The organism is Tumebacillus algifaecis, from assembly GCF_002243515.1.
GTDB classification, from domain to species: Bacteria; Bacillota; Bacilli; order Tumebacillales; family Tumebacillaceae; genus Tumebacillus_A; species Tumebacillus_A algifaecis.
The window spans coordinates 1,355,001-1,585,686 of record NZ_CP022657.1; the positions used below are offsets into that span (position 1 = coordinate 1,355,001).

The window sequence follows — 230,686 nt, forward strand, 5'->3', positions numbered from 1 at the left end:
CGCCGGTGCGATTGTCGGTCAACGCCCGCTGGGTCGCAGTACGCCCCGCCATCGGGGGCACGTCGCGGTTCATGGTTCCTGCACGGTTCCCTTGCAGAGCGGTGCCTTGGTTGATCGCCACATAGGCGACATGGCCGCTGAGCAGAACTTTCGCATTTCGTACGCCCGGGATCGCTTCGACGCGAGCTTCGAGCGCGCGGTCGGTGCGCATGTTGCGAGTCGCAGTGTTGTCACGCGCCCCGACGCGATTGCGATCCAATGCATCATTGGTCAGCACATTGGGACGACGAGTCGTGCCGATGTTGTCAATCGCCCCGCGACGGTCGTTATCATAGCGCGTGTTTCGAACACCGATACCGTTGGTATTATCCATAATACGGCCTGAGCGATCCGTATTATAGGCACTGCTCCGCGTCTTGTCGATGTTGTTGTTCGGAGCAGCATTGGGGGTACAACCGGCGAGTAGGGATGACGACAGCAAAAGTGCGCCTGCGAGTGCAGTAAACTTTTTCAAGATGTCAGCCTCCTCAGCAAGTCAATTTGGCGGTGTTCAGCCCGCGAACCTATTGTCACCGATCTGGCAACTCTCTACACGTCGCAAAGATTGGTTCAAGCATCATCCTTCTTCCAATTCCACAAGAACGATTTTAAAATAGGGTATTGACGAAAAAATGAACTAGATGCTATACTCCAATTCATAGTCAATCACTTTCCCAAGAATTCTGATCTGAAAACTAAATACTTTTCGTGCTTTCATCAAGAGAGGTGGAGGGTCTGGCCCTGTGAAGCCCGGCAACCGTCAGTTCGTGTGGCAATGAACTGAAATGGTGCCAATTCCTGCGAAACTATTGTTTCGGCAGATGAAAGATGCAAGAGTTGTTTGCCTTGTGTCCTTCGTTTGTGGAAGGGCATTTTTTATTGCCTTCAGCACAGGAACGAAACGATCATCAAGAAAAAGGAGGGATGGGGCGCCTTATGATCAAGCTTCAAAACCTACGAAAAGACTACCTTGTAAAAAAGAAAGCGATCACCGCGATCAAGAGGGTTGATCTGACGATAGAAAAAGGTGAAATCTTCGGAATCATCGGTCACAGCGGTGCTGGAAAATCAACTTTGATTCGATGTATCAACTTGCTGGAACGCCCGACCGAAGGGTCTGTTGAGATCGACGGGGTTGACTTAACCCAACTCGGTGCACGCGATTTGCAAAAAGCGCGCCAAAGCATTGGCATGATCTTTCAGCACTTCAATCTCTTATCTTCTGCCACAGTTTATGAAAATATCGCCTTTCCGCTTCGCCTGACCAAGAAACCGAAAGCGGAGATCGATCGCAAAGTCAACGAACTGCTCGATTTGGTCGGACTCACCAAACATGCTACTAACTATCCGGCACAACTATCCGGCGGCCAAAAACAACGTGTCGGTATCGCCCGCGCACTTGCCAACGACCCCAAAGTGTTGCTCTGTGATGAAGCGACATCTGCGCTCGACCCGTTGACCACACAGTCGATCCTGCGTCTTCTTGCCGATATTAACAAAAAAACCGGCATTACGATCGTTCTGATCACACACGAAATGGGTGTCATTCAGGAAGTTTGTGACCGTGTGGCGGTCATCGATGGCGGTGAGATTGTCGAAGAGGGAGCGGTTGTAGAAGTGTTTCTTCGCCCGCAGCAACAGATCACCAAAGAGTTCGTGGCGCAAGTCGGCCACTTTGAGGTCCCGGAGGAACTGCTCAATCAGCATTTCGCCCTGCCGATCTCTTCGCAGCAACAGCATCGCATGGTGCAAGTTTCCTTTCTGGGCGATGTAGCGTTCCAGCCGATCATGTTCGAAGTCTTACAGCAAGCCTCCGTGCAGTTCAATATCCTGCATGGAACGATCTCACGGATGAAAGACACGCCTTACGGACGATTGGTGCTCGAACTAACGGGTGACCGATCAGACCTTGATCGCGCCGTTACCACGCTGCTCAGTCGCGGGCTTGATGTGGAGGTGATCGAATAGTGGAAACGCTGCTGTTAGAATGGTTCCCGAACGTGTTCTGGCCGGAGATCTGGAAGTCAGTCAATGAGACGCTCTACATGGTTGTAATCGCCACCTTGTTTACCGCAGTGATCGGTTTGCCGCTCGGTGTTCTGGTTTATCTGACCGGGCCAGGCCAATTGATGCAAAACCGTATCCTCAATCAGGTGCTGTCGATCATCATCAACGTGTTTCGCTCGATTCCATTCATAATTTTGCTCATCCTGATCATTCCGTTTACCAAATTTATCGTCGGCACATCGCTTGGCGTTTCGGCAGCGATTCCACCGCTGGTGGTCGGTGCTGCCCCATTTTTTGCCCGCTTGGTTGAAACATCGCTGCGTGAAGTTGATCGCGGCGTAATCGAGATGGCGCAGTCGATGGGAGCTTCAACCTGGCAGATCGTCACCCGTGTCCTGCTTCCAGAAGCGCGACCCGGGATACTGGCGGGTCTGACGATCACGCTCGTCGTGCTGATCGGTTACTCGGCGATGTCAGGGGCGATTGGCGGGGGTGGACTTGGTGATTTGGCGCTCCGTTATGGATACCAGCGCTACCAAATGGATGTGACGATCGTCGCTACCTGTATCATGATTGCATTGGTTCAAGTGTTTCAAATGCTGGGCGACCGACTTGTCGCACATTTCAGCAGAAAATAATTTTGAGAAAAACAGACACACACTCGAAAGGATGATTTCATCATGAAAAAACTTCTTCTTGGCGCAATGACTTTGCTTCTTAGTGCATCTCTCGTCGGCTGCGGCACAGACGATTCCAAAAAGAATGCTGCAACGGGTGACGCAGGCCAAGTGGTCACCTTGAAAGTGGGAGCGTCTCCCGTCCCGCATGAAGAGATTCTCAAACATGTGGCACCGCAGTTGGAAAAAGAAGGCGTAAAACTGGAGATTATTACTTTCAACGACTATGTCCAACCAAACCTGCAACTGGCAGACAAGCAATTGGATGCGAATTTCTTCCAACACATCCCGTACCTTGAAAAGTTCTCGACGGAACGTAAACTTGACCTGACCCATATTGCAGCTGTGCACATCGAGCCGATCGGCGCTTACTCGAAAAAATATAAAAAGGTTTCCGATCTCCCGAACGGCGCATCGATCGCCATCCCGAACGATGTGACTCAAGTTGGCCGCACCTTGGCTTTGCTTGAGAAAAATGGTTTGATCAAACTGAAAGCAGGCGTCGGCATCTCTGGCACCATCAAAGACATCATCGAAAACGAAAAGAAATTTGAAATCAAAGAGTTGGAAGCTGCGATGCTACCGCGCGTACTGCCGGAAGTTGATCTCGCTGTCATCAACACCAACTATGCGCTCGAAGCCGATCTGGTCCCGACCAAAGACGCGCTGTTTATTGAGGACAAAGAATCGCCATATGCAAACATCATTGCGGTTCGCACAGCTGACAAGGACAACCCAGCGTTGCAAAAGCTGGCGAAAGCGTTGAACTCCGAAGATGTGAAAAAATTTATCAACGACAACTACAAAGGTGCAATCGTTCCGGCTTTCTAAAACGAACACAAATAGCCTTTGGTTGGACGAAGACTCGGTCTTGAGACCGAGTCTTTTTGATTTCTGTCCATGATACGATGGAGCTAACAAAGTACAAGTAAGGGGGATTTTGACAATGCTTGATTTTTTGCTTGGCACGAGAGCGAAGTTTGAAGGCAGCACAGAGGTGACTCTGAAGCCTGATGAGTTGGCCGATCAATTGAAAGTTTTGGTGCACAGCGGCAACATCATCGTCAAACATACTGAACAAGAGACAGTACAGGCCCACGTTCATGTCGTCATCAAAGGAGAGCTGGCGGAAGAGATTCGCACCATTTCTGACGCGGACCGCTTATGGCGTTTGGAACAAGACGGAAACTCAATCGTGTTTGAACAGCGCGAGTTCTCCGGGTTTTACACGAACTCCTCGATCAAAATCAGTGTGGAGCTGACCGTGCCGAAACAACTCAAACGAGCCAATCTGCAAAGCCGCAACGGAACGATCGAAGCTCGCGATTTTTGGGGTAGCGTAGATGCTCATACGCGTAACGGATCGGTAGATGTACGTCGCATCGCTGGCGATGTATCCATCCAATCTCACAATGGGTCCCTGCAACTGCACAGCATCGATGCACAGGTGGTGCGCGCTGAAACGCATCATGGGAGCATCGCGCTCGATTCGGTGTATGGCGATGTCGATTTGGATACGCGCAACGGCAGCGTGGAAACGAAAAATATTGAAGGCGCTCTTCGGTTGCAGTCTCGCAATGGTTCCTTACGGATCGAAAAGGTGACAGGGGATCTGATGGCGGAAACGCATAATGGGAAAATTGTTGTTAGCGATTGTGAGCGTGGCATCGATCTGCACACGCATAACGGTTCGGTCCGTGTCCAAAATAAAACGGGTGTGGGCGGAAACTGGCAAGTGACCACACACAACGGTAGCATCGAATTGAATATCCCGAAAGATACAAATGCGACTTTTACACTGAAAACCTCGGCTGGCAAGGTTCACGGAAATGCCATTCCGGTACAGACTCAAGGTTTGGCCCAAAACATCGCGGTGAAAAGAGGCGATGGCGAACATGTGGTAAAAGTGGAGACACATCGCGGCAGTATTGAGGTCAGTGAGTTGAAGCGATAATCAATTATTTCCTCGGCAATAATCTTTCATCATTCGACAGGAACAAAGCATGATTTGTGGAATGTTGGGAGGTGTGAAGCAAAAGGGGGAATCGTTGATGGATGTTCGGTTTCAGGAGAATAAAGTGCTGGTGCGAACACTGCATCCGGGTCTTAGGAAAGTGGTTGCCATCGATGTTTTCCGAGCAGGTCGGCTCCTTCGCTCCAACGCAAACAGACAGATGATCGCGTCTTCCCTGCTATTTGATAGACGCAGTGTAGTGCGTGGTAGGCAGATGCTGATGAGACAACAAAGACAACCACTTGCCAGCAAGGTGTTTCCCGTTTTGCGTCGTGTTCGCCCGTACCAGATGCTCAAGCGGCAACCGTGCCTTGTCGAACTGGTTTTGCATAGACAAGCCCTTGTGCAGTCGATGGTGGTCGGACGATGAAACCGTTCGCTAAGAAGATATTCTTTCTGTTCATACTGATCATTTGCGCTGTGTTGATCGTCCTAAACCAAGAGCAACTGCTCGCGGTGATGGGGCAAGCAGAACAAATGCCGTTATTGGTTTTTGGATTGGCTGTGCTGTTTGCGTTCGTGCCTATGCTTCCGTATGGGCTGGTTGGCGGCGTGATCGGGGCGACGTATGGGATGGCGCTCGGCGCTTTAATCACTTGGTTAGCCTCGACGACAGCGGCAGTGCTGATGTTTTTGCTGGTTCGCTATGTGTTTGCTGAGCAGGCCAAGTCCTTTTTACAGCGCTATGAAAAGATCGGAAGATTTACAGACCTGTTTGAGCGGAATGCGTTTTTGGCGATTTTGTTCGCGCGGTTGATTCCGATCATTCCAGCTGCGGCTGTCAACATTTATTCCGGTTTGGTGCGAGTGCCGATGCGCGTTTTTCTAACTGCGACTGCGCTGGGAAAATTACCGACGATGATCATCTTTGCCACCATCGGTGAGCAGGCTTTGACATCTGGGCGCAATCTCGTGATGGTCATGCTCTTGTACGTCGTCTTTCTCGCCATCGTGTATCTGATTTATCGCTACACACGAAAAAAGTTGAGTCCCTAAAGACTCAACTTTTTCTTTTAGCTGGTCGCCTGTGCAGGAGCCTGTTTCGCTTCTTTGGTCGGCTTGCCCAGCGCACGTCCAAGCAATCGATAGTGGGCAAAGGCGGCGACGATCAGCAGCACGCCGATGATCGAGAACCACGCTTCACCGCCGTACTTTTGGAATGTAAGTGCACCAATCGTCGGTGCAATCGTCCCCGTCACCCCATAATGTGCGCCAAAAATTGCAAAGTAGCGTCCACGCAGCTCGGGAGGAGCCATGATCGAAACCGCTTTTTGAATCTGAGGACCATTCAGCATCTCGCCGATCGTAAACGAGATCTCCGCGATCACTAAAAGCCAAAATGTTTTCGCAAAACCATAGCCGAACGCGGTGCAGGCGAGGAACAGAAACGCAATAAAAATGACATTGCGAACGGCAAAGCGATCCGCAAACTTTGCGATGACAATCTGTAGCAACACGACCATCGCCCCATTGATGGCCAGCAAGGTAGCAAAAGTTTCAACATAGGAATCAAAATTGGTTTTTAAATGTTGCGGCAAAATGATCTCGACTTGCGAGTACAGCATTGCGCAGGGAATCATCGCCATGGTCAGCCAGATCAAGATCATATGTTTGCGAATCTTGAACTCAGGCTGGGCGACCCGTTCGGCAGTACCGTCTTTCTGTACCCGCATCGCTTTGGGCAATGTCTCCGGCACTTTCCAGATCAAGAGACCAAGATAAATCAGTTCTGCCAGCGCACAAAAGCCAAATGCGATCCCTGGGTTGATCTTATAGATCATCACCCCGATCAAAGGGCCGAGCGCAGCGCCGACATTCAGGGCGGTATGCATCAGTGCGAACACTTCAGAACGCTTTTCCTCTGGCACGAGGTCGGTGATCTGCGCCGAAGCGGCTGGCCAGAACATCGATTGTCCGAGACCGTTGATGATCGTGATCAGGGCGAACTGCAACACCGATTCGGCAAAAATATATCCGATCATCGTCCCCGCTTGAATGACCAGCGCTGCGACCATCATCGGTTTGCGGCCGTACCGATCTGCGAGGTTGCCCGAGTAGACACCGGCGATCAATCCGGTCAAAGGCTGAAGTCCAACGATCACCGCGGTGAGGAGCAAATTGCCTTGCAGCTTGTCGAAAAGATAAAGAGCGAGAAACGGACGAATCATAAAGCTGGCAAATGTCGTTAAAATCGTACCGATCACACGAATCCAAATGGCGGTGTCATAGCGGCCAAGTATTTGTGAAACAAAGTTCATGCCCCTCACCCCCTGTGTATCAGCAAAGTATACAAGATGACAGACAGAAAAAGATAGTGGATTCAGCAAAGACTAAATATTCAGTTTCGGGGCAAAGAAAAAGAACCCACCAGCAATGGTGGGTTCTCTACAGCGCATGTGTATCGGATGCTACCGGGGTGGGTTTTGGTGCAAAAATGGAGCGGCTGATCAGCCGATGCATAAAGATGGCCGCAGCGATCAATAGCAAGGCGATGATTGAAAACCAATACGACCCACCAAAATGTCCGAATCCATACGCGCCCAAAAACGGTCCGAAGGTGCGTGTCAAATTCCAGTTCAACCCATAGACGGCGAAATAGCGCGCGCGTAATTCAACTGGGGCTAAAATCGAGACGGCTTTTTGTGCTTGTGGCATGAAGAGCATCTCGCCGATCGTAAAAATAAATTCGGACAGCAACAACAATAACAAGGTGTTTGACCACCCGTAACCAAATGCGGTGACTGCACAGAGCAGAAGTCCGATCAGCACGACGCGTTGCATCGAATACTTCTCCGCAATGCGGGCGGTCAGGATCTGAAAACACATCACCAGAATCCCGTTGACTGTCATCAGCAGAGCAAACGTTTCCACGTAGTTTGTAAAATTGGTCTTCAAATGTTGCGGCAAAATAATCTCTACCTGGGAGTACATGAACGTGAATGGTAAAATACCAAGGGTCAGCCACCACAGCAGCTTATGATCACGAAAACGCATTTTCGGCAAAGGTTGTTTTTTCTGACCTGTCGTGCTTTTCATTTTGTTGCGGACTTCTTCGGGCAGGGTTTCCGGGATTTTCGTCAAAATCACTAGAGCATAGACGGCTGTCACTGCCGCAGAGAATAAAAAGACAAAGCTCGGATTCATGTTGTACATCAGGACGCCGATCAAGGGCCCGAGCGCGACGCCTACATTAAAGCAAGTGTGCATCAAAGCAAACACTTCGGCGCGTCTGTTCTCCGGCACGATATCGGCGATCTGCGCACTAGCCGCCGGGCCGAACAGGGAGGAGCCGATCCCGTTGATGATTGAGAGAATCGCAAAAGCGGTCAGCGATTCGACGAAAGCAAAGCCGATCAACGTGAAAAACGTGATCAAAAGCGAGAACAACATCAACGGTTTACGTCCATAGCGGTCGGACAATCCGCCCGCATAGAGCGCAGCGATGATCGAACTGCCCGGTTGCAGGGCGACGATCAGCGTGGTGATCAACAGGTCGCCTTCCAGTTTATCATAGAGATATAAGGCCAAAAACGGGCGGAGCATGAAGGTGGAGACGGTGGTTAACATGCTACCCATCGCACGGACCCAGATCGTCGTATCGTAACGGCGATAAATATTTTGAATCCAATTCATAAATGGTCACCCCGATCAAATAGCTAAAATTATTTAACTAAGTATACTCGAAAGATGTGGGGGAGGAATAGCCCCATTTTTCTGAAAGTTGTGGAGGTCTGAAGATGTGGAAAGAGTTGCGCGGAGTCGGTCTGTTTCGCGAACTGTCGGAAGAGTTTTTGAAAATGATCGCGAGCATTACCCACCTCAAAGCGGTGGCGCGCGGTGAGACGATTTTTTTCGAAGGGGACCCGTATACCGCGATGTACGTCGTACGCTCGGGCAAAGTGCGGCTGACCAAGTCAACAGCGGAGGGCAAAGAAATGATCGTCTACATCCGTCAAGACGGTGAGCCGATCGGCGCGGCGATGCTGTTTTTGGAACACCCCTATCCAGCGACCGCACAGGCTATTGAAGATTCGGAGGTCTGGCAGATCCCACATGTCGAATTGGAGCATCTCGTTCGGCAGAATCCAGACTTGTCGATCGCAATCATCCGGCTGCTCGGGGAGCGACTGCTGCAGACGCAGGCGCAGATGCGCGATCTGGCGCTGCAGGATAAATGGGGGGCGCTGATCTCTACGTTGCAACGATTGATCGAAGAATACGGGCGAGTGACGACAAAGGGGACGGTGCTCGATCTCAACCTGTCGCATCAGGAGTTGGCCAAGATGATCGGCTCGACGCGAGAAGGGGTCAATCGTATGATGAGCCAGTTGAAAAAGGCGCAGATCTTAGACGTCGTGCGCGGCGAGATCACCGTGTATGATGCAAAGAAGTTGCAACTGTTTTTGAAAGACTGATCGCAGGGCGTCCGGAAACGGGCGCTTTTCTTATGAAAAGATTCGCGCAGAGAAGTTTTTGATGACCGATTTGGTTTCGAAATCGTCAGGCGCAACGCGTTCTTTTTTCTCTCGCTGAGGGCGCTGGTTGGCCCCGCCCAATTTTCGATGAACAAGGACACATGAGGAGCAGGCGCATATACTGCCAGTGACATATGACTAAGGAGGGCGACCGGTTTGAAGGTACACACCGTCCAAAAGGGAGACTCCCTCTGGAAAATTTCAAAGCTGCATGGTCTCACGCTTGACGAGTTGATCGCTGCGAACCCGCAGATTGCCAACCCCGACCAACTGGAGGTCGGCATGGTGGTCAAACTCCCAGATGGGGGACCAGGAACCCCGATGCCAATCGAAGGTGAAGGGCCGGGCAGCAGCACGGTCCCGTCTGCTCAGGAGCCGAAGAAGGAAGTAGAAGGGCCGGGCACACACGTTTCGCCCAGTCATGCTCCGATTAACGTCGGAACCGGAGGCCCCGCACCTGCGTACCCGTCCGTCCCGAAATGGGATGGCTTGTGGAAGTATGTTGTCAAACAAGGCGACAGCATGTTTAAGATCGCCAAGCAAGTTGGGGTCACACTTGACCAACTAAAAGCGGCCAACCCGCAAGTTCCAAATGCGGATTCGATCTATGTCGGTCAAGTTTTGAATATCCCGTCTGCGGGACTCAAGCCCAAATATGGTAACAACCCGGGCCACTCATCTCCGATGAGCAAGGAGCAGCTGACCGCTCCAATCGTTCAACCGCCGCTGATGCCCAAGGAGCAACTGACCGCTCCGATCGTTCAACCGCCGCTGATGCCCAAGGAGCAATTGACCGCTCCGATCTTTCAACCGCCGCTGATGCCCAAAGAACAACTGACTTTACCAAAGGAGATGGCGCCTGTGGAACAACCGATCGTGCACCCCCCGGTGGTACATCCGCCGCAAATGGTTTCCCCGATTGAGATGAACATTCAGTACGCACCGCACATGAACTACGCACCGCATGAAGAAAACGTGCAAGTGCAACAAATGCAAATGATGCCGCAGCCTGTACAGCACCACCCGATGATGCTGATGTACATCCCGGTTTCCCATAAGAAAAAGCATAAAAAGCACAAAAAATGCTGCCATAAAAAAACGAAACATCACGTCTGCAAATGCGGTGGACACAAACATCATTTCATCCATCCTCAGCTTCATCTGTATGGGAACGTTCACCACGACACGATGCTGTACCACCAGCACATGCAGATGGCGCACGGCGGCGGGATGGGCATGATGCCGAAGACGTTCTATCGCGAGGACGAATAAAATTTATAGCAAGGGAAGCCCGACCGGCTTCCCTTTTGTATGGAAAGGGGGGAGTCGCTTGGGACTCTGCTGACAGACAACCTGCTCAGCAAGCTTGAGCGGGCCTACGGGCTCACGTTTATGCAAGCGGTCAAACTTCGCACAGTGACGGGCCTTCGCACCAGCGGCGGAGCGATGATTCTCAAGCGTTATGAAGGCGAAGGAATGAAAAAGCGTCTGGATGCGATCGGAGTCGCTTTGGATGCGGTCGTCTGTGCCGGTGTGGAGATCGCCCCCTATTTGAAAACGAAAGAGCAGAACATGTACATCAGTGACCGAGGAGGGCTGTGGACGTTGCAGCCTTGGCTTTCGGGACGGCATTTGTCGATGTATGATCCCAAGGAACGCAAGGCTGCGGCTGTGTCGCTTGGCGCTTTGCACCGCGTCCCCACGGCAAAACTGGTTGAGAAGACCTCCTCTCTGCGCGTACCGCCACTATGGGAAAAGTACCGCCATCGTTTGGAGCGCGCTCAAGAAGCGACCTATCGCATCGGTGCATTGGGTGAGCTGTGGCGGCCGTTTGCGGAACGGGCGAAGCAGGCGGTGCGGGAGTTGCAAGGTCCTCGATTTTTGCAAGCGTTGGAGCGGGACAATCGCAGTGGCGCCTTTTGCCACCGTGATCCGGCACCGCATAATTTTATCTGGCAGGAAAAGTCGGCCGCTCTGATCGACTTCGATCTCGCGGGGCTCGACGTGCGCGTGCATGATCTCTACCAGTTGCTCAACCATGCGCTCTACTTGAACGGACATGAAACGGGACTGTTTCAAGAGATGGTCGAAGCGTATGATCGTACCTATCCTTTGTGCGAGGATAACAGACGCGTTCTTGAGGCCCTGATGTCCTATCCGTCACTGGTGATTCGAGAGTGGTATGATTATGGTAAAACTGGAAATCGCAAAGCGCTACTGCCACGTTTGGAATGGGCGGCCCTACAGGAAGAGAAGCGGTATAAAGAGTTTAAGGGAAAATAAAAAGGCACAGCGATTTAATGCTGTGCCTTTTCTTCTTGCGATCTATTGTACGTTGGTGACCTGGTCTGAGTCATCTCCAACATTTTCATCTTCGACCGACGCGATCATCGTCAGTCCAAATCCTACAGTACCTACCAACAGTACAAGCGCGATCACTTCAGCAACCAAGACACCATCGCCCCTTTCAGGAAAATTGTTTTCATATAAATAGACGGAATAGGGATGTAAAAGGTTTCAGAGAAATTAGAACTTTTTTTGTAAGAAATTATAGGAAAAGCTCCATCTTCAAAGATAACGCATAGTGAATTCCCCCTCTGTTATACTCAATTTACCTGGTGGAAGCATTTTTTTATTGGAAAAAATCGAGTTCCACAGAGCGGGTCATCTTTTCGCAAAATCACATTATGTCTACCTGATACTGCCATAGCTTTCTGTGTTGTTCTATGTTAAAAAGGAAATGTATGTTCGGCATCGAATACGTTCCTACCGAACGACTAAGGAGGCATTGCCAACATGCGGATACTTGGAATCGACCCAGGATACGGGCGAACCGGATACGGCGTGGTCGATTTGATTGGCAATCGATTGAAGCCTGTTGAATATGGGTGCGTGGAGACTAAACCGAACACACCGATCCCCGATCGCCTGGTCGAGATTTACGGTGCGATACGCGAAATCATCGCGAGGCACAAGCCAGATGCGATGGCGGTTGAACAGATTTTCTTTGCGAAGAGCGTTACGACTGCGCTCGATGTGGCCCAAGCGCGCGGCGTGGTATTGCTCGCTGCTCGGGAGGCGGGTCTTGCAGTCGCAGAATATACCCCGATGCAAGTCAAGCAGTCTGTCGTCGGCTACGGAAAAGCGGAGAAGAAACAGATTCAGGAGATGGTGCGCATGCTGCTTGGACTCGCGAAGATTCCCAAGCCTGACGATGCGGCAGATGGGCTGGCGATCGCGATCACCCATGCGCATACCGCTCCGCTGCAAAGCCTTGCGGAAAGGAAGTTGAAGCAGTGATCGCATTTGTTGAAGGCACAGTCGCCTATGCAGAACTTGACCATCTGGTGATCAACGTTAACGGTGTCGGCTATCGCGTGTTCGTGACCGGCACGACCGCCTACCAAGTGAATGAAGGCGAGAATTTGCGCCTGTTCACTCACCATCATGTTCGAGAAGATGCCCATCTTTTATATGGGTTTCGCACAAAAGAGGAGAAAGAATTGTTTACCCGCCTCAACAACGTAAACGGAATTGGGCCGAAAGTCGCACTCGCGATCCTTGGGGCAGGTACTCCGGACCAATTTGTGTTCGCCGTTCGCTCGGAGGATGTCAATTTTCTCACCAAACTGCCCGGGATCGGTAAAAAGACGGCTCAACGGCTGATCTTGGATCTGAAAGAGAAGCTTGACGATCTGGCTGTGCTGTTGCCGACGCCTGCGTTGGCTACAGGAAAAGGGACTAGCAAAGCGGCGCCTGTATCCAAGGGACTAGGAGCAGAGTTGCATGAAGCGCTGACCAGTCTCGGCTATACTGAAAAAGAAGCGCATGAGGTTGTCCGAAGCCTTGCGGAAGAGATATCAGAAGGTGTTCCCATTGAAAGCCTGATCAAGCTCGCTCTGAAGCAAATGATGCGCCAATAAGGAGAGGTATTTCGTGGAAGATCGGTTCGTGACATCTCAACCTCTGCAAGAAGACAGCGAACAAGAGACGCTGCGCCCACGCTATTTGCACGAGATGATCGGGCAGCGCAAGGTGCGCGACAACATGAAAGTATATATCGAAGCGGCGAAGATGCGCCGGGAAGCGCTCGATCATGTACTGCTGTACGGCCCCCCCGGGCTTGGCAAGACGACGCTTTCCAACATCATCGCCAATGAACTTGGTGTCAATGTCCGCGTCACCTCGGGCCCGGCCATCGAACGACCGGGCGATCTGGCGGCGCTATTGACCAATTTGCAGGAAGGCGACGTGCTGTTCATCGACGAAATCCATCGCTTGAACAAAAGTGTGGAAGAGGTACTCTATCCGGCGATGGAAGATTTTGCGCTCGACATCATCATCGGCAAAGGGCCGGCAGCGCGTTCAGTGAGGCTTGATCTCCCGCCGTTCACTTTGGTTGGAGCGACCACGCGTGCTGGCATGCTGTCCTTGCCATTGCGCGATCGCTTCGGTGTAGTCTGCCATTTAGAATATTATGATCTTGAGGATTTACAAAAGATCATCGTCCGCACCGCCGAGATATTGGGCGTGCCGATCGTGCCAGACGGCGCGGCGGAGATGGCCATGCGTTCGCGGGGCACCCCGCGGATTGCCAATCGACTGCTCAAGCGGGTGCGCGACTTTGCGATGGTGCAAGGGGACGGTGTGATCACGGCCGACCTGGCAGATCATGCGTTGAAGTTGATTCAAGTTGACAACAAGGGACTCGATGAGGTTGACCACAAACTATTGTTGACGATCATTGAAAAATTTGGCGGCGGTCCAGTCGGACTCGACACGATTTCGGCTACAATCGGCGAAGAACCGGATACGATTGAAGACGTTTACGAGCCCTATCTGTTGCAGATCGGGTTTATCCAACGTACACCTAGAGGGAGAATTGTCACGCCGCACGGGTACCATCATTTTGGTTTGACCTGTCCGGATTGATAGTCCGACAAAAATATTTACACGACTCTCGTTTGATGCCCCATAATACGACCTGGGTGTACGAATCCTATAGCAAGCGAGGTGGAATGGGTGGGACTCTTACCGTTCCGACGCAAGAAATCGGAGGAGACATCAGATCTCAATCAGTTGTTGATGAAGGCACGCAGCGGGAATGAAGAGGCACGAAATCAACTGTTGCGAGAGTATATTCCTTTCGTTGCGAAGAGCGCCTCCCAAGCAACGGGACGGTACATTCGCCGTGGGCAAGACGATGAGTTTAGCATTGCGCTTTCCGCTTTTAACGAAGCGATCGAACGATATGATTTAAATCGCGGCACCAGTTTTCTTGGCTTTGCTGACACTGTGATCAAGCGACGTTTGATCGACTATTATCGCTCCAAGCAGTCGAAGCAGCGCGACCTGCCTTTCTCCGAATTCGAGGTGGAAGATGAAGAAGAGAATGTGATCAACTACGTCGAAGTGCAAAAGTCTGTCGAAGAGCATCAAAAGCAGGTGGAAAGCGATGCCAGGCGACATGAGATTCTGCATTTTACGGAGTTGTTGATGCAGTTTGACATCTCGATGGAAGAGTTGGTCGATCTATCGCCGAAACATCAGGATGCGCGTGAAAATGCGATGGAAGTTGCAAAAGTGATCGCTTCACAACAGGAGTTTTGCGACTATCTGATGGCGAAAAAATCCTTGCCGCTCAAAGCGCTGATGAAACATGTCAGCGTCAGCCGCAAGACGATCGAACGCCAACGAAAATATATTATCGCGGTCTCCTTGATCCTGATCGGCGATTTCGAAATGCTGCAAGACTATATCATATAACTGCGGTGGAGATGATTTTCTTTCGAAAGGGGGGCCGTTGATGCAGAACAAAGGGATTGTCATGCAAGTAGCAGATGGAATGGTCGTTGTGATGACCAAAGACGCAACGTTTTTGAAGATACCTTGGGTGGATGGAATGACCATCGGTCAGGAAGTTGATGTGCCTAACGAGGTGATCCATCAAAAGCGGAGTCCTATCAAAGCCGCACCGCTCCCTTGGTACAAAAAAACCTTCAACACCACTTTGAAGAAGGTCGGTGTGGTCGCAGCGTCGGTGCTGCTTGCCGTTAGTGTTTGGTCCAGCACTGTACTTTTTTCGGAGCCGATTGCGTATGCGTACGTGACGGTTGACATCAATCCGAGTATCGAACTTTCGATTGACAATCACAAACAGGTGGTCACGGCAACGTCGCTGAACGACGAGGGAGATTTGGTGTTGGCAGGACTGACATTAAAAGGGATGTCGGTCGATGAGGCAGTTGGAAAACTGGCCGCTGTTGCGCACACCAAAGGATACCTCGACGAGAAGACGGATGTGATCATCACTGCATCTCCGGCTGTAGCGGAAGAGGAAATGAAAGCGGATCTCGACCTAGTCAAAGTGGAGAGTGAATTGGTTGCCAAAGTGCAGTCGATGGCGCAAAACACCGGTGCTGAAGTCTCCGTAGAGGGGCTAGTCGTGTCCAAGGAAGTGCGCGATGCGGCCCAAGAAGCCGGCTTGTCTCCCGGCAAATATGCGTTGTATCTGGCAGCGATGCAAAGCGGTCTTGAGGTTGCCATTGATGAGTTCAAAACCGAGTCGGTCTCCAAAGTGATCAACAAGCGCGGTAAAGAGTTAGCCGAAATGCTGCATGATCTCAAGGGTGGCAAGCAACTGGACGCTTGGCATCGCGAAATGGCAGAAAAGAAAGTAAATCAAAAGGAGCCGACGGTCGAGCAACGCATCGTGCCGAGCAACATGAACCATCGCGAGCAAGACAAGAAAACACCACCCGGGCTGCAGAAAAAAGAGGACAACAAAAACAAAATGAAGCAGGATGACAAGAATGGCAAGGATCAAAAGTCTTCCCAGTCTGACAAGTCCGCTAAGCACGATGGCAACAATAGCAAGGCCCAGCCGAAAAAGTCCTCCAACGAGAAGGGGGACGACAAACAAAAAGGTTGGAATACTCCCAATCAAAATTGGAATGTAAAGTCTGGCTATGATCAGAACAAGAATAAGAGCTGGAACAATGGCAATGACCAAAAAGATCAGAAAAACAACAAAGATGATCAGCAAAAAGGCAAGAAAAAGGGTGACTAAATCTTGTCAGGCGGCAAACTTGCGATCATCGTGAGGTCATGCAAGCGCTGTACAGTTCGGCCAACAGTGAACGCTAGGCGTTGACTGTTGGATCTTCGCTCCATAGAAAAACCCCACAGCGCATGGCATGTGGGGTTTTTCTATGGACATGTTACTCGTTGTAGCTGACGATCATCATGGTCAATTCTTTGGTCAAGTCGATGTCATACGGGCTGTCCAAACGGCGACCGTACTCGTCGGTGAGCAGGCGAACGACAGGACGTTGCGGATACTCGGGGTTCAGACTGACGACAACGGCAGTTTCATCCGTGTTGAGTTTGACAGTCATGCCGATCGGGTAAACTGCGACGTTTTTCGCGAACAGGCGCACCAAGGACAGATCGAACAGTGCGGTGCCGCCTCCCAAAATGAACTCCAACGCCTCGTGGGGCAGAAATGCTTCACGATGAAAGCGCTTAGAAGTGAGGGCTTCATAAACGTCGCACATGCCGACGATCTTCGAGTATTCGTGGATCTCATCGCCCTTTAACCCGCGCGGATAGCCGGACCCATCGTTGCGCTCATGATGCTGATACGCGATATGGGCGGACAACAGCGATACGCCGTCTTGCTCGCGCAGCATCTCATAACCCCACTCCGCATGTTTCTTCATCAGCTCATACTCGAGATCCGAATAGCGGCCAGGCTTGTTCAAAATTTCTTGTGGAACTTTGGTACATCCAATGTCGTGAAGCAAGGCACCAACGCCAATCTCGGTGATCTCCTTCTGTCCGTACCCTTTGGCCAGTCCCAAAGCGGTGGACAGAATGGCAACGTTCACCGAATGATGATAGAGGTATCCGTCTACTGTAAAAATGCTAGCCAAGTTGATCAAGCCGCTGTTGTTGGCTTTCAAATCGGCGAGGATGTCTTGAAAAACACGGGAGATCTCGCGGCCGATCTGCGGGCGAGAGGCACGACGAGCACCTCGTTCCGTTTCAATCATAGACAGCATGGAGTTGTAGACAGTGTTGACTGCGCTTCGGCGCGTCTCGTCAGACACCGCATCGACGATCACAATGTCGTCCGTGCGCTTATCTTCAATATAAAGGCTGGAGACCCCAAGCTGTTTTAAACGCGTTATCATACGTTCTGAAAGCTTGACCCCAGCACCGACGAGGATCATACCTTTTTCATCGAGAACTGGCTTGGCGAGAACCGACTCAACCAGACTCAGTGATACAGGGGCTAATCGCATGCAGTACCGTCTCCCTGAAATTTTAGATTTTTCACTTGTATTATAGACGTTGAGAAGGGGTAGTGTCCATCATTTCTCAAACAAATTAATCCTGTTATCATTCAGCCAGTTCCCATTTGATGTATGATCCCCAGCTTTTGTAGGGACAGGGCAGGAAAACCGCACCTTTTGTGGAAGTATAGTACTTCACATGCACCTCGAAACTAGTTTACAGATGTAAGGAGACGATCATGCGCAACTCAAGAGTCTACGCTGCTTGGAAGAAGGTCTCCGTCTGTCTGGTCGCGGTCACAATGGCCGGCGGCCTGTTGCAGACGCCGATGATGCAAACTGCAGAAGCTGTGAGTGGTACGACCCCGATTCGCGTGGGTCTGATGATGAAGACGAGTTCTTTTAACACGACGACCGATACGGTCACCTTGCAAGGCCGTGGCGGCTTGCAGGTGGGCTTTTATACGGGAGACAAGTTTACGGCGCGCTACACGTCGCAAAGCGCGGTCAAGGCTTCATTGGACAACTATTACGTCCTCGTCGGCGTATACAACACTCTGGCTGAAGCGCAGAGTGCTGCCAACCGTGTGGACGGACTTGGCATGTCCTATGACATCTTGGTGGAGAACATCTCCGGCCAGAAGCGTTATCATGTGATCAATGGGTACTATGAGTATCGAACGCAAGCGGATGCTGCCCGCAATAGGCTGGCTGGCTCTGCCAAAGTCCGTGGCTATCTGCGCCTGAGCACTGGCAAGTTAGCCAACCAGAGCGCTGCAGAGGCAAGAGCGAACGATCTGCGGGCAAAAGGGCATGAAGCCTATCCGCTCGTGCGTAAAGACGGCTCGTGGGAGGTCTGGATCGGCAACGAAGGTTCCCAAGCAGAACTGGACGCTTTGAACGCAAGTCTGGGCGGTGGATATGCCAAGGCGGACTATGGGCCGGCCGACTACCTCCTCGTCAAGAAAAGCGCTTACTCGGGCATGGAGATTCCGCATTTCATCCAGAATTCGGCGAAGGAAGAGACCGCGTTCGTCCCGACCGGATCGCCTGCGGTGATCAAAGTGCTGGAGAAAGCGCGCGAATACCGTGGAGTGATTTTGGTTCAAGGCTACAATGAAAAGCCGCACGTGATCAACTACGTCGCACTCGATCAGTACCTGTACGGCGTTTTGCCGCAGGAGATGGCATCCGGCTGGCCGCTGGAAGCGCTGAAGGCGCAAGCGGTCGCTGCCCGTACCTATGCGGTGCGCAAGATGGGCAGCAACCGTTGGGGAGTCGCCGATATCTCCGATGACGTGTGGGATCAGGCCTATCGCGGCTATGGTCGTGAGGCGCAGGATACCAACCAAGCGGTCAATGAGACGATGGGGCAGGTCCTGATGAAAAATGGCGCGCTCGTCGAAGCGCTCTATTCGTCCAACCACGGCGGTTACTCGGGTGATGTCAAGGAGATCTGGGGAAGTGCGGGAATCGACTATTTGAAAGCTATTGAGAGCCCGTGGGACGTCGAAGCGACCCGTCGCGAACCGCTCTGCTATCGCGTTCAACTGCCCAACGGCATGATCGGTTGGATGCGGGCGAGCGGCGTCACCAAGGATGGCACCAATGCGGCCGGATTTGCCACAGGGGTCGTCAATGCGGACGCGCAGGCGGTTCGTCCGGTGCCCAACTATTATGCGAGCATTCTTGCCAACGCGACCAAAGGCATGCGGGTCGTCATCTTGGAGGAAGAGATCGAGTACAACACGTACAACTGGCAAAAAGGCCCGTTCACTCCTACCCAAATGATGAACATGATCAACGAAAACCAAAGAAGCGGCTACCCGACCGTCTCAAGTCCCGTCTACGACCTGCGCGTTTCCAAGTGGGGTCAAGGCGAGCATATGCTCGAAGTCAGTGCTAACGGGAAAGCGATCACAGTGCCGAACGCCGACTATCTCCGCTACCTGTTCGACGACCTGTGGAGCACGCGAGCGACGATCGAGCAGTTGGGGACCTATACCGTGCTCGGCGCAAGCGGCACAAAGAGCGAATATCCTAACGCGAAGCAGCAAGGCAAAGAATTGCACGTCATCACCGCAGCAGGCACTGCGACCAAGGCGATCAATGGCTCGAATGAGCAGTTCGTCCTGCTCGGCGCTGGTGGTCAAAGTCGCGTCGTTAGCAAAAACCAGTCCTACATCTTCCACGGTAACGGCTGGGGACATGCGCTTGGCATGTCTCAGTGGGGAGCACACGGCGCGGCGGTCAAAGGGTATACCTATGACAAGATTTTGAAACACTATTATCAAGGGGTTACCCTGACCGAAAAGCAATAATATAGATTTGAAAGGTGAACCACATCATGCGTGTTGAAGAATTTGATTTTCATCTGCCAGAAGAACTGATCGCCCAACATCCGCTCGAGGAGCGCACTGCATCTCGCTTGATGACGCTCAACAAGCGGACGGGAGAGATCGGGCATCATCGCTTCTCCGATCTGCTCGATTTTTTACAGCCGGGGGATGCGTTGATCTTAAACAACACGCGGGTGTTGCCGGCGCGCTTGTACGGTGTCAAGTCTGATACGGGCGCCAAGGTCGAATTTTTGCTGTTAAAAGAACTGGAACCAAACGTGTGGGAAGTGTTGGTGCGACCAGGTAAGAAACTGCGCATCGGCGCGCAAGTAACGTTTGGCGACGGACTGTTGACGGCAGAAGTACTGGAAAAGACGGAGGAAGGCGGACGAATCGTCCGCTTTTCGTTTGAGGGAATTTTCTACGAGATTCTCGACCAGTTGGGCCAAATGCCGCTGCCCCCGTATATCACGGAACAGTTGGAAGATCAGGAGCGCTATCAGACGGTGTTCAGCAAGCATCGCGGCTCGGCAGCCGCCCCGACGGCCGGTCTGCATTTCACTGAGGATCTGCTCAAGCAGATCGAGGCAAAAGGGATTAAGATCGGTTTTGTAACGTTGCATGTCGGGCTCGGTACTTTCCGCCCAGTGTCGGCGGAAACGCTCGATGAGCACAAGATGCACGCCGAATGGTATCATTTGCCGCAAGAGACGGCCGATCTGATCAACGCAACCAAAGCGGGTGGACACCGCGTGGTCGCCGTCGGCACCACCGCCTGCCGGACGTTGGAAACGGCTGGGCAAAAAGAAGGCGATTTACGAGAAGCGAGCGGCTGGACCGACATCTTTATCTATCCAGGTGTTGAGTTTAAGGTGGTCGATGCGCTCATCACCAACTTCCATTTGCCCAAATCGTCGCTGGTGATGCTCGTTTCGGCGCTCGCCGGACGAGAGTCTGTGCTTCACGCCTATGCGGAGGCTGTGCGGGAAGAGTACCGTTTCTTCTCGTTTGGCGACGCGATGTTTATATACTGAGGAGGAACCAGTCAGCATGACAGCAATCCGCTTTGAACTTTTGAAAACGGAAAAACATACAGGTGCGCGCCGTGGGCGTCTGCACACACCGCACGGCGTGATCGAAACACCGATCTTCATGCCGGTCGGCACCTTGGCAACGGTCAAGACCTTGAGCCCGGAAGAGCTGAAGGAGATCGGCGCGCAGATTATTTTGAGCAATACATACCATTTGTGGCTACGACCCGGCCATGACATCGTCAAAGAAGCGGGCGGTCTGCACAAGTTTATGAACTGGGATCGTCCGATCCTCACCGACAGCGGCGGCTTTCAAGTCTTTTCGCTGTCCGACTTGCGCAAGATCACCGAAGAAGGCGTGCAGTTCCGCAATCACCTGAGCGGCGAAAAGCTATTCTTGTCGCCAGAAAAAGCGATCGAGATCGAAAACGACCTTGGCGCGGACATCATCATGGCCTTTGACGAATGCCCGCCTTACCCGGCCGACCGTCAGTATTTGAAAGACTCGTTGGAGCGCACGACGCGCTGGGCAAAACGTTGCATCGCGGCGCATCAGCGCCCTGATGAGCAGGCGCTCTTTGGGATCATCCAAGGCGGGATGGACAAAGAACTGCGCCGACAAAGTGCGGAAGAGCTGTTGGAGCTCGATTTCCCGGGGTATGCGGTCGGCGGTCTGTCGGTCGGTGAACCGAAAGAGATCATGAACGAGGTGCTTGAATTTACCACGCCGCTGATGCCGAAAAACAAGCCGCGCTACCTGATGGGAGTAGGTTCGCCTGATGACCTATTCGAAGGCGTCATCCGCGGCATCGACATGTTCGACTGCGTATTGCCGACGCGCATCGCGCGCAACGGCACCTGCATGACTTCGGTCGGCAAAGTGGTGGTGCGAAATGCGACTTATGCTCGTGACTTTGGTCCGCTCGACCCGAACTGCGACTGCTACACTTGCAAAAACTATAGCCGTGCGTATATCCGCCATCTGATCAAGTGTGATGAGGTGTTCGGAATCCGTCTGACTTCGATTCACAATGTGCATTTCTTGGTCACGATGATGGAAAATATTCGAAAAGCGATCGATGAAGACAGACTTTTAGAGTACAAGCATGCATTTTATGAGTCTTACGGCTATAATATGTAATGATAGAAAGATTGGAGGAATAGAAAATGGATCTCTTGGCACAATTAGCACCAATTTTGCTGATCTTCGTGGTTTTCTGGTTGTTCATCATCCGCCCGCAGCAAAAGCGCCAGCGTGAGCGCGCTGGAATGCTCAACGCGATTAGCAGCGGCGACCGCGTGGTCACGATCGGCGGCTTGCACGGTACTGTCGAATCGGTTGAAGAGAAAACGGTTGTTCTGCGTGTAAGCGAGAACCACAAAATGACGTTTGAGCGCTCTGCGATCAACCAAATCGTCAAAAGCTAGTAGCACAGGATACATAGTAAGCCCCCTCACACACCAAGTGGAGGGGGCTTTGTTTTGCTCGGCGTTTATTTGCGCAAATTGACCCCGATCATGCCGCCGAATCCGCCGACGAGCGCCATGATCGTGTTTTGGAACAGGGTGTTTAGATTGAACACGGAGTCACTGACGACGACAAGTCCGAGCAGGGTGATCAGCACCGCGTAGCAAAGCCCGGTCAGACCGCCGTAATACCAGCCGCGATTGCCCGCTTGGCGTGCCGCAAGCAGGGAGCCGACCAGCACAGACAGCATGTTCAACACGTAGGTGATCGAGGAGAGGTTGGCTTCGGCCACCGAAGTCCAGCCCATGATAAACGTCGTGATCAGGATCGAAACAAAAGCGGTGATAAAGGATGCGATCAGTCCATACAGAACGGGCATGCCCCCGAAGTTGGGCGCATAGTCCGCGAGCGGATTACTTTTCATCAAGAAAGCACCTCCAAGTCCCAGTTTGTCGTTCTATGTATATTCGCTCGTACCAGCGGACATGATGAATTTGACCGAAGTCGCAGCTAGAGCCACAGCAACGGATGAAGATCGTACACAGCAGACTGCCTTCCACACATCACAGCATTCGGCACAGCCTCCCGTCACTTGGCGGGGGCTGTTTATTAATTTATGTGAAAATCTCTTTAGGTTAATGAGGAGGATTCTCGGAAGTTATCGTGAACTATTTTACCTAATGTTTTTGTTAAGTACTGATGAAGGAGTGGTTGAATGTGAAGTTGACGGCGGTGAAGCTGTATCAATATGCAGTGCTTCTTTTTGCCGCGTTTCTGGTTCTGACCGCAGCGTTTAGCCACTACGAATCGTTTTTGCAACCGCAATTGATCTTTCTCTTGTTGCTCTATCTGCTCGTCGAGTCGATTCAGATTCCGCTGTGGCGTGGATATGGGTCGCTGACATATGGCGTGACCCTTGGAACGATGGTGCTGTACGGCCCGCATGTGGCGGCACCGCTTGTCGCCATCGCAGTGACCGCCGCTCCCCTGATCAAGCGCAACAACCGAGGCACTCTGCTCCACTTCTTCAATGGGGCCCAGCATGCGGTCAGCGTGTTTGCTGCCTACGGGATCTTTCAAGGGTTTGGCGGCGGGACGGCACATCTGACCGGATCGGTTGTGACCCTCGACTTTTTGATTCTCATCCCTGTAACCTTGATGTATATGGTGATGAACCACTTTTTCGTACAGACTTTGTTCATCCTGCGCCGTGACAAATTGACACCGCAGGATTTTCTTCACCTCTTTATCAGCGATGCGATGAACTACCTGATTTCGACGCCGTTTGCCGTGTTCATGTTGGCGTTTGACGGGTACGCTCCGATCCTCTTTTTGGTATTCATCCCGCTGGTGCTCTTCGGACAGGTGCTGAAGCTGTACCGTAAGATCACGATGACCAATAAGGCGCACGAAGTCGTCTACCGCTTACAAAGCGAGTTCGACGTGCAAACCATCTCCTGCACGATCACCGAATCGGTGCGCGAACTCACCTCGTCGGTGACAGCAGCGCTCTGGGTGTTGGAGAAGGATCGCCTGATGCCAATACATATCGACGGGCAGTATCACCCAGAACTGATGCCCAAAGACGGCTATTCTCTGTCAGAAGGTAGCATCACATCGCTGGCGGTGCAGAGCAAGCAGGTGGAATCGGTGCCCGACACGATGAAAGACAAGCGGATCATGCCGAAAGTGGAGGGGTTCAAATCCTTCCTCGTCGTGCCGCTGAAAGCGCGCGACAAGGTGGTCGGCGTCCTCACCTGCTTTGGATCGCGCACACACGCCTACACGGAGGAGCAGATCGAACTGATCACCGTACTGGCCGCACAAGTCGGGGTGCTGATCGAAAACGCCAGCCTCTACCGTGAACTACAGGAAGCGACGTTGCGCGATCCCGGCACGGGGCTGTATAACTACCGCTATTTTTATCAAGAACTCTCACGCCGCTTCGAACTGGCCAAAGCGGAGTCACGGCCGATGTCGATCGTCATTTTGGACATCGATCATTTCAAGAAATATAACGATACATATGGACATGTCGTCGGTGATGAAGTGCTTCGCCAAACGGCACAGGTGATTCAACATGCGGTAGGTAACACTGGGGTGGTCGCGCGTTACGGCGGTGAGGAGTTTGCCCTCTTGCTCAACGCCTCGCTTGAGGAGGCGCAACAGATCGTCGAAGGCATCCGCCGCGCCTTGCATTTTCACAAATTCGAATACCAAGGCTATGTGGTACAGGGCGTGACGGTCTCCGTCGGGGTAGCCTCGTACCCCGACCACGATCAAAATGAGAAAGAACTGTTGGAAAAAGCGGATCAGGCGATGTATTGGGGTGCGAAGCAGCGCGGGCGGGACAAGGTTGCCGTCTATACGCCCGATTTTGACACCCATCTGTTTGTCGATAAATTGACCGGCCTGTACACGTACCATTATCTGCGGATCAAGCTGATGGAAGAGTTTATGGTGCAGAGCCAAGAGAACGGGCAATCGTTTGCTTTGATCTTCTTAAACATTGCAGAGTTTAACACCATCAACCGCACGTTTGGCTTTGAAGTTGGGAACATGGTGCTGCGCGAGATTGCACTGCTGATCAAGGAGAATGTTCGGAATGGTGAAATCGCAGCTCGTTACGGCGGGGATGAGTATTTGCTGCTCGTACCGCTGGTGAACCGCGAGGATGCCGAGCGGATCATGGAGCGCTTGCAAAAGGCGGTCGCCTCCCACAAGTTCAAAGTGGGCGACAACGTGTTGGTGCGCGTTCGTTCGCGGGCCGACATCGTCGTTTTTCCAGACGAGGTGTCGGAAGGACCACAACTTGTCTCGCAGATCGCCAAGATGTTCTTGCATCTTTCATCCGACTGGCTGGAACAGAAACAAAAGCATGCAGAAGCATAAAAAGCATCCTTTTCGGGTTATGGAGAGGATGCTTTTGTTCATACTAGCAAAGACGACGCTTGTGCGAAAGGAGGGGCAGAGATGGTCAATCTCGCCGGGCTCTTCTTGCGAATCATTTTGTTCTACTTTGCGACCCTCGCAGCGATGCGGCTGATGGGGAAGCGGGAGATCGGCAAGCTGTCGATTTTTGACTTGGTGATTTCGGTGATGATCGCTGAAGTGTCGGCGACGGCGCTGATCGACCATGAGGTGATGGTCAAGGAAGGGCTGTTGATCATCGGCTCGCTTGTCTTGTTGCAGATAGTCATGTCTTGGCTGTCCATGAAATCGATCACGCTGCGCAAACTGATCGACGGTCAGCCGACGTTGCTCATCGCGAACGGAAAAATTCGTGATGATGAGATGCGCCGCACTCGTTATACGTTGAGCGATCTGATGACCCAATTGCGCGAGAAGGACATCGCAACCGTCTCCGATGTTGAATTTGCGATTCTGGAAACGACAGGCAAGCTCAGCGTGTTTCCGAAGGCTAGCAAGCGGCCAGTAACTCCAGAAGACCTTGGGCTCACCGTGCCGCGGACAGGGTTGCCCTTGCCATTGATCGTGGATGGGTACGTGATGGACGAGCATTTGGAACGCATTGGCAAGACCCGCTTTTGGCTGAAAAATGAACTGCAAAAGCATGGGTATCGCGAGTTCAAAACGATATTTTACTGCTCGATCGACAATCAGGGCAGTCTGTTTATCGACCCCTATAAGTGAGAAAAACCGTCTCGGTGTCACGAGACGGTTTTTCTAGCGCAAGAATGGCACGATGCGTAAGATACCGGCCAGCGGCGGACCCACTTTTGGCACGCGAGAGACGGTGTGCAACGTGACGACGCCCATCAGGTTGAGCACGAGGAAGTAGAGGGCAAAACCGGAAAAAGTCCCGTAGACGGTCAGCCATACATCGTTGAGCTGGGGAAGCAGGTTGCGAAACTCGATCAGCCAAACGCTGAGCAGAGAGGTCGCGATCAAAATTTTTATCGTTTCGACAAGGTTTACGTAAAAGCCGAGCAAGCGTGTGACCGACATGAAATGCAAGATCGTCACAACGCTGACCGAGATGACTACCGACCAAGCCACACCTGCGATGCCATAGGACGGGTTGGAGACGAGGTAATAGATGATCACAAGCTTTAAGATCGACCCGACGATCGAATTGCGCATCGCTTCTCCGGCACGGTTCAATCCCTGTAAAATGCCGGAGAGCGGCCCTTGCAGGTACATCAGGAAGCCGACCGGAGCCATGATCGCCAAGATCGGGCCGACCGCTTTGTCATTGAATATGGCGTGTGACAACTCGGTCGCATACAGCGTGAGAATTGCAGAAGTCGGGAAGCCGATCAACGCAGTCAAACGAAACGCTTGGTACAAGCGGCGCTGCACCACCAACTGATCGCCCGCTGCCACCGCCTCGGAAATGGACGGTACGAGCGTGGTCTGCAACGAGTAGGTAAAGACGGTCGGCAGCACGAGCAGGGAGATTGCCATCCCAGAATATTGCCCGTAGAGCGTCGTCGCGACGGCGGCAGACAGCCCGGTCATCACCAGACAGCGAGTGACCAGAATCGGTTCCAGCGTGTAGGCGATCGACCCGACGATGCGAGACAGCGTGACGGGCATTGCGATTTCGAGCACCGAAGAAAGCATTTTTCGAAACGGCTCGGGGGGCTTGTTCGAGTTAGATGGTGGCATCTTGCGCAAGGAGAAGCGCCTGTAGTACGTGAAGGTCAGATAAAGCAGACCGATCACTTCTCCGACCACCATGCCGATCATCGCGCCTGCTGCTGCATATTCCAATCCGTACGGCAACAGGTACGTGGCAAAAACGAGCACAGCACCGATGCGGGCGATCTGCTCTAAGATCGAGGCGACCGCATTGGGCGTCATGTTCTGGAGTCCTTGGAAGTAGCCGCGCAAGATGGAGGAGATGGCGATGATCACGATGATGGGCGACATCGCAAGCAGCGTATAATAGGCGCGAGGGTCGGTCAGCACGTTTGCTGTGATCCAGGGAGCGAGAAAGAGCATCAGTGCGGTAAAGATCACCGACAGGGTGATCACCGCCTTCATCGAAACGGAAACGATCCGCTTCACTCGTCTGGTGTCCTCTTCAACCAGCGCTTCAGCGACCAATTTGGAGATCGCGATCGGCAGTCCGGCTGTGGTAAGCGTAATCAGAAACATCAAGATCGGAAATACCGTATAGAACAAGCCGATGCCCTCGGCCCCGATCAACCGGGAGAGGAAGATCTTGTAGACAAAGCCGAGCACACGAGTGACGAGACTGGCTGCGACGAGGATGACAGCGCCTTTTAAAAAGGATTGTTTGCTCAATATGTCCCTCTCCTTCTCCGAACGAGTGGTCTTCTTTTAACTTTTATGCCGGACAGGCAGGGAGTAGTCCAAAAAGCAGGATTTGCGGGAGCCGTTCACGAAATGGTGCAACGAGCAGTACAAGTTACAGAAAAATCGGGAGGAGGGCGCAAGATGAGTGAAGAACAGCAGGCGCCTGTCATGGATGAAGCGGAATTGAGTGAGGTTGTGCGCAAGCTTTGCATCAGCAAGGCAGAAGAGTTGCACCTGCACGGCTATGATCAGGTGAGTGGCGAGGACGTGTGGGAGTGTGTGTCCAGCAAATACAAAAGCGGCCTTCCTCCTTTGCATCAGCTTGTCAACGACGTGTTGACACTCAAAGGGCACACGTTTATGAACTGGCTGCTCCTCCGCACACTGAAAGGATAATCGAGCATAGAAGGTCAACCCAGCGCACACAATAAACAGGAAAAATAGTGTGCGATTGGGAGGACGATCCGATGTCTCAAACGAGAGTCGAACAACATATCACCCTTGCCGAAATCAAAGAACTGCCCCAGGTGCGGCAATATATCGTATCGGCAGATAAATTTTTAAAAGCGATGGGCTTTACCGAACATGGATTTCGCCATGTCACCTTGGTATCAAACATCGCCGAAAATGTGATGGAGCTTTTGGGCTACTCGGAGCGCGAGCGGGAATTGGCCGCAATCGCGGGTTACATCCATGACATCGGCAACATCACGGGACGTCACGATCATGGCAAGGCGGGGGCGATCATGTGCTTTCATATCTTAGAACAGATCGGGATGCCATATGAGGAAATCGCTTGTATCGTCGGTGCGGTAGGCAACCATGAAGAGCAGTACGGCGAGGCGGTGAACACGGTGGCGGCCGCCTTGATACTGGCCGACAAATCGGATGTGCACCGTACGCGAGTCAGACGGCGCGACGTGTCGCAGTTCGATATTCATGACCGGGTCAATTACTCAGCGACTTCTTCGTTTTTAGATGTGAACTCCGACACGCGTGCAGTGACGCTGAAGATCGAGATCGACAATCAAATCTCTTCTGTAATGGAGTATTTTGAAATTTTTATGGAGCGCATGATGATGTGCCAACGGGCGGCGAAAATGCTAGACGCTCGTTTCCGCTTAAATATTAATGGGGCCGATATCCTGTAGGGCCCCTTTTTGCTGATATCCTTTCTACATTGACCGTTTAATAGGGTAAGAGATATACTAAGATGAGCTAATTCAACGACTAATAGGAGGATTGTCATGATCAAGTGGAGTCGTTTCGTTGGCTTCCTGTTAATCGTGGTCCTGTTTTTTGCCCTAGCGGTTCCTACATATAAGGGAATCTGGAATGGCATCACGCTCGGACTCGATCTGCAAGGCGGCTTTGATGTTTTGTATGAAGTGGAACCAGGTCCCAAAGGTGAAGAGGTGACGTCAGAAGGTGTCATCGCGACGATCAAGGCGATCGAACGCCGGATCGACGCAGAAGGCGTCTCCGAACCGAACATTCAAAAAGAAGGAGAGAACCGCATTCGCGTTCAGCTTGCGGGCGTGTTCGATCAGGATGAAGCGAAGAAGAAACTTGTGCAGACAGCAGTTCTGCGCTTCTTGGCACCTGATGGCACGGAGCTTGCAACCGGTTCTGACCTGAAATCGAACGCTAAATATGTGTCTGACCAGAATACAGGTGCTCCGCAAGTTGCTGTCGAGTTTAAAAATCCTGATCTGTTCAAGGACATTACCTCCAAATACGTGGGTCAGGTGGTCGCCATTGAACTTGATGGCAACATCATTACCGCTCCGGTCATCAACGAAGTGATCTACAGCGGCAGTGCGGTCATCAACGGTCAGAAGGATGTAAAAGAAGCAACCGAACTGGCCAACCTGCTCAACGCAGGCTCACTGCCATTCCCGCTGAAAGAAATCTCCTCCTTCACCGTCGCTCCATCCTTAGGTGAAGAGGCGCTGCACATGACACTGGTCGCTGGCGGAATCGCGTTCCTGCTGATCTTCGCCTTCATGGTCCTCGTCTATCGTTTGCCAGGTCTGATCGCTTCGATCGCCTTGATCATGTATGCGTACCTGCTGTTTGCGGTCGTCAACTTCTTGGGCATCACGTTGACTTTGCCAGGCTTGGCGGCGCTCGTATTGGGTATCGGTATGGCGGTTGACGTGAACATCATCGCAACTGAGCGGATGAAAGACGAATTCCGCAATGGCAAATCAACTTTGTCTGCTGTGATCATGGGGCAAAAGCGTTCGATGCCGACTATCATCGACGCCAACATCACATCGATCATCGCCGGGATTCTGATGTACTGGTTCGGTACTGGTCAGATCAAGAGCTTTGCAGTGGCACACATCATCTCCGTGCTGGCGACGTTCATCACCGCTGTGTTGATCTCCCGCCTCTTGATGCAACTGCTGGTACGTTCCAACCTGATCAAAAACCCGTGGTGGTATGGCGCACCTAAGAAAAAGGGAGGGGCAGCCAAGTGAAATTTGATATCGTAAAAAACCGCAAATGGTACTTCGGCTTCTCCATTCTGATCGCGATCGCCGGGGTTTTGATCATGCTCCTGATGGGTCTGAACCTCGGGACCGACTTCCAAGCCGGTTCTCGTGTGCAGTTCTCTGTAGGCCATGCCTTTACCGAAGCGGAAATTAAACAGCAGTTTGAGGACAACTTGAAAACGATTGAAGTATCTTCGGTACAGGAGATCGAAAATTACGGCGCAGTCGTGAGGATCGCCAAGAAGATCTCGGCGGACGAAGAGAGCGAGATCAATGGATTCCTGAACAAAACATTCGAGAATGCCAAGCCGCAGATTTCCTCAATCGACCCAGTCGTTGCTCGTGAGCTTGCTAAAAAAGCGATCTACGCGATCTTATACGCATCGCTCGGGATCATCCTGTACATGGCAGTGCGTTTTGAATACCGCTTTGCAATCGCAGGCGTCATCTCCGTTTTACAGGTAGTGCTGGTTGTCGTCTCGCTCTTCGCACTGTTCCGCTTTGAGATCGACATTACGTTCATCGCGGCCATCTTGACGATCGTCGGGTACTCGATCCACGATACGATCGTTATCTTCGACCGGATTCGTGAGAACTTGAAGCACCACAAGGTCAAGACCATCTCCGATTTGGAGAGCCTAGTCAACGACTCGATCTGGCAGACGATGGCGCGCTCGATCAACACCGTCCTCACCGTTATCTTCTCGGCAGGTATGCTCTACCTGCTGGGCGGCGATGCGATCAAGCACTTCTCGCTCGCACTGTTGATCGGTCTGGTTACAGGTGCATACTCTTCCATCTTTATTGCGTCCCAACTGTGGGTGGTCTGGAAGAGTCGCGAATTGAAGAAAGCGTAGTTTTGTGAAAAACAGAAAGCCGCGGGGTTAGAACCCTGCGGCTTTCTTGCTTGCTTCAATAGGGAGAAGTATAATAAAAACTATATGTATACATCCAGAGATGGAGGATTTCAAGATGCAACAGATGAAACGCTGGGTTGTGTCGGAGGCGGCCGAGTCAGATGTGCAGAGTTTGGCAGAAGCGCTTGGCGTTTCGCCGATCCTGGCCAGACTTTTGTGGCGCCGCGGCATTCGGTCAACAGAAGAAGCGCAGCGTTATCTGTACCCGGGTCTCAGCGGCTTCTACGATCCTTTTCTGATGAAAGATATGGAGAAAACGGTGCAACGGATACGTCAGGCGATCGACCAACAGGAGCCGGTGATGGTGTATGGCGACTACGATGCTGACGGTGCGACGGCAACCTCCGTTTTGTATCTCGCCTTGCGGGAGTTAGGCGCCCGTGTCGATTATTATATCCCCGACCGATTTTCGGAAGGGTATGGGTTGAACGGTCCGGCGATCGAACAGGCCAAAGAGCGCGGGTATGGGCTGGTGATTACAGTTGACAACGGCATCTCTGCCGTGGAGCAGGTCGCGCTGGCGAACAGGCTCGGTCTCGATCTGATCGTCACCGACCACCATACGCCACCGGAAGTTCTGCCCGATGCGCATGCGATTTTGAATCCAAAACAGCCGGGTTGCAACTACCCGGATTCGATGTTGGCAGGCGTGGGGGTCGTCTTTAAGTTGGTGCAGGCGCTTTATGGGCGGTTGCCCGATGAATTTTTGGATCTGGCTGCGCTTGGCACGGTGGCCGATTTGGCCCCCCTGCAAGATGAGAACCGCTTGCTCACCTTGTTCGGCTTGGAAAGGATGAACGAGTCGCCACGCCTGGGAATCAAGGCGTTGATCGAGGCGGCTGGTCTACAGGACAAGAAGATCACAGCCGGCCATATTGGCTTTTCTTTTGGCCCGCGGATCAACGCGAGCGGACGTCTCGATTCCGCCACCTATGCAGTAGAACTGTTGACCACCGAAGATCCGGTGCGCGCAGGCGAGTTGGCACAGTTTCTTGAGGAGCGCAACCAAGAGCGGCAGGCGCTGTGTGAGACGATCTTCGGAGAAGCGCAGGCCCTGATCGAAGCTAATTCGCATTGGCTGGATGGCCGTGTGCTTGTCGTCGCCAATCGAGGATGGAATGAAGGCGTGATCGGCATCGTTGCATCGCGCATCGTTGAGCGCTATCATCGTCCGACGCTCGTCTTCTCAATCAGTGATGAGAAGTGCAAAGCGTCCGCCCGCAGCATCGCTGGATTTGATCTGTATGCGGCGCTGACCCGCTGTGCAGACCTGCTCGATCACTATGGCGGGCACAAGATGGCAGCTGGGCTGTCCCTGCCCGAAGAGAAGCTCGAGCAACTGCGGATGCGCCTGAACGAGATTGCTGAGGAAGTGTTGACCGAAGCAGATCTGATCCCGGCGCTCGACATCGATATGGAAGTCGAGCTGGGCGAAGTGGATCTGCGGCTGGTCGAACAGATTCAGGCGCTGGCTCCATTTGGCTTTGGCAATCCATCTCCGCGCTTTGCTGTGCGGGGATTGGCGCTGGAGAGTACACGGGTGGTCGGAAAAGATGCGGCGCATTTGCAGGTGCGGGTGTGTCAAAAGGGTCGGCAATTGGACTGCATCGCTTTTCGCAGAAGTGAAGACCAGCCATTGCTCGACGAGTTGGCTGCCGTCGATATCGCAGGTGAATTGGCGGTCAACGAGTGGCGGGGACGGCAGAGCTTACAGATGGTGCTCGGTGATTGGAAGCCAAGCCCTGTGCAGTCGTTCGATGCGCGGGGCTGCCGTGATAAATTCGCATGGCTTGAGGTGCACAAGGACAGTTTAACGGTGCTTTGCTTCCAAGAAAGCAATGTGGAGGAGATCGAAAAACGACTGTTCGGGTATCCTTGGAATGAAGGGAAATATCGGCTGTACCATGTGGAAGCGTCCGGTCGGTGGCGTCATGTGGCAGGCGAAGACGAACCGACGCAAAACATCGTCTACTACGATCTACCCTCGCAGGTCGAAACGTTTGTCGACTCGATGGAAGCGTTGATTCCCACGCAGCGTCTGCATTTCATCCAAGGCCAGCAGGATCAAGAGTGGCTTAGACAGGCGCTGTTTGACTGGCTGCCGGAGCGTGAGGCGTTTGCCTACGTCTATCGCGTGTTGCGTCAAGTGGGGCAAGGCACGGTGGCTGAACTGTTGGCGAAGATGCAGGGACCACTTAACACTGTGAGTCTGACACACATTTTGCAAGTTTTTACCCAATTAGGGTTTGCGAATCTAGAAGATGAGACGTATTATGTGATACAGGACGCTCCAAAGCGTGCATTATCCGATTCACAGTATTATCAGGAGCAAGAGAGGCGTGTGCAGGCATTGAAACAGGTCGGTGACCTGTTGCTTTCCGCTTCTCCCGACACTATGAGACAATGGCTCACAGCGCATAGGACCGTGTGAGCATAGGAGGACAACCAAAATGAACTTCAAAGAAAAAATTCGCGTGATTTCCGATTTCCCGTCTCCGGGGATTCGTTTTAAAGATATCACCACGTTGCTCAACGATGGTGAAGCGTTCCGCGCGGCGATCGACGATTTCAAAAACTTTGCGGCGGAGCGCGATGCGGACATCATCGCAGGCCCAGAATCCCGCGGCTTCGTACTGGCAGCTCCGATGGCTTACGGGCTGAGCAAAGGGTTTGTGCCGATTCGCAAGCCAGGCAAATTGCCGCATGAAACGATCTCGGTCGATTATGCGCTCGAATATGGTAAGGACTCGTTGGAGATCCACAAAGATGCGATCCAACCGGGCCAACGTGTGATCATTGCGGACGACCTTCTCGCGACAGGAGGTACGATCGAAGCGACAATTCAATTGGTGGAAAGTCTCGGCGCGAAAGTAGTCGGTGTCTGTTTCCTGGTTGAACTGACTTATCTTAATGGACGGGAGAAACTGAACGGGTATGACGTCTTCTCGCTCGTCCAGTACTAGTTCAGACAAAGCAGCGACGGGGGTGGTTGATCTGGTGGGCATCGGGCGCTTGATCGAAAAGATCAGCAAATATTTATCAGAAGCGGATGTGGCGATGGTTCGCCGCGCCTTTGATATGTCCGAAGAGGCTCACCGGGGTCAAACCCGTTCCTCGGGTGAGCCGTATATTATGCATCCGGTTGCTGTTGCCGAGATCCTCGCCGATCTTGAACTGGATGCGGTTACTCTCTCCGCCGCTCTTCTTCATGATGTGGTGGAAGACACGCATGTCAAGGAAGAGACGCTCGTCAAGCAGTTTGGTCCGGAAGTGGCGGCGCTGGTCGATGGTGTCACGAAGCTGGAACGGATCAAGTTCAATTCCAAAGAAGAGGCGCAGGCGGAAAATCTGCGCAAAATGTTCATGGCGATGGCCAAGGACATCCGCGTTCTGCTGATTAAGCTCGCCGACCGACTGCATAACATGCGCACGCTCAAGCATCAGCCGATCGAAAAGCAAGTCAAGACGGCGACAGAAACGCTGGAGATCTATGCGCCGCTCGCACATCGTCTGGGCATTTCCACGATCAAGTGGGAGCTGGAAGACATCGCCTTGCGTTACATGAACCCGCAACAGTATTACCGCATCGTCAACCTGATGGCGAAAAAGCGCAAAGAGCGTGAAGAATACGTACAGGAAGTCATCGATGGCTTGAAGGAAAAGTTTGCTGAACTGGAACTGAAAGCAGAAATCAGCGGGCGTGCAAAGCACTTGTACTCGATCTACCGCAAGATGGTCAATTACAACAAGCAGTTCAACGAGATCTATGACCTGCTCGCCGTGCGCATCATCGTCGATTCGATCAAAGACTGCTATGCAATTCTCGGAATTGTCCATACGATGTGGAAGCCCATGCCAGGTCGCTTCAAAGACTTTATCGCGATGCCGAAAGCCAACATGTACCAGTCTTTGCACACCACCGTCATCGGTCCGCGCGGCGAACCGCTGGAGATTCAGATTCGCACGTGGGAGATGCACCGCACCGCCGAATACGGAATCGCGGCACATTGGCTATATAAAGAGCAAGCGAATGCGCAAGGCCCAGCTGCGAAGGACAGCAAAGAGGCTAGTCCGCAGGCCAACCTAGCGCAGGCCAAAGACGCCTCCTTCCAGCAAAAGCTGGCTTGGTTCCGCGAGATTTTGGAATGGCAGCAGGATTTCAAAGATGCGCAAGAGTTTATGGAGACATTGAAATTCGACCTGTTTGCTGATGAAGTATTTGTCTTCACGCCCAAAGGTGACGTTTTCCAATTGCCGGCCGGTTCAGTCCCGATCGACTTTGCCTACCGGATTCATACCGACGTTGGCAATCGGACGATCGGCGCCAAGGTCAACGGTAAAATCGTGCCACTCGACTACAAGCTGAAGACGGGCGATATCATCGAGGTGCTAACTAGCAAACACTCGTACGGCCCGAGTTTCGACTGGATCAAAGTGGTCAAATCCTCACAAGCCAAGTCGAAGATTCGCCAGTGGTTCAAGAAGGAGAAGCGCGAGGAGAACGTCGCAAAGGGCCGGGATAGTATCGAAAAAGAAGCGCGCAAGCATTCGATCAACCCGGAGTGGCTGACCGACAAGAACTTGGAAGAAGTGGCCAACAAGTTCAACTTCCCGAAAGTGGACGACATGCTGGCAGCAGTCGGATACGGCGGTTTTTCGTCGCATTCGGTGATCACCCGCATCGTCGAAAAGATCAAGCGGGAAACGCCGCCCGCAGAGATCGAGAAGATTCCGGAAGTCAAACAAGAGCCGAAAAAGAAAAAGAAAAGCAACCTGGGCGTGCAAGTAAAAGGCATCGACAACATGTTGATCCGCTTTTCCCGCTGTTGCAACCCGGTGCCAGGCGATGAAATTCAGGGCTTCGTCACCAAAGGTCGAGGCGTTTCTGTGCATCGCACCAACTGTCCGAATTTGCATGCAGTCGAGGAAAATGAGGACAACCGACTGATTGAAGTGGAATGGGAGAGTGCACCGACCGTCTCCTACAGCGTGGAGATCGAGATTACGGGACTCGACCGCCGGGGTTTGATCAACGAAGTGATGATGGCCGTCGCCGAATCGAAAACGGACATTACAGCCGTTTCGGGACGCGCTGACAAGCGCAAGATGGCAACCATTTCGCTGACGATCAACATCCGCAACGTCGACCACTTGCACACGGTTGTCGAGCGTATCAAGCGGATTAAAGACATCTACACGGTGCGTCGCATCATGCAGTAGGGAGCGTAATCTTCATGAGAATCGTAGTGCAACGAGTTTCCCGCGGTAAAGTTACTGTGGATGGGCAGGTGACGGGGGAGATCGGACGTGGCTTCGTCCTGCTCATCGGCGTCACCCATGAGGACACGATGCAAGATGTGGACTATCTTGTGGATAAGGTCGTCAACCTGCGCGTGTTTGAAGATGAAGCGGGCAAGATGAACTTATCGCTGCTCGACATTGGCGGAGCGCTGCTTTCCATCTCGCAGTTTACTCTGTACGGTGACTGCCGCAAAGGGCGGCGTCCGAATTTTATGGATGCGGCCAAACCTGATTTTGCCAATCAATATTATGAATCCTTTAATGAAAAAGCGCGTAGCCTTGGCGTGCAGGTGGAGACGGGCGTGTTTGGCGCAATGATGGACGTCGAACTGGTCAATGATGGCCCGGTCACTTTGCTACTCGAAAGCAAGCGCACCTTTTAATTTTCCATATCGATCGAATGGACTGCCGAATTCGGCGGTCTTTTTTGTGTTTCCATGGTGTAGGTATGATAGATGAGGGCGAGGGGTGACAAAGGAGGCTGTGCTATGGCGGAGGGAACGGGCAAGTCGAAGATTAAGGAACTAAAAGTGGAAGTGTTCCTCGACGACGCGCTGCGTGCCGGGTTGCAAGATATACTGGATGGTCAAAAGGACATTCTGGAAGTGGACTACGTATACTTCCGCCATCTAATCGTAGAGGAACTAAAACATGCAGGCTTGCGCATCGGACAGCTAAAGTTTCCGGTCGGGCGGATCACCAAGCTACGGATAAAAGTGGCGCGTGGGTAAGAAAACAGCCAGGCTCCGCAGGGAACCTGGCTGTTTCGTTTAAAAATCGATCGGACGTCTACCGATAAAACCATCGTAGACGCCGTGCCAATGGCGAATCTCTGGTTCGCCAAGCCGCCAGCACAAGAGGACCACTTCACCATCTCGCAAGGCGTAAAAGTCACATAGTCCGGTGTCGATGTCTTTGATCTCTACACCTGTGCCTTGAATCTGTCCGAGCATCAAGTTTGCGCTAAAGAGGAGAAATTCCAATTCCGCCTCTTCAGCAAAAAAAGCGTCATTGGCAACGAGCTGATTGCCGACTGTTTGCAGTTTCGCTTCTTGAAGCTGCGTATGTTTGTGCTGAATCTCGCGCTTCATCCCTTGCAGATCGCGAATCATCTTTTCCAGCTGTGGCACGAGCGCATTCGCTTCTGCCACCGTGAAATAGCGTTTTGCAGTCATGAAAAGTCCGTTCCTTTCTTTCGTTCAACGAAATCTACCATAACCGTTTGCGGGCAAGCCTGTCAACAGTTCCGATATAATGACGAGCAGCCTGTTCACAAAGACTTCGATGGCGACTGACCGTTCGGAATGGTGTTGCAGACAGGCTTGTAGTCACTCTCATCCGATAAAAGTATTGTGAAAAAGTGCGGGATCATATCCATCTCGAACTCGGATCGGAAGTTCGCCAAGGGTTGTGGCTTGTAGATTGCTGTTATAGTTCAGTTCTGAAGTCAGCATTCAGGCGTTATTCCTTCACTGGAAGTTCCTTCAGATCCAGTAAGGGGATACTGCTCCACATTGGTGATTATATCGAAAAAAGGTCGAGCGAATCAAACGGGTACCGCGTGGGTGATGCTATTAATTGAAGTGACCCACCAAGGAGGGATTACCCGATGATCGATCTAAAGAAACAGGCAAGCCAATTTCCAACCGAAGATGTGATGATGGGACAAGATGTCAATGTTCCTGACAACATGGAAGTTCCGGGGGAACAGGACACTACGATCTGGGACAACATGGTGCAGGCGCTAAAGCCCGACCTGGCTCCCCATCACGTCAAAACGAATCCGAACCAGCAGAAAGATTGAAGAGATACACCGCCTGTAGAACGGGCGGTGTTCTTTTATTTAAGTCTGCACGATATCATCGTGTTAAACATCATGTTTTTGCTCGCGTCGGGCGTTTTGATCGTTCAAACTGGACTTGGTGAAAAAATTGCAAAAAAATGGAGCAGCAGGAACAGGCACAGTCCGAAATGAATCAAAAGTTGATCAAGTTAGTTGATCATCTAGGGGCGAGCGCTCAGCAAGTTGCGTCATCGGCTAAGCAGTTGAGCGACGGAGCGGAGCATCAGGTCCAATCGATCGAAGAGAAGCGTGACACCAGCACCTTACAGGCATCATCATATTCGTAACGTGGGAATGAAACTATTGATAGGTTCTACGATATTGTCATTAGCAAGCTGTTTCGGTCCAGGCGTTGCTGTGAAGAGGAAGAAAGAACTTGACGCACTCAGCAGGAGTAATTAAGATGTGAATAATGTGCGAAAAAGTTGTTCTAACAAGTGGTTGGGATGCAGAAATGGGGTTGTATGTCAGATGAACGGTGAAGTAGTTTCTCGTCCGCCTGCAAGAACCCGCAGGTATTGGATGGCTGTGATTTTAGGGTCGCTGTCGGCGTTTGGGCCGTTGTCGCTTGATATGTATTTACCGGCGTTGCCCGCTCTGGCTGACGATTTGCATACGAGTGCCTCGATGGTGCAGCTCAGCTTGACCGCCTGCTTGCTCGGGCTTGCATTGGGGCAATTGGTGGCTGGTCCGGTCAGCGATGTGCAAGGGCGACGCAAGCCCTTGATGATTGGACTGATCGTGTATGCGCTCTCTTCACTGGCGTGTGCGTTCGCGCCTACCGTTTGGGGTTTGGTGATGTTGCGCTTTATCCAAGGGGTGGCAGGAGCGGCAGGGATCGTAATTTCGCGGGCGATCGTACGTGACATGTATTCGGGTACGGAACTGACGAAGTTTTTCTCATTGCTGATGCTGATCAACGGGGCGGCCCCGATCTTGGCCCCGATCTTTGGCGGGCAGTTGATGCGGTTTACCTCATGGCAAGGCGTGTTCATCGTGCTGGGATTGATCGGTGTCGTGATGCTGTTGCTGGTGATGTTCGGGATGCAGGAGACGCTACCACTTGAGCGCCGAATGAAGGGCGGTTTCAAGACCACGATGACCGTCTTTCGCGGACTGGCTCGCAACCGTGTATTTATGGGGTATGCCCTTGCTTCTGGGCTGGTTACGGCAGCGATGTTTGCCTATATCTCTGGGTCGCCATTTGTCTTGCAGGAGATCTACGGAGTTACGCCACAGATGTTTAGTTTGATTTTTGCGATGAACGGGCTTGGCATCATCATCGCAGGTCAGGTTACTGGGCGCTTAACGGGGCGAGTCAGCGATACGAAGCTGTTGATCACCGGGCTTGGGCTAGCAACGTTGGGCGGCGTGTCGCTGTTGGTAGCGTTGCTCTTGGAAGCTGGACTGATCGCGGTGTTAGTGCCATTGTTCTTTGTCGTAGCGAGTGTAGGGATTGTGAACACGACCAGTTTTTCACTGGCGATGCAGGATCAGGGACAGGCTGCCGGGACCGCTTCGGCGTTGCTTGGGGTTCTGACGTTTATCATTGGAGGGGTCGTAGCTCCGTTTGTGGGCATTGGCGGCAGTACGACTGCAATTCCGATGGGCGTGATCATTGCAGTGGCTGAAGTGGGGGCCGTGCTCTGTTACTTGCTGTTGGCTCGGAAAAGAGGGTAGAGGAAAGGCTCACGTGATTGTGAGCCTTTTGTTTTGTCTGGGGAGAGGTTTTTGCTCGAAATGATGTGCGGGGGTTCGCGGCGAGAGGAGGGAAGTGTAGAGTCGTGTGCTGTTCCAAGGTGGCTGGAAGGGATGGGTTTACGTTTCGGGTGTAGCATGTGGGAGAGTGGAGCTTTTGCGATGTGAAGTTCGTGGGCGTGTGGGCAGACAGGTAATATGGCGGAGAAAAATGTTTGTCTGAGGAGTATTCGGTAGGGAGTTGAATGAATGGTTCTTTTTGGCTCAGATACTATGGAAAAAGAGGTTTGATCTCTTAGGAAGATAGGATATAATGATCTTATTCTCACATGGGGGCAGCTGGAGTACTGGTGTTTCCCCTGGTCTTCAAAACCATGTGCGGCCTACGGTGTAGGCTGGGTGGGTTCGATTCCCACGTGCTCCCGCCAAAATGATTTAAGGGCAAATGTTCTTGCTAAATATCGCGTTTTTCTTGATTTTGAAAACATACTAGTAATTTACGCGAATTTGAGGCAGTCCGAGTGTGACCGATTTGGGTGTTCGGGTGTGTCCAATCGCTGAATAGGGTCTGTTCGTAACTCTCTATGACAATCATAGGGGGTTATTTTTATGTTTGGGGCGAAGACGAAACGTAAAGGTGCAAGAACTTCCACTAGCATCAATGTCCGTTCTTTCGTGGGAGGTTATCGCTGGTTGAAATTTTTAATGGTTTATGGTGTAGAAATAGAAACGGACGGAAAAAGGAAGTTGGGTAAAATGCAACATCGCGCGATCATGTTATAGAGCTTTTGCGACGTTTGTTAAGCGGCTATCGGATTCTTGCTGTTTGTTATTTGAGGTATTGTTTAACCTTCCCATCTGGTGCTAGTCTAGTTGTAACAAAAGGGAGGTGCACCGAGTGACGAACGAACAGCTCCTTTTGGAGATCGGGCGCGTGATGGGCAACACTGTGCGTGAAGCCATTCATGAGAGTGAAGAACGAATGAAAGTGTATGTGAACGACGTTGTTCATAGTGCAGTACAAGCCAGTGAGAAACGCTTGTCAAAACAGATTCAGGAAGTAGACGAAAGGCTGTCAAAACAGATTCAGGAAGTAGACGAAAGACTGTCAAAACAGATTCAGGAAGTAGATGAAAGGCTGTCAAAACAGATTCGGGAAGTAGACGAAAGGCTGTCAAAACAGATTCAGGAAGTAGACGAAAGACTATCGAAGCAGATTCAAGAAGTAGATGAAAGACTATCGAAGCAGATTCAGGGGTTGGAACTACAGATTAAAGAAGTAGACGAACGGCTGTCAAAACAGATCCAAGAAGTGGACGAGCGCCTGTCCAAACAAATTCAAGAAGTTGATGAACGCCTATCGCAACAGATGCGGGAAATGGATGAACGCTTGTCCACCTCGTTTGATAACCTGCAGGTTACTGTGCAGCAAGCAATGGACGATACGGAGCGCATGGCAAGGCAGATTGCGGCGACGGCGGAACGGGTTGAGGGACTCACATCGAATTGTAATTGCCAAACAGCGTAGGAGCAGCCAACGGCTGCTCTTCATTATTCCTCGACATGCATCTCCGAATCCTCGACTTCCGTGGGCAGCGGATGGTCAACGAGCCAGGATTCACCTGCGCTTTCACTGACGCTGAAACCTGTGCTGAAATGCCAGCTGGTAGGGTCAACCCTCATGGCTTGCAGGACACTGGGGACCATTTTGAGGCTGATCTCGGCACCAAAGTAATCCATGATTTTTTTATGAATGAAATTTTGGCGGATTCTGCCATCTAGTTTTTGTAAGACGACGGGCTGCCCGATGTCATGTTTCAATTTGGTATAGGTAAATTTTTTGCCAAGTTGGATCCATTCGGCCTTGCGTTGCCGATATGCTTCTTTGGCGATGGCTAGGCGTTTTTTGATATCGTCTTCGTTGAGCTTCCCGAGATTGTCTTTGTTTTGTACCATGAAGGATAAAGTGCCCGGATTCAGAGAGGGGTACGTAGCCTCGGCAAAGATGCTGACTTTATCGCGCCAGCCTTCTTTGTCATAGATATGCTCGGCGCTGTTCGAAGCGGTGAGGTCGAGCCAGGCGATGTCACCTCCGTCCTTTGTCGACCGAAGGACGAGGTCGGGGCGCGTGCCGCCGTAGGTGACCTGTGTGGCAACGGAGCATTTGGACGGGGGAGCAGGCTTAAACTCCGAACCTTCTGTACTCACCAACGACTCGATCACGTAGCCGAAAGTGGCGGCCATCAGATCGACTTTTTCATTGTTTAAGTATTTGTTCCATTTGGTGATCCAGAGTTGAGTATACCCGTCTAAATCAGCATACCCTCTGAGACTGGGAACGGAAATAACGTATTGGTAGGCACGCTGCACCGCCTTGTCATATTCATCGAAAAATGACTTGGCGCTTTTGATGTTGGCTTCGTTTTTCGTATTGTACTCTTCGCTCTCAAGGGCCCGCTGAAGCGTCTTGGCGGAGCTGCGTGCTTGTAGGTATTGCATTGTGGCTCGGTTGCCGAACGATTTTTGAAGCTGCATGATTGGAGCGGAAGGAGCAGCCTGTTTTGGGAGCGGGGCTGACTTCCCAAGGGGTGTAGCATTGGTTGTCGGGTGGGTTTGGCTAGTGCGCATCGGATTCGATTCGAACTCCTTATGCATTCGTTATCCACTACTTCGATATCGAGCTGTCGGTTCCCTTTTGGCGCAAGAGACAAGCCCATCAGTGTGGTTGGCGGAGGTGGCAGGCCGATCATCCGAGTTTTGGTGATCTGTTCGACTTCTTTGGCAGATCTGGTGACGTGGCTCCCCATGCGAAGACTATTTGCGTCGTTTCGTCTCACGGTCAGGAGTCAATGGTCAAGAAAAAGGCAACGAACAAAGTCAGCCGCATTCACGGCTGACTTTGTTCGTTTCCCGGAGAGCGTAGTCAATAAGGACATGATTTGCTAGAGCAGACTTCGCAAGAGCTGTAAATGTAGAAACGGTGAAAGGACACGGCATCACGTAGAGGCGAGAAGTGAACAATCGTATTCCGCAACAAGAATCCTTTCTATCCACATCGCCACAAAGCCGGAGTCGCCTCAACAGCAACCAACTGCGCGCTCGACCCTCTGTCTTCTTACGAAGAGGCCATCATTCGTTGATCGAGTTGCTCGAGCACCATGGGCCAGGACATTTCGTGGCGGTTCTTTGACTCCTCATCCGGAAACCCTGCGTGGGTAAGACGAAGTCGTGTTCCGTTTTCACTTGGCTCGAGTTCAACCGTTACGACCGTTTCCGTACCCTTTGTTCCCCCAGTTCCGGTGACCCATGTGAGTTCGACGAGTCGGTCTTGCTCGAGTCTCAAAAACCGTCCGTAATGTGGATGGCGTTGATCCTTGTAGACAGTTTCAAAGAAAAAGGCGGTGTTGACTTCCCCTTGCATGATGACGCTAGTAGGTGCCGCAAACCAGAGGCCGAATTGCTTCGTCCAAGCTTGGAACAGCTTGGCAGGCGCTGTATTCATTTGACGAGTCACCGTACAAGTGTGTGGCCTTGACGAAAGATCAGGGACAGAAACTGGCATACTCATGAAATCCTCAATCCTTTCTGTGGCAAGCTTCGATTGTGCGTTCCAAGGTTCTATCGAGACAACCCCAAAACGCTCTTTGTCTATTATAGCAATGTTGTTACTGCCGATGCGAAAGGTTCGCAAGCAACCAAGCTTGCTTGAAAAAAGGGTGACATGCGCAAGGAAAAGATACCTCGTTTTGCCTGACCCGCTTTATAAACAATTTTGGATCGCTTGTTCATAAAAATTGAAAAAGGAGCTTCTGTACGAGGGAGCGCTCTCCCCGAAGGTAGACCAAAGTCGTTTCCAAAAATCGCCTGATCAAACCGAAAAAGCCCGGAGGAGGTAATCGAATACCTCCGTTTTCTCCCAGATCACCGTATTTTGGTGCAGGGGGTTATTTTGGTGTCCGAAACTACTGCGGGGAAAATGCATTGCTGGAAATGAAAATTATTGAAACAGCAAGGCTAAACAAGTGGAGGTGACCAGGTTGGCCGAGCGATGCTCATGGCTGTTTGACCTTGTTTTCGAAATGGTTTTGGTCACGAAGGTAGTAGGGCGATTTTCGTCAACATCTCGATCTAGAGCTGTTGTTCAGATCGAACGTCAGATCGACCACCGATATCGATCATTCTGCACAGCAAAACAGATGGCCTGCGAAATGGCCATCTGTTTTGCTGTGCAGAATTAGTACATCACGGAAAGTTTGCCTGAAGCGGTGCCGCTTCCCGAGTTAGTTACCTTGATTTTGTAGGAACTGCCCTTGGTAACGGTGAAGTTTACAGCTTTACTTGATGTGTAGTTATAGTTTGAAACTGCGTTGCCGTCCTTTTCTAGGCTCACGGTGACGCTACCCGACAGATTATCGATTTGAACAGTCATCGTGGTGGAGCTTGCTGTAAATGTGTTGCCGCTGTTGACATACAGATAGTTTGCGACCGAGAAGCTGTTCGGACCGTAAGTGTCAACCTCTGGGTTGATGATGCCTTGGGACGTGTGGTTCACCGGTGCGGCCATAGCGGCAACTGGGAGTGTGCAGACGGACAGAGCGACAACAGCAGCGATAAGTGCTTTTTTCATTTCGAAACAACCTCCTTATATTTTGATTACAAATTTATTATATAATTATTGCTAGACTCGTGTTTTTTTGAATCCAGCAGATTGAGCTTGGTGAGCAGTAAGGACCTGTAAAAATCTGCTAGTTCCACGAGGGGGTATTCATTTATGAATACCTGCAACTTTCGTAAGTGCAATGAAAATAATGAATTGATTTTTATATTGAAAATTAAAAATATACTGATATAATTAGATAAAAGGAGGCGTTCTTACATGAAAAAACTCGTGACCTGTATTCTGGCGTTATCGTTGGCCGCGGTCCCCACAGTATCTGCTGTAGCGGCGGAGACTGGCAGTTCGAACCGTGCGAGTGCATTGATTGTAGCCCCGGAAGGCAGCGGCTCGACAAATCTCGGATTGTTGGGTGGCACGCAAGCACAGGTGAATGGTAGTGCCCTCAATGTTTCCTACGGGGGGAGTGTAACCGTTTCATTTGGCAACGTCCTCGACAGATTTGATCATTATACGACTTGGTCTTTTAAGGTTTGGCTGTACAATCAGACGACTGGACAGTCCACTGTCATCAAGCAGGTCAACAGTGGCGGGTTGGATAGCACGACCTTTAGCGACTTGCACAGCGGTGATTATCAGGTTTATGTACAAAACTCCACGTCAAAATTGCTGTTTTTTGATGTCAGTTATTCCTGGCTGTAGCGGAAAAATGTGATCTCCATAAATCGATACCTGTAAAGCGGGAGAATGAACTTGATTCTCTCGCTTTTCTTTTTGCCGCAAACATTCGCGGATCACGGACATTCAGGTGATCCACTCACTCGTTTGTCCATGATGAATCTGGATTTCGTCTATGGTCGAAGTGAAAAGGTCTCGATATAATCAAGTGAGAATTGTTATCAATTAGGTGAAGTGCATGCTTCGATGAGCTTGAGAGGAAGCTTGTGTCCAATGCATGATCGTCGAAGGCGTATTTCAAAAGCGATTCGCAAGTCGGAAAGGATCGGAGAGCGACCGAGAGGAGAAGCGAAACATGAGTTCGAGCCTTGCGCAGTTAATCAAAGAGCGACGTTCTGTCCACTCATTTGAAGATCGAGAGGTGCCGATCGATCTCGTCATGGAGATGTTGGAGACGGCGATCTGGGTGCCCAATTATCATCTGACACAACCGTGGCGCTTTATCATTAGTTCCGGTCAAGGAAAACGCACGATGGCAGAGGCGGTCCGCACGATAAAAGAAATGCGGGAATCCGACCCAGCCAAAAAGCAAGAGACCGGCGAGCGGTTCTATAGCCGGATTATGTCGCTGCCGATGATCATCACCGTCGTCATGCGAGAAAGCACCAATCTGATCACACGGGAAGAGGATTATGCTTCGACAAGTTGTGTGATACATAACTTGAGTCTGCTCGCTTGGGAGCAGGGGATCGGAATGGTCTGGGAGACCTATCCGTGGTTGTTAGAAGCTGTATTTCGCGAGGCGATGGGGATTCTGCCTGGTGAGAAAGTGCTAGGGAACCTGCACGTCGGCTATCCGAAACACATCCCCGCCGCCAAACCGCGCATTCCAGCTTCGGAGCGGATTACCCTGATGAAGTGATTGCCGCGATATCGCGTACTACTGGTGCTTTACTTGGCTGTGCACAGGGTTTAGCCGTTCTATGGTGTTTCAATCGACAGGTTGTTGTTCATACTGTCCGATAAGAGTCTGTCGTTTTTTGACGGACTTTTTTGATTGACATAAAAAGGGCAGAATGTTATAAAAAAATTACTGGCACTCATTGTGTTTGAGTGCTAACAAGACTTGCTGGAGAACGTTCACTATTCAAAGGGGAGAATTTGTATGGAAAAAAAGCAATTTCAAGCCGAATCCAAACGACTGTTGGAAATGATGATCAACTCCATCTATACGCAAAAAGAAATTTTTCTGCGGGAGTTGATCTCCAACGCAAGTGACGCGATCGACAAGATTTACTACAAAGCGTTGACCGACTCTGCGTTGGTCTTCGATAACGAAAGTTATATGATCAAGGTGGTTCCTGATAAGCAGAACCGGACGCTGACGATTCGCGATACTGGGATTGGGATGACCGCTGAAGAACTGGAAAACAATCTCGGTGTGATCGCCAAGAGCGGATCATTGGCGTTTAAGAAAGAACATGAATCGAAAGACGGACATGATTTGATCGGTCAATTTGGCGTCGGTTTCTATTCGGCTTTCATGGTGGCAGATGAGGTCACCGTTGTCAGCCGCGCTTTGGGCAGTGACCAAGCGTACAAATGGGAATCGACAGGTGCTGAGGGCTACACGATTGAGCCCGTGGAGCGAGCAGAAGTCGGCACCGAAATCGTATTGAAAATCAAAGAAAACACGGAAGACGAGAGCTATGAGGAGTTCTTGGAACCGTACCGATTGAAGTCGCTGGTCAAAAAGTACTCCGATTTCATCCGTTACCCGATCAAACTGGACTTTAGCGGCAAACGGTTGAAGGAAGGCAGCGAAACGGAAGTTGAAGAGTACCAAGAAGAACAGGTCGTCAACAGCATGGTACCGATCTGGCGCAAAAATAAAAATGAACTGACCACCGAGGATTATGAGAAGTTTTACGCGGAGAAGCATTACGGCTTCGATCAACCGGTCAAACATATTCATCTCAGCGTCGAAGGTGCTGTGACCTATCAGGCCATCCTGTTCATTCCGGAAACGACTCCGTTCAACTATTACACCAAGGAGTTTGAGAAGGGGCTGGAACTGTATTCGAACGGCGTCCTGATCATGAATAAATGTTCCGACCTGTTGCCCGACCACTTTGGATTTGTCAAAGGGATGGTCGATTCGGACAGCTTGTCGTTAAACATCTCCCGCGAAATGTTGCAGCATGACCGTCAATTGAAGCTGATCGCGAAAAACATCGCGGGTAAAATCAAGAGTCATCTGCTCAGCTTGTTGAAGGATGAGCGTGAAAAGTACGAGAAGTTCTATGAATCGTTTGGCAGACAATTGAAATATGGCGCGTACAGTGAATTTGGAGCCCAAAAAGACTCGCTGCAGGATTTGTTGCTGTTCGCTTCTTCGAAGGAGAAAAAACTGGTCACGCTTGACGAATACGTATCGAGAATGCCGGAAGATCAAGCGTACATTTATTACGCGACCGGCGAATCGATCGACAGAATCGACAAGCTCCCACAGACCGAACTTGTTCTCGACAAAGGGTATGAACTGTTGTATTTCACCGACGACATCGACGAATTTGCGATCAAGACGCTGATGAACTACAAGGACAAGCAATTTAAAAACGTTTCGAGCGGTGACTTGGGCATTGAGGCGGATGAAGATCAAGCTGAGCAAGAAACGCAGGAACATCAAGAGCTGTTCGATCACATGAAAGCTCAGCTGGCGGGGAAAGTGTCTGACGTCAGAGCTTCCAAGCGCCTGCGCAAGCATCCGGTCTGCTTGACTACAGACGGCGATGTGACGATCGATATGGAAAAAATCTTGAACGCCATGCCGAACAGCTCCAATGTGAAAGCGAACAAAGTGTTGGAGATCAATCCTCAGCACGACGTGTTCCAATCGCTGAAGGCCGCTTATGAGCAAGATAAGGAGAAGGTGAACCTCTATACGTCCTTGCTCTACAACCAAGCCCTGCTGATCGAAGGATTGCCAGTCGAGGACCCAGTGGAATTTACCAACGAAATCTGCAAGATTATGGTGTAAGTCCCGCAACGGTTGGTGATGCCGGGCGAATCGTCATAAAACCTGTTGCAGGCCAACATGATGCAAACACCATACTTAGATGTCCTTCCTTTTTACGAACACAACGAGATGAACGGCTTCATGTTCGCAGAGCAACCTCAAGCGAGTAGCGCATCTCTTTCGATTGGATCGGGGCATTGCTGTAGAAGCGAAAATTCTCATCAAGTGATTGGGGACAGGAAGACGCAGGGGTTGCCCTGGCGTCTTCCTGTTATCCATGACCATTTGTTTAGCCGACAAAAATGAAAGCTGTAACTGCTCACTTTCCGATTCGGAGAACATGAGCAGTTACAGCTTTCGTTTGTTACTGACGGTGACGGAAGAGACAACTTGGGAACTGTCTAGACCTCAGTTGATCGTAAGTGAAGTTGCTTCGTTTACTGGTGCGGAGTTGGCTGTGTGAGCATCTTTTGGTGTGATCATCCTTCATTGATAAACGTGCCACCTCGTTCGATGATTATCCCTGCCGCACCATATGTCGTGTCGCTACCCGATTGGTCGGAGTTGTTCTCCGCAGGGCTGCTCGCATTTTCTTCGCCTTTGATGCGGAAATACTTGCCGATCAAGGAGCCGGAGTTGAGCGGTGCTTTGAAAATGTTCCAGCGCCCGGCAGTTTGAGATTTTTTGTAGTTGATGTAGTAGGTGGAGCGCCAGCCGTTGAAGGCATGGCGGTTGGTCGCGCTGTCGAGCGGCCAGAAATTGTCGATCACATCGTTCCCGCCAAAGCCTAAATCGCGCACGTGATCCCCGTCCTCGCCGTGTGCAGATAGATCATACCCGAGCGAGGCGAGAACTCGGTTGTAATCCTGTTGGTTGGTGCGGGTTTTGCCGTGTTTTGGCGTGTTGGGCCAGACCGTGCCGACCCCTGCCCTGTTGGCAGCATTGACGCCAAAGGTATAGGAGTTTCCATGTTGGTCATCAACGGCCTGATTCGCCGCAAAGGGATTGAGCACGACTTGAGCTGCGGGTAGCCCACCGCTGTAATCATCGACGGTGATCGCACCATAGGAGGCTTGCGGTTTGTACCAGATGATCGGAATCGGATCTCCTGCCGTTCCAGTGTGGTAGCGGACCGTATTAGCGCTGGCTCCCGTCGCATCGGTGCCCAATTCAACGATCGGCATTTTGGCACCGAGTACCTCAGCTACGACGGTAGAATTGATTCGAACTGCTATGCCAATGTATTTGTGGATGGCCGCTTTTTCGGTGTGTCTTTCGATGGTGAGCCTGCGTGATACCGTATGCAGCTCCTTTTCTAATCGATCAAGTTCAAGGAGAATTGTCTCATAGCGATCTTCATCATCCAGGCGGGCTTTTCGCTTTTCTGTCTTCTTTTGATCGATTTTGCGATCAAGTCTGTTAAAATCTGATTCCCACAGCTTACGTGATTTGGTGGCATTCTTCGTCACGTTATGTTGGTGGGTCAGTGCAGGGTCGAGCAGATTGAGACGCCGTAAATCATGATGAATGGTGTGGATCTCTTCCCAGATAGAGGAGACGCCAATTTCTACCTCTTCTCCGACTTTTTTGTATTCGATCGTGTGTGGATCACCGGCAACTGAAATTGGCTCCGCATCGGCCAGTGTGAGTTCTTCAGCCGACGGGCGCTCGGCATCGACCAGCTCTTCGTCCGGTTCTGCCTCGCTTGCCTCCGACATTTGGGCTGTCGCGCGCAGCAGTTGTAGCACCGCCCGGTTACCGACAGTGCGTTGCAATTGTAAAATGTCTGTTCTGGAAAGTGCGTTGGGTGCTACTTGTGCGCGTTGTAGGAGGGTAGCTGGAGTAGCGTGTGCGGAACGTGGAGATTCTGGCGCTTTTGTCGATTCAGAGGTGTTGGTTGGTTGTGGATTACGATGTTCCTGGTGGTCCATCATCTTGAACAATTCCTCCTATGAAAAGCCAGTTAGCGGGATTTACTCGGTATCGCGGCGATGATTTTTAGCAAGAGCCAGTATGTTGCGCCGCCGAGGATATACATCACCAGATCGATCGGGTCGCTGGTGCCAACCGTTGCCAGCAATGGGAGTAGATATTCCCAAACGATTCCGATCAGCAAGGTCAACAACAGGCAGGAGCGCAAGGTAACGATTCTGAAGGTGCGGAAGATCGGAAGGAGCGAGAGCAGGAGGTTCAGAAAGGGAATGAACGCCCAGATAATCAGGATATCGTTGAGATGGCCATGGATGAAAGGGTTGTCTGTCACCGCTTTGATCAGAATTTCATTGATCAGAAAAAGCGCGCTGCCGATGATCAACAGCAGCAGTTGTATCGCTGGAGAACCAAGGCGGGTGCCCATTTTTTTCTCGTGCTGAGCTACGCGGGGAGGTAACAGATTCAAGTCGGTCACTCCTTTTGCTTGATGCTTCTTATCGTATCAGAAACGCGTAACATCGACCATCTATGGTTGCATAGTTGTACCAGTTCGCGCAAAATAAGAGGGAAAGAATTGAAGGAAAGGTGGCTGAGAGCATGATTATCATTCATGCCTATCTGGTCGTTGACCCAAAGCACCGTGAGGAGTTTCTCACGCTGTCGAAATCAATTGTGGAAGGCTCGCAAGCAGAGGAAGGCAACATCACCTACCGTTTGTTCGAAGAGTCGGATCAGCCCAATTCATTTGTGATTGTGGAGCGCTGGAAGGATCAAGCGGCGGTAGACTTCCACAACCAGACCGCTCATTTTCTAAACTTTGTCGGCCAGGTGCCCGCTTTGGTGCTCGAACCGGTGAATGCAGAAGTTTATGAAGTGGTAGACAACTAGTCGTTTTCCTTTTGGATCGTGTAAGCCCGCCCTTTTCATGCGGAGAGGGGTCGGGCTTTTCGTGTTTTCATAGCCATGTGATCACACATGGAAAAACCCGCGAGTTGAACGCGGGTTATGGTGAGTCGAAAACTTTTTGATCGCGCGCCGCGCCAAGTCCGGCTCCAAGCAATGCGACATTGGACAGAAGTAGCACGAGCAGTGAAGCTGTCCAAGCGTGCGTCAGATCATGTAAGAAACCGAACAGGAACGGCCCGCAGGCTGCGAGCAGGTAGCCGACAGACTGTGCCATTCCGGACAGATCGGCTGCGACGCGGGCATTTGGTGCGCGCAGGGCGAGAAAGGTGAGTGCAAGTGAGATGCTCGCCCCTTGCCCGAGGCCGAGCAGGAGGATCCACAGCATGAGCAGTGAGTTGCCAGCCCACAGCAAGCCGCCATATCCAATAAAAAATACGGTGACCATCGCTGTGACGAGACCGCGTTGGCTCTTGCGGCGTCCGGCCAGCACAGGGACGAAAAATGTCGCTGGCAAACTGACGAGCTGCATCAAGGAAACCATCCATCCAGCAGTTGTTTCGCTAATGCCTCTGCTGTGCAAGAGCTCGGGAAGCCAAGCGACCGCAGCAAAAAAGGCAAAAGATTGCAAGCCCATGAACAAAGTCACTTGCCAAGCCAGCGCGGATTTGAAGAGTCTGGTGTCACGAGGCGTTGATCTACTTGGCTCCGTAGCATCGGTAGGGAGTGGTCGCACTTGCGGATACCAAATGAACAGGGCGACGATTGCAAGCAGTGCCCAGCACATCAACGACAATCGCCAGCCGAGCTCCAAGCCCTCCGATAAGGGCACGCTCAGGCCAGAACCGAGTGAGGCAAAAGCGCACATCGCCAGCGTGTAGAGCCCGGTCATCAAGCCGACCCGGTGCTGGAAATCTCGTTTGATCAGACTGGGGAGCAAGACGTTGCCGATGGCGATCGCAAAGCCGATCAGCGCAGTCCCGACAAACAAGGCGGCTACAGAGGGGACGGAGCGCAAGATAATCCCCGCCGCTAACAGTGCGATGCCAGCAAACAGCGTATTTTCAGTTCCGATGCGGCGTGCGATTTTTGGAGCAAGCGGTGACAGGGCTGCAAAGGCAAGGAGCGGGAGCGTCGTCAACAACCCGGCGATCGTGTTCGACAGGCCCGTGTCCGCCCGAATTGCACCGATCAACGGTCCGACGCCTGTGATCGCACCCCGTAAATTGGCGGCGATGAACACAATCCCGAGGATCAGCAGCAGTCCTACTTTTTTCGAGTATACGTTTGGATTCATAATGGCCTCACATCTTTGCATGATATACAACTAAACGTACCATAGATGTTCACGTTTGTAACGATATGTTAAAATATAGAAATTAATCTAGGGGAGGTACGGCGAGCGCGACCCCAAGCCGATTCAGGACATTGCAATAGAGTACTGCAAGCGCATCAAAGGCTCCCGCTTTGAGTGGATCGAAAACGTAGGCATTTTGCCGAATTTGGAAGAACTTGATCGCTATCAGGAGCTAATTTTCGATTTTTTAGCAGAAATCGGCGTTTGAAAATGTCCAGACGCTGGTGCCCAGAAAAATGAATTTGAAGTAGCAAGAGGTTTCCGATCTGCGGGAAGCCTCTTTTTATTAAATTGAGCATCTATTTCGTCTATTTGATTTAGTGGTTGACAGCATGCAGGTTATCCAATAGAATCACTTCAACGCTTTTATGCATATGTGCTTTTATGTGGTGAAGTGCGACAGTGTGAGAAAAGGGAGAGAAGACAAGTGTGGAAAAAATTGTTGGTGGCGTCACTAAGCCTCGCCATGCTGACCGCATGCGGGCCGATGGAAGGCGCGGTGAAGATTGGGATTACGCAATTGGTTGAGCATCCGTCGCTCGATGAGTCGCGCGAGGGGTTTGTCGCAGCGCTGAAAGATGCTGGCTATGAGAAAGGTGTCAATCTGGAGCTCGATATTCAGAATGCACAAGGCGATCTGTCCACCAATGCGATGATCGCGCAGAAGTTTGCGGCGGAAGGGAAGGATTTGGTGTTTGCCATCTCCACGCCGAGTGCGCAGGCGGCCGCGACGGCGATCAAAGACAAGCCGATCCTCTTTACGGCGGTTACCGACCCAGTCGGGGCAAAGCTGGTCAAGAGCTTGGAGGAGCCGAACAAAAACGTGACAGGCACATCGGACACGCACCCGCAAGCGGCTCAAAAGATGGTCGAGAGCCTAAAGCAATTCTTCCCGCAGGCGCGCAACGTCGGCATCATCTACAACTCTGGCGAGCAAAACGCGGTCGTGTCTGTAGAAGCAACGAAAGGGGAACTGGAGCGAGCGGGACTTCATGCGGTTCTTGTCACCGTCTCCAATTCTTCAGAGGTGAAGCAAGCGGCCGATTCGCTGGTAGGGCGTAGCGATGTGCTGTACGTGCCGAAAGACAACACGGTCGTCTCAGCGATCGAAGCGGTGGTCAAGGTCGCAAATGAAAATCATCTGCCGCTCTTCGTCTCCGAGTCTGATTCACTGAAGCGAGGTGGTTTTGCCGGGTTTATGATGGACTACTACCAACTGGGTTATCAGACGGGTGAGATGGCGGTGGAAATTTTGAAAAATGGCAAACGGCCCAATCAACTCCCGGTCGGACTACCGCAGGAGTTGACGCTTGGGATCAATGAGAAGGCGGCAAAGGCGCAAGGGATTGAAATCACAGACGTGATGAGGAAAAATTCCAAACTGCTGCCCAATTCACAGTAGAGAAAAGGGGTTGTGACGATGGTATTCGCTCTGCTCGGCTCGATTGAATCAGGACTTATCTTCGCATTTATGGCGCTCGGTGTGTATCTGACTTTTCGGATCTTAGATTTTCCCGATCTGACGGTAGATGGCAGTTTTACAGCGGGGGGCGCAGCGGCGGCGACGCTGTTGGCAGCCGGATACCATCCGTTGCTCTCCACGGTGGTCGCAGTAGCGGTTGGCATCCTTGCGGGAAGCGTGACCGGACTCTTGCATACGAAGGGCAAGATCAACCCGCTTTTGGCCGGGATTTTGACGATGATCGCGCTGTACTCGGTCAACTTGCGCATCATGGGACGGGCCAACGTACCGTTGCTCAATGAAGAGACCTTGGTGACAAAAGTGAATGCGACGCTCGTGAATGTGCTAGGTGATCTGTCGCTTGCGGCAGTGATGGTTGTAGCCGTGGTGGTGGTCAAGTTGGGAGTGGATTGGTTCTTGCGCACCGAAAAGGGGCTGATGCTACGAGCGACTGGCGACAACGAACGGATGATTCGCAGCTTCGGCGCGAATACGGACGGGGCAAAAGTGCTAGGGCTCGCCCTTTCCAATGGTTTGGTTGCGCTGGCTGGCGCTTTGATGGCGCAGTATCAAGGGTTTGCCGATGTATCGATGGGAATTGGGATGATCGTGATCGGGCTGGCGTCGGTGATCATCGGTGAGGCGATCTTTGGTCGTTCAAGCATCGCACGGGCGACGGCGGCGGTGATTGGCGGGGCGATCTTGTATCGGCTGATCGTGGCGTTTGCGTTGCAGGCTGGCGTGAATCCGTCCGATTTGAAATTGATCACAGCGCTGATTGTCATCTTCGCGCTGATCTCGCCGAAGACACTTCAGACGTGGAAAGCAAAATCGGGCAAAAAGCGCCGTCACAGTTCAGGAGGTGAATCGCATGTTGAAGCTTGAGGGGGTTCGCAAAGTGTTCAATGAGGGCTCTCCCGATCAAAAAGTCGCGTTGGACCATCTCGATCTGACGCTTCAGCCAGGTGATTTTGTGACGATCATCGGAAGCAATGGAGCGGGGAAGTCAACGCTGATGAACATGATCTCCGGTGTGCTCAGACCGGACGCTGGAACGATCGAAATCGACGGCCAGTCGGCCACTCATCTTCCTGAACACAGGCGTGCGCAAGTGATCGGGCGCGTGTTTCAAGACCCGATGGCAGGCACAGCTCCTTCGATGACGATAGAGGAAAATCTGGCCATCGCCTACTCGCGCAAGGAACGGCGCACGCTGCGGATCGGGGTCAGCAGAAAGCGCAAGGAGCTGTTTCGCGAGTTGCTGGCCGATTTGAACCTCGGTCTCGAACAGCGACTTTCCGCCAAGGCGGGATTGCTATCCGGTGGTGAACGCCAGGCATTGAGTTTGTTGATGGCTTCGTTTACCGATCCAAAAGTTTTGCTGCTCGATGAGCACACCGCCGCGCTCGATCCGGCGCGGGCGCAGGTGGTGACCGATTTAACACGAGAGATTGTGGAGCGTAAACGGTTGACCACTTTGATGGTCACACACAACATGCAACAAGCGCTCGATCTGGGCAACCGCCTCCTGATGATGGATCAAGGGCGGATCATTTTGGACGTGCCGAGTGCAGACAAGCTGAAATTGACGGTGCCCGACTTGCTGGCCGAATTTGAGCGAATCCGCGGCGAGAAGCTGGTGAGTGACCGGGTGGTGTTGGGATAGAGAAAGGCTCTCCTCGACGAGGAGAGCCTTCTGTATTGCGGGCGGTCAGTTTTGGAACGTGTTCTGGTCATGCACGAGCAGCCAATTCCCGTCATGTTGCTGGAAGATGAGCGAGAGGTAATATTGCTTCTCGTAAGGTTGACCTTGTGGATCGAGGTCTTTGTACAACACGTTGAGCAGAGCGACGCTCATTTCGGAAGTGACGACCGTTTTCAGAATCTCACACTCCATCGACCAGTCTGGGTCGGAGAACCAGTTTTGGTGAAACGTTTCGAACTCTTGGCGATCGTTGATAAACTTCCCGTTCGGCAGGATTAACGAGATGTTGTCCTTCTGCACGGTTGACAAGAACGCGGTCAGATTTTTTCCGGTGATCGCGTCCAAATGATTTTGCAAAGCGTCTTTAAATTCCAATTGATATTCCTCCCAAGATGTATTCGATGCACGGAGCGTTCTCGAAAGACGATGTTTCAGTTCGCATCGGTCATCCCTCCTTCACAAAAATCTAGTGCCCTTAGCATACCATATTTTCTTAATTATCATTAAAAAAGGAAGAGTGGCTTTTTTCGACCACCAAATTGGCTCTTTAGTAAGGACATCTTCCCCTGTATGATGAGAGCAAATCGAAAGGAAAAACGGAGGGTACAAATGAAAACGATCGGGTTGCTTGGCGGGATGAGTTGGGAGTCAACAGTTGTCTATTATCAGTTGCTCAATACGCTGGTGCGAGACAAGCTGGGCGGGCTAAATTCGGCAAAAGTGCTGATGCACAGCTTTAATTTTGAGGAGATTGCAGTTTGTCAGAGAGCGGGCGATTGGCAAAAAGCGACCGAGATTTTGCTCGGTGCAGCCCGTAACTTAGAAGCGAGCGGAGCGGACTTGCTGCTGATCTGCACCAATACGATGCACACATTGGCACCAGAAATTCAAGCGGGAATCAACACCCCACTGCTGCATATCGCCGATGTCACAGCAGCAGCTTTGCTCGAACAAGGCGTGCAGAAAGCGGCGTTGCTCGGCACCCGCTACACGATGGAGCAAGAGTTTTATCGCGAACGTTTGAAAGGGCATGGGGTGGAAGTTGTCATTCCGGGTCAGGTCGAACGGCAGGATGTGCATGACATCATTTTTGACGAGTTGTGCCAAGGGGTGGTCAAGGACGTGTCTCGCAAACGGTACCGTGAAATCATGGCGCGGTTGACGGAGGAACACGGGGTAGAAGGGATCATTTTGGGCTGCACGGAGATCCAACTGTTGGTACAGCCAGACGATGCGCAGGTGCCGCTGTTTGACACCACATACCTCCATGCCAAAAAAGCGATTGAGTTGGCTCTGAGCTAATAAGAAGACCGATGCCGTGAGGGCATCGGTCTTTGCTGGTTATAGAAGTGAAGACAAGATTCGCATGCCCTGTTCGATGCCAGCTTCTGTTTCGTGGCTGTAGCAAAGCCTGATGAACGGCTGTTCGGTCTCGCGGGGCAGGAACATGTCGCCGGTGGCGAAGACAACATTTTGCTCGATCGCTTTTTGCAGCAGTTCTTTTGGGCTGACCTGCTCGGGCAGCGAGACCCAGTAGTAAAAACCGCCTGTGGGCGTCATATAGGAAATGCCTTTCGGAATCAGTTGGCGCAGATGCTCGTCCATCACCGCAGCTTGGCGCTGGTAATGGCAACGTGCTTCCTGGAGGTGATCTTGAAACGCCCCTTTTTGCAAATAGGACCAGAGCGCGTGTTGGACGAACGTGTTGGTGGAGATCGATAGCTCTTTGTAGCGGGTCAACCGTTCCATAAACGGGCGGTTTGCCGCCACCCAGCCGAGGCGCAGGCCGGGGAAGAGCACTTTGGAAAAGGTGTTGATATAGATCACGTTGCCTTGGCGATCCAGCGCTTTTAGCGGTGGCGGCGGTTCCTGATTGAAGTGCAGATGGCGGTAGGCGTCATCTTCGACAATCGGGATGGCATGTTTTTCGCTGAGCGCGAGCAATTGCTGGCGGCGAGCTTCTGACAAAATGGTTCCGGTCGGATTGTGAAAAGTCGGTACGGTATAAATAAAGCGCGGACGCGAGCGGGACAGGATGCCTTCCAGCACGTCGATGCGCATGCCTTCGTTATCGACGGGGACCGGAATCAGGTGCAGACCGAGCGATTGAAAGAGATGCAAAGCGCCAAAGTAGGTCGGCATCTCGACGGCGATCGAGTCGCCAGGATTGGCCAAGATCGCCGTCGTCATCTGCAGGGCTTCCTGTGAACCGCTGGTGATCATCACCTGGGAGGGCTCAGTGATCTGCTCACAGCCCATCCATTCTGCGATCCAACTGCGCAGTTCGGGTAGACCTTGCACGGGGAAGAGGTAGTCCGCTTCGGACGTCTCCAAAATGTGCAACGGATCGATCCCTTTGGCAAATTGGGCCTTGAGCCGCGTGTGGTTGCCCCCTTCGCCAAACGCGAAGTTCAGTGCTGAGCGCGTGCCGACCAAAGCGTGTAATTCGGTCATCAAAGATGGTGCAGAAAGTGCGGAGCCGCCGGGCAGACTGTCTTTCCAATGCAGTCTAGGCAGTGCGGATGGCGGCGGCAACGCTTGAACGTAGCGGCCACTGCCGACGCGGGAATAGATCAACTCTTCCGTTTCCAGATCGGCATAGGCGTGGACGATCGTGTTACGCGACACACCCCATTCCTCGGCCAGTTTCCGTTCTGGTGGCAATTTGCTGCCGATCGGCCAATCACCGCTGAGGATTTGATAGCGCAGTCGATGGTAGACTGTTTGATAAAGTGTTTTGCGCTGCATACCGATCCCCTTCCCCGTTCTTGAAAAATCTTCTCCTCTCTTTATAGTGAATCTTTCGCAAATTGAAAAGAGCCAATTGCCCTCAAAAGAGGGGCCAGATCGAAACAAAAGACCCGCACGGTAGGTGTGAAGGTCTTTTGGTTCACTTTGCTTACTTTTTCGCTACTTGTTGAATCAGGTTGAAAATCAGTTCGACCGCGTTTGCGGAGTTGCTTTGGTTCATGGCGGCAACAAATTGGGTTTGCTGGCCATACGTCTCGTTCACAGCTGTGAGCAGAGTGTCTGAAGTCAGATCTTCTTCGAAGAGCACGCGGCTGTAGCCTTGTTTTTCAAAAGAGCGAGCGTTTAATATCTGGTCGCCGCGGCTGGCCGCTCGGCTGAGCGGAATCAGCAGGTGCGCCTTCTTCAGGGCCAGGAATTCGAAGATGGCGTTGGCTCCGGCCCGCGAGATGAACAGATCGGTCATCGCAAACAGGTCGGGAAGTTCGCTGTTGACATATTCGAATTGTCGGTAGCCAGCGCGCCCTTCTAGCTGCGGATCAAGATTGCCTTTGCCGCAGAGATGGACGATCTGAAAATGCTGGAGCAGCGCGTCGAGGTTGGCCCGCAGCGCCTCGTTGATCTTGGTGGAGCCAAGCGAGCCGCCCATGGCGAGAATGATCGGTTTGCCGTTTGAAAAGCCACAGAATTCGCGGCCTTTTTGGGCATCACCTTGCAGGATCTCACCGCGGATCGGGGAGCCTGTGTGAACCGCCTTTTGCGAGTCGAGGTGTTGCAGCGTCTCCGGAAAGGTGACGCATACTCTGTTCGCGAATGGTGCGCAGAGCTTGTTGGCAAGCCCTGGCGTCAAGTCGGACTCATGAATCACGACCGGAATGCGGTTCAGCCATGCGGCGATGACGACCGGAACGGCGACGAAGCCCCCTTTGGAAAATACGGCCTGGGGCTTGATCCGGCGCAACAGGCGGTACGCTTGCACCGTGCCTTGAAGAACGCGAAACGGATCTTTAAAGTTTTTCAAATCGAAGTAGCGGCGGAGCTTGCCGACGGCGATGCCATGGTAAGGCAGTCCCGTTTCGGCGATGATCTCCCGCTCGATTCCATCATGGGAGCCAATGTATTCAATTTCCCAACCGGCTTGTGCAAGTTTTGGCAAGAGGGCGAGATTTCCTGTGACATGCCCGGCCGAGCCTCCACCAGTCAAGACGAGTTTTTTCATGACTCATTCACCTCAAACTAGATCTATGTATGAGCCATTATAGCGCAGAACTGCGCACGCCGCACGAAATCAACAATTATTGAGCGGTATAACCTCCGTCGATGACCACCGCTTGTCCGGTGACGCCCTGTGCTTTCGGGTCGGCGAGGAAGAGTGCATAGTGGGCGATTTCGTCCACGCTGAGCAGGCGGCGTTGCGGGACGAGCGGATAGATGACCTCTTCGAGCACACTTTCCAGAGCGACACCGCGCGTGGCGGCGAGATCGCTCAGTTGGTTGCGGACGAGCGGGGTATCGACATAGCCGGGGCAGAGCGCGTTGACGGTGATGCCGTGTGCAGCGCCTTCCAAGGCGGCTACTTTGGTCAAGCCGATCACGCCGTGCTTGGCGCTGTTATAGGCGGCTTTGCCTGCGAAGCCGACCAGCCCGTTGATCGAAGCGATGTTGATCACGCGGCCAAAACCTTGCTTTTTCATCAGCGGGAAGGCGTGTTTGATCGCGATGAACGGGGCGGTGAGCATGATTTTGATGAGCAGTTCGAAGGTGGCGGTCGGAAACTCCTCGAGCGGTGCGACGTGCTGCAATCCGGCATTGTTGATCAGCACGTCGAGGCGACCGTATGCTGCCACCGTCTGTTCGAGCGCCGCTTGCAATTGCTCCTCTTGGGTGACGTCACAACCGAGTCCTAGCGCACTGCAACCGAGTGCTGTCAGGTCTGCTGCCGCCTGTTTGGCCGCCGCTTCTCGCAGGTCGCTGATCACGACGGTGTGGCCGGCCAGGGCGAAGGCGCGGGCGATCTGGAAACCGATGCCGCTGGCCGCGCCAGTGATGAAGACGATTTGTTGAGACATGGGTGAATTTCCTTTCTTGCGTCCGATGGCGAGCACGCTCCCTCGACGCTGTTAAGTTGTGGATAGAAATTCGCGGAAAAGGGGCGGTTCCCTGCCGGAAAAATGAGTATTTGTCAGATTCAAACGCGGTGGGACGAGCATAGGATGAAGCAGATTTAAAAGGGAAGCGAGGTGTAAGCTTTATGAATTTCTCCGATTTTATCGGTCGCGATGTCGAACTGGAAGAGTTCGGTGGCCGCAGAATCCGAGGCCGGTTCACAGGCATCGACCGCGACTTCGCGGTCATCCATGTCCGCCGCCGCCGCAGACGTAGACGCCGCCGCATTTTCCACTTTGTCCGCATCATGCGAATTTCTCGCGTGGTCGTGATCGTCGGCTAGAGATGGGTACAACAAAAAGACCCCGGTTGTTGGGGTCTTTTTGTTGCGATGACTATTGAAAACGCCACAGCACCTCATCTGTCGCGCTGTCAACGACTCTTGAATTGGCGTACAATTTGCCATAGGCAATCGCCGCTTCGACATCGTTCCATGCGTACGTTTTGATCACGCGGCTGCCTTGGTAGACGAGCTTGGGCCAGTTGTTCCAGATCACTTTGCCCGAGGTGACGTCGATGACTTTTGCGTTGCTGTATTTTTCGGCAAAGCCGATCGCACCCGTCTGAGATTTGAAGTCATTGACGTAGCGGTTGTTCTGGGTCACGCGGGCCGGATAGTTATCCCATTTTGTTAGTCCGGTGCTTTTTTCGACCACCTTGGCATGGTCCCACATTTTGGCATGTTGGACGCCTTCCTCATAGGTCGGAAACTCTTTGAGCATGCGGCTGTATTGATAGACGGAAAATTTCGCCTGGGGCTTGAAACTGATGGTCAGCGCGTGCCGTCCCATCGTTTCCCAGACGTAGCGGAAGCGGTCGCGCGCATAGGTGCGCACCGTGCCATTTGCCGGATCGTTGACGATGATCTGTGTGTCGTTGTAGCCGACGATCGTCATCACATGCTCGGGGGAACGCCAAGTGATCGTTCGGCCATAGCGAGTGCGCCAATTGGCGTTGATCTTCGGCTCTTCTAAATAATTGGTCACCCAAGCGGCAACTGGCTGCCCATTATCGATAACGCGCAACAGGTCATCAAACGTTTTTCCAGAAAGATCGACACCGCGCCCTGGCAGGTAGCGATCGACCACCGTCACCAAAGGTTTGGCGAACACGCCGAAACTTCCTTCTTTTTCAAATGGGTTGCCAACAAATCCTTCGTGCGGGTCACCGCCGAACAGAATTCCATCGGTACTCCAAAACATCGGCTGTCGAGCGATCGCCGCGGCTACGTCCGATTTGGAGACTTTGGCACCCGCCCAATTCATGATCATCGTGACAGCCGCAGCTTCACAGCCTGCTGGAAGCTCTGGATATTGACCGTAGACCGGAACGCCCCAGATCCTCTGGGATGCCGCTTCGGCTGCGGTGGTAGGCAGGCATGTCAGTGCTGCTGCCAAGGCTAGTGTCAGATAGGCATATCGCTTGAGCCGCATCAGTCATCTCCCCCTTTTCTTCACACACTTTTCCATATATTTGATGTTTAACGTCCGTATTCCTTTAAGAAAACTAATATTAAGATATTAGTCGAAATCTTCGTTCATTGTCAGTCATGATTTTTATATCGACTTTACAAGGGTTATCAGGTTTAATAACGAATAGAATTAACAGATAATATTGATTCTCTTTTAATGAAACCATACTGGAAGGGACGATCCACAACATGACTCTGTATGCATTTCCCGCGTCGTTCGCTCAGCGCAGGCTTTGGTTTTTGGATCAACTCATGCCGGGGAATGCGGCGTACCATATGCCGTTTGCATTGCATCTAAAGGGAATTTTGGATGTAAATGCTTTACAAGGTGCCTTGCAGGAGATCGTGCGCAGGCATGAAACGCTGCGCACTATGTTCCGTGAGCGCGACGGTGAGCCGCTACAGATCGTTCGTGAACAGGTCGAATGGACGCTGACGGTGAACGATCTGGAAGAATTAGAAGAGACTGAACGGGAAGCTCATCTCCAGCGATCGCTTGCCAATGAATGCGCTCGCCCGTTTGTTTTGACGGACGATCTGCCGCTGCGGGTGACTTTGTATCGGTTGGGGGCGGAAGAGCATGTGCTCTTGTTCGTGCTCCATCACATCGTTTCGGACGCATGGTCAAACGGGGTGATCGCCCGGGAACTGTCGGCGCTCTATGCGGGGCTTGTCAACGGGGAGGCGTCTGTGCTGGCTGAGCCGGACATTCAGTATGCCGATTATGCTCACTATCAGCTGGAATGGCTGGATGGTGCAGAATATCAAGAATCGTTACGCTTTTGGAAAGCGGCGCTGGAAGGTCATCCGTACTTTCTGCCTTTGCCTGCCGACCATGAGCGCCCGGCGCGCGCGAGTGGCCGTGGCGGTGCCGTGCAGTTTACGTTACCTGAGGGGTTGACGCAACAGCTGCGCGAGGTGGCGTTGCGAGAAGGGGCGACGATGTTTATGACGCTTCTGACTGCGTTCAACATCCTGCTCGCACGCTATGCGGAAGTGCGCGATGTGTTGGTTGGGACGCCCGTCGCAGGGCGGACGCAAGAAGAGGTCGAAGGGACGGTCGGACTGTTTGCCAATTCGCTGGTGTTGCGGACGCAATTGGCCGAGGAGATGACATTTGCAGAATTGCTGCAGGCTGTGAAACAGAAGGCGCTCGCCGCCTATGCTCATCAGGAGATGCCATTTGATAAGCTGGTTGAGGAGTTGCAGCCAGAGCGGAGTACAGCTTATTCGCCGCTGTTTCAGGTGATGTTCTCGCTGCAAAATGCGGCGGGGCCGCTGGTCGTGCTACCCGGTGTGACGGCAACGGAAGTGGAGATTGCGCGCACCCATGCGAAATTTGACCTCCTGCTCGATGTGACAGAGACGGCAGATCAACTGCTCTGCGTGTTGGAGTACAGCGCCGATCTGTTCGAGCGCGAGACGGTCGAGAAGATGGCGGGTCATCTGACGACGTTGCTCTATGGAGCGGCACAGTCTCCGCAGACCAAGTGGCAAGCGCTTCCAAGCCAAGAAATTCCGGTCGGTCTGGTGCGGCATGAGGTGAAGAACTCACGTCCATCTGAGGCCGTGTATGCGGCGCCGCGCACGCCGACCGAAGAGATCGTCACCGCGATCTTTGCTGGCGTGTTGCGGGTGGGGCGCGTCGGGATCGAAGATGATTTCTTTGAACTGGGCGGCCATTCTTTGCTCGGGGCGCAGGCGATGTCGCGCATTCGCACCGCGTTTGGCGTCGGGATTCCGCTGGAGGTACTGTTTGAATCACCGCGCGCTGTCGATGTGGCCGCACAGGTGGAGCGGATTTTGCAAGCGTCGAGCGGGAGTGATCGAGCAAGTGCCCCGATTGCGCTCCTGTCGCGAGAGCAGGAACTTCCCCTCTCCTATGCTCAACAACGCTTGTACGTGCTGGATCAAATCTTGACGGAAAAGTCGGCGTACAACATGCCGTTTGCTGTCAAGCTCGTCGGGGAGCTGGATGTGTCCGCCTTGGAGCAAAGCCTCGATACGATCGTGAAGCGGCATGAGTCGCTGCGAACCACGTTCGCAGAGGGGGACGAAGGGCCGATTCAGGTGGTCGCGCCTGCTGGGTGGACACCGCTTGTGGTCGTGGACCTGAGCGGGATGCCGCTCGAGGAGCGGGACGCTGAGCTTTTGCGGCATGTGCAGGCTGAAGCGGAAACTCCCTTTTCCTTGCAACAAGGGCCCCTGCTGCGCTACTCGCTGTTGAAGCTGGGCGAAGCAGAACATGTGTTGATGCTCAACTTTCATCACATCGTATTTGACGGTTGGTCGGTCGGTGTGCTGATTCGGGAACTGACCATGCTGTACAGTGGTGGAGAACTGCCCGATATAGCGGTGCAATATGCCGATTATGCGGCTTGGCAGCGCGAATGGCTGGCCGATGAAGTGCTGGAGCGGCAGATCTCGTATTGGAAAAGTCAGCTTGGCGGAGAATTGCCGATGCTGGAACTGCCGATCGACCGGCCGCGTCCGCCTGTGCAAACCTATGCCGGCGCTGTGCTGAAGTTTGAGCTGACGAACGAGCTGACCGCTTCGCTAAAAGCGTTTAGCACCGAAAAGCACGCGACGCTGTTTATGACGCTCTTGAGTGGATTTGTGACCCTGTTGCACCGCTATTCAGGGCAGGAGGACATCTGTGTCGGGACGCCGATCGCCGGACGCAACCGGGAGGAAATCGAGGAGACAATCGGCTTTTTTGTCAATACGCTGGTGTTGCGCAGCGACTTGTCGAACAACCCCAAGTTTTCCGAATTGGTCGGACAGGTGCGCCAAACGGCGCTGGGGGCGTATGCACATCAAGATGTGCCGTTTGAGATGCTGGTCAAGGAACTTCAGCCGGAGCGCAATATGAGCGGTTCGCCGTTGTTTCAGGCGATGTTCGTGCTGCAAAATGCTCATGTCGAGAAGGTGGCGCTGGCCGATTTGTCGCTCGAACCTGTGGAGTTGGAGAGCCGAACGGCGAAGTTTGACATGTTGGTCTCGATGGCGGAGACGGACGGTGTTCTGACGGGGACTTGGGAGTACAACACCGATCTATTTGATGAAGCGACGATTCGACGGATGATCGGTCATTTTGAAACGCTGTTCGTGGAGGCGATGCGCGAGCCCGAGTTGACGGTGGGTGAGATCAAGTTGCTCTCCGCACAGGAACAAATGGCCGCGGTGCTGGAAACGGTGGGCGGCGATGAGCGCCTCAGACTGCTCGGTTCGGAGCACACGGAAGCCACGACAGGTAGCGGAGTGGAAGCGGGCGATGCACCTCTGCCGCTTTTGCAAGAGTTGGTGGAAGCGCAGGCGGCCAAGACTCCCGATGCGGTCGCTGTGCGGATGGAAGGACGGATGCTGACCTATCGGGAGCTGAACGAGGAAGCGAATCGTCTGGCGCGCTATTTGCAACGTCTCGGCACGGGGGCGGATGTTCCAGTTGGCATTTCGATGGAACGGTCGCCCGAAATGATCGTGGGGCTGTTGGCGATTCTGAAGGCGGGCGGATGCTATGTGCCGCTCGACCCGTCCTATCCGAAAGAGCGCTTGGAGCGGATCGTGCGGGAGTCGCGCATGTCGATTCTCTTGACCAACCAAAGTGACTCCGAATGGGAAGCGTCGGTCACCTCGGTCGTCAATGTGGCACGCGATCAATCGCTGTGGGCGGCGGAAAGCTCGGCGAATCGGGAGCATGAGGTGACATTGGATCATCTGGTCTATGTGCTATACACCTCGGGCTCGACCGGCGTGCCAAAAGGAGTGGCGATGCCAGGCCGTGCGGTGGTGAACTTGATCGCTTGGCAATTGCAGGACGCCCGCGCTATGCAGGCCACGACGCTGCAGTTCACTTCGCTCAATTTTGATGTGTCGTTTCAAGAGATCTTCGTCACGCTCTGTGCAGGCGGGACGTTGGTGCTGATGACCGAGGAGATGCGGAAAAATCTGACCGGATTGCCGCAATTCCTTCGGGAGCAACAGATCGAGCGCTTGTTCTTACCGTTTGTCGCACTGCAACATGTGGCCGAGGTGAGCGTGGAGCAAAACATTGACCTGCCCGCGTTGCAAGAAGTGATGACAGCAGGTGAACAGTTGCAGATCACGCCTGTTGTGCGTGAATTTTTCAGGCGGCATCCGCACTGTCTTTTGTATAACCAGTACGGGCCGACTGAGACGCATGTGGTGACGTCGCTCCGGCTGGAGGGATCGGTAGAACGGTGGCCGCTGTTGCCGTCGCTGGGCCGACCGATCACCAATGCGAAAGTGCTGATCCTCGATGCGCGGATGCAGCTCGTGCCGCTCGGGGTAAAAGGAGAGATCTGCCTTGGCGGACGTGCAGTGGCGCGCGGATATTTGGAGCGAGAGGATTTGACCGAGGAACGTTTTGTCAACAGTCCGTACGGGCGGTTGTACAAGACGGGCGATGTGGGACGCCTACTGCCAGATGGCACGGTCGAGTATCTGGGGCGTCTCGATCATCAGGTGAAAATCCGCGGGTTCCGCATCGAACTCGGTGAGATCGAAGCGGCGTTGGCCCAACATGCTGAGATTCGAGATGCGGTCGTCATGGCGAGGAATGACCTGCCAGGCGGCAAACGCTTGGCAGCTTATGTGGTCGCACAGGATGGTGCGACGAGCGGTCCGCTGGAATGGCGGAATTTCCTGCGCGAGCGGCTGCCTGATTACATGGTACCGTCCACTTTTGTGGCACTCGATCAATTTCCGTTGACGCCAAGTGGCAAAGTGGATCGCAAGTCGTTACCAGCACCTGTCGCCACACAAGGGGCAGGTGAAAACGCGTACCATCCGCCGCAAAATGAAATCGAGCGGCAGTTGGTCGAGGTCTGGTCGAAACTGCTGGCTGTGGAGCAGGTCGGGATTCACGATAATTTCTTCGACTTGGGCGGTGACTCACTGCTGATCTTACAGTTGCACAAGCAACTCGTCAGGCAGTTTCCCGAGCGGGCATTGACGGTGGTCGAGCTGTTCCGTCACCCGACGATTCATACGTTGGCCGCCTTCTTGGTTCAAGAATCGGCCGAACAGCCATCCTTTGCGGTGGTCGAAAACCGTGTGGAAAAACAAAAAGAGATGCTCGCCAAACGCAAACAGATGATGAAGGGCAGGAGGACATAAGAGATGAGCAACGCGTTGATGGAAGGGATTGCGATTATCGGCATGTCGGGGCGTTTTCCCGGCGCAAAGAATGTGGAGGAGTTCTGGGAGAACATCAAAAATGGGGTGGAATCGATCTCCACATTTCAAGATGAAGAGCTGAAAGCGGCTCTGGTCTCCGAACAATTGCTTCAGCATCCCAATTATGTCAAGCGCGGCGGGGTGCTGGAAGGCGCGGACAGCTTCGATGCGGAGTTTTTCGGCTACACCCCGCGCGAGGCGGAGATCACCGACCCGCAGCAGCGCGTTTTTTTGGAGGCAGCTTGGAGTGCGCTTGAGCATGCCGGATATGATGCGGAACGCTTTGCAGGCGCAGTTGGCATGTTTGGCGGAGCGGCGAGCAACCGTCATGAGTCGATGTATCTCGCCGCCAACCAAGATGTGGTGGCAGCGATGGGGCCACTGCAAGCGTTGATGGGCGTGTCCCGCGACTTTTTGGCGACGCGCGTCTCTTACAAACTCAACCTGACTGGCCCGGCCGCGACGGTGCTCACCGCTTGCTCGACCGGACTGGTCGCGGTGCATCAAGCCTGCCAAAGCCTGCTGATGTACGAATGCGACATGGCGCTCGCTGGCGGCGTCGCCGTGACGTTGCCTCAGAAGCAGGGCTATCTCTATCAGGAAGGCGGCATCATGTCACCGGATGGACACTGTCGCACGTTTGACGCTGAAGCCAAAGGTACGGTGCCTGGCGAAGGGGTCGGCGTGGTGGTATTGAAGCGTTTGGAAGAAGCGCTGGCCGATGGCGATACGATCCATGCGGTGATCAAAGGGACGGCGATCAACAACGACGGTGCGATGAAAGTCGGCTACACCGCGCCGAGCACCGACGGTCAGGCGCAGGCGATCGCGCAAGCTCAACTGCTGGCTGGCGTGGAACCGGACACGATCAGCTATGTCGAGGCGCATGGCACGGCGACCGCATTGGGCGATCCGATTGAAGTGGCGGCGCTGACACAAGTGTTTCGCAACAAGACGGAACGCGAGCAATTTTGCGCGCTCGGATCGGTCAAATCGAACATCGGCCACGCCGACGCCGCGGCAGGTGTCGCGGGCCTGATCAAAACGGTGATGGCGCTGAAGCACAAGCAACTGCCGCCCTCCCTGCATTTTGAAAAAGGCAATCCGGGAATTCCGTTTGCCTCCTCGCCGTTCTACGTGAACCATGAGTTGAAAGCGTGGGAGACGGATGGTCCGCGCCGCGCTGGCGTTTCTTCTTTTGGCATCGGCGGTACGAATGCGCACGTGGTGCTCGAAGAGGCGCCGCAAGCGAACAGCTCCCCGTCTGTCTCGTCACACCACCTGCTCGTGCTGTCAGCGAAGACGCCGACCGCGTTGGAGCAAGCTGCCCACAATCTGTCGGCACATCTCAGCACGCAAGCTGATCAGGCGCTGGCCGATGTGGCGCATACGTTACAACAGGGGCGCAAAGCGTTCACACATCGCCGTTTTGCCGTGGTCAGCGACCATGCGGATGCGGCAGAACTGCTCGTGTCGGCTGACGAAGCGCGCACAGGCAGCGGCTCTTTGACGACTGGTGAAGCAGAGATCGAGCGCTCCGTGGTCTTCCTGTTCCCTGGTCAAGGGGCGCAGTATGTGGGGATGGGCCGCGACCTCTATCATAGCGAAGCGGTGTTCCGCGACCATGTGGACCGCGCCGCCGAACTGTTAAAGCCACACCTTGGCCTCGATCTGCGCACGGTGCTCTACCCACAAGCAGGACAGGAGGCAACAGCGCAGGACGCGCTCACCGAGACTCGCTTGACGCAGCCCGCGCTGTTTGTCATCGAATATGCGTTGGCTCAGCTTTGGCTCGCCAAAGGGATCTCCCCGCAAGCGATGCTCGGCCACTCGATCGGTGAATATGTGGCCGCCTGCCTCGCGGGCGTGTTCACACTGGAAGCGGCATTGGAACTGGTCGCCGCGCGCGGTGCGCTGATGCAGGCGCTCCCAGAAGGTGCGATGCTCGCCGTGATCTTGTCGGAAGAAAAATTGCGGGAGATCCTGCCGACTGACCTCTCGCTTGCCGCCGTCAATGCACCGAACGCCTGCGTGGTGTCGGGTGACAGAGAAGCGGTGGCGGCGTTTGCAGCCGTGCTGGAGCAACAAAATATCTCGTCGCACCGCTTGGAAACCTCGCATGCGTTCCATTCCTCGATGATGGACGGAATGCTCGATGCCTTTTTGGCAACGGTGCAGGGGGTTGAACTGAACGCCCCGCAATTGCCGTACCTGTCCAATGTCAGCGGCTCATGGATCACTGCAGAACAAGCGACCGATCCCCGCTATTGGGTGACGCACCTGCGAGAAGCGGTGCGCTTTGCGGACAATGTGCAGGAACTGCTGCGCACGCCGTCCCGCGTCTATCTAGAAGTCGGGCCGGGCCATGCGCTTGGCAAAATGGTGAAACAGACGGCGCTTGCCATTAGCGCCAAAGCGGACACGGTCGCCTCGCTGCGCCACCGCAAGGAAGAGCTGCAGGACGGAGCCGCTTGGCTGCGCGCTGTCGGTCAACTGTGGGTGTCGGGCGTCGAGATCGATTGGAACACGTTGTATGGGGAGGCGGAACTGCGACTTCGCGTTCCTTTGCCGACCTATCCGTTCGAGCGTAAAAAATATATGTTGCAACCGAGCGTGCCGGGGGTAGCGAAACGGTCGCTTGTGAAAAAACAAGCGGTCGCCGACTGGTACTACGTGCCGGTGTGGAAGCAAGGTCACCTGACAGCCGCCGCCATCGAGACCCCGCAGCGCTGGCTGGTCTTCCTCGATGATGCCGGATTTGGCAGGGAAGTCGTGCACGAACTGACAGCAGAAGGGCATGAGGTCGTATCGGTCGTCGCGGACGATCACTTCTCGCGCCTCGAAGAGCGTCTATACGGCCTCGACCTGCGCGATCGCGCCCAGTACGGAGAACTGATCAAAGCGATTGTGCAGTCCGGTCAAACGCCGGAGCGCATCGTGCACTTTGGAGCGTTGACCGAACTGGAGCTGGCCGATGCGAGCCTCGACCGCTATGAAGCGGCACAGGAGCGCGGGCTGAACTCCCTGCTCTATCTGGCGCAGGCGATCACCGACCAAGGTCTGAATGAGCAGATCGCGGTCACCGTCGTCACCAACAACTTGCAAGAAGTGACGGGTGGTGAGGTGTTTGCCCCTGAGCGCGCCACCTTGCTTGGCGCCTGCAAAGTCATCCCGCAGGAGTATCCGGCGCTGTCGATTCGCACGCTCGATCTGCATCTCCCCTCCACAGGAGCGGAGCAGGCGGCCGATTGTGTGGAACAGGTGGCGGAGGAACTTTTGTCAGAGGCGACAGAAGAGCTGGTCGCCTATCGCGGACAGTTCCGCTTCGTGCAAGCGTTCGAGCAAGCATCGCTGAAACATGCCTCCCGACGCGGGCGCGAACTGCGTAAAGAGGCAGTCTATCTGATCACAGGCGGCGCTGAAGAGACCGCTTTGCAACTGGCCGAATATCTTTCTTCGCAGGTGGGGGCAAAAGTCGTGCTGGTTGGCCCTGCAGAAGATCGCGAACTTGTGCAGACTCGACTCGGGCAGCAGGCAGGCTGGTTCTATGCAGCGGCTGATGTCACCCAACTTGGGCAGGTGCAAGCGGCGATCGAGCAGGCCGAAGCACAGGTTGGCAAACTGAACGGCGTGTTCCATGCGGTGGAAAATCGCGGCATGGGCATGATGCAGTTCAAAACGTCAGACGCCGTCTCGCACGCGCTCGATCCGAAAGTGAAGGGGGCTTTGGTGCTGGAGGCGGCGCTGAAAGGCACCGAGCTGGAATTTTTCGTATTGTTCGCTTCGACCTTTGGGCAAGTCGGTGGTTTGGGCGCGCTGGAAAATACGGCTTCGAGCTTGTTCCTCGACTGCTTTGCCCGCCAGAAGACGGCGAACGGCACGCGTGCGTATGCGATCGATTGGAGCATCTGGAAGTGGGAGACCTGGCAGGAAGAGCAGATGGATGGCAACCCGGCCGTACAAGCGCATATGAAGCAGATGCGCGAAGAAAATGGCATGACCAAAGCGGAAGGCATGGAAGCGCTGGTCAACATCATGGCGAGCGGGATGACACAGGTGATCGTCTCCACGCAAGACCTGCAAGCGGTCATCGCCAACCAGCAAGCCTACACGATGGGCGCGTTGTCACAAGGTGGCGCAGATGCATCCTTGCAGCGTGAAGGCGATGCCGACTATGTCGCGCCGCGCAATGAGACGGAAGAGAAGATCGCTTCCATCCTCGGCGAGCTGTTTGGCGTCGGGCAGGTGTCGGTGCTCGATAACTTCTTCGAACTCGGAGGCAACTCGCTGTTGGCGATTCAACTGGTCGCGCGGATTCGTCAGGAGTTCATGGTCGAACTGCCGATGGATGAGTTCTTCCAAGCGCCGACCATCGCCGGTTTGGCCGAGCGCGTTGCGCAAACTGGCTTGGCGCAAGATGAGTTGGATGAGTTGGAGCGTCTGCTTGGTGAGATCGAAGACCTCGATTTGGAAGAAGTGCAGGCCCGGCTGTCGGGTGATCAGTAAGCGAGCGAGGAGCAGGGAGGAACGATCAGATGGACGATCTGCAAAAACGTTTGGCAGCACTGCCGCCTGACAAGCGCAAACTGCTGGAAATGGCGCTGAAACAAAAAGGTATCGATGTGTCAAAAGCGGCTCCGCAAAAGGAGCGCATAAAAAAGCGCGGGCATGACGGCCCGAGCCCCTTGTCGATCGACCAGTTGCGTCTGTGGGAGAGCTACCAAGAGACTCCTGACGACCCACGCCACAACAACTACAACGCTCAGCACATCAAAGGTCAGCTCGACCCTGATGCACTGTTGAGCGCTTATCAGGAGATCGTGCGCCGCCATGAAGCGTGGCGCACCGTCTTCCGCGTGATCGATGGGAAACCGATGCAGGTCATCTTGCCACAGCTTGAGGTGGAGATGGAACGGATCGACTTGCGCCACCTGCCGCTGGAGGAGCGCCGTGAAACGGCGAACCGTCTGATGGTGGAGGCCACGCGAGTTCCTTTTGATGTGACAGAAGCCCCGCTGTTTCGCATTCAACTGTTCCGGTTGGATGAAGAGGAGCATATCAAGCTGTGGGTCACGCACCATCTGATCACCGACCGGATTACCTACATGGTGACCGATCAGGAATTGTTGCAATTCTACATGAGTGAAGTGATGGGCAACCCCTTGCAACTGGCGCTCCCCGATGTGCAATATGCCGATTGGACCGAATGGCAACACAATTATCTGCAAGGGGACGTGCTGGCAGACCTGACCGCTTTTTGGAAAGGGCAACTTGGGGGCGCGTCACTGAAACTCGATCTGCCAACCGACCATCCGCGTCCAGCGGTGATGAGTTATGAAGGCAAGCGCAAGCATTTCCGCCTGCCGAGCGATCTGTTCCAAGGTATCAATCTGCTTGCGAAAAACGAAGGCGTCACGCCGTTTATGGTATTTCTTGCCGCGTATGATGCGCTGCTCCATCTCTACTCCGGACAGGAGGACATCGTCGTTGGGACGCCATACGTTAACCGCTCCCGTCTGGAAGTGAAAAACACGGTCGGCTATTTCCTGACTCCGATCGTTTTCCGCCTGGATGTGCATGGGGAGATGACGTTCCGCGGGCTGCTGCAAAAGGTGAAGGAAGTGAACGTCGCCGTACACAAACATGCAGACATTCCATTTGGACTGCTCGTTGACCTGATGGAACTCGCACCCGATCAGAGCCGTCATCCGATCTTTCAAGCGATGTTCGTCCATGTGGACGTACCGACGGTGCAGGTGCTCGAAGGGATGCCGTTGTCGATCGTCGATCTCGACATCGACGGCTCGACTTCAAAATATGATATCGTCTTCGCGGTGCTCGATGCGAATGAGGAGCCAAAAGGCTTCTGGGAGTTTAACGCAGACCTGTTTGAACAGGAGACGATCGAGCAGATCGTATCCGACATGGAGCGCCTGCTGCGAGCGGTACTTCTCGATCCGTCACAAAAATTGGCCGACCTGCCGCTGCGGGTCAAGGAGGGGCGGGCGATATGAAAAATTTAGGAGACCGTCTCGCGGCGCTCTCACCGGAGCAACGAGCGCTCTTGGAAAAGAAGCTACAGGAAAAAAACATCGACAGCAGTAAGCTGGCCAAGGCGGAGACGCGCATTCCACGTCGTCAAGGAACGGGACCCGCACAGCTGTCGTACGACCAAGAGCGCATTTGGTTCTTCCAGCAGATGGAGCCGAATGATCCGGCCTACAACATGTATAACGTGGTCAAGATCACCGGCGCATTGGATCTGGAGCGAATGGAGCAGAGCGTAGCGAAGATCGTGCAACGCCATGAAACGCTACGTACCACGTTCGCTCAGTTTGACAGCGTACCGATGGCCGTGGTGGCCGATTCCTTGGCGGTGCCGCTCGTGGTGAACGACGTGCGCGGCACGGCAGAAGCGGTGGTGCTGGAGCAGATTTTGGCAGAGGTGAAGGTGCCTTTTGCATTGGAACAACAGCCGTTGTTGCGGATCAGCTTCTGGCAGACGGGTGAACAGGAGCATCTGTTTTTGCTGATCGTGCACCATATCGTCAGCGATAATTTGTCGCTCGGACTGTTCTTTGGCGAACTGTTGATGCACTACCAAGGGATGGAACTGCCCGACCTGCCGCTGCAATATACCGATTTTGCCGAGTGGCAGCGGGAACAATTGCAAGGGGCGAATCGGGAAAAGCTGGTGTCGTATTGGCAGGAAAGGCTTGCCGGAAGCGACTTTGTCCTGAACTTGCCGACCGACCGTCCTCGTCCTGCCGTGCAGACCTATCGCGGGGGACAGGTGAAGGTATCTGTGCCCACTACGATCAGATCGGCGATCAGAGCGTTGGGCGGCAAACAGAACCTCTCGCCGTTCATGGTGACGCTTGCGGCGTATCAAGCGTTGCTCTATCGCTATACGGGACAGGAAGATCTGCTGATCGGCACGCCGGTCTCGTTGCGCAAACAGCAGGAGACACAACAGTTGATCGGGTATCTGCTGAACACGCTGGTGATTCGGACACAGGTCACGCCCGAGTTGAGCGGGGCCGACTTGCTTATGCGGACCAAAGAAGCGAGCACAGCGGCATTTACCAATGGCGATATGCCGTTCGGATTGCTCTTGGAAGCGATCCAGCCAAAGCGTGATCTGAGTCGCAGCCCGATTTTTCAAGCGATGTTTACGTACGTGGAAGGCGGGGGTGGCGAACAGTCGGTGGAAGGACTGACATTGCAACCGCTCGAGTTTGACGGTGGGACAGCAAAATGTGACCTGGCACTGACCATGCTCGATTCGGAAGCGGGCGCAGAGCTGTTGATCGAATATGCGGCCGATCTGTTCGAGCGCGAGACGATCGAACGCATGGCCGGGCATTATCTCGCCCTGCTGGCAGGGTTGGTACAAACGCCGGAGCGCACGGTCGGCGAGTTGCCCTTGTTAACCGAAGCGGAGCAAAAGCGTCTGCTCATCGACTGGAATCGGACGCAAGACACGCTTCCCGCCGCGCGCAACCTCTGCATCCATGAGCAGTTCGAAGCGCAAGTGGCAAAGACGCCGGAGAAGGTGGCCCTCGTGTTCGAGGAGCAACAATTGACCTATGCAGAATTGAATGATCGTGCGAACGAGGTCGCACGGTATCTGATCGAACAATGTGGTGTCGGACCAGGAAGGCGGGTCGGTATCTTCATCGAACGGTCATTGGAATTGGTCGTCGGGTTGTTTGGCATCTTAAAATCGGGTGCGGCCTATGTGCCGCTCGATCCGAGCTATCCGGCTGAACGCATCGCCTACGTATTACACGATGCGAACGTCCATGCGCTGGTGACGCTGGATCGCCATCAGGAGCAGTTACCAGAACATCCTGGCGTGTTGCTCGTTTCATTGAGCACAAATCCGTTCGCAGTACATGGTACTGCCAAGATGGCGAGCGAATCGGCAAAATCGACAGCATCGCTTCACGACCTTGCCTACCTGATCTATACGTCAGGCTCTACAGGACTGCCCAAAGGGGTGATGGTGGAGCATCAGAATGTCGCAAACTTCTTCTGCGGCATGGATGAACGGATCAAGCTACAGGACGGGGATGTGTTGCTTTCCGCTACGAGCTATGCCTTTGATATTTCGGTATTGGAACTGTTGTGGCCGTTTACGCGGGGCATTCAAGTGGTAATCATCCCCACTCCCGACCAACTGGCTGTGCAGGCGCGCAAACATGGTGTGACGCTGCTGCAAGGAACCCCGTCCTTGCTGAAGATGGCGCTCGACAATCCGGAAACGTCAGACGCCTTAGGCGGACTGCGGCTGTTGATGCTTGGCGGGGAAGCGCTGACGACAGCGACGGTGGCAGGCGTTCGGGAGAAGCTGTCCTGCACCATCTTCAATATGTACGGACCGACCGAAACTACCATCTGGTCGTCCACTTATGAAGTGCAGGGCACAGAACAGGCGCTCATCCCGATCGGCAAACCGATCGTAAACACGCAATTTTATGTGCTCGATGCACAAATGCAACCTGTGCCGATCGGTGTGCCCGGTGAGTTGTACATCGGGGGTGCAGGCGTGACGCGCGGCTATTATGAACGTCCCCAACTGACCGAGGAGCGTTATGTGCCCGATCATTTCAGCGGACAGGGCCTGCTCTACCGCACGGGAGACATGGTGCGCTGGCTGCCCGATGGAAACGTGGAATATCTGGCCCGTCTGGATCAGCAGGTCAAAGTGCGCGGGTTTCGGATTGAGCTTGGCGAAGTGGAAGCGCGGCTGAGTACACATCCGGATGTTGAGGAAGTGGCAGTGGCAGCTTGGCCCGACCCGCAAGGCGATCTGCGTTTGATCGGGTACATCGTCCCAAAAGCGACTTCAACGCCGAACAGCGGGGCGTTGCGCTCCTTCTTGCAGAAGAGCCTGCCCGATTACATGGTGCCAACCGCATTTATCACGCTCGAGGCACTGCCGCTGACGCAAAACGGCAAACTCGACCGCAAAGCGTTGCCCAATTTGGATGCTCAGTCGCACGCGGAAGTCACCGCGCCAAAAACTGCGGTACAGGAAGTGCTAGCTCGTCTGTTTCATGAAGTGCTTGGCATCGAGCATGTTTCGACGTCGGCAAACTTCTTCGAAATCGGTGGACATTCGCTGCGGGCGACACAGCTTGCCGTAAGCATCAGGCGCATCTTCGGTCTGGAGATTCCGCTCCATCGTTTGTTTGAGCGGGCGACCATCGTCGAAATCGAAGACGAGATGAAGTTGACAGCAGGCGATCTGCACCAGTTGGAACAGAAGGCCAAACAGTTCATGCAAACGGGCGAAAGTCTGTCCACACCGCAGATCAAGCAACTGGCGAGAGCATCTCGAAAACGTCGGTCATAACGGGAGCAACAAGTCGAGATACTACATGTTGACACACCCAAAACCCAAAAAAGGGGGGATCAACATGAAAAGCAAGCTCGCAAATCTGACGCCGGAGCAGCATACGGCGATCAACCGTTTGGAGTCGGAGCTAGGCGTGGTGCTGGTCGCGTATGACAACTACAAGCAGGAAGGCGTCAACGGGGAACTGCTTCAGCAGTAATAGCAGTGCAAACAAGCGGCGAAGGCACCTGCCTTCGCCCTTTTTCATTGGTTATTGGTTGAGGATGATGACGCGACGAAGATTTGGGTTGGTTAAGAGAAGCCTGTCCCGGATGTCATTTTTCATCGCGGCGGTCAGACGGACTTCGGCCGGAGCGTTCAGAATGTTATCAGTCGTATTTGGCGCACCGACGTCCGACTTGTTGATCGAGCCGGTGTCTTCCACCATGACGTACGCGTCCCTGCCTGCGACCATCACGGTGGCATGCTTGACGTTTTGCACCTGTAACAGAGCCGCTTCTAACGCTTGATCTTCGTACATGCCTTGTTGATGGTCCTGCTTATACAGGACATTTGGCTGACCATTCTGGATGCCTTGATTGCGGGCTTGTTGGCTTTGCGCACTTGCGCCGCCATCGATAGGCTTCCCGTTGAACTGCGCATTGTCCGCTTTCTTTCCGCAGGCGGTGCCAAGCGTCGCGCAGAGCAGGAGCGCTGTGACCAGTGCCGTAAACTTTTTCATCTTGCACATCCTTCCCTCAAGTTGTGCGTGCAAGTATAGTGTGCGTACGGGCCTGTTTTCTAGTCATCAGGGCAATTGCCGTGTCCAAACTCCCCTCTGCTTCGTATTGTGATAACGAACAGAGAGGGGGTGTTGCTCAATGTACGGAGTATTCGGCGCTTATACGAAATGGGCCGTTGTGTTCCTGATTATCTTCGTTCTGTTCTTTCTCTTCGTTCCAGATTATGGGGTAGGTGGTCCAGCCGGAGGCGGCTGCGGCTGCTAGTATTCGATGCAATAGCTAAAAAGCCCGCATCCTTGACCGGATGCGGGTTTTTTTGTGTTGTTCTTTGGAGATAACTGGCAAGTATGAGAAATGGGGGGATCACGGTGCGGCGAAAACGAAAAAAAAGAGTCTGGTTCTGGCTGTCCTTTTGGAGCCTGCTGGCCGTCTTAGCCCCAGCGCTCAGCATTGCCTATGTCAGTTGGGAATATTTGCATCCTCCGAAAAAACCGCTCTCCGTCACGCCTATGGCGTTTCATCTCGATTATCAAGATGTTTCGTTTCACAGTCGGGGTGAGGATGTCACTTTGAAAGGTTGGTTGGTACAGTCAAAAGAGCAGAGCAGGCGCATCGTCATTTTTGCGCACGGATATTCGGAAAATAGAGCCAGTGCCAATGTGGCTTTACATATGGCGCACGTCCTGCATTTGCGTGGAATCGCATCACTGATGTTCGATTTTCGCGGCGCGGGTGAATCGGATGGAAAGATGACATCGCTCGGGTATTTTGAACGGAGCGATCTGCTCGGAGCGATCGACTATGCCAAAAGTCTTGGCTATCGGCACATCGGGCTGGTCGGCTTTTCGATGGGCGCTTCCACCGCATTAAATGTCGCACCCGACGTACCGGAAGTGCAGGCGGTGATCGCCGACTCAGCATTTACCAATTTGAGTCAATATTTGGAGGGGAATCTGCCCAACCTGCACCCGCTTGCTGAACTCGAATTTATGCCCAAACTGGCGATGTGGGAGACAAGCTTGCTGACTGGGATTGAACCGGAGACGGTCCAGCCGATCGCTTCGATTCAGAAGTTGCGCGACCGTGGGGTCTTTTTGATTCACGCGGCAGGGGATGACATCATTCCAGCGTCAGAGAGCAAGCAGCTCTATACTGCGTCAGGGTCGATGAACACGTTGCTTTGGGTTTCTCCTGCGCAAAAGCATGTTGGCACTTATCGGACGGCGACCAACGAGTATTTGGTGCGCACGAGTTCCTTTTTGGCCTATCATCTGAACAAAGAACTTGATGACAGCCAGGTTGTGGAGCACATGATGCCTAACGATGTGGTGACGAAAGTTAGGTTGGCGACCGTGCTGAGCGAAAAACAATCTGCATGGTAAGCAGTTCGGGGCCATGGAGCACAGTCTAAGAAAGAGCGGATGTTTGACAGCGGGCTCGTGGTGGCGAAGGCCAGGCCGAGGTGGTTTTTCGTGCATCACTTTTGAGACATGTGAACAAGCGAACAAACAGAAAAAGAGAGAGCAGTTGCCCTCTCTTTTCGTTCGGTAAAGCATAAAGCTTATAGATACAGCGCCATCAGGTCTTCATCATAGGACTTGCCGCCTGTGATCAGCGCGTCTTTTTCCAGACCGTACGTTTCAAAGCCATATTTCTGATAGAGCCGTTTGGCCGATTCGTTGCTGGAGACGACCGCGAGTTGGATCTGGGTGAGGCCGGGAATCTGGCGCGCCTGTTCGATCGCATGTTGCAACAGTTTGGCTCCTGCACCTGAACCGTGCAGTTCTGGTACGACATACATGCCCCAAATCATGCCTTTGTGCTGTACTTTTCGTTTGGGCTGCTGGAAAAAACCGATCGTGCCGACGAGACTGCCATCTTCTTGAAAAGCACCTGCCACAAAATTTTGCGGTGCTACTCGGGTCGCAAACGTGGCGGTGATCTGTTCGAGTGTAACGGTCTGTTCCTCTTCAAATGAGGAGCCGAATGCCTGCGGATATTCCTGCAACGCGCGCAGGCGTAGCTCGCGGAACAGCGCCGCATCCTGTGGTGTCAGATTGCGAATGTGCAGTTGTAACATTTTCGTCATTCCTTTTTTCTTCCTATTCTAGCCGATCTTTTCGAATTGGTATATTGTTGAACTAAGAAGGGGATGATTTGATGCTAGTGGAATTATCTCAAAATTGGAACTTAGATGACATCTTTACCGGCGGTAAGGACTCGGATGAACTGGCCTTGGAAATAAAGAGCCTTCACCATTTATTGTCCGAGATGACCGTCGTTTCTCAAGATCTCACACAATTGAAAGCGTTGATTTTAACCTTGCAGGATTTGGGAAGTCGATTGGCGGAATGTGAGATGTTTGTGTTCTGCCTGGCTTGTGAGCGGCGCGGGGATACGCACGTGCAAGCCCTTCAAGTGCAGGTCGCTGAATTGCGTGCCAAACAGAATGCGCTCTTGATCCGCTTGGAGCAGGTACTGGCCGTGCTGCCGCAAAGTGAATGGGATGAACTGTTGAACACTGAAGAGCTCAGCTCGATCAGGCTCTATCTTGACGAGCGTCGAGAGCGCGTGCTGGTGCGCTTGAGCGGGGAGCAGGAACTGCTGGTCAACGAACTAGCGGCCGATGGTTATCACGCCTGGGCGAGCTTATATCGCAAGCTTCAAGATCAGCTTCGCGTGCCAGTTGAACTAGACGGTGAGCGGCAAGAGCTCACCGCGGGCCAGATCTGGGGGATGCTCAGCCACAGAGATCGCCATGTCCGCGCACACGTGTTAGATGCTTTAGAAGTAAAGCTGAAAGCGGAAGAAGAGCTGTTCGCCGCGGCGCTCAACCATCTCGCTGGATTCCGTCTCGCCTTATATAGCCGTCGCGGGTGGGACTCGGTGCTGGAGGAGCCTTTGTTCAACAATCGGCTGTCCCAAGCGACACTTGATGCGATGTTCGGGGTTGTCGAGCAAAACCGCAAGCGGCTGACTCCCTTTTTGAAGCGCAAAGGAGAGCTGCTCGGGTTGGAGGATCTGATCATGCCGGACAGCGGCGCTCCCTTCTCCGAGACAACATCAGATATGCCATTCAATCGGGCGGCAGTACTGATCGTCGAACAATTCCGCGCGTTCTCGCCGCAGATGGCCGAATTTGCCGAAACCTGTTTTCGAAACGGGTGGGTGGATGCAGAAGAGCGCCCAGACAAAGGGGCGGGGGGATTTTGCGTCCCGTTTTTCCGCCGCGAACAGTCGCGCGTGTTCATGAATTATCGCGGACGGGCGTCCGACATGCTTGTTCTCGCGCATGAACTGGGTCACGGTTATCATAATCATGTACTGAATGGGCTGCCCTATTTTGCGCAAGAATATCCGATGTCGTTAGCCGAGACGGCGTCCACTTTTGCCGAGTTGATCGTGATGGATTCAGCGATCGAAGGGGCGGAGTCTCTGGAGATTCAGGCTGCTTTGCTCGCCGATAAGCTAGGACGGGGCATCCTGTTGGTGCTGGGCGTGTACGGTGCATATCAGTTTGAGCGTGCCTTTTATGAGGAGCGCAAAAATGGCATCGTGCAGGCAGCGCGACTGTCGGAGCTGATGGCCGAGTCACAGCGCCATGCACATGACGGAGTATATGACCGCTATCATCCGTATCAGTGGATCTTACAGCCCCATTTCTATATGACAGACAACCCGTTTTACAACTTCCCGTACACGTTTGGCTATCTGTTTTCCATGGGGCTCTACGCACAAGCGAAAAGGGTGGGCGCAGGCGAGTTTGCCAAAAAGTATCAGCAATTGCTCGGCGATACGGGCCGCATGACGGCCGAGCAATTGGCGCAGACACATCTTGGTGTTGACTTGACCAAGGTAGAGTTTTGGCAAGGGGCGGTTGACCTGTTGGCGGCAGATGTGGAACAGTTTTTGCACCTTACGAATTAGAAAAGTCAGCCGGCTCGCCGGTTGACTTCTTCATTTCGAGTATGAGATGAGTGGAACCGCATCAACAGCATTCATCGTTTTGCTGAAGGATACATTCAATCTTATGGAACTCCTCCTTCGTATTTGCATGGTGCTATCTTGATATGGATCACAGGTTTCATCCTAATAAAACAACCGAAAAGCGATGCTTGTCCGCCGCTCTTTGGCAGGGTATGATGAGAGAAAATGGTGAAGTTGGGTGATGGAGGATGGCTTATTCGACGGAGACGCATTTGCAATTTATGATGAAAATTGGCCAGCAAAAGCCGGAGAGCATCATCAATCGGGAGACTGTCTGCCCCTTTTGCGACCGGGAGTCGCTGACCGACATTTTGGCGGAAGACGCACCGATGCTGTTGCTCAAGAACAAATATCCGGTGCTGCAAGATACGCTTCAGACCGTGCTGATCGAAACGGATGAGTGCCTCTCCGAACTATCGACCTACAAGCGTGAACATCTGCACCGCTTGATGCGCTTCGCTGTGCGGGAATGGGAACGTCTGGAGGAGAGTGGCGATTACCGCTCGGTGGTGATGTTCAAAAGTCATGGCCCGCATTCGGGCGGAACGATTCGTCATCCACACATGCAGATCGTCGGTTTGAAGAAGGTTGATTATCTGGAGCATGTCAGCCAAGATCAGTTTGAGGGAATCCGGATTGCAGCCGAACCGGGTGTCGAACTGAACATCTCGACGAAGCCGAAGGTCGGGTTTTATGAATTGAACGTGCTGTTGTCAGACCGCGAGCAGATCGACACGATGTCCGACTATATCCAGACGGCCGCTCATTATCTGATGCATCATTTCCATAAGTCCTGCACATCGTACAACCTGTTTTTCTATCGGCTGAACGGGCAGATCGCCGTCAAGATCATGCCGCGCTTTGTGGCCTCCCCCATCTTTATCGGCTTTGCGATTCCGCAGGTGGCCGATCGGATCGACGATGTGGTAGACGAGATCAAAAGGTTGTATTTTTAAGGGAAAAAGCACCATGCACGTGTGACCATCGCCCCGGCAAGCAGCCGGGCTTTTTTGTTATCGGCCCACCTTTTGATTACTTGAACAGTGTCTTAGTTTGCCATGAATCAGGATTGGTTTTCGTTACATGCTAGCAAGCTCGACCGAAATCGCGACAGACATCTGAATAGAAATGAAAATCCCTCTTGCTTGAGCAGAAAGGAGATTGCTTCCTGCTGTTTAGCCAAGAGGGACGAAGCGGTTTGTTTTCATGTTGTGCTTACGAGTTGGTTTGGTGGGGTCGTTCCAAACGCATCGGTTGCAGTTCGCCATAGGTGAGCGACCGCCAGAGCCACTCGACAGGGCCGTAGCGGAAGTAGCGCAGCCAAACGATCGAGCCGACCATCAACAGTGGGTAGATCAAGCAGGCGAGCAACAGACCTTTGGCCGGGCCGACTTTGTTGAACAGCCCAAAGCCATATGAATAGAAGATCGTCGTGCAGATCAGCGAGGAAGCCAGGTAGTTCGAGATCGCCATCCGACCGACCGCTGCCAGCGGCGCCAACTTGACTCGCACCGACTGAATTTGTAGCAGTTGGAGCAGTGAGGTGACATAAAAGAGGCAAAGGGCCGGATCAAAGAGCGAGATGATCCATTGGCCGTACAGGTAGCGGAAGGAATGGAGATTCGTGGTGTAGAGTTCCGCTTTGATGGAGTAGGAGAGCAGGGCGACGATCAAGGAACCGATCCAGACGGAGCGGATCAGCCGCATGTTGCTCGCAACATCGTGGAAGATGCGCTTTTTCGCCACATAGACTCCCAACAAGAACATGGCGAAGACGATCGGAAACAGCGCCCAGAAGGTACCGTACTGATAGACGAAATCGGTGAGGCGCTGTACAATCTGTTCACCATAGCTACCGGATGAAAAGACGTAGTTCGCTTGTTCGAGCAGACCAGATGGATCGAACAATTGGGTGCCAAGTCCTGACGCTTTATAAAGCGGAATGGTGATCTTTTGGTAGGCGTCAAAATAGGTCAGCACCGGTCTCAGCAGCAGAAAGAAACACGAGGACAGCAACACGAACCACGGTCGGGCCCGTTCGAACAGGACGAGGAGAAAGGCAAGCACCGCGTATTCGAATAAAATGTCACCCGACCAGATGAAGAAGGCATGAAGGATGCCAAAGAATAGCAAGATGGTGACTCGGCGCAAAAACAGACGCAATCCACGCTTTCCTTTTTGACGGGCCCGCTCCAGAAAGATCATCATGCCGATCCCAAATAAAAAGGAAAACATCGTATAAAATTTGCCGGCTGCAAACAGGTCGATCAACAGCTTGGCCAGCTTGTCCCCTTCATCAGGCCAGAGCGTGATCCGATTTCGTAACAGATAGACATAGGCACTGGAAAAGAACTGCATATTTACGATCAGGATTCCGAAGATAGCAAATCCGCGGATCACATCAAGTTCCAGCGTTCGCTGTTCAGGTTGAATCGGATTGATTGTTGACTGTTCGATCATAGCTGAGGTTCCCCTTTCGATGGTTATAGTCGGAAAATTTTCACGAAATGTTTCAGAAATGACAAAAGTTGAAAAAATATTAGGTACATTTTTCTGTTTTCTACTTTACAGGAAGAATTATGTTGTAATATATATGAGTAAGAATATTTTTTTTTGGCAGGCAATAATGAAATTTAGAAAAATGAACAGTGAATGATAATCAATAAATATATTCGGAACTGAAGTAACGGATTAGGAGTGAACCAAGTCGGCTAGCGGAGGTGGAACATGCAGGAGACGCGTTTTAAAGACTCGACGAATGGGAAAACGAACGCTTATTCGAAAGCGGGCTACGGTTTGGCAATCTGTCATCACGGCGAGATTTTGCAAGGGAAGTTTTACGATCGTGACGGTACCCTGCGGCGCGGGCTGGTCACGCTGCCATGTGACCGCTATCAAGCCGGGGCACATTTTGTTCCGGATGGCAGCGGGATGCTGACCGTCGAACCGGCTTTTAAGAAAAAAGCGTTGCGGGCGGTGCGCGTGACGCTCGATCATTTGAAAGAATTGAAAGTCGGTGGTCGCTTGATCGTAGACAGCGATATTCCGGAAGGTTGGGGCTTAGGCTCGTCAACGGGTGACGTTGTCGCAGCGATCATGGCGGTGGCTGATGCGTTGGAGATCGAACTGACGGAGGAGCACGTTGGAGCGTTGGCAGTCGAATCGGAGACGGCGGCCGATTCGATCATGTTTATCGACCGAGCGGTGCTGTTTGCACAGCGCGACGGCTTGGTGATCGAAGATTTTGGCGGGCAGTTTCCGTCGTTTGAGGTGCTCGGATTTAATACGGAGCCGAACAGCAATGGGGTGGATACGCTTGCCTTCGAACCAGCTAACTACAACATGCACGAGATTGACCGCTTTGTAAAGCTGCGCGACATCATGCGCCAAGCTGTGCAATTGCAAGATGCCAAGCTGCTCGGACAGGTCGCGACAGAAAGCTCAGAAATTAACCAGTTCTATCTGCCTAAGCTTCGATTTGATGATATGCAAAAGTTGGCACAAGAAATCGATTCGGTCGGGTTGCAGATGGCGCACAGCGGCACGGTCGGCGGGTTTATCTTTGATCCTGGCACAGCGTTGCTCGATGAAAAGATGGCCGAAGCGAGCGCCAAACTAATCGAATGGGGCTTTGAGATCACCTGTCGTTTTCAGGTGGGCGAGTCTAAAAAATAATTTATTCACGAAAGCGGGTACAGTCTTTGGACTGGGCCCGCTCTTTGATTTTTCGTGATGTTGAAGTGTTCAAATGAGAACGAAGTGTTAATTGATATGCGCCACGAGGTGTGCTACAATTCTGTTATTTAATAAGGGTTTTACCGATCTAAAGAATTCAAAATCAACGAATTATGTTTTCACTAAAAGTACAATCCCGATTGTCAGGATCGGTACTGATAATCCTGCTTGACGGTTGATCACTTCGATTGAAAGAGGGTGGTTTAAAATGTTTTCCTTTGTTGAACTCTCTCAATTCTCTTTCTTTCCTCTTCCTTCCATTCTCCGCATGACCCTTCCTATGACGATGCTCCTCAAGGGGGCTCTCCATGTCGAATGTTTACAGAGCAATTTGCGAAAGGTTGGTTTGCGCTTGCAGTTGATCGCGGATCAACATTGGGAACTGCGGACGCTAAACCTTCAAGGTTTGCCAGACAATCAACAAGAAGCACGGTTGCGTGAAGCGATCGATGAGATCGGCACGCAGCAAAAGAGTTTGCAGGCGATTTTGTGTACATTGGGCAAGGAGGAGCACCTGCTCTGCTTGCTGGTGCCAATCGATGCGTATGAGGACTTGCAGGACCTGCTGTTGGCAGTGGCTGCGGGCTATGAACAGGAGCTTGCGGGAGCAGGTTCTACGGCGATGACCGCAGCGTGGAAAGCGAGTTTGGACGGTCCTTGGCTGTCCGAAGCAGAGCGTGAAAAGGTGTTGTTTACGTGGAACGAGACCGGTACCGCCTATCCGCGTGAGCAGTCGATTCAGGAGCTATTCGAAGAGCAGGCTACGCGCACGCCAGATGCAGTGGCGGTAGTCGATGCGGGCGAGCAGTTGACCTATCGCCAATTAAACGAGCGGGCGAACCGGGTGGCACAAGCGCTGTGTGTGCCCGGGGTCGGGCCCGATGTGCTCGTCGCCATCTGCGTGGAGCGCTCGGTGGAGATGATCGTAGGAATGCTTGGCATCTTGAAGGCTGGCGGGGCTTACGTACCGCTCGATCCAGCCTATCCTAAGGAGCGTTTGGCTTACATGTTGTCCGACACGGAGACGACGGTGTTGCTGACACAGCGCCAGATCGCTCAGGTCTTCCCGGCACATGATGCGGTCGTGCTCTGTTTGGAAGACTTGGCAGGTCAAGTTGCAGAAAATCCGCCTTGTCGGGCCACCGCAGAGTCGCTCGCCTATGTGATGTACACGTCAGGCTCGACGGGACGACCGAAAGGGGTGGCCGTTCCACAGCGCGGCGTAGTGCGCTTGGTCCGCGATACCAATTATCTGCAGTTCGGGCCACAGGAAGTGTTTTTGCAAGCGGCGGCGGTGTCGTTCGATGCGGCAACGCTGGAGATTTGGGGGGCCTTGCTGAACGGTGCGCGGGTTGTGCTGATGCCAAGCGGGGCGTTGTCCTTGGAAGAGTTGGGACGAGTCGTTCGCGAGCAAGCTGTGACCGTGCTGTGGTTGACAGCCGGTTTGTTCCATCAGATGGTGGAGCACCGTTTGCCAGATTTGCGCGGTGTCCGCTATCTGTTGGCGGGCGGCGATGTTCTCTCGGTGCCGCATGTGCAAAAGGTGTTGCGGGAACTGGACGGAATCGTCTTGCTCAACGGGTATGGTCCGACCGAAAACACGACGTTCACTTGCTGTTATCCGATGCGCAAGGCGGAAGATGTCGGGACCTCGGTGCCAATCGGACGCCCGATCAGCAACACGACGGTGTATCTGCTCGACAAAAGGATGCAACCAGTTCCTGTTGGTGTGCCGGGCGAGCTTTATACGGGCGGTGACGGGTTGGCTCGCGGCTATTGGCGCAACGAGCAGTTGACGGCAGACGCGTTTGTCGCGCACCCGTTCGTGCCAAGCGATCGATTGTATAAGACGGGTGATCTCGCGCGCTATCTGCCGGATGGGCAGATCGAATTTTTAGGCCGGATCGACAGTCAAGTGAAGATTCGTGGGTTTCGGATTGAGACGGGCGAGATCGAGACGGCGATGTTTCAGCATCCGGCGGTTCGCAGTTGTGCGATCTTTGCGCGTGAGGATGTACCGGGTGTGAAGCGTTTGGTCGCCTATGTGGTGCTAAGCGGGCAGGAGCAGGTAAGCATCGCCGAGTGGCGGGCATTTTTGGCAGAGCGGCTCCCCGAGTATATGATTCCGGCGGTGTTTGTGCAGATCGACGCTCTGCCGCTGACCGCAAACGGCAAGGTCGATAAAAAAGCGCTCCCTGCGCCGACAGCTGGCCGTCCTGAACTCCGTGCGGACTATGTGGCCCCGCGCGTTGAGACGGAGGTGCTGATCGCCAGGATCTGGGGGCAGATGTTAGGGATTGCAGAGATCGGCATTTACGACGACTTCTATGAATTAGGTGGAGATTCGCTGTTGGCGACTCAGATTTTGTCCCGTGTCCGTGCGGCGCTAGGCGTGGAGTTGTCGCTTGCCGATGTGCTGGAAGCACAGACGGTCGCGCGGCTTGCCGAAACTGTCACACGGAGCCAGACGGCCGACAGTGCCCGACTACATTCGGCGGGTGATGAACCGAATGTATCCAATGGGAGCGAGATCGGGAGTGCTACTGGTCAGAACGCTGGTCGATCAGCAAATGCCGAACACAGCGTTGAGGGTCGGACTGAACTTCCGAACCGCGAGTTGAGGCCGATCCCGCACAGAGCGGGGGAAGCCCTTGCTCCCGTCTCTTTTGCGCAGCAGCGGTTGTGGTTCCTCGATCGATTGGAGCCGGGGAGTGCGCTGTATAATTTACCGCTGGCGTTGCGGCTTCGCGGGGAGTTGAATGTGACAGCGCTGGAGCAAGCGTTGTCAGAAGTGGTGCGGAGGCATGAGGCACTGCGCACAGTGTTTGTGGATTTGGCTGGGCAGGCGATGCAAGTCGTTGCGGCGGCAAAGTCTGTTGAATTGAGAAAATGTGTGACTTGGGACGACCTGCGAAACGAGGCGGCGGAACCGTTTGATCTGGAGCGAGGCCCGCTTATTCGGGCACAGCTGTTGCGTGTCGCAGAAGCAGATCATGTGCTTTTGCTCAACATGCATCACATCGTCTCGGACGGATGGTCGCTTGAAGTGTTGCGCAGGGAGTTTGCGGCGCTTTACACCGCGTTTGTCGAGGGACAAGCTTCACCGCTCCCAGAACTGCCAGTGCAATATGGCGACTATGCCAGTTGGCACCGCGAATGGCTGGAAGCTGACGTGTTGGACAAACAGCTCGTTTATTGGAAGGAACAGCTGAGCGGCGAACTTCCGGTGTTGCAATTGCCTGCTGATCGTCAAAGACCTGCTGTTCAATCTTTTCGAGGCGGTACGAAGCGAATGATGCTGTCTGCCGATCTGGTTCGCTCCCTGCAGAGCTTGAGCCAATCGGTGGGCGCAACCTTGTATATGACGATGCTAAGCGCCTTTAAAACATTGCTCCATCGCTACACAGCGCTTGAAGATGTGCTCGTCGGCACCCCGATCTCCGGACGCAACCGAGCGGAGACCGAAGGGCTGATCGGCTTTTTCGTCAACACGCTGGTGCTGCGGACCGAGGTCGTGGGCACGCTTCCCTTTCGAGACCTGATCGCACGGGTGCGCCAGACCGCATTGGGCGCCTTTGCCAATCAGGATGTGCCCTTTGAAAAGTTGGTCGAAGCACTGCGTCCTGAGCGCGACGGATCGCACTCTCCGTTTTTCCAAGTGATGTTCGTGTTTGAAAACTCGCCCAAACTGGCGCTGGAACTGCCCGGTCTCACGCTTGAACCTGCTGAGATCGACAACGGGATGGCCAAATTTGACCTTTCGCTCCTGCTGATGCAGGAGGCGGAGGGGCTTTCCGCGACGTTCGAATACAGTCTGGATCTGTTCGAGGAAAGCACGGTTGAACGCATGATGGGACACTTTGTCACCCTGTTGCAAAGCGTCTGTGCCGCCCCGGAGCGGACAGTTGCCCAATTGTCACTGCTGACGGCAGAAGAGCTTACATGGCAGCACACACTCGCCGCCAGCACCAACCGCGATTTTGATGACACCGATCTGCGTTTGCATGAGCTGTTCGAACGACAAGTGGCAACCACACCACACGCGGTCGCTCTGGTCGCGGGTCAAACGGTGTTGACCTACCGCGAGTTGAACGATCGTGCCAATCGCACCGCCCGCTACCTGTTGCAGGTAAGAACCGCCCCGATCGGCATCGTCGCCGTTTGTATGGAGCGATCGGTGGAGATGGTCGTTGCCTTGCTCGCCGTGTTGAAAGCGGGCGGTGCCTATCTTCCCCTCGATCCCGAGTATCCGCAGGAACGCCTTGCCTTCATGTTGGAAGACTCGCGTGCGAGCATATTACTCACCCAATCTAGGTTGCAAAAGAGGTTCGACAAAGTGGACGCACAGGTCCTCGCTCTGGAAGAGATCGAGGATGCTACATCCCTAGATACGGATGAAGCGTCGCAGGTCGCAGTCGCAGCACAGGACGCCGCCTATGTGATCTACACATCGGGCTCGACAGGAACGCCAAAAGGGGTGGTCGTGCCGCATGGCGCGATTTGTAACCACATGCTGTGGATGCAGGAAGAGTTCCCCTTGGACGCAACCGATGCCGTTTTGCAAAAAACGTCCTTTTCCTTTGATGCATCGGTTTGGGAGTTTTACGCACCCTTGTTCGCTGGGGGTCGCTTGGTGCTGGCCGAACCGGGTGGACACCTCGATGCCCGCTACCTGATCCGCGTGATGCAGGAGCATAACGTGACCGTGCTACAAGTGGTACCGTCAATGCTGACGATGCTGCTTGGCGAAGCGGAGTTTGCCGCCTGTGGCGCGCTGAAGAGAGTGTTCTGCGGGGGTGAGGCACTGAGCGCAGAACTGGTCAAGCGATTTTATGCGCTGTTGCCAGCCGAACTCGTCAATCTGTATGGACCGACAGAAGCTTGCATCGATGCGACCTTCCACGTCTGTTCGCGCGACACGTCAGAACTGGTGCCGATCGGCCGACCAGTGGCCAACGTGCAAACCCTTGTGTTAGATGAAGCACAACAACTCGTACCAGTTGGTGTGACAGGCGAACTGTACATCGGTGGCGCAGGACTGGCCCTCGGTTATTTGCACCGCCCGGACTTGACCGCAGAAAAATTTGTTGAGACGTCCTTTGGACGCTTGTATAAAACGGGCGACTTGGCGCGGCAATTGGCCGATGGAACGTTGCAGTATGCAGGGCGCATCGATCATCAGGTCAAACTGCGGGGCTTCCGCATCGAGCTTGGGGAGATCGAAGTCGAATTGCTCAAGCATCCGGCGGTGACCGACGCGGTTGTGATGGTGCAGGAGAACCGTCTGATCGGTTATGTGGTCGCTTGCGAAGCGGTCGAAAGGAGCGCGTTGCAGACCCATTTGCGCGCTCGGTTGCCCGACTATATGGTGCCGGCACAGATGATCGTGCTGGAAGCTTTTCCTTTGACCGCCAATGGCAAGGTGGATCGCAAAGCGCTGCCGAAACCGGACATTGAAGCAATGAGCGAAGTGATCGTGCTCCCGCGTGGTGCTGTCGAAGAGGTGATCGCCGTGATCTGGGCGGATTTGTTGGAAGTGGAGCAAGTCGGCGTGACGAGCAACTTTTTTGCACTCGGTGGCCACTCCTTGCTCGCGATGCAAGTGATCTCACAGATCTGCGAGGCGTTGGACGTGGAACTTGGGGTCAAGGCGCTGTTTGACGCACCGACTGTCGAAGGGCTGACTGGAGTCCTGTTGCAAAATGAGCAGGAGCGACAGCGTATCGAAAAAACGGCAGAGCTTTTGCTTCAGCTATCCGACATGTCGGAACTTGAAGTACAGATGATGATGGAGGCGGAGAAATGAGCCGGGTTTCGAAGTTTGCGATGTCAAAAGAGAAGCGAGCGCTACTCGACAAGATGCTGCAAGAGGAAGGAATTTCCGCCTCGGGAATCGCGCGCATCGAAAAGCGTTCGGACCAGCGTCCGGCACGCTTGTCGTCCAGCCAGCAGCGCTTGTGGTTTCTCGACAAGATGGAGCCGAACAGCAAGACGTATAACATGCCGTATCTGATCGAACTGCATGGCCCGCTCGATGTGGATCTGTTGCGTGATACCCTGCAGGAGATCAGCGAGCGCCATGAGATTCTGCGCACCTCTTTTGCTACACAGGACGGGGAGACGGTGCAGGTCGTCAACAGTAAGCAGGCTGTGACGATGCACGTGTTGCCGGTTCAACCGTCAGATGTTGGTCGCTTGGCGATGGCAGAGGCGCAAAGGTCGTTTTCGCTCACCGAGGGGCCGCTGCTGCGCACGGTGCTGTTGCAGACGGGGGAGGAAAAGCACACCCTTTTGCTCACCCTGCACCACATCGTTTTCGATGGCTGGTCGATGGGCGTTCTGCTGCGCGAACTGTCTGCGCTGTACGAAGCGTTTGCCAAAGGTGAGCCATCGCCGCTCGGCGTGTTGCCCTTGCAATATGGGGATTACGCCGAATGGCAGCAGGAGTGGCTGAAAGGCGCAGGGTACCAACAGCAGATCAACTACTGGAAGGAAACGCTCGCCGGTGCGCCGGTCGTGCTCGACCTGCCTGTCGATCGTCCCCGACCACTGCTGAAGACCGACCGTGGCGGCAACGTTGCCTTTTCGCTGTCAAATGAGCTGGCGAAGCGGTTAAAAGCCTGGAGTCAGCAGGAAGATGTCACCCTGTTCATGACCTTGTTCGCCGCGTTTTCTGTGCTGCTCTCCCGCTATAGCGGACAGGAAGACCTGCTCATCGGAGCCCCGTTTGCCGGGAGAAGTCAGCGCGAGACGGAAGGGTTGCTCGGCTTTTTCGTCAACACCTTGGTCCTGCGTGCCAACTTGACTGGCGATCCGACGTTTTCCGAACTGGTGCGCCGCGTCAAGGAGACGACGACCGGAGCGATGTCCAATCAGGACCTGCCGTTTGACAAACTGGTCGAAGAATTGCAACCGATGCGCGATGCCAGTCGCAGTCCGCTGTTCCAAGTGATGTTTAACTTCCTTGACTCGCCGCATGAGGAACTGCACTTTGGCGGCCTTACCCTGACGCACAGTGAAGTGCTGAACGGCACAGCCAAATTTGACCTGACGCTTTATGTCGAAGATGGGGCGGACGGCATCAAAGGAAACTTCGAATACAACCTCGACCTGTTCGAAGCGGCGACGGTGGAGCGGATGGCCGGACATTTGCAAACGCTTTTGGAAGGCATCGTCATCCGTCCGGAGCTGTCGGTGGTCGAACTGCCGATGCTGACCGATGCGGAGTTGGAGCAGGAGTTGCAGGGGTGGAATGACACGAAGAGACCGTATCCGCAGGACCGTTGCGTCCACCAACTGGTGGAAGAACAGGCTGAAAAGCGGCCGGATGCGGTAGCGACTCTTTTTGACGGAACGGAATTGACCTATGCCCAACTGAATGCGCGGGCGAATCAACTCGCTCACCACCTGCGTCAACATGGCGTCAGACCTGATGCTCTCGTTGGTCTTTGCGTCGAGCGATCGCACGATCTGGTGATCGGGATGCTCGGTATTCTAAAAGCGGGAGGGGCCTATGTTCCACTCGATCCGGCTTACCCTGCCGAGCGTTTGGCGTTCATGCAGCGCGACACCGGGCTTTCTGTGATCGTAGCGCAAGCGCATCTGCTGGAGCGCTTGCCACAAAACGGCGTGCAGACGATCTGTCTTGACCGCGACCATGCCGCGATCGCGGCGGAGCGCACAGACAATTTGGCACCAGTGACCGACGCGGAACAGCTCGCCTACGTGCTGTATACATCCGGCTCGACCGGGGTGCCCAAAGGTGTGCTCGTCCCGCATCGCGCGATCAACCGCTTGGTCTGCAACACCGATTATGCGCAACTTGACGCAAGCGATGTGGTCGGGCAGGTGTCGAACTCTTCATTTGACGCGGCGACCTTTGAAATCTGGGGTGCGCTGGTCAATGGAGGCAAACTGGTCGGCGTGACCAAAGATGTGGCGCTGACACCCAAAGAGTTTGCTGCGGAGCTAAAAGCGCAAGGGATCACGGCGATGTTTATGACGGCTGCGCTGTTCAATCAAATCGCAGCGGTGTTTCCCGACGCGTTTTCAGGCCTACGCCATCTACTCGTCGGCGGCGAAGCGCTCGACGCACGCTGGATTCGCGAAGTGATCATGCACGGAGCACCGCAACACTTGCTCAACGGGTACGGCCCTACAGAGAGCACCACTTTCGCGGTCTGTCAGCAAGTGTACGACCTAGCGATCGATGTGGCGAACATCCCGATCGGCAAACCGATCGCCAACACGGTGGCCTACGTGCTGGACTCTCGATTACAGCCGCTTCCGGTCGGTGTGCCGGGCGAGTTGTACCTTGGCGGAGACGGGTTGGCACACGGCTATCTAAACCGTCCGGAACTGACCGCTGAGCGCTTTTTGCAGAACCCGTACGGAACAGGGCAGCTGTATAAAACGGGCGACCTTGTGCGCCGTTTGCCAGATGGGACTTTGGAGTACCTCGGCCGCCTCGACCATCAGGTCAAGGTGCGCGGGTTTCGGATCGAGCTCGGTGAAATCGAGCAAGCGCTCGCCGCACAGCCTGCGCTTCGCGAGGTGGTGGCCATCGTGCGCGAAGATGAGCCGGGCGATAAGCGTATCGTAGCGTACGTGGTGCCTGAGCAAAGCGGTGCTATCACGGCACAGGAACTGCGCGAACAACTGAAATCAAAGCTCCCCGAGTATATGCTGCCCTCGGCGATCGTCTTGCTCGATGCACTGCCGCTGACCGTCAATGGCAAGGTTGATCGTCAAGCGCTGCCCCATCCGCAAGCGGCAAGAGGGAGCGACACAGACTATGTTGCACCACAAAACGAGACGGAAGCGATCGTGCTTGGGGTGTGGCAAGCGGTGCTACAAGTGGAGCGGATCAGCATCCATGATAATTTTTTTGATCTTGGTGGACATTCGCTCTTATTGATCAAGGTGCATGAAGGCATTCAGGATAAACTGCGGACTCAGTTTTCGATCGTTGAACTGTTCCGTCACACGACGGTCTATACGCTGACTCAATTTTTGACCTCTCAGCAAGCATCGGCAAAAACGGCAGGACAGGCGGAGGAATCGCAGGCGCGTGCGCTTTCCAAAAAAGATGTGATCAACCGCCGCAAGCAAGTATCAAAAGGCAGGGGGAAGTAAGAGATGAGCCACGAGAAGGAAAACCAACTGCTCGAAGGAATTGCCATCGTCGGAATGTCCGGCCGTTTTCCGGGTAGCAAGAACATCGCTGAATTTTGGGCAAATCTGCAAAATGGTATGGAAACGATCTCCGAGTTTACCGAAGAAGAGCTGAAAGCGGCAGGTGTCGATGCCGACCTGTTGCAGGACCCACAGTATGTGAAACGCGGTGGTCTGCTCCAAGACCGCGAGTTGTTTGACGCTCATTTTTTTGATTACACCGCCAAAGAAGCGGAAGTCACCGACCCCTCCCACCGCCTGTTTCTCGAAACGGCATGGGAAGCGCTGGAGACGGCAGGCTACGATGCGGAACAGTATCCGGGTCGCATCGGGGTGTATGGCGGCGTCGGGGCGAACAGCTTCTCCTATCACCTAAGCGCCAATCGGGCGCTGTTTGAGCAGATCGGGGCGCTGCAGGCGACGCTTGCGACCTCCTATGATTTTCTGGCGACGCGCGTCGCGTATAAGCTCAATCTGACCGGGCCTGCGCTGACCGTGCAGACGGCGTGCTCCACATCGCTTGTCGCCGTGCATCAAGCCTGTCAGCAACTGCTGATGCACGAATGCGACATGGCGTTGGCAGGGGGTGTGGCGATCAAGCTGTTGGAGGCGGAAGGCTATCTCTATCAGGAAGGTAGCATCCTCTCTCCCGACGGGCATTGCCGCGCCTTTGATGAACAGGCACAAGGCACGATCGGCGGCGACGGCGTGGGCGTGGTGGTGCTGAAACGACTGGAAGATGCGCTAGAGGATGGCGATCAGATCTACGCGGTGATTCGCGGTTCGGCGGTCAACAACGACGGCGCGGAAAAAATCGGCTTTACCGCACCGAGCGTGGACGGGCAGGCGCAGGTGATCCTCGACGCGCTGGCCGTGGCCGGGGTGGAAGCGGACACGATCTCGTACATCGAGACGCATGGCACAGCAACCCCGCTCGGCGATCCGATTGAAGTGGCGGCGCTGACCAACGCCTATCGGGAAAGCACCGACCGCGTCGGCTATTGCGCCTTGGGCTCGTTGAAAACGAACATGGGACATCTTGACGCGGCGGCAGGTGTAGCAGGGCTGATCAAAGCCACCTTGATGCTGAAACATGCGCAGTTTGTTCCCAGCTTACATTTTGAAAAAGCAAATCCGAAACTCGGCTTAGAATCATCACCGTTCTATGTCAACACCGAGCTGAAAGCGTGGCCGTCGGGCCGTGAGCCGCGCCGGGCGGGCGTCTCGTCCTTTGGCATGGGGGGTACGAATGCCCATGTGGTGCTGGAAGAGGCGCCTGTAGCTGAGGTGGGTTCCGAATCGCTGCGCAACTGGCAACTGCTCGTCTTGTCGGCCAAAACGAGTACGGCGTTGACCAGCGCTACGGAAAATGTAGCAGCACACCTGCGCGAAAATCGACAGGGCGAGTTAGCAGACGTAGCCTATACGCTACAAACGGGCCGTCGGGCATTTGACCATCGGCGGATCGTGGCGGTGCAAAGCCATGAGGATGCGGTTGCGGCGCTGACTGCGCTGGACGGAAAGCGAGTCTTCACCGCAGAATCGGAAACGCGAGACCGTTCGGTCGTCTTCCTCTTCCCAGGACAAGGCGCACAAAATGTGAACATGGGGCTGGACTTGTACCGCGAGGAGCCTGTGTTTCGCGAACAGGTGGACCTCTGTTCCGAACAGCTCAAGGCCCACCTCGGCTTCGATTTGCGCGATGTGCTCTACCCGGCAGTCGACAAGCAGGAAGAGGCACAAGAACGATTGCGTCAGACCTCGATCACCCAGCCCGCTCTGTTCGTCATCGAGTATGCACTGGCCAAGCTTTGGATTGAACTGGGCGTACAACCGAGCGCGATGCTCGGCCACTCGATCGGCGAGTATGTGGCGGCCGTCTTCGCAGGCGTGATGTCGCTGGAGGACGCGCTGAAACTGGTAGCTGTGCGTGGCAAGCTGATGCAGTCCTTGCCGGAGGGCACGATGCTGGCTGTACCGCTGGCCGAAGCGGAGGTGCTACCGTTGCTCGGCGCCGGATTGTCTCTGGCGGCGGTGAACGGGCCGCGCGCCTGCGTGGTCGCTGGAACCACGGAAGCGGTGGAACAACTGGAGGCGCAACTGCAAGCGCAGGAAGTGGAGTGCAGACGTTTGGTGACCTCTCATGCGTTCCACTCGGAGATGATGGACCCGATTCTCGCGGCGTTTGCGGAAGCGGTGCAAGGGGTGGAACTGCACGCGCCGCAACTGGCCTACCTCTCCAACGTGTCGGGCAGTTGGATCACGGCGGAAGAAGCGACCGACCCGAACTACTGGGTCAAGCATCTGCGCGGTACGGTGCGCTTTGCCGACAATGTGCACGAACTGCTTCAAGAGCCGGGCCGTCTGTTCCTCGAAGTTGGCCCTGGTCGCTCGCTGATCGGCCTGACCCGCCAACAGGTGGCGGCGGAAGGGGCGCAGGAAGTACTACTTTCCTCGATGCGTCACCGCGATGAGCAGGTGTCTGATGCGGCCTTCTTGCTGACCTCGCTCGGCCGGATCTGGCTGTCCGGGCTGAAGCTCGATTGGACACGGCTCTACCAAGCAGAAACGCGCCGCCGCGTGGCGTTGCCGACCTACCCGTTCGAGCGCAAGCGCTACTGGCTGGAGCGCAAGGCGGGCACCACCGCCAAAATCCAGCGCAAGAAAGCGGACATCGCCGACTGGTTCTATGTGCCAACGTGGAAAAAGTCGCTCCTGATCGCAGACGATGCGACAGATGCAAAACATTGGCTTTTGTTCCTCGACGAGACGGGTGCTGGCGCAGAGCTGGCCAAGCGCCTGACTACAGCCGGACACCACGTGGTGACGGTCGCAGCCGGGGCGTCTTTTGCCAAAACGGAGGCAGACGCCTACACCGTGCGTCCGGCGGAGCGCGAAGATTACAGCCTGCTGTTGGATGACTTGGCGACTGCTGAGCGTCTGCCGCAGAAGATCGTTCATCTGTTCGGCGTGACCGACGCGGCGGACGATTACGAGGAGACGCAGGGCAAAGGCTTCTACTCGCTGCTCGGCCTGGCGCAGGCGCTCGGCGAGCAGACCCTGGCAGACGGTGTGGAGATCGGCGTGATCACCAACAACCTCCAAGACGTCCTGAACGACATCGTCACCGCTCCGGCCCGTGCCACCGCGCTCGGCCTGTGCAAAGTCATCCCGCAAGAGCTGACCGGCGTCTCCGCCCGCGCGATCGACATCGACAGCGTGACCGATGCTGCCCTGCTGATCGCCGAGCTCTCTGCAGAAAGCGTGGACACGGTGGTGGCCTATCGCCGTAGCCTGCGCTTCGTGCAGACGTATGAAGCAGTTCGCTTGCCGCAGCGTAGCGCATCTGTCCACGCGAACGCGGTGGTCCTGATCACCGGTGCCAATACGCCAAACGGCCAGGCGGCAGCAGCGTATTTCGAACAACACCAAAATGCGAAGCTGGTGCTCATCACGCACGACGCGGAAGCAACCGACCCGCACGCTGTCACCGTGCACGTGCAGTCCTCCGACGCGGCAGCCGTTTCCGTGCAATCGCCAACGTCGAACTCGATTGAGATCACCGTACAGCCGCAGTCGGCAACCGAGGCCGGCTCGCAAACGAAAACGGCAGACAGGCTGTACTTCACCGCCAATATCACCGACCTTGCACAGATCCAATCGATTGTGCAGCGAGCGACGGAGCAGTTCGGCGAGATCACCGGCGTGATCCATGCGGAAGACCCGCGCGGCACGGGGATGTTGCAGCTGAAAACCCAAGAGATGACCGCCGCCGTCCTCGACCCGAAAGTAAAAGGTGCTCTGGTGCTGGAGCGGGCCCTCGCCGATGCGAAGCTGGACTTCTTCCTGCTCTACAACTCCACCGTCGCCGCTACCGGTGGCTTCGGCCAGTCTGACAACTGTGCTGCGGGCATGTTTTTGGACGCTTTTGCCGCCGCCAGAGCTCACACGCACACGGTCAATTGGGGCATCTGGAAATGGGATGACTGGCAAGAACAGCAGCTCACAGGTGTCGCTGAACTGCACCAGCAGTTGCGTGAGGCACGCCTTGCGTTTGGCATCACGGAAGCGGAAGGATGGGAAGCTTTGACCCGCATTCTCAGCTTCGGCCTGCCGCAGACGGTCGTCTCCACCCAGGATTTCCACGACGTGCTGCAAGCGTCGCAAAGCTTCACCGCTGCGGGCTTCCTCGAAGCGCTGGAAGAGTCCCGCCAAGCCGCTTTGGCAGGCGCGCAGTCCAATTCCAACTATGTCGCTCCGCGCAATGAACTGGAAGAGACGATCGCCGGATTCTGGGCCGAACTGTTCGGGATCAACCGCCCATCGATCCAAGCTGACTTCTTTGACTTAGGCGGCAATTCGCTGGTCGCGATCCAACTGGTCACACGGATGCGCAAACAGTTTGGCATGGATTTCCCGATCAATACGATCTTTGAATCACCTACCATTGAAGCGCTCGCCCAGATGGTGGAAAGCAACCAACTCGGTCAGGAAAAATTGGATGCGCTTGAGGAACTCCTGAAGCAGATCGAAGGCATGTCTGACGATGACCTGCTCGCCAAAATGCTGGAAGAAGAGACGAAGTGAGGAGTGAAGTCCCGATGAACGATCTGAACAAACGACTGGCCGCACTGTCACCGGAACAGCGCGCCCTGCTGGAAAAGCAGTTGAAAAAGCAAGGTCTCGACAACCTCGTCCAAAAAGAGGAAAGCGGCGAAATCGCCGTCACGATGCCGAAAGCGGACAGCGGGTCGCCAACTTTCAAAGGCGCTGGTCTGGAAAAGAAAGAGCGCGACCCGAACAAAGGGATGGACTTTTCCCTCTACTTCTTCTCAGGCGATGGCAGCACCGCGTCCCGCGACAAGTACCAGTTGCTCATCGACTGTGCCAAGCACGGCGACGAACACGGCTATGCGGCGGTCTGGACGCCGGAGCGCCATTTTCAAGATTTCGGTGGCCTGTACCCGAATCCGGCCGTTCTATCGGCTGCGCTTGCGATGGTCACCGAAAAGATCGAACTTCGCGCTGGCTCGGTCGCGATTCCGCTCCATCACCCGATTCGCGTAGCTGAAGAATGGTCGGTCGTCGATAACCTCTCCGGAGGACGCATCGCGATCTGTGCCGCGTCCGGCTGGCATCCGAACGATTTCATCCTCTCTCCGAAGCCGAACATGGATTACTACACCAATCGCCGACAGGAGATGATCGACTCGCTTGGAATCATCCAGCGTCTGTGGCAAGGCGAGACGGTCACCATGACCGGCATCGATGGAGAAGCGGTGTCAACCCGCATGCTACCACGACCGATCCAGCCACAACTCGAGTTCTGGTTCGCCTCCCAGGGCGCGCCTGAAACGCTGATCAAGGCGGGCGAGATGGGCGGTCACATCCTGACCGGACTGGTCAACCAACCACTGCACGAATTGGAGCAAAAGATCAAGCTGTACCGTGACGCTCGCGCCAAAGCGGGGCATGATCCGGAAAAAGGGAAGGTGGCCGTCATGCTGCACACTTTCCTGGGCACCGATAACAACACGGTCAAAGAGCAGGCGAGACAGCCCTTGACCAGCTACCTGCGCACCTTCCTGCGCCAACAGGACAATTTTAAAAGCGACTTCGACCTCGCTACGGAAGCGGATAAAGATGCACTGGTCTCGTTTGCTTATGAACGATACTTCGAGGAAAGCACCTTGCTCGGCACGGTAGACAAATGCGAAACGCTGATCAACAACCTGATCGCCATCGGCGTGACCGAAGTCGCCTGCCTCGTAGACTTTGGTCTGGCACCGGATACGGTGTTGGAAGGTCTCACCCATCTGAATGAATTGCAAGAACGGTATCGTGTCAAACAAACGGTATAGGAGGTTCGGCCATGAAGGATTTACAGGAACGCATCAAATCGTTGTCGCCAGAACAGCGCAAAGTATTTGAAGCCCAACTGAAAAAAATGGGCATCGAAATCCCGCAAGAGCAAAAAGAGGAAGACACGATCGCACCGCGCGGCCACAACAATCCGAGCCCGTTGTCCTATGACCAGGAGCGCCTATGGTTCTTTCAGCAGATGGAGCCGGACAAATCGACGTACAACGTTTATACAGCATTGCGCTTCAAAGGAGTCTTGCATATCGACTTGCTGGAGCGTGCAGTGAATGGGATCGTGGCTCGACATGAGGCATGGCGCACGATTTTCCGGATGCAAGCGGACGGTAGTGTCGTACAGATTGTCCAGCCGAACGTGGAGATCAAAGCGGAGCTGATCGACTTGCGTCATTTGCAGGAATCGGAGCGTGAAGAGGCGCTGGAGACAGAGAAATTCCGCGAATCGAATCGGTTGTTCGATCTGGAAAACGGACCTCTTTTACGCGTGATGCTCGTTCGGATGAGTGATGAAGACACCGTCTTCATCTTCTCGATTCACCATCTGGTGATGGACCGCGTAACGTTTTCGATGTTTTTCCACGAATTGAAAGTCAATTACACCGCGTACTTAAACGGTGAAGAACCGCAGTATGCTCCACTTCAATTGCATTATGCCGACTTTGCGGAATATCAGCGCAACACTTTACAGGGCGCTGAGATGGAAAAACAGCTTTCCTACTGGCGCAAACATCTGGAAGACTCTTCGCTCATCCTGAATCTGCCGACCGATTATCCGCGTTTAGCCGATCAGGATTACAAAGGGGCGCGACACCACTTTGAGATTCCGCAGAGCCTGTTTCAAGACCTGAAAGCGTTGGCCCGCCAAGAAAACGCGACCGCAAACATGATCACGATGGCAGCCTATAAAGTCCTGCTCTACCGCTATACTGGACAGCCAGACATCATCATTGGTACCCCGCTTGCCAATCGTGACAAAGTGGAGATGGAAAACATCTTTGGATACTTCCTGACCACAATCCCGCTGCGCACCGATCTGGCAGGTGATTTGCCGTTTCGCGAAGTACTTCGCCGCGTGAAAAATACTTCATTTGGCGCGTATGATTACAAAAACACACCGTTTGGCCTGATACTTGATGACATCAAGCCGGAGCGCGACGCTTCACGCAACCCGATCTATCAAGCGGTGTTCGTGTATGTTGACGTTCCAGAAGAAAAGTTTACTTTGCCTGGCATTGAAGTTGACGGCGAATGGATCGATAACCAGACGGCCAAATACGACCTCTCCCTCGCCATCGTGGAAAATGACGACGGCCTGAGCTTGTTCGAATATCGTGCCGATCTGTTCGAGCATGAAACGATTGTGCGCATGGCTGAGCATTACATGAATCTGCTTTACGCCATCGTGGACAACCCAGACAAGAGCATTTCCGAATTGGCGATGTTGACCGATGTGGAACATACTAAGCTGTTTAAAGAATGGAACGTGAAACAAGAACTCTCGACACAGCCAACTCTGCATCAATTGTTTGAAGAGCAAGCTGCGAAACGCCCACATGCGGTCGCGGTCACGGAAGAAAATACAATCCTGACTTACGCAGAACTGAATGCTCGCGCGAACCGATTGGCACATCGCCTGCAAAAGTTAGGCGTCGGCCCGGAGTCGTTGGTCGGCCTTTGCGTCGAGCGTTCGACCGATATGGTCGTTGCAGTGCTCGGGATTTTGAAAGCAGGAGGTTCCTACGTTCCGCTCGATCCGACCTACCCGCAAGACCGTCTTGCATTTATGTTGGAAGACTCGGCTGTGTCTGTGTTAGTCACACAATCGAATCTACTGACGAACCTGCCTGCTCATCGTGCGCAAGTGGTCACCCTTGACCACGACGCTGCTGGGATCGCTGAAGAAAGCGCAGACAATTTGGAAAGCAGAGCAACGAGAGATACGCTTGCGTATGTCATTTACACCTCTGGCTCGACAGGGACACCAAAAGGAGTTCTCGTTCCGCACGGCAATGTGGTGCGCTTATTCAGCGAGACAGAGCATTGGTTCCATTTTCACGAACGGGACGTCTGGACGCTGTTCCATTCTTACGCGTTCGACTTCTCGGTCTGGGAACTGTGGGGGCCGCTGCTTTCCGGCGGTAAGTTGGTGATCGTGCCGTACCACGTCACCCGTGAACCGGACGCCTTCTATGACCTGCTCGTCCGCGAAGGAGTGACCGTGCTTAACCAAACGCCGTCCGCTTTCCGACAATTGATGCTGGCTGAAGAGCGCGTTGGACTGTCGCCACAGCTCGCATTGCGTTATGTGATTTTCGGTGGAGAAGCATTGGAAATTCGATCGCTTGGCCCATGGTTCGACCGACATGGTGATTCGAAACCGCAACTGATCAACATGTATGGCATCACAGAAACGACCGTTCATGTCACCTATCGTCCGCTCTCTGGTGATGACTTGGCCTCTAAAGCATCTGTGATCGGCCGTCCGATCCGCGACTTGCAAGTATATCTGTTTGACAATTACGGACAGCCGGTACCGATCGGCGTTCCCGGAGAAATCTGCGTTGGCGGTGCAGGTCTTGCGCGTGGATATTTGAATCGCCAAGAACTAACGGAGGATCGCTTTATCCAAAAAGAGATCAACGGTGTTTCCGAACGTCTTTATCGCTCCGGTGATTTGGGTCGTTACTTGAGCAATGGTGATCTGGAATACCTTGGTCGTATTGACCAGCAGGTAAAAATTCGCGGGTTCCGTATTGAACTTGGTGAGATTGAAGCGGCGGTTGTAGAACATCCGAGTGTGCGATCTGCGGTAGTCATCGACCATGAAGATGAGCGGGGTCACAAGCGGCTCATCGGGTATGTGATTCCGTATGCGAGCGGTGCAGTCTCTTCACAAGAACTTCGACATTATTTGAAAGAGCGTCTGCCTGAATATATGGTGCCGGCGTTGTTCGTCAGCGTGGAAACGATTCCGCTCACCGCCAATGGCAAGGTCGATCGCAAAAAGCTTCCAGCACCGCAAGCGATGGTTTTGGAAGATGCGGTGATGCCGACCAATGATGTGGAAGAAGTGTTGGCGAAGATTTATGCCGAAGTTCTACGTTTGGAGCATGTCGGGACTCACGACAATTTCTTTGATCTTGGCGGAGACTCGATCCTTTCGATTCAAATCATCACTCGCGCTGCCCAAGAGGGTCTGCGCCTGACGCCAAAGGACATGTTCAAATACCAGACCATTGCTGAACTTGCCATCGTTGCTGGCAAGGCGGCAATTGTCAAGAGCGAGCAAGGTCTCGTAACTGGCGAGGCAGCGCTGACCCCGAGTCAAGAGTGGTTCTTTGAGCAAAACCTGCTTGAGCAACATTACTGGAATATGCCGTTCTTACTTGAGGTGCGCCAGCGCGTCGATCTCGATCTATTACAAGCAGCATTTGGGGAGCTGATGAAACATCATGATGCTCTGCGCATGCGATTTGTCAAAGGCCAAAATGGCTGGTCACAATTCAATGCCGATCTGAGTGATGACGTGCCGTTCGTAGTAATCGATTTAAGCCATGTGCCAAGCGATCTGCAGGAAGCGGCATTGGAAGAAGCGGCGCTCGAACTGCAAAGCGGTCTGAACTTAACTGACGGTCCGCTTGTACAATTTGCCTATTTCAATCTGGGACCGGAAAAAACGGGACGCCTATTATTCGCGATGCACCACTTGGTGATCGACGGTGTCTCATGGCGAATTTTGATCGAAGATTTGCGCACTGCATACATGCAATTGCAAAACGGACAAAAAGTAAAATTGCCGCCGAAGACTACCTCGTACCGCTATTGGGCTAACCGTTTGAACGAGTATGCGCAAACTGCGACGGTTTTGAGCGAAGCAGATTATTGGCTCGAAGCAAGATGGCATCAGGTGAATGCACTGCCTGTGGATCAGAACGGTGAGAACATCGAATCATCTGTTGACATCGTCAGCGTCTCGCTCCCGAAAACGGAGACACAGCAATTGCTGTATGATGTGCCGAAAGCGTACAACACGCAGATCAATGACGTTTTGCTCACCGCGCTTGCCAAATCGATTGCCAACTGGACACAACAGCGTACACTGCTTGTCAACATTGAGGGTCACGGCCGCGAAGACCTGATGGAGGAGATCGATCACTCCCGCACGGTCGGTTTCTTCACCTCAATCTATCCGGTGCTGCTCGACATAGGATTCGACAAACGCTTAGGTGAGCAGATAAAAGCGGTCAAAGAACAGCTGCGCGCGATCCCGAACAAAGGGGTCGGTTACGGCATTCTGCGTCATCTTTGCCAGGTGGGTTCGGTGGCGGAGCGCCTGAAGTCATTGCCGCAAGCGGACATCTCTTTCAACTATTTGGGCCAGTTTGATCAACAGGTATCTGGTGATGCATGGTTCGGATTTGCCAGCGAATCGATCGGTTCCCCGCGCGCTCAAAGCGGCAGCCGCTCTCACAGCTTGCAAGTGTCAGCGACTGTGCTAAGCGGTGAGCTCGAAGTGGTCTGGGAGTTTTCCAAGAACCTCCACAAGCGCGAGACGATCGAGCTCATCGCTCAGAACTTTCTTGCCGAATTGCAAGCTTTGATCGAGCACTGCCTCGACCCGAACGCTGGAGGTTTCACTCCGTCCGATTTCCCAGAGGCGAATGTCAACCAGCAAGACCTCGACAAGTTTTTAAGCTCGTTCGGCAAAGTGGGGGGCAAGGAATGAAACGCGAAAACATCGAGTCTCTGTACGAGCTGACCCCCCTGCAGCACGGCATGTTATTCCATTCGTTGTATGCCCCCGATTCGGGGGTGTACGCAGTACAGATCAACTTTACACTGGAGGGCTCATTTGATCAAAGAACGTTTATCCGCGCCTTTCAAAAAGTGATCGAACGCCATCCGATTCTGCGAACCGCTTTTTATTGGGAAAATTTAGATAAACCACTGCAAGTGGTAGGCAAAGAAGTGGAACTTCCCTTTCAATACTTGGATTGGCGCGGGCTTTCGCAGGAAGAGAAGCGGCAGAAAGTGATCTCCATTCAGGAGCAAGACCGTCTCCAACCATTCATTTTCACCGAAGCCCCTGTCATGCGAATCACCTTGATGCAACTGTCTGAGCAGATTCACAGTTTGAGCTGGACTTTTCATCACATACTGCTCGATGGCTGGTCGCTGCAACTGGTGTTGCAGGAGCTGTGGCAACTCTACGAAGCGTACCAAGACGGGCAGGAGTTGAGCCTGCCCCCAAGTCAGCCGTTTCGCAAGTATTTGGCTTGGCTTCAGCGGCAGGATATGGGGCAGGCCGAAGCGTACTGGCGCACGGCATTACAAGGGTTTGTGGAGCCGACTCCGCTGCCGCTCGACTTTGGCAAACGCCAATTGTTCGAAGGGGAAGCGCGGACGGCGAGCCTCGATCTCAATCTGTTGCCCGCTGTTCATGAAAAACTGCAACATGCCGCCCGAACGTTTCAGGTGACGCTCAACACCCTGTTGCAAGGAATCTGGGCACTTTACTTGAGCCGGGCATCAGGTGAGAGCGATGTCGTCTTTGGCTATACTGTTTCGGGACGTCCTGGCGATCTGCCCGGTGTGGACATGATTGCTGGGATGTTGATCAACTCATTGCCGGTGCGGGTGAGCATCGATCCTGACGCTTGGCTTGGCACGTGGCTGAAAGACTTGCAAACTGAACAGTTGGAAGCACGTCAGTATGATCACAGTCCGCTGATCAGCGTGCAGGAGTGGAGCGATGTACCGCGTGGTACACGTTTGTTTGAAACACTGTTCGTCTTTGAAAACTTTTTGGACGAAGAGGGACAGACAGAGATCAAACGCTCCTTGAAGATCACAGACGATCCGACAGATCACCCAAACTCCTTTCCGCTGACACTGACGGGCATCCCGACTCGGGAATTCATCCTGCGCATGCAGTATGATACGACTCGTTACGATCAAGCGACAGTGCAGCGCATCCTCGACCATCTGTCGGTGATGTTGAACACCGTTGCCGAGCGTCCGGAAGTAAAACTGTTTGACATTCCGCTCTTGACCGACGCAGAGCGAGAAGAAGTGGTAGTTTCTTGGAACGCGACAGAGATCGATTTTCCTCGTGACCGTTTTTTGCATCAATATGTAGAAGAACATGCTGAGCACTGTGCCGAGGCTCTAGCGATCATCTCGCCGGAAAAAACATGGACGTATGGTGAACTGAATGCATATGCCAACCGCCTTGCCCACTTTTTACTCGCCCATGGTGTAGGACCGGAACGTACGGTTGGCGTTTTGATGGAGCGTTCACCGGAGCTGGTCGCCGCTTATCTCGCGGTATGGAAGTGCGGGGCCGCTTTCCTGATGATCGACCCGAAAACGCCGGGCGAACGAGTACGTTTTATGCTCGATGATGCTGACACCATGCTGTTGTTGACGCAAGCAAGCCTGCACGAACTGGTCGATTGGTCGGGCGGACCTGTTTGGCAACTCGATGCTGACGCGGATCTTTTGGCCAAGGAAAGCACAGAAAATTTGAAATCTGTATCGGAGCGGGGCCATCTCGCCTGTGTGCTCTACACCTCAGGTTCGACCGGAACACCAAAAGGAGTGGAGTTGGAACAGGCAGGCATTCTAAATTACATGCATTGGTGTGCCCGGTTGACGAGACTGACTTCAGCAGATCGCACCACGCACATTTCTGGGCTAGGCTTCGACGGGACGCTGTTAGAGCTGCTCCCAGCCTTGTGCGCTGGATGTACGATCATTCAACCCGATGCGGAAGTGCGCTATTCTCCGCAAAAGCTGCATGCTTGGATTTTGGAGCATGAAGTGAACGTAGCTTATGCGACGACCGCACTGACCGAATCGTTGATGGCGCTGCCATGGCCGAAGGATACGAAGTTTCGGATCCAACTGACTGGCGGCGAGGCGATGCGCACATATCCTTCAGTCGATTTGCCGTTTACGGTGATCAACGGGTACGGCCCGACCGAAGCGACCATCTACACCACATTTTTCGAGGTGCCGACGACACCTGCAGGCGACCATCTGCCGTCGATCGGACGACCGCTGGCGAACATGAAAGTTTTCGTGCTCGACGAGCAACAAAATCCCCTGCCCGTCGGGATGCCTGGCGAACTGTATGCGGGGGGAATCGGGGTCGGTCGCGGCTATCTGAATCGTCCCGAATTGACGGCGGAGAAGTTTGTGGACACTTCCTATGGGCGCTTGTACAAGACGGGTGACAAAGTGCGCTGGCTGCCCGATGGAAATTTGGATTATATCGGACGAATCGACCAGTTGGTGAAGATTCGCGGATTCCGCATCGAGCTTGGTGAGATCGAGGCTGCTCTGCTCAAGCATCCAAAGGTCAAAGACGCCGCTGTGCTGGTGCGAGAACAGCAGATCATCGCGTATGTGGCAGGAAGCCAGGTCCCGTCCGCACAGCAACTGCGCCTCTTTTTGCAAGGAAATCTGCCGGAGTTTATGCTCCCGTCCTATTTTGTGGCGTTGGATGCCCTGCCGCTCAATGCGAATGGCAAGATCGATCGCCGAGCCTTGCCTGCGCCGACCCGTGAACATGCGGCCGGGGCGGAAGAAACGGTGTTGGCGCGAACGGAGACTGAGCGCAGTCTGGTCGAGATTTGGCAAAAAGTGTTGCGCCTGGATGACGTGGGCGTGACCGACAATTTCTTTGCGCTCGGTGGACACTCTTTGTTGGCGACACAAGTGATGGGACAGATTGCGGCTGTGTGCGAGGTGGAACTTCCACTGCGAGCGCTGTTCGAATCACCGACGATCGAAGCGTTGGCGCGGTTGATCGAGGACAAGCAGAACGTCCCATCCGAAGTGAGCGCTATTCTGCCGATCGACCGCAGCGAACGCCTGCCTTTGTCGTTTGCGCAGGAGCGCCTGTGGTTCTTGGAGCAGTTCAACTCCAATTCGGCCGCCTATAATGTGCCGATCGCGTTGCGGATGACAGGACGTTTGAACGTTGAGGCATTGAAACAAAGTTTCAATGAAATCATGTCGCGCCATGAAGTGCTGCGCACGTCGTTTACGGCGGTGGACGGACAGCCGGAACAAGTGATTGCAGCCAAACTGGAGATGCCGTTTACCTTGCTTGACCTCTCGCAGATGCAAACAGATGAGGCGGAGTCGCAAGCGGCGCAGGAGGCGGCGAAAGAAGTCGAGACCCCGTTCGAGTTGACAGATGGCGCTTTGGTGCGAGCTACGCTTTTGCGGATCGCAGAAGAAGATCATGTGCTCCTGCTGACGATGCATCACATCATTTCGGATGGCTGGTCGATGGGAATTTTGATCGATGAACTTTCGAAACTCTATGCTGCGTTTGCACAAGGGACCCCGTCATCGCTCGCTCCTCTGCCGATTCAATATGCTGATTTTGCGCACTGGCAGCGTGAATGGTTCCAAGGGGAATGGCTGGAAGAGCAGATCGCCTATTGGAAGAAAATTCTAAACGGCGCGCCATCTGTCCTGCCCTTGCCGACCGACAAGCCGCGCCCTGCGGTGCAGACCTATCGGGGGGCCAACCGAGAGATCGTGCTTTCTGCTGAGCTGACCGAGCGGTTGAAGGTGCTGAGTCAACAGGAAGGCGCGACGCTGTTTATGGCCTTGCTGGCGGCGTTTAACGTGCTGATGGCGCGTTACTCAGGTCAGGAGGACGTCGTGGTCGGAACGCCGATCGCGGGCCGCACCCGTCCGGAGACGCATGATTTGATCGGCTTTTTCGTCAATACGCTCGCCTTGCGCACCGATCTGTCGCGCGATCCGAATTTCCGAGAGTTGCTGGCCCGAGTTCGCGAAGTGACGCTGGGCGCATACGCACATCAGGACCTGCCGTTTGAGCGGTTGGTACAGGAAGTGCGTCCTGAGCGCGATATGAGTCATGCGCCGTTGTTTCAAGTGATGTTCGTACTACAGAATGCACCGATGGATGATTTCAATTTGACTGGGCTTACGCTGCATGATTTTCCGGTCGAGTGGGGCACGTCAAAGTTTGACCTCACCGTTTCGGTGCAAGAAGAACATGGCAGCTTGCGCGGCTTTGTCGAGTATAATACCGACCTGTTCGAAGGCGAGACGATCGATCGCCTGATCGAGAATTTCCGCCTGCTATTGGCAGGCTTGGCTGACGATCCGGAGTGTTCGGTATATGTGGTGCCGATGGTGACGGACGAAGAGCGACGTTTGCTACTGGAAGAGCGATCAGGCAACTCGGTGCCATTTGATGAGCAGGCGTGTGGGCATCATCTCTTTGAGCGGCAAGTGGAACGGACGCCCGATCTGATCGCCGTGGAGTTTGGCGAAGTGAGTCTGACCTACCGCGAACTGAACGAGCGCGCCAACCGCCTTGCCCATCGTCTGCAAAAGCTTGGTGTGGGGCCTGATCAATTGGTCGCCCTCGCGGTAGAACGTGGGCCGGAGATGATCGTCGGTCTGCTCGGCGTATTGAAAGCGGGTGGCGCGTATGTGCCGATCGAACCGGAATATCCGGCCGAGCGGATCGCCTATCAACTTGAAGATGGCAAGGTGTCCGTTTTGCTGACACAGTCGCACTTGGCCGCTGGCCTGCCGACGGAAGGGGTAGAGCTGATCTGCCTCGATGCGGAAACGTTTCTGGATGAGCCAGCTGGCAATCCAGAAAGCGCTGTGTCGGCGCATCATTTGGCTTATATCATCTATACGTCCGGCTCCACCGGAAAACCAAAAGGCGTGTTGATCGAACATCGTAGCTTGGTCAATTTCACCGAAATGTACATCCGCACGTTCGATGTGCAGACAGGGTCGCGATCGTTCCAGTTTTCCTCGCTCTCTTTCGATGCGTCCGTGATGGATATTTTTCCAACGCTCGCTGCGGGAGCGACCGTGGTGTTGGTGAAACGGGAAGAGTTGCTGCCAGGTCCGCAGTTGCAAAAGCTGATGCGGGAAAAACGCGTCAATCGCATGTTTGCAACGCCTTCGATGATGATGCAGCTGCCAAGCGAGGATTTACCCGATCTGCACACGGTGCTCATCGGCGGTGAGGCTGTGTCGAAGGAAGTGGTGCAGCGGTGGAAGCAACCGGGCAGGAAGGTCTATAACGTATATGGCCCAACCGAAACGACAGTTATATCAACAGGCGAGGAATATGACGGTGAGAGCGTACCACCGATCGGCGGGCCGCTGTCAAATGTGCGTTTGTACGTACTGGACGCCAAGATGCAGCCCGTGCCGATCGGTGTGCCAGGTGAGCTGTATATCGGCGGGGCCGGTGTCGCGCGCGGGTATTTGAATCGCTCCGAGCTGACGGCAGAAAAGTTCGTGGAAACTGCATATGGTCGCCTGTACAGAACGGGTGATGCGGTGCGCTGGCTGGCGAGTGGCAAACTGGAGTATTACGGTCGCATCGACTTGCAGGTGAAGATTCGTGGATTCCGCATCGAGCTTGGTGAGATCGAAGCGGTGTTGCGCCAACATCCAGCCGTGCAAGATGCTGCTGTTCTGGCCGTGCAGGACGAAACGGGGGATCGGCAACTTGTCGCGTATGCGGCGGTCGGGACGGCTGAATCTCCTGCTCCGGCAGAGTTGCGTGCCCATTTGAAAGCCGCTTTACCTGAGTTTATGGTGCCAGGGCTGTACGTGATGATGGATGCACTGCCACTGACGATCAACCGCAAAGTGGACCGCGCCGCGCTTCCCGCTCCGGATCGCAGCCAACTGACGGACGATCAAGATGTCATCTTGCCGCGCACACCGCTGGAAGAAACGGTAGCGCACGTTTGGAGAACCGTGTTGCGCGTACCACAGGTGGGCGTACAGGATAACTTTTTTGAACTGGGTGGGCACTCGCTGCTCGCGACGCAAGTCATGTCCCATTTGACATCGGCTCTTTACGTGGAGTTGCCTTTGCGTGCTTTGTTCGAGTCACCGACCGTCGAGGGATTGGCCGCTCGTGTCGAGCAAAAGCTTCGCGATGGCGGGGCGGTGCAGGCTGCGCCGCTTGTGGCGATGTCAAAAGATGGTGCGTTGCCGTTGTCATTTGCTCAAGAGCGTGTGTGGTTCTTTGAGCAATATCACGAGGGAACGGCTACGTACAACATGCCGTTTGCCTTGCGCATGCAGGGGCGTTTGCATGTCGAAGCGCTGCAACGGGCGTTCGATGAAATTTTGCGCCGTCATGAAGTCTTGCGCACAGTATTCGTAACGCATGATGGGGAAGCGGGACAGGTGATTATCGAGGAGGTCCGTACGCCGTTTGCGACGATTGACCTCACCGGACTGGATTTGATCGAGCGGGAGATGCAGACCGTCTTGACGGCGATTGAAGAAGGCGACAAACCGTTCGATTTGACCACAGGACCGATGTTGCGCGCTGTGCTCCTGCAGTTGGCCGAAGCGGAGCATGTGCTGTTGATGACTTTGCATCACATCGCCTCGGACGGTTGGTCGATGGGGATCTTGATCGAGGAACTATCTGTGCTGTATGCAGCATTTGCTGCTGGGAAACCGTCCCCCTTACCGCCGCTTCCGGTTCAGTATGCCGACTTTGCGCGCTGGCAACGTGAAAAATTCCAAGGTGGCGCGCTGGAGGCGCAGCTTAGCTATTGGAAGCAACAACTGAACGGCGCATCTTTTGTACTGCAATTGCCAACCGATAAGCCGCGCCCGGCGGTGCAGACCTACAATGGGGCGATCCGAGAGTTCACGCTTGGCTCCGCACTGTTCCCGAGATTGCGGGAACTGTGTCAGCAGGAAGGTGTCACCTTGTTCATGGCGCTTTTGGCGGCGTTTAACCTGTTGCTCTCCCGATTGTCTGGACAGGAGGACATCCTGGTCGGATCACCGATTGCTGGACGAACGAAGCAGGAGACGGAAGGTCTGATCGGCTTCTTCGTCAATACGTTGGCTTTGCGCACCGACTTGGCGGGCAATCCGAGTTTCCGCGAACTGCTGACCAGAGTGCGGGAGACGACGCTCGGTGCTTATGCGCATCAGGATGTGCCGTTTGAACGACTCGTGCGAGAAGTGCAGCAGGAACGCGATTTAAGTCATGCACCAGTGTTTCAAGTGATGTTCGCCCTGCAAAATGCACCGATGGGCGATTTCGAACTGCCTGGGTTGACCTTGTCCGATTATCCGGTGGAAAAATCGTCCTCCTTGTTCGACATGTCATTCTCTTTGCATGAAGGGGAACACGGTCTGCAAGGGAGTGTGAGATACAACACCGACCTGTTTACCGAGGAGACGGTGCAACGAATGGTGGAACGCTTTGAGATGTTGCTCGAAGGCATCTTGCACTCGCCCGATCTGGCCATGGCCAGTTTACCGATTCTTACCGGAGCAGAACGCCAATTGCTGGAGAAATGGAACGATACGACGGCTCCTTTTTCGGAGGATCTCTGTGTGCACCACCTGTTTGAGCGGCAAGTGGAGAAATCGCCGCAACGAGTGGCTATCGAGTTTGGCGACGTCTCTCTGACCTATCAAGCACTGAACGAGCAAGCCAACCGTCTGGCGCATTACCTGCAAAAGCTTGGTGTAGGCAGTGAGCAACGGGTCGCCATCGCGGTGGAGCGTGGGCCGGAGATGATCATCGGTCTGCTCGGCGTTTTAAAAGCGGGCGGCGCGTATTTGCCGATCGACCCGGCGTATCCGACCGAGCGGATCGCCTATCAGTTGGAAGACGGCAAGGTGGCCGTGCTGCTGACCCAATCGCACTTGGCGTCCGACTTGCCGCACGGCGGGGCAGAAGTGATCTGTCTCGATACGCAGTCATTTGCAGACGAGTCGTCAGCCAATCCAGCAAGCGGTGTGCAGTCGGACGATCTGGCCTATGTGATTTACACGTCGGGCTCGACAGGCAAGCCGAAGGGCGTGTTGATCGAACATCGCAGTGTGGTGAATTTTACCGAGATGTTCATCCGCGATTTTGACTTGCAGGAAGGCACGCGTTGTACGATGTTCCCGTCGTTCTCGTTCGATTCGTCAGTCAAAGATCTCTATCCGCCGCTTGCAACCGGTTCGACGATCGTGCTGTTCACGCGTGAGGAGTTGATGCCAGGGCCGCATCTACAATCGTTGTTGCGGCAAAAACGCGTCAACCGCATCTCGACGACCCCGGCGATGCTGGCCCAGTTGCCAAGCGGGGATCTGCCCGACTTGAACACGGTGATCTGCGGTGGTACGGTGTTGCCGCTGGAAGTGGTCGAGAAATGGCGACAGGACGGGCGCAACATCTACAACGTGTACGGCCCGACCGAAACCACCGTCTTTGTCACCGCAGAACACTGTGACGGTGAAAAAGCACCGACCATCGGCTCACCGCTGCAAAATTCTACGCTACATGTCTTGGATGCGCAGATGCAGCCAGTGCCGATCGGCGTGATAGGCGAACTGCACATCGGTGGTGTTGGCGTGGCCCGAGGCTATCTGAACCGGGCCGATTTGACGGCGGAGAAATTTGTGGAGACGCCGTATGGACGACTGTACAAGACGGGCGACGCGGTGCGTTGGCAGCCTGATGGCAAGCTGGAGTATGTCGGGCGGATCGATCTGCAGGTGAAAATACGCGGGTATCGCATCGAACTTGGCGAGATTGAAGCGGTGCTGCGCCAACATCCGATCGTACAGGACGCGGCCGTCGTGGCCTTGCCCGATCAGTCGGGCGAAAACCAACTGGTCGGCTATGTGGCGGTCGGGGAACAGCATGCTCCTGCCTCCAGCGAACTGCGCGCTTATCTGAAAGCGTTGTTGCCAGAGTTTATGGTGCCGGGGATGTTCGTGATTTTGGCGGCCTTGCCGCTGACAGTCAATCGCAAAGTGGATCGGGCTGCGTTGCCTGCGCCAGATCGCAGTCAACTGGTGGAGACGGCTGAGCTCGTTTTGCCACGCACGCCGCTCGAACATACGGTGGCCGATGTGTGGCGCAAGATCCTAGGCTTGTCACTTGTGGGCGTGAAAGAAAACTTCTTCGAACTGGGTGGACATTCGCTGTTAGCGACGCAGGTCATGGCGCATCTGCGCTCTGCATTGCATGTCGAGTTGCCGCTGCGAGCGCTGTTTGAGTCACCGACGGTCGAGGGGTTGAGCGTCCGTGTAGAGGAAAAGCTGCGCGAAACTGGCACAGCCAAATCGTTGTCCATTTCGCCTGTGCCGCGCGAAGAAGCGTTGCCGCTGTCGTTTGCGCAGGAGCGTTTGTGGTTCTTCGAGCAGTTCCATCAGAGGACGTCCACCTATAACATGCCGTTTGCACTGCGCATGAAAGGGCCAGTTCACCTAGCCGCGCTGCAACGGACGTTTGATGAAATTTTGCTCCGACATGAAGTATTGCGCACTTCGTTTGTCACGCAGGCAGGCGAAGCGAGGCAGAAGATCAATGCGGATACGACATGGCCGATTACGGTGGTGGATCTCTCCGAGCTGTCCTTGATCGAGCGCGAGATGCAGGCCGTCTTGACGGTGATTGAGGAAGGAGACAAACCGTTCGATCTGACCCACGGGCCGATGCTGCGTGCCGTGCTTTTGCGAATGGCAGAGCAGGAGCACGTGTTGCTCGTGACGATGCATCATATCGCTTCGGACGGCTGGTCGATGAGCGTGTTGCTCGAGGAATTGTCTGTGCTCTATGAGGCGTTTGCAAGTGACAAACCTTCGCCGCTCCCTGAGCTTCCAGTGCAGTATGCAGACTTTGCGAACTGGCAGCGCGAATGGTTCCAAGGCGAGGTGCTGGAAGAGCAGTTACACTACTGGAAGGAACAATTGCGTGATGCTCCTTTCGTGTTGGATTTGCCGACCGATAAACCGCGCCCTGCGGTGCAGACGTATAACGGGGCGATCTGCGAGGTGTCGCTTGCCTCTGGCATTTTGCCGAAACTGAAAAAGCTGGGCCAGCAGGAAGGCGCGACCCTGTACATGACCTTGCTCGCGGCGTTCAATCTCTTGCTCAGTCGCTTGTCGGGCCAAGAGGACATCGTGATCGGCTCGCCGATCGCCGGGCGGACGCACAAGGAGACGGAAGGATTGATCGGCTTTTTCGTCAACACCTTGGCGCTGCGCACCGATCTGTCGGGCGAGCCGAGCTTCCGCGCACTGTTGAGCCGAGTGCGCGAGACGACGCTCGGGGCGTATGCGCATCAGGATCTGCCTTTCGAACGCCTCGTGCGGGAAGTGCAACCGGAGCGCGATATGAGCTATGCCGCGCTATTCCAAGTGATGTTCGCGCTGCAGAATGCTCCACGGGGCGATCTGGAGCTACCTGGGCTTACGTTGACCAATTTCCCGATGGAAAAAGCGACCTCGATGTTCGATCTTACGCTCTCGCTGTATGAAGCGGAGGACGGACTGCACGGGAGTGTGCAGTATAACACCGACCTGTTTGCTGAAGACACGGTGCAGCGCATCGTCGAACGCTTTGGGGTATTGCTCGAAGGAATTGTGAGCACGCCCGATCTGGCGGTACAAGAACTGCCGCTGTGGACTGAAACGGAGATGCGTCTCCTGAAACAATGGAATGAAACGGCAACAGCGTATTCGAAAGACGCCTGTCTGCATCTCTTGATCGAAGCTCAGGCGGAGCGCACGCCAGATGTGATCGCAGCGGAGTTTGAAGGACGGACGCTGACCTATCGTGAACTGGACGAGCAGGCCAACCGCATCGCGCGCGTGCTACAAGAAAAAGGAGTCGGGCCGGATCGGTTGGTAGCGATTGCGGTAGAGCGCACGCTGGAAATGGCGGTCGCTGTCCTCGCTGTGCACAAGGCGGGTGGGGCCTATGTGCCGCTTGACCCCGCCTATCCGAGCGAGCGATTATCGTACATGCTGGAGGACGCACAGGTCGCGTGGATCTTGACTGTGGAGCAGTTGCGATCCTCTTTGCCGAAGACGAAAGCCGAGTTGGTGCTGCTCGATGCAGACTGGTCGGAAGTGAGCGCGGAGCCGGTGCAAAGCGCAGTAACACCCGATCATCTGGCCTATGTGATCTACACGTCAGGCTCGACAGGTCGTCCGAAAGGCGTCATGGTGATGCACCGCAGCTTGGCCAATTTTGTGGAAGCACAAGGGGCGCGGAATCGATGGGAGCCGGGCGACCGCGTTCTGAAATTCACGTCGTTCGCCTTTGACGCATCCGCTTGCGACATGCTGGTCCCACTGACCAGAGGGGCGACCGTCTGCTTTGTCCGCAACACGTTGCCAGGACCCGCGTTGAACTGCCTGCTCCGCGAGCAAAAGATCACCGGTGCCTGCATCCCACCGTCCGCTTTGGCGATGTTACCGGAAGACAACTTGCCCGATCTGCGCTTGATCATGACGGGCGGTGAAGTCGTATCTGAAGAATTGATCTCACGCTTTGGCAAGGGACGCGAGCTGTATGTCGAGTATGGGCCGACAGAAGCCACCGTCGCCGTCACCGCGATGAAAGCTCAGCCTGGTGATCGCACCGGGTTGCTCGGAGCACCGCTTCCCAATGTCAAACTGTACGTGCTGGACACTCATCTGCAGCCGGTGGCGATCGGCGTAGCAGGCGAATTGCATGTGGCCGGTGTGATATTGGCGCGCGGCTATCTGAATCGCCCGGAACTTACGGCGGAGAAATTTATCGAAGTGAACGGCGAGCGCATGTACAAAACTGGCGATCTTGTGCGCTGGCTACCCGATGGAAACCTGGAGTTCTGCGGGCGGATTGACGATCAAGTGAAACTGCGCGGCTTCCGCATCGAACTTGGCGAGATCGAACAACTCTTGCGCAAACACCCGGCGGTTCAAGACGCTGTGGTGCTCGTCCGCGAAGACGTGCCGGGAGATCAGCGTCTGGTCGGCTATGTAGCGGCAACAGAGGCGGGATCACTGATTCAGGCGGAGCTTCGCGAGCACTTGTCCGCGCGCTTGCCAGACTTTATGGTGCCATCCGTTCTGGTTGTGTTGGACGCTTTACCGCTCACTCAGAACGATAAAGTGGATCGCCGCGCTTTGCCAAAGCCGCAAGCGAGCAGTGCGGTGCGTGAGGCAGAGCTTGTCGCACCGCGCGATAAGACCGAATTTGAGGTGAGCCGCATCTTTGCCGACTTGCTCGGTGTGGAGAACATCGGCAGGCACGACAACTTCTTCTCTCTCGGCGGCCACTCGCTCTTGGCAGTACGTCTGTCTGCGCAGATCATGCACTCGTTCGGACAGGAACTTCCACTCGCACACCTGTTCAAGCACGCGACTGTCGAGGCCATCGCCAATCACCTACGCCAAGGGGAACAGATATCCTACTCGCCGCTGGTCGAACTGCGCAAAGGGGAAGGTGATCCGTTCTTCTGCGTTCACGCAGTCGGGGGAAGCGCTCTGTCGTTCCTCGAGCTGGCTCAGGCAAGCGGCGATCACCTGCCGTTCTACGCCTTCCAAGCCAGAGGGCTTGACGGAGGCGAAGCGGCGTTTGAAGACATCGAGACGATGGCAGCCTGCTATGTGGCCGAGCTTACCGCGATGCAACCGGAAGGCCCGATTCATCTTGGCGGCTGGTCGTTCGGCGGCTCGGTCGCATACGAGATGGCGCGTCAGTTGCAGTCAGCGGGGCGTGAAGTGGCATCGTTGGTCTTGCTCGACAGTTATGCTCCAACCCTGCTCGAACAGGAGGATACGACACTGTCGTCCTTTGCAGCCGACCTTGCCGGGCAGTTCGGGGTGACCTTGCTCACCGAGGAGTTGGCCGAGCTCTCCCGTTGCGACGAGGAGACCGCGCTTCGCAACCTGCACCAATCGGTTGCGACCGAACTCGGACTGGAACAGTTGACTCGCCTTTACAGCGTTTTCAAATCGAATCTCACAGCACTCCATGCTTACACCCCGCAAGGTGTAGCCCAAGTGCCGACCACGCTCTTCCTCAGCGAGCGAAGTGCGGGACACCCGCTCGCACCGACACTTGGTTGGGGCGAGTTGGTACAGCAGGTGGAAGTGCATAAAGTGGCAGGAGATCATTTCACGATGTTGCAGCGACCACACGTGGCAACATTGGCAGAAAGTCTGCTCACCCTGATGAAGCAAACGGTTCGTAAAAGTTGACATAAAAAAGGCTTCTCACTCTGGTGAGAAGCCTTTTTCCTTTTCCATCAGTTTTTTCACATTCGGTTTCGGATTCCAGCAATCGAATTGGTACTTCGGATTCGTATCAAAGCCCAGTCGGGCGCATTTGCTGATCGAACGACCCGCCACTTTGTTCACAGCATAGTGCTGGCAAGTGGCGCAGCAATGAAATCGGTTCATCAACATCACCTCACCATTCTATTTCTGCATCGTCGGATGTAAACCTGCTTTAATAAAATTGCAACCAATTTGATTTGATCGAAGAGGCATATAAATTATACTGTGCGCAATTCTAAAATTTCAGGGAGGGATTGGTCTGGCTATTATCGAATAGTGAGTGTAGATTGCAACAGATTGGAATCGCTTCATCATTTAAAAAGTATAGAACTCAATGGAGTTTCCATGACTGGAGGAACTACTCATGCTCGAAACGCAGGTATTGTCTGCTACGCTTGTGGATCTGCTGCGCTACAGAGCACAGGTGCAGCCCAGCCAACTTGCGTATCGCTTTCTGGTTGAAGAGGAGGAATTGGAGTATTCATATGCTCTGCTCGATCAAAAAGCGCGCGCGCTCGGCGCCTTGTTGCAAAGTATGGGGGCCACCGGAGAACGTGCCTTGTTGCTTTATCCACCAGGGCCGGATTATGTGGTCGCCTTTTTTGGTTGTCTATATGCGGGCGTGGTCGCTGTACCTGCTTATCCGCCGCGACAAAATGGCAATCTGTCGCGGTTGGTCGCCGTCGCTTCGGACGCCAAAGCGACGCTCGCGCTCACCACTGATGAAATTTTCAAAAATATTGAACGACGCTATACCGACACGCCGGGCTTGGCTGCACTTCGTCTGATCGCCACCGATCATTTGGATGGCTCGCTTGCCGTGGAATGGAGGCACCCAGGCACCGATGCGTCGGCACTTGCGTTTTTGCAATACACGTCCGGCTCGACGTCGGCACCGAAAGGCGTCATGTTGAGCCAAGGCAATTTGATGCACAATCTCGGACTGATCCACAATTGTTTTGGCATTGCACCTGTTGGCACCAAAGGCGTGCTGTGGTTGCCTCCCTTTCATGATATGGGATTGATCGGCGGCGTGTTGCAACCGCTGTACGGCGGTTACGAGATGACCTTGATGCAGCCAGTCGCATTTATTCAAAAGCCGTTGCGCTGGTTGGAAACGATCTCCCGTCTCGGTGGAACGCTGGGCGGCGGGCCGAACTTCGCCTATGACCTTTGCGTACAAAAAATCACGCCGGAGCAACGCGACACGCTCGATCTCTCCACGTGGGAGACGGCGTTTACTGGAGCCGAACCGATTCGTCATGAGACGTTGGCGCGTTTCTCCGAGTTCTTCGCTCCCTGCGGATTCCGAAAAGAGGCATTCTATCCCTGTTACGGCTTGGCCGAAGCGACTTTGTTCGTCACCGGGGGACTGAAGAAAGAAGCGCCGATCACGCTTGCCTTTGATGGCGACGCGCTGGAGAAAAACAAAGTCTGCCCGACAACGCAAGTCACCGATACAACGCGTGTGCTCGTCGGCTGTGGCAGTCCGGATCGCACCGACCAGCGCGTGCAGATCGTGCATCCCGAAACGTTCACCCCCTGTCAAGAAGATGAGGTCGGTGAAATCTGGGTCGGCGGATTGAGCACTGCGCTCGGCTATTGGAATGCTGACGACAAGACGGCCGAGACGTTTGGCGCTCGCTTGGCGAACGGAGAAGGCCCCTTTTTGCGGACTGGAGATCTCGGCTTTCTCGTGGAGGGGGAATTGTTCGTCACGGGACGACTCAAAGACCTAATCATCATCCGTGGACGCAATCATTACCCGCAGGATCTGGAATTTACCGTTTCTGATGCGCACCTCGCTGTGCCCGCCGGTGCAGGCGCAGCGTTTTCTGTTGAGGTGGACGGGGAAGAGCGACTGGTCATCGTCAGCGAAGTTGAGCGCGCTCACCGCAAAGGCAACCTCGCGGAAGTTGCCACCGCCATTCGCCAAGCGGTCGCACAACATCACGATCTGCAAACATATGGCGTCGTGCTGATCAAACCGGCGAGCATTCCGAAGACCTCCAGCGGCAAAATTCAGCGACACGCCTGCCGACAGCGTTTCTTGGAAGGAACGTTGGAAGCGTTGCATACGGATGTACTTGGGCGGCAGACTGCGACAGACGCACCACCACAAGCGGGCTTTGATTTCGGCACGCTCGACCGCAAGGCGTTGCAGTCGCTTGATGAGAGTGAACGCTTGATCGCGTTAGAAAATTACCTGCAGGTTAAAGCGTCCGCCGTGTTAAAAGTGAACCCGACGCAGATTGAGCGCAGCCGATCGCTGAACGCTCTGGGTCTCGATTCGCTGATGGCAGTCGAGTTGAAAAACGAAGTGGAAGAGGCGTACCAGATCGAATTGCCGCTCACCGCCTTGTTGGACGGCCCGAGCATCACCGAGCTTGCGACAGACGTCTTGGTAATGCTTAGTGTTGCACAGGAAACGGTGGCAGAGTCGGAAGTTTCCGCCGCAGATGATACTGAGTTCCCGCTTTCATTCGGTCAGCGCTCGCTGTGGTTCATGCAACGACTCGCTCCGGACAGCGCTGCCTATAACGTGGCACGCGCCGTAAAGGTACCGGGTCGATTGGACAAAACTGCGCTCCAGGCCGCTTTTTATCGGCTGGCGGTCGCCCATCCGCAACTGCGCACCCGCATCGTAACCCAAAAGGGTCAACCGTGGCAACAGGTGCAGGAGCAGCCCGAATTTCTTTTTTCAATCGAAGATGCTTCCTCTTGGAGCGCGGCACAGCTTGAACAGCGCATCACGGAGGAAGCGAACCGCCCGTTCGATCTGGCTAGCGGCCCGTTGTGGCGTGTGCACATGTTCTCAACCTCGGACGACGAGCATGTGTTACTGCTGACGATGCATCATATCATCACCGATTTCTGGTCGCTCGGCCTGTTGATCAGCGAACTGCGCGAGCTCTATCCGGCGCTGGTCGCTGGCACGGAGCTTCCTGCGTTGACCGCAGCTTCGCATCGCTATAGCGACTATGTGCACCGCCAAGCGGAGCGGCTGTCTGGAGCCACGGGGGAGCGGCTGTTGAATTATTGGAAGCAACAGTTGGCAGGACAATTGCCTGTGCTCAACCTGCCGACCGACCGACCCAGACCGCCTGTGCAGACGTTCCGAGGTGCGGCGCACTCCTTCCGCCTCGAAAAAGCACTGACCGAGCAGATCAAAACGTTTGCTAAGCGATACAACACCACGCTGTACACAGCATTGCTCGCCGCCTACCAAGTGCTTTTGCACCGCTATAGTGGGCAGGATGACATCTTGGTCGGCTCTCCGACTGCGGGGCGCGCATCGGCGAAAGATGCGACGACGTTCGGTTATTTTGTTAATCCGATCGTGCTGCGCGGGCGTTTTGCAGAACGTCCGACCTTCGCCGCGTTTATCGAAGAGCTGCGTCAGACGGTGCTCGGTGCACTCGACCACCAAGAGTACCCCTTCGCTTTGCTCGTCGAGAAGCTTCACCCGCAGCGTGACCCGAGCGTCTCGCCGCTGTTCCAAGCGTTTTTCGTTTTGCAAAAATCACATCTGCTGGACCGTGACGGCTTGACAGCATTTGCGCTCAATGAAGCGGGTGCACAGCTTGCGGGCGGCCTTCCGATGGAGTCGATGCGTTTGGAACAGACGCATGTGCAGTATGATCTGATCCTGACGATGGCCGAACTGGACGGTGAACTGGCGGCCACCTTTGAATACAACGCCGATTTGTTCGACCCTGCGACCATCGCACGCATGAGTGGGCATTTCACCACGCTTTTGCAAGGTTTGCTCACAGCGCCGGACGCTCCTGTCAGCACAGCTCCGCTCTTGACAGCAGCGGAAGAGACCCAATTGCTCGATGGCTGGAACGACACCCAAGCCGATTTTGGCGACGTTGTCTGTGCCCACGATCTATTTGCACAGCTTGCGGCACAACAGCCGAATGCGATCGCCGTGGAAGCGGGCGCTGTTTCGTTGACCTATGGCGAACTGAACAGGCGCGCCAATCAACTCGCACACTACCTGCAACAAGCGGGCGTCCGGTCAGAAACGCTGGTCGGCATCTCGGTCGAACGCTCGGTGGAGATGGTCATCGGCATGCTCGGCATCCTCAAGGCGGGTGGTGCTTACGTACCGCTTGACCCGACCTATCCGAGCGAGCGGCTGTCCTTCATGTTGGAGGATGCTGACGTGCGCGTTCTGCTCACGCAACAGCATCTGGTCGAGCGACTGCCCAAGCATGGCGCCAAGCAGATCCTGCTCGATGCGGATGCCGCGCAGATCGCGGAGTCGAGCATGGACGATCCGACAGTCAGCGCATCGCCGGACGACCTTGCGTATGTGATCTACACGTCCGGCTCGACAGGCAAACCGAAAGGCGTGTTGCTCGAACATGCCGGGCTGTTCAATCTTGTCCACGTGTTGCAGGAGGCGTATGCCATCGGGAGCCAGACTCGCCTGTTGCAATTTGCTTCCTTCTCGTTTGACGCCTCGGTGGCGGAAGTGTTCACCGTGCTGACCGCAGGGGGACGTTGATCCTCGCAGAAAAAAATGATCTGCTGCCGGGACCGTCCCTGCTGAAGGTGTTGCATGACAAGCGGATCGAGAATGTTACCTTGCCGCCTTCGGTGCTCGCGATGTTGCCTGCCGACTCGTTGCCGCATCTGCGCACGGTGATTTCCGCAGGGGAAGCGTGTACACAGGAGATCGTCACGCGCTGGGCGACAGGCGGGCGCCGTTTTGTGAACGGGTACGGTCCGACCGAAAACACCGTTTGCACCACGCACGCTGTGCTGACGGCAGACTCGGATGTCCATATCGGTCGCCCCAACCGCAACGTCAACGTCTACATCCTCGATGCACACGGTCAGCCGACGCCGATCGGCGTGCCAGGTGAATTGTACATCGGCGGTGCGATGCTCGCTCGCGGCTACTTGAACCGCACCGACCTGACTGCAGAAAAATTCGTTTCCCACCCGCACCTCGTGAATGGGAAAGCCAAGCTGTACCGCACGGGCGACCTCGCGCGTTGGCGGGCGGACGGGACGATCGAATACATGGGCCGCCTCGACCATCAGGTCAAGCTGCGCGGGTTCCGCATCGAGCTAGGCGAGATCGAAGCGCTGCTCAGCGGCCAGTCCGGCGTGGGAAATGGCGTGGTGCTGGTTCGCGAAGACAAACCAGGTGAAAAGCGCCTCGTCGCTTATGTGACGACAAAAGCAGGTGCGGCGCTCACCGTGCCCGACTTGCGCCAAACGTTAAAAACGGAGTTGCCCGACTACATGGTGCCGTCGTTGTTCGTGTTGCTTGATGAATTTCCGCTCACGGCAAACGGCAAGATCGACCGCGGAGCGCTTCCAGCCCCGGATCGTGGCCGTGCGGTAGGTGCTGAGTATGTGGCACCTGCTTCAGAATTGGAGCAGCAGGTGACAGCGATTTGGCAGGAAGTGCTCGGCGTCGATCAGATCGGCGTACATGACAATTTCTTTGATCTCGGCGGCCATTCGCTGTTGATGGTACAAGTCCACGAGCGTCTCCAAGCGCAGATGCAGCGTGAGTTTTCCGTTGTGGAAATGTTCAAATATCCAACCGTCTTTGCCGTGGTCAAATTTTTACAACAAGACGTGGTGGCCAAGCATTCGATCGATGAAATTCGCGATCAAGCCAGCAAACAAAGAGAAGCGCTCAACAAGCGCAAGCAGTTGCTAAAAGATAGGAGGAAGTAAGCAGATGAGTGAGATCCAGGACTTGCAAGGGATTGCCATCATCGGGATGTCCGGTCGGTTCCCGGGCGCTGCGAACACCAAGGAATTTTGGGAGAACTTGAAAAATGGGGTGGAATCGATCCGCCCCCTTGCTGATGAGGAAGTGGAAGACTCCAACATCGACCGTGAAGACCCGAGCTACGTACAGGCAGCCGCGCCGCTCGAAGGGGCGGAGGATTTTGACGCGCCCTTCTTTGACATGGTGAAACGGGAAGCGGAAACGACCGATCCCCAGCATCGCATCTTCTTGGAGTGTGCCTATGAAGCGCTCGAAGACAGCGGCTACGATGGCCGTTCGTACGATGGGCGGATCGCCGTGTTTGGCGGAGTAGGTCGCAACAGCTATTTGCAAAACCTGCTCTCCAACCCGGACATCGTCAATGCGGTCGGCTCGTACCAAGCGGGCATCGGCAACGATCACGACTTTTTGGCCACCCGCGTCGCTTACAAGTTGAACTTGCAAGGTCCGGCGATGACGGTGCAGACCGCCTGCTCGACATCGCTGGTCGCGGTGCACATGGCCTGCCAAAGCTTGCTCACCTATGAATCGGACATGGCGCTCGCTGGCGGCGCGTCTGTAAAATTTCCGCAAAAAGCGGGGTACCTGTGGCAAGAAGGAGGGATTTTCTCTCCGGACGGTCATTGTCGTGCCTTTGACGAAAATTCAGCGGGGATGGTCGTCGGGAACGGTGGCGGCGTCGTGTTGCTCAAGCGCCTTGAAGACGCAGTCGCAGATGGCGACACGATCTATGCGGTGATTCGCGCTTCAGCGATCAACAACGACGGCTCGAACAAAGTCGGCTACACCGCACCGAGCGTAGACCGTCAGGAAAGCGTGATCGCGCAGGCCATCGCCATCGCGGACATCGATCCGGCTTCGATCAGCTATGTCGAAGCGCACGGCACCGGAACGGCGCTCGGTGACCCGATTGAAGTGGCAGCTCTGACGCAGGCGTTTAGGATGAGCACAGACGAGACGGGCTATTGCGCACTCGGTTCGGTCAAGACGAACGTCGGTCACCTCGACGCAGCGGCTGGTGTGACCGGCCTGATCAAAACGGTGCTCTCCTTGCACCACAAGCAGATTCCGCCGAGCCTGCATTTTGAAAATCCGAATCCGAAAATCGACTTTGCCAACTCTCCGTTTTTCGTTAACACCGAACTTCGCGATTGGACCGCTTCAGCAGACGCCCCGCGCCGAGCGGGAGTCTCTTCGTTTGGCATCGGCGGCACCAACGCGCATGTCATTTTAGAAGAAGCTCCAGCAGTGGGAAGCTCAGCTGTGGCGAGCGATCTCAATCTGCTCGTGCTCTCGGCGAAAACGGAATCGGCGCTCGCGAAATCGACAGACAATCTGGCTGCGCATCTGGAGCAGGAGCAAGACCTGAATCTGTCCGATGTGGCCTACACGTTGCAGACAGGTCGTGCAGCGTACAACCATCGCCGCATCGTCGTGGCCAAAGATCTGGCCGAGGCGGCACAGGCTTTGCGCGAACTCGATCCGAAAAAAGTGCAGTCGAGCGGACTGAAATCCAACCATACCCCGTCTGTCGCCTTCCTGTTCTCAGGTCAAGGTTCTCAGTATGCCAACATGGGTCGCGAGTTGTATGAATCGGAAGCAATTTTTAAAGAAGAGATCGACCGCTGTGCCTTGCTGTTGAAACCGCATCTCGGTCTTGACCTCCGCGACCTATTTTTCCCGGCGAAAGGCAATGAAGTGGATGCGCAGGAGCTGTTGAATCAAACGCAATTCACCCAGCCGGCACTGTTCGTCTTCGAGTATGCCTTGGCACAGCTTTGGCTGGCGCGCGGCGTGCAACCGGAGGCGATGATCGGTCACTCGATCGGTGAATATACGGCAGCTGTGCTCGCAGGCGTCATGAACGTAGACGAAGCGTTGCCGCTCGTCGCGGCGCGTGGTCGCCTGATGCAGGCGATGGAGCCAGGCTCGATGCTGGCGATTCCACTGCCTGAAGCTGATGTGGCAGCGCTGCTCCCGTCCGAACTTTCGATCGCAGGCGTGAACGGTCCGCAAGCGACCGTTGTCGCAGGCCCGACGGCGGCGATTGAGCACTTGGAAGCGGAGTTGCAAAAGCAAGACCTGCACTTCAAGCGACTTGATACCTCTCATGCTTTCCATTCCGCGATGATGGAGCCGATGCTCGATCACTATGCGGCCGAAGTGCAAAAGGTGCAATTGAACGCGCCGAATCTGCCCTATCTCTCCAACGTGTCTGGCACATGGATCACAGCGGAAGAGGCCACCGACCCGGCGTACTATGTCCGCCATCTGCGTCAAGCTGTGCGTTTTGGCGACAACGTGGCCGAACTGGTCAAACAGCCGGGCCGCATTTTGCTGGAGGTGGGCCCGGGCCGATCGCTTGGCACTGTGGTCAAGCAATCTCTGCAAGGCACGGAGACGGAAGCGGTCGTGTTGTCCTCGACTCGTCATCGCGACGAAGGGCAGTCTGATCGTGCGTTCTTCCTGATGGCGTTCGGGCAGCTCTGGCTGAACGGTGTGGATGTCGATTTTGCATCCCTCTATGGTGGAGACTCCCGCCATCGCTTGCACCTGCCGACCTATCCGTTTGAGAAACAGCGCTATTTTGTGGAAGCAAACAAGAATGCCTATCAAGCGCCGCGCCCGGTCGGACGGCAGGCGAACCTCGCCGACTGGTTCCACATCCCGGCCTGGAAGCAGACCGCACCGCTGCAAGCAAAAGCGGAGGAGCCGTCCGTCTATCTGTTGCTACAAGATGAAGTGGGTGTGGGCACAACGCTTGCAGACCGCCTGAAAAAGCAGGGTCATGAGGTGATCGAGGTTCGCATCGGTGCAGAATTTGCCGAAGTGGACGCAGGGGTCTATACGCTCAATTCAGCTGATCGCGGCGCGTACAGCCAATTGCTCAAAGCGCTGATCGAACAGGAGAAAATTCCGAAGCGCATCGTCCACCTGTGGTCGTTGACCGACGAGGCCCAAAGCTATGAACAGGCCCAAGAACGTGGCTTCTACGCGCTGATCAACTTGGTGCAGGCGCTTGGCGAACAGAACCGCAGTGAGTCGTTTACGCTCACTGCGATCACCAACTCGTTGCAGGAAGTGACCAGCGAAGCGATCCTTGCTCCGGCGCGTGCGACCCTGTTCGGTGCACTCAAAGTCATTCCGCAGGAGTTTGCCAACGTGACCACGCGCGCGATCGATATCGAGCTTGGCAAGTTGGGCAAGCTGACCGAACGCCTGCTGGCTGAGATCGCACAAGCTCCGGCAGAGGAGACAGTGGTCGCCTACCGTGGTGCGCACCGCTTTGTGCAAGCGTTTGAGCGCGCCAAACTCCCCGAGCTGGCAACGACAGCAACCGACCTTCGTCCAAATGGCGTCTACCTGATCACTGGGGCAACGGGTGAAATCGGCTTGCACGTGGCCGAACATCTGGCCCATGCACAGGGTGCGAAACTGATCTTGCTCGGCCATGCCGATTTCCCAGCGAGCGCAGACTGGAACGCATATCTTGCTGCGCAGACAGACGCAGACGATGCGACCGCCCAGCAGATCGGCAGACTGCTGCAACTCGGGAAAACCACCGAACTGCTCTACCACAGCCTCGACATCACCGATGCTGATGCTTTGCGAGCGGTGCTACGCGAAGCAGTTGAGCGCTACGGGGCAGTACATGGTCTGTTCCACACTGAAGAGTTGATGGGTTCGGGACTGATTCAACTGAAAACGCAAGAAGCGATGGAAACGGTCTTCGCTCCCAAAGTAAAAGGTACACTTGCGCTCGCCGAAGCGACGGCCGATTTGGAACTCGACTTTTTCGCGCTCTTCTCGCGGATGCTGTCGGTCACTGGCGGTTTCGGCCAAGTGGACAACACGGCAGCCAACGCGTTTCTCGACAGTTTCGCCCGCGCGCACAGCGCGGCGAGCGGCACGCACACGCTGTCGATCGACTGGGGCATGTGGCAATTTGACAACTTGCTCCAAGGCCAGCCGATCCTGCCGGAGATGGTCGCACAATTGCAACAGATGCAAAAGCAGTTCGGCATCTCGGCAACTGAAGGCATGGATGGATTCGGACGTATTTTGGCGAGCGGCCTGACGCATGTCATCGTCTCCACTCAAGACCTGCAAACGGTGATCGATGAAACGAATGGCATGAACGCAACTTCGTACTTCGACGGCTTGAAAGGCAACCGCAGCGTGGATGCCAACCGTCCGTATATCGCACCGCGCAATGACGTGGAGGAGCAAGTCGCGCTGATCTGGCAAGACCTGTTCGGCGTCGATCAAGTCTCGATCCACGACAACTTCTTCGACCTCGGCGGCAACTCGCTGCTCGGCGTGCAGTTGGTGACGCGCATCCGCAACGCTTTCGAAATCGACCTGCCGATGAGCGCCCTGTTCGAATCGGCGAGCGTGGCCGAACTGTCCCAGTACATCGCCGACCACCAGCTCAAACCGGAAGAACTGGACGAACTCGAAGCGTTGCTCGCCGAGATCGAGGGCCTGAGCGAAGATGATATTGAGGCAGAACTGGCCGAGGAGGGCATCGAATGAGTTCGCTGAACAACCGTTTGAAAAATCTTACGCCCGAGCAGCGCGCCGTATTGGAGAAGCGGATGAAGGCGAAAGGAATGAACACCGCGGTGGTCAGTTCGACTCAAGAGTCGTCAGCCCTTCCGCCAAACATGCTAGCAGCGATGGGAGGCGGTCAAGCTGCCGCTTCCAAAAAACAAAGGCCACGCCTGACCGATAAGGGAATGGAGTTTTCCATCTTCTTCTTTTCCGGGGACGGTTCGACCGAAGATGGCGACAAATACCGCATGTTGATCGATTCGGTCAAATATGCAGACCAACACGGTTTCAAAGCGGTGTGGACGCCAGAGCGCCATTTTGAAGATTTCGGCGGGTTGTATCCCAACCCGTCGGTCCTCTCCGCCGCTTTGGCGATGATCACCGAAAACATCCAGATTCGCGCCGGTTCGGTCGCGCTTCCGCTACACCATCCGATCCGTTTTGTCGAAGAGTGGGCGGTGGTAGACAACCTGTCTGGCGGTCGCACCGCCGTGTCCTTTGCCTCGGGCTGGCACCCGTCCGACTTCCTGATCGCACCGACGCCGACGCGCGACTATTACAACCAGCGCAAAGAGGTGATGATCGACAACATCAAGACGATCAAAAAGCTCTGGTCTGGTGAAACGGTGCAGATGATCGGCATCGATGGACAGGAGCAGGCGGTCAAAGTCCTGCCCCGCCCGCTGCAAGACGAATTGGAAATCTGGGTCGCCACCAATGGCTCGGAGGACACCTACATCAAAGCGGCTGAAACGGGCTCGCACATCTTGACCGGACTGACCAACCAAACGCTCGACGAGTTTGAAGAAAAGATCAAGCTCTATCGCGAGACATTGGCGCAGCACGGGTTCGACCCGGAACAAGGCAAGATCACCGTCATGTTGCACACCTGTGTCGGGGAAACGAATGAAGAGATCAAAAACAAAGTGCGCGACCCGCTGAAAGACTATCTCAAAACGTTCATCAAACAGCAAAAAAATGTGATGGGCAACTACGACGATTTTTCCGAAGCGGATCAAGATGCGATCGTTACGTACGCCTTCGATAAATATTTTGCCGAAAGTTCTCTGTTTGGCACCGTGGACAAATGCTCGGGGCTGATCGAAGATCTGATCGACATCGGTGTCAATGAAGTGGCCTGTCTCGTCGATTTTGGCATTTCCACAGCCGATGTGATGAGTTCGATGAACTACCTCGGCAAGTTGAAAGACAAATACACGCTGTAGCGCTTCTTGGAGGGAATCTTTACATGAAAAACAATCTGTCAGACCGTTTGGCGGCGCTCACCCCAGAGCAGCGTGCCATCTTTGAAAAGCGGGCCAAGGCCAAAAACTTGGCAGCCGAAAAATTGATGCTCAAGCAAGATCGGATTCCCAAGCGCGGCCACAAGAACCCGAGCCCGCTGGCGATCGACCAAGAGCGGCTCTGGTTCTTCCACATGATGAACCCGGACGAGCCGACCTACAACGTGTATGGTGCGATCAATATGAAAGGGACGCTGAACGTCGAAGTGTTCGAGCATAGCTTCAACGAGATCGTCCGCCGCCACGAAGCATGGCGCACCACGTTTGAAATGCTGGAAGGCCAGCCGATGCAATTGGTGCACGATGAGCTGATCGTGCCGATGGAATTGCTCGACCTGACCGACCTGCCGCACGACGAGCGAGAGGAAGCTGCCAAGCAGGCGATGTCCGAAGTGATCCAGATTCCGTTCGATCTGGAAGTGCCGCCGCTTGTGCGCACCAACCTGATTCGCAAGCATGAGGATGAGTGGCTGTTCGTGCTCACCGTCCACCATATCGTCACCGACCGCGTGACGTTCTCGATCTTCTTCCATGAGATGATGGCGCACTACAAAGCATTCCTGAACGGCCAGCCGTCGGTGCTCCCCGAGCCGCAGATCTCCTATGCGGACTTCTCGGAGTGGCAGCGCAAATACCTGACCGGAGATGTGAAAGACAACCTGGTCAACTACTGGAAAAAGACGCTCGACGGCAGCGACTTCGTCCTGAACATCCCGACCGATTTCCCGCGTCCGGCCATTCAGGACTTTAAAGGGGCGCGCGTGTTCCTCGACATTCCGATGGAGACGGCGAACCGTTTGAAAGAGATCGGCAAAAAAGAAGGTGCCTCCGCCTTCATGACGCTGCTCGCCGTTTATTATGCGCTGTTGTACCGTTACACAGGGCAGGAAGACCTGCTGGTCGGCACACCGTTTGCCAACCGCAATCGCGGTGAGATGGAAGGGGTGATCGGCTACTTCCTGACCTCCGTCGTGCTCCGTGCGCAAGTCGAGCCGAACATGACGTTCAAAGAGCTGCTCCGCCGCGTCAAAGATGTGTCGCTGGAAGCGTACGCGAACAACGACATCCCGTTCGGCCTCCTGCTCGATGAGCTGAAACCGCCGCGCGATGGCTCGCGCAACCCGATCTTCCAAGCGTGCTTCGTCTACGTCGATGTGATGGAGGACAAATTGGAACTTCCCCATCTGGAGTTGAAATATGAGCTGACCGATGCGGAGACGGCCAAGTATGACTTGACGATCGGCTTGATGGAAGTGGAAGACGGCATCACCGGCTTCTTCGAGTATGCTCCGGCGATGTTCCGCAAAGAGACGATCGAGCAGATCACGAGCCACTGGATGAACATGATCGACGCTGTGATTGAAAATCCGGAGCTGAAAGTCTCGGAAATGCCGCTCTTTTCGGCAGACGAGGCGCAGAAGGTATTGCGGGACTGGAACAACACCGACCGTCCGCGTCCGGAGCGTTCGATCATGCACGAACTGTTCGAAGCACAGGCGCTGAAAACGCCCGATAACAAAGCGGTGATTCTGGGCGATGAATACCTGACCTACCGCGAGCTGAACGAGCGCGCCAACCGCCTCGCCAACTTCTTGCAAGCGCGCGGCGTCGGGCATGAGTCGCTGGTCGGCATCTACATGGGCCGCACCTTAGAGATGATGGTCGCGATGATCGGAATTTTGAAAGCGGGCGGCGCACAGGTCATGCTGGAGCCGAGCTATCCGCAAGATCGCTTGGCCAAGATGCTGGAAGACGCGAAACTGACGGTGGTGCTGACCCAAGAGACGCTGCTCGGCCGCCTGCCGGAAAACGGCGCACCAGAATTTGCGCTCGACCGCGACTGGGCGATTGTCGGCGAGGAAAGCGCGACGAAACCGGAGAGCCCGGCGGAAGAGACCTCTTTGGCCTACGTCATGTACACGTCCGGTTCCACGGGGCGCCCGAAAGGCGTGATGATCGAACACCGCTCGGTCGTCAACACGATGTTGCATCTGGTCGAGCGTTTCGAGCTGACGGGCGAAGACCGCATGTTCTTCAAGTCGCTCGTCGGCTTTGACGGAACGGTACTGGAATATTTCTCGCCGTTGCTCGCGGGTGCTGCTGTCGTCCTCTGCGAAGAAGGCGGTCACCATGATACGCACTATTTGATCCGTGAGATGATCAAGCAAGGGGCGACGATCACACAGGTGATTCCGTCGGTGATGAATCTGCTCGTCGATACGCCGGGCATCGAAAATGTGACGACGCTCAAATACCTGCTCTTGGGCGGGGAAGCAGTCTCCACGTCTTTGCGCGACCGCATTCATCAGCGGATGCCGCACACCAATCTGGTCAACATCTACGGCCCGTCAGAAACGTCCGTCTTCTCTACCGACTATATTTTTGAACGCACAGACAAACGGACCTCGGTGCCGATCGGCTACCCGATCGCCAACATCAAGACGTACGTGCTGGATAAGCATCTCAATCCGGTGCCGGTCGGTTCCTATGGCGAACTGCATATCGGTGGCGTCGGCGTCACGCGCGGCTATTTGAACCGTCCAGAATTGAATGAAGAGCGTTTTGTGCAAAATCCATTCGTCAAGGACGGTGGACGCCTGTACAAGACGGGTGACATCGTGCGCTGGCTGCCGGATGGCACGCTGGAGTACCAAGGCCGCATCGACAACCAAGTCAAGATCAGCGGCGTGCGCATCGAGACGGGCGAGGTGGAAACGGCGTTGCTCAAGCATCCGTCGATTCAACAGAGCGCCGTTGTCGTTCGCGAAGATGTGCCAGGACTGAAGCGCCTTGTCGCCTATCTGATCGGTGATGTCACCTCGTCATCCGAACTGCGTGAGTTTTTGAAAACACGCCTGCCCGATGCGATGATCCCGACTGCGTACCTGTTTGTCGATCACTTCCCGCTCTCGCCAAACGGCAAGCTCGACCGCAAAGCCCTGCCGCAACCGCAGGTGGACGAGGCGGTCTACGAACGCGACTATGTCGCACCGCAAAATGATCTGGAAGATCTGCTTGCCGGCATTTGGCGCGAAATTCTCGGCTTGCCGAAAGTTGGTACAAAAAGCAACTTCTTTGAACTGGGCGGACAGTCGCTCCATGCGATGCAGATGATCGGACGCGTCCGTGAACTGTTCCAGATCGAGGTGCCAGTCACCAAACTGTTCTCCGTCACGACGATTGGCGGACTTGCCGAATTGCTCTGCGAGTATGAGCAAAAACCAGGTCAGGCTGAAGCGATCGCCCGTCTGCGCAAGCGGTTGGCGAACATGTCGGACGATGAAAAGCGAGCGATGCTCGAAGCGAAGAAAACGGGTAGGGGGTAAGCAGTCGATGGGATATTCTAGCGAAGCGGATGAGCTGTTAGCGCTGTTGCTTGAGGAAGAAGGGTTTGATTTGGAAGCGGTGGAGTCGATCAAGCCGCGCGACCCGTCGCTTGAGCCCCAACTGTCTTTTGCCCAACAGAGGCTGTGGTTTATGTATCAGCTCGATCCGAACGATCCGTCGTACAACATCTCGGCCGCCGTGCAGTTTCGTGGTGTGCTGAACATTCCGGTTTTGGAAAAATGCTTCGTGGAGATCATCGAGCGCCACGAAGCGCTCCGCACCCGCTTTTTGACGGTTGACGGGAAACCGCTGCAGGTGATCGACCCCACGGTGGATTTTGCCTTGCAGTTGGTCGATCTGACCGAGCTTTCCGCAGAGGAGCAGGCGGCAGAAGTCGATCGCCTGCTCACCGTTGAGTCGGTAAAGCCGTTCAAGCTCGATCAGGAGGCGTTGATTCGCGCACTGCTGATGCGGACGAGCCCGACCGAGCACACGCTGTGTCTCACCATCCACCACATCGTTTCGGACGGTTGGTCGATGGGTGTGTTCACAGGCGAGGTCGCGGCGTTGTACGCTTCGTTTTTGGACGAAAAAGAGTCCCCACTGCTGCCGTTGCAAGTGCAGTATGCAGACTTCGCCGCTTGGCAGCGCGATGTGATGCAAGGAGAGACCTACGAGAAATTGCGCAGTTACTGGGTGAATCAGTTGAGCGGAGAGATTCCGGTCCTGCAACTGCCTGCCGACCGACCGCATCCGGCCGAGAAGACGATGCGCGGCCAGATGCACATGTTTCGTATCGACAAGGAGCTGGTCAAGCGGATCACAGGGCTTGGCCAGCAAGAGGAAGCGTCGCTGTATATGACGCTGTTGGCGGCGTACAAGGCGCTGTTGCATCGCTATTCCGGTCAGGAAGACCTGATCTTGGGCACGCCGATCGCCAACCGCAGCCGTCCTGAATTGGAAGGGCTGATCGGTTTTCTCGCCAACACGCTCGTTTTGCGCACCGATCTTTCGGGCCGTCCGACGTTTCGTGAACTGCTCCGCCGCGTGCGCCAGATGGCACTGGACGGGTATGAGCATCAGGACATGCCGTTTGTCAAACTGGTGGAAGAGGTACAGCCCAACCGCGATGTTAACGTGTCCCCGTTGATTCAAGCGATGTTTGTGTTGCAAAATGCGCCGAAACCATCCGTCACATTCAACGAGTTGACCGTGTCGATGATGGGCATTGAAAGCAAAACGGCCAAATTTGACCTGTCGTTGTTTCTGACCGAAGACGAGCAAGGGCTGGAAGGTGTGTTCGAGTTCAACACCGACCTGTTTGACGCAGCGACGATCGAGCGGATGGGCCTGCATTACGCCAATCTGTTGGCAGCGGTCGCAGCCGAGCCAGACTGCCGCATTGACGAATTAGTCTTCCTCTCGGCAGACGAGCGTCAACAGGTGCTGACCGAAAGTTTCCACGCGCGAGAATATGACCGCAATGCGACGCTGCACAGCCTGTTTGAGCAACAGGTGGCGCAGAACCCGGATGCGACGGCCGTCGTCTATCTGGACCGCTCGCTGACCTATCGCGAGCTCAATGAGCAGGCCAATCGTCTCGCGCACCACCTGCTCACGCTCGGTGCGGGACCTGACGTGCCGATCGGCATCCTGTTCGATCGCTCCTTGGAGATCGTCATTGCGATTCTCGCCGTGCTGAAGACGGGCGGCGCTTATCTGCCGCTCGACCCGACCTATCCGCAAGACCGCCTGCTGTTTATGCTGGAAGATGCACAAGCTCCGGTGCTCTTGACCCAAGTTGGGCTGAAAGAAGCCTTGCCGAGCGGGAACATTCAGGTGTTGGCGCTCGATGAGGAGACGCTGGCGTGGAGCGATGCTCCGGCTGACAATTTGAACACTGCAACGGGCGCAGCGGGTCTCGCTTACATCATCTACACGTCTGGCACCACCGGAAAGCCGAAGGGCGTCTTGGTGCCGCACCGTGGCGTTGTCAACCTGATGACAGATGTGCAAAGCCGCAAACCGTTGGGGCCGACAGATCGAAGCAGCGTTTGGACGAGTTTTGGTTTTGACGTTTCGGTCTATGAGCTCTTTTCGGCGATACTCTTCGGGGCAGCTGTGTATCCGGTGCCGGAAGCGGTGCGTTATGACAGCCACAAATTGTTCGGCTGGATGCGCGATCAGGGGATCACTTCCTCCTATGTGCCGCCTTTCATGTTCAAAGACCTCGCGACTTGGCTGACCGAAGAAGCGGGAAGTTTGCACATGCATCGCATGTTGGCGGGGGTCGAACCGATCTCCGAAAAACTGCTCGCCACGATCATGCAAAATGTGCCTGGACTGCAAATCTTCAACGGCTATGGACCGACCGAAACGACGATTTCACCGACACTCTACCAGGTCGATGCAAACGCTACGGAGCGTCAGACCCCGATCGGAAAAGCGGTGGCCAACACTGTGCTCTACCTGCTCGATCAGCGTTTGCAACCGGTGCCAAACGGCATCGCAGGCGAGCTGTACATCGGCGGTGACATGGTGGTGCGCGGCTATCTGAATCGCCCGGAAGAGACTGCAGCTCGCTTTATCGCCGATCCCTTCTGTGCAACGGGCGAAGGGCGGTTGTACAAAACGGGTGATGTAGTGCGCCGACTGCCCGACGGGAACTTGCTGTTCCTTGGCCGCATCGACCAGCAGGTGAAGATCCGCGGCTTCCGCATCGAGCTTGGCGAGATTGAAGCGCAGTTGATCGCGCATGCGCAGGTGCGGGAAGCGGTCGTCACCGTGCAGGAAGCCGCTCAATGTGACAAGCGACTTGTCGCGTACATCGTGCCTGCCGCGAGCGCAGAGAAGTTGGAAGCGGAACTGCGCGCCCAAATCGGGGAATACCTGCCGAGCCACATGGTGCCGTCCGCCTTTGTCTTCCTCGATGCTCTGCCGCTGACCACCAACGGTAAAATTGACCGCAAAGCCCTGCCGCAACCGGATTTCTCGGCGGTGCGCAAAGAGCGCGAGTACATCGCGCCTTCGACGCCGACCGAGCAGAAGTTGGCGCAGCTTTGGTCACAGCTGTTGCAGATCGAAGAGATCGGCGTCACCGACAGCTTCTTCGAACTAGGTGGACACTCGTTGATGGCGATGCAGATGGTCGCCCAAGTTCAAGGCGATTTTGGGATCAACATCGAAGTGCGCAGCCTGTTCGACGACCCGACCCTCGGTGGTCTGTCTCGTGCGATCGATGCTGCGGAAAAGCTCGAAGCGAAACCGGAGATCGTCGCACTGACTCGCGAAGCGCGCAAACGCCGCAACAGATAAAAAAAGCCATCCGATGGCGATCGACCCCCGTCTAGCAGACAAGGGGCCGATCGCTTCGGATGGCTTTTTGATTTGAATGACAAGCAAAGATCAAGAGATGAGCAACGCCATATCCCACTCTGGCGCATCCTCGGCAAGCAGGCTAAGCAGCGTCAAGGCGACTCCAGACGCGCCTTCCAAAAGTTCTGGCTTATGCTGCGTGGTGGATGCCGGATCATTGAAGCCGTACGGGTGTTGCTCGGAGAAGCTGTCCAGCACGCGGCGCGCAAGTTCGTCGCGGCAGGGAGCGAGTTCCGCAAGCCCAGTCTCTGCGTACATGCGCTGTACAAGGTGCAACAGCCCACCCCAGCCGTGGCAGATGTTGGGGGTGCACAGGTCCCATTGGCTGTCGATGCGATCGGCAACCCCGAGATAGGCGGCGATGCCTGCCTCTTTCCAGTCGGTGTGATCGAGAGCTTTGCCCGCAAGCCACATGGCGCGGCCGATGCCCGGTGCACCGTAGCACCAAGAGTAGGGGGTGTGCACTTTCTCAGCGCAGTGTCCCGACTGCCATGATTCGAACGAGACGCGTCCCGGCCAGAGCAGGGCATTTCCTTCCCTAGTTTGATAATGTTCGATCCAAGCACCGAACCGTTGGATCGCCTCGCGTTGGCCGGGGATTTCCACACCTTGGAGCAGTGCTAAGCTGAGGGTCGCCAGCGGCCCTGCAATCCCGTGGGAGAGCCCGAGATTAAAGCTGCCTTGCGGATAGCGATCAAATTCATCCTCCCTCATGTGCAGGTGGCTGTGAATGTGCCAAGCTGGGACGAGCGTCCCGTGCGCTTCTTTCTCCCCGCTGAGTGTGACCAGATAGCTGAGCACCTCGTGCAAAGCGGCGCGGACCTCCTCGCGGTCTGCAAAGGCGAGCAGGACTCGTCCGATGCCAGCCAGTCCTAGAACCGCATCATAATCGGTAATTCTCAACTCGTTGGCGATCCGCGAACGGGCCTCTTCGATGTGCGCGGGCAGCTGTTCGAGGAGCGAATGCAACAGGCTGGCCTGCATCTTCTGATAGCGCTCACCGCCGCGCGATAAAGCCTGCACCGCCAATACCGTACCGCTAAGCCCGCTCCATAGCGAGAGGTTGGGCACGCCGGCCGTCTGCAGACGTTGCTGGATGGCGATCAGACTTTGATGCCCGATGAGGTCCCAGCCTTCTTCGGGAAAGAGGTGATCGAGTGCTCCGTAGAGCAGGCACAGCCCTGCCGCACCACCTGCGAGGGAGGCGTCATGTTCCCAAGTCGCCTCCTTCAACCGCTCTGCGGTCAAGCGAACTGTGCGTTCCACTTCATTGCGCAGTTGTTCCGATTCAATCGGCTGCCACTGCAACTTTTTGGTTGTCATCTTCTGGACTTCCTCCTTTGTTGTCAGATAGATAGGCGTTAACTTGCATGTTGTACAGCTCTGCATACATGCCGTCCTGTGCCATCAACTCCGCATGTGAGCCGAACTCTACGACCTGCCCTTGATCGAGCACCATGATCTTGTCGGCGAAGCGCACCGACGAATAGCGGTGGGAGATGAAAATGCCGAGGCGGTCGTCGAGCAGCTGTTGAAACTTGTGGAACACATCGGCCTCCGCCATCGGGTCCAAAAACGAACTCGGCTCATCGAGCAGGTACAGATCGGCCTCTCGGAAAAACGCCCGCGCGATCGCCACGCGCTGCCACTGTCCGCCCGAAAGCTGATAGCCTTGTGCCAGCCAGCGGCCGAGTTTCGTGTCCAAGTGTTGTGGCATTGCTTCCAGCAGTGGTTTGATCCCGGCCTGCTCCGAGGCGTGATAGATTTTGTCATCTTCCTGCAAAGCTGGCAGATTGCCAAAGCCGATGTTATGCCGCACATCCGACTCATATTGCATAAAATCTTGAAACACCACACCGACTCGCCGCTGGAGCGAATCGAGATCGAAAGAGCGCAGCGGTTCGCCGTTGAGCAGAATTTCCCCTGCATAGTTTGGATAGAGCCCGGTCAGCACTTTGACTAAGGTCGATTTGCCCGACCCGTTTTTGCCGACGACGGCCAGCGTCTCGCCGCGATGGAGCGTAAAGGAGACGTTATGCAAGGCATCGACATCACGCCCTGGGTAGCGGAAGGTGACGTTTCGGAACTCGACCGTCTCCAGGGGCGGCACTTCCGGTCGAGCACTGGACAATTGCTTCTGTTCGGCAGAGTCCAGATCGAGGAAGAAGAACAGCTGTTTGATGTACAGGTTGTTCTGGCAGAGTTGGATCAGCCCTTGTACCACGCTTTGCGACGTGTTTTGGGTCAGCGTGATCGCTTGCACATAGCCGAACACGTTACCGATCAAGATCTCCTTGGCAAAAGCGGAGAGCAAAACGAGCAAGACCATCGAGGTGGTCAAAGTTAGCGACACGCCTTCAAAGATTAAGGAGATCAGCAGACGTTTGCGAGCTAACAGCTTATCTTGGCGGAAGAATGTCATCAAGATGTCCATATATTTGTTGAGCAGGTAGTCGCCTAGCTGATACAGCCTGACCTCTTTGACCGCTTTGTCGTTGGTCAGCAGGTAGCTCCAGTACCAAGATTCGCGGCGCAAAGGCGCGCGGTGGTACTCATATTCGAACTGCTGCTGTGAGAGCCGGAGAAAAGAGATGAAAGAGGCGAAGGGCATCAGGATCAGTACAAAGGCGATCCACCACTTCCAGGCGATCAAGACACCTGCGGCAGAAAGCATCGTCACAACGCCTGTGATCACGCTAAACATCTGTTTCATGATCTGATAAGGGCGGTACGACGCTTCTTGCTGGGCGCGTTTGAGCTGGTCTTGCACCTCGGCATTTTCAAACTCGGTGAGGCCAAGTCCGACCGCTTTTTCGATGATCGTCTGGTTGATTTTATTGGATAGTTTAGTCTGGAACAAACCTTCCTGATAGCCCTGCACCAGACTGATCAACTGCCTGACGATGACGACGATGATAAACATGACGAACGACGCGTACAGCACGTCGATCCCTTTCTCCCACGATTCGCCGACCGAGTTGATCAAGTGAGTGGTGGCAAGGAGCATCGCGACAGGCGCGATCCCTTGTAGCAACTGCCAACCCAGCAAACTGATCAGCATTCCCCGATCAACGCTCCAGAGCAGGCGGAAGATGCGAGGCCAGTAAATAAACGCTTGGAAGACACCCCGCAGCGTGACGCTCTCTTGGTCTTGGCCACTCATCGCCTGTCCTCCCGGAAGTGTCGCAGTCCGTTTAACGCATGGCGGGCGAGGATCATCACACCGCGCTCCCGCTCGCGGTCGGTGCCGAGCAGTCTGTTGAGATGCAGGTGAATCACGCTGCCGACGATGTTGTCAAACGTGTTGTACAGGTTGCCAAGCGCGGCATGCTCGCGGATCTCCTCTGCAAAGCGAGCAATCGCTTCGTGGCGGACTTGAAGGCCAGAGTAGACGATTTCGCCTTCGGGATGGGCTCGCAAACCTTGCCAATCATCAAGCGAATTGGAGAGGGTGAGCAGCAGTTTGCGCTGCGTGCGGAACTCTTCCTGCTGTTCTTTGTGTGAAAAGCGCTGGTCCAGCCACTGAAAGGATTCGTTGAAGGACATGCCAAAGCTTTCCAAATAGTCGATGACGGAGACCGCGCCGATCTGCTCAAGGCTCAACCCGAGTTTTTGAAACCGTTTGCTGTGCAGCCAGCCGCTGACTGCCACACTGTCCAACGCAAACAGGTTTTCTACCGTTTTCATCGGCTGTGGACCTCCGTACCGCTCGATCTCCGGATCGTAGGTGTCGGTCGCGATGCGCGAGAGCAACCCTTCTTTTTGCAGCATCGATGCCCATTCGTGCAAGCGCGGCCAAAGCTTGGCAGCGAGTGTCTCCGGATCACCGTGAAAGCGCAAGCGGATGTGCGGTTCCGGGTCAGCATAGCGGATGAAATAACTTTTGCTGACGATGCCGTTTGCTTGCACGTCGCGGCAAAACTCGCGTAAGTGCCCGCCGATCAATTCTTCTTGCCGAGCGCTGACTCCGTAGAGTTTGGCATACAGCCACTCGCCACCTGGAAGTATCTGTCTTTGTTCGAGCGGGATCAGAGGCAGGCGGGGGCGTGCACGCAGCTTTTTCACGGACGGTACCGCTTTGACCAGCGGGATCACGACTTCGTTCAGCAGGAGACCATCTGGGCTCGTCAGGCACAGTTCGTCAAAACCAACTCCCATTTCAATCAGCTTGAGATCTTTGCCCTTGCGGAACTCTTTGCTCAAAATCTCAAGATGCAGCGGATGATCGAGATCGAGCAGGATGCGATTGTCCGCTTCGATCAGGTAGACATAGCGCGGGAGTTTCCACTCGGCACGCCACAGGTTGAATTCGGCCTGCCACTGTTCTTCTGTCAGGCCGACGCGCAGCTCCGATGTCTGTTCACTTAGCGTCCAAACGGCTGGAACCAGCACCGTTTTCTGATAGCGCACGCGCGGTAAAAACGGTGACTGTTCAAACACTTCCCAGCGAAACGGTTGCCAAGTCTGGACATGCTCGGAAGCGATTTCTCGCAAAAAGCGGTACAGGTTGGGCGTCGTGCTGGGATTGAGCATATGTCCCGCCTTCGGGATGACTTGCCGCCCGAGCGACTGAGAGGTCAGGTACAGTCCTTGCTCTGTACAGCCGACGAGCAGGTCGGACATGGGCAGTGTGTGCGTTTCATCTTTTGACGAATTGGTGCCCATCGCCAGTTCATAAGGTCTACAGTGTTCGGTCAGCACGACGTTGGTCGCCCGGCCGGCCGGGGGCAGAAAGGAAACTTCCACCAAAAGCGCATCGGGCGTCATCGCTTGTTCCGCCTCCTGAACCGCTGCCAATCGGTCGCGGAACGATTCGGGGAAGAGGTCAACAAAGCGGCCAAACGTCCGCCCGGCACCGTTCGAACCGGGCATCGGCCCGAGGTGCAGCTGAAAGTCTCCGGCATCAAGAGCCGCCTGAGAGCGAGCGGCGAGCGAGAAGTAGAGTTCCAGCGACGGTCGCAGCGCTTTCGGGTTCTCTTCTGTCGTCAATTGTGCCACCATGTCGTCAGTCAATTCGACTTCCACTGCCCCTTGGGACAGCGCCTTGGCGAGCAGGTTGGTTTGCAGGGCCTGCCGTTTTTTGGTGGCCTCGCTACGGGTGGGCGTAACGGGGCGGTGGCGGGATTGCGGATATTCGTATCCGGCAGGCGCTCCCAGACCCCGGTCTTCGTCGAGCAGTTCGAGCAGCGGCACTTCGCGATCTTGACCGTATCTTTCCATAAACTCCGTGCGGTACGCTTCCAAGTGCTGATAGCCGACGCGACCGGACGAGAGTTTACAGAGGAGAGAAGCGACTTTGGCCGCCTCCTCACCGACACTGAGCGGTAAGTGGAGCGGGTTCCCAGCGAGTGCCAAATCGACTTGGAGCGGATTTTTTACATCGGCCAGCGCTTTCATCTCCGCGAGCAGCTCAAGGAACAGCGTGTCGCCTTCTCCGAGGGGCAGGCGGTCATACGTTGTGAGCTTGTCTGCGAGCGAGGCGAGCTGGCTTTTGATGCTGTCCACGCCGTTCAGCCGTTCGATGCGCTCCCGAATATAGTGTAACGGGGAGGTGACAGTCGTCGGCGGCCGCAGTTCAGAGATCAGGAACTCTTGGCGGAATAGGGTGATCAGGAAGTTTTGCACCGTTTCGAGCGGTGCCTGAAATTGGGCTGCGACCCGGTCGAGCAACTCGGAGAAGAGGATCGGCTTTGTGGCCTGCTCCAGCACATAATGCAACACTGGGGTGGCGCGAACGGAGACCGAATCCATCGTGATGCGGCCTTGTGCATCCCGTTGTCCGTAACGGGTTACGTATGGCAGTTTGGCCCGCGTTCCGCTGAGGAAGATCATCGGATTTATGTGCATCTGCAATTGCAATACGACGTCCGTTTGGGCCTCGAGCAGTTCGATGACTTTGAGCAGCCATTCCATGTCGGGGCGGGCGCGCTTGTGATGTTGAGACGTCGGGTGCAAGGTGAGATTGGATGTCTCGGCAAACGTCCCGCTGGCCACGCCCGAAAACAGACCGAACGGCGTCGGCCGCGACATCATACGCAGCAGATAGCGAAGAAACCCTTTGACCGCTTGATCTTGTTTTCTTGGATTCGAAATATTCGTTATATTATGCAAAGAGTCGAGCAACGAAGGGGAGGCGACAGCGATCGCTTCCCGAATGAGCGGTTGCTGAGCCAGTTCGGCCAATTTGGCGATTCCGTCTGCGCGCAAGTCATCGACTTGGTCTACATCAGCAGGAAACAACTCTTGAAACGACTCAAGTGGGAGGACAGGAGATCGCAGCATGAAGAAGTCAAGTGGACGAAACAAAGTGCGTTCCGTTGGTTGAGCAAGCGGTTTGGTATCGGTTTGGATCAATTAAATCCGCCTCCTGTTCAATGTGATATTCCAAGATTATACCTCAATACTTAATAAAGTGACAATTTTCAGAGGAAGCCATTTGGGATTGTATTGATAATTATTCGAAAATTCATTACTATTTTTATAGTGTATGAGTTAAAATACATGTATGTTTATTTTACACTAGACATGGAGGTGAAGAAATGGAAAACATGTTCGATCTGGATGTTCAAGTTGGGAACATTGCTAAAGATGGGTTGGAAAAAATCTCTGGCAACACGTCCTGCATTAACGGATGCGATATTGATAACTAATTGTTGACAGCAAGACATTGGTAAGTACGGAACTTCCGAAGTTGGAACACAAATTCGATTTGGATGTTCAAATGGGACACGTTGTTCAGGGTGAGTTGGAAAGATTGTATGGGTCGCCGTCCTGTGGGCGTACCTGCGATCCGACTCAGTAGGCCACATGAGAAAAGTCTTTCGGATGTAAAATATCCGAAAGACTTTTTAATTTAAAAAGTTTCCGAATTCACCCCCTGCATCCTGCTAAATCATGGTGATCAATTCTAGTAAATAAAGAAGGTGCCTCGTGAAGGAACTCCCTTTTTCAATATCGAAATAGTAAGTTAGTATTCTGCGAATAATTAAGTGTTGCGCATAACATGTAACTGAAAGAGGAGATTTGCAAAATGTCAACGATGCGTACGACCGATAAGTGGATTGCACACAGAAAACAGAAGCCAAATGCACGGTTGCGGCTGTTCTGTTTCCCATATGCGGGGGGCAGTGCGGCGATTTATCGAGGATGGCAAGAGGAGTTTCCGGCCGAAGTCGATGTCTGTTCCGTTCAGTTGCCAGGGCGAGAGAGCAGATTGATGGATGAACCGTATACGCGCATTGAACCGATGGTCAAAGCGATCGTCGAAGCGCTCAAGCCGCACATGGATCGTCCGTTTGCGTTTTTTGGCCATTCGATGGGGGCGTTGATCTCCTTTGAAGTGGCGCGCGAAATGCGCCGCCAAAAGGTCGGACTTGAGCCTGTGCACCTGTTTGTCTCCGGACGCACCGCTCCACAGCGCAAGATTGAGCGCGATCCGGTGCACCAACTGCCGCACGATCAGTTCATCGAGCGACTGCGCACGCTCAATGGCACTCCGGAAGCGATATTGCAAAATGAAGAGCTGATGGAACTGCTGACCCCGGTCCTGCGCGCAGATTTTGCGGTCAATGAGACGTACGTGTATCAGCCGGAAGATCCGCTTCGCATTCCGATCCATTGCTATGGCGGCATCAGCGATAAGGACATTTCGGAAGCGAACCATGATGCATGGCGTGAGCAGACCACCGAAGCGTTCAAATTGCAGATGTACCAAGGGGATCATTTCTTCCTCAACCAACCGGAGAGTCGCCAAGCTCTGTTGGCCGATTTGACCTCCGAACTGAAACGAATTGTCAACCTGTTATAACATCGAGGAGGGGTAGGCTTGCTAAAGAAAATTTTGCTGGTCTCGCTGTCTGTCGTCCTGCTGCTCGTGTTAGCTGCCAGTGGTGGTAGCTACTACATGGTGCATCGGGCACTGCCGACCATCGAGGGCGAGATCATCACAAGTGTAGACAAACCGGTGCGCATCGTGCGCGATCAATATGGCGTGCCGCATCTGTACGCGGAAACGGAAAAAGATCTGTTCTTCGCACAAGGGTACGTGCAAGCACAAGACCGCATGTTCCAATTGGAGCTGTCCCGTCGCAACATCGGCGGGAATCTTGCGGAAATCATGGGCGAGAAAATGATCAAACTGGATCATTTCAACCGCACGATCGGGTTCCGTCGAGCTGCGGAAGAAGGCATGTCCAAGGTGAATCCAGAAACGATGAAAGCGTTGCAAGCGTTCGCGGACGGCGTCAACGCATACCTGGAAGACCATGCGGACAGCCTGCCTGTCGAGTACACGATGCTCGGGTTCAAACCGGAGCCGTGGACGCCGCTCGATTCGCTTTCGATCGGCAAATACATGGCGTGGGAACTTGGCACCAACATGCGCACCGAGCTGTTCATGGGCGTGGCCCTGCCGAAGCTCGATGAAGACAAGCTGCTGTCGCTGCTCTACCAATATGATCAAGTCCACCCGACCATCGTCAAACAGTCGGAGATGGAAAAAGCGATTGAGGTAAGCGAGGAAGAGCGCCCGAAAGTCGCGCTTTCCAAGGAAACGGTCGATAGCATTCTTGTCGCACTCGACCTAGCCGATCAAAAGGCGCTGCCCGGCGAAGGTTTGGGCAGTAACAACTGGGTCATCTCCGGCAAGAAAACGGAGTCGGGCAAACCGCTCCTCGCCAACGATATGCATCTGGGTCTGAGCGCACCTTCGACCTTCTATCAAAATCATCTCGTACTGCCGGGTAAATACAACGTCACCGGCGCGATCTTCCCCGGCGTTCCGGGCGTGATCGTAGGACATAATGACAAAGTGGCTTGGGGCTTTACCAACCTCGCACCCGACGTGCAAGATCTCTTTATCGAAAAGCCCAATCCGGCCAATCCGCATCAATTTGAATATGATGGCAAGTGGTATGATGCCAAAGTGATTCAAGAGGAAATCAAGGTCAAAGGGCAGGCCGAGCCAGTGAAAGCAGAGATTGTGATCTCCCGTCACGGCCCGATCATCACCAACATGCTCGATTCCTATGTGTCGAAAGATCAAGAACCTGCGCAGACGATCCGCACGGCCGAAGAAGTCACGCAGCCGTTGGCACTGCGCTGGACGGCACATGATACGACCGATGAGATCACAGCGATGCTCGGTTTCGACAAAGCGAACAACTACAAGGAATTTGAAGCGGCGATGAAGCTGTTCCAAGCACCTGCCCAAAACGTGGTCTACGCGGACGTCGAAGGGAATATCGCCTACCATGCGATGGGGTCGGTTCCGATTCGCGCCAAAGGCGACGGTCTGTCACCAGTGCCGGGCTGGACGAGCGAGTATGAATGGACAGGGTATATCGCTTGGGATGAACTGCCACACGCGATCAACCCGGAGAAAGGGTATTTCGCTTCGGCGAACAACAAGCCGGTCGATGGTGATTACCCCTACCACCTCTCCTATGACTATGATCTGCCGTACCGCGCAACACGCATCGGCCAGATGATCGAGGAGAAAGACAAATTGAACCTTGAAGATATGGAGCGCATGCAAACGGACTGGCTGAACCTGCAAGCCAAACAGCACGGCCCGGTGTTCATTTCTGCACTCCAAGCTGCCGATCTCACCGAGACGGAACAAAAAGCGTTCGAAGTGCTGAAAGCCTGGCTGAGCAACCCGCTGGACGAACCAGATCTGGCAGGGCCTGTGGTCTACCATGCGATGTATATCAAAATGTATACGCGCTTCTTTGAACCGCATTTGACTGAAGAGTTTTTCTATCATTTCAATCGTACAGCTATGCCCAACTACGGTTTGGAAGTCATCCTGCGCGATTCCAACCCGAAATGGTTCCAAGGGACGGACGATTCGAAGGAGAAGGCGATCGTCGATTCGTTCAAACAAGCGGTGGCTTGGATGGCCGAGGAGCATGGCAAGAACCCGGACAAATGGAAGTGGGGGAAAGTGCACACTTTCAGCCTCTCCCATCCGCTCGGCAGTATCAAGCCGCTCAATCTGCTGTATAACATCGGACCTTACGAGTACGGCGGCAGCAACGGCACGGTCGGAATGGCCGGCTTCTCGCGCGGCAAACCATTTAATATCGTGCTCGGGGCTCCGTGGCGTTTTGTGGTCGATATGAATGATGTAAATGGTGCTAAAGATGCGCTGACGATGGGCGCTTCTGCACAGCTTGGCTCCGATCATTATCAAGATCAGACCGAAATGTGGCTGGAAGGGCGTTACAAAACGATGCACTTCACCAGTGCTGACGTAGAAGCGAACGGTGAACGCACACTGATCCTTCAACCTGAATAGATTGAACGTAAACCTGATTTCGCATCAAGCGAAGTTGGAACGGAGTGAAAGGCCTTGAGAATCCAAGGTTTTTTCACTCCGTTTCTTGTATGTACGAACATTTTGCAAACATTCATTGCAGTTGATAACAGTGACCATGCTAGTTCTAGAGCCTTATTACTTGAGAGGTAATATTTTCAAACCAAAGTGGTCCAAATTAATTTTGACGGTGACGGAATCTAATGAGTGTTCATTCAGCAGGGAGTCTCCCGAAGATTTTAACCTTTTCCAAACTCCAGTTTTATGTTTAAACAAAAGATGCTCCAAACGATACGGATCTGAATTGATTTTTAATCCATTTTGAAAAGTGGTCACGACCTCTGTTCGCACTACTTCCGCAGCGATTTTTTCGAGTTCCTCCCTTGTGACCTCTTTATAGACTTCATTTACATTCCCATTTAATTTGATATGAAGTTGAAACTTCGGTTTTCCGTTCACGATTTTCATTGACTTTCGGACCTTTGGATGTTCCAAAGACAAGACAGCGGCATCTTCGCCATTTTTGGTAATGGCGAGAAATGACTCTTTCGTTTTCTGCTCTACCCAACGGAGTCCCGTTAACTTCTTATTGTTAAGCAAGCCGATCAGCTTTCCCTCAGACATGGCATACGCTCCGTCAACAAACAATTTCGGCTCTTTTTGTTCGTTTTTTTTCCACGTAGACCGATTGATCGACAAGGAGGGGAGCAAAATCGTGGTAGCCGGTTCTGTCAATTGTGCTGTCAGTTTAACAAATTGAGTCGGGGCAATGTAGGAGCGTTGTTTATAATCTTCTACAGGCTCATGTGACACCGTATTCAGGGGGGATACATTAAAGAATGCAGGTGTAGTAAGGATTTGATCAAGCGGCTCTTTCGTGCCGAATATCCATGGTGTAAGGCGAATTTCCTGATAGCGGCCAATTGCGTCAGTGCTGGTGAGGAAATCTGTCCTCAAGGCATTCTCGCTCATGATAATACATGAGATATGACTCCAAGACGTCCGCCCTTGCATTGAAGAATAAAGACGGTTCATGGCCTGCTTCAACGTTTTCCCTTTCGTTTTTCCAATCCACACCTGGGCAGGCTTATCCGACTTCCCAGTTTCAGTTTTTGCAACGTTTGTAAAATCAATCATTTGGGCATACAGAACGAAATGTTGATCCACATAATCAATGCCGATGCCCGTGACGTAATTGATGCTTTCGATTTCTTTAATATCCCAGCAGCCGCATATCAAGTTTACGAGCAAGAAAATGGGCATCAACTTAATTAATTTACTGTGAACTCTCATCTCATTCGGCATCCCTTTCTTGGCGAGTGTCATCCGGCGTGTTCAGCATCGCGGGTCTTCTCTTAGTAGCAGCCCAGGGTTTGGTTAGTAATCCGGACATAAGGTCTTTCCAAGTTAGCGGGGATAGAGGTGCCAAATAGGGGAGACCAAAGGACTCCTGAACGGAAAGGTAAGCAAGGAGGCTCAACATACCGATAAAGAAACCGAACATTCCCAGCAGGGAGGACCATAGGAAAATATACAGCCGGACGATGGTAACTGTTCCGCTTAACGTTTGATTGACAAGTGTGAAAGTAGACACAGCCGTTATGGCAGATACGACCAGCATGGTTGGTGATGTAAGACCGGCACGAATCGCCGCCTCCCCGATGATCAGCCCGCCTAGGACGGCTACGGTTTGACCTACAGCTTTTGGCAAACGAATTCCTGCTTCTCTAAATAGCTCGAACATGCCGAGCATTAAGAGAAATTCTATGGGTGTAGAAAACGGAAGTCCGAACCTAGATGTTGAGATGGTCGCAAGCAGGGGGAAGGGAATCTGGTCCATGTTAAAGGAAGTCAGTGAGATCCAAAAACCCGGTAAGAAAATGGCCATAATCAAACCAATCAGCCGAAGGAATCGCTCAAAAATAACGAAATGGTATGGCAGATAAGAATCCTCAGGTGTTTTTAGTAACTCAAAAAAGTTGCAAGGGGCAATAAGTGCCATCGGGGAACCGTCCACCAAGATGATAAAACGCCCTCTGAGCAAACATTCTATTGCAAAATCGGGTCTCCCGATGTAATCCACGAGCGGAAATATCGATAAAGAAGAATCGGAGATCCCCTCTTCCAATTGGCCACTGCTTACCAATGCATCGACATCGAGCCGTTTCAAGCGTGCTCTCGCTTCTTCAATTACTTCGGAACGGATAATATCGGAAAAATACAGCAACGATACTTTGGTCTGGCTACGGGAACCGATGACCCACCGCTCATTGTGTAAGGAAGCGGTACGAAGCCGTTTACGTATTAATGCCACATTGGTGTTAATATCTTCGGTAAACCCGTCCCGAGCGCCTTTGATGGAAATTTCAGTATTTGATTCCTCGGTTTGTCTTTGTGGCACTTGGGCGATGTTGATCGAATAAAAGCACTCTTGGATCGGGAAAAAAACGATTACACATCCAGCGAAAAGAAGCTTTGCTACTTCAGAATGCTGGTTCAATCGACGCCATTCCATCGATTTTTCTAGCTCGAGAGCGAATTCTTCCCAAGTTTCGAAAATCTCCAGCATCCGTTCTAAATCGGGTAGCACGTGCTGATGCATGACTTTGGAATCAATCATTCCTTCGCAGTAAATCAGTAGCGTCGAAATCGCTCGATGTTGCTGATGCGGAAAGTTAATCATGACGACATCTGCTGATGAGGCAAATAAAGAGCGTAGCGATTCTTCGTTCAGTATTTCCGGAACAGAGTTCTTTTTCACGGCTGGGTTATTTTGTTTCATTTTCCTTTGAAATCTCTTGTTCAGGAAGTTGTCAGTCATACTCTTATCACCTTTTACATTGGACTTTAAGGATCGTGGAGAAGGCAATGATGATCGTTAGTGCCGCAAGAAACGTGAAAGAGACCACAGAGTACTTGCCTAATATGAATAATTCGATCTGTTTATCGACCGCTGAGTTTAATGTCAATCCAATCAAGGCTGCACCAAGTACGAACAAGAAGGGGAGACGGCGCTTTTGGTTCTTGAAAGGAATCATGTCTGTGATGATAAATAGGAAGAGGGAGATACGGATTAAAGATCCGGACAACCACTGATACAAGGCAAAAAAGTCAAGATGAGTGATATATTTGGTGATACTAACTAGCATCCACTGATCATAAGCGGGATATCGGAGTTGCATCGCCGCTTCAAAGCCGAAATTAGCAATAGCTCCCATTAACGGCCCCAATGTAAGTCCAGCCAGTACAGCAGCCAGAATGCTAACAGATAAGTAACTGATTCGACGAGACATATGATGTTGGATGAAGATCAAAACGATCAATTCCAGAAAGCCTCCACCTGCAACGATCATACTTTTGAGCATAGGCTTGTACCCTTCGGTGAATAACGGGGTCAGTAAGGAGTAATCTTTGTACTGGAGGTTTGCTACGGCTACAAAGTGACCCAATATCCAAACGAAGGGGAGCAAGATCCCAGATATGATTGCAATAGATCGAATCCCGTTGAAGGCGACGAAGATGCACAGCAGGACAAGGGCGATCAGAACAACCACTTTTGGCGTGTGTGGCAAGTATGTCACTTTGATCCAAGTGGATGTCTCTCTTACCATAATCAAAGCCATCAGGAAAAAATAAAATGTGGAAACGATCAGAAATAACCAGCCGACCACGGCACCGTAGCGCTCCCTGAACCAAGGAAATATGGACTGCTGGTTTGTTCGTTTCATAATGAAGCAAAGAGAATATACCCAAATCATGAGCAAAAGCATTGTCAATAATACGCCGACCCATGCGTCGCGTTTGGCTGTTTGCAGAAGAAGCGGGAGCAGAATGACATGATTAGTAATCCCTAATGAGAGCAATATAATAAAATAGGCATTAAGAACTGAAATTTTCTTGCCTGTTGACATATCGCTTATCTCCATTCTTGGGGATCTTGTATCTTGATACTGGTAAGAGTATTTTCCATTTGATGTATTTTAATGTATGGTTGATCTGTTCGACAAGAAAAGCCAATACAGGTACGAATGACTTGCTTGCGATCCGAACCGCATGATTCTGGTACGGAAGCACAAAACGTCACAACCATCGCTTCAATAATCGAGAGAAGACCGCTCCACGAAATGAACAGATCTCTGTCTATTTGACAGGGATCTGTTCATTTCTTAACAGTAAGCGGGTTACTTCTTGCTGTCTACGCAAAGAAAATCCGATCAAAAGGATGAGGTTGTTATGTTTGTAAACACCCGATTACAACCGGATGATTCGGAACCAAGGGTTCAGATGATTCGGAAAAGGGCGAATTCCGCCTGTAAAACGGTGTGTACGGAGTTGTCTATACCTAAATGGAACCTAATGGAACCATGGGGAGTAAGCGGGATTTCTATTAAAGGAAGTCATGTGTTTATATTGTGAAGAGAAAAGTAGGTTATAAAGTAACTAAGAAATTTTACGTATGTTAGGAAGGGGAATACTTAACCTGCGAAGAAATATATTTTTAGGTGATTTGGCGGATTTAAATCTGGTTGAAAGTTCTGAAAGTATTACCAGATTGGAGGATATAAAACATGGTGGATAACCGAGTCAATGTTGCAACCCTGGTCGAACTGTTGCAAATCAGAGCGCAAAGCTGGGCGGACCGGGATGCATTCGCATTTTTATCAGACAATGTGGAAGAGCGCATCACGTTTGCTGAACTGGATCGGAAGGCGCGGGCGGTCGCGGCGGTATTGCAGGGGCTGGGCGCGGAAGGAGAGCGTGCGCTTCTCTTGTACCAATCAGGGCTGGAGTATATAGTCGCCTTCTTTGGTTGCCTGTATGCCGGAGTGTTTGCGATTCCGGCCTATCCGCCGCGGCAGAACGGGAACTTGGATCGTCTGCAGGCGATCGTCAAGGACTCGGAAGCTAAATACGCGCTGACCACAACGGCGATTTTGAGCGGTGTGGAGAAGCGTTTTGGTGACGCGGAGGGTCTGAGCGATCTGGCGTGGGTGAACACCGATGAAGTGAAAGACAGCGAGGCGGAGCGCTGGAAAATGCCCAAGATCGACGGTGAGACCTTGGCGTTCTTGCAGTACACGTCAGGCTCGACGTCTGCGCCGAAAGGGGTCATGTTGACACATGGCAATCTGCTGGCGAACTTGGAGCTGATTCAAAGCAGCTTTGAGACATCGGAACAGGACCGCGCTGTGATCTGGTTGCCACCGTATCATGACATGGGATTGATCGGCGGGATCTTGCAGCCGATCTATGCCGGTTTTTACACGACGTTGATGGCGCCTGTCGCCTTTGTCCAACGTCCGTTGCGTTGGTTGCAGGAAATCTCCCGCACCAGAGCATCGGTGTCTGGCGGCCCGAACTTTGCTTATGAGCTCTGTCTCGACAAGATCACGCCGGAGCAACGCGATCAACTCGATCTTTCCACATGGTCGGTGGCGTTTACAGGCGCTGAACCGATTCGCAAAGAGACGCTCGATCGGTTTGCCGAGTTTTTTGCACCGTGCGGTTTTCGAAAAGAAGCCTTTTATTCCTGTTACGGGCTGGCGGAAGGCACGTTGCTTGTCACCGGGGGCAAGAAAGCGGAATTCCCGATTGTCAATGAGTTTGATGGCGAGCAATTGGAACAGAACCGGGCGGTCCTGCTGACCGAGCCGATCGAAGGCAGCCGGACGTTGGTCTCGTCGGGCCGTTCGCCACAAGCTCAGCAGGTCGTGGTTGTCGATGTCGAATCGCTCACTCTCTGCGCAGAGGAGCAGGTTGGCGAGATTTGGGTGTCAGGTCCGTCGATCGCACAAGGCTACTGGAATCGCCCGGAGCAGACGAAAGAGACGTTTTGCGCGATGCTGGACGAAACGGGAGCCGGTCCCTTTTTGCGCACAGGCGACCTTGGCTTTTTGCAAGATGGAGAACTGTATGTGACGGGACGGATGAAAGATTTGATCATCATTCGCGGGCGCAATCACTATCCGCAGGATCTTGAGTTTACGGTGCAAGAATGCCACCCGGCGATCGCGACGGGCAACTTGGCCGCATTTTCGGTCGTGATCGAGGAAGAAGAGCGACTGGTGATCACAGCAGAAGTGGAGCGCTCGATGCGCAGGTCCAATCTGGATGAGGTGATCGCCACCGTGCGCCAAGCGGTCGCCGAAGCGCATGAGTTGCAAGTGTACGGCATCGTGCTGTTGAAGCCTGCGAGCATTCCGAAGACCTCGTCGGGCAAGATTCAGCGCCACGCCTGCAAAGATCGCTTTTTGCACGGTGGGTTGGACGTGTTGAAGTCCGATGTGTTGGATCGAGCGGCGGCAGAGGAAGGTCAGGACGCAGCGCTTGACCTACAACTGAGCCGAGCTGACCTGATGGCTGTGGAGCAGGAAGCGCGCGGCAAACTGCTGGAGCAGTATCTGCTGGCTCGGGCTGCGGAGGCGCTCAAAGTGTCGGCGGCGCAGATCGGACGTGACAAACCGCTGGGAGCGCTCGGCATGGACTCGCTGACGGCGGTGGAGTTGAAGCATGAGATCGAGGAGAGCTTCGGTGTCGATCTGCCGCTGTCTGTACTGCTCGAAGGTCCGAGCGTTGCGACGCTGACAGTCGATGTGCTGAACGAATTGGCAGGGGCTTTGGAAGCATCGACAAACGTTCTGCCGATGGAGCCGGGCGTGCATCCGTTGTCGCACGGACAGCGTGCGCTCTATTTCTTGCAGACGTTGCAGCCGGACAGCGCCGCGTACAACATTGCCAGCGCCGTACAAATCGGGTCGGGACTCGATGTACAACAACTGCGTGGTGCGATCGCAAAGCTGGTCGAGCGCCATCCGCTCTTGCGCACCACGTTTGTGCGGGATGAGGAAGAGCCGATGCAGGTTGTGCATGCGAAGCTTAACGTGCCGATCGTTGTGGAAGATGCAACCCAGTGGACGAATGAACAAGTCCAAGCGCATTTGACACAGGAGATGCATCGTCCATTCGATTTGCAAAACGGGCCGCTGCTGCGGATCAACTTGTACCCGCGAGCCACTGGGGAACATGTGATGTTGCTGGCGGTGCACCACATCATCGTCGATTTCTGGTCGCTCGGTGTGATCGTGCAAGAGTTGTCTGCGCTGTATGCAGGTCAGGAACTTCAGGCTGCCGGAACGGCGTATGCCGATTTCGCTGGCTGGCAGAGCGAGATGCTGTCCAGTGCCGAAGGAGCGGAAAAGTTGTCCTACTGGCAGGCAGAATTGGCCGGAGAACTGCCGGTGCTCAGCCTGCCAACCGACCAACCGCGCCCGAGTGCACAGGCTCATTTTGGCGCCACTCACTCGCGCAAGCTGAGCGGGGCGTTGACCGCCCAAGTGAAAGAACTCGCTCAGTCACAGGGCACGACCCTGTTTACCACGCTGCTGTCCGCCTATCAGGTGCTTTTGCACCGCTACTCGGGTCAGGACGATATTTTGGTCGGCACGCCGACCGTCGGGCGCAGCAAAGCGAAATATGCGAACACCGTCGGTTATTTTGTCAATCCGGTCGTTGTGCGTGGCGATCTGTCGGTCAATCCCACGTTTGCTGAGTTCATGCAGTCGGTGACCCAAAAGGTGCGTGGAGCGCTGTCGAATCAGGATTATCCGTTCCCGCTGCTCGTGGAAAAATTGGCACCGAAGCGCGATCAAAGTTACTCACCGCTGTTTCAAGCGATGTTCGTCCTGCAAAAATCACATCTGGATCAGGACGGATTGACCGGATTTGCACTCAATGACTCCAGTGCACAGATGATGCTTGGCGACCTGCCTTTGCAATCGTGGGCGCTGGAGCGCCGATCCGCACAATTTGATCTGACGCTGATGATGGCAGAAGTGAACGGGGAATTGATCGCTTCCTTTGAATATGACCTCGGTCTGTTCAACGCCGAGACGATTGAACGGATGGCTCTCCATTTTGAAACCTTGCTCCACTCGCTGGTTGCAAATCCGGCACTTACAGTCGGGGAAGCGAAGATCCTTCCGACAGAGGAGCAACAACGCCTGCTGGTGGAGTGGAATGCGACCGAAGTCGATTTTGGTACACAAGCACCTTTGCACCGCCTGTTCGAAGAGCAGGCTGCACGCACGCCCGAAGCGAACGCGGTGGTCTTTGAGAGCACAGAATTGACCTATCGCGAACTGAATGAACGGGCGAACCGCTTGGCACACCGCTTGCAAAAATCGGGGGTGGGTGCAGATGTGCTGGTCGGCATCTGCATGGAGCGCTCGTTGGAGATGGTCGTCTCCCTGCTGGCGACGCTGAAGGCGGGCGGGGCCTACGTGCCGCTCGACCCAAGTTATCCACAGGAACGTTTGGCCTTCATTTTGGAGGATGCTAAACCGCCAGTGCTGTTGACACAGGCGCATTTGCAAGCAGGTCTGCCTGCGCATACAGCCGAGTTGATCGTGGTGGACCAAACGGATATTTCCGGGGAAATAGCAGAAAATCCGACTCAATCTGTCACGGCAGAAGATCTGGCCTACGTCATCTTTACCTCCGGTTCTACAGGACGTCCGAAAGGTGCCATGCTGCCACATCGGGCGATCTGCAATCATATGTTGTGGATGCTCCGAACGTATGGCTTGAACGAAACGGATCGCATTTTGCAAAAAACGCCGTTTGGGTTTGACGCATCGGTTTGGGAATTCTGGGCACCGCTGTTGGCTGGCGGCCAGTTGATCATCGCCAAGCCGGGCGGCCATCAAGACCCCGTCTATCTGTCGGATGCGATCAAACGATATGGCGTGACGATGCTGCAAGTGGTGCCGTCCTTGCTGAGCGTACTGTTGAAGAGCAAGTTGCTTCGATCCGCGAAAACGCTGCGCTATGTGTTCTGCGGTGGTGAAGTGTTGTCGCCTATCGATACGACCGAGTTTTGCGACACGATGCCGAACGCCTCGCTGGTCAACCTGTACGGCCCGACCGAAGCGTGCATCGACACGACGTCTTGGACGGTCAGCTATGAGACGGATCTCGACCCGATCGACGATGAAGTAGCGATCATCCTTGAGCGCGTCAACATGCTGATCCCGATCGGCCGCCCGATCGCCAATGCGCAAGTCTACATCCTCGATGAACACCTGCAACCTGTACCGATCGGTGTGGCAGGTGAACTGCACATCGGTGGGGCAGGATTGGCGCGCGGATATGTCGGACGTCCTGATTTGACAGAAGAAAAGTTTATTGACAGCCCGTATGGGCGTTTGTATAAAACGGGCGACATGGCACGTTGGTTGCCCGATGGTTTGATCGACTACCTTGGCCGTCTCGACGATCAGGTCAAAGTGCGCGGCTTCCGCATCGAACTCGGTGAGATCGAAACGGTCTTGAGCCAACATCAACAGGTGCAGGAAGTGGTCGTGATCGCACGAGAAGACGTGCCGGGCGATCAACGCCTCGTCGCCTATGTGGTGGCGAAAGGGGACTTGACCTCGCTCGATCTGCGCACCCATGCACAAGGCATCTTGCCGGAGTACATGTTGCCGTCTGCTTACGTCATGCTCGAAGCGTTCCCGCATCTGCCAAACGGCAAGGTTGACCGTCGAGCGTTGCCCCGTCCGGAAGCGTCGCGCGGCGATGTTCAATATGTGGCGCCGCGCAATCAGACGGAAGCGGAGTTGGCGGAGATTTTCGCTGAGCTGTTGGGTGTGGAACGTGTGAGCATGACCGACAACTTCTTTGACCTCGGCGGACATTCGTTGCTCGCGATGCAGGTTGTCGCCCGTGTTGGCAAAGTGTTTTCGGTGCAAATCGCCCTGCGCAGCCTGTTCGATCTCCCAACGGTCGAGAAGTTCGCAGCGTTCATTCAACGCACGGCGAAAACGGAACTTCCGCCACTTTTGCCCGTCTCACGGGAAGGCGATCTGCCGCTCTCCTTCGCTCAGGAACGCCTGTGGTTCTTTGAAGAATTGCAAAGTGGTACGGCAACCTACAACATTCCAGGTGGTTTGCGCCTGACGGGGCCGTTGGATCTTCAAGCGCTGGAAGAGAGCTTGAACGTCATCTTGGTTCAACATGAAGCACTGCGTACTTCGTTTGTCACCACGGATGGGCAGCCCAAGCAGGTGATTGCGCCGCAAGCTGTCGTTCCGTTTGTGGTGATCGATCTGCAAGGGTTGTCAGAAGCGGATCGTGAAGCAGAAGCGGTACGCATCACCGACGAAGAGGCGCGCAAACCGTTCACGCTCTCGCAAGCACCGCTGATGCGTGCAACCTTGCTGTGCTTGGGCCGAGAGGAGCACATTTTGCTGCTCACCTTGCATCACATCGTAGCGGACGGCTGGTCGCTCGGCCTCCTGATGCGTGAGCTGTCCGCGAATTACTGGGCGATCACGGCAGGACGGCCTTTGGTGCACTCCGACTTGCCGATCCAATATGTGGACTTCGCACAGTGGCAAAAGGGCCTTGGCAGTTTGCTCGAGACGCAGTTGAATTATTGGAAACGGCAACTCGGTGGCGAACTGCCCGTCCTGCAACTGCCGACCGACAAGCCGCGGCCGGCGGTGAAAACGTACAACGGGGCCGCGCGCACTTTGACGCTGTCCAAACGATTGTCCGAAGAGGTCAATGTGCTGGCTCACCGCAACGAGGTCACCTTGTACATGACGTTGCTCGCCGCCTTCCAAACGCTGCTCTATCGCTACACGGGGCAGAACGATATCATCGTCGGCTCTCCTTCGGCGGGCCGCAACCGAGAAGAACTGTCCCAACTGATCGGCTTTTTCGTCAACACCTTGGTCATTCGCACGCAGGTAGACGAAGGGAACTTGAGCTTTGAAGAGTTGTTGCTTCGCGTCCGCGACACGTCACTCGATGCTTTTTACAACCAAGATGTGCCGTTTGAAATGTTGCTTGATGAACTGCAACCGGAGCGGAACATGAGCCAAACGCCTTTGTTCCAAGTGATGTTCGCCCTGCAAAACGCGCCGTTCGACCTCTATATGGAAGGTTTGAAAACGGAACGGATCGAAGGCGACAGCGCGACCGCCAAGTTCGACCTGACTTTGCAGGCGACCGAGACGAACCGCGGGATCGTCTTGACGCTCGAATACAACACCGATCTGTACGAGTCGGCAACGATCGATCGCATGCTGAACCATTACGCGACCTTGTTGCAAGGCGCGGTAGAGACACCGGAGCAAAAGCTCAAACATCTGCCGTTGCTCACCACTGCAGAACAAGAGCAGCAATTGATTACATGGAACCAGACCCAAGCGAACTACCCGAGCGAGGACACCCTGCACAGCCTGTTCGAAGCTTGGGTGGAGCAACAGCCGGACACTCCTGCTGTGCTCGGCAATGGTCGCCAACTGACCTATGCCGAACTGAACGCTCGTGCCAACCAAGTGGCGCATGCGCTGCAACAGCGCGGCGTCGGCCCGGATACGTTCGTCGGGATCTCGCTGGAGCGCTCGCCGGAACTGCTTGTCGCCATCTTCGCGACGCTCAAGGCGGGCGGGGCTTATGTGCCGCTCGACCCGTCGCATCCGAAAGACCGACTGCACTTTATTCTTGACGATGCAAAACCGTCCGTTCTGCTAACACAGTCCACACTGGCCGACACCTTTGCTGGGGCGGACGTCCAGATCTTGTTGCTCGACAGCACTGGACTTGAGTATGCAAGCGAAAGCACGGCGAACCCGCCGCGCGTTGCGACCCCCGACAACTTGAGCTACATGCTCTACACGTCCGGGACGACAGGTTTGCCCAAAGGCGCACTGTTGCAACATCGCGGTGTGGTCAACATGCTGAGCGACTTTAGCGAACGCAAAAGAGTGGAACCGGGCGCACCGGCCGCACTGTGGGCGAACTACGGTTTTGACCTGTCCGTGCTGGAGATTTTCACCTGTTTTATGGAGGGCGGTACGCTGTATCTGATGCCGGATGAAATCAGAAGCGACAGTGTCGCCTACTTCCACTGGTTGGAAGAGCACGCCATTCAATGCGCTTTTATCCCACCGTTCATGGTCAAAGATTTCAACCAGTGGTTGGATGAGCAGCCGCGCAACATCAGATTGAGCCGCATCCTGACCGGGGTTGAGCCGGTGTTAGAGCCGCTTGTGGCCGAAATGGCGCAACGATTGCCTGAGATGCTCATCATCAACGGCTACGGTCCGACCGAAGCGTCGATCTGCGCAACGCTGTACACGTTTGATCCGCATTGCGTACAAGAGCGCAATCTGCCGATCGGCCAGGCGGTACAGAACACGGAGCTCTACATTCTGGACGCCAACCAGCAACTGGTGCCTCTAGGCGTCACAGGTGAACTGCATGTTGGGGGCACAGGGCTTGCCCGTGGCTACCTGAACCGTCCGGAACTGAACGAGGAGCGATTTGTCCCGCATCCGTTCAAGCCGGGTGAACGTCTGTACCGCACGGGCGATGTGGTGCGCAGACTGCCCGATGGCAACATTGAGTACGTCTCGCGCATCGACCATCAGGTCAAAGTGCGCGGCTATCGCATCGAACTCGGCGAGATCGAAGCGGTGCTCAGCCAGCATCCGAAAGTGGTGCAGACGGTCGTTCTCGCTCGCGAAGATGGCGGCGATAAGTACCTCGCTGCCTACATCGTACCGACCGGAGCGGATGCGCCGACCAGCGCTGAACTGCGCAACGACCTGAAAGACAAACTGCCGATCTACATGATCCCGAGCGCATTTGTGATGCTCGATGCGATTCCGCTGACCAGCAACGGCAAAGTGGACCGCAAAGCGCTACCTGAACCGGTGATTACGCGCACCGTCGAGTATGTGGCGCCGCGCACCGAAGCGGAAGAGAAAATGGCGTTGATCTGGTCGGCAGTGCTCGGCGTCGAGCAAGTGGGCGTACATGACAACTTCTTTGACTTGGGAGGCCATTCGTTGCTCGCCACACAGCTGATCACTCGCGTCCGCACCACGTTCTCGGTGGAGTTGCCAGTTCGCTCCTTGTTTGAAGTGGCGACGATTGCGGAACTGTCTGCGATGGTTGAAGGTTTGCAGCAAAAAGCGGTCACGGCACCGCAGCAGCCAGCGATGAAAAAGCTGAACCGGGAACGCCGAAAACTGTAGGCACGATAGAGCCAAAGGAGATGTTTCTTTTGACCGATACCAAAGAGGAGCTTCAGGGGACGGAGGAGGGGGTTTATCTTTTCCCCCTCTCCTATGCGCAACAGCGGCTGTGGTTTCTTGATCAGTTCATGCCAGGCAACCCGGCCTACAACATTTCGACCGCGGTCAGGCTGAATGGAACGTTGCATAGCGACCAACTGCTGCACGCTTTACGTCAGATCGCAGTCCGTCATGAAACGCTCTGCACTTCATTTCGAGAGGTAGACGGCGTGGCGATGCAGGTGATCGACCCGAGCATCTCGCTGCAATTGCCGCTGATCGACCTAAGCGCTCTTTCCAAAGAGGAGCAGCAAGCGCGAGTCGCCGCGCAGATCACGTCACAGGCTCAAGAGCCATTCGATCTGAAAACGGCTCCTCTGCTTCGCCTGACCCTGCTCAAGCTGAGTGAGGTGGAGCACGTCCTGCTGTTGACGATGCATCATATCATCTCGGACGGCTGGTCGATGAACGTGCTGATCTATGAGCTGTCACAGCTATACAACGCAGCGCTCTCCGGAGAAGAGGCGGTGTTGCCAGAACTTGTGATTCAATATGCCGATTTTGGCGACTGGCAAAAAGAGTATTTGGAAAGCGGCGTCCTGACCGAGCAGTTGAGCTACTGGCGGGATAAGCTCGGCGGCAAACTGCCCATCCTGCAACTGCCGGCCGACCACAAACGTCCGGCCGTCCAGTCCTACAACGGCGCGCTCGAAACGTTCCTCGTACCTGCGCGCTTGGCTGACCAACTGCGTACGCTGAGCCAGGGCGAAGGTGTGTCGCTGTTCATGACCCTGCTTGCGGCCTTTAAAACGCTGCTCTTCCGCTATACGGGGCAGCAGGACCAACTTGTCGGCACGCCGATCGCGGGACGCACGCGCGAGGAGATTGAGCCGCTGATCGGATTTTTCGTCAACACGCTGGTCATGCGCACCGAACTGACGGAGGACATGAGTTTCCGCACCTTGCTCCAGCGGGTCAAAGACACCGCGTTTGAAGCGTATGCGCATCAGGACGTTCCGTTTGAAAAGCTGGTCGAAGAGTTGGCGCCGGAGCGAAACATTTCGCACACGCCGTTGTTCCAAGTGATGTTCAACCTGCAGAACGCATCGGTAGAAAATCTGTCGTTGACCGGACTGACGCTGGAAGCGCTCGACGCGGATACCGGATCATCCAGCTTCGATCTAACCTTGAGCATGACCGAGGGGAAAGCGGGCATCAGCGGTCGTATTGAGTACAGCACCGATCTGTTTGAGCGCACGACGATTCAGCGCATGATCCCCCATTTCTTGACCTTGCTCGAAGCGCTGGCAGGCAACCCAGACCTAGAGCTAGCCGCGTTGCCGTTGCTGACCGCCGAGGAGCGGAAACTGGTGATCGAAACGTTCAACGACACGGAAGCCGATTTCCGGACCGACCTTTGCATGCATCAGATGTTCGAATTGCAGGTGCAGAAAACGCCAGATACGGTAGCGGTGGAACATCTGGAGGAGCGAATCACCTACGCGGAACTGAACGCCCGCGCGAACCAGCTCGCTCATTATCTGCAAGAGATGGGGATCGGGCCGGAGAAGCTGGTCGGCCTGTGCATGAACCGTTCGATCAACCTGATCATCGGTCTGCTCGGCATCCTCAAAGCGGGCGGCGCGTTCTTGCCGCTCGACCCCGATTATCCGGCGGAGCGTCTGCGCTACCTGCTGAACGATTCGGGTGTGAGCGTGCTGTTGACCGAGTCGGAGCTGTTGGAACGCTTGCCGGAACACAGCGCGAACGTGGTTTGCATCGACCGAGACGGGGACAAAATCGATTCCTTTGCCACCGAGAACTGCGAGAGTGGAGTCGGTCCGGAGAATCTGGCGTATCTGATCTATACGTCCGGCTCGACGGGAGCGCCGAAAGGTGCGATGTTGGAGCATCGGAACGCGGTCTCACACCACTATGGGGTGATCGATCGCTACAATGTGACGGCGAGCGATCGCATTGTGCAATTCACCTCGATCTCCTTTGATGTCACCGTTGAAGAGATCTTCCCGACGCTGGCCACCGGAGCGACGCTCGTGCTGCGACCGCAGAAGACGCTGATGGCAAGCGATGAATTCTTGGCTTGGCTCACCGAGCAGCGCATCACCAAGTTCAATCCGCCGACCGCTTACGTCCAAACGTTCCTGCGCGATTTGGCTGAACTGAAGCTGAGCTTGCCGCCGACGCTGCGACTGATGATCGCAGGCGGTGAGCGAGCGTTGCCTTCGATGATCCGCTCTTGGCGCGAAGTGGCGACCGAGCACAACCTGCTCTACAACGGGTACGGCCCGACCGAAACGACCGTGACGGCGACCGTGTACAACGAGGAGCTGCCAGATGATGATGTGCCGATCGGACGCCCGGTTGCAAACTCGCAAACCTATGTCCTCGACGTCCGCCTTCAGCCAGTGCCGATCGGCATTCCGGGCGAGCTGTACATCGGAGGGCGCAACGTCGGGCGCGGGTATCTGGGACGCCCTGACCTGACAGCCGAACGTTTTGTGCAAAATCCGTTCCGCGTCGGTGAGCGGATGTATAAGACGGGCGACATCGTCCGTTTCCTGCCCGATGGCAACCTGCAATTTATCGGACGGGCTGACGGACAGGTGAAGATTCGCGGGTATCGCATCGAATTGGGTGAGATCGAGAACGCGCTGTCCGAAGCGCCAGGGGTGCGCGAGGCGGTGGTGATCGATCGTGAAGACATCCCGGAGCAAAAATACCTCGCCGCTTATGTGACGCTACAATCGGCAGAGCTGACGGCTGGTGATTTGCGCAAGCATCTGGCGCAGCGTCTGCCCGAGTATATGATTCCGTCCGCCTTTGTGATCATGGACGAGATGCCGATGACACCAAATGGCAAAGTGAACCGCAAAGAATTGCCGAGACCGGACGATGATCGTCCTGAACTTGGCAACGCCTACATCGCGCCGCGGACCGACTTGGAGCGGTCGATTGCTGAGATTTGGCAAGAGGTGCTAGGAGTGAGCCGCGTCGGGATTCATGACAATTTCTTTGAGCTTGGCGGCGGGTCGCTCTTGATTTTGCAAGTTCACCGCCAACTCAAAGAGAATCTCGGGATCGAAACCTCCGTCGTCCAACTGTTCCAATACCCGACGGTCGGCACCCTGGCCAAATTCTTGGGGGACGATGCGGAAGAAATATCGGTCAAACAGGGACAGGACCGCGCAGACCGCCGCAAAGATTTAAAATCGCGTCGGGCCGCACGGACGAAGAATCGAAGAGAGTAGGGGGATTTGCACTATGAGTCATCAAGACTTTTCCGACCGCGTCGATGAGATTGCGGTGGTCGGTCTCGCCGGACGCTATCCGGACTCGAACAATCTCGACGAATTCTGGCAGCATCTACGACAAGGACATGAGCTGGTTTCCTTTTTCACGGAGGAAGAGCTGCTTGCAGCAGGCCATGATCCTGCGGTGATCGGCGACCCGAACTACGTCAAAGCGGCCGCGATCATGAAAGGCGTTGACCAATTTGATGCCAGCTTCTTCGGCTTCAATCCACGCGAGGCGGAAATCCTCGACCCCAACCATCGTTTCTTCCTCGAAACGTGCTGGGAGGCGCTGGAGAACGCAGGTTGCAACCCGGACACGTACCAAGGGGCGATTTCCGTGTATGGCGGTCAGGCGATGAACCGCTACCTGTTGCTCAACCTTCTGCCCAACCGCGCCACCGTGGCACAGGCGGGCGAACTGCAAGTGATGATGGGCAACGAAAAAGACTTCTTGACCACACGCGTGTCCTATAAGCTCAACCTAAAAGGGGCCAGCGTCAACGTGCAGACAGCCTGCTCCACCTCGCTTGTCGCGGTGCACATGGCGACACAGGCGCTGCTCAACGGTGAGTGCGACATGGCGATGGCAGGCGGGGTATCGGTCATTCATCCAAAGACTGGCTATCTGTATACCAAAGGTAGCGTGATGTCCCCGGACGGCCACTGCCGCGCGTTTGATGAAGACGCACAAGGCAGTACGCAAGGCTCTGGCGTCGGCGTGGTGGTGCTCAAGCGCATCGAAGATGCGATCGCGGATGGCGACACGATCTATGCGGTGATTAAAGGCTCAGCGGTCAACAACGACGGTGAGCAAAAAGTCGGCTATACGGCGCCGAGCATCAATGGACAGTCGGCGGCGATCTCGGAGGCGCTGGCGATTGCAGACATCGATGCCGACACGATCAGCTATGTGGAGACGCATGGCACCGCGACCGAACTGGGTGATCCGATCGAAGTGGCGGCACTGACTCAGGTGTACCGCGACGCGACAGACCAAGCGAAATTTTGTGCGATCGGCTCGGTCAAAACGAATGTTGGCCACACCGACTCGGCGGCTGGCGTTACCGGTTTGATCAAAACCATCTATCAATTGAAGCATAAAGAGCTCGTGCCCAGTCTGCATTTTAAGAAGCCCAATCCGAAGTTTGACGACTGGGAGAACGGCCCGTTCTATGTGAACACCGAGTTGAAACCATGGGAAGCGGGCGACACACCGCGCCGTGCGGGCGTTTCTTCCTTTGGCATCGGGGGCACCAACGCGCACGTCGTGCTCGAGGAGTTCCCGGAGCGCAACAGTGCCCCGTCCAAACGCTCGAGCCAGTTGGTGCTCCTGTCGGCCAAAAGCGAACGCTCGCTCGAAGCGATGACCGACAAGTTGAAAGACCATCTGCAAACTCGTACCGAGCAAAACTTTGCCGATGTGGCGCACACCTTGCAAGTTGGACGCAAAGCGTTCAGCCATCGCCGCGCGCTGGTCGCCAAAGACGCATCAGATGCGGCGCAGGCATTGGCAACTCGCGATCCGAAGCGTTTGCTCACCGCACAAAACGAGGTGGAGAACCGCTCGGTGGCGTTCCTGTTCCCCGGTGTCGGCGATCAATACGCCAACATGGTCAAAGAGCTGTATGCGACAGAAGCGGTGTTTCAAGAGCAGTTGGACGCATGTTTTGACCGCTTGAAGCCGCTTATCGGACGCGATCTGCGCGAGGTGCTGTTCCCGGCACAAAGTGACGAACAACCAGCGGCGGTGCAAGGGATCGACATGCGCAAATTGCTGCGCCGCGACACAACCGATGCGGACACCTCGAAGCAAGAACTGACGAAGACCGAGTATCTGCACCCGACCGTCTTTGCGGTCGAATACGCGCTGGCCCAACTGTTGATCGCGTGGGGCATCCAACCCGCTTCGCTGATCGGGTACTCGCTTGGCGAGTATGTCGCCGCGACGGTAGCAGGCGTGTTCACGTTGGAAGATGCGCTGAAGCTGGTTGCCAAACGGGCTCAGCTGATCGCCCAACTGCCAAACGGTGCGATGCTGGCCGTTCCGATGTCGGCCGAACAAATTCAGCCTCTGCTTGGCGAAGAGTTGCAGATCGCGACGATCAACACGGTCGGACACCTCGTCGTTTCCGGCACGTTGGATGCTGTGGCTGCGCTTGAGACGACGCTCCGAGAGCAAGGCATCACTTCGATTCGTGTCGCTTCCACGCACGCGTTCCACTCGAAGATGATGGAGCCGATCGCCGAAGAGTTCAAACGATTGATCGCTTCGTTCGATCGACAGGCACCGGAGATTCCGTTCGTCTCCAACGTGACGGGCACTTGGATCACCGACAACGAAGCGGTCGATCCGGACTATTGGGCGAAACATCTCTGCCAGACGGTACGCTTCGCAGACGGTATCGTGGAACTTGCACAGGATGAAAATCTTGCGCTGCTCGAAGTTGGGCCAGGCACGACGCTCTCTTCGTTTGCGATGCAGGCGAAGAGTGGCCTGACTGCGTTGCCGACGATTCGCGCTTCCTATGACGGTCAGTCGGACACAGCGTTTCTGCTGAACACGGTGGCGAACTTGTGGCTGTCGGGCGTCGATGTCGATTTTGCCAAGATGAACGAAGGCGAAGAGCGCCTGCGCGTGCCGCTTCCGACCTACGCTTGGGATCGCCAGCGCTACTGGATTGATGGATCGGCCGCGACCGTCGCCGCTGCGGCGACCGCGACCGCGTCCGCCCTGCCAAGTGAGGCGGTTCGCCCGGTCGAAGAGCGTTTCTACACCCCGATCTGGAAACAGGCGCTTCCGCTTGCGAAAGAGGATGTGGCGGCAGAAACGAAACGCCTGCTGGTGTTCTGCGAGGAGTCTTCCTTGTCGGCTGGCTTGGTCTCTCGCCTGCGCACAGGCGGCCATGAGGTGCAGACGGCGAGCACGCTCGCTCAGTTTGCAAGCCTGCTCGAATCGCAACAACTCCCGACGCACATTGTGCATCTCGGCAGTTTGACCACCGCCGAACCGACATTTGACGAAGCGCAACAAAACGGTCTGTACTCGCTGATCGCCATCGCACAGACGCTTTCGAAAATGGAGCTCACGGCGAAGGTCGAACTGGTCGTGATCACGAATGGACTGTTCCAAGTGGAAAGCCGGGATCAGACCTATCCGGCGCAAGCGACTTTGCTTTCGCCACTGCGCGTCTTGCCGCAAGAACTGCCGAACGTCGCGACACGCGCCTTTGACATCCTGCTTCCGCAAGCGGGAACGAAAGCGGAAGCCCGCCTGCTCGACGCACTGACCCGCGATCTGCTTGGCGAACCGACCGAGCGCCTCACCGCCTATCGCGGCACACAGCGCTGGACGCAAGCTTATGAGCAAGTTGCTCTGGAGCAGAAGCCTCGCCTGCGCGACGGTGGCGTGTACCTCGTGACAGGCCTCGGCCTGTTGGGGAACAACCTGGCCCAAGCGCTGGCAGCAACGCCGCAGGTCAAACTGGCCATCGTCACGCGCACAGGTGCTGCGAACCGTCTGGAGGCGGTGCAAGCGTTGGAAGCAAAAGGCGCTGAAGTCATGCTCTTGCAAGCTGATGTCGCCGATGTGACCGCGATGCAGCAGGCAGTTGCTGACATCATCGCCAAATGGGGCGCTTTGCATGGCGTTATCCATGCGGCTGCTGCAGCCGACTCGGATACGATCAGCGTGATCGCCGATACGACCGAAGCGGACTGCGCTGCACACTTCCAAGGCCGCGTACATGGACTGCACGCGTTGCAGCAGGCGCTGACCGACATCCCGCTCGACTTCGTGTTCACCGCATCGACGTTGGCGGCCGTGCTGGGCGGTTGGGGCTTTGTGGGCCCGGCTGCAGGACATCTGTACATGGATGCGTATGTCGCCGCGCAAAACGTGGAGAGCGAAACACCGTGGATCACGGTCGGATTTGACCGACTGGATGAAGCGGAAGTAGCGGTCGTGCTCCATCGCGCCTTGTCGGTCGAGCCTGTACTGCCGCTGGTGTTGTCCAATCAAGACCTCAATCTGAGCATTGAGAAGTTTATCAACCAGCAAGGTCAGCAGGTGGTCACCGATACGACACAAAGCAACGGGGCTCGCCATCCGCGTCCGAATTTGAAGAACGCGTACGTGGAGCCGAGCAATGAGCTGGAAGAGATGATCGCCGAAATTTTGCAAGACCTGCTCGGTATCGACAAGATCGGCGTGCACGACAACTTCTTCCAGCTCGGCGGCAACTCGCTGCTCGGCACCCAAGTCGTCTCGCGTCTGCGCACGACTTTCCAAGTCGATCTGCCGCTGCGTGTCCTGTTTGAAGCCAACACCGTCGCTGACATGGCCGTCGTGATCGAAGACATCATGATCGCCGAACTGGAAGCGATGAGCGACGAAGAAATTGCCAATCTGCAAGAACAAAACTAGGAGGTTGTCCTTTTATGGAAACGAACAAAGCAAAAATCCGCGAATTTCTGTCCCGCCATTTTCGAAATGATGATCTGAAAGATGATGACGATATCTTTGCACTCGGCTTCGTCAACTCGCTGTTTGCGATGCAGCTGGTGATGTTTGTGGAAGGCGAGTTTAAAATCCGCGTGGAAAATGAGGATCTGGACCTCGACAACTTCCGCTCGGTCGATGCAATCGCAACACTCATTGCCAAAAAAGCAGCGTAACCAACTGTCAACTAGGGGAGGAGAACTCATGGAAGCGACGCAAAAGACGAAGAAAAAGGACGATAAGAAGACGATCAAATGTGTGGTCTGGGATCTCGACAACACCGTTTGGGACGGCGTCCTGCTCGAAGATGAAAATGTCATCCTGAAAAGTGAAGTGGTTGACATCATCAAGGAACTTGACGAACGCGGCATTCTGCAGTCGATCGCCTCGAAGAACAACCATGAGGACGCGATGCGCAAATTGGAGGAGTTCGGCATTGCTGAATACTTCCTCTACCCGCAGATCAACTGGAATTCGAAAGGGTCGTCTGTGGAGCAGATCGCCAAACTGATCAACATCGGCATCGACACGCTGGCTTTTGTCGATGATCAGCCGTTTGAGCGAGAAGAAGTTGCGCACACTCACCCGCAGGTGCTTTGCCTCGACGCGCTGAACCTCGAAGGGATGCTGGAGCTTGATGTGATGATCCCGCGTTTTATCACCGACGACTCGAAACAGCGTCGCAAGATGTATATGGCAGATATTGAGCGCAACCAGGTAGAAGAGGAATTTGTTGGGCCGACCGACGAGTTTCTCGCATCGCTCAACATGACCTTTACGATCGCACCGGCCACCGTGGAGGACTTGAAGCGGGCAGAGGAATTGACGCAACGCACCAACCAGTTGAACACGACTGGCTACACCTACAACTATGACGAGCTCGATGAATTCCGCAAATCGGAGAATCACCTGCTGTTGATCGCAGGTCTGGAAGATAAATACGGCACGTATGGCAAAATCGGGTTGGCACTCGTCGAAACGGGCGAAGAAGTTTGGAAAATCAAACTGCTGCTGCTCTCCTGCCGCGTGATGTCGCGCGGAGTGGGCTCGATCTTGATCAACCACATTTTGCAATCGGCCAAGGAGCAGGGCAAGCGTTTGCAGGCCGAGTTCCTCCAGACCGATCGCAATCGGATGATGTACATCACCTACAAGTTTGCTGACTTCAAAGAAGTAGATAAACAGGACGACCTGATCATTTTCGAAAACGACCTGACGCGTGTTCAACCGTTCCCGGATTACGTGAACGTACAGATTGGTTAAATTGGCGAGGAACGAAGGAACCGAACTTTCCCCGTGAGCGGACGCTCACGGGGACTTCGTTCCTTTTCCTTTTCACGGAGGAATCTGCGATGACGAACAAACAGGATCTCTCACAACGCAAGTCCAGCTTGTCCGCCGAAAAGCGTGCTCTGCTTGAAAAGCGATTGAAAGGCCAACTTAGCGTCCCTGCCAAACAATGGATTCCGAAACGCACCGGGGCGGGGCCGGCAGATCTTTCGCTCGGCCAGCAGCGCCTGTGGTTTTTTCACCAGTTTCAGCCAGAAGATGCGTCAGACAACATTCCGTATGCGGTGCGCCTGCGAGGGCGACTGCATGTGGAAGCCATGCAAAAAAGCATCAATGAAGTGGTCAAGCGCCACGAAGCGTTGCGCACCAACGTGCAACTGGTAGACGATCAGCCCAAGCAGGTGATTCATCAGGAACTGTTCGTGCCACTGCCCGTGCTCGATTTGACAGGGACACCTGTGACGAGCCGTGACCGTATCATCGACGAGGTGAGCGGCCAAGAGGCGCGCCGACCCTTCGATCTGACTGCCGATCCGTTGCTTCGTTGCTCGCTGGTGAAACTGGATGAGCAAGATTACGCCCTGTTGCTCACCTTCCACCATCTGGTTGCAGACGGGTGGTCGATGGACGTCATTTTGCGGGAAGTGATCGTGTACTACGACGCGTTTTCCAAAGGGCAGTCGGCAGCGCTCCCCGAGCCGGAGCTTCAGTTTGCCGATTATGCGGAGTGGCAGAACGAATGGCTGCAAGGCGATGCATCTCAAAAGCAACTCCGCTACTGGAAAGAGCAGTTGCAAGGTCCGCTGCCCGTGTTGCAGTTGCCGACCGACCGTCCACGCCCGGCGATGATGACGACAAAAGGGTCGCTTTTGCAGATCGAGTACCCACTCTCGTTGCAACAACGCATGCAAAAGGTTTGTGAAGAAGCGGGCGTCACGATGTTCATGGGACTTTTGGCAGCCTATAAGACCTTGTTGTACCGCTATACCCGGCAAGAGGAACTGCTGGTCGGAACAGCGGTGGCTGGCCGCAACCGCTCGGAGTTGGAAGGTGTGGTCGGCAACTTTGCCAACACGCTGGCCTTGCGCTCAGAACTTCGAGCAGACATGACGTTTCGTGAACTGTTGGAGCAGGTGAAAGCGACCTCGCTTCAGGCGTTTGCCAACCAAGACGTGCCGTTTGAAAAGGTGATCGAAGAGGTGCAGCCGGAGCGGAACATGGGCCACACGCCTTTGTTTCAGGTGCTCTTTTTGCTGCAACCGCATGTGAACGCGGAACAGCTAGATCTGGGCGACTTGCGCTTCGAACCGATCTGGTCCGATCAGGGAGCGGTCAAATACGATCAGATGATGTGGCTCTCCGAAAGTGAGACAGGATTGACCGGACTTTTGATGTACAACACCGACTTGTTCGAACAGGCGACGATCGAGCGAACGCTACAGCATCTCGAGACGTTGCTACAAAGCATCGCAGACGATCCACACCAAAAGCTGGTCGATCTGAAAATGCTTCCCGATGCGGAAGCGGAACAGGTGCTGTTTGCGTGGAACGACACAGATGTGCTTTTTGCGGATGACAATCTCTGCACGCACCAGCTGTTTGAACGGCAGGTTGAGCGCACCCCCGATGCGGTGGCGCTGGTGTTCCATGAGCAGACGTTCACCTACCGCGAACTGAATGAGCAGGCGAACCGATTGGCGCATAAACTGCGCGAGCTAGGCGTTGGGGCAAACGTTCCGGTCGGACTCTGCGTCAACCGTTCTGCGAAGATGATTGTCGGACTCTTGGCAATTTTGAAAGCGGGAGGGCCTTACCTGCCGCTCGACCCGAGCTATCCGAAGGACCGTTTAACTTTTATGATCGAAGACACGCAGGCTCCGGTGATTTTGACCGAGCAAAGTCTGGTCGAAGAGTTGCCGCCGCATCGAGCGACGCTCGTCCTGCTCGACGAACTGTCCGCTTTCGACGAGTACAGCAGCGCAAATGTGCAGGGTAGCGTAACGCCCGATGACCTGGCGTTCCTGATTTACACGTCCGGCTCGACGGGCCGTCCAAAAGGTGTGGCGATGGGACATCGCGCTTTGTGCAACTTACATCTGTGGCAGTTGGACGATTTTGTGCACGGAGGCCCGCGCCGAACGACACAGTTTTATTCGATCAATTTTGATGTAGCGTTTCAAGAAGTGTTCTCCACCCTGTCTTCGGGCGGCGCTTTATATGTGCTGGACGAGGAGACTCGTCGCGATTCCCACAAGCTGTTGCGCTATCTCGCCGAGGAGAAGATTGAGCGTGCCTACATGGCGTTTATTGCCATGCAACACCTGGCCGAAGCGGCCGAAACGTCAGACGCCAAAGCGCAGCTGTTAGAAGTGGTGACGGCGGGCGAGCAGTTGCAAATCACGCGTCACATCGTGAAGTGGCTGGCTGAGATGGAGGGCGTGGTCGTGTACAACCAATACGGCCCGAGCGAAAGCCATGTCGTCACCTCCCACACCTTGACCGGAGATCCGAGCACGTGGCCGGCTTTGCCATCGATCGGCAAGCCGATCTCCAACGCGCAAATCTATGTGCTCGACCAAGAGCTACGCCCCGTTCCGGTCGGTGTCACCGGAGAGCTGTACATCGGTGGAACCTGTCTCGCCGCTGGGTACCTCGGACGTCCCGACCTGACCGAAGAGCGCTTTTTGCCCAATCCGTTCCGAAATGAACCGGATGCGCGCATCTACAAGTCGGGCGACCTCTGTCGCTGGCACCCCGATGGGAATCTGGAGTATATCGGGCGCGCCGACCAGCAAGTGAAGATCCGTGGGTTTCGGGTCGAACTTGGCGAAGTGGAAGCGGTCGTCCGCCAGCATCCATTGGTGCGGGAAGCGGCGGTGATCGCAGTGGACAAACGTCTCGTCGCCTATATCGTGCCGGAGCAGCCCGAGGTGAATTTTGCCGACGTGAAGGGCTGGATGATGGAACGGCTGCCCGACTATATGGTGCCGTCCTTTGCGATGTACCTCGCGGCGATGCCACTTACGCCAAGCGGCAAGATCAGTCGGCTGGCTCTGCCCGCCCCAGACTGGTCAAATCTCAACGAATCGTCCTATGTCGCGCCGCGCACCGAAACGGAAGCGAAAGTAGCCAACGTGTGGAGCGAAGTGCTCGGTGTGCCGAACGTCGGCGCACAGGACAACTTTTTCGATCTCGGCGGTCACTCCCTGCTCGCGACAAAAGTCATCTCCCGCCTGAACCGTGAGTTCCAAGTGGAGATTCTGCTGCGGGAACTGTTCGAAAACCCGACGGTGGAGGGCGTGTCCAGCTATCTTGAGCGCGGGGGACAAACGAAGCAGTTGGCGTTGACAGCGGTGCATCAAGGCGATGAGAAGCCACTGTCCTTCTCGCAAAGCCGCCTCTGGCTGCTCGACAAGCTGATGCCTGGCTCCACAGCCTACTTGCTTTCTTCAGCGGTGCGCTTGAACGGACCACTTGATGTCGAGCGTCTGCAGGCGGCCCTGTGCGGCGTGGTGGAGCGCCATCAATCGCTGCGCACCAACTTCCGCGAAGTTGGCGGGGAAGCGGTGCAAGTGATTCGCCCTGAGGTGCGCGTGCAACTGCCTGTGGTCGATCTGTCGCACCTGTCCTCGCACGATCAGGAGCGCGAAGTGGAACGTCAGATGCGTGCAGAGGCGCAAAAACCGTTCGATCTGGAACGGGACGACCTGCTGCGCACCGTCCTGTTGCGTTTGTGCGGGGACGAGCACGTCTGCCTGCTCACGATGCACCACATCATCACCGATGGTTGGTCGAACGAACTGTTCGTCACCGAACTCTGTGCGCTCTATGCGGGCGCAGAATTGCCGACGCTCGACATCCAGTATCACGATTTTGCCCACTGGCAACGAGCGTGGATGAACAGCGATGGCATGAAAAAGCAGCTCAGCTATTGGCAAGACCAACTCGGCGGCGCGCTTCCGGTGCTGGAATTGCCCACAGACCATCCGCGTCCGGCGGTGCGTTCAGGACTGGGTAGCCGATACCTCTTCCAACTGCCGAGCCGATTGCTGGAGCGACTGCCGACCGCAGCTTGGCGCGAACAGGGTATCACGCTCAACATGGTGTTGCTCGGCGCGTTCCAAGTGTTGCTGTACCGCTACACCGGGCAGACAGATCTGCTCATCGGCACGCCGATCGCGGGTCGCAATCGCCGAGAGATCGAGAATCTGATCGGCTTTTTCGTCAATACGCTGGTTGTGCGCACCGATCTGTCAGGCAACCCGACGTTTGGCGAACTGCTCGAGCGCGTGAAACGGACGGCGCTCGATGCCTACACCTACGCCGATGTGCCATTTGAAAAATTGGTCGAGGAGTTGCAGCCGAAGCGGAGCATGAGTCACACCCCGCTGTTCCAAGTGATGTTCGCGATGCAAAACATGCCGCGTTCAGAAGCGAGCTTCGAAGGCGTGACCGCGGAGAGCATCATGCTCGACACGGGCGGCAGCAAATGCGATCTCTCGCTGTACGTGACGGAGGAAAGCGGCACTCTCGATGCGCATTTTGAATACAGCACCGACCTGTTTTGCGAAGAGACGATCGCGCGCATGGCGGGACATTACGCTACGCTGTTGGAAGCGCTGGCCGAGCGACCGGACGCGGCGATCTCCGAGATCCCGTTCCTGACCGAACTGGAGCGGTCGCGCTTGCTGACCGAGTTTAACGAGACGGTACAGGAGTATCGGCAAGACCTTTGCCTGCACGATCTGTTCGAAGCGCAGGCCGCGTTACAACCAGCGGCGATCGCCTTGATCGCTGGCGAAGAGCGCTTGACGTACCAAGAGTTAAACGAGCGAGCAAACGCTGTGGCCGACCGACTGCAAACGATGGGCGTCGGCCCGGAATCGTTGGTCGGGGTGTACCTGGAGCGTACCCCCGAATTGGTCGTCGCTCTGCTAGGCGTGCTGAAGGCGGGCGGAGCTTATGTGCCGCTCGACCCGTCCTATCCAGAGGAGCGCGTGCTGTATACGATGGAGGATGCGAAATTGGCGGTGCTTTTGACCAGTGAGCGTCTGCATCGTCAACTGCCTGCGCATCAATCGACCGCCTTGTATCTGCCGCTTGAGGAGCGGGTCGCGACGAACACTGGCTCGACTGTGCAGGCCAGCAATCTGGCCTACGTGATCTATACCTCGGGCTCGACGGGCCGCCCTAAAGGTGTCGCCATCGAGCATCACAGCGCTGCGACGATGATTCAATGGGCACTGGATCACTATTCAAAAGACGAGTTGCGCGGCGTGCTGTTTGCTACGTCGATCTGCTTCGACCTTTCCGTCTACGAATTGTTCGCCACGTTCGCCGCAGGAGGTCAGGTGATCCTCGCCGAAAATGCGCTGCAACTGCCACAGCTTCCGGCAAAGGCGGAAGTGACGCTGATCAACACCGTTCCCTCCGCCATCGCCGAACTGCTGCGCATGGGTGCGATCTTGCCTGAGGTGTGCACCGTCAATCTGGCAGGGGAGGCGTTGCCGCTGCATCTGGTGCAAAAACTGTATGCGCTCGGCACGGTTGAAAAAGTGTACAACCTCTACGGCCCGTCCGAAGACACGACCTACTCGACCTTTGCGCTGATCGACAAACAGGCGACGAGCGCTCCGACGATCGGACGACCGCTTGCCAATACGCAAGCGTACGTGCTGGATCAACAGCTGCGACTGGTGCCGATCGGTGTGCCAGGACAGTTGTACTTGAGTGGGGACGGCTTGGCGCGAGGCTATCTGGGACAGGAGCGGTTGACGGCGGAGAAGTTTATTCAGAACCCGTTCGCTTCCGACCCGACGGGGCGCATGTATGCGACTGGCGACTCTGTGCGCTGGCTGGCCGACGGCACGCTCGAATATCTGGGCCGCACCGACCGCCAGATCAAAGTGCGCGGCTTCCGCATCGAGCAGGGTGAGATCGAAGCCTCACTGCTCAACCATCCTGCGGTGCAGGCCGCTTATGTACAAGTGCGCGAAGATGGGAGCGGCGACAAACGACTTGTCGCCTATGTGGCAACGGGTGGCCATGCGGTCACAGTAAGCGATCTACGTCTGGCGCTCAAAGAGCGCCTGCCCGACTATATGGTACCGTCGGCGTTCGTGCTGTTGGACAGCCTGCCGCTGACACCAAACGGCAAAGTGGACAGCTTCGCCTTGCCTGCCCCCGAACTCGGCGTCACCCGTGAGCAAGCGCTCCTCGAGCCGAGGAACGAAACGGAAGCTGTGCTTGCCGCCATCTGGCAGGAACTGCTTGGCATAGACAGGATCGGCGTTCGCGATAACTTTTTTGAGCTCGGTGGACACTCCTTGCTCGCCGTGCGCATGTTGGCGCAGATTGAAGCAGGTTTCGCCAAATCGCTCCCGATGTCCGCCCTGTTCCGCAGTCCGACGGTGGAAGCGCTGGCCGAGGAACTGTTGCAAGACGAAGCTCAAGTGACAAGCTCGCTTGTGACGTTGCAAGCGCATGGCACCAAGCCGCCCTTGTTCCTCATCCATCCGATCGGTGGAAGTGTATTCTGTTACCGCGCGTTGGCAGAGGAGCTGGGCGTGGAGCGCCCGATCTATGCGTTGCAGGCACCGGGGTTGGATGCAGGTCAAGAAGCGCTGCTGTCGGTGCAAGCGATGGCACAGCATTACCTGGAGTTGGTCCGATCGGTGCAGTCGTCCGGCCCCTATCATCTGGGCGGTTGGTCGTTTGGCGGCGTGATCGCCGTAGAGATGGCACGCCTGTTGCAGGCGCAAGGGGAGCGGACGGCACCGCTTGTGCTGATCGATACTTATGCCGAACTTGAACACACGAAAGAGGACGAAAGCGCCCTCGTCGCCGCATTTTTCAGCGACATCGCGGGACTGTCGGGCACAGATGTCACACGTTTTGCCGAGGTGGCCGACACGTTGCGCGAAGCCGATTTACCGCAACTGTTGCCGCAAGCGCAACAAGCGGGACTTTTGCCCGCCGACGTGAGCGCCGAGCAACTGCTCCGCCTCTACCATGTGTTCCGTGCCAACCGTCGCGCCTATGCAGACCATCTTATGGCTACGTTTTCAGGTGACATTCTCCTGTTGCACACCGCAGACGGAGGAAGCGTCCCTGGCTGGCAAGCTGTGGTCACTGGCACGCTGCAAACCAAAGCACTTTCAGGCAACCATTTCACCTTGTTGCAGGTCCCGCATGTCCGCGAGGTCGCACAAGCCATGTTGTAAACAAAGAGTGCAGGGGGAGGCGCTTGACCGATCATCCGCAAGATGAGTCGGTCAGCGCTGTCTCCGAACGCTATAAAAAGAGGGAGGTCGCCTGTGAATCGAAAACTATTTCTCTACGTCAATGCTTTTTCTCACCTCGGCACGATGATGGACATGATCGTCGTCAACTCGATGATCTATGTGCTCACCGATGGCAGCACGATGTGGCTGTCGGCCTGTCTTGGGATTCGCGTGTTGGGCGGTATGCTCTCCTCGCTCTATTCGGGCGTGCTGGCCGACCGTTTTGACCGCAAGAAGCTGATGCTGTTTGCAGATTTTGCGCGCGCCGCCTTAATCTTGGGGATGATCGTCTTCCCCAATCCGACGATGATCCTGATCATCTCGTTTCTGATCGGGTTTCTCGCTTCTTTCTTCCAAGTTTCATTCAACGCGGAAGTCCCGCAGATTTTCGGTGAAGACAAAGTGCTGGAAGTCAACGCGCTCATCATGCGCTTGAGCTCGATCGCGATGGTCATCGGCTTCTTCTCGTCAGGTCTGGTGACAGAACGCTTTGGCTTTTCTACCGTATTAGCGATTGATGCTTTGTCCTTTGCTCTGTCCGGCGTGGCGCTCATGCTGATGAAATGGGAACGCACTCCGGTCAAGCGGCAGGAGGCAAACGTCCAGGCGAAAGGCAAACTCGCGTCGATCTTCGAAGACCTGGGCGAAGTTAAACGCTACCTGATGTTGAAACCGCTGTTGCTCACCGTCTTTGGCGTGTATTTGGTACAGACGGCAGGTGCGAGCGGGCACAACGTCGGCATTCCGCTGCTCGCCGCTGCGCTCGACCCAGCCGCACAAGCCAAGATCTACGGCTTTATCTGGGGCACATGGGGGATTGGCAGCGTGGTCGCATCCTTTTTGATTGCGCGGCGCAACGTGGTACAAAAGCATCTCAACGGCTTTTACTATGGTTCTACCGTGGTGGCAGGGCTCGGGTTTATCACCTTTTTGTCGAGCGAAAATCCGTGGCTGATCTTTCCCGTCGTCTTTCTGGTCGGCGTGAGCGAAGCGGTGTGCGGCACGACGTTCTCCGTGTTGATGCAGCAATGTGACAACCATGTGCGAGGGCGGGTGTTTGGCGTTTCGGCGCTGCTCAATCGCTTCGGCTTTGCCAGCGGCTTCCTGCTCGTGCCCCTGCTGATGGATATCCTGACCATGCCGCAGACGATCATGGTCTGCCAAGGCGCTGTCATTACCGCAGTGATCTGGGCAGTCTGGAAATCGTCATCGCACAAGTTAAAAAAACAGCCGAAACAAACGGCCGCGTAAGGAGAAGATCAACATGACATCACCAGGCGTCTACCTGTTCCCGCTGTCCTATGCGCAGCAGCGAATGTGGTTCCTCGATAAATTTGTACAGGATGGGGCGGCCTACAACATCACGGGCGCCGTTCGCATGCGTGGTCATCTGGATCAGCAAATGCTGACCGACTCGCTGTGCGCCATCGCGCTTCGCCATGAAACCTTGCAAACCTCGTTTCGGGAAGTGGATGGAGAACTGATGCAGGTGATCGATCCGGCCGCTGGGCTGCAAGTGCCGCTGATCGACCTGAGCGGTCTCCCAGCTGTAGCGCGTGAAGCGGAGGTGCAAAAACGGGCGCGGGAAGAAGCCCGTACCCCGTTCGATCTGGAAAAAGCGCCTCTGCTTCGCACCACCTTGCTCAAATTGGACGATGCAGAACATGTGCTGTTGGTGACGATGCATCATATTATCTCCGACGGTTGGTCGATGGGCGTGTTGATGGGGGAGATGCGTGCCTACTACCGCGCCTTCCTGCATGGACAACCCGACCCGCTGCCAGAATTGCCGATCCAGTACGCTGATTATGCGGATTGGCAGAAAGAATATCTCGCTTCCGGTGTGCTGGAAGATCAGTTGTCCTACTGGAAGCAAAAGTTGGCCGGGCCGCTCCCCGTGCTCGATCTGCCGACCGATTTTGCCCGTCCTGCTGTGCAGACCTTGAAAGGAACGTTTCAAGAATTCCAACTCAGCAAAGAAGTGGTGCACAGCATCAAAGCGTTGAGCCAGCGTGAAGGCGTCTCCATCTTCATGACACTGCTCTCCGCGTTCAACGTCTTTTTGCACCGCAATACGGGGCAGGAAGATCTGATCGTCGGCACTCCGATCGCCAACCGCACGCGCGAAGAGATCGAAGGGCTGATCGGCTTTTTCGTGAACACGTTGGCGATCCGAACCGATCTCACAGGCGAACCGACTTTCCGCGAGGTGCTGGGGCGGGTACGCGACGCGGCATTCGAAGCGTATGCTCATCAGGATGTGCCGTTTGAACGGCTGGTCGAAGAAGTGTCACCGGAGCGCGATTTGAGCCGGACGCCGTTGTTTCAGGTGCTGTTCGTCTTGCAAAATGCGCCAGGCGGCACTGCTGAGCTGCCCGGTCTGACGCTCGATACGGTGCAGGTAGACACGGGCACATCCAAATTTGATCTGTCGCTCTACCTGACGGAACAGGAGGAAGGCATCAGCGGTACGGTCGAGTACAGCACCGACCTGTTCCAAGCGGAGACGGTGGCGCGGATGATGCGCCATTTCGAAAACTTGCTCGGTGCCATCGCCGCCGACCCTGATGCGCAGATCGCGGCCTTGCCCTTGCTCGATGAGGAGGAGCGGACGGAGCTGCTGACCGCATGGAACGACACAGCCGTTGCATATCGCGAAGACGCCCTGATCCACCAGCTGTTCGAAGAGCAAACGGCGCGCACCCCCGATGCGGTGGCGGTGGAGTTCGAAGCGCAGACGCTGTCTTTCCGCGAACTGGATACTCGGGCCAACCTGCTTGCGACCGCTTTGCAAGAACAGGGCATCGGTGCTGAACACATCGTCGGCGTGCGCATGGAGCGCTCGCTCGAAATGATGGTCGCACTGCTCGGGATTCTGAAAGCGGGCGCTGCCTACCTGCCGCTCGACCCGACCTATCCGGAGGAGCGCCTTTCGTTCATGGTCGAAGATGCTGGCGTACAAGTGGTGCTGACCAAAGAGGAGGTCGCTGCGATTCCTCAGCAAGAGTCGGTCGTACCCCCTACCTGCCCGGCCACTGCTGACAACGCTGCCTATGTCATCTACACGTCAGGCTCGACAGGCAAACCGAAAGGCGTTCTGGTTCAGCATCGCAACGTAGTCAACTTTTTCACTGGCATGGATGCGCGCATCGGATGTGGGCAAGGCGATGCGATGGCGGCGGTGACTTCGATCGGATTTGACATCTCGGTGTTGGAACTGTTCTGGACGCTGACCAGAGGCTGCAAAGTGATTCTGCTCTCGGAGACGGCGATCCTGACGGGTGATTTGAAGCCAGGTGCGACGTTGCTCCAAGGCACGCCGTCGCTGATGAGCATGCTGCTCGCCAACCCTGATGCACGCAAAGGCTTGCAAAGCTTGGAAAAAATCCTGCTTGGCGGCGAAGCGTTGCCGCCCACTTTGGCCCAAGAGATCAAAGGCGAGTTAGGCGCCCGCCTGTTCAACATGTACGGCCCGACCGAAGCGACCGTCTGGGCGTCGGTACATGAAGTTCAAGATGAACAAGGTCTCATCCCGCTCGGCGGTCCGATCGCCAACACGACGCTCTATATCTTGGACAAGCGGTTGCAGCCGGTGCCGATCGGGGTCGCAGGCGAATTGCACATCGGTGGTGCGAACATCACTCGCGGCTATCTCGGCCGCGACGAACTGACTGCCGAACGCTTTCTGCCCAACCCGTTTGGTGCAGGCCGTCTGTACAAGACGGGCGATCTCGCCGCTTGGCGTCCGGACGGCACGCTGAAGTTCCTTGGCCGTCTCGATCATCAAGTCAAGCTGCGCGGTTTCCGCATCGAACTGGGCGAGATCGAAACAGCGCTGGCCCAGCACCCGAGCGTGCGGGAAGCGGTGGTCACCGCTCTCGACAACCGGGTGCTGACCGCTTATCTCGTCCCCGAGGGGGAGGCGCCGGACAGTGGCGAACTGCGCCACTTTTTGCAGGAACAACTGCCCGAGTACATGGTGCCGTCCCTGTATCTCTTTCTTGAGAAACTGCCGCTCACCCCGAATGGCAAAGTGGATCGCAACGCGCTGCCCAAGCCGGAAGGGGATCGCCCCGAACTTGGCACCGCTTATGTGGCGCCCTCGACCGATCTGGAAAAGCGGATCGCAGCGATTTGGCAAGAGACGCTAGGCGTGGAGAAAGTAGGTATCAACGACAACTTCTTCGAACTGGGCGGGCAATCGATTCTGATCGTCAATGTTCACCGCCGCCTGACCGAACTGGGCTTTCAGATCGCTGTCGTGCAACTGTTCCAATACCCGACCGTGCGCACGCTTGCCCAATTTATCTCAGGCAGTCAGGAGGAATCGGTCGTCGAGCAAGGCAAGAATCGTGCGGATACCAGACAAGCTCTTCGCGAAAGGAGACAATCGCGGGCCAATCGGCGAAAATAGAAGTCGAAGGAGGGGCTGTCGTGGAAACGAGCGATCAATTGCATCTTGCCCTGCAGGAAATTGAAATTTGGGAACAGGAACAGAAGGATTTGTGGTTCTGGGAAAAGTTGGGCCGCTTGCCTTTTGTCATGTTGGACAAGCTGACCCCGCGCTTTTTGAAAGAAAAAATGGGACAGGCGATCGATGAAATGATGTCCTATGTCGATACGGGTGGGAGTTACCTCATCCAGACGGATCGCATCGTCAAGCGCTTTGCCAAAATACGAGGGGAGTCGGTCACACAAGCGGAGATCGCAACGCTTCCGCTCGCCGCGATGGACGAGGTCGCAAACGAACTGCGCGCGTCTCGCTCCACGTTTGCTAAATGGCAGGGGGCGAGCACGGGGATCGGAGGCATCTTCACCTTGGCGATCGACATCCCGATGCTGCTCGGACTGTCCCTAAAAGTCCTACAGGAGATGGCCGTTTCTTACGGATACGACCCGAATGACAAAGCGGAGCGTCTGTTTATCATCAAGTGCCTGCAATTTTCCTCTTCTGACATCGTCGGTAAACAGGCGATCTTGGAAGAGCTTGCCGCCTATAGCGATCCGGCGCAAAAAAGCGGTCAAATGTTCGCCCAGCTCCAAGGCTGGCGCGAAGTGGTCATCACTTTGACCGACAACATGGGGTGGAAAAAGCTGTTTCAGCTCATCCCGATCGCAGGCATCCTGTTTGGGGCGTTTCTGAACAAAAAAACGATTGAAGACGTCGCCGAAACGGGCAAGATGCTGTATAAGAAACGCAGAATTCTCGAGCGGCTACAAACGAACAACTCCTGATCGAAAAAAGGGACGAAGAGTGATCACTCTTCGTCCCTTTTGTATTGCAGAACTTAATGTTAGAGCAGATAGCCCATCTTCCGCGCTTGAAACGTCAATTCCTCACGAAATTTGGGGTGGGCGATGCTGATCAAAGCACAGGTGCGTTCACGGATCGTCTTGCCTCGAAGCTTGGCGACACCATTTTCGGTGACGACGATGTCCACATCGTTTTTGGAATTGCTGATCGCTGAGCCCGGATACAGGGTGGGCACGATTTTGGAGATGGTCTCGTTTTTGGCGGTGGAGTGCAGGCAGATGATGCCGCGCCCATCTTTAGCCATGCGCGCTCCCTGAGCAAAATCGGCCTGACCGCCGGTTGATGAGTAATAGCGGCCTCCGACCATTTCCGAGTTGCACTGGCCGAGGAAGTCTACTTCCACCGTCGCGTTGATGGAGACGAGTTGCTCGACCTGCGAGATGATGCGCACATCGTTCGTCCACGAAGCGGGCAGGAAGACCACATCTTTGTTCTCATGCAGAAAATCGTACAACTTGCGGCTGCCCAAGGCGAACGTCGTGGTCATCTGGCCGGGATAGATGCTTTTGTTGCTGCCGTTGATGACGCCAGCCATGCAAAGATCGACCACTTTGTCGGGCAGCATCTCCGTGAAGATGCCAAGGTTTTTATGACCGTGCAAGAAATTCATCACCGCGTTGGGAATCGCGCCGAAGCCGATCTGCAGGTTGTCGCCGTCGCGTATGATTTCGGCGATATGACGACCGATCATTTCATCATTTGCGGTGATGACAGGTTCGAGCAGCACGGGCAGTTCTACATGATGTTCAACTAGTGCAGACACTTGTGAGAGATGGATTCTATTTTCGCCGTAGGTGCGCGGCATCTTTTCGTTCACTTCGAGCAGGATCAGTTTGGCATCCTCGATCAACGAACTGACATAGTCGGCATTGGTACCAATGGAAAAATAGCCATCCTCGTCCATCGGGGAGACGGTTGCCATCAGCACACGGTTTTTAGTGATCTGCTGAAGCTGTGCGGCCAAATCAGAAAAATGGTTGGGCAACAGATCGACCAGACCGTCGCGAAAGCCAGGGCGATCGCCCGAGCCGAGGAACAGAGAGACCACTTGCAACCTTTCAGGAGCGATATCGAGCGGTGGCCGCATCGTCAGCATCTGATACAGGCGGTTGCCGAGCAATCCTTCGTGGCTTGGCAGTGCGTCGAGTAAAGCGGGCGGTTGACCTGCACAGAGTGGGATGAAGATATCGTCGCCCGACTCGATCAGCCGTACTGCCTGTTCTGGGGTGTGTAGTTTGCGTTTGTAATCACGAATGAGCGTCATAGTGATGTCTCCTTGAACTGATTGCTGATGGTAGCTTTACACAAAGAAAAGAGCCTGATACACGATCAGTCTCTACTCTTTGCTTGTTTGATTATCGCGTCTAGATATTCGGACAGCCCTTTGCGCAGATGACCTTCGCGCCCGATCGTCGTCTTGGCTGCGGTCAGCGAATTTAAGATCGCTTCTTCGGAAGCCTCGGCAGTGGCGCGAAACGCCAGGTCGATCTCATTTTCGTTCAGCATTTGCAACGAGATCACCGCGGCGCTCTGCTCATGTTGCACCCGATTTGCGGTGGTGAAGGCGATCACCACATCTCCGCTGCCATTGCCGATAAACGACCCGGTGCGAGTCATGCCTACTGTACAGCGCTTGCTGATCCGCTTCAACTGCCGCTCGGAAAGCGGCAAATCGGTGGCGAGAATGAAGATGATCGAGCCTTTATCCGGCTCGTCGATCGCTTCTGCACGCTGCATCTCGTCGAGCATCGCACCTGCAGGAATCCCCTGCAACAGGAAGTCTTGCTGTCGTCCAAAGTTGGACAGCACCAGCACCCCCAAGGTGTAGACGTTTCCGTCTAGCTCGATCAGGCGCGACGCGGAGCCGATACCGCCCTTCAATCCGTAACAGCTCATGCCAGTGCCTGCTCCGACGGCGCCTTCTGCAAAATCGGAGCCAGCGTCAGACAAGGCAACGCGGACGTGTTGTTCCTGCACATGCCGACCGCGAATGTCATTTAGGTACCCGTCGTTGCATTCGCACACCACCGGGTTGACCGTGCCAGTCGTCACACCGATCTCCGCATTCTGCTCCAGCATGTACGCGATCAGGGCATCGCTCACCTGACCGACCGATAAGGTGTTCGTCAGCAAAATTGGGGTTTCGATCGTGCCGAGTTCCTCGATCTGGATCGTCCCTGTCGTCTTGCCAAACCCGTTGATCACATGGGCGACGGCCAGCACCTTGTCTTGAAACAGATTGCCCCCGTGCGGCAAAATGGCTGTCACCCCGGTCTTGATCGGCCCGTCGTCGAGCGTACAGTGGCCAACTTGAACACCGGGTACGTCGGTGATCCGATTTCCCGCACCAGGGCGCAAAGAACCGATCACCACACCATAGTCACGAATTTTACTGCGCACGGGATTTACACCCCGATCCCTTGATATTTTGCGCGGTAGTTCTTGTGCAGGTCACGCGAGATGGTGCCTGGAATGCCTGCGCCGATCTGTTTGCCGTCGATCTCGACGATCGGCAGGACTTCCATGGAGGTCGAGCTCAAAAACGCTTCATCGGCCGCCAACAGTTCATCCGGTCCAAACTCTTTTTCTTCCATAGGCACACCGATTTCTTTGGCGATCTCAAGTAGTGTCGCCCGCGTGATCCCGTGCAAGATGAAGCGATTGGCAGGAGGTGTGATCAGCACGCCGTCCTTGATCAGAAATACGTTGCAACTCGACCCTTCCAACACGATGCCGTCGCGTACAAACACCGCCTCATAAAAACCGGCATCGGTCGCTTTCTGTTTCGCCACCACGTTCGGGAGCAGGTTGAGCGATTTGATATAGCAGTTTTTCCAGCGCTCATCCTCGACCAGCGTCACCTGCACTCCCTTTTCACGCACAGTAGCGGGGAGGTCGGTCGCCGGGCGGATCGTCATCGTCGTTGAGGCGGGCACGTCAGGGAACAGATGCACACGCTTGGCGATCCCGCGAGTCACTTGCAGATAGACGGACGCTTCCTGCAAACCAGTTTTCGCTAAGCCTTCTGCGATCAACGCTTCCAACTCGTCGATCGAATAGTTCATCGTAAGCAGGATCGCTTCCGCACTTTTTTCTAGGCGAACCAAATGTTCGCGCATCTTAAAAGGCGTGCCTTGATAGACGCGAATCACTTCATAGACGCCATCTCCGAAGTTATGACCGCGCTCGTCGATCGGCAATACCGCTTGATCGACCGGAATCCACTCTCCATTGATAAAACCAATCGCCATTGTATTGAACCTCCTCATTGTTCTGCTACTGTACATTTTTCTTGGCATGAGGGTGAACTCCTGCATCTGGCGGTAAATTTCGAGCGGACTTTGCTTGACAAGATCGCTTTTTGTAAATTGATTTGTTAAGGTTTGATTTGCTTTGTGAGGAGGTCTTCGTTTCCCACTTGTAGAATATGGGAGATGATCTGGAACCTATTCATGCCTGGAGGAGAAGAAAATGGAAGCGGCGCTCGAAATGTACAATCTGTCTCTGATCGCGCTGTCCGTTCTGATCGCGTGGTTCGCAGCTTATGCGGTGATCGACCTGAGTGAAAGGGTTGCAGCAGCCCGCGGCACAGCGCGCCAGATGTGGATGTTGGCTGGAGCGGCGGCGATGGGCTTTGGTGTATGGACGATGCAATTGATCGGACTGTTGGCCTGGGTGAACACGACCGATTCCTATGAATTTTCGATGATCGGACTGTCGATGCTGGTATCGGTGGTCACCGCCTACGGGGTGCTCATGACCATAAAACGCCGTCGTGTCGTCACGAAAGGAGGCATCCTACTAGGTGCGATGCTGATGGGAGTGGGCATCATGGTCTCCAACATGCTTGGCTTGCACGGCGTGCAGGCTGGCTACAGCATCGAATATTCTGCTATCGGAATCGGTGTTGTGCTGCTCTATGTGTTGCCAGTGTCGTATCTGGTCTTATCGTTTACCTTTTATGCTCCGAAGCGCAAGCGGATGGGCAGACGTCCACACAAAGTCATTTCGGCCGTGCTGCTCGGGCTTGCCACCACTTCGTTTCATTATGTGTCGATGCGCAGCGTGGCCGCCATCGAGGAATTGCCGAATCTGGAAGCGAACGCTCAAGGGGATTTGGTCCTGCTGTCGTTTTCGCTTGGCATCGCGGCCATGCTGATTCAACTGCTCGTCCTGCTCGGAGCTTTGTACGACCGACGAATGGCGTTGCATAGCGCCAACATGACCGAGCAGCGATTTCGCTCGCTCTTCGCACACAACCCGTTCTTCGTCGCCTCGTTCGACCTCGACGGGAATGTGACCGACGTGAACGGGGCGGCCGAACTGCTGCTCGGGTACGAGCGTGCTGAACTGATGGGCAGGTCGTACCAAGCGATTTTGAACGGAGAGATGATGGGCGCGTTCAAGCGCTCACTACAGGGTGCAACACCGAGCTGTGATGTTGCCATTCCTCATCGCAGCGGCAGGCTGCTCAATCTGCGGGTGACCAATGTCCCGGTGATCGTCGATGGACGCATCGTCGGCGCCTATGTGATCGCACAAGACATCACCGAGCACAAGCGCGCGGAAGAACTGTTGCATCGCTCCGACAAGCTGTCTGCCATCGGTCAATTGGCGGCAGGGATCGCGCATGAGATCCGCAATCCGCTGACGGCGATCAAAGGATTCACTCAACTGCTCAAAGAAAAGGCGCAACGCGATGTTGAATATTACGATGTGATTCTCTCCGAACTGGATCGCGTCAACCTGATCGTCGATGAATTTCTGTTTCTTTCCAAGCCGCAGTCTTCCAAATTTCGTCCGGTGCGCCTCGAACAGTTGCTCCAACTGATCGTCACGCTGTTGGAACCACAGGCGATCTTACATGATGTGCGCATCCAGACCCGTTTCCAACCGTTACCAGAGGCTGCGATCGAGGAGAACCAGATCAAGCAGGTCTTTATCAACCTGCTGAAAAATGCGATCGAGGCGATGCCCGCAGGTGGCGACCTGATCATCGAACTGTGGCCCGACGAGGACGACAATGCGCGCGTTCGCCTGATCGACCAAGGATGTGGGATCACAGAGGAGCAGTTGCAAAAGATCGGCGACCCTTTTTTTACAACCAAAGAAAAAGGCACTGGGCTCGGCTTGATGGTCTCGTTCAAAATCATTGAAGATCACGGCGGACGTCTGGAGATCGAAAGCGAGATTGGGGTCGGCACCACGATTGACGTGCTGTTGCCTTTGACCCAGCAAACAGCATTAAAACCGCAGGTCGTATGATTTGCGGTTTTTGGCATGGGGAACTTGTCAAGAGAATGGATCTGACGAAACGATGCGATCACATCGCTATTTTCTTGCTGGTGGTCTCGACGCAAACGAACTATGATATGATGAAGAGAAGGAATACATAGAAAAGTGAGGGAAAATCATGAAAAATTTGAGTCAAACGTGGAATCTGGAAACGTTCTTTGCTGGCGGTTCAGAGTCTCCGGAGCTTGTTGCCTACCTCGATCAATTGGAAGGGAACATCGAGGGGCTTGCGGGTCAGATTGCCACGCTCAGTGAATCGAATAACGTGGATGCATGGGGCTCTGTGCTGGCCGTTATGCAACAGGCTAACTCCGACCTGCGCTATGTGATGAGTTTCTCCGGCTGCCTGTTGGCACAGGATGTCAAAGACCAGCAGGCGAAGATCGTTCAGGGCCGCATCGCTAAACTGTCGGCGTCGCTGGGCGCTGCGATGACCGTGCTTGATAAGCAGATTCTCACCGTCGATGAGCAAGCATGGCAGGCGCTGTTGCAAGACGAGCGCGTGCAACCGATCTCGTTTTGGTTGATCGAGCGCCGTCAGAACGCATTCAGCAAAATGGCACCGGATCTGGAAGCGCTGGGTGGCGATCTCGCAGTCGATGGCTATCATGCATGGGGCAACCTGTACAACACGCTGATCGGCCGCATGTCGATCAAGGTGGAGAAAGACGGCGAAGTCAAGGAGCTGTCGATCGGCCAGGCACAAAACATGTACTCCGGCACTCCGGATCGCGAAGTGCGCAAAGCGGTGTTTGCGGCGTGGGAAGAAGCGTTTGCACAGAGCGAGGAGCTGTTTGCAGCCAACCTCAACCATCTCGGAGGCTTCCGCTGGGCGCTGTACAAATCGCGCGGCTGGGATTCGATCCTCAAAGAGCCGTGTGACATCAACCGCATGTCCCGCGCCACCCTCGATGTGATGTGGGATGTGATCGACAAGAACAAAGATACGTTTGTGCAATTCCTCGACCGCAAAGCGGAGCTGATCGGCGTTGACAAGTTGAGCTACTATGACCTGTATGCATCGACATCGACGGCGAAGACTTCTTATACCTATGATGAAGGGGCGAACTTCATCGTCGAGCAGTTTGCAGAGTTCTCTCCCGATTTTGCAGCGTTCGCCAAGCGTGCATTTGAGCAGAGCTGGATCGAGGCGGAAGATCGCCCAGGCAAACGTCCAGGTGGGTTCTGCGCCGGGTTCCCAGGCAAGAACGAGACTCGCATTTTCATGACGTATGACGACTCGATGGGTGCGGTGTCCACGTTGGCACATGAACTTGGGCACGCGTACCACGCGCACGTGATGGGCGACATGCCGTTCTTCACTCGCATGTACGCGATGAACGTGGCGGAAACCGCTTCGACGTTTGCCGAAACGCTGGTCACTTCGGCTGCAGTTCGTAGCGCGAAATCGGACGATGAGAAGATTGCCCTGCTGGAAGAGAAAGTGTCCGGTTCGATCGCGATGTACATGGACATCCATTCCCGGTTCATCTTTGAAAACAATTTCTACGATGAGCGCAAAAAGGGTCTAGTCAGTGCAGAGCGCTTGAACGAACTGATGGTGGAAGCACAGAAGAAGGCGTACCGCGATTCTTTGGAATTGTACCATCCGCGCTTCTGGGCGTCGAAGTTGCACTTCTACTCCACCTCGGTTCCGTTCTACAACTTCCCATACACCTTCGGCTACCTGTTCTCGACCGGCGTGTACGCGCTGGCGTTGCAGGAAGGTCCGTCGTTTGCCGACAAGTATGTGGCACTGCTTCGCGATACGGCGAGCATGACGGTCGAGGAACTGGCGCAAAAGCATCTCGGCGTCGATCTGACTCAGCCGGAGTTCTGGCAAAATGCGGTCGATATCACCGTGCAAGACGCGAAAGAATTCCTGCGTTTGACCGCAGGCAAAGTGGCTACGAAGTAATCGCAAGACCTTGTGCTGGATCAGCACAAGGTCTTTTTGTATAAAGCGCACCGAGCCCTAACATTCGTCGCACTCAACCTGCATAATAGTGGAACGCTCAACTGCATGTAAGAACAATTGTCCCACCTGTGCAGGTGGGGCTTTTTTACGCCGTTCTAATATGTTATTATTTATTAATATTAAGGAGAGTGATGAGATGATCGTTCGGAGTCAAGCTACGCCAAAAATGCAAGCTTCCAAGGTCGAATCTGCCCAGGCAAAGCGAGTCTCATCTGCCTCGTCGTATGCGCATCACACGCTGCTGCAGATGCAAAAAGCGTATGGCAATCGCGCCACCGCTCAACTGTTACAAACGCGGATGCAAAACACCAAACCGATCCAAGCCAAACTGCAAGTTGGAGATGAGGAGTACGATCCAGATATTGCTCCGCTTTCAAAATGGGGATTTACAGCGGAGGAGAAACTGCTTTATCAATATATGATTGACGCGGGGACGTCAGATTTCACTTTTGCTGACCGTGGAGAGATGTTTACGTTTGTGCGAAGGCTTGCTCCGATCTTTGCGAAAGATAAGGCGTTGTTTGATAACGGCATAAACAGCGAATTTTGGGCGAAAGTGATCGAGCACGAAAAAGACGGGCATTCTTTAGCGCGGCACGGCCCACAGATGACCGAACAAAAGCTGAAAGATCGACTGACCACCGGATATATAGGGTCTGATTTTGCTCCTGCGGGAGATGAAGGATATGCGACCAGTTTTGAATCCTATGGTGATTATCTGGTCACACAGGCGGCCGCGCAGTCCCATATCAATACGGCGTACCAAAATACGGTCAGCCTGTTAAAACCGCTCATCGATGACTATGAAGATAAGATCAAAAATTTTGATGTTACGGATCGTAAGGGTACCTTTAAATTCCTGGACGAGGCGAAAAAAAAGAGGCAAGCACTCTCAAGAGCGATCAAGGACAACAATTTGAACAACCCAGTAGCGACTGCAAGTCATTTGCTTCCGGTCGCGATGATCGCTTCGGTGATTGGGAGTTCAACGCCAAAAGTAGGCGATGGACTGTTGATGGTGAACTTTTTTGATCGTTATAAATTTGTCTTGAGTCATGCCCAGGCGGTGGGCAAGGGGCAGCGCGTACAACCTGCGGAGATCTCGAATCCCCAAAGCACAATTCGCAATCCGAAATATACGACCGGCAAACAATCTCCGTTGTGGAACGAATCACAGCTGCAATCGATGGGAGCCATTCAGAATACCTGTACGACATTTAATCCGCCCAATGTGAGCTTTTCTTATACCGCACAGCTCGAACAATGGAAGATGCCCCAGCATTTCCCCGACAACGGCGCTGTTGGCTGGAGGGGCTAAATGGGATGAAAAAGAGGCACCTGCACTTGGCAGGCGCCTCTTTTTGCGTTAAACGTTAAAATACCGGGCTTGTGGATGGGAGAAGACCATCGCCGAGACGGACGCTTCCGGGTCCATCATGAACCCTTCGGTGAGCTCGACTCCGATGTCTTGCGGTTTTAGCAAGCGGAACAGCTGCGCTTGATCGTCGAGACTTGGGCACGCCGGATAGCCAAAAGAGACGCGAATGCCTTGATAGCGGGCACCGAAGCGCTCGTTCATCGTCATCTCCGGCGGATCGGGGATGCCCCACGCATCGCGCATGATGTGGTGCACGCGTTCTGCGAACGCTTCCGCTAGCTCCAACGCCAACGCTTGCAGAGAGTGGGAACGCAAGTAGTGGCCCTCATGTTTCCACTTCGTAGACAGCTCATGGATACCTTGTCCGGCGGTGACGACGAGAAAACCGACCTGATCCATTTCGCCACTTTCTACGGGGCGCAAGAAATCGCTCAAACAGAGGTGTGGCGCTTGCGGCTGGCGCGGAAAACGGAACGACTCCAACACCTTGGAGGTGTCCTGCGGGTCGTAGATGCGAATTTCATCGCCTGCCGATTGCGCTGGGAAGTAGCGGTACATGCCCTGTGGACGGATGATACCTGTCGTTTTGGCCAGTTCGAGCAGTTCTTCCACGACGGTGTGCAGTTCGGTCGCTTTCGGGTCGCCGTCTTTGAGCAGTTGCTCGACGTTTCCTTTCAAACCGAGGTGCTTGCCGAGCAGCATCCGCAGGTTGAGGTACGGTTGAAGGTGGGAGATCGGATAATCGCGCAACACGTGACGCTCAAAGTCGGGAGCTGGGATGATCGGGTGGTGATGGGTGATCGAAGAGCGCACCGACTCGCTCGGCGCGGTGACAGCCGCTTGCTCTACCGTTTCCAGCGTTTGTGAGAGCGCAGCTTCGCGTTGTTTTTGGGCGAGTCGTTCGCGCTCTTCCGGCTTACAAAGACGGTTGGCGATGTCGAGGCCGTCCATCGCATCTTTGGCAAAGAGCACCAGCCCTTTGTATTCCGGCGCGATGCGGTTTGACGTAAACTTGCGGGTCAGGGCGGCACCGCCGACGAGCAGGGGCACATCGATGCCTGCTGCACGCAAATCTTGTGCGGTGATCACCATCTGCTGCGCCGATTTGACGAGCAGACCGGAGAGGCCGATCGCATCGGGCTGTTCGAGGCGAGCCGCTTGGATCAATTGATCTGGTGGAACTTTGATCCCGAGGTTGACCACATGAAATCCGTTGTTGGAGAGGATGATTTCCACGAGGTTTTTACCGATGTCATGCACGTCGCCTTTGACGGTGGCGAGCAAGATTTTGCCTTTGTGTGATCCATCCTGTTTTTCCATGTACGGTTCGAGGAAGGCGACGGCCGCTTTCATCACTTCAGCGCTCTGTAGCACTTCCGCGACGATCAGTTCGTTTTGGTTGAACAGCCGCCCGACCTCTTCCATCCCTGCCATCAGCGGTCCGTTGATAATTTCCAGTGGCGGGTAGTTTTGAAGCGCTTCTTCGAGGTCGGCGATCAATCCTTCCTTGCTGCCCTCTACCACGTAGTTGCCGAGGCGCTCTTCCAGCGTCATGTTGGAGACGGCGACCGTCTGCGTCACTTTTTTCTCCCGATAAAACGCGGTGAACTGCGCCAATTTTTCATCGGTGATGTGGAAGAGCAGGTCTTCGGACAGCGTGCGCTCCTCTTCTGGGATCGAGGCATAGCGCTCCAGTTTTTCGGAGTTGACGATCGCATAGTCCAGCCCTGCTTTGGTGCAGTGGTAGAGAAAGACGGCGTTCAACACTTCGCGCCCTGCGGCCGGAAGTCCGAAGGAAACGTTGGAGACGCCAAGGATCGTCTGGCACTCCGGCAGCGCTGCTTTGATCAGACGGATGCCTTCGATCGTCTCTTTTGCGGAACCGATGTACTGCTCATCGCCGGTGCCGCACGGGAAGACGAGCGGGTCGAAGATCAGGTCTTGCGGGTTCAGACCGTACTTGCCGACGAGCAGGTCGTAGGAGCGTTTGGCCACTTCCAATTTGCGTTCGCGGGTAACCGCCATGCCCTGCTCATCGATGGTGCCCACCACCACGGCGGCGCCGTATTTTTTGATCAGCGGCACAACTTCCGCAAATTTTGCTTCGCCATCTTCGAGGTTGATCGAGTTTAAGATCGCTTTGCCTTGCGAGTATTTCAGGGCGAGGTCAAAAACGGTCGGGTCGGTCGAGTCGATCATCAGCGGCGTTTTCACTTTTTTGGTCACGAAGTTAAGGAACGCGCTCATATCTTGGTGCTCATCGCGGTCGGGGTCTTGCAGGCAGACGTCGATCACATGCGCACCCTTTTTGACTTGGGCGCGAGCGACTTCAGAAGCTTCCTCATATTTGCCTTCGACGATCAAGTTGCGAAATTTGCGCGAACCGAGCACGTTGGTGCGCTCACCGACGATCAGCGGGCGGTTGTCCGGTTCGATGAACAGCGCTTCGATGCCGGAGACGGCCGGAGCGTGATGCGGATTGCTGACCCGAGGCGGGAGGTCTTGTAGCGCTTCGTGAATCGCGCGGATATGGTCAGGCGTCGTGCCGCAGCAGCCGCCTGCCACGTTGAGCCAGCCTTGTTCTGCGAAGCCGCGCAGCTTTTTGGCAAGCCCAATCGGCGATTCGTGGTAGTGGCCGTTTTCGTCGGGAAGCCCGGCGTTCGGGTAGCAGGAGACGGCGCACTGGGCCAGGTCGGACAGCGAGCGCAGGTGGTCGCGCATGAACTCAGGTCCGGTGGCGCAGTTCAGTCCGATGGATATCGGTTTTACATGCTCAAGCGAGATATAGAACGATTCGATGTTCTGTCCGGCAAGCGTCGTGCCCATCGGTTCAATCGTGCCGGAGATCATCACCGGAAGCTCTTGTTGCAACTCTTGAAACGCAAGGCCGAGGCCAATGCTGGCAGCTTTTACGTTCAGCGTGTCTTGGATGGTTTCTAACAGCAACACGTCAGCACCCGCTTGAACCAGCGCGCGGGCCTGAACCGCATACGTTTCGACCAGTTCGTCAAACGTGATGCCGCCCGTGACAGACAGCGCCTTGGTGGTCGGTCCGATCGCACCGGCCACATAGCGCGGCCACTCCGGAGTTGAGAACTTATCTACAGCTGCGCGGGCGAGGCGCACCGCTTCGCTGTTGATCAGTTCGGTCTTGTCTTGAAGGTCGTATTCGGCGAGGACGAGTGAGGTCGCACCAAATGTGTTCGTTTCAATGATGTCGGCGCCTGCTTCCAGATATGCTTCATGAATTTTCTGAATCACATCGGGGCGGGTCAGGACGAGATTTTCATTACAACCGTCTAGATCCTCACCGCCAAAATCGTCTGGGGTCAGGTTTTCCTGTTGCAGCATCGTACCCATCGCTCCGTCGAGGATGAGGATTTTGCGGGTGAGTTGGGTTTGAATCGGTACTCGGCTCTGGCTCATAGGAAAGCTGCCTCCTTTGCTTTACATACAAAAAAACCTCTTCTCGGGCATTCCAAGAAGAGGGTAGCGTTCCATTTGCATACGTGTCCTCTCTTATCTGCCAAAGCGCATAGCTTTGCTGGAATTAGCACCTGTAACACGGTTGCCGAGGCTTCGCAGGGCCAGTTCCCTCCGCCTCTCTGGATAAGAGTTCAAGTCATTTTGTTGTTGGACTGATACTATCACCTTTGAAACGTATGTGTCAATGGATTGTTTTATGTTCGTCCGCATAGAGATGAGTACAGGGAAAGGAGGAAGCGGAATGGCGATGAAGATTCGCGGCGCGAAGAAGCGAGTCAACTGGCGCTTTATTTTCTTTGCCCTGCTCGTCATGTTCGTGTTTTCGATCGTGCAGTCGATCTACTTTGTGGAGCACAATCTGCACCCCACTTTTGTTAAAATCGCGGAGGAGAACTCGCGGCATATCGCGACGGAGGCGATCAACAACTCGATTGCGGAGCGGATTTCGGAGGAGACGAACTACAACAAATTGGTCGATTTGAAAACGAATGCTGGCGGCAAGGTGACCGCTGGGTATTTTAACATGATTGAGGCGTCGCGCATTCAAAACGATGTGACCAAAAGCATTCAGACGGTCCTGCACAGCCTACAGGAGAAAAAGTTGTACATTCCGGCTGGGCAGGCGTTTGGCTCCGCCTTTCTATCTCAGTTCGGACCTGATATTCCGGTGACGATCAAGCCAGTCGGAACGATCAAATCCGAAATCGGCTGGGAGACGCGGGATCAGGGAATCAATCAGACGGTGCACATCTTGTATCTGGATATCAATGTGCATACGTCTGTCATCATTCCGTTCTCAACCACGCCATCCGACGTGCGGACGAAAGTGCCGATCGCCTACGTGTTTCTGGTGGGCGAGGTACCGCAGATGGTTTTCAATGCGAAAGGGGAAACGATCGGCCAGACGACCTCCAGCCAAGGGATGCCGATGCCTTCCATTCAACTGCCCAAGCTGAATGATGACGACGAGGAGGAATAGCAACGTGTACGGCGCGGGAAAAGATGGTACGATAGTGTCAGTATGATCGAGGCAGGAGGACATCGCGATGGACAGGGAAGCAATAATCGCAGCAGCGGAACAATTTGTACAACAGGAATTGGGCTCGGACAGCTCCGGTCATGACTACTGGCACATCTTTCGCGTCTGGCAGACAGCGAAGAAGATCGGGCAGGTAGAAGGAGCAGACCTCTTCATCGTCGAACTGGCTGCGCTGTTGCATGATCTGGCCGATGAGAAGCTTAACGAGAGCGAGGCGGCCGGGCTCGCCAAGGTGCGCGGTTGGCTGGAAGCGCAGGACGTGGCAGTAGAAGAGGTAGATCATGTGATGGAGATCATCTCGACGATGTCTTTTAAAGGTGGGAACAAGCCGGGCATGCGGACGCTGGAAGGGGCGGTGGTGCAGGATGCGGACCGCCTCGATGCGCTGGGTGCGGTCGGAATCGCCCGCACGTTTGCCTATTCGGGGGCAAAAGGGCAGTTGCCCCATGATCCGCAGCTCAAGCCGCGCACCGACATGACGGCGCAGGAATATCGCCAAGGCAAGTCTACCGCGATCAACCATTTCTATGAAAAGCTGCTAAAGTTAAAAGAGTTGATGAACACCGCTTATGGTCGTCAGATGGCCGAGGGGCGGCATCGGGTGATGGAAGCGTTTTTGGAACAGTTTTACGCGGAATGGGAGGGGCAGCGGTGAGCAAAAATGCGCGCTGCGAATAGAATGAAAGTAGAGATGTAACATAGGTCACATACTTCGCTTTCCACGATGCCTATACTAAGTGTAAAATAAATACAAGATGCGGCGCATCACATCGCATGAGTCGGAATTCTTCCGCCTATACTAGTTGTGTATGCGCAGTTATCTCATTTGGAAGAACGAAATGGAGGCTACTCAAAATGGAAGATCTTCGCGCACGCGTTCAAGAAGCGCTTGACAAAGTCCGCCCGGGTCTGCAAGCAGACGGCGGCGACGCAGAATTGGTAGAAGTTGCTGATGGGATCGCAAAAATTCGTATGACCGGCGCTTGCGGCGGTTGCCCGATGTCCACGATGACCCTGAAAATGGGAATCGAGCGTACGATCCGCGCAACTGTACCGGAAATCACAGAAGTAGTCGCAGTCTAAATCTTTTTACTGTACGGAGGTATGAACCATGGCATCTGACGCAATCTTGACCATCACCGATGCGAATTTTGCAGAAACGATCAAGAACTCGGAGACTCCGATCTTGGTTGATTTCTGGGCAACTTGGTGCGGCCCGTGCCGCATGCTCGCTCCGGTACTTGAAGATGTATCAACAGAAACAGCTGGCAAGCTGTCGATCGGTAAGCTGAACATCGACGAAAACCAAGCGACCACCCAACAATTTGGCGTTATGTCCATCCCGACGATGCTCGTCTTCAAAGGCGGCGAAGTCGTGAAGACGATCGTGGGCTACAAGTCCAAAAACGACCTGCTTAACGAGCTGGAATCTGTAATTTAAGTGGGACATCCAACAAGGCACCGTGCAAACGGTGCTTTTTTGGTGTGATCTGCGCGAAAATGCGCAAAAGAAAACACCGTTGCCTCGTGGCAGCGGTGTTTTTGTGTGATTGGTGCTTAGAGTTTGGAGAAAGCGCGATCAGCTCCGAGCAAGGTGGAGGCGATGTCTTCTGGTGTGTGGGCTGTGGAGATGAACCAAGCCTCGTATTTTGAAGGTGCAAGCAGGATACCTTCTTCCAATAAAAGGTGGAAGAAGCGGGCAAATTTTTCACCGTCTGCCTGTTTCGCATCGTCATAGTTTTTCACTTCTTGGTCGGTAAAGTACATCGCAAACGCTCCGCCAACGCGGTTGACTGTGACTTTGTGCCCATATTTGCGCGCCGACTGCATCAAACCGCTTGCCAGCAGACGACCGAGGTCGCTCATGCGGTCATACGTGCCTGGTTTTTGCAATTCTTCCAAACAGGCGATCCCTGCCGCGATCGACGCGGGGTTGCCCGCCATCGTGCCAGCCTGATAGGCAGGTCCTAAAGGAGCGACCTGCTCCATGATGTCTACGCGGCCACCGTACGCACCGATCGGCAGACCGCCGCCGATGATCTTGCCAAGCGCCGTCATGTCGGGCGTCACGCCGAGCAAATTTTGTGCACCACCATACATGAAGCGGAACGCTGTGATCACTTCGTCATAGATCACCAGCGCGCCATGTTGATGTGTCAATTCGTTAACGCCTTGCAGAAAACCGGACTCTGGCGCCACGATGCCAAAATTGCCGACGATCGGCTCGACCAGCACAGCGGCCACCTGATCGCCCCATTTTTCCAGCGCTGCTTCATATGCTTTGAGATCGTTAAACGGTACGGTGATCACGTCCTCTGCGATCGACTGCGGAATCCCTGCCGAATCGGGAATGCCGAGCGTCGAAGGGCCGGAGCCAGCTGCGACCAGCACGAGGTCGGAGTGGCCGTGGTAGCAACCTGCAAATTTCATGATCTTGGTGCGCCCTGTGTAGGCTCGAGCTACGCGGATACAGGTCATCACCGCTTCGGTGCCGGAGTTGACGAAGCGGACTTTTTCCATGGAAGGAATCGCTTCTTTCAGCATTTTCGCCAAATCGATCTCCAGCGTCGTCGGTGTCCCGTACAGCACGCCCGTGTGGGCGGCGCGCGAAATCGCTTCGGCCACATGCTTGTTGCCGTGGCCGTGGATCAGCGGACCATACGCTGCGAGATAGTCTATGTATCGGTTGCCGTCCACATCATACAGATAAGCACCTTCCCCTTTTTCCATGAAGACAGGGGCACCGCCGCCGACCGCTTTGAACGAGCGGGAAGGAGAGTTGACGCCGCCGACGATCGCTTGTTGTGCTTCTTCATAATATCGTTCCGAGTTGGAATGGTTGAGTTTTGCCATGATGTTTCTCCACCTTTCTTGTCCAGTCCTTATCGTACCAAAAAATCGAACGACCGACATTCCTATTTTACAGCCTCCGAAAGATGTACCAAACAATGGAGTAGAACGGAGGAAACAAAGTTGAAAGCAAAGTGGAACAAAATCATCTGGATCACCGCCCCGATTCTCGTCGCCGGGTCGGTCTATGTGTTTACGAATGCAGCGGCGTCCAATGAGGACAACGGAATCACCGGCACGCTCGTCAGTTCGGAGGCGTTGAGCGAAGCGGAACTGGCAGCGCTTCAGTCGGCCCAACCCGCTCCGGCTCCGGCTTCGAGCGTTGATCTGGAGTCGATCAACCCATTCACCGTCTATACGCCGCCCGCTTCCGTCGCAACCACCACCGCTACACCACCAGCCACTCCGGTTGTGGCAGCAGCGCCCTTTTCGCTTCAGAACGTGTCCAAGCTGAAGTTGAAGACGCAGACCACCTTGGGCGAGGTCAAACTGGACTTCAAAGCGGAGGACGGCAAACGAAAGCTGACCGGAAAAATAGGGGATCGCGAAATCAAAATCGAAGGTGAGCAGGCACTGCAAGTGCTGAATCAGCTGTTGGAAAATCTCGGCCTGCAAGATTCGATGACCACGCTGCTCCGCGGGGAGGACGTCAAGCTCGACACGACGCTGGCTGGTGCGCTGATGGGTCTTGAGATCGATTTGAAAGATGGTCGCAAGATCGAGACCAAACCGTCGAAGGGCAAGAGCCCGAAAGCGGAGGGACGTCATGACAATGGCAACCACTACGGCTGGGACAAAGAACAGAAGGAGAAAGAGAAGAAAGCGAAAGAAAAAGAAAAGGAGCAGAAAGGCAAAGGGAAAGACAAAGGCGGGCAACAGGATCAAGATGAACAGGGCGAAGACGAGTAATTGTCGTTCGCAACCCATAGCAACTGCCGTCCGCATAAGCGGGCGGCAGTTCTTGCGTTTTAAAACTTTTGAAAATCAGCTAGAATGGTAAGATAGTGAAACGCAAGAAGAGGATGTGATCGGTTTGGAAAAGCGAGGCACGGAGCTTCTGCGCGGCTTGCCCGCCGTGCATCGGCTGCTCGACCATCCGCACTGCCGTCAACTGGCCGCAACGCACGGACAAAAGCTATTGTCTGCGGCGGCAGGTGAGGTGATCGGCGAAGTGCGCGCCCGAATTTTGCAAGGGGAGACGGTTGTTGAGACCGATCTGGACCTGCTGGCTGATCGGGTGGCAGAACGTGTGCAACGGCAGTTTGAAATGAACTATCGGGCGGTGGTCAACGCAACCGGAGTGGTCCTGCACACCAATTTGGGACGAGCACCGCTGGCCGAAGTTGCGGTGGCCGCGATTGAACGCACCGCAAGAGGGTATAACAATGTGGAGTTGAATCTGCAAACTGGCGAACGTGGCTCCCGCTATGAACATGTGGAACAACTGATCTGTGAGCTAACAGGTGCGGAAGCGGCGCTTGTCGTCAACAACAACGCAGCGGCCGTCCTGCTTGTGCTGACCGAACTCGCCAAAGGAAAAAGCGTGATCATCTCGCGCGGGCAAATGGTCGAAATCGGCGGTTCCTTCCGCGTTTCGGAAGTGATGAAAGCAAGCGGTGCCCACCTTGTCGAAGTCGGTACCACCAACAAGACGCACGAGTATGATTACGAGCGGGCGATCGACGACGATACCGCGCTGATCTTGCGCGTGCACACTAGTAACTTCCGACTGGTCGGTTTCACCCATCAACCGGAGCTGTCCGATTTGGTGGCGCTGGCTCACGCGCGCAATGTTCCGGTCTATGAAGACTTGGGCTCCGGCACGCTGTTCGACCTGCGGGCCCACGGCATCGGCGACGAACCGACTGTGCGCGAAACGGTGCGAGCGGGCGTGGACGTCTGCTCTTTTTCCGGGGATAAACTGCTCGGTGCGACACAGGCCGGAATTATTGTCGGCAAGCAGGAATACATAAAACGAATCAAGAAAAACCAATTGACCCGCGCTCTACGCGTGGACAAGTTAACGCTAGCCGCTCTGGAAGCGACGTTACGCCTGTACCTCGATGAAGATCGGGCCAAGCGCGACATTCCGACCTTGTGGATGATGCTGCGCACCGAGGAGTCGATGAGTCCAGAGGCGGAACGTCTGCGGGCAGGTCTAGCGGCTGTGTTTGGCGATCAGGCTGAAGTGGCTGTCGAACCTGGCTTGTCACAGGTAGGTGGAGGCTCTCTGCCGACAGAAGAACTGCCCACGTGGCATGTGACGGTGCGCTCCCGCCAGTTTTCGCTCAATCGATTGGAGCAAGCGCTTCGTCAGGTTACACTTCCAGTGCTGACGACTATGCGAAAGGAGGCGATCCATTTCGATGTCCGAACGATCTTCCCACGAGAAATCGACCAAGTTGTCGCAAGCGTCCGTGACGCCTTCGCAAGGCTCGGGTGATGCTGTGCTGCCAAGCGAGCAGGTGCGACTGACCTTGCTGACCGAAAAAGCTGGCTGAGGCTGCAAAATCGGCCCGGCCGATCTGGCGCAAGTTTTGCGTCATCTCCCTCCAAATGTTCCAAATGCAAATCTGATCGTCGGAATCGACACCTCCGACGATGCGGGTGTTTATAAGCTGAATGACGATACGGCGCTGGTTCAGACAGTCGACTATTTTACACCGGTCGTCGATGACCCGTATATGTTTGGCGCGATTGCGGCAGCAAATGCGCTGTCTGACGTGTATGCGATGGGCGGGACGCCGCTGACGGTCTTGAACATCGTCGGTTTCCCGATCGCTAAGCTGGACAAAAAAATCCTTGCCGAAATCCTGCGCGGTGGCGCTGACAAGGTGCGCGAAGCGGGTGCGGTGATCGCTGGCGGTCACTCGATCGACGATACCGACCCGAAATTTGGCATGGCGGTAACCGGAACCGTCCACCCGGACAAGGTGTGGACCAATGCTGGTGCCAAGCCGGGCGACAAGCTGATCTTGACCAAGCCGATCGGCGTAGGCATCGTAACCACGGCGATCAAGCGCGGGAAGGCGTCGCCCGAACTGATCAAGCTGGTCGAAACGACGATGGCCGCGCTGAACAAAGTGGCAGCGGAGACGGCAAAGGAGTTCACCGTCCACGGCTGCACCGATGTTACCGGATTTGGACTCGCTGGTCATGCGCTCGAGATGGCACGCGGTGCCAACGCGGGCATCGTGTTGTACGCCTCACAGGTGCCACTTTTGCCCGACACCCGTGAGTTGGTTGAGCAAAAGGTGTATCCAGGCGGTACGGTGCGCAACATCGACTGGGTCAAGGACGATGTGCACTACCGCGAAGGGGTGGATGAAACCACGAAGATCATCCTCTGCGACGCGGTAACCTCTGGCGGATTGCTGCTCGCCGTGCCTGCAGAAGAGGCTGAGCAACTCCTCCAAAAACTACAGGAGCGCGGTATTGCGGCAGCCTCCATCATAGGCGAAGTGGTCGCCGATCACCCGCGCCAACTCACCGTTCGTCCGTAACGAACAGCAAAAGGGGACTCCTTCACACGAGGAGTCCCTTCTTTTTGACCACGAGCAGCAAGAGCGGCAACAATAGCCAAATCAAGCTCATATAAGACCCAAACGCCCCAGCCAGCGCGATGCTGGCCAGCAGAGAATTGTACAAGAAATGTCCGATCATAACGGCACCGAGCCCATACTGTCGATACAGAAAGAAAAAAAGTGGGCCGATCAACAAGCTCAGTTCGATCACACGTAAATACCACGGGGACACGTTGTATAACAGATGTCCCAACGACCAGATCAGGGAGGAGATGAGCACAGTTGCCACTCCCGATTTGAACAAGCGGCGCAACCAGATCGCGCTGAGCTTGCGATAGATCAGTTCTTCAAACACAGCCGCGCTCAGCGGGGCGAGCAAGGGCAGCAAAAAGGGCCACCAGAATAGCGCGATCGCTTCTTGCGCTTGCAGATCGGACACCCAAGCCCCTAGCGGCGCCGAGGCCCACAAGAACAGCGTGCTGGCACCTGCTAAACAACCAAAGACCCCATATCCGGCCACCACTTGCTGTTCCAACCACCCATTCTCCTGTAACCGCTCTTTCCACGGCCAGCGCCCCTGCCAAGCGAGTGTAAGGGCGAAAAAGACGATTGCTCCGATCGCCAGCGCCTGGAACAGACCGACCAGAGTGGGAGCTAGTAGCCATTTGATGAGGGCGATACATCCGCTAACGATTGCTTCACCGTACGGTCGGCGCTCGGCACGTCCGTTTTTCCACAGCACATAGATGCCAGCAAGTACAATGCAAGCCACGAGAAGCAGATTCAGATAGCCACCCCCGATCTGTGTCACTGCTTGCCAATCAAAGCGATTTGACACAGTCGCCTCATCTGCTCGTGTGGCTAGGTCCCAAGACCTGCTAGCAACAGAGGTTTCCAAGCGATGAGCGAACGCGACCCAGCGCTCACGATCCAACTCAGCGAGGATCACTTCGCGAAGATCTGCATAGCGGTAACCGCTCTCAAACTCGATCAACACATGATCTGGGCCCTCATTCTTAATAGAAGAAACAGCTAAATGGTCTAGACCATATCGAATGCTTAGTTCCTTGCGCACCGTCTCAATGTGTTCTGCTTGCGAGCCCTCTACTAGTGCTATAGTCGCACCGCGCACACCTTCGACTTGTCCATTTTGTCGGTTCACCAGCACTTCCGTTTCGCCTGAGGTTACCTTCCACATCACCAAAGGTTTGTTGGGATCGCTCGCTTCCTTGCGAAACGCGTCGCTCAATCCGCGCTCTTGAAGGTGGCGCGACACCGTTTGATTCTCTTCTTGCCGCACGATCATCGGCTTTGTGCCGATCCACTGCGCGGCGATCTCTTTCGCCTGTTCCGGTGTGACCACAACGGGTAGGGGAGTGTGCTGTACCGCGCGCACAACGAACAGCTCAGTGAGCAAAAGCACCACTCCGATCAACCCGACAAAAAGCAACCCCCGTAGGCTTCGCACCATCTGTATGTTCTTCCCTCCTTCCACACAATTTACCCAAGTGTAGCACAAATGTGAAAAATAATGTTGACATTCCGAGGTTTTGTCAATATAATATTTGATGCTATGAACCTTACATAGTCCATGAGGATTCTCCTCATCCTTTAAAAAAGCGATGATCACCGAATCATCGTTTTTTTCATGGGATTTTTTATAAAATCTTCATTGCAAAAAGTTCCAAACCTTGTTATATTTGAACAGGATTCTAAAATTATCAGAATTGTTCTTGTTTACTTTGCCCAATTTTAATATACGATGCGAGTGACAGGTATGATCCTGCTCGAAATGGGCAATGTTGATGGATGAGGATGAATTGTTACAGTTCTATGATAATTTCCTAGTTTTTCGATTGTACGCTTGAAAATGCGAACAACATCGTCTACTGTATAGTTGTTGCACAGTTAAGAATCAATAAAAATCACAAAGTGTTAGCGAGACTAAGAAAAATAGATAGCAGGTGAACCCATGGTTTTGTTGGAAAAAATACAGCGTTTTAACAGGCTTTTGCAGAAATCAGCAGCGAATGGCGTCGATTTTATGGAGCTGGCCAAATTGCTCAGCGACATGGTTGACTCGAACGTCTACGTCGTGTCCAAGACGGGTAAAATTCTCGGCTTCGGTCTTGCCGAGTATGAACTGACCCTTGAGTGGAACCAGATCATGACTGTCGAACAGCGTTTCCCGGGCAATTTCAACGAGACGCTGGTCAAGATCTCCGAAACGAAGAAGAACATCGAGAACAAAGAAGCGTTCTACGTGTTTTCCGCTGAGGAGAACGAAGTGTTCAAGAAAAAGAACCTCACCATCGTCCCGATCATCGGCGGCGGCTCGCGTCTGGGTACCTTGGTGTTGGCTCGTCTGAACAACCAGTTCACCGATGAAGACCTGATCCTCTCCGAATATGGCGCGACCGTTGTTGGCATGGAGATCATTCGCTCTGAACAGGAAGAGATTCACGAAAAGGCTCGCCAGCGTGCGATGGTCATGATGGCACTGGAGTCCCTGTCGTTCTCCGAACAAGAAGCGATCCAGCACATTTTCAGAGAGCTGGAAGGCTCCGAAGGTCTCCTCGTCGCGTCCAAGATTGCAGACCGCGTCGGCATCACCCGCTCGGTTATCGTCAATGCGATCCGCAAACTGGAATCGGCAGGCGTCATCGAGTCCCGCTCGCTCGGTATGAAAGGCACGTACATCAAAGTGCTCAACCCGCTCTTCCTCGAACAATTGGAAGCGATGAATAAGTAAATCGGAACGTCCTGACCTCATCGGAGGCAGGACGTTTTTTTGTATCGATCATTCCCTTTGCTCCTGCAGATTGCTGACGATCGCCCGAAATAATCCTTCGGCTGCCAACTCCTGATGCCCCGCTTCTTTTGCTGACCATTCATCCTGCTGATTGGTCAAAAATGCGGTTTCCACCAAAATGGAAGTCACCCGATTTTCCCGCAAGACGTAGTAGTCACCGAAGCGTGCGCCAAGGTCGGGCAGTCCGAGCGAGGCGACCAATTCCTGTTGTGCCTGCCGAGCCAGTTGGTGGTCTGCGCCGTTTTCGCTGTAATAAAAAGTCATCGACCCCGAGATGTTCGCATCGGCATGGGTATTGTAATGCAGCGAAACAAACAGGTCGGCTTGCTCACGCTCTGCGATTTGCACGCGATCATCGAGACTGACAAACGAGTCGTCGTCGCGGGTCATCACGACGCGAGCGCCGGTGGTGAGCAATTTGTTGTACAACGTGCGGGCCAGCGCTAGATTGAGGTCCTTTTCAAACACACCGCTCTGCCGTCCGACCGCCCCCACGTCAAACCCGCCATGTCCGGCATCGAGTACGACCGTCTTGCCGCGCAACCCGCTGTCCAACGATCCATGCACTTCCGGCACGCCGTCAAGCGAGCCTTGCACCTCGGTCAGCCAACTGGCGACCCACGCTTTTTTCTCGCTGTCGATCTGCACTTGCAACCAAGCTCCCGATTTGGCTGTCACCGCAAATTGACTGCCTGCACGACCGCTTACCAGCACTGGGAAATTGGTTCCAGGCCCGGTGCGCAGATTGACTTGTTCTTTGACGATCACTTGCGCCAATCCCGCTTCGACAGGGCGTGATTCGGCCTGTAAAATGGAATGTCCTGGCAGTCGGATGTACTCGGACGCAACATAGCCGATCCTGCCGTCATATTCGATCTCCGTCCACCCATCTTTTCGTTCTTCTTGCACGGCGACGAGCTCATTTTGCTGCAAGGTGCCGAGCACAGTGGCGCCCAGCGCAGGCTCTTGGCGCACGTTTAACTCATCCGCGATCACAGTCGCCTGCATCTGCTCCGACTTGGCTGTCGATTTGGCCTTGTTCTCCGAAGTGGTGACCAGCCAACTCGCCACCCAGCCGGTGCGTTCATCGGGCAGGCGGATCTGTATCCAATCGCCACTGCGCTGCAACAGGGGGTAGCGCGTACCTGGACGAATCGTTGTCACGATCTCATACGACGTAGACGCGCCGCCCCGCACATTGACTTGCACATCGTTTGCTTCCACAACTTCAATCGTCGGGTTCGGAGCGGCGAAACGCGTCCCCGCTTTGACCAGCGATGCGTGAATCCAACCGAAAGCATCTTTGCCGACGCGGACTTGATACCAGTCGTTCATCGTGCTGATCACTTCGAACGAGTCGCCAAAATTGGCGGTGCCGATCACCGTCGTCTCCGTATCGGGCCCGCTTCGAATGTTGACATCGTATGCAGTGACCTTCACAAAGTGGCCTTCTTCTGCAAAGGCGGCCAAGGAAAAAATCAGACTAAACAAAAGCACCAGCGCGATCAACCGATTTCGTTTTTTCACGACCTCCTTGACCCCCTTTTTCCTCCTGTTTGCTCTTTCTCTTCGTGACCATTTTTGTAAAATCCTTCCCTTCGACACCGTTAGATTCCAATCTGTCAGGGAAGACTAAAGACTGTCAAAATGCGACATTCGAGGAGGGCATCATCCATGCGTAAAACGATCCACCAGCAAGTTGCGACTTTCACGAACAAACGACTGATGAACGTCGATTTTCACGATTTTTTGCAAAAGGCGCAGTACATGGAGGATGTTGAATTGGCGAACGAATTTTCGCTCAGCTCTCGCGAAGTGCAGCAGATGCGCGCGAAGATGCAAAAATAGTGGACGCACTTAGGGAGGATGGGTACACTGGTATCTGGAGGTGACGATCTATGCTGATTTGCATCGATCTTGGCGACCTGAAGTACCAGCGAGAAACCGCACGGCTGACCCATCTGTTTTTTGAAGAAGACCCTGTCACCTTCGAAGAGCAAGAGGAGGCCGCCATCTATATAAAGCTGCGTCTGACCGAGCAGCGCGAAGATTATGTGGCAGCCCGCGCTGACCTGTATGACCGGAATCGCGGACAGCACCTGTCGAGCGTGCATGGTCGCAGCGTCACACCACCTGGGGAGGCAGCGCAGAAAAAGCGCAGCAAACAGGCGGTGCTGTGGGTGTTGCACGATGTATTGGAGCAGTTGACAGGCGAGCAGCAACCGTGGGGGATCTTGACCGGGGTCCGACCATTGAAACTCGTCCACAACATGCTGGAAGAAGGAAAGGGCACCGCCGAGATCCGCACGGTGCTCAAGTCGCAGTACCTGATTGCAGACGAGCGCATCGATCTATTGTTGGAGATCGCCGATGTGCAGTTGAAAGCGATGCCCGACCTGTATCAGATTGACAAGCAGGTCTCGCTGTATATCGGCATCCCGTTTTGTCCGACACACTGCGCCTACTGCACGTTCCCGGCCTATTCGATGGAAGACAAGGCGACCTATGCGCCCTCCTTCCTCGATGCGTTGGAGCGTGAATTCGCGCGAATCGGGGAATTTTTGGTGGAGCAATCGATTCCGGTGACCAGCGTATACTTGGGCGGAGGAACACCGACCTCCTTGCAGGCGCCGGAGTTGACCCGCGTTTTTGAAGCGCTATACCGCCACATCCCAGATGCGGACAGATGGCGTGAATTCAGCGTGGAAGCGGGCCGCCCGGACACGATTACCCCCGAGCGCGTCGAGGTGATGCGCAAATATGGTGTCAACCGCATCTCCGTCAACCCGCAAACCTTTAAAGCGGAGACGTTAAAAACGATCGGGCGCGGTCATACGCCAAACATTGTGGATAAGCGTTTCCACCTCGTCAAAGAGGCTGGATTTGAAAACATCAACATGGACATGATTCTCGGACTTCCTGGCGAGTCGGTCGAAGATGTTCGCCACACCAGAGAGCGAATCGAAGCTTTGATGCCCGATTCGGTCACCGTGCACACGATGTCCTTCAAGCGCACGTCAGACGTGACGAAAGAAAAAGACTCTTACGACATCCCGCACACGCACATCGTTCGTCAAATGATGGCGGAGACGGCAGCATGGGCGCGAGGACTGGGCTATCATCCGTACTATGTGTATCGGCAAAAAGACATCTTAGGCAACTTGGAGAATGTCGGATATGCCATGCCGGACAAAGACTCGATCTACAACATCGCGATCATGGAAGAGCGTCAAACGATCATCGGACTGGGCGGTGGCGCTTCGACCAAACTGTACAAGAAGGGCGAGTTCCTCGGTCACATCTATAATGCGAAAGAACCGAAGGCGTACGTGGATTCGGTCGATCAAACGACCGACAAAAAGTTGATCAAACTCCGCGAACTGTTTACGGAGTCCGCGATTCCCCGTTCGTAAGTGAACGGGGTTTCTTCTGTGATCGAAACTTTTGTGTTAGACTGGAAGTTAGCAAATCTTGGTGAAGTAGGGGAACGTTTTATGTCTGCAAAAAAGGGTTTGGTAGCAGGCGTTTTTTCACTGGCGGCTGCAGGTTTGATTTCCAAGATTCTCGGGGTTGTCTATATCATTCCGTTTCAAAATATGGCCAAGGATTACGCGATGGGTTTGTACCAAAATGCCTACGCGATCTATGTGGTGATGCTGACGCTAGCCACCGCAGGCATTCCGCTGGCGATCTCAAAGATCGTTTCGGAGCGCAACGCACTGCGTGACTATGCGGGAGCGGATCAGATTTACCGCGTGGGGGCGCGGTTCTTGGCGCTGGCAGGCGTAGTCATCTTCGCGGTGCTGATGCTGCTCGGCGGCTGGATCGGCATCTGGATGGGGGATTATAACTCCGCTACGGCGATCCGAGCACTAGCCTTCGCCTTACTCGTTGTGCCGCTTCTCGCCGCGATGCGCGGCTACATACAAGGGCATCAAGCGATGGCCGTCTCCGGAAATTCGCAGGTCATCGAGCAGTTGGTGCGGGTGACGGTGATCCTGATCGGTGTGTTCATCTCCGTAAGCCTCGGTGCAGAGGCGCGGATTACCGCCGCTGTGGCGACCTTCGCCTCGGTGTTTGGCGCGTTCGTCTCCCTGCTCTTTTTGGGACGTCATGTCGTCAAACAACGCCGGGAAAATCGCAAAAAATACTTACGGCCTTCCACGGAGTCGAACAAAGTGGTGCTAAGGCGCATTTTAAAAGTGTCGATTCCGATCTCGTTGTCGTCGATCGTGCTGCCCCTGTCGCAGATGATGGATTCGTTTACGATCACGAACCTGCTGATGTTCGGCTTCGACTGGACCAAGGAGATTGCGACGGCCGAATTTGGTGTGTATACGGCACGGGCGCTGCGTCTGATCGCATTGCCGCTGTCGCTCGCCGTGGCGGTCGGGTTGTCGCTGATGCCAGCGATCTCCGAAGCGATCGCGCAAAAGAACATCAAGCTGCGCAATGACCGGGTGATCACGGCGTTTCGCTTGACTTCCATTTTCGCCTTTCCGACCGCTGTCGGGCTGTACGTGCTGGCCGGACCGATCGACATCGCGTTGTTCACCGACCTGAAAGGGGCGGATACGATCGCGGCGATTTCCTGGATGGCCGTCTTCTCTTCGTATGAGCTTGTTTGCGCTTACATCTTGCAGGCGATGGGCTTTATGTACCTGCCGATTCGCAACATGTTTGCTGGACTGGGCTTGAAATTGGTGTTGATCTTCGTGCTCGTGCCGAAGTTCGGCATCCTGGGTGCCGGGCTGGCGGCGGTGGTAGGTTATGTGCTGTCTTCGGCGCTGAACTTTGCCTCGGTCAGACGTCTGGCCGAAATCGAGCTGTCTTACAATTCCCTGTTCGGCAAGCCGATACTGTCATCGCTTTTGATGGGTGTGGTCGTATGGATGCTGACGTGGATTCCGCTCGATGTGATCATTCCTTGGCCGCGCATCGAAAGCCTCGTCCTCGTCCTGCTCGGCGGCGTCGTGGGGGCTGTGGTCTTTGGCGCCTTGATGATTATCCAAAAGGGCATCACCAAAGACGAACTGCGCAGGATGCCGGGAGTGAAACGCTTTGTCCGTTAGCTATACTGGACTGCTCAAACAGCGTAACTACCGCTTGCTGTTCTCAGGGCAGGTATTGTCCCAACTGGGCGATGCGATCTATGAGGTCGGCATCGTCTGGTTGGTCTATCAGATGACCGGATCGCCCGCTGCGCTCGGCTGGCTGGTGCTGTGCCAAACGGTTCCGTTTCTTGTGCTCGGATTGATCGCCGGAGCGTATGTCGATCGCTGGGACCGCAGGCTGACGATGATCGTGACCGACGTCTTGCGCGGGGTGGCGGTGTTGTATTTGATGGTGCGCTATCTGACGGGCGGGTTGACCGTGTGGGAAGTGTGCCTCGTGGCCGCTGTGCTCACATCGGCCCGCTCGTTTTTTCATCCGTCGCTTCGGGCGATCTTGCCGCAGATGTTGCCGCGAGACCAGTTGTTGCTCGCCAACTCCTTGTCGGAAAGCGCCAAACGGATTTGCAAAGTCGGCGGGATGCTGCTCGGCGGTGCGCTGATGGCAGCAGAGCGCGCCGATCTGATGCTTGTGATCAACACGGCAAGCTTCTTTCTCTCCTTGTGGACCGTCTGGAAGATCGCGCTGCCTAGTGCCGAACTGACTTCGCCTGCCCCGGTGCGCGCCACGATTTTTCAAGACATTCGAAGCGCGGGCCTTGAGATCGGCCGGACCAAGTCGGTGCTGTTTGCCATCGTGCTTTCCTCGCTCGGCCTGATCGCATCGGCTGGATTGATCAAGATCGGCCTGCCCTTGCTGGCGGGGGAGGGCGACGTTTATGGACTGCTGATGGCCTGCTTTTCGGTCGGCATGTTTGCTAGTGCCGCCCTGATCAAACGATTGTCCAAACTGAGCATCCTCACGCTGGTCGCACTCGGCTGGCTACTCTACGGGGTGGCGTTTGGCGCGCTGGCCTTCACGCCGCCGCTTGTGTTCGCCTGTCTTTTGATAGGGCTGACCGGATTTGCTCATTTTTTGACCGACATTCCGGTGACGACGATCATTCAGCAAAAGATGCCACTACATCGGATGTCCGCCTGCCAGAGCATTTGGGCGACCGCCTCTTTCGGAGCGGAATCGCTAGGTGTTGCGGTTGCTGGGCCACTGCTTGGATTTTTCACCGTGACGTCAGGCTTTGCGCTGGCAGGCGGGATTTTAGTTGGTCTGGGCCTGTTTCCGCTGATAAAATTTCGCAGTCGAGGACAAAATAAACTTGACAGACGAAGTTTGGCTGAGTAAGATTACTCTTAATTCAATCCCTATGAGATCCGATGAACGGGCCAGTAGTCAGGAACCCGCCTAGTCAGAGAGGAGACGCCACGGCTGAAAGTGTCTCTCTAGTGCGCCTTGATGAACGACACCCTGGAGGACCCCCTGTGAAATTCTTGCCGGCAAGATCGGTAGCAGGGTGGCGTGACCGGACGTTACCCGGCGAGTGGAAGCTGTTTTGTGTGCAGCTTCAAGTAGGGTGGTACCACGGGTAGTCACAGCTCCCGTCCCTAAGCGAGTGATCGCTTAGAGACGGGAGCTTTTTATTTTGTTCAAGTATTCTGAGGAGGCCAGTCCCCTATGATGACCAACCGCCCACGGGGCACGAATGACATTCTCCAAGGCGATGTGGAGAAATGGCAATGGATCGAGAAAACGGCACGCGAAGTCTGTCGCCGCTATAACACCGCAGAAGTCCGCACGCCGCTGTTCGAACACACCGAGCTTTTTGCACGCGGCGTCGGTGAAACGACCGACATCGTGGAAAAGGAAATGTATACGTTCCAAGACCGAGGCGAACGCTCTTTGACGCTCCGTCCGGAAGGCACCGCCTCGGCCGTCCGCGCTTTTGTGGAAAGCAAGCTGTACGCACAGCCGCAGCCGACGAAAATGTTCTACATCGGTCCGATGTTCCGCTATGAGCGTCCGCAATCTGGCCGCTATCGTCAATTCCATCAGTTCGGCGTGGAAGTGATCGGCGCGAGTGATCCGAGCATCGATGCAGAAGTGATCGCGCTGGCGATGACCTTTTTCACTGAACTTGGCTTGTCAGGCATCACGCTTGAGATCAACTCGGTCGGCTCGCCAGAAAGCCGCACCAACTATCGCGACGTATTGCGCGCCCATCTGCTCCCTGTCAAAGAAGAGCTTTGCAAAGACTGCCAAAGCCGCTATGATCGCAATCCGATGCGCATCCTCGATTGCAAAGTAGACAAATGCAAGGAACTGACGCAAGGAGCGCCGGAGATGCTCGATCATCTGACCGAAGAAGACCGCGCTCACTTCCAAGCGGTCGTAAGCTACCTCGAATCGTTTGGCATCGCGTACACGATCAACCCGCGCATGGTGCGCGGCCTCGACTACTATACGCAGACCGCTTTTGAGTTTATCGAAAACGGCTCCACCCTGTCTGGAGGCGGCCGCTACAACGGTCTCGTGCAACAGCTGGGCGGGCCGGAGATGTCGGGCATCGGTTTTGCAGTCGGGATCGAACGCGTTTTGATCGCCTTGAGCAATCAACAGGTGGAATTGCCGATCGACAAGGGCATCGACGTCTTTTTCGTCGCGCTTGGCGAGGAAGCGCAAAAGCACAGCGTCAAACTGCTGCAAGAGATGCGCGCTTCTGGCATCGTCGCCGACAAAGACTATCTGGGCAAGAGCATGAAAGCGCAAATGAAAGCAGCCGATCGTCAAGGGGCAAGGCAAGTCGTGATCCTCGGTGATGACGAGCTGGCCCAAGGCGTTGCGAATCTGAAAGATATGGAAACGGGTGAGCAGATCACCGTGCCGCTCTCCGAACTGGTTCAAAAAGTACAAAGCAAGATGTAAGCATGTGCTATTACAGGGGGTACTCCAGATGAGTGAACAACAAACATTGTTTCGCACGCACAACGCAGGCGAACTTCGCAAAGAACATGTAGGGCAATCGGTCGTCCTGAACGGCTGGGTACAGCGCCGCCGCGACCTTGGCAATCTGATCTTCATCGACCTGCGCGACCGTTCCGGCTTCGCACAAGCGGTTTTCCAACCGTCCGAAGATGAACAGCATCAACTGCTGATGGCACAAGGCGACAAGCTTCGCAGTGAATTTGTCATCGCGGTAGAAGGGGTAGTTGCTGCTCGTGAAGCAGCGAATACCAAGATCCCGACCGGGGAGATCGAAGTGAAAGTCACCAAGATCGAAATTCTGAACGCTGCGAAAACCACGCCATTCTACATCCAAGACAACATCGAGGTCGATGAAAACCTGCGTCTGAAATACCGCTACCTCGACCTGCGCCGCGCCGAGATGCAAAAGATTTTCCTGCTCCGCTCGAAAGTGACCACCTACATGCGCAACTTTATGGATCAGAACTCGTTTATCGAAGTCGAAACGCCGATCCTGACCAAATCGACGCCAGAAGGTGCTCGCGACTATCTCGTGCCGTCCCGTGTGCATCCAGGTGAGTTTTACGCTCTGCCGCAGTCTCCGCAACTGTTCAAGCAGTTGCTGATGGTCTCCGGTTTCGAGCGCTACTATCAAATCGCCCGCTGCTTCCGCGACGAAGACCTGCGTGCAGACCGCCAGCCGGAATTTACCCAAATCGACATCGAGCAGTCCTTCCTGTCGATGGAACAGTTCCAAGCGATGATGGAAGAGCTGATGACCGGCGTGTTCAAAGCGACGATCGGTGTGGACATCCCGCGTCCGTTCCCGCGCATCACCTACGGAGAAGCGATGGCTCGCTACGGTTCGGACAAACCGGACATCCGCTTCGGACTGGAACTGCAAGACCTGACAGAGCAAGTGCGCGGCTCCGGCTTTAAAGTGTTCAACCTGGCGATCGAAAACGGTGGGCAAGTCAAATGCATCGTAGCCCCAGGGTGTGCGACCTACTCCCGCAAGCAGATCGACGAACTGGAAGCGTTCGTCAAGCGCTATGGGGCGAAAGGCATGGCTTGGATCGCTGTGCAGGAAGAAGGGGTAAAATCCCCGATCGCCAAGTTTTTCTCTGAGGAAGAACTGGCTGCGATCATCGAACGGGCAGGCGCGCAAAAAGGCGACTTGTTGCTCTTTGCGGCTGACAGCAAAAAGGTGGTGGCCGACTCGCTTGGCGCCCTGCGTTCCAAGCTGGGCAAAGAGCTCGGCCTGATCGACGAGAGCGAGTTCAAGTTCATCTGGGTCACCGAGTTCCCGCTGCTTGAGCATGATGAGGAAGCGAACCGCTACGTGGCCGCTCACCATCCGTTCACGATGCCGATGGAAGAAGACCTGCACCTGCTGGAAACCGATCCGGCAAACGTCCGTGCCAAGGCGTATGACCTGGCCTTGAACGGTTTTGAGCTCGGCGGAGGCTCGATGCGGATCTTCAACCGGGAGATTCAAGAGCGCATGTTCCAAGCGCTCGGCTTTTCGTTGGAAGAGGCGTGGGAACAGTTCGGCTTCCTGCTGGAAGCGTTCGAATACGGCACTCCGCCGCACGGTGGGATCGCACTCGGACTCGACCGCATGATCATGATCATGGCTGGCCGTCAGTCTCTGCGCGATACGATCGCCTTCCCGAAAACGACGTCCGCATCCGACCTGATGACAAACGCACCGTCTCCTGTCGTCATCGAGCAACTCGACTCGCTGCATATCGCGTTGGGCGGGAAAGCGACGACCAGCATCGAAAAACAAGAGGCGGAAGAAACAGAAGCAAAATAGTTCCTAGGAACTATTCGAATTTTCTTGCAACTCAATCTGGGTATATGTTAATATCAAGTCAGAAGAACTCAACTTTGTTTAATCGAAGAGCCCTCCAATGTTGGTGATTGTCTTTCGTTTTGATCCAACATTTTAACAATGGGATGCACGAGAGTCACTGATGGGTGTGCGAGCCGCTGGCCGTTTGGTCGAGGCGGATTACCAAAATCAGTACTGGCAACCCACCTGCGCGAGCGGGTTCAAAACATCGGTAACACGGCTGCGAGGGGTTCTTTGAATACATTGTTGATTTCCAATTAACGATCAGACCCGGCTCTTTTTCAGAGTCGGGTTTTTCTATGGGGTCGCATATGATATAGTAACGGGTAGCAAATCTATAGAGTGGGAAGTGTTATCAGTGATCGAATTGAAAAGCCCTTCTGAAATCCAAGTAATCCGTGAGGCGGGACGTATCATCGCCGAAATCCACCGCGAGATTGCCAAGATGATCCGCCCAGGCATCACGACGATGGAGATCAATGATTTTGCTGATTCGTACATGCGCAGCAAAAACGCGGTGCCAGCTCAAATCGGCTACCACGGTTACCAATATGCGACCTGCGCGTCGGTCAACGATGTGGTCTGCCATGGTTTCCCGTCCAACTACGTTTTGCAAGATGGCGATATCGTCACGATCGATATGGTCGCGCTGCTCGACGGACTGCATGCAGATTCGGCATGGAGCTACGCGGTCGGCAACGTTTCGGACGATGCGAGAAAACTGCTCGATGTGACGCAAGAATGCCTGTTCAAAGGCATCGACAAAGCGGTCGTCGGCAATCGTATCGGCGATATTTCCAACTCGATCCAACTTTATGCTGAATCGCTCGGCTATTCGGTCGTGCGCGAATACATCGGACACGGCATCGGGCGCAAGATGCATGAGGAGCCGCAAGTACCGCATTACGGACCAGCCGGACGCGGACAACGCCTGCGCGAAGGGATGGTCTTCACGATCGAACCGATGATCAACATCGGCAAGCACGGGGTTACGCTCGACGAAAAAGACGGCTGGACGGTCCGCACCGCCGACGGGTCGCTGACGACACAGTACGAACATACGATTGCAATCACAGCGGACGGACCGCAAATTTTGACCGTTCTTTAGTGAAAAAATGAGTGATGGTAAATCCCATCGCTCATTTTTCATTTTAGGATAGGTTTTTAACTCTTTTTCAGATATAATAGTCTTACCAATAATAGAGTAAATTTTCGGGCAAAGGAGTTTGGGAGAAGATGAGAATCGATTTGCGCAGTGATACCGTAACCAAGCCGACAGAAGCGATGCGTAAGGCGATGTACGAGGCGGAAGTGGGGGACATCAACATGTTTGAGGACCCGACCGTACTGAAGCTAGAAGAGATGGCGGCAGAACGCTTGGGCAAGGAAGCGGCGATTCTTGTCACCTCCGGCACGCAAGGAAACCAAGTGGCGATCTTGTCGCAAACAGGTCGCGGCGATGAGATCATCGTCGAGGCGTCTTCGCATATCGTGATGCTCGAAGGCGCGGCGCATGCTGTGCTCGCAGGTGTTCAACCGCGTCAGGTTCCGGGCAAGCGCGGCGTGATGAACCCAGATGATGTGCGTGCAGCCATTCGTCCGATGATCGACCCGCACTATCCAAAATCGGCGATGATCTGCGTCGAGAACACGCACAACTTTCACGGCGGTGTGATCGTCCCGAATGACAACCTCGCGCAATTGCAGGAGATCGCGCAAGAGGCGGGAATTCGGATGCACATGGACGGCGCGCGCGTCTTCAATGCTGCGGTCGCGAGCGGGTTGCCCGTCAGTGAGATCACCAAATATGTGGACACGGTGCAAGTTTGCTTCACCAAAGGCCTCGGGGCACCTGTTGGCTCGATCCTCGCAGGCGATCAAGAAACGATCAATACGGCGCGCCATTGGCGCAAGCGTCTGGGCGGTACGATGCGCCAAGCGGGTGTTGTCGCAGCTCCGATGCTGATATCGCTCACCGAGATGGTCGATCGTCTCGCCGAAGACCACGCCAATGCCAGACTGTTGGCAGAAGGGCTGGCCAACATCGAAGGCGTTGAGATCAACCTCGATGACATCGACACGAACATGATCTATTTTTCGATGAAGGAAGACGGTCCGATCACAGCACGAGATCTGTTGATCGGCTGTTACCACGAAGGTGTGATGGGCGGTATGATGACCCCAGGTCAAATCCGTTTCGTCACCCATCATGAAGTGACGACAGACGATATTCACAAAGCGCTGGAAGTGATCAACCGTGTTGCGAAAAGCAAAGTAACGGCGTAATCGCGTCCCAGCCCAGCCATCCTGGACGGGATGGCTTTTTTCGCATGTAAAAATATGTAGCTTTTTCGAGACGATGCTCTATAATGAAAACAAAGTAATCTTCTCGGAAATGGAGTGTGTCAAATGTATATAGATTTGCGGAGCGATACGGTCACCAAGCCGACCGAGGAGATGCGCAAGGCGATGTACGACGCAGAAGTCGGCGACGATGTGATGCGCGATGATGCGACTGTGATCAAATTGGAAGAAACGGCGGCGGACATGCTCGGCAAAGAAGCAGCTTTGTACGTCTCGTCAGGCACTCTCGGCAATCAGATCGCCATTCAAACGCTGACCCGTCCCGGCGATGAGATCATTTTGGAGCAGGAATCGCACATCTACTTGTATGAAGGGGCTGGTCATGCTGTCTACGCGGGGGTGAGCACCAACACCTTGCCGGGCCACCGCGGTGCGATGAACCCAGAGGATGTGCAAAAGGCGATTCGTACCGCTAACATCCACCATCCCCGCACCGGCCTGATCTGCGTCGAGAACACGCACAACAAGGCGGGGGGCACGATCTTACCGCTCGATCATCTGCACGCCGTTTCGAAGATCGCCAAGGAACATGGCGTACCGATCCATATGGATGGCGCGCGGCTGTTTAACGCGGTGGTGGCGTCTGGCCACCAAGCCACAGCATTTACGCAATATGTGGATACTGTACAGGTCTGTTTCTCCAAAGGGCTTGGCGCTCCGATCGGCTCGATTCTTGCTGGTAGCAAAGAGACGATCGAACAAGCGCGCTATATCCGCAAGCGGATGGGCGGCGGGATGCGCCAAGTTGGCGTGATCGCAGCACCCGCCTTGGTCGCCTTGACCAAGATGGTCGATCGGTTGGCGGAAGACCATGCGAACGCCAAACGGTTTGCAGCAGGCTTGGCAGAAATTGACGGACTGCAGATCGACATCAGCGCTGTGGAGACGAACATCGTGATCGTAAACGTCGCCGGAACGGGGCTGAGCGAAGAAGAGTTTGTCTCCCGTCTGCAAGAAGCAGGGGTGCTGTGCGGCGACTTCGGGCCGGAACTGGTGCGCTTTGTTACGCACAAAGACGTCACCCGAGCGCAGATTGACGAAGCGTTGCTGAAAGTACAGCGCATCGTGCGGGGAGTTGCGTAACATTGGATCTGTTTGGATTTCAGGCTCAGGAAGAGCAGAAGCAGAACGCCCCTCTCGCCGCTAGGATGCGCCCACAAAATTTGGAGGAACTGATTGGCCAAGAGGCGATCATCGGACAGGGGAAACTACTGCGCCGCGCCATCGAAACGGACAAGTTGACCTCGTTGATCTTCTTCGGTCCGCCCGGCACTGGGAAAACGACGATTGCGAAAATCATCGCCGGGCACACCAAGTCGATGTTTCGCTCGATCAATGCGGTGACAGCAGGGATTGCTGACATTCGCAAAGTGGTCGAAGAAGCGAAAAACGCGTTGTCGATGTACAGCCAGCGAACCGTGCTGTTCGTCGATGAGATCCATCGCTTTAACAAAGCGCAACAGGACGCTCTACTGCCCCATGTCGAAGAAGGGTTGGTCATCTTGATCGGGGCAACGACGGAGAATCCGTTTTTCGAAGTCAACGCCGCTCTGCTCTCGCGCTCGCAGATCTTCCGTTTGCAGTCGCACCATGAGGAAGATTTGATCCGTATGGCGGAACGCGCTTTGTCATTGCCGCAGCGCGGGCTTGGCCACCTCAACGTTCAGATGGAACAAGCGGCGCTTCAGCACATCGCCCGCTATGCGGACGGAGATGCGCGTCGCATGTACAATGCGTTGGAACTGGCTGTGCTGTCCACCCCGCCCGATGCCAATGGCGTGATCCACGTTACGCTCGATGAAGCGGCCGAATCGATTCAGCGCCGTGTTGTGCGCTATGATAAAAATGCGGATGCCCATTATGACACCGTGTCCGCTTTTATTAAATCGATTCGCGGCTCCGACCCGGACGCGGCGTTGTACTGGCTGGCCAAGATGATCGATGCCGGAGAAGACCCGAAGTTTATCGCGCGCCGCATCATCATCTCCGCATCGGAAGACATTGGCAATGCCGACCCGCGCGCACTGCAAGTCGCCGTGTCGGCCATGCAGGCGCTGGAGATGATCGGGATGCCGGAAGGGCGGATCATTTTAGCGCAAGCGGTGACCTACTTGGCGACCGCGCCGAAGTCAAATGCGGCCTACATGGGCATCAACAACGCCTTACAGATGATTCGCGACGGCAGCACGGTCGAAGTGCCTCCGCATTTACGAGATGCGCATTACAAAGGGGCAGCCAAACTGGGCCATGGTCAGGGCTACCTCTATCCGCATGATTTCCCGGGGAATTATGTCGAGCAAAGCTATCTCCCGCAAGAGCTTTTGGGGCAGACGTTCTATGCACCAACTCGCAATGGATATGAACAGATCATCTCAGACCGACTTCAGTACTGGCGAGTCAAGCGAAACGAGGGATAAGGGTGCAACTAGAGAGCAACACTAACGGGCGAATGTTGGTCGAAGCATCGTGGAAGTTTCATCTGCGCCGTATGGTCGTGCTCAACATCGGATTTTTGGTAATGTGCATCGGCTTTGTCAGCATCGTGCGTGCCGGACTGGGTGCATCGCCGTGGGATGTGTTTCACATGGGGCTGACCTTGCACACGCCGCTGACGTTCGGCACTGCTCAGCAAGTATCGGGAATTTTCTTGCTGGTGCTGGTTTGCTGGCTGGCGCGCAGTCGCCCGACAGTGGGATGTTTGCTCAACATCGCGTTGGTCGGTTTGTATTGCGATTTGATTTTTGATCTGATGCCTGCGCCGACGATCTGGTGGCAGCAGTGGCCGCAATTTTTGATCGGTTTGCTGTTTACTGGGTACGGCGTGGGTATTTATATAGCTTGTAACCTAGGGGCCGGCCCCCGCGATTGGCTGATGCTGGTGCTGCATCAGCGCACAGGCATCGCCATTCGCTGGGTACGTACGATGATCGAAGTCGGGGTTGTCGTCGTTGGGATACTGCTCGGCGGCCCGTTTGGAATCGGCACCATCATGTTCTCCCTGTTGATCGGTCATCCGACCGAATGGGGCATCAAATGGGCAGCACGGGTAGTTGGACCGTTGGTAGAGAGGAGAGAGATCAAGCATGAAATTATCCACTAAAGGACGCTATGGAATCACGTTGATGATCGATTTGGGCATGTATTTCGGGGAGGGCCCCGTGTCGTTAAAATCGGTTGCGGAGCGCCAGTCGCTGTCAGAACATTATCTGGAGCAGTTGATCGCTCCTTTGCGCAATGCAGGTTTGGTCCGTTCGATTCGTGGGGCGTATGGCGGGTATGTGCTGGCCAAGGCGCCGCAAGAGATCACCGTTGGCGACATCATCCGCGTGTTGGAGGGACCGATCACGATCGTTGATGATCCAGAGGTAGAACTGGCCGATCTGTGGGAAAAGGTGCGCAGTTCAATCAACGAAGTGCTGGACAGCACGACTTTGCAGGATTTGATCGACAAAAAGCGGTTTGGAAAAGACACGATCATGTTCTATATTTAATACGTCAAGTTTTACCTTGGGTATGTGGAAAACACATACCCTTTTGTCATCCGAGCAGTAAGGGGGATTCACAGTGATCTATCTGGACAACGCGGCGACGACGCCCGTTTCTGAAGAAGTGCTGAACGCGATGCGGCCTTATTTCAGCGAGCTGTACGGCAATCCGTCCAGCGTGCACACCGCTGGGCGGCAGACGAAAGGCGCGATTGAGCGGGCGCGGGAGCAAGTGGCGCAGGCGATCCATGCTAATCCAAACGAGGTCGTGTTCACCAGCGGAGGCACCGAAGCGGACAACGCAGCGATCGTGGGGACGGCGCTCGGCTATCGGGAACGCGGGAAGCATCTGGTCACGACGACGATTGAGCACCATGCGGTGTTGCATACGTTTGAGTTTTTACAAGAGATGGGCTATGAAGTGACCTATGTGTCGCCAAGGGCGGACGGGATTGTGCAGGCGGCCGACATCGCCGCTGCCTTACGTGCCGATACGACGCTCGTCTCGGTGATGGCCGTCAACAATGAGACGGGGGCTCGACAACCGATTGCGGAGATCGGGCGTTTGACACGAGAGCGCGGCATCCTCTTTCATACCGATGCGGTGCAGGCCGTGGGCCTGCTGGAACTCGATGTGGAAGCGCTCGGGGTCGATTTGCTGTCGATTTCAGGCCACAAACTGCACGGCCCCAAAGGGGTCGGAGCGCTGTATGTGCGCCGCGGGCTGTATTGGAAACCGACACAGCATGGCGGGGCTCAGGAATTTAAGCGTCGAGCTGGCACGGAGAACTTGCCGGGAATCATCGGACTTGGAGTGGCCGTAGAGCTGGCGACTGCGCGCGTGCAGGAAAATTATGCACAGGTCGCAGAACTGCGCGATGCGATGCTTGCCATTTTGCGGGCAGGTGTGGACGGTTTGCAGGTCAATTCTCCGGAGCAAGCGGTGCCGTCGATCTTGAATGTAACCTTTCCGGGCGCTGTGGCTGAGCGCATTCTGATGAATCTCGACATGGCGGGCATCATGGCTGCGAGCGGGTCGGCATGCACCTCGGGGTCGTTGCAGCCGTCCCATGTGTTGATGGCGATGGGGCTGGCCGAGGAGTCTGTGCGCTCAGCGGTTCGATTCTCTTTTTCGGGACAGAATACCTTAGAAGAGGTGACCCAGGCGGCACACAAAGTGGTGGAGATCGTGCAGCGTTTGCAACGGCGTTAGGCGCTTCGGGCCAAAGGAGGTTGTGTATGCGGAAAGCCAGAGACTTGGTGGGGTTGCCGGTGATCGGTCTGGAACGGGGAGAGCACATCGGAGAAGTGCGCGATGTGCTGTTCTCTGCCACAGGTATCTTTCATTCGCTCTTGCTGACCAAAGCGACGGTGCTGACGGCGGGCAAGATTTTGCCCAAAGCCAAGCTCCAAGGGATCGGGCAGGATGCGATCACGATTTCGCAAGATGGGGACATTGAAGAATTTCGCGATTCGACAGGTCTGATCCGCAGCCTTGTCCAAGGTGACGTGCAATTTGTCGGCAAAGAGGTGCTAACGCAGGACGGAACCTATTTGGGAACGGTGGAAGATGTTTACTTGGATGAAGAGTTGAACACAATAGTAGGGTACGAGGTATCGGAAGGCTTTTTGGTCGATCTGAAAGAAGGTCGGAAAGTCTTGCCTGCCCATCCGGAGATCATGGTGGGACAAGATACCTTGCTTGTGCCAGCCGATGTGGAGTTGGCCGAGGAACTTTAAGGAGGTTGTCCCCCACCCATGACCCGCTGCCCTCATTGTAATTGCCGCGACATCGGCAAAATTGGCACGTACCAGTTTTATTGCTGGGGTTGCTTTATGGAGTTTAGCGTGACCGGCGATGAAGTAAAACTGTTCCAAGTGGAGGAAGACGGCTCCCTGATCGCCTATGACGACCTGCCACTGCCGAAACTACATGTCGATCTGCCCGATCTGCAAGTGGGCATGTAAGTGTGAGTATGAGGGGCTGATGTGGAGACATCAGCTTTTTTTGTGTGTAAAAAGAGCGCCGTAGCGCTCTAGTTCTGGAGGTCTACTCCTTTTTGACTGGCAGATCGTTTTGATGGACCCAATGCACAAAATCGCGACCGCTTATGCGGGAGGAATCGTCGGTCGGGAGCACGGCGTTGTCGAGCAGGCTTTTCATGCGGTCGAGGCCAAGACCTGTCAGACCACACAGTTCGAGCGGCTCGTAGGAAGTGTTTGCGTCGATCTCTTTGATGGTCAGTTCATAGCCGAATCGGCGGGTGTTCAAAGTCTAGTACCTCCTTCGCGGAGCTTGAACGTTTTACAGTTCGTGTCTTGGCATTCATTGGCTTGGCATCCGCTCACTTCGATCACCGAGGCCGCGCAGCCTCTGCCCTCCTCCCAATAGTGGCAAGATGCGACGGTGCAGTCGATCTGCGGATTGGCCTGATGATTCGATCCGGCCATCTTGAGTAAAGCGCCTGTCCAGTTCACATTGTCGATCGAGCCGAGGTAGCTGGTGATTCCCGACGCTTCATGAAACGTTTTGCACATCGTTTGTTCGGCCAGCGCCGACATCCGACCTTCTTCCTCATGCATGATGTCGATCGCAGCCGCTCCGCAGACGTCTTCATTCAGATAATGTGTGCAGGTGTTGACAGAACAGATGACGCGTGTCATATTTCCCCTCCTCATCGAGTATAGTTTGCCTAGGAAATTGGGAAATCATAACGAGGGCAAGTGATGAAGCTTACATTTTAGCTCACAAGTTCTTGCTAAAATCGAGCCGTATGTCTACAATTATTAGGTAGCATACATATCCAGAGGAGGTAATATTATGCCGTTGGTTGGATCCGCAGCACCGAATTTTAACATGTTGTCCACTAAAAACCTGGAGACCCTCGATGTCTCGGTAACTCTTGAAGATTACCGTGGCAAATGGCTGGTTCTCTTCTTCTATCCGCTTGACTTCACCTTTGTTTGCCCGACTGAGATCACTGCTATGAGCGATCGCGCTCAAGAGTTTGCTGATCTGGACGCTGAAATCCTCGGCGTGTCGGTTGACTCCATCCACTCCCACCGTGCATGGATCAAAACTCCGCGCGAAAATAACGGCCTTGGCGAACTGAACTACCCGCTGGGCGCTGACATCACCAAAGAATGCGCTCGTGCATACGGCGTTCTGCTCGAAGAGCAAGGTATCGCCCTGCGCGGCCTGTTCATCATCGACCCGGAAGGTATCGTTCAACACGCTACCATCAACTCCCTGAACGTTGGTCGCTCGGTTGACGAGACCCTGCGCGTTCTGGAAGCGCTGCAAACTGGCGGTCTGTGCCCGGCGAACTGGAAACCGGGTCAATCGACTCTGTAAGTCGGAAAGAGGGTAGACTCCAATGCCGATGCGCTTAGGCTCTGAACGTCCAGAGCTGACCGGAGCCACCCAGTGGTTCCACGAGGATCAGCTTCCGGCCGACCTGTCTGACAAATATGTGCTGGTCCACTTTTGGGCTGTATCGTGCCACATTTGTCACGAGACGATGAATGACCTGATCAAGTACCGTGACCAGTATAAAGAGCACGGTTTGCAATTGGTCGGCGTTCATTTCCCGCGCTATGAAGCGGACACCAACATCGATAAAGTGCAGGAGGACATCGCGAAGTATGGGATCACCCATCCGGTTGCGATCGACAACCTGCACAAGATGGCCGAATCATTCCAGAACGAATACGTTCCGGCATTTTTCCTGTTCGATAAAGAAGGCAAGCTGTTTTTCCGTACGGCGGGCGACCGCGGTTTTGAGAAATTGCAGCCGAAGATCGAACAAGTTCTCGGCCTGACGCAAGCCTGATAAAAAGCTCTGTCTCTCCTTGGGGAGACAGAGCTTTTTTATTTTCACCGCGGATCAGGCTCGAAACGAGTCTCATACATCTCGTACAGGTACTGCCAAGCGTCAGGAAAATAGGCACCGACTTCCCACAGGGCGATGCCTTGGAGTTTCATATGCTCCAACATTTCCAATTTGCCCACAAAGCTTTTGACATCATCGAACCACACAGAATGTCCTCCTTCTCGGTTGGGACAGCGAAACCAAGCCAGATCGGTCGCCGAATCTCGCATCAAGGGCGAGCCGTGCTCGTAGGCGAGCTGCATCGCCGTATGCGGTGCGAGCTTTACCACCGCGCGTCCTTGAGAGGCATAGACGGCAGCAGGGCGCAGCACGAGCCATATTTTTTCGGGTGGGAGGCATTCGACAGCCTTCTGCATGGCTTGGCGCGTCTCCTCGATCCCGACAAGCGGCGAGAGAAGAGATCGTTTTTTGCGATCACTGGTGATCGGCTCAAAAAACAGGTGGTCAAGCTGACGGCAGACATCGGCAAGCAAGGAGGTTCGTTTGCAGAGCGGAGAGGAGGCGTTCAGGTAAAGCCCGACCACATAGCCCATCGGGCGCAATCTGCGTCCGGCTTCTTTCACCAATTGCAGGTAGGCGACTTCATTTTCACGACGCATCGCCGGCCAGTCGAAGATGATGCCATCTCCGCCCGCCGGGCCCAATCGCATCGCCAGTTGATCGAGGATGCGGAGTTTGGCCTCTTCGCTCTTTACGATCGCTTTGGCCACATCGGGCAAAATCTGCGGGGCGCCGTCCAGCGTGCACAAGAAGAGCTGACGTGCCGTTTGTTCCCTTGCTGTTGCCAGCGGCGGCAGATGTAGATTGCCTGCCGCGTCGATACGCAAATCGTGCGTGCCTTGATAGGTCAGTGGACAATGCGCACCAGTTGGCAAGGGGAGCGGTGTCATGCTGAACAGTCCAAGCTGCTTTTTGGGCTGAGTGCTGCGGGGTTGCAGGTCGGGAATCTGCAAAATGTCGCCTGTGCTGACGAGCTCGTCACCAAGCCCATTGCTCAGTGAGATCAGTGTCAGCGGCACCCCGGTGCGCTCGCTGATCGAGCGCAAGGTGTCGCCTTCCTGCACGCGGTAGGTCTGATAGCCAGCTTTGTCAGTCAACGTGAGCTGTGACGGGATGAGAAGCGTATGCCCTGGCAGCAGGAAGGGTGAAGGTGGAAGACCGTTGCAGATCCGCAGCACATCGGGTGTCACGCGGTGGCGGATGGCGATCCCTTCCAGCGTGTCGCCCGCTTTTGTGTGATAGAGATGCACCGTGGTTGCTCCTTCCTTCGACATGTACACTCTCCACACGATATGCCTACTGGGCGCACTTGGTTCCTCCGATGTAATAACTTGCCATCGCTTCGGGCATGATAGTGGCAAGGAAATGTGTGGCAGGAGGGATAAGGAATGGCAAACGTCGAAACGACGACGGCAGAAGCGGAAGAAACGAAAGTGGTACCCCGCAAGCTCGGGGATACATGGGATGGCTGGAGCGGTCAAGTGGAGGAAAACAACGGGAATCTGGAGACCACGCCTTGGGTGTTTCTCGGGTTCACCTCGATCACACTGACACTGCTCAACAGCGGCGCGTGGCTCATGCTCTTTCTGGTGCAGCCGCGTTTGATGGAGTTGCCGGAGTGGGTGATGCGCACGATCATCATGGGGCTGGTCGGTGTGCTTGGCGCTTTGGATCTGGTCTTCTTGCTGGTCGGGGCAACCGTGCTGACGGGCAAGAACTTCGTTCCGTTTTTTAAAGGGCGTCATGTTGCGCTATCGAACATCATTCCGTGGACAGTGAAGATCTCCAGCGTTTTTGGAATCTCCAAAGATCGCATGTCCAACTCGATCTTGCAAGTGGGCAACCGTCTGACGGCGGTCAATCAAGAGAACATCGAGCGCGACGAACTGCTGATCTTGTTGCCGCGCTGTTTGGACAAAGAGACGCGCGATGACATCAAAGCGGTAACGGCGAAATACGATGTTGATTTCCACATCTGCGCGGGCGGTCAGATGGCTCGCCAACTGCTGACCGAAAAACGTCCCAAAGGCGTGATTGCGGTGGCTTGTGAGCGTGATCTGATGGCAGGGGTACAAGATGTTGGAGCGGCCGTTCCGGTGATCGCCATCGCCAACAAACGTCCGGAAGGTCCGTGCCGCAACACCAACATCAACTTGACGGAGATGGAAAATGCGATCCGCATGTATTTGGGCAAAGAGTTGATCAAAGAAACGGAAATTGAACGGGTCAAATTGTAAGCGCTCGAAATAAAGCAACAAAATCGTTTGATCACAGTCACATACTCGTGAAGTCGATAAATGGGTTGACAACCCCCTTTTTGATCGCTGTAATAGAGAAGTATGCTATGTGATCAATTAGGGGGATTTATTATGTCTAAGATTCGTCTCTTTCTGGAGATGATCAAATTTGAACATACGATCTTTGCCTTGCCGTATGCCTATATCGGCATGGTGATGGCTTCGTATTACACGTCCCAGTCTTGGCCGAGCCTGATGACATTCGTCTGGGTGACGCTGGCGATGGTCGGAGCTAGAAGCGCTGCGATGGGGCTGAATCGCGTGATCGACGCGGCGATTGACGCGAGAAACCCGCGGACGGCTGGTCGCGAAATTCCGAGCGGCAAGATCAAAAGTTTGGAAGCGTGGCTGTTTATCATCGGCTCGCTCGTACTGCTCGGCGTCTCCGCTTACATGCTCAACCCGCTTTGCTTCGCACTGTTGCCGCTGGCGGTGGCTGTGCTGGTGCTCTACCCGTACTGTAAGCGCTTTACTTGGGCCTGCCATCTTGTGCTCGGTCTGGCCGATTCCTTTGCGCCGCTGGGCGGCTGGATTGCGGTGACCGGTTCGTTCGACATGCCGGCGCTTTTGTTGGCTGGCGCCGTGGCCGTGTGGATCGCGGCGTTCGATATCATTTATGCTTGCCAAGATGTCGAGTTTGACAAACGGCACGGTCTGCACTCAATCCCGGTGCGGTTTGGCATCGCGGGCGGACTGCGCCTGTCGCGCCTGATGCACATTTTGACGATCGTGCTGTTTGCGCTGGTGCCAATCTACGTCGATCTTGGCATCGTCTACTGGATCGGCGTTGCTGCGGTCGCAGGGTTGCTGTGGTACGAACACCGCATCATCTCGCCGCATGATATGAGCCGCATCGACCTCGCCTTTTTCAAGGTCAACTCGTATGTGGCGTCTGTCGCCTTCGTCTTCACCCTCGGTGACATCGCGATCTCGCTTTGGTAAGTCGGAAAGAGCAGGAAGGCTCTCCAATTGGAGGGCTTTTTGCTTTTTTGGGGCAAACTACAAAGGTCAGAGCTGGCAGGAGGTGGACACATCATGAAATTGTGGCGGCAGAGCCGCACGCTGTACCCGCTTTTGGTCGTGCTGGTGTTGCTTTCGTGTTTGTATCTGCTCTGGGAATTGCGCGATGTGCTGCGCTCGATCTGGGCGGTCATCAGCGCTGTTCTCACGCCGTTTCTGATCTCGGTGATCATCGCCTATCTGCTCAATCCGTTAGTCGCGCGCCTGCATGCGCGGGGAGTGCCGCGAGGGGCGAGCATTCTGATCATCTACATCGTGTTCTTCGTGGTGATCACCGTGCTGCTGGTCAACGCCATACCGATGTTCATCGATCAATTGCGGGAGCTGAGTGAGCGCCTGCCGCAATTGATCCAAGGCGTTGACTGGTGGATGGACATGTTTAACGAAGACAAAAAAAGGCTGCCTGACGCGGTGCGTAAAGCGGTCGATTCCAACCTGAGCACGCTCGAGGCGAAGGTGACTGCGCTGATCACCAAGACGTTAGAGTCGGCAGGAAATACGATCGAAAGCGCGGTCGGCTGGTTCGTCGTGCCGTTTCTCGTCTTTTACATGCTCAAAGATCTAAAAGTGATGGAAAAAACGGTGATCACCTTCTTCCCACGCCAGAAGCGTCAAGAGATCATCCGCTTGCTCCGCTCGATCGATGAAGCGCTCGGCAATTACATCCGCGGTCAACTGCTGGTTGCCGTAGCGGTCGGGAGTTTGGCTTATATCGGCTATCTGATCATCGGAATGCCATATGGGATCATTTTGGCGCTGATCGTGGCGGTGACCAACATCATCCCCTATGTCGGGCCGTTTTTCGGGGCTGCTCCAGCGCTGTTGCTCGCCTTTACCGTGTCTCCGCTCATGGCGCTAAAAGTGCTGATCGTAAACTTAGTCATCCAGCAGTTGGAAGGCAATCTGATCGGGCCCTATCTGATCGGACGCACGTTGAAGCTCCATCCGATGCTGATCATCTTCGCACTGCTGCTCGGCGGGGAGATGTTTGGCATCATCGGATTGATCATGGCGATCCCGGTGGTGGCGGTCGGCAAGGTGATCTTACAGCATGTGGTGTTGCACTACATGAAGCATTGACGTATAATTGTCCCGATTCCTGATTCGCGGAAAAAGTTGCCTGAAGAGGTATATCATGATGTCGTAATGAGGTGTTGCAAATGTCGTTTGACCATACGATCAAATTCAGCGGACGCGTGGAAGACAGTGAATCAAGACGAGCGCTGTTGATCGCGTTTGAAGCGTTACGGGTCAAAGGGTACAACCCGATCAACCAGATCTCCGGCTATCTGATCTCTGGTGACCCCGCCTACATCACCAATCACAACAACGCGCGTAACATCATTCGCAGCTTGGAGCGAGACGAGTTGATCGAGGAACTGGTCCGGGCCTATATGAGGGATCAAGGATGAATGTGAGCAGAACGCTTGGGATCGACTATGGCGATGTGCGTATCGGCATTGCTGTCAGTGACTTGATGGGCTGGACGGCGCAAGGTGTGGAGACGATCACCCGCAAAAGTGAAGAGGCCGATCTGGCGCGCATCGGCGAGTTGATCACACAGTATGAGGTGGACACGATCGTGCTGGGCTACCCTAAGAACATGAACGGGACGATCGGGCCGCGTGGTGAATTAAGCGAGCAGTTTGCCGAAATACTAAAAGCAAAATTCAATTTGCCAGTCGTATTGTGGGACGAGCGGTTATCAACGATGGCGGCCGAGCGTATGCTGATATCAGCAGATGTAAGCCGTAAGAAACGCAAAGGAGTCGTCGATAAAATGGCGGCGGCAATCTTCCTACAAAGTTATTTAGATAGACAACAAAACGGAAAGTAGGTGCCAGAATGAGCGAAGTAGAAACCACCCAAAAGATCACTCTGACTGACGAAGATGGCGCGGAGCATGAGTTTGATGTGCTCGAAATGCTGGAAGTTGATCAAAAGATGTACGCAATCCTCCAACCGACCGATGCACAGGATGAAGAAGCTGTGATCCTGCGCGTAGAGAAAGACGAGGAAGGCAACGATGTGTTGGCCTACATCGAAGATGATGCGGAGTGGGACAAGGTCGCAGAAGAGTATGATACCTTGCTGTTCGAAGAGCAAGGCGGCAGCGACGAAGATCTTCAATAGCAGTCAAGCGCAGGCGCACCTTTGGGGCGCCTGTTTTTCTTTGCCAGTCTGATCGAGCGCACCTGCGGGCAACCTAGTTAGCAGGGAGGTGGCTTCGATGTACTCAAACTACGACATTCCCGATGCGTACCATCCGAACAAAGTTGATTTGCATCTCGAAGAGGTGCAGCAGCAGGTGCTAGAGCAGTTTGGGCTGAGCGAGCAGGTTGAACAGCAGGGCATGGAGTCATTGAGCGCAGAGCAGGCCGCAGCGGTGGGTCTTGCCATGTCCAAAGGGTTCGAATCGCTCGCTTCCCCTGCCGATCAATTGCCAAAATAACCAAAAGTTGGCCCGCATCTACAGGTGCGGGCTTTTCCGCTTTTGTCGAATTCAGTATAATAGTGGGGAATGAGTGGAGGTGCAGGTTTTTCATGACCAACAAACAATCCCCGAAACTGCCGGAGCGGGCTCCGTCGCGCTGGAACAAGTGGTGGTATGTCTTCGCCGCTTGCATCCTGCTGATCGGGGGAGGACTTTTCTATGTGCAGGAACAGTTCCAACCGCCGCAGGAAGGCGGGCCGGCTGTCGCAGTGGAAATCCCGATGGGCGCCTCGCCACATGAGATTGGCGAGTTGCTCGTAGACCAAAAACTGATCAAAAATGCAAACTTTTTTAAATGGTATCTCGCGTATCATGGCAATTCGAGTCAATTAAAAGCGGGCAAATACTATCTGAAGCCAGGTTTATCGATGGAAGAGATCGCCCGCGTGCTGATCGAGGGTGATGCCACGTACGGCACGACCCATTTCACCGTGCCGGAGGGCCTGACCATCGAGCAGATCGCCGACAGCTTGGCCGAGCAGAAGATTGTGGACAAGCAGGCCTTTTTAGACGAAGTGCAAAACGGAACGTTCGACTACGCATTTTTACATGACATCCCGCAAGTCGAGGGAATGAAACATCGTCTCGAGGGCTATCTGTTCCCCGATACGTATGAAATTTTTCAAAATGCGACCCCGCATCAGGTGATCGACCTAATGCTGAAGCAGACGGAACAAGTGCTCACCCCCGAGTGGCGCGAACAGATGAAAAAGCAAAAGCTCACCTTGCACGAAACGCTGACGCTGGCCTCCTTGATCGAGCGAGAAGCGCGCGTGGCCAAAGAGCGTCCGATGATCTCCGGCGTCATCCAAAACCGCATCAACGAACAGCCGCCGATGAAATTGCAGATCGACGCGACCGTCCAATATGCGCTGGGCAAGACGAAAGAGACCCTGTTGTTCGATGATTTGAAGATCGAGTCACCGTACAACACCTACCAGATCGACGGTCTGCCGCCAGGGCCGATTTCGACAGCGGGTCGTGATGCGATTCGGTCTGCGCTCTATCCGGACGTGCATGATTTCTATTTTTACGTGACGAAAAATGACGGCACAGGTGAGCACTATTTTGCTACTACCTATGCCGAGCATCAGCAAAATATTGCCAAAAGCCAGTAGCTCCGATCAAAGGAAGCGTCGCGATAGGTAAAATAATCTGCAGTGGCTACGCAAAAACTAACCGTATCAAAGGAGGGAACAACCGATGAACAATCACGACAACCGCGAGACTGTTCAAGTGACCCCCGAAGAGATGGTGAACGATTATTTGATCGGCGAGCATGAGCTGGAAAAGTTAAAACACGGATTTCAGGCGCCGCTGGCGGACGGACAGCCTTGTGCACCTGTTGACAGCCACGCAGACGCCACTTAACTCGAAAAGCGAAACCCATTGTCCTATACAGGAGAATGGGTTTTGTGATAACATGAATCTGTTTGTGTCCTGAGAAGG

The 230,686-nt window shown here is 54.6% G+C and carries 149 protein-coding genes, 1 tRNA gene, 1 other RNA gene, 1 pseudogene, 2 riboswitches and 1 other annotated feature (1 of these 155 running past the window's edge); of the genes and pseudogenes, 113 read left to right on the top strand and 39 right to left on the bottom strand.

What is annotated here, in order from left to right:
- Window positions 1-514, bottom strand: the beginning of a protein-coding gene (locus tag CIG75_RS06250) for a YhcN/YlaJ family sporulation lipoprotein (protein ID WP_094235858.1). It extends 542 nt beyond the left edge of the window; 514 of the gene's 1,056 nt are visible here — the first part of the coding sequence; its start codon is at window positions 512-514; its stop codon lies off the left edge, out of view.
- Window positions 515-750: 236 nt separating this feature from the next.
- Window positions 751-867, top strand: a riboswitch (SAM riboswitch).
- A 108-nt stretch (window positions 868-975) separates the two neighbouring features.
- On the opposite strand from CIG75_RS06250, the gene CIG75_RS06255 reads away from it, so the two are divergent.
- The 4 genes from CIG75_RS06255 to CIG75_RS06270 all read left to right on the top strand — a co-directional run bounded on the left by CIG75_RS06255 (window position 976) and on the right by CIG75_RS06270 (window position 4,677).
- Window positions 976-2,007, top strand: a complete 1,032-nt coding sequence (locus CIG75_RS06255) for a methionine ABC transporter ATP-binding protein (RefSeq protein ID WP_094235859.1) — start codon at window positions 976-978, stop codon at window positions 2,005-2,007.
- Window positions 2,007-2,684: a methionine ABC transporter permease gene (locus tag CIG75_RS06260; RefSeq protein WP_407701273.1), complete on the top strand. Its 678-nt coding sequence runs from the start codon at window positions 2,007-2,009 to the stop codon at window positions 2,682-2,684. The genes CIG75_RS06255 and CIG75_RS06260 overlap by 1 nt, the downstream gene beginning before the upstream one ends.
- 42 nt (window positions 2,685-2,726) lie before the next feature.
- Window positions 2,727-3,554: a MetQ/NlpA family ABC transporter substrate-binding protein gene (locus CIG75_RS06265; RefSeq protein ID WP_094235860.1), complete on the top strand. Its 828-nt coding sequence runs from the start codon at window positions 2,727-2,729 to the stop codon at window positions 3,552-3,554.
- Window positions 3,555-3,669: 115 nt separating this feature from the next.
- Window positions 3,670-4,677, top strand: a complete 1,008-nt coding sequence (locus CIG75_RS06270; RefSeq protein WP_094235861.1) for a DUF4097 family beta strand repeat-containing protein — start codon at window positions 3,670-3,672, stop codon at window positions 4,675-4,677.
- 238 nt (window positions 4,678-4,915) lie between these two features.
- Here CIG75_RS06270 and CIG75_RS20605 read toward each other — a convergent pair whose 3' ends face one another.
- A complete protein-coding gene (locus CIG75_RS20605; protein WP_157729416.1) occupies window positions 4,916-5,068 on the bottom strand; it encodes a hypothetical protein in 153 nt (50 codons plus the stop codon).
- A gap of 35 nt (window positions 5,069-5,103) precedes the next feature.
- Between CIG75_RS20605 and CIG75_RS06280 the strand changes: the two genes are divergently transcribed.
- Entirely contained in the window at window positions 5,104-5,733 is a 630-nt protein-coding gene (locus CIG75_RS06280; protein WP_094235863.1) for a TVP38/TMEM64 family protein, read from the top strand.
- Between the two features lie 17 nt (window positions 5,734-5,750).
- On the opposite strand, the gene CIG75_RS06285 is transcribed toward CIG75_RS06280, so the two are convergent.
- Together CIG75_RS06285 and CIG75_RS06290 are read right to left on the bottom strand one after the other, a co-directional pair.
- Entirely contained in the window at window positions 5,751-6,995 is a 1,245-nt protein-coding gene (locus CIG75_RS06285; RefSeq protein WP_094235864.1) for an MDR family MFS transporter, read from the bottom strand.
- Window positions 6,996-7,122: 127 nt separating this feature from the next.
- Window positions 7,123-8,370 carry an MDR family MFS transporter gene (locus tag CIG75_RS06290; RefSeq protein ID WP_094235865.1) on the bottom strand — a complete coding sequence of 416 codons (1,248 nt, stop codon included), beginning with the start codon at window positions 8,368-8,370 and terminating at the stop codon, window positions 7,123-7,125.
- Window positions 8,371-8,474: 104 nt separating this feature from the next.
- Here CIG75_RS06290 and CIG75_RS06295 point away from each other — a divergent pair, with 104 nt between their 5' ends.
- The 8 genes from CIG75_RS06295 (at window position 8,475) to CIG75_RS06330 (ending at window position 16,281) form a co-directional block, all read left to right on the top strand.
- Window positions 8,475-9,152 (top strand): Crp/Fnr family transcriptional regulator, encoded by a 678-nt coding sequence (locus CIG75_RS06295; RefSeq protein ID WP_094235866.1) that lies wholly within the window; start codon window positions 8,475-8,477, stop codon window positions 9,150-9,152.
- Window positions 9,153-9,368: 216 nt separating this feature from the next.
- Entirely contained in the window at window positions 9,369-10,484 is a 1,116-nt protein-coding gene (locus CIG75_RS20610) for a LysM peptidoglycan-binding domain-containing protein (RefSeq protein WP_157729417.1), read from the top strand.
- 39 nt (window positions 10,485-10,523) lie between these two features.
- Window positions 10,524-11,495 (top strand): phosphotransferase, encoded by a 972-nt coding sequence (locus tag CIG75_RS06305; RefSeq protein WP_094235867.1) that lies wholly within the window; start codon window positions 10,524-10,526, stop codon window positions 11,493-11,495.
- Between the two features lie 513 nt (window positions 11,496-12,008).
- Window positions 12,009-12,512: a crossover junction endodeoxyribonuclease RuvC gene (ruvC, locus tag CIG75_RS06310; protein ID WP_094235868.1), complete on the top strand. Its 504-nt coding sequence runs from the start codon at window positions 12,009-12,011 to the stop codon at window positions 12,510-12,512.
- Window positions 12,509-13,135, top strand: coding sequence for a Holliday junction branch migration protein RuvA (gene ruvA / locus CIG75_RS06315; RefSeq protein ID WP_094235869.1), 627 nt, complete (start codon window positions 12,509-12,511; stop codon window positions 13,133-13,135). Before ruvC ends, ruvA begins: the two co-directional genes overlap by 4 nt.
- 13 nt (window positions 13,136-13,148) lie before the next feature.
- Window positions 13,149-14,144: a Holliday junction branch migration DNA helicase RuvB gene (ruvB, locus tag CIG75_RS06320; protein WP_094235870.1), complete on the top strand. Its 996-nt coding sequence runs from the start codon at window positions 13,149-13,151 to the stop codon at window positions 14,142-14,144.
- 90 nt (window positions 14,145-14,234) lie between these two features.
- Window positions 14,235-14,978 carry an RNA polymerase sigma factor SigI gene (gene sigI, locus CIG75_RS06325; protein WP_094235871.1) on the top strand — a complete coding sequence of 248 codons (744 nt, stop codon included), beginning with the start codon at window positions 14,235-14,237 and terminating at the stop codon, window positions 14,976-14,978.
- A 40-nt stretch (window positions 14,979-15,018) separates the two neighbouring features.
- Window positions 15,019-16,281 carry an anti-sigma factor domain-containing protein gene (locus tag CIG75_RS06330; protein ID WP_094235872.1) on the top strand — a complete coding sequence of 421 codons (1,263 nt, stop codon included), beginning with the start codon at window positions 15,019-15,021 and terminating at the stop codon, window positions 16,279-16,281.
- A gap of 151 nt (window positions 16,282-16,432) precedes the next feature.
- On the opposite strand, the gene CIG75_RS06335 is transcribed toward CIG75_RS06330, so the two are convergent.
- Window positions 16,433-17,518 carry an HD-GYP domain-containing protein gene (locus CIG75_RS06335; RefSeq protein ID WP_094235873.1) on the bottom strand — a complete coding sequence of 362 codons (1,086 nt, stop codon included), beginning with the start codon at window positions 17,516-17,518 and terminating at the stop codon, window positions 16,433-16,435.
- Between the two features lie 230 nt (window positions 17,519-17,748).
- On the opposite strand from CIG75_RS06335, the gene CIG75_RS06340 reads away from it, so the two are divergent.
- Genes CIG75_RS06340 through yajC form a run of 4 tightly spaced genes read left to right on the top strand, consistent with a single transcriptional unit; the run spans window position 17,749 to window position 22,307 of the window.
- Window positions 17,749-19,830, top strand: a complete 2,082-nt coding sequence (locus CIG75_RS06340) for a SpoIID/LytB domain-containing protein (RefSeq protein WP_094235874.1) — start codon at window positions 17,749-17,751, stop codon at window positions 19,828-19,830.
- A gap of 26 nt (window positions 19,831-19,856) precedes the next feature.
- Window positions 19,857-20,882, top strand: a complete 1,026-nt coding sequence (queA, locus tag CIG75_RS06345) for a tRNA preQ1(34) S-adenosylmethionine ribosyltransferase-isomerase QueA (RefSeq protein WP_094235875.1) — start codon at window positions 19,857-19,859, stop codon at window positions 20,880-20,882.
- A gap of 16 nt (window positions 20,883-20,898) precedes the next feature.
- The gene (tgt, locus tag CIG75_RS06350) at window positions 20,899-22,020 is read left to right on the top strand and encodes a tRNA guanosine(34) transglycosylase Tgt (RefSeq protein ID WP_094235876.1); all 1,122 of its coding nucleotides are present in this window, start codon (window positions 20,899-20,901) and stop codon (window positions 22,018-22,020) included.
- 26 nt (window positions 22,021-22,046) lie between these two features.
- A complete protein-coding gene (gene yajC / locus CIG75_RS06355; protein WP_094235877.1) occupies window positions 22,047-22,307 on the top strand; it encodes a preprotein translocase subunit YajC in 261 nt (86 codons plus the stop codon).
- A 65-nt stretch (window positions 22,308-22,372) separates the two neighbouring features.
- On the opposite strand, the gene CIG75_RS06360 is transcribed toward yajC, so the two are convergent.
- The gene (locus tag CIG75_RS06360; protein ID WP_094235878.1) at window positions 22,373-22,771 is read right to left on the bottom strand and encodes a TIGR04086 family membrane protein; all 399 of its coding nucleotides are present in this window, start codon (window positions 22,769-22,771) and stop codon (window positions 22,373-22,375) included.
- A gap of 293 nt (window positions 22,772-23,064) precedes the next feature.
- On the opposite strand from CIG75_RS06360, the gene CIG75_RS06365 reads away from it, so the two are divergent.
- Both CIG75_RS06365 and CIG75_RS06370 read left to right on the top strand, forming a co-directional pair.
- Window positions 23,065-25,239 (top strand): sensor domain-containing diguanylate cyclase, encoded by a 2,175-nt coding sequence (locus tag CIG75_RS06365; RefSeq protein ID WP_172844419.1) that lies wholly within the window; start codon window positions 23,065-23,067, stop codon window positions 25,237-25,239.
- An 81-nt stretch (window positions 25,240-25,320) separates the two neighbouring features.
- Entirely contained in the window at window positions 25,321-26,001 is a 681-nt protein-coding gene (locus CIG75_RS06370) for a DUF421 domain-containing protein (RefSeq protein ID WP_094235880.1), read from the top strand.
- 33 nt (window positions 26,002-26,034) lie between these two features.
- On the opposite strand, the gene spoVB is transcribed toward CIG75_RS06370, so the two are convergent.
- Window positions 26,035-27,621, bottom strand: a complete 1,587-nt coding sequence (gene spoVB / locus CIG75_RS06375) for a stage V sporulation protein B (RefSeq protein ID WP_157729418.1) — start codon at window positions 27,619-27,621, stop codon at window positions 26,035-26,037.
- Between the two features lie 153 nt (window positions 27,622-27,774).
- Between spoVB and CIG75_RS06380 the strand changes: the two genes are divergently transcribed.
- The 9 genes from CIG75_RS06380 to CIG75_RS06420 all read left to right on the top strand — a co-directional run bounded on the left by CIG75_RS06380 (window position 27,775) and on the right by CIG75_RS06420 (window position 37,083).
- Window positions 27,775-28,029: a post-transcriptional regulator gene (locus CIG75_RS06380; RefSeq protein WP_094235882.1), complete on the top strand. Its 255-nt coding sequence runs from the start codon at window positions 27,775-27,777 to the stop codon at window positions 28,027-28,029.
- A gap of 71 nt (window positions 28,030-28,100) precedes the next feature.
- The gene (locus CIG75_RS06385) at window positions 28,101-28,784 is read left to right on the top strand and encodes an HD domain-containing protein (RefSeq protein WP_094235883.1); all 684 of its coding nucleotides are present in this window, start codon (window positions 28,101-28,103) and stop codon (window positions 28,782-28,784) included.
- A 96-nt stretch (window positions 28,785-28,880) separates the two neighbouring features.
- Window positions 28,881-30,119: a protein translocase subunit SecD gene (gene secD / locus CIG75_RS06390; RefSeq protein WP_094235884.1), complete on the top strand. Its 1,239-nt coding sequence runs from the start codon at window positions 28,881-28,883 to the stop codon at window positions 30,117-30,119.
- Window positions 30,116-30,991, top strand: a complete 876-nt coding sequence (gene secF / locus CIG75_RS06395; protein ID WP_094235885.1) for a protein translocase subunit SecF — start codon at window positions 30,116-30,118, stop codon at window positions 30,989-30,991. The genes secD and secF overlap by 4 nt, the downstream gene beginning before the upstream one ends.
- Window positions 30,992-31,106: 115 nt before the next feature.
- On the top strand, window positions 31,107-33,482 hold the full coding sequence (gene recJ, locus CIG75_RS06400) for a single-stranded-DNA-specific exonuclease RecJ (RefSeq protein ID WP_172844420.1): 2,376 nt from the start codon (window positions 31,107-31,109) through the stop codon (window positions 33,480-33,482).
- A 19-nt stretch (window positions 33,483-33,501) separates the two neighbouring features.
- Window positions 33,502-34,014 carry an adenine phosphoribosyltransferase gene (locus CIG75_RS06405; RefSeq protein ID WP_094235887.1) on the top strand — a complete coding sequence of 171 codons (513 nt, stop codon included), beginning with the start codon at window positions 33,502-33,504 and terminating at the stop codon, window positions 34,012-34,014.
- A 94-nt stretch (window positions 34,015-34,108) separates the two neighbouring features.
- Entirely contained in the window at window positions 34,109-36,271 is a 2,163-nt protein-coding gene (locus CIG75_RS06410) for a RelA/SpoT family protein (RefSeq protein WP_227874415.1), read from the top strand.
- A gap of 14 nt (window positions 36,272-36,285) precedes the next feature.
- Window positions 36,286-36,735: a D-aminoacyl-tRNA deacylase gene (gene dtd / locus CIG75_RS06415; RefSeq protein ID WP_094235889.1), complete on the top strand. Its 450-nt coding sequence runs from the start codon at window positions 36,286-36,288 to the stop codon at window positions 36,733-36,735.
- 105 nt (window positions 36,736-36,840) lie between these two features.
- Window positions 36,841-37,083 carry a hypothetical protein gene (locus CIG75_RS06420; protein ID WP_094235890.1) on the top strand — a complete coding sequence of 81 codons (243 nt, stop codon included), beginning with the start codon at window positions 36,841-36,843 and terminating at the stop codon, window positions 37,081-37,083.
- A gap of 39 nt (window positions 37,084-37,122) precedes the next feature.
- On the opposite strand, the gene CIG75_RS06425 is transcribed toward CIG75_RS06420, so the two are convergent.
- Window positions 37,123-37,527: a DUF2203 domain-containing protein gene (locus tag CIG75_RS06425; protein WP_094235891.1), complete on the bottom strand. Its 405-nt coding sequence runs from the start codon at window positions 37,525-37,527 to the stop codon at window positions 37,123-37,125.
- Between the two features lie 434 nt (window positions 37,528-37,961).
- Between CIG75_RS06425 and CIG75_RS06430 the strand changes: the two genes are divergently transcribed.
- From CIG75_RS06430 to CIG75_RS06445, 5 genes are all read left to right on the top strand, one after another.
- Window positions 37,962-38,156 (top strand): hypothetical protein, encoded by a 195-nt coding sequence (locus CIG75_RS06430; protein WP_094235892.1) that lies wholly within the window; start codon window positions 37,962-37,964, stop codon window positions 38,154-38,156.
- Between the two features lie 167 nt (window positions 38,157-38,323).
- Window positions 38,324-38,482, top strand: coding sequence for a hypothetical protein (locus tag CIG75_RS06435; RefSeq protein ID WP_157729419.1), 159 nt, complete (start codon window positions 38,324-38,326; stop codon window positions 38,480-38,482).
- A 184-nt stretch (window positions 38,483-38,666) separates the two neighbouring features.
- Window positions 38,667-39,875, top strand: coding sequence for a Bcr/CflA family multidrug efflux MFS transporter (locus CIG75_RS06440; protein ID WP_094235894.1), 1,209 nt, complete (start codon window positions 38,667-38,669; stop codon window positions 39,873-39,875).
- Between the two features lie 349 nt (window positions 39,876-40,224).
- Window positions 40,225-40,321, top strand: a tRNA-Sec gene (locus CIG75_RS20615).
- A gap of 470 nt (window positions 40,322-40,791) precedes the next feature.
- Window positions 40,792-41,421: a hypothetical protein gene (locus CIG75_RS06445; protein WP_094235895.1), complete on the top strand. Its 630-nt coding sequence runs from the start codon at window positions 40,792-40,794 to the stop codon at window positions 41,419-41,421.
- Window positions 41,422-41,444: 23 nt separating this feature from the next.
- Here the strand turns inward: CIG75_RS06445 and CIG75_RS06450 are convergent, their stop codons facing one another.
- From CIG75_RS06450 to CIG75_RS06460, 3 genes are all read right to left on the bottom strand, one after another.
- On the bottom strand, window positions 41,445-42,521 hold the full coding sequence (locus CIG75_RS06450; RefSeq protein ID WP_172844421.1) for a hypothetical protein: 1,077 nt from the start codon (window positions 42,519-42,521) through the stop codon (window positions 41,445-41,447).
- Between the two features lie 487 nt (window positions 42,522-43,008).
- Window positions 43,009-43,461 carry an SRPBCC family protein gene (locus tag CIG75_RS06455; protein WP_094238354.1) on the bottom strand — a complete coding sequence of 151 codons (453 nt, stop codon included), beginning with the start codon at window positions 43,459-43,461 and terminating at the stop codon, window positions 43,009-43,011.
- Window positions 43,462-44,127: 666 nt separating this feature from the next.
- Window positions 44,128-44,520, bottom strand: coding sequence for a hypothetical protein (locus CIG75_RS06460; protein WP_094235897.1), 393 nt, complete (start codon window positions 44,518-44,520; stop codon window positions 44,128-44,130).
- Window positions 44,521-44,769: 249 nt separating this feature from the next.
- Here CIG75_RS06460 and CIG75_RS06465 point away from each other — a divergent pair, with 249 nt between their 5' ends.
- The 3 genes from CIG75_RS06465 to htpG all read left to right on the top strand — a co-directional run bounded on the left by CIG75_RS06465 (window position 44,770) and on the right by htpG (window position 48,226).
- Entirely contained in the window at window positions 44,770-45,210 is a 441-nt protein-coding gene (locus tag CIG75_RS06465) for a hypothetical protein (protein ID WP_094235898.1), read from the top strand.
- A gap of 331 nt (window positions 45,211-45,541) precedes the next feature.
- Window positions 45,542-46,108 (top strand): nitroreductase family protein, encoded by a 567-nt coding sequence (locus tag CIG75_RS06470; protein ID WP_094238355.1) that lies wholly within the window; start codon window positions 45,542-45,544, stop codon window positions 46,106-46,108.
- Between the two features lie 243 nt (window positions 46,109-46,351).
- Window positions 46,352-48,226: a molecular chaperone HtpG gene (gene htpG / locus CIG75_RS06475; protein ID WP_094235899.1), complete on the top strand. Its 1,875-nt coding sequence runs from the start codon at window positions 46,352-46,354 to the stop codon at window positions 48,224-48,226.
- 458 nt (window positions 48,227-48,684) lie between these two features.
- On the opposite strand, the gene CIG75_RS06480 is transcribed toward htpG, so the two are convergent.
- Both CIG75_RS06480 and CIG75_RS06485 read right to left on the bottom strand, forming a co-directional pair.
- Window positions 48,685-50,139: a hypothetical protein gene (locus CIG75_RS06480; RefSeq protein WP_094235900.1), complete on the bottom strand. Its 1,455-nt coding sequence runs from the start codon at window positions 50,137-50,139 to the stop codon at window positions 48,685-48,687.
- Between the two features lie 29 nt (window positions 50,140-50,168).
- The gene (locus CIG75_RS06485) at window positions 50,169-50,603 is read right to left on the bottom strand and encodes a hypothetical protein (RefSeq protein WP_094235901.1); all 435 of its coding nucleotides are present in this window, start codon (window positions 50,601-50,603) and stop codon (window positions 50,169-50,171) included.
- A 131-nt stretch (window positions 50,604-50,734) separates the two neighbouring features.
- On the opposite strand from CIG75_RS06485, the gene CIG75_RS06490 reads away from it, so the two are divergent.
- Window positions 50,735-51,025 carry a putative quinol monooxygenase gene (locus CIG75_RS06490; protein WP_094235902.1) on the top strand — a complete coding sequence of 97 codons (291 nt, stop codon included), beginning with the start codon at window positions 50,735-50,737 and terminating at the stop codon, window positions 51,023-51,025.
- 115 nt (window positions 51,026-51,140) lie between these two features.
- Here CIG75_RS06490 and CIG75_RS06495 read toward each other — a convergent pair whose 3' ends face one another.
- Window positions 51,141-52,337 carry a CynX/NimT family MFS transporter gene (locus CIG75_RS06495; protein WP_094235903.1) on the bottom strand — a complete coding sequence of 399 codons (1,197 nt, stop codon included), beginning with the start codon at window positions 52,335-52,337 and terminating at the stop codon, window positions 51,141-51,143.
- Window positions 52,338-52,863: 526 nt separating this feature from the next.
- On the opposite strand from CIG75_RS06495, the gene CIG75_RS06500 reads away from it, so the two are divergent.
- From CIG75_RS06500 to CIG75_RS06510, 3 genes are read left to right on the top strand one after another with little or no spacing between them, the layout of a single operon-like run.
- Window positions 52,864-53,799 carry an ABC transporter substrate-binding protein gene (locus CIG75_RS06500; RefSeq protein WP_094238356.1) on the top strand — a complete coding sequence of 312 codons (936 nt, stop codon included), beginning with the start codon at window positions 52,864-52,866 and terminating at the stop codon, window positions 53,797-53,799.
- Window positions 53,800-53,817: 18 nt separating this feature from the next.
- Window positions 53,818-54,744 (top strand): ABC transporter permease, encoded by a 927-nt coding sequence (locus CIG75_RS06505; protein WP_094235904.1) that lies wholly within the window; start codon window positions 53,818-53,820, stop codon window positions 54,742-54,744.
- The gene (locus CIG75_RS06510; protein WP_094235905.1) at window positions 54,731-55,525 is read left to right on the top strand and encodes an ABC transporter ATP-binding protein; all 795 of its coding nucleotides are present in this window, start codon (window positions 54,731-54,733) and stop codon (window positions 55,523-55,525) included. The genes CIG75_RS06505 and CIG75_RS06510 overlap by 14 nt, the downstream gene beginning before the upstream one ends.
- Before the next feature lie 45 nt (window positions 55,526-55,570).
- Here the strand turns inward: CIG75_RS06510 and CIG75_RS06515 are convergent, their stop codons facing one another.
- Entirely contained in the window at window positions 55,571-55,939 is a 369-nt protein-coding gene (locus CIG75_RS06515; protein WP_157729421.1) for a YybH family protein, read from the bottom strand.
- Window positions 55,940-56,173: 234 nt separating this feature from the next.
- On the opposite strand from CIG75_RS06515, the gene CIG75_RS06520 reads away from it, so the two are divergent.
- The gene (locus CIG75_RS06520) at window positions 56,174-56,866 is read left to right on the top strand and encodes an aspartate/glutamate racemase family protein (protein ID WP_094235907.1); all 693 of its coding nucleotides are present in this window, start codon (window positions 56,174-56,176) and stop codon (window positions 56,864-56,866) included.
- Window positions 56,867-56,905: 39 nt separating this feature from the next.
- On the opposite strand, the gene pdxR is transcribed toward CIG75_RS06520, so the two are convergent.
- From pdxR to CIG75_RS06535, 3 genes are all read right to left on the bottom strand, one after another.
- Window positions 56,906-58,312, bottom strand: a complete 1,407-nt coding sequence (pdxR, locus tag CIG75_RS06525; protein ID WP_094235908.1) for a MocR-like pyridoxine biosynthesis transcription factor PdxR — start codon at window positions 58,310-58,312, stop codon at window positions 56,906-56,908.
- Window positions 58,313-58,463: 151 nt separating this feature from the next.
- Complete coding sequence (locus CIG75_RS06530) at window positions 58,464-59,531, bottom strand: undecaprenyldiphospho-muramoylpentapeptide beta-N-acetylglucosaminyltransferase (protein WP_094235909.1); 1,068 nt, start codon at window positions 59,529-59,531, stop codon at window positions 58,464-58,466.
- 76 nt (window positions 59,532-59,607) lie between these two features.
- A complete protein-coding gene (locus CIG75_RS06535; protein ID WP_094235910.1) occupies window positions 59,608-60,381 on the bottom strand; it encodes a 3-hydroxybutyrate dehydrogenase in 774 nt (257 codons plus the stop codon).
- 182 nt (window positions 60,382-60,563) lie between these two features.
- Between CIG75_RS06535 and CIG75_RS20620 the strand changes: the two genes are divergently transcribed.
- On the top strand, window positions 60,564-60,761 hold the full coding sequence (locus CIG75_RS20620) for a hypothetical protein (RefSeq protein ID WP_157729422.1): 198 nt from the start codon (window positions 60,564-60,566) through the stop codon (window positions 60,759-60,761).
- Window positions 60,762-60,813: 52 nt separating this feature from the next.
- On the opposite strand, the gene CIG75_RS06545 is transcribed toward CIG75_RS20620, so the two are convergent.
- Entirely contained in the window at window positions 60,814-61,911 is a 1,098-nt protein-coding gene (locus tag CIG75_RS06545) for a C39 family peptidase (protein WP_094235912.1), read from the bottom strand.
- A 227-nt stretch (window positions 61,912-62,138) separates the two neighbouring features.
- On the opposite strand from CIG75_RS06545, the gene CIG75_RS06550 reads away from it, so the two are divergent.
- The 5 genes from CIG75_RS06550 (at window position 62,139) to CIG75_RS20625 (ending at window position 76,711) form a co-directional block, all read left to right on the top strand.
- The gene (locus CIG75_RS06550; RefSeq protein WP_094235913.1) at window positions 62,139-67,088 is read left to right on the top strand and encodes a non-ribosomal peptide synthetase; all 4,950 of its coding nucleotides are present in this window, start codon (window positions 62,139-62,141) and stop codon (window positions 67,086-67,088) included.
- A gap of 3 nt (window positions 67,089-67,091) precedes the next feature.
- A complete protein-coding gene (locus CIG75_RS06555; RefSeq protein ID WP_227874374.1) occupies window positions 67,092-71,654 on the top strand; it encodes a type I polyketide synthase in 4,563 nt (1,520 codons plus the stop codon).
- Between the two features lie 29 nt (window positions 71,655-71,683).
- The gene (locus tag CIG75_RS06560; RefSeq protein WP_094235914.1) at window positions 71,684-73,162 is read left to right on the top strand and encodes a condensation domain-containing protein; all 1,479 of its coding nucleotides are present in this window, start codon (window positions 71,684-71,686) and stop codon (window positions 73,160-73,162) included.
- Complete coding sequence (locus tag CIG75_RS06565) at window positions 73,159-76,509, top strand: non-ribosomal peptide synthetase (protein ID WP_094235915.1); 3,351 nt, start codon at window positions 73,159-73,161, stop codon at window positions 76,507-76,509. Before CIG75_RS06560 ends, CIG75_RS06565 begins: the two co-directional genes overlap by 4 nt.
- A 64-nt stretch (window positions 76,510-76,573) precedes the next feature.
- Complete coding sequence (locus CIG75_RS20625) at window positions 76,574-76,711, top strand: hypothetical protein (RefSeq protein ID WP_157729423.1); 138 nt, start codon at window positions 76,574-76,576, stop codon at window positions 76,709-76,711.
- Window positions 76,712-76,762: 51 nt separating this feature from the next.
- On the opposite strand, the gene CIG75_RS06570 is transcribed toward CIG75_RS20625, so the two are convergent.
- On the bottom strand, window positions 76,763-77,233 hold the full coding sequence (locus CIG75_RS06570) for a hypothetical protein (protein WP_094235916.1): 471 nt from the start codon (window positions 77,231-77,233) through the stop codon (window positions 76,763-76,765).
- Window positions 77,234-77,602: 369 nt separating this feature from the next.
- On the opposite strand from CIG75_RS06570, the gene CIG75_RS06575 reads away from it, so the two are divergent.
- Window positions 77,603-78,616, top strand: a complete 1,014-nt coding sequence (locus CIG75_RS06575) for an alpha/beta hydrolase (RefSeq protein WP_157729424.1) — start codon at window positions 77,603-77,605, stop codon at window positions 78,614-78,616.
- Window positions 78,617-78,795: 179 nt separating this feature from the next.
- On the opposite strand, the gene CIG75_RS06580 is transcribed toward CIG75_RS06575, so the two are convergent.
- On the bottom strand, window positions 78,796-79,323 hold the full coding sequence (locus tag CIG75_RS06580; protein WP_094235918.1) for a GNAT family N-acetyltransferase: 528 nt from the start codon (window positions 79,321-79,323) through the stop codon (window positions 78,796-78,798).
- Between the two features lie 71 nt (window positions 79,324-79,394).
- Here CIG75_RS06580 and CIG75_RS06585 point away from each other — a divergent pair, with 71 nt between their 5' ends.
- Together CIG75_RS06585 and CIG75_RS06590 are read left to right on the top strand one after the other, a co-directional pair.
- On the top strand, window positions 79,395-81,161 hold the full coding sequence (locus CIG75_RS06585) for a M3 family oligoendopeptidase (protein WP_094235919.1): 1,767 nt from the start codon (window positions 79,395-79,397) through the stop codon (window positions 81,159-81,161).
- A 248-nt stretch (window positions 81,162-81,409) separates the two neighbouring features.
- Window positions 81,410-82,177: a DUF4931 domain-containing protein gene (locus CIG75_RS06590; protein WP_094235920.1), complete on the top strand. Its 768-nt coding sequence runs from the start codon at window positions 81,410-81,412 to the stop codon at window positions 82,175-82,177.
- 259 nt (window positions 82,178-82,436) lie between these two features.
- On the opposite strand, the gene CIG75_RS06595 is transcribed toward CIG75_RS06590, so the two are convergent.
- Window positions 82,437-83,681 carry a DUF418 domain-containing protein gene (locus CIG75_RS06595; protein ID WP_094235921.1) on the bottom strand — a complete coding sequence of 415 codons (1,245 nt, stop codon included), beginning with the start codon at window positions 83,679-83,681 and terminating at the stop codon, window positions 82,437-82,439.
- A 267-nt stretch (window positions 83,682-83,948) separates the two neighbouring features.
- Between CIG75_RS06595 and CIG75_RS06600 the strand changes: the two genes are divergently transcribed.
- From CIG75_RS06600 to CIG75_RS06630, 7 genes are all read left to right on the top strand, one after another.
- Window positions 83,949-84,896, top strand: coding sequence for a GHMP family kinase ATP-binding protein (locus CIG75_RS06600; RefSeq protein ID WP_094235922.1), 948 nt, complete (start codon window positions 83,949-83,951; stop codon window positions 84,894-84,896).
- Between the two features lie 412 nt (window positions 84,897-85,308).
- Complete coding sequence (locus CIG75_RS06605; RefSeq protein WP_172844422.1) at window positions 85,309-90,762, top strand: non-ribosomal peptide synthetase; 5,454 nt, start codon at window positions 85,309-85,311, stop codon at window positions 90,760-90,762.
- Window positions 90,759-94,091, top strand: coding sequence for a non-ribosomal peptide synthetase (locus tag CIG75_RS06610; protein WP_094235924.1), 3,333 nt, complete (start codon window positions 90,759-90,761; stop codon window positions 94,089-94,091). Before CIG75_RS06605 ends, CIG75_RS06610 begins: the two co-directional genes overlap by 4 nt.
- Before the next feature lie 3 nt (window positions 94,092-94,094).
- Window positions 94,095-98,717, top strand: coding sequence for a type I polyketide synthase (locus tag CIG75_RS06615; RefSeq protein ID WP_094235925.1), 4,623 nt, complete (start codon window positions 94,095-94,097; stop codon window positions 98,715-98,717).
- A 14-nt stretch (window positions 98,718-98,731) separates the two neighbouring features.
- Window positions 98,732-99,991 (top strand): LLM class flavin-dependent oxidoreductase, encoded by a 1,260-nt coding sequence (locus CIG75_RS06620; protein WP_094235926.1) that lies wholly within the window; start codon window positions 98,732-98,734, stop codon window positions 99,989-99,991.
- Between the two features lie 11 nt (window positions 99,992-100,002).
- Entirely contained in the window at window positions 100,003-104,736 is a 4,734-nt protein-coding gene (locus tag CIG75_RS06625; RefSeq protein WP_094235927.1) for a non-ribosomal peptide synthetase, read from the top strand.
- On the top strand, window positions 104,733-118,049 hold the full coding sequence (locus CIG75_RS06630) for a non-ribosomal peptide synthetase (RefSeq protein ID WP_094235928.1): 13,317 nt from the start codon (window positions 104,733-104,735) through the stop codon (window positions 118,047-118,049). The genes CIG75_RS06625 and CIG75_RS06630 overlap by 4 nt, the downstream gene beginning before the upstream one ends.
- Window positions 118,050-118,064: 15 nt before the next feature.
- Here the strand turns inward: CIG75_RS06630 and CIG75_RS06635 are convergent, their stop codons facing one another.
- Window positions 118,065-118,250 (bottom strand): hypothetical protein, encoded by a 186-nt coding sequence (locus tag CIG75_RS06635; RefSeq protein WP_094235929.1) that lies wholly within the window; start codon window positions 118,248-118,250, stop codon window positions 118,065-118,067.
- Between the two features lie 241 nt (window positions 118,251-118,491).
- On the opposite strand from CIG75_RS06635, the pseudogene CIG75_RS06640 reads away from it, so the two are divergent.
- The 6 genes and pseudogenes from CIG75_RS06640 to CIG75_RS06665 all read left to right on the top strand — a co-directional run.
- Window positions 118,492-123,434, top strand: a pseudogene (locus CIG75_RS06640) (amino acid adenylation domain-containing protein); the annotation flags it as partial.
- Between the two features lie 99 nt (window positions 123,435-123,533).
- Window positions 123,534-123,833 (top strand): phosphopantetheine-binding protein, encoded by a 300-nt coding sequence (locus tag CIG75_RS21675; RefSeq protein WP_227874416.1) that lies wholly within the window; start codon window positions 123,534-123,536, stop codon window positions 123,831-123,833.
- A gap of 4 nt (window positions 123,834-123,837) precedes the next feature.
- Window positions 123,838-128,427, top strand: a complete 4,590-nt coding sequence (locus CIG75_RS06650) for a type I polyketide synthase (protein ID WP_094235932.1) — start codon at window positions 123,838-123,840, stop codon at window positions 128,425-128,427.
- A complete protein-coding gene (locus CIG75_RS06655; RefSeq protein WP_094235933.1) occupies window positions 128,424-129,671 on the top strand; it encodes a MupA/Atu3671 family FMN-dependent luciferase-like monooxygenase in 1,248 nt (415 codons plus the stop codon). The genes CIG75_RS06650 and CIG75_RS06655 overlap by 4 nt, the downstream gene beginning before the upstream one ends.
- Before the next feature lie 23 nt (window positions 129,672-129,694).
- On the top strand, window positions 129,695-133,075 hold the full coding sequence (locus tag CIG75_RS06660) for a non-ribosomal peptide synthetase (protein ID WP_094235934.1): 3,381 nt from the start codon (window positions 129,695-129,697) through the stop codon (window positions 133,073-133,075).
- Between the two features lie 7 nt (window positions 133,076-133,082).
- Window positions 133,083-136,391: a non-ribosomal peptide synthetase gene (locus CIG75_RS06665; protein WP_172844423.1), complete on the top strand. Its 3,309-nt coding sequence runs from the start codon at window positions 133,083-133,085 to the stop codon at window positions 136,389-136,391.
- A 90-nt stretch (window positions 136,392-136,481) separates the two neighbouring features.
- Here the strand turns inward: CIG75_RS06665 and CIG75_RS06670 are convergent, their stop codons facing one another.
- Genes CIG75_RS06670 through CIG75_RS06680 form a run of 3 tightly spaced genes read right to left on the bottom strand, consistent with a single transcriptional unit; the run spans window position 136,482 to window position 142,805 of the window.
- Window positions 136,482-137,774: a lanthionine synthetase C family protein gene (locus CIG75_RS06670; protein ID WP_157729425.1), complete on the bottom strand. Its 1,293-nt coding sequence runs from the start codon at window positions 137,772-137,774 to the stop codon at window positions 136,482-136,484.
- Window positions 137,740-139,614: an ABC transporter ATP-binding protein gene (locus CIG75_RS06675; RefSeq protein ID WP_094235937.1), complete on the bottom strand. Its 1,875-nt coding sequence runs from the start codon at window positions 139,612-139,614 to the stop codon at window positions 137,740-137,742. Before CIG75_RS06675 ends, CIG75_RS06670 begins: the two co-directional genes overlap by 35 nt.
- The gene (locus CIG75_RS06680) at window positions 139,611-142,805 is read right to left on the bottom strand and encodes a lantibiotic dehydratase (RefSeq protein ID WP_094235938.1); all 3,195 of its coding nucleotides are present in this window, start codon (window positions 142,803-142,805) and stop codon (window positions 139,611-139,613) included. Before CIG75_RS06680 ends, CIG75_RS06675 begins: the two co-directional genes overlap by 4 nt.
- Window positions 142,806-142,999: 194 nt before the next feature.
- Between CIG75_RS06680 and CIG75_RS21605 the strand changes: the two genes are divergently transcribed.
- The 3 genes from CIG75_RS21605 to CIG75_RS06690 all read left to right on the top strand — a co-directional run bounded on the left by CIG75_RS21605 (window position 143,000) and on the right by CIG75_RS06690 (window position 146,751).
- Complete coding sequence (locus CIG75_RS21605) at window positions 143,000-143,101, top strand: FDLD family class I lanthipeptide (protein WP_227874417.1); 102 nt, start codon at window positions 143,000-143,002, stop codon at window positions 143,099-143,101.
- A 380-nt stretch (window positions 143,102-143,481) separates the two neighbouring features.
- The gene (locus CIG75_RS06685; protein ID WP_094235939.1) at window positions 143,482-144,258 is read left to right on the top strand and encodes a thioesterase II family protein; all 777 of its coding nucleotides are present in this window, start codon (window positions 143,482-143,484) and stop codon (window positions 144,256-144,258) included.
- 18 nt (window positions 144,259-144,276) lie between these two features.
- Window positions 144,277-146,751 (top strand): penicillin acylase family protein, encoded by a 2,475-nt coding sequence (locus CIG75_RS06690; RefSeq protein WP_094235940.1) that lies wholly within the window; start codon window positions 144,277-144,279, stop codon window positions 146,749-146,751.
- 156 nt (window positions 146,752-146,907) lie between these two features.
- On the opposite strand, the gene CIG75_RS06695 is transcribed toward CIG75_RS06690, so the two are convergent.
- From CIG75_RS06695 to CIG75_RS06705, 3 genes are read right to left on the bottom strand one after another with little or no spacing between them, the layout of a single operon-like run.
- Window positions 146,908-148,062 (bottom strand): Ger(x)C family spore germination protein, encoded by a 1,155-nt coding sequence (locus CIG75_RS06695; protein ID WP_227874375.1) that lies wholly within the window; start codon window positions 148,060-148,062, stop codon window positions 146,908-146,910.
- Window position 148,063: 1 nt separating this feature from the next.
- Window positions 148,064-149,590: a spore germination protein gene (locus CIG75_RS06700; RefSeq protein WP_094235941.1), complete on the bottom strand. Its 1,527-nt coding sequence runs from the start codon at window positions 149,588-149,590 to the stop codon at window positions 148,064-148,066.
- A gap of 7 nt (window positions 149,591-149,597) precedes the next feature.
- Window positions 149,598-150,680, bottom strand: coding sequence for a GerAB/ArcD/ProY family transporter (locus CIG75_RS06705; RefSeq protein ID WP_094235942.1), 1,083 nt, complete (start codon window positions 150,678-150,680; stop codon window positions 149,598-149,600).
- A gap of 657 nt (window positions 150,681-151,337) precedes the next feature.
- On the opposite strand from CIG75_RS06705, the gene CIG75_RS06710 reads away from it, so the two are divergent.
- The 9 genes from CIG75_RS06710 (at window position 151,338) to CIG75_RS06750 (ending at window position 181,477) form a co-directional block, all read left to right on the top strand.
- Window positions 151,338-159,818, top strand: a complete 8,481-nt coding sequence (locus CIG75_RS06710) for a non-ribosomal peptide synthetase (RefSeq protein ID WP_094235943.1) — start codon at window positions 151,338-151,340, stop codon at window positions 159,816-159,818.
- Between the two features lie 29 nt (window positions 159,819-159,847).
- Window positions 159,848-163,126 carry a non-ribosomal peptide synthetase gene (locus tag CIG75_RS06715; RefSeq protein ID WP_172844424.1) on the top strand — a complete coding sequence of 1,093 codons (3,279 nt, stop codon included), beginning with the start codon at window positions 159,848-159,850 and terminating at the stop codon, window positions 163,124-163,126.
- Window positions 163,127-163,139: 13 nt separating this feature from the next.
- Window positions 163,140-167,594: a type I polyketide synthase gene (locus CIG75_RS06720; RefSeq protein WP_094235945.1), complete on the top strand. Its 4,455-nt coding sequence runs from the start codon at window positions 163,140-163,142 to the stop codon at window positions 167,592-167,594.
- A gap of 14 nt (window positions 167,595-167,608) precedes the next feature.
- A complete protein-coding gene (locus CIG75_RS06725) occupies window positions 167,609-167,845 on the top strand; it encodes an acyl carrier protein (RefSeq protein WP_094235946.1) in 237 nt (78 codons plus the stop codon).
- A 28-nt stretch (window positions 167,846-167,873) separates the two neighbouring features.
- The gene (locus tag CIG75_RS06730) at window positions 167,874-168,932 is read left to right on the top strand and encodes an HAD-IIIC family phosphatase (RefSeq protein ID WP_094235947.1); all 1,059 of its coding nucleotides are present in this window, start codon (window positions 167,874-167,876) and stop codon (window positions 168,930-168,932) included.
- 89 nt (window positions 168,933-169,021) lie between these two features.
- Complete coding sequence (locus tag CIG75_RS06735) at window positions 169,022-176,182, top strand: amino acid adenylation domain-containing protein (RefSeq protein WP_094235948.1); 7,161 nt, start codon at window positions 169,022-169,024, stop codon at window positions 176,180-176,182.
- Window positions 176,183-176,275: 93 nt separating this feature from the next.
- Window positions 176,276-177,493, top strand: coding sequence for an MFS transporter (locus tag CIG75_RS06740; protein ID WP_157729427.1), 1,218 nt, complete (start codon window positions 176,276-176,278; stop codon window positions 177,491-177,493).
- A gap of 13 nt (window positions 177,494-177,506) precedes the next feature.
- Window positions 177,507-180,656, top strand: coding sequence for a non-ribosomal peptide synthetase (locus tag CIG75_RS06745; protein WP_094235950.1), 3,150 nt, complete (start codon window positions 177,507-177,509; stop codon window positions 180,654-180,656).
- Window positions 180,657-180,676: 20 nt separating this feature from the next.
- Window positions 180,677-181,477: an EcsC family protein gene (locus CIG75_RS06750; RefSeq protein WP_094235951.1), complete on the top strand. Its 801-nt coding sequence runs from the start codon at window positions 180,677-180,679 to the stop codon at window positions 181,475-181,477.
- Between the two features lie 59 nt (window positions 181,478-181,536).
- On the opposite strand, the gene CIG75_RS06755 is transcribed toward CIG75_RS06750, so the two are convergent.
- The 3 genes from CIG75_RS06755 to dat all read right to left on the bottom strand — a co-directional run bounded on the left by CIG75_RS06755 (window position 181,537) and on the right by dat (window position 184,807).
- The gene (locus CIG75_RS06755) at window positions 181,537-182,820 is read right to left on the bottom strand and encodes an acetyl-CoA hydrolase/transferase family protein (protein ID WP_094235952.1); all 1,284 of its coding nucleotides are present in this window, start codon (window positions 182,818-182,820) and stop codon (window positions 181,537-181,539) included.
- A 65-nt stretch (window positions 182,821-182,885) separates the two neighbouring features.
- Complete coding sequence (locus tag CIG75_RS06760; protein WP_172844425.1) at window positions 182,886-183,956, bottom strand: DmpA family aminopeptidase; 1,071 nt, start codon at window positions 183,954-183,956, stop codon at window positions 182,886-182,888.
- Window positions 183,957-183,961: 5 nt separating this feature from the next.
- Window positions 183,962-184,807, bottom strand: a complete 846-nt coding sequence (dat, locus tag CIG75_RS06765; protein ID WP_094235953.1) for a D-amino-acid transaminase — start codon at window positions 184,805-184,807, stop codon at window positions 183,962-183,964.
- Between the two features lie 220 nt (window positions 184,808-185,027).
- Between dat and CIG75_RS06770 the strand changes: the two genes are divergently transcribed.
- From CIG75_RS06770 to CIG75_RS06780, 3 genes are all read left to right on the top strand, one after another.
- Window positions 185,028-186,821 (top strand): ATP-binding protein, encoded by a 1,794-nt coding sequence (locus CIG75_RS06770; RefSeq protein ID WP_094235954.1) that lies wholly within the window; start codon window positions 185,028-185,030, stop codon window positions 186,819-186,821.
- A 148-nt stretch (window positions 186,822-186,969) separates the two neighbouring features.
- A complete protein-coding gene (locus CIG75_RS06775; RefSeq protein ID WP_094235955.1) occupies window positions 186,970-188,769 on the top strand; it encodes a M3 family oligoendopeptidase in 1,800 nt (599 codons plus the stop codon).
- 88 nt (window positions 188,770-188,857) lie between these two features.
- Complete coding sequence (locus CIG75_RS06780) at window positions 188,858-190,147, top strand: hypothetical protein (protein ID WP_157729428.1); 1,290 nt, start codon at window positions 188,858-188,860, stop codon at window positions 190,145-190,147.
- A gap of 48 nt (window positions 190,148-190,195) precedes the next feature.
- Here CIG75_RS06780 and metH read toward each other — a convergent pair whose 3' ends face one another.
- Window positions 190,196-193,633, bottom strand: a complete 3,438-nt coding sequence (gene metH / locus CIG75_RS06785; protein ID WP_094235957.1) for a methionine synthase — start codon at window positions 193,631-193,633, stop codon at window positions 190,196-190,198.
- A gap of 90 nt (window positions 193,634-193,723) precedes the next feature.
- Window positions 193,724-193,823, bottom strand: a riboswitch (SAM riboswitch).
- Between the two features lie 111 nt (window positions 193,824-193,934).
- Between metH and yunB the strand changes: the two genes are divergently transcribed.
- The 4 genes from yunB (at window position 193,935) to trxA (ending at window position 196,173) form a co-directional block, all read left to right on the top strand.
- On the top strand, window positions 193,935-194,672 hold the full coding sequence (yunB, locus tag CIG75_RS06790) for a sporulation protein YunB (protein ID WP_157729429.1): 738 nt from the start codon (window positions 193,935-193,937) through the stop codon (window positions 194,670-194,672).
- A 67-nt stretch (window positions 194,673-194,739) separates the two neighbouring features.
- Complete coding sequence (locus CIG75_RS06795; protein ID WP_094235959.1) at window positions 194,740-195,387, top strand: HD domain-containing protein; 648 nt, start codon at window positions 194,740-194,742, stop codon at window positions 195,385-195,387.
- Between the two features lie 200 nt (window positions 195,388-195,587).
- Window positions 195,588-195,815, top strand: a complete 228-nt coding sequence (locus tag CIG75_RS06800) for a NifU family protein (RefSeq protein WP_094235960.1) — start codon at window positions 195,588-195,590, stop codon at window positions 195,813-195,815.
- A gap of 28 nt (window positions 195,816-195,843) precedes the next feature.
- On the top strand, window positions 195,844-196,173 hold the full coding sequence (trxA, locus tag CIG75_RS06805) for a thioredoxin (protein ID WP_094235961.1): 330 nt from the start codon (window positions 195,844-195,846) through the stop codon (window positions 196,171-196,173).
- 116 nt (window positions 196,174-196,289) lie between these two features.
- Here trxA and CIG75_RS06810 read toward each other — a convergent pair whose 3' ends face one another.
- A complete protein-coding gene (locus tag CIG75_RS06810; protein WP_094235962.1) occupies window positions 196,290-197,585 on the bottom strand; it encodes a glutamate-1-semialdehyde 2,1-aminomutase in 1,296 nt (431 codons plus the stop codon).
- Between the two features lie 120 nt (window positions 197,586-197,705).
- On the opposite strand from CIG75_RS06810, the gene CIG75_RS06815 reads away from it, so the two are divergent.
- From CIG75_RS06815 to selD, 3 genes are all read left to right on the top strand, one after another.
- Window positions 197,706-198,491, top strand: coding sequence for a hypothetical protein (locus CIG75_RS06815; protein WP_094235963.1), 786 nt, complete (start codon window positions 197,706-197,708; stop codon window positions 198,489-198,491).
- A 124-nt stretch (window positions 198,492-198,615) separates the two neighbouring features.
- Window positions 198,616-200,025, top strand: a complete 1,410-nt coding sequence (gene selA / locus CIG75_RS06820) for an L-seryl-tRNA(Sec) selenium transferase (protein WP_407701274.1) — start codon at window positions 198,616-198,618, stop codon at window positions 200,023-200,025.
- Window positions 200,026-200,029: 4 nt separating this feature from the next.
- Entirely contained in the window at window positions 200,030-201,085 is a 1,056-nt protein-coding gene (gene selD / locus CIG75_RS06825) for a selenide, water dikinase SelD (protein ID WP_094238361.1), read from the top strand.
- A 22-nt stretch (window positions 201,086-201,107) separates the two neighbouring features.
- Here selD and CIG75_RS06830 read toward each other — a convergent pair whose 3' ends face one another.
- Window positions 201,108-202,577 (bottom strand): CPBP family intramembrane glutamic endopeptidase, encoded by a 1,470-nt coding sequence (locus CIG75_RS06830; protein WP_094235964.1) that lies wholly within the window; start codon window positions 202,575-202,577, stop codon window positions 201,108-201,110.
- A 501-nt stretch (window positions 202,578-203,078) separates the two neighbouring features.
- Between CIG75_RS06830 and codY the strand changes: the two genes are divergently transcribed.
- The gene (gene codY, locus CIG75_RS06835; protein ID WP_094235965.1) at window positions 203,079-203,858 is read left to right on the top strand and encodes a GTP-sensing pleiotropic transcriptional regulator CodY; all 780 of its coding nucleotides are present in this window, start codon (window positions 203,079-203,081) and stop codon (window positions 203,856-203,858) included.
- Between the two features lie 48 nt (window positions 203,859-203,906).
- On the opposite strand, the gene CIG75_RS06840 is transcribed toward codY, so the two are convergent.
- Window positions 203,907-205,445 (bottom strand): N-acetylmuramoyl-L-alanine amidase family protein, encoded by a 1,539-nt coding sequence (locus CIG75_RS06840; protein WP_157729430.1) that lies wholly within the window; start codon window positions 205,443-205,445, stop codon window positions 203,907-203,909.
- Between the two features lie 147 nt (window positions 205,446-205,592).
- Here CIG75_RS06840 and CIG75_RS20930 point away from each other — a divergent pair, with 147 nt between their 5' ends.
- From CIG75_RS20930 to CIG75_RS06915, 16 genes are all read left to right on the top strand, one after another.
- The gene (locus CIG75_RS20930) at window positions 205,593-205,766 is read left to right on the top strand and encodes a hypothetical protein (protein ID WP_172844427.1); all 174 of its coding nucleotides are present in this window, start codon (window positions 205,593-205,595) and stop codon (window positions 205,764-205,766) included.
- A 50-nt stretch (window positions 205,767-205,816) separates the two neighbouring features.
- Window positions 205,817-207,331 carry a coproporphyrinogen dehydrogenase HemZ gene (hemZ, locus tag CIG75_RS06845; RefSeq protein WP_094235967.1) on the top strand — a complete coding sequence of 505 codons (1,515 nt, stop codon included), beginning with the start codon at window positions 205,817-205,819 and terminating at the stop codon, window positions 207,329-207,331.
- An 81-nt stretch (window positions 207,332-207,412) separates the two neighbouring features.
- The gene (locus CIG75_RS06850) at window positions 207,413-208,990 is read left to right on the top strand and encodes a putative polysaccharide biosynthesis protein (protein WP_094235968.1); all 1,578 of its coding nucleotides are present in this window, start codon (window positions 207,413-207,415) and stop codon (window positions 208,988-208,990) included.
- Window positions 208,980-210,209 (top strand): MFS transporter, encoded by a 1,230-nt coding sequence (locus CIG75_RS06855; RefSeq protein ID WP_094235969.1) that lies wholly within the window; start codon window positions 208,980-208,982, stop codon window positions 210,207-210,209. The genes CIG75_RS06850 and CIG75_RS06855 overlap by 11 nt, the downstream gene beginning before the upstream one ends.
- 23 nt (window positions 210,210-210,232) lie before the next feature.
- Window positions 210,233-210,474: a binding site (T-box leader), on the top strand.
- Between the two features lie 65 nt (window positions 210,475-210,539).
- Complete coding sequence (gene hisS / locus CIG75_RS06860; protein ID WP_094235970.1) at window positions 210,540-211,787, top strand: histidine--tRNA ligase; 1,248 nt, start codon at window positions 210,540-210,542, stop codon at window positions 211,785-211,787.
- Window positions 211,788-211,815: 28 nt separating this feature from the next.
- Window positions 211,816-213,645: an aspartate--tRNA ligase gene (gene aspS / locus CIG75_RS06865; protein ID WP_094235971.1), complete on the top strand. Its 1,830-nt coding sequence runs from the start codon at window positions 211,816-211,818 to the stop codon at window positions 213,643-213,645.
- An 86-nt stretch (window positions 213,646-213,731) separates the two neighbouring features.
- Window positions 213,732-213,919: non-coding RNA, 6S RNA (ssrS, locus tag CIG75_RS06870), on the top strand.
- 123 nt (window positions 213,920-214,042) lie between these two features.
- Complete coding sequence (gene map, locus CIG75_RS06875; RefSeq protein ID WP_094235972.1) at window positions 214,043-214,792, top strand: type I methionyl aminopeptidase; 750 nt, start codon at window positions 214,043-214,045, stop codon at window positions 214,790-214,792.
- A 128-nt stretch (window positions 214,793-214,920) separates the two neighbouring features.
- Window positions 214,921-215,970, top strand: coding sequence for a threonine aldolase family protein (locus tag CIG75_RS06880; protein WP_094235973.1), 1,050 nt, complete (start codon window positions 214,921-214,923; stop codon window positions 215,968-215,970).
- A 123-nt stretch (window positions 215,971-216,093) separates the two neighbouring features.
- Window positions 216,094-217,131 carry a threonine aldolase family protein gene (locus CIG75_RS06885; protein ID WP_094235974.1) on the top strand — a complete coding sequence of 346 codons (1,038 nt, stop codon included), beginning with the start codon at window positions 216,094-216,096 and terminating at the stop codon, window positions 217,129-217,131.
- 2 nt (window positions 217,132-217,133) lie between these two features.
- On the top strand, window positions 217,134-218,465 hold the full coding sequence (locus tag CIG75_RS06890; RefSeq protein WP_094235975.1) for a replication-associated recombination protein A: 1,332 nt from the start codon (window positions 217,134-217,136) through the stop codon (window positions 218,463-218,465).
- Between the two features lie 2 nt (window positions 218,466-218,467).
- Complete coding sequence (locus CIG75_RS06895) at window positions 218,468-219,148, top strand: YczE/YyaS/YitT family protein (protein WP_094235976.1); 681 nt, start codon at window positions 218,468-218,470, stop codon at window positions 219,146-219,148.
- Entirely contained in the window at window positions 219,132-219,539 is a 408-nt protein-coding gene (cymR, locus tag CIG75_RS06900; protein ID WP_094235977.1) for a cysteine metabolism transcriptional regulator CymR, read from the top strand. Before CIG75_RS06895 ends, cymR begins: the two co-directional genes overlap by 17 nt.
- Window positions 219,540-219,612: 73 nt before the next feature.
- Window positions 219,613-220,746 (top strand): cysteine desulfurase family protein, encoded by a 1,134-nt coding sequence (locus tag CIG75_RS06905; RefSeq protein WP_094235978.1) that lies wholly within the window; start codon window positions 219,613-219,615, stop codon window positions 220,744-220,746.
- 26 nt (window positions 220,747-220,772) lie between these two features.
- Window positions 220,773-221,273, top strand: a complete 501-nt coding sequence (locus CIG75_RS06910) for a PRC-barrel domain-containing protein (protein ID WP_094235979.1) — start codon at window positions 220,773-220,775, stop codon at window positions 221,271-221,273.
- Between the two features lie 18 nt (window positions 221,274-221,291).
- Window positions 221,292-221,501 (top strand): hypothetical protein, encoded by a 210-nt coding sequence (locus CIG75_RS06915; protein ID WP_094235980.1) that lies wholly within the window; start codon window positions 221,292-221,294, stop codon window positions 221,499-221,501.
- Between the two features lie 82 nt (window positions 221,502-221,583).
- Here CIG75_RS06915 and CIG75_RS06920 read toward each other — a convergent pair whose 3' ends face one another.
- Window positions 221,584-221,805: a hypothetical protein gene (locus tag CIG75_RS06920; protein ID WP_094235981.1), complete on the bottom strand. Its 222-nt coding sequence runs from the start codon at window positions 221,803-221,805 to the stop codon at window positions 221,584-221,586.
- A complete protein-coding gene (locus CIG75_RS06925; RefSeq protein WP_227874377.1) occupies window positions 221,802-222,197 on the bottom strand; it encodes a DUF1540 domain-containing protein in 396 nt (131 codons plus the stop codon). The genes CIG75_RS06920 and CIG75_RS06925 overlap by 4 nt, the downstream gene beginning before the upstream one ends.
- A gap of 157 nt (window positions 222,198-222,354) precedes the next feature.
- Here CIG75_RS06925 and CIG75_RS06930 point away from each other — a divergent pair, with 157 nt between their 5' ends.
- Both CIG75_RS06930 and CIG75_RS06935 read left to right on the top strand, forming a co-directional pair.
- Window positions 222,355-222,888, top strand: coding sequence for a peroxiredoxin (locus tag CIG75_RS06930; RefSeq protein WP_094235983.1), 534 nt, complete (start codon window positions 222,355-222,357; stop codon window positions 222,886-222,888).
- A gap of 22 nt (window positions 222,889-222,910) precedes the next feature.
- Window positions 222,911-223,366, top strand: a complete 456-nt coding sequence (locus CIG75_RS06935; RefSeq protein WP_094235984.1) for a TlpA family protein disulfide reductase — start codon at window positions 222,911-222,913, stop codon at window positions 223,364-223,366.
- Between the two features lie 44 nt (window positions 223,367-223,410).
- On the opposite strand, the gene CIG75_RS06940 is transcribed toward CIG75_RS06935, so the two are convergent.
- Window positions 223,411-224,700: a LysM peptidoglycan-binding domain-containing protein gene (locus CIG75_RS06940; protein ID WP_172844428.1), complete on the bottom strand. Its 1,290-nt coding sequence runs from the start codon at window positions 224,698-224,700 to the stop codon at window positions 223,411-223,413.
- Window positions 224,701-224,814: 114 nt separating this feature from the next.
- Here CIG75_RS06940 and CIG75_RS06945 point away from each other — a divergent pair, with 114 nt between their 5' ends.
- The 9 genes from CIG75_RS06945 to CIG75_RS20630 all read left to right on the top strand — a co-directional run bounded on the left by CIG75_RS06945 (window position 224,815) and on the right by CIG75_RS20630 (window position 230,608).
- Window positions 224,815-225,663, top strand: a complete 849-nt coding sequence (locus tag CIG75_RS06945; protein WP_094235985.1) for a DUF116 domain-containing protein — start codon at window positions 224,815-224,817, stop codon at window positions 225,661-225,663.
- A 132-nt stretch (window positions 225,664-225,795) separates the two neighbouring features.
- A complete protein-coding gene (locus CIG75_RS06950) occupies window positions 225,796-226,665 on the top strand; it encodes a UbiA-like polyprenyltransferase (RefSeq protein WP_094235986.1) in 870 nt (289 codons plus the stop codon).
- Between the two features lie 93 nt (window positions 226,666-226,758).
- On the top strand, window positions 226,759-227,823 hold the full coding sequence (locus CIG75_RS06955) for an AI-2E family transporter (protein ID WP_094235987.1): 1,065 nt from the start codon (window positions 226,759-226,761) through the stop codon (window positions 227,821-227,823).
- Between the two features lie 80 nt (window positions 227,824-227,903).
- Window positions 227,904-228,155, top strand: a complete 252-nt coding sequence (locus tag CIG75_RS06960) for an IreB family regulatory phosphoprotein (protein WP_094235988.1) — start codon at window positions 227,904-227,906, stop codon at window positions 228,153-228,155.
- On the top strand, window positions 228,152-228,580 hold the full coding sequence (ruvX, locus tag CIG75_RS06965; protein WP_094235989.1) for a Holliday junction resolvase RuvX: 429 nt from the start codon (window positions 228,152-228,154) through the stop codon (window positions 228,578-228,580). The genes CIG75_RS06960 and ruvX overlap by 4 nt, the downstream gene beginning before the upstream one ends.
- 8 nt (window positions 228,581-228,588) lie before the next feature.
- The gene (locus CIG75_RS06970; RefSeq protein ID WP_094235990.1) at window positions 228,589-228,876 is read left to right on the top strand and encodes a DUF1292 domain-containing protein; all 288 of its coding nucleotides are present in this window, start codon (window positions 228,589-228,591) and stop codon (window positions 228,874-228,876) included.
- Between the two features lie 97 nt (window positions 228,877-228,973).
- On the top strand, window positions 228,974-229,195 hold the full coding sequence (locus CIG75_RS06975) for a hypothetical protein (protein WP_094235991.1): 222 nt from the start codon (window positions 228,974-228,976) through the stop codon (window positions 229,193-229,195).
- Between the two features lie 92 nt (window positions 229,196-229,287).
- Complete coding sequence (gene mltG, locus CIG75_RS06980; protein WP_094235992.1) at window positions 229,288-230,355, top strand: endolytic transglycosylase MltG; 1,068 nt, start codon at window positions 229,288-229,290, stop codon at window positions 230,353-230,355.
- Window positions 230,356-230,440: 85 nt separating this feature from the next.
- On the top strand, window positions 230,441-230,608 hold the full coding sequence (locus tag CIG75_RS20630) for a hypothetical protein (RefSeq protein WP_157729431.1): 168 nt from the start codon (window positions 230,441-230,443) through the stop codon (window positions 230,606-230,608).
- Window positions 230,609-230,686: the final 78 nt, after the last annotated feature.

Coding starts and splice junctions, on each gene's coding strand:
- CIG75_RS06255 (WP_094235859.1), top strand. CDS start 976: ATGATCAAGCTTCAAAACCTACGAAAAGACTACCTTGTAAAAAAGAAA.
- CIG75_RS06265 (WP_094235860.1), top strand. CDS start 2,727: ATGAAAAAACTTCTTCTTGGCGCAATGACTTTGCTTCTTAGTGCATCT.
- CIG75_RS06270 (WP_094235861.1), top strand. CDS start 3,670: ATGCTTGATTTTTTGCTTGGCACGAGAGCGAAGTTTGAAGGCAGCACA.
- CIG75_RS20605 (WP_157729416.1), bottom strand. CDS start 5,068: ATGCAAAACCAGTTCGACAAGGCACGGTTGCCGCTTGAGCATCTGGTA.
- CIG75_RS06280 (WP_094235863.1), top strand. CDS start 5,104: ATGAAACCGTTCGCTAAGAAGATATTCTTTCTGTTCATACTGATCATT.
- CIG75_RS06285 (WP_094235864.1), bottom strand. CDS start 6,995: ATGAACTTTGTTTCACAAATACTTGGCCGCTATGACACCGCCATTTGG.
- CIG75_RS06290 (WP_094235865.1), bottom strand. CDS start 8,370: ATGAATTGGATTCAAAATATTTATCGCCGTTACGATACGACGATCTGG.
- CIG75_RS06295 (WP_094235866.1), top strand. CDS start 8,475: ATGTGGAAAGAGTTGCGCGGAGTCGGTCTGTTTCGCGAACTGTCGGAA.
- CIG75_RS06305 (WP_094235867.1), top strand. CDS start 10,524: ATGGAAAGGGGGGAGTCGCTTGGGACTCTGCTGACAGACAACCTGCTC.
- ruvC (WP_094235868.1), top strand. CDS start 12,009: ATGCGGATACTTGGAATCGACCCAGGATACGGGCGAACCGGATACGGC.
- CIG75_RS06330 (WP_094235872.1), top strand. CDS start 15,019: ATGCAGAACAAAGGGATTGTCATGCAAGTAGCAGATGGAATGGTCGTT.
- CIG75_RS06335 (WP_094235873.1), bottom strand. CDS start 17,518: ATGCGATTAGCCCCTGTATCACTGAGTCTGGTTGAGTCGGTTCTCGCC.
- CIG75_RS06340 (WP_094235874.1), top strand. CDS start 17,749: ATGCGCAACTCAAGAGTCTACGCTGCTTGGAAGAAGGTCTCCGTCTGT.
- queA (WP_094235875.1), top strand. CDS start 19,857: ATGCGTGTTGAAGAATTTGATTTTCATCTGCCAGAAGAACTGATCGCC.
- tgt (WP_094235876.1), top strand. CDS start 20,899: ATGACAGCAATCCGCTTTGAACTTTTGAAAACGGAAAAACATACAGGT.
- yajC (WP_094235877.1), top strand. CDS start 22,047: ATGGATCTCTTGGCACAATTAGCACCAATTTTGCTGATCTTCGTGGTT.
- CIG75_RS06360 (WP_094235878.1), bottom strand. CDS start 22,771: ATGAAAAGTAATCCGCTCGCGGACTATGCGCCCAACTTCGGGGGCATG.
- CIG75_RS06370 (WP_094235880.1), top strand. CDS start 25,321: ATGGTCAATCTCGCCGGGCTCTTCTTGCGAATCATTTTGTTCTACTTT.
- CIG75_RS06380 (WP_094235882.1), top strand. CDS start 27,775: ATGAGTGAAGAACAGCAGGCGCCTGTCATGGATGAAGCGGAATTGAGT.
- CIG75_RS06385 (WP_094235883.1), top strand. CDS start 28,101: ATGTCTCAAACGAGAGTCGAACAACATATCACCCTTGCCGAAATCAAA.
- secD (WP_094235884.1), top strand. CDS start 28,881: ATGATCAAGTGGAGTCGTTTCGTTGGCTTCCTGTTAATCGTGGTCCTG.
- recJ (WP_172844420.1), top strand. CDS start 31,107: ATGCAACAGATGAAACGCTGGGTTGTGTCGGAGGCGGCCGAGTCAGAT.
- CIG75_RS06405 (WP_094235887.1), top strand. CDS start 33,502: ATGAACTTCAAAGAAAAAATTCGCGTGATTTCCGATTTCCCGTCTCCG.
- CIG75_RS06410 (WP_227874415.1), top strand. CDS start 34,109: ATGGTTCGCCGCGCCTTTGATATGTCCGAAGAGGCTCACCGGGGTCAA.
- dtd (WP_094235889.1), top strand. CDS start 36,286: ATGAGAATCGTAGTGCAACGAGTTTCCCGCGGTAAAGTTACTGTGGAT.
- CIG75_RS06420 (WP_094235890.1), top strand. CDS start 36,841: ATGGCGGAGGGAACGGGCAAGTCGAAGATTAAGGAACTAAAAGTGGAA.
- CIG75_RS06425 (WP_094235891.1), bottom strand. CDS start 37,527: ATGACTGCAAAACGCTATTTCACGGTGGCAGAAGCGAATGCGCTCGTG.
- CIG75_RS06430 (WP_094235892.1), top strand. CDS start 37,962: ATGATCGATCTAAAGAAACAGGCAAGCCAATTTCCAACCGAAGATGTG.
- CIG75_RS06435 (WP_157729419.1), top strand. CDS start 38,324: ATGAATCAAAAGTTGATCAAGTTAGTTGATCATCTAGGGGCGAGCGCT.
- CIG75_RS06440 (WP_094235894.1), top strand. CDS start 38,667: ATGAACGGTGAAGTAGTTTCTCGTCCGCCTGCAAGAACCCGCAGGTAT.
- CIG75_RS06450 (WP_172844421.1), bottom strand. CDS start 42,521: ATGCGCACTAGCCAAACCCACCCGACAACCAATGCTACACCCCTTGGG.
- CIG75_RS06455 (WP_094238354.1), bottom strand. CDS start 43,461: ATGAGTATGCCAGTTTCTGTCCCTGATCTTTCGTCAAGGCCACACACT.
- CIG75_RS06460 (WP_094235897.1), bottom strand. CDS start 44,520: ATGAAAAAAGCACTTATCGCTGCTGTTGTCGCTCTGTCCGTCTGCACA.
- CIG75_RS06465 (WP_094235898.1), top strand. CDS start 44,770: ATGAAAAAACTCGTGACCTGTATTCTGGCGTTATCGTTGGCCGCGGTC.
- CIG75_RS06470 (WP_094238355.1), top strand. CDS start 45,542: ATGAGTTCGAGCCTTGCGCAGTTAATCAAAGAGCGACGTTCTGTCCAC.
- htpG (WP_094235899.1), top strand. CDS start 46,352: ATGGAAAAAAAGCAATTTCAAGCCGAATCCAAACGACTGTTGGAAATG.
- CIG75_RS06480 (WP_094235900.1), bottom strand. CDS start 50,139: ATGATGGACCACCAGGAACATCGTAATCCACAACCAACCAACACCTCT.
- CIG75_RS06490 (WP_094235902.1), top strand. CDS start 50,735: ATGATTATCATTCATGCCTATCTGGTCGTTGACCCAAAGCACCGTGAG.
- CIG75_RS06495 (WP_094235903.1), bottom strand. CDS start 52,337: ATGAATCCAAACGTATACTCGAAAAAAGTAGGACTGCTGCTGATCCTC.
- CIG75_RS06500 (WP_094238356.1), top strand. CDS start 52,864: ATGCTGACCGCATGCGGGCCGATGGAAGGCGCGGTGAAGATTGGGATT.
- CIG75_RS06505 (WP_094235904.1), top strand. CDS start 53,818: ATGGTATTCGCTCTGCTCGGCTCGATTGAATCAGGACTTATCTTCGCA.
- CIG75_RS06510 (WP_094235905.1), top strand. CDS start 54,731: ATGTTGAAGCTTGAGGGGGTTCGCAAAGTGTTCAATGAGGGCTCTCCC.
- CIG75_RS06520 (WP_094235907.1), top strand. CDS start 56,174: ATGAAAACGATCGGGTTGCTTGGCGGGATGAGTTGGGAGTCAACAGTT.
- pdxR (WP_094235908.1), bottom strand. CDS start 58,312: ATGCAGCGCAAAACACTTTATCAAACAGTCTACCATCGACTGCGCTAT.
- CIG75_RS06530 (WP_094235909.1), bottom strand. CDS start 59,531: ATGAAAAAACTCGTCTTGACTGGTGGAGGCTCGGCCGGGCATGTCACA.
- CIG75_RS06535 (WP_094235910.1), bottom strand. CDS start 60,381: ATGTCTCAACAAATCGTCTTCATCACTGGCGCGGCCAGCGGCATCGGT.
- CIG75_RS20620 (WP_157729422.1), top strand. CDS start 60,564: ATGAATTTCTCCGATTTTATCGGTCGCGATGTCGAACTGGAAGAGTTC.
- CIG75_RS06545 (WP_094235912.1), bottom strand. CDS start 61,911: ATGCGGCTCAAGCGATATGCCTATCTGACACTAGCCTTGGCAGCAGCA.
- CIG75_RS06550 (WP_094235913.1), top strand. CDS start 62,139: ATGACTCTGTATGCATTTCCCGCGTCGTTCGCTCAGCGCAGGCTTTGG.
- CIG75_RS06555 (WP_227874374.1), top strand. CDS start 67,092: ATGAGCAACGCGTTGATGGAAGGGATTGCGATTATCGGCATGTCGGGG.
- CIG75_RS06560 (WP_094235914.1), top strand. CDS start 71,684: ATGGACGATCTGCAAAAACGTTTGGCAGCACTGCCGCCTGACAAGCGC.
- CIG75_RS06565 (WP_094235915.1), top strand. CDS start 73,159: ATGAAAAATTTAGGAGACCGTCTCGCGGCGCTCTCACCGGAGCAACGA.
- CIG75_RS20625 (WP_157729423.1), top strand. CDS start 76,574: ATGAAAAGCAAGCTCGCAAATCTGACGCCGGAGCAGCATACGGCGATC.
- CIG75_RS06570 (WP_094235916.1), bottom strand. CDS start 77,233: ATGAAAAAGTTTACGGCACTGGTCACAGCGCTCCTGCTCTGCGCGACG.
- CIG75_RS06580 (WP_094235918.1), bottom strand. CDS start 79,323: ATGACGAAAATGTTACAACTGCACATTCGCAATCTGACACCACAGGAT.
- CIG75_RS06585 (WP_094235919.1), top strand. CDS start 79,395: ATGCTAGTGGAATTATCTCAAAATTGGAACTTAGATGACATCTTTACC.
- CIG75_RS06590 (WP_094235920.1), top strand. CDS start 81,410: ATGGCTTATTCGACGGAGACGCATTTGCAATTTATGATGAAAATTGGC.
- CIG75_RS06595 (WP_094235921.1), bottom strand. CDS start 83,681: ATGATCGAACAGTCAACAATCAATCCGATTCAACCTGAACAGCGAACG.
- CIG75_RS06600 (WP_094235922.1), top strand. CDS start 83,949: ATGCAGGAGACGCGTTTTAAAGACTCGACGAATGGGAAAACGAACGCT.
- CIG75_RS06610 (WP_094235924.1), top strand. CDS start 90,759: ATGAGCCGGGTTTCGAAGTTTGCGATGTCAAAAGAGAAGCGAGCGCTA.
- CIG75_RS06615 (WP_094235925.1), top strand. CDS start 94,095: ATGAGCCACGAGAAGGAAAACCAACTGCTCGAAGGAATTGCCATCGTC.
- CIG75_RS06620 (WP_094235926.1), top strand. CDS start 98,732: ATGAACGATCTGAACAAACGACTGGCCGCACTGTCACCGGAACAGCGC.
- CIG75_RS06625 (WP_094235927.1), top strand. CDS start 100,003: ATGAAGGATTTACAGGAACGCATCAAATCGTTGTCGCCAGAACAGCGC.
- CIG75_RS06630 (WP_094235928.1), top strand. CDS start 104,733: ATGAAACGCGAAAACATCGAGTCTCTGTACGAGCTGACCCCCCTGCAG.
- CIG75_RS06635 (WP_094235929.1), bottom strand. CDS start 118,250: ATGAACCGATTTCATTGCTGCGCCACTTGCCAGCACTATGCTGTGAAC.
- CIG75_RS06650 (WP_094235932.1), top strand. CDS start 123,838: ATGAGTGAGATCCAGGACTTGCAAGGGATTGCCATCATCGGGATGTCC.
- CIG75_RS06655 (WP_094235933.1), top strand. CDS start 128,424: ATGAGTTCGCTGAACAACCGTTTGAAAAATCTTACGCCCGAGCAGCGC.
- CIG75_RS06660 (WP_094235934.1), top strand. CDS start 129,695: ATGAAAAACAATCTGTCAGACCGTTTGGCGGCGCTCACCCCAGAGCAG.
- CIG75_RS06665 (WP_172844423.1), top strand. CDS start 133,083: ATGGGATATTCTAGCGAAGCGGATGAGCTGTTAGCGCTGTTGCTTGAG.
- CIG75_RS06670 (WP_157729425.1), bottom strand. CDS start 137,774: ATGACAACCAAAAAGTTGCAGTGGCAGCCGATTGAATCGGAACAACTG.
- CIG75_RS06675 (WP_094235937.1), bottom strand. CDS start 139,614: ATGAGTGGCCAAGACCAAGAGAGCGTCACGCTGCGGGGTGTCTTCCAA.
- CIG75_RS21605 (WP_227874417.1), top strand. CDS start 143,000: ATGTTCGATCTGGATGTTCAAGTTGGGAACATTGCTAAAGATGGGTTG.
- CIG75_RS06685 (WP_094235939.1), top strand. CDS start 143,482: ATGTCAACGATGCGTACGACCGATAAGTGGATTGCACACAGAAAACAG.
- CIG75_RS06695 (WP_227874375.1), bottom strand. CDS start 148,062: ATGAGAGTTCACAGTAAATTAATTAAGTTGATGCCCATTTTCTTGCTC.
- CIG75_RS06700 (WP_094235941.1), bottom strand. CDS start 149,590: ATGACTGACAACTTCCTGAACAAGAGATTTCAAAGGAAAATGAAACAA.
- CIG75_RS06705 (WP_094235942.1), bottom strand. CDS start 150,680: ATGTCAACAGGCAAGAAAATTTCAGTTCTTAATGCCTATTTTATTATA.
- CIG75_RS06710 (WP_094235943.1), top strand. CDS start 151,338: ATGGTGGATAACCGAGTCAATGTTGCAACCCTGGTCGAACTGTTGCAA.
- CIG75_RS06720 (WP_094235945.1), top strand. CDS start 163,140: ATGAGTCATCAAGACTTTTCCGACCGCGTCGATGAGATTGCGGTGGTC.
- CIG75_RS06725 (WP_094235946.1), top strand. CDS start 167,609: ATGGAAACGAACAAAGCAAAAATCCGCGAATTTCTGTCCCGCCATTTT.
- CIG75_RS06730 (WP_094235947.1), top strand. CDS start 167,874: ATGGAAGCGACGCAAAAGACGAAGAAAAAGGACGATAAGAAGACGATC.
- CIG75_RS06735 (WP_094235948.1), top strand. CDS start 169,022: ATGACGAACAAACAGGATCTCTCACAACGCAAGTCCAGCTTGTCCGCC.
- CIG75_RS06745 (WP_094235950.1), top strand. CDS start 177,507: ATGACATCACCAGGCGTCTACCTGTTCCCGCTGTCCTATGCGCAGCAG.
- CIG75_RS06755 (WP_094235952.1), bottom strand. CDS start 182,820: ATGACGCTCATTCGTGATTACAAACGCAAACTACACACCCCAGAACAG.
- dat (WP_094235953.1), bottom strand. CDS start 184,807: ATGGCGATTGGTTTTATCAATGGAGAGTGGATTCCGGTCGATCAAGCG.
- CIG75_RS06770 (WP_094235954.1), top strand. CDS start 185,028: ATGGAAGCGGCGCTCGAAATGTACAATCTGTCTCTGATCGCGCTGTCC.
- CIG75_RS06775 (WP_094235955.1), top strand. CDS start 186,970: ATGAAAAATTTGAGTCAAACGTGGAATCTGGAAACGTTCTTTGCTGGC.
- metH (WP_094235957.1), bottom strand. CDS start 193,633: ATGAGCCAGAGCCGAGTACCGATTCAAACCCAACTCACCCGCAAAATC.
- yunB (WP_157729429.1), top strand. CDS start 193,935: ATGGCGATGAAGATTCGCGGCGCGAAGAAGCGAGTCAACTGGCGCTTT.
- CIG75_RS06795 (WP_094235959.1), top strand. CDS start 194,740: ATGGACAGGGAAGCAATAATCGCAGCAGCGGAACAATTTGTACAACAG.
- CIG75_RS06800 (WP_094235960.1), top strand. CDS start 195,588: ATGGAAGATCTTCGCGCACGCGTTCAAGAAGCGCTTGACAAAGTCCGC.
- trxA (WP_094235961.1), top strand. CDS start 195,844: ATGGCATCTGACGCAATCTTGACCATCACCGATGCGAATTTTGCAGAA.
- CIG75_RS06810 (WP_094235962.1), bottom strand. CDS start 197,585: ATGGCAAAACTCAACCATTCCAACTCGGAACGATATTATGAAGAAGCA.
- CIG75_RS06830 (WP_094235964.1), bottom strand. CDS start 202,577: ATGGTGCGAAGCCTACGGGGGTTGCTTTTTGTCGGGTTGATCGGAGTG.
- codY (WP_094235965.1), top strand. CDS start 203,079: ATGGTTTTGTTGGAAAAAATACAGCGTTTTAACAGGCTTTTGCAGAAA.
- CIG75_RS20930 (WP_172844427.1), top strand. CDS start 205,593: ATGCGTAAAACGATCCACCAGCAAGTTGCGACTTTCACGAACAAACGA.
- hemZ (WP_094235967.1), top strand. CDS start 205,817: ATGCTGATTTGCATCGATCTTGGCGACCTGAAGTACCAGCGAGAAACC.
- CIG75_RS06850 (WP_094235968.1), top strand. CDS start 207,413: ATGTCTGCAAAAAAGGGTTTGGTAGCAGGCGTTTTTTCACTGGCGGCT.
- hisS (WP_094235970.1), top strand. CDS start 210,540: ATGATGACCAACCGCCCACGGGGCACGAATGACATTCTCCAAGGCGAT.
- aspS (WP_094235971.1), top strand. CDS start 211,816: ATGAGTGAACAACAAACATTGTTTCGCACGCACAACGCAGGCGAACTT.
- CIG75_RS06880 (WP_094235973.1), top strand. CDS start 214,921: ATGAGAATCGATTTGCGCAGTGATACCGTAACCAAGCCGACAGAAGCG.
- CIG75_RS06885 (WP_094235974.1), top strand. CDS start 216,094: ATGTATATAGATTTGCGGAGCGATACGGTCACCAAGCCGACCGAGGAG.
- cymR (WP_094235977.1), top strand. CDS start 219,132: ATGAAATTATCCACTAAAGGACGCTATGGAATCACGTTGATGATCGAT.
- CIG75_RS06910 (WP_094235979.1), top strand. CDS start 220,773: ATGCGGAAAGCCAGAGACTTGGTGGGGTTGCCGGTGATCGGTCTGGAA.
- CIG75_RS06915 (WP_094235980.1), top strand. CDS start 221,292: ATGACCCGCTGCCCTCATTGTAATTGCCGCGACATCGGCAAAATTGGC.
- CIG75_RS06925 (WP_227874377.1), bottom strand. CDS start 222,197: ATGACACGCGTCATCTGTTCTGTCAACACCTGCACACATTATCTGAAT.
- CIG75_RS06930 (WP_094235983.1), top strand. CDS start 222,355: ATGCCGTTGGTTGGATCCGCAGCACCGAATTTTAACATGTTGTCCACT.
- CIG75_RS06935 (WP_094235984.1), top strand. CDS start 222,911: ATGCCGATGCGCTTAGGCTCTGAACGTCCAGAGCTGACCGGAGCCACC.
- CIG75_RS06940 (WP_172844428.1), bottom strand. CDS start 224,700: ATGTCGAAGGAAGGAGCAACCACGGTGCATCTCTATCACACAAAAGCG.
- CIG75_RS06945 (WP_094235985.1), top strand. CDS start 224,815: ATGGCAAACGTCGAAACGACGACGGCAGAAGCGGAAGAAACGAAAGTG.
- CIG75_RS06950 (WP_094235986.1), top strand. CDS start 225,796: ATGTCTAAGATTCGTCTCTTTCTGGAGATGATCAAATTTGAACATACG.
- CIG75_RS06955 (WP_094235987.1), top strand. CDS start 226,759: ATGAAATTGTGGCGGCAGAGCCGCACGCTGTACCCGCTTTTGGTCGTG.
- CIG75_RS06960 (WP_094235988.1), top strand. CDS start 227,904: ATGTCGTTTGACCATACGATCAAATTCAGCGGACGCGTGGAAGACAGT.
- ruvX (WP_094235989.1), top strand. CDS start 228,152: ATGAATGTGAGCAGAACGCTTGGGATCGACTATGGCGATGTGCGTATC.
- CIG75_RS06970 (WP_094235990.1), top strand. CDS start 228,589: ATGAGCGAAGTAGAAACCACCCAAAAGATCACTCTGACTGACGAAGAT.
- CIG75_RS06975 (WP_094235991.1), top strand. CDS start 228,974: ATGTACTCAAACTACGACATTCCCGATGCGTACCATCCGAACAAAGTT.
- mltG (WP_094235992.1), top strand. CDS start 229,288: ATGACCAACAAACAATCCCCGAAACTGCCGGAGCGGGCTCCGTCGCGC.
- CIG75_RS20630 (WP_157729431.1), top strand. CDS start 230,441: ATGAACAATCACGACAACCGCGAGACTGTTCAAGTGACCCCCGAAGAG.